We start from the raw sequence: 171,430 nt of genomic DNA, 5'->3' as shown, positions 1-171,430 counted from the left end.
ATCACACCAGAGAAATTTTTGTTTTTCTCTGGTGCTCTCTAAAGGGATAGTATCAATCATTTTCCCGGAAGTTTTTTTATTTACACAAATTTATACAGATGTCCAACCACCATCAATGGCAATCGTTTGACCAGTGGTATAAGAGGACGCTTCTGAAGCGAATAATAATAATTGGCCTAACAGTTCATCGATTTTACCCGGCCGGCCGATTGGGCAACGACTCTTCAATAGACCCAAAGTGTTGTCATCCATCACCATCATTTCACTTGGGAACATCCCCGGTGCAATGGCATTCACTGTAATATTATACTCAGCCCATTCCTGAGCCAAGCTGCGGGTAAAGTTTGGCACGGCCCCTTTTGTGGCATTATAAACCAAGTTTGGCATGTGGAAACCGGCAATCAGCCCAAACATAGAACAAGTATTGATGATCCGGCCATAATTGTTGGCGATCATGTGCTTTCCACATTCCCGAGCCATTAAGAAATAACCTGACAAACTCACGGCTACGACTTGTTGCCAATCGGCCAAGGATAAATCCACAGATGGCGTTACTTTGATGGCGCCAGCATTGTTTACCAAAATATCAATTTTGCCAAAATGGTCGGCTGCGGTTTGCACGGCCTTGACCACGTTGGCCTCATCGGTCACATCCAATTGAACAGGTAAGCATTCCCCGCCATTAGCTTCAATCTCTTGTTTCAAAGCCTCCAAGCGCTCCACCCGCCGAGCCATGACCGCCACTTTGGCGCCATTTTCCGCTAAGGCTTTGGCATACTCATGTCCCAAGCCTGAAGAGGCCCCAGTGACAACGGCTACTTTTCCAGTGAGATCTAAGTAATTTTTCATGATATAGCTCCTTATCTGTTTTTTTAGAAAGCGTTTACACTTCAATTATAGCAAACTTACTCAAAAAAACGTTAAAAGAAATATTTATAAAAATAATTATTTTTTAAATATAATGAAGTTTGCTTTGACCTCAATTTGATACAGGTCTAAACTTAATACAAAACACAATTTGGAGGGTTATCATGACGCAGACACTGGTATTGGTTGGTATTGGAAAATCTGGTCTTGGAGAAGCTATAATCAAAAGATTTGCTCAGGCCAACTTTAAAATTATTTTAATGGGTCGAAATCAGGCCAAGTTACTGGCCACACAAACAAAATTGGCCACTGAACAGATACCTGTCACTATTCAGCAATTGAATCTAACCGATAGCGACTCGATTCGCCGGGCCTTTTCAGCTATCGATCAAATCGATGTGTTAATTTACAATGCTGTGGCCCGCCGTAGTGTTGAATCCAAAGACTTGTCCCGACAAGCTGCTGAACGTGATTTCGCCATTACCGTTGGTGGGGCCATTGATTGCGTGCAAGCAGCACTATCCAAATTAAATCCCGAGAATAGCGCTATTTTATTCACCGGGGGCGGTGTTGCCTTAAAACCAGCCATTGCCAACAGCTCCATGTCTTTGGATAAAGCCGCATTGCGAAACTATGCATTTGGCTTAGCTAAAAATCTCCAACAAAGGCATGTTTACGTTGGTACCGTTACAATCACCCAAGGTGTTAGGCCAGATTCAGACTACGCACCTGATAAAATTAGTGCTGCCTATTGGCAATTATATCAAGTACAACCGCAAAATTTTGAAATCATCATCTAACTGCATTCCACAAAAATATGCCTCTTAATCAAAGTATCCGTTTTGATTAAGAGGCATATTTCAACTTCAAAGGATTATTCTTATCAAGCTCAAAGGCTTATGGTGCTTTGATCAAGGTCCAAGTCGCCGTGGACTGATAAGTTCCCGGTGTCACAGTTTTAACTTGGGGAATTTTCAAAGTCGTGCTGTTGGTTAAATTACCCGTATAGCTATTGGCGGAATTGGTGAACAGCGTGACCGGCGTACTATTATCCGATGCTGCAAAGTTTTGTCCATTCACATTTAAATTGAACTGGGCCGCCCCACCGGTAGCCGTTGTCAGGTATTTCTGATTATCAGTGTTCCGAAAGGGTGAAAAACCCACCGTTAAGGTCCACTTCTTACCGGATACGGCTAACAAGTCGTTGTTGTTGCCATCGTAATTGCTACTGGCTTTAACGTTGCCCTTCGGTACATAATTCAAGGTCAATCCTGCTGGATTATAGAAATCCTGAATATTGGGCGTCGTATAATTGGTGCCGTCAAATTTATTGAACAATAAGTTCGGTACCGCAATCAGCTTCACCACAGCTGGGTCTACAGTCAATGGCGTATAGTTGGACTGCCAAGTCGTAGTTTGTCCACTTTGAGTTAAGGTAATGTTTAATTTCAGATAGTATATACCAGAGCTGGGAAGTGGCACCTTCTCCCAATTAAAAGTCTTAGTATTTAGAGTTGTTTTCCCTCCAGGATTACTCAAAAGTTTATAGTTAGCATCAAATATTTGCCATGAATAACCAACTTGGGCACTGGCTGGATATTGAACCTCGTCTAAAATTGCCGGGTAGTAGGCAAATGTGTCGCCTTCTGTGGTCTTTTGTGGCAATAAACCGCCAATTGTGACGCTGGTTGAACCACTAACGATACTACCACTAGGATTTTGTGCTGTGGTCGTAATACCAGCCTTCAATCCAGAAGCTTGTTTCAGATTAGCATCGGTAGGTTGCAATGTTGTTGTAAAGTTATTCTGAATACCTGTACTGCTAGAAAAAGTACCTAAATTAGTATTATCTAGTGCCCAATTTACCATAGTAGTACTATTAGATGGCTGAATATTGGAATTTATGCCAGTTGTTTCACCCCAAAATAGCGTAGATCGAACTGGTTTGGGGTTTAATGAAATGGCATCAACTGGCTGTGGTAAAACATTTACCGTAACCACACGGCTGTATGCTTTAGTATTATTACCATAACTAACTGAAATTTGGTAATAGTGAGTTCCTACAGATAAGTTCGTAAAATTAACCGCTACATCTGCATAAGGTTCTTTTTTAGTTAAATCAGCTACACTGGCAGCATCTACCCATTTGCCACCAACGTATTCCCGAACTGAAACGCTATTGATTTTATTGGGATAGCCAAAGAACCATGCATCCTTACTGGTTGAGGTGAAATTAATTGTTGTTGTTGCAGACTGCACTACATTTTTATCACTGGGTTGTGCTGAAATACCATTATATATAAATAATCCCCAGAAAATATCCCAACCAGCAGGCGTTACTGCATTTTCAGGGCTAGGTGCACTATCAGCGGCCTTAGCAATCCCTGGCTCAGGATTGCTTGCCTTTGATATAATGCTTATTTCAAAAACTAAGCTAAAAACAGCCAACAGCAAGACGATAACTCGGCTTACTTTAGTGAGCTTCTTTATCATATGCTCGCTCCTTCTGCCGGCGAATACCACCTAGAATAATGGCCAGGCTGATTAATTCCACCCCAATAAGCATCAGCCAATAATCCAGCTTGTCCCCGGTCTGGGGCAAGAAGCCAGCTAGTTTTTGAACCATCCCCGTGGGTTTGCCAGCCCCAGTTTGCCCGGTACTTGGCGGTTGGCTGGGCTTGGTGGGCTCTTGGGGCTGGGGTTTGGGTGGCACCGTTTCATCAGGTTTAGGCGTGGGTTCGGGTTGATCTTGATAAATTGTAAATTGACTGGTGCTGGATTGGGCATAAACCGTTTGTGACGGCGCAAGGCTAGCAACAATAATCATCATCGTAACCAATATCCAAGTGACACTGATACTGATTTTTAATAAAAACTTCGCCATATCAATGCCTCCTACGTGCATGTCCCTTCGCGTGCTTGCTTTGTTGTTTCCGTCTTCTTAAATAATAAGCCAGTAAAATCCCATTGATCACCAGCAACAAAATAACAATTACAATAATCCACAAGGTCCAATTATTGGTCTTCTTAGTCCCAACCTTTTTGTTAATGGCCTTGTTTTGCGTATCCGTCACGGTAAAGTTTCGATTGAAAGTCCAGGTCTTATCCACCGCATGGATCACTAGTTTCAGATGATATTTCCCCGGTTCAATGGCATTCTTACCTGTTGGAATTTGTAAATCAAAATTTGAATTTGGCGCCATGGAGCCATCATTGATGGTCTTATGATAGACCCGCTTGGCATTGCCCTGCCGAGTCACATCCGCGTTAACCGTCATCCCCCGAAACATTGTCGGGGCCACGTTGGCCACATTGGCAATGATATAAGGGATACGGTTAACTGCGTCTGGGGCGACTTTATTCAACTTCAGGTCCGGTATCAATTTTTCATCCGGATTCTGGTTTAAACTAACCCCCAGGGCCATGGCAAATTCGTTGGAAAGCCCAAATTGGGTCTTACTTTTAGCTTGGCTGGTCTGGTCAAAGGCATAAATACTACCTAAAATCTGCCCTTTAAAGCCGTCTTTGGGAATGATGTATTCAAAACTCACGGTCTTACTCTCTTCAGGTTCTAAGTGAATGGCCACGGGCTTTGAAAAAAGTTGATTCAAGCGATACTGGGCTGACTTATCAGCTTTTTTCTTGCTGGGGGTATAGTTGATCTGCCCCGCATTATTGGTGGTGGCAGCAATCGGGGTAACTTGAATGGTCCGACTATCGGTCTTACTGGTGTTTTGTACCACCACCCCCAGTTTGCCGGTTTGACCCGGGGCCACCTTTAAATCAAAATAGCCGAGAGATTTATCGGTCTGATTATCCGGATATGCCGGGGCAATATAGAATTGTGCCCCCGTTGGTGTGCCGGCAGCTTGGACAGCCTGGGGTGCGGCTAAACCCAAAAACCCGGCCAACGCCACGATCACCGCATAAAAATATGTTTTTATCTTCATCGTTAAATCTCCCAAAAAAAGCTGTGACAAAAAATTGTCATCAGCTCTCTAAATGTAAAATATCAATATTTCTGTTCGTTTATAAAGTGTGCCAATAGTCCTTAGGAAAACGAGCTGAAAGCTCCCCCGGAACAGTAAATCAAACTTGATTAAGCACCAACCGCTAAGGTCCAAGTAATGGTGGATTGATAAGTTGCTGTAGAAGGAATATTAGCCGCTTGCTTAGGGATTGTTAGGTTTGCGTTAGTTGGATCCGTCAAGTTCCAAGTTGTATCCCCTTTACCAGTAGTCCCCGTGGCGGTGGCCACATTTGTTGCCGTAGCCCCAATGTTAGTACCCGCTAAAGGCAAAGCTTCTGTGGTATTAACACTGTTTTTGCCAGTAGCCTTTAAGTTCAAGGCGATATTGGTTAAATCTGGAGCACCCTTTTGGTCTTTAAAAGTTGGGTTCATAGCTGCGCTGAGTTTCCAGCCAGTTGTTGCCCCTCGCATATCTTTGATTGCTAAAAGACCTTTGTTGTTCCCATCAAAAGCTTCTCTATCTTTGGAAGAAGCAGTATCACCAGTTGCCACGTTACTATCTTGCAGCTGTTGTGTTCCCCCATTTAACAGTGTAGACATTGGCACTTGACCAAAGTTCAAATCAGGCACCGCAAATAATTGTAAAGTTCCAGCCTTAATAGTGAACTGTGCTGTAGACTTAGCTGAGCCAGTTTCTGCAGTTGTAGCCGCAAAGTAATTCCCGCCCGACGTAACAGCGGTATTAGCACTCAGGTTATAGGTTGCATCCCCAGGGCCAGTCCCACCTTCAGTCGCAGCAGCATTCGCTACCCCTGGTGCAATCAACAAACCAGCTAATAAACCAGTTAATATTAAACCAATCTTAGTATGTTTCATGTAATATCCTCCTAAATCCCAAATCGTTTGCTTCTCAAACCCTTGGTATTAAAATTGATAGGCACTGATCTGTATCCCCTAAATGCACGCCCAATTTTCAAACAGCAATTGAACTTTGACCAGCTTGACATCGCTTTAATACCCTATAAAGACATTATATCAAGTTTTAGAAAATTAAACTAGAAAAGATGGTTAAATCACACTTAATCGATAAAAATACTTCATTTTTTTTAAAATAAAACCCCAAAAGTTGAAATAAACTTTTGGGGGTAATGTTATTTAAATGAATAGACTTAGCAGCAAGACACCGCCCAAACCAACGATGGCAATCAGCGTTTCTAACACTGTCCAGGTCAGTAAGGTTTCTTTGACGCTTAAGTCAAAGTATTCTTTAAACATCCAGAAACCGGCATCGTTCACGTGGCTGGCTGCTAAACTCCCGGCCCCAATGGCCAGTACCATCAATGCCGAGTTGACACCTGCTTGTTGCATCAGCGGTAGCACTAAGCCACTGGCGGTCAAAGCCGCAACCGTCGCCGACCCTAAGGCAATCCGTAGCACTACGGCGATCAACCAACCTAAGATCAATGGGGAAATGTCAGAACCGATGAATAGATTCTTAACAGCATTCCCAACCCCACCATCAATTAGGACTTGCTTGAAGGCACCGCCACCACCGATAACCAGCAGCAGCATGGCAATGGATTTCACGGCTTCTTCCAGAGAACTCATGATATCTTTAACTGGAATATGGCGCCGAATCCCCATGGCCCACATGGCAAACAGTAATGAAATCAGCATGGCAATACTTGGAGACCCAATAAAGGCAATAAAGTTATCTAACCCCGACGGATTCTTTGGGGCTACCCCAGCGTGTAGGGTCATCTGATAAATCGTGGCAATAGCCATTAAAATAACTGGGAATAAAGATGTCAAAACTGCAGAACTAAAGCTTGGTGTTTCTTCTAACTTAAAGGTCTTCTGAGGGCCTAAAGCGGTCAGATTACCGGTTCGTTCAAAGGCACCTGGGACATATTTTTTAGCAATTTTGGAGAATAATGGTCCGGCAACTAAGACGGTTGGAATCGCAATGATGATCCCGTAAGCCAACACGTGCCCGGTTTGGGCATTCAACGCCGTGGCAATGGCGGTTGGTGCTGGATGGGGTGGTAAGAATCCGTGGGTCACGGACAAGGCCGCGGCCATGGGAATCCCCAAGGTCAGTAATGGCACACCGGCTTCAACGGCAATGGCGAAGACGATTGGCACTAACAAGACGATCCCCACTTCAAAGAATAGGGCAATCCCGATGATGAAGGATGCTAATACCACGGCCAGCTGTAGGAAGCGGCGGCCAAAGGCATTGATCAAGGTATGGGCAATTCGATAGGCCCCACCGGCGTCAGCCACCAAGCGGCCTAACATGGCCCAAAACCCGAAGACTAGGGCTAACTCACCCAATTGCGCGCCGATCCCGTTTTGGATACTGGTGGCAATCTTAGCCGCTGGCATCCCCAAACCTAACGCAACGGCCACGGCAGTGATAATCAAAGCAACGTAGGTGTTTAACTTGAATTTAATAATTAAGACAAGTAATAAAATAATACCAAGTAACAAAATCAGCATCTGCATTCTCAATTCCTCCTAACACTCATGGTGGATACGGTTACATTTTATTGAAATAATCACTTGAGCTTTTTCTCAAGTGAGGGAGCCAAATTAATCTTCATCCGCTAATTTAATTTGCGGGTTGGGATGTTTCCGTTGGAAATCGGCGATGGCGCCATATTCACTGGATAATTCCCGGGTCAGGCGAATCCAGATTGGCAACAATTCCCGATAAACTTCAAAGTTCTTTTCATTAGGTTTATGGGTATTGGTAGTGCCCACCATATCTTTGACCACGTTCAAATCTTTAGCCAACCCCAGGCTTTCCATCCCTAACACAACGGCCCCTAAAGCAGAGCTTTCAAAACTTTCAGGGATATTTACGTCTTGTTCAAAAATATCGGCCAGCATCTGCCGCCAAAGCGCACTGCGGGCGAAACCACCAGTGGCTTGAATGGATTTCGGTTTGCCAGTGATGCCTTCGATCATCAACATGACCATATAGAGGTTATAAACGATACCTTCTAAAGCCGCCCGCACCATGTGGGCCCGGGTATGCTGCCGGGTCAAGCCAAAGAAGCTGCCCCGGGCATTGGCATCCCAAATCGGGGCCCGTTCCCCACCTAAATAAGGATGGAACAATAAGCCATCGGCGCCGGCGGGAATTTTAGACGCAATATCTGTCAAAATTTCGTAGGAGTCGATCTGCATTTGCTCGGCGGTGATTTTTTCGGGAGCAAATAATTGATCCCGGACCCAACGGAAGACGATACCCCCATTGTTCACAGGACCGCCCACGACCCAATGATTTTTGTCTAAATAATAAGTAAACAAACGGCCTTCTGGATCCACAACTGGCTTGTCCACCACTACCCGGACCGCCCCGGATGTGCCAATGGTCACGGCCAAGACACCGGGATCAATGGCGTTGACCCCTAAGTTACTCAAAGTCCCATCACTGGCCCCTAAAATAAATGGCGTGTTGGGGTCAATGCCGGTCACTGAGGCATAAGATTCGGTCATGCCAGTGAGTTGATAGGTGGTGTCCACCAATTCTGGTAATTGTTCCCGTTTCACCCCGGTCATCGCTAGGGCTTGGTCATCCCAGTCCATAGTGAAAATATTGAATAGGCCGGTGGCGTTGGCTAAGGAATAGTCCATTACATAGCGGCCAAATAATCGGAATAAAATATAATCTTTAATGCCGATGAAATGGGCGGTTTTGTTAAACAAATCCGGCTGTTCATTCTTTAACCAGAGTAATTTCACAAAAGGTGACATGGGATGGGTTGGAACCCCGGTTCTAGCAAAGACTTCGGCGCCCTTGCCGTTCTTCTTCAAATCAGCGGCGTATTTAGCCGCCCGATTATCTGCCCAAGTGATCACCCGGGTCAGGGGTTTGTTGTCTTTGTCCATCAAAATTAAACTATGCATCGCCGCGGAGAAAGAAATACCCTTTAATTCCCCAGCTTTCACGTTGCCTTTACGCATCACTTCAATTAACCCAGCAATCACTGCTTGAAAAATTTCTTCGGGATCTTCTTCGGCCATATCCGGTACATCTTGATATAACGGATAAGGATTATTAGCATATGCCTGGGCTTTCCCCTGCAAATCAAATAAAACAACTTTAGTACTGGTGGTCCCTAAGTCCACGCCGATCATGTAATCCATCACTTAAAACCTCCTACTTTTTGTAATCCAAGTCCGACCTATTTGGGGTCTACATCGTGACCCCCAAAGCCATTCCGTAATGCTGCCACAACTTGCCCGGTGACGGTGTCCGCAGCTTCGGAGCGATAACGCATCATCAAAGCACTGCTGATAACGGGGGTAGCCACGTGTAAACGGATGGCTTCTTCAACGGTCCAAGCCCCTTCACCAGAAGAGTGCATGATACCTTTGATGGAATCCAAATTAGCATCTTTATGGAACGCTGATTCAGCTAATTCCATCAACCAACTACGCACCACCGAGCCGTTATTCCAAACCTTAGCCACGGCCTCATTATCATAATCATATTGGCTTTTCGCTAAAACTTCAAAACCTTCACCGATGGCTTGCATCATCCCGTATTCAATGCCGTTATGCACCATCTTTAAATAATGTCCCGAGCCGGCAGGGCCAGTGTAAAGGTAGCCATCCGGGGCAGCGATAGCTTTAAACAATGGTTCAATGCGGCTAAAGTAAGCCGCATTCCCGCCAATCATGAAGTTCCCATTTTGCCGAGCCCCGGACATACCGCCGGAAGTGCCCACGTCAAAGAAATGAATGCCTTTTGCCTTCAAGAGATTGTAGTGTTCAACAGAGTCTTTGTAATAAGAATTACCCCCATCAATCACCACGTCGTCTGCTGCCATGACCTGTGTCAAATCTTCCAAAGTAGCTTGGGTTGGTTTACCAGCCGGTACCATGACCCAAATAATTCTAGGGGCATCTAATGCCGCTACTAAAGCTGCGACTGAAGCCACAGCCTGGGCACCATCTGTACTGACTGCTTGACGCGCGCTGGGGTCTAAGTCAAAAGCCACAACTTCAATATCATGATCCAGCATATTTTTAACCAGATTGCGCCCCATCTTACCTAACCCAATCATACCTACTTGCATACTTTTTTGCTCCTTTTTTATCTCGGAATTCAGTGATTTTCTTTTCTGACTGTAGTATATGTAAATTCTTTTCAGATTGCAAGCGATTTAACTCGTAAATTATTTTCTTATTTGAATCCAAGTGGTATACTCTAGGTAAGATAAAAATGGGGGGCTTTTTATGCAAAATTTTCAGTTACAACTACAAATTTACCACGATAATTTGAGTCCCCGGGAGCAATCTCTGGCCCATTACTTAACTGAACACCAGGCGGCGGCCAGCCAATGGTCTATTTCTGAATTAAGTAAACGCACCAAGATTTCCACGGCGACGATTTCTAGATTTGCCAAAAATCTGGGGTATGCCAATTTTCAAAATCTGCGGGTTGCCCTGGCCCAAAACCAGGGTCAAAGTTCCCAACTTTTTGCTGAAATCAGCCCCCAAGATGATCTCATCACCATGGCCGGTAAAATATTTTCATCTAATATTGAGGCCCTGCAAGCTACCCAGGCCAATTTGACCCCAGAAAGTCTGCGCCTGGCGGTGACTTATATCATCAATTGCCAACACTTGGGCATCTATGGTCTGGGTGCCAGCAATATCGTGGCCTTAGATGGGTATCACAAATTTCTGCGGACGGCCATCGAAGTGCTCTATGCCGCCGATTACCACATGCAACTCATGAGCATGACCCACTTGACCGCCAAGGACGCCACCATCGTGGTGTCCCATAGTGGCGAGGATAAAGACGCACTAAGTTTGGCTAAAATCGCCAAGGATAACGGGGTGCCCCTGATTGCCATCACCAGCTCTCCCAGCTCCCACCTGGCCAAAATGGCGGATGTTTATTTCGTATCCGTTGCTGAAGAATCCAAATACCGCACTGAAGCTTTACATGCGTTGATAGCCCAAATCAGCATTATGGACACCTTGTTTATGCTCAGTGCTGTGAAGACGGATAGCCAAACAGCCCCGTTGTTCCAGGAAATTCGCAAGCAGATTGAGCAAACACGAGAATAGGAGTGTATGCCATTTTGAGTAATGAATTGTTAGGTTTAGTCGTTGCAGCTATCGTAGGTATTTTTTGTATCACCTTTGGTATTCAACTACTCCGAAACAAATGGCTGCGCTTAATTGCGGGCAATACCTTTGGGGATATTCCTAAGAAAAAGGTAAATAAAGTGCGCAAACCTTTAGCAATCGTCTTTATTCTAGTAGGTTGCGGCTGTGTCGCCTTAGGTATCGCCGGTTATTTGGGTTACTTAGGACCGACCCATTGAGTTAGACTGACAATTAGGAGGTATTCGAATTGAGTGACAATCTATTTATATTATTATTCGCGGGCATCCCCGGTATCTTTGTGACTATCTTAGGTATCCAATTGTTTCGAAATAAGTGGTTGCGCTTGATTGCCGGTAATACCTTTGGCGATGTCCCTAAATCAGAAACAGATCGGTTGCACAAACCTTTGGGTATTATCTGTATTATTTTCGGTCTTTTCTTGATTGTTATTGGTGTAGCCGGCTGGTTGGGCGCCATTTAGATGGTTTAGTTCAGATCACCTCTTTTCTGTAACTATGCTACCTAAAATTTCTATAATTAAGTCATTTCCCGTTCGGATTCTTTAAAACCGGCTCATTAAGTTAAACTGACAGGAGGCTTTTTAATTGAGTGACGGGTTACAAATGCTACTTATTATTGGTATTCCTGGGATATTCGTAGACATCATGGGTATCCAATTTCTCCGGAACAAGTGGCTGCGCTTGATTGCCGGGAACACCTTTGGGGACGCCTCTAAATCAGAAACAGACCGGGTGCGTAAGCCTGTGGGTATTTTCTGTATTATCATCGGATTTTTTATGGTTGTCATTGGTGTCGTCGGCTGGCTGGGCCATTTAGATGATTTAATTCGACTCACCTCTTTTCTGTAATCGTGCTGTTTAAATTTTTATATTGAGTCGTTCCCCATTTGGATTATTTAAAACCGGCACATTAATTTCAACTGATTTGCAAATAGGAGGTGCGGCCATTGCGTGAAGGTCTACAGATGTTATTATTCGTAGGTATTCCGGGGGCCTTGATAATCATCATAGGTATCCAGTTACTTCGGAACAAGCTAAATCTAATGGTTGCAGATCTCCTTGAGAATGCGCCCAAGTCAGAAACAGATAGTGTGCGCAAGCCTGTGGGTATCTTCTGCATTATCATCGGATTTTTTATGGTCGTCATTGGTGTAGCCGGTTGGCTGGGGCATTTAGATGATTTAATTCGACTCACCTCATTTCTATGACCCTTGTTTTGAAAACGCTTGTATAAAATTAGAACATAAAAATAAGCCAACCCCCTCAACATTTTTGTTGAAGGTGCTGGCTTCTTTAAATGTCTAAACATTTGCCACGATATCATCTTTGATCTGCAAGGCATTATGATCTAATGCTTATGTAGCTCAACTTAATAGTCAAGTTATGATTCTGTCACCGCCTGCCAGTTTAATATACGCTCCTCGTGACCTTGAATAATCCACCACGCCAATATAAAAACAAGGCAATTGCCACAAGAACGACTGTAAAAATACTAATGCCCCAAAATCCACTGACCTTGGCAATCAAAACTCCGCCAACTGCACCGCCTAGGGTCTCGCCCAAATACATCGCTGTGTTAGAAATCGAGGAAATGGTACTTCTGGCGGTATCTGTTGTTGCTTGTAACGTTGTCATAAATAATGGAAAAATGAAGCCACCCACTAGAAAAATAAGGGTTAACATCGTCTGTGCCATCCAAATATTGTTTGAGAATGCTACCACAGCATATAAAACAAGATATGCTATGAACTCAAAAAGAAAAGCTTTAGGGATGCCAATTCGATTCACAATTCTGCTACTGTATATCGTACCCAACAAATTACCGATACCAATGACGATCATGGCAGAACCAATTTGGCCAACTGATAAAGCGAAACTTTTATTAAACCAAGTCCCAATAAAAGACAAAGCGCAAAAATTACCGGTCTGGAAGGCAAAATAAGCCACTAAGTATAATAAGGCCCGGTGATTGCTTAATAAATCATGATATATACCCCAAAAACTGGCTTTATACGCAGTTGGTCTTCCATTAAGTGTTGGTAATTGCCAAATCGCCGTTAAACAAAGTAATAACGAAATAAACGAGATAAAGAAAAAGGGAAAGCGCCACGAAAATACAGCTAAATAGCTACCAATGGGAATCCCAATAATTTGGGAAACTGCTAATCCGGCAGAAGCCATACCCATTGAAGCCACTATCTTGTCTTTGGGAACAACTATAGGGATCGAGGCCCAAACCTGTGGCCCCACAAAAGCCGCACTGATGCCGGCACAAAGTCGCGTGATTAACATAACGGGAAAAACATTAGCTAAGCCACATGCGCCTGTAGAAATTGCAAAACACACCAAACCAACAATCAATATTTTTCTACGATCATGGCCATCAGAAATTGGACCAGCTACTAAAGCAGACAGGGTATATCCAAAAGCATAAGCACTGACAATAATCCCTGAAGCACTCGCAGAGATGCCATAGTATTTCACCAATGTTGGCAACAATGGTGAGACTAAAAAGGTATCCGTGCCGATTACGAACATAACTAAAAAGAATATTAACGAGAATTTTGAACTTTTTGAATAATTCAAAGCGCGCCTCTTTTTTTAAATTGAAACTTCTACATTTTTACATGTATCGAAATATAGTTTAATAAATAACTCCTTTATTCAAGGAGTGTTTTCAGAAATCCTGGTAAAAATTTTTCGAATGTATCATACCGCAGCGATACGTACTTCGTTCGCCCCTCTTTAATGGTATTCGTTAACCCCGCTAACCTCAGCGCTTTAAAATGGTAAGAAACTGTGGATAAACTTAAATTTAAGTTCTCCCCAAGTTCTGAGCAACTCATCTTCTTTCCGTTTTTATATAATAGCCTGATTAACTGTAATCGACTGGGATCTGATAGACATTTAAAAATTTCTACACGTTGTTGGTCATCACTTATTTCGATATCCATAAAACTGTTATAACACTATTTTTCATCATATACCAGTCTATTGCCATGATTGCTTCGACTCTTGTGGCAGTATAAAAATGATGAATGAGCGCGTTTCCCAAAAGCTGAGGGTGGTAAGAAACTTCGCAAACAGCGGCAATATCAAATGCCGTAATTCCCCCCTTTTTACTATAAGACTGATAACTCCAAACAAGATAAAGAAACCTTAATCAATAGGCCGCTTTCACCTTGAAGTAAATTTAAATGTTTAAAAGATTCGACAACCATTTTGATTTGGGATTTGTTGTGGTCAGATGGTTCAGATATATAAAGCAAAACAGCTTTAAAAAAAGATTGGAGTGAAAGTTCGAAAAAATTATCTGGATAAAATTTCATCTCTAATAATTTATGCATGAATTTTTTTGCTAACGTTAAATCTTTTCTATCAAGTGCAATGAGCAAAAGCTGGCACAAGAACTTAAAGTAATCAGCTGAATTTTGTTTAAAGCCATCATACCTTTTGAAACCTTTGATGGCTCTTTGTAATAAAGCCAAGCGCTGCTTACAAGGGAAAAAATAGATTGTTTTCGAAAACAAGAGCAGATCATCGTGGGTCCATGATTCACTATTCAGTAAATAACTAATCGATTTTTCAATAACTGGTTTTGGTGGTATTTGATTATGTGATTGGTAAAAGGTAATAGAAAGCTTAAAACTAGACGCGCTGTTTAAATGTATTGGTTCCTTAAAATCATCTTCCGAAAATTGGTTAAGTGATTGGGGAATATCAATATCTTCACTCAAAAAGGCAAACTCCTCAAAGCTGATATTTAAACGGCTAAGTAATGAAAGAAACTTAACCATACTAATATCAATCGTACCATTTATAAAACGATAGTATTCCGACTCTGAAATAATACCTGCTGTCAATTCTTTCACGTGAAGGCCTCGTTTTTTTCGTAACGTTGAAAATGCATGGCCAATAAGTTGCCCCATAAAATCACACTCCTAAAAAACTGCCATTTATGCGAGAAAAAAATCTTTCACTATTAAAAAGTAGTTTAATCGTTTTAAGTAAAAAAATAAATATCTGGAGTGCGATTGTAATGTTAGAAATTATGACTATTGATAATGCGAAACATAAAAAAGACGTCGTGACTACTCATTTTGCAAACAAACTAAGAAAAGAATCAACATATGGAGATAAATCATCTCAAAAAGATTGGCAGTGGTCTAATAACTTGCGGGGTGGTGCTTCAAAGTGATTCAGAATGTTTTTCTAATCTTTGCTTTTCTAACTTCTATTTTCACTTTAGGAACTGACAATCTTATTATTGCCCCATTATTAAGTCAAATAGCTAAAACAATGTCCTCAACACCCCAATATGTTTCCTTTGGCATTACCCTTTATTCTGGCGCTTATGGTGTATTTGCAATAGTTTTAGCGCCAATTTCTGATATTTTCGGCAGAAAAAGAACCATTGGCGTTTCCGGATTTACTTTTGGCATATGCAGTATCGTCTTGGCATTTTGTTCATCCGGTTGGTTGTTTCTAATGCTACGTTTTCTAACTGGTCTGAGTGCAGCAGTTTTAGGACCAGGGCTGTGGGCATATTGCGCAGACAATTTTAAGGCACACAAAAGAGAAATGATGATCAGTTGGATGATGAGTTTCTTTAGCTTAGCAACTGTTCTAGGAATACCAATCGGCTTATTAATCAGCAAAATTTTTAACTGGCAAATCATTTTTTTATTTACTGGGATTATCATGTTATTTTCAGTAGGTATATTTTACATCTATGGTATTACGACAAAGCAAGCTAGTTTTAGTATCAAGAAACATTTTTCGAATATTAGCAAAGCCTTTAGTTTAAACGGTCAGTTAAATATCAGCATGCTTTTCTCATCTGGTGCGTATATGGTTGTCTACGCGTTTTTGAGTGTCTGGATCCAAAGCATTAGTCACTTTAATTCAATAAAACTTGCATGGTTATTTTTTCTAATTGGTATTATGTCCTTCTTGGGTTCGATCATTAGTGGCCAATTACTAAGGAAGTTTGCTGCATTTAAGTTAGTTGCAGTTGCTTGGCTTTTTCAAGTTTTGTTGATAACTTCAATACTTTTTCTTTTTAAGTTACCAATTTTGCTAGCCTGCGTCTTTAGTCTTTGGGCTTTTATGGTGAATTTTGGTAATTCAGCGTTTGTTAATATGATTTCTGAAACGACTTCGGATCTCAGAGGGAGTGTCATGGCATTAAATAATAGCTCGATTTTTCTTGGATTTACACTTGGGTCAATGATGGGCAGTTTGGCCATGGCCGTCAATCACACCTTGTTGTCCAATATCATAATTGCTGAAATCTTTGGTATCATAGCCTTCTTGTTACTTCATCGTCAACTATCACAAAAGCGTAGATAACTTTTTCATAAACACCATTTGTGGTATTAAGTAAGCATTCAAAAAGAACTTGCAGCAAAACTATTCTCAGTTTTACCGCAAGTTCTTTTATTTTTAGAATTTCAGAAAACAGGGTTCTTGTGCCCGCCTGTTTTCTTTTTATCGTTTAAGCGTTCACCACGATATTGTCTTTGGTCTGTAAAACCTCATGGTCTAACTCTTTGGTATATTTAGCGGTCAATACGCCGGCCATAATACTATCGTTGACGTTGACTAGGGTCCGGGCCATGTCCACGATGGGATCAATGGCGATAATCACGGCCATGATACTCACTGGCAGGTTCAAGACCCCCAGGACCATCAAGGTGGAGAAGGTGGCCCCGCCGCCCACACCAGCCACCCCGAAGGAGGCAATGGTGACGGTGAGTAATAGAGTCAAAATAAATTGGATGGAGAAGACGTTAATCCCCACGGTTGGGGCAATAATGGTGGCAATCATGGCTGGATAAACCCCGGCACAGCCGTTTTGGCCAATGGTCAGCCCAAAGCTGGCGGCGAAATTAGCAATGGTTGGGGGCACGCCCAAAGAATGGATTTGGGTCTTCACATTCAAAGGTAACGTTCCCGCGCTGGTCCGGGAGGTAAAGGCAAATAATAAGGCTGGCCAAGCTTTTTTATAATAAAGCACCGGATTGATCCCATTGCCGATTAAAATCAGAGTATGGATGATCAAAACCACGGCCAAGGCCACGTAAGCGGCGATGATGAAAATCCCCAGATTGCCGATGGCTTTAATGCTGTTGGTGGCGGTGGCCCGGGTCATCAAGGCGAAAATCCCATAAGGGGTCAGGCGCAAGACCAGGGTCACAATACGGCTCACCAAGCTGTGGATGGCTTCAAAACCCTTGGCAAAGGTAGCAGCTTGTTCGGGTTCCTTGCGGCGAATGCCTAAGTAGGCCACGCCCACAAAAATCGAGAAGATCACCACGGCGATGGTACTGGTTGGCCGGGTGCCGGCGAAGTCCGCAAAGATATTGGTGGGGATAAAGCTGACGATTTGCTTAGGCAGGGTCAGGCCTTTAATTTCAGTTTGATGTTCCTGTAATACGGCCAGGCCGCTCTTGGAAGCACTGGCCCCGTCGATGAATTTGGCCCCTTGGAGATGGAAAATCCAAACAGCGGCGATGCCGATCAAGGCGGATACCGCCGTGGTCACCAGTAAAATCCCTAATACACTGCCGGTGATTTTCTTCAAATTGCCGGCGTCTTCTAGCTTAATAAAAGCACCAACCAAGGATACGAAGATCAGGGGAATAACTAACATCTTCAATAAGCCCACATAGCCATCCCCCACGATGCTCAACCAGTCAATCCCACTGGTCAAGCCGGCGTTGGTGGTGCCTAATAATAATTGCAAGACGAATCCGAAAACAACACCCACCACTAAGGCCAAAAAGACCCGTTTGGTGAATTTGACGTGTTTTTGCTGCAGCCAAATCAAGCCGCCCAGTATAAGTGCACTAATTACGACGATTAAAATCGTTGTCGCTATGTTCATGAATAATTGCCTCCCGAATTTTTGTATTATGTCCCAAATTTATGCCAGCACTGTCCGGCCATGGCCTCGTCATCTCCTTGTGAGAACAAAAAAAGCGCCAACTAAGCTCTTTGCTTAGTCCGCGCTAATTTCATCGAATTTTAAGAAAAAGTGTGTGTCCCCAATCCTAAAGTTTTCGCCTAGGGTTGGTGTTTACAAACTGTCTCCGCCGATAAAATGGTGCGCTGAACTAAACAAGACATAGGCATGGCTTGTTGACAACAACACATCATTTGTTGGGCTTTAAGACAGAACACGACACGATCACTCCTTCTTTTTAAGTTATGGCAAGTTTAGCCAATTGGCGGGCGCTTGTCAAGGTGTAAAATATGGCAAATTTTCTGAAAATAGGTATTAGATTTTACTGTAAGTCTTGGGATTCACTCTTACTGCGCATCAACAAGGCAGCGGCGATACCCCCCACCACCACGATACCAGCGGAGGTCAAGGTCAAGGCAATCATCCCCTGATTATAAGCCGTCACCACAATGGTTTGGACTTCATGGGCAAAGGGACTTTTGGCCAGCCGGGCCGAGAAAGCCACGGTATGCCCGGAGAACGGCCCGGCACTGATCAACGCGTCTTTAATGCCGTTTAAAGCTTGGGTAGGCATTTTCACGTTGGGCAAAAAGGTATTCAAATGCTTTTCGTAGCGGCCATCTTGAATCAAACCCAGGCCCACCACGCCAACGGTGGTGCCAAATTGCCGGAACACGTTCAGTAATCCCGAGGCCATCCCCATTTCATTGGGGGCGACCCCTTCCATGCCGGCGGTATTCAAGACGGGATTCACGATCCCGTTGGTGATGCCCATGAGGACCATCCCCGGCCAGAGGTTTAAGAAGGACACATTGGGACCGATGACCAAGGAGATGAGCAAAAAGCCAATCCCCCCGATGAACATGCCAATACTGATCATCCATTTGTTAGAAAAACGGGCACTTAAAATACCCACGATAGGCCCGAGAACCAAGGACCAAACACTCAGGGTCAATTGCCGGACCCCGGTTTCAATAGCTGAGTAGCCGATATAATTCTGCATTAAAGCGGTCAAGAACGCATTATAAGCGTAAATCCCCGAACCTAGGGCAAAAGCCACGATAATGGTACCCACGAAATGGCGTTTTTTAAACATGGCCAAATTGATCATAGGATCGGCCACACGACTTTCCACAAAGACGAACAAGGCCATCACCGCTAAACCACCAATTAACAGGGTGGCGATTTCTGGGGTGGTCCAGCTCCAATGGGGATGGCTTTCTTTGACGATCAAGCCGTAAATAATGGCAAATAAACCAATGGCTGACAGTAACATCCCCAAGATATCAATCTTTTGATTTTTCCCGTAACTTGGGGTTTCCTTCACGTAAACTACCGTGAGAATAACCGCTAGAATACCAAAGGGGACATTCACATAGAAAATAGCGGGCCAGCCGAAGTTTTCCACCAAATAGCCCCCAATCAACGGGCCACTGGGTGTGGAAACCCCGATGACCGAGCCTAAAATCCCCAGGGCTAAGCCCCGTTGTTTGCCAGAAAAGTTTGAAGCCACTAGCGCCATGGACAAGGACATCATCCCGGCCCCACCAATAGCTTGGACCCCACGGCCAATATCTAAGACCAATAAGCTGGGCGCCATGCCGTTAACCGCTGAAGCGACCACGAATAATATCAAAGAACCTAAGAATATCTTCTTACGGCCGTACATATCTCCCAGCTTGGACATGATCATTAAGGTAACAGCATAAACCAAGGTATAGGCGTTTAAGACCCACTGTAAATCTGTAAAAGTAGTATTAAATTCCTTGACCATGGTGGGCAGGGCCACGTTGACGACGGTGACGTCTAACAAGCCCATGAAGACACCTAATCCCATGGCCCCCAGTGCTATCCATTGTTTGATACTCGTTTGTTGATGTTGCTTATCCATTAAATCAATCCCCATCTTTCTGTGCCAATACTTTGCGACAATCTTTGATCCAAGTTAACTTGGTGTCACAAAGGGCAATGCTTAAAGCTAAATTGCGCATGCTCCAGTTTAAATACGGCTTGTTGGCCGTGGGTTCCTTGAGGGTATGCTGTAAATGACTGCGTACCCCCTCATAAATATTGCGGTCTTGTTGGGTCTGGCGCTCATAATCATCTAAAATCAAAGTTTGCTGGGCCACATCCACCCCGGGCATCCCCCGGAATTTGAACCGATACAAGGACTCCCGTTTGGCGTCATCCGCAATGGGCTGGGCCATTAGGTCTAAGAATCGATCCTTGCCAGCGGCGGTGATTTGAGCCACTTTTTTATTGCGGGAATCCGTATTGTCTGCTAAAAATTCAATGTAACCCTTGTCTTCTAATTTGGCTAACAGGGGGTACATCGAGCCATTTGAGATTTCTCGTCGGGGCACTAAGCTGCTTTCTAAAACTTTCCGCAGTTTATAGCCCGACATATTCCGGGACATCAAGGCCCCTAAAATTAATAATTCGTACATATCTGCCTCCATATGTCTAAGCGACTTATCTATCATAGGTCTGCTCGACCCATTATGCAAGCAAAAAATTTTCTGAAAACGTATTTTTTTAAAAATATCGCAAAAATGCCCCTAACTGCGGCCAATTGGTCACGGTTAGGGACAGCTATTTAAGAAATGAATCGTTATCTAAACCCGTTCATTCCATGAATAATTATTGAATTCGGTTCACACTGCTGGCCAGCGCCACGGCGTCAGTTTCATTTTGAATCGTCGTTCTAAATTCGGCGTTCATTAGCTTCCGAGCAATTTGGCTGAGCAACTTCAAGTGTTCCTTGCCCCCGTCTTTGGGGATGGTCAAGGCAAGGGCCACGGTCACCGGCTGATTGTCTAAGGCCGCCCATTCAATGGGGTGGCTGAACTTCACCAAAAACAAGCCGGGTTTTAAAATGCTGGCATCGTTGCTGTGGGGAATAGCAAAACCATCTTTAAAGCCCGTGGTGGCCCCAGCTTCCCGCTCTTTTAAGCCAGCAGCATAGGCTTTAGCATCACTGACGTAACCCAGACTGGCTGCTAAATCGGCAATGGCTTGGAAAGCTTCTGCTTGGGTGGTACTGGTTGTATCTAATAAAATATGGTCTTGATTAAAAATCGTCGCATCCATTGATAATCTTCCTTTCACCAATTAAACGGCTTCTTTGGCAGCGGCCATGACTTGCGGGCTCCGGGTCAACCCAATGATCAAAGCCGTGACGGCAATGCCGGCGCAGACACATAGTATCCAAGTGATCAGGGGGATGGGTTGTTGAATATAGCCGATAAAGGAACCCAGTGGCGACCCAATGCCCCCGTAGAATTTACAACCCGTCAAGGCTACCAAGCCCCCGGCCACGGCGGACCCGGAAACGTTGGCGATGATCATGCGGATGGGGTCAGCGGCCACAAATGGAATCGCCCCTTCTGTGACACCCACCAGACCCATCCCTAAGGCAGCGGTGGTGGCCACTTTTTCATCTTTAGAGAACTTATTCTTCCAAATAATGGAGGCCAGCCAAACCCCTAACGGTGCCACGGAAATGGCCGCTTGGGTGGCCGTTTGCGGCAAGAAGTTGGCATGAGTGGGGCCGTATTTAGCCATGGTGTCAGCAAAGACCGCCGTGCCAAAAATCAACGCGGTCTTATTAATAGGACCTCCCAAGTCAAAGCCCATCATGCCCCCTAAGACGATACCGATAATCACCGGGGCACTGGTGGAATTGGTGTTTAACCAAGTCAGCCAAGCGTATAACCCACTCATCAAGGTGGCAATGGGCTCCCCAATCAGGTAAAAGACGATCAAGGAGATAAATAGCGTGGCAATCACGGGGATGATCATGATCGGCACAATGGGTTGAATGATGTGGGGCCATTTGATTTTCTTCAACAATTTTACAAAGTAACCCACGATAAAGGCCACGATCAAAGCGGCGATAAAACCCCCACCGGCTTTGGTGTGCAAGGACGTGGGATCATTGGCCAGATAAGCCCCAATCATGGCCGGGGCAATGGCAGGTTTATCGGCAATGGAATTAGCCACAAAGCCGGCAAACAATGGGATCATCAACTTGAAGCCCACCTGCCCCACTTGGAACAAATTAGCCATCAAGCCCCCCATGGCGGTCTTATTATCAAACCCCCATTTGACGATACGGCCCATGTCATCTCTTTGAAAGGCATAAACATTGGCGATGGCTAAAATCAAGCCGGCGGCAATCACCATGGGAATCATATAAGAAATCCCACTCATAATATGGGTGAAGAAGTTCACCTTGCTGTGGTCATTGCCAATTTGAATATTCCCGACTTTAGAACCTTTTTCTCCAAAGACCTTGGCGTCTTTAAGGGCGGTGTCGATCAACCCGGCCCCATCGGCAATGGCGGCGTTAGAATCCGTCACATATAGGGGTTTCCCACTGAAACGGATGGGATTGATTTTAATATCGGCCGCCACTAACACTAAGTCCGCATTGGCAATATCTTCCGTAGTTAAAACATTTTCCGCCCCAATGGAGCCATTGGTTTCAACTTTGACGTCGTAGCCTTTTTCCTTAGCGGCCTGTTCAATGGCTTCCGCGGCCATATAGGTGTGGGCAATGCCGGCAGCACAGGCGGTTACTGCAACAATTTTTTTACTCATCATGATCTCCTATTCTTCGGAAATGGATTTAGCGCAACTTCAACGGTACGTCCAGCTTGGCATAAGTCTGACCAGCAGTTCCAATGGGCTGGGCCACAAGAGCCGTCGCATTGGCGGGCACATGGTCCACATAAGCCTTCGTGCTGTTCACCCGGCTAATGAATTGGCCCTCAGCCGTATAAAGGTCGTAGTACTTGATTTGATCGGTCATGTTCAAGGTCACAAAAGCTTCCCCAGTGGTGGGCAGATAGCGATCCACCGTCAAAGCCGTTGGGGCGGTGGTGCTTGGCGTAGCTGTTTGCACGCTGAAATCCCCTAAATTCAAGGTCGCATTCTTACTAGAAGTCACTGCTAAGGCAATTTTAGCAATGGCCCGACCGCTATATTGGGCCAGGTTCAAACTTGGTGCCTGCCATGTGTTCAAATCTTCAGCGGCCACGTTTAAGCTAACCGGTTTAGCGGGGTCGTCTTTAAAAGTCAATTGCACCTTTAAAGTCAGCGGGGCGTTATTTTTGAAATGCAGCGTTAACTTGGTGGCTTTGGTGACAGCTAAATCTGTTTTAAAGAGGTTGATGGTGCTTTGACCAGTGGTATTGACAATTTTCAAGGAATTCCCACCATCATAGGCATCGGTGTAGTCAAAATTAACTTGCGGCCCACCGGTTGTCCACCATTGCCAAGTTGGCAGTAGGTTCTGGATACCGATGTTGCTCCATTCCTGCTGACTAACCTGCTGGCCCCCTTGATAAAAGCCTAAGCCGTGGCCGGTATTAAAGTTGGTATAAAATGGCGTTTGACTAATGACGCTCTTTTCAGGAATAAAGTTGGCCACCCCATCCCAGTGGGCCGGATTATCGGCATCGTTGGGCACGCCCTTATCGGGATAAGGGGCACTGTTGACCTCAGTGAGCCGACCGGTTTTGGTGGGATCTTGGTTAGGCCCAGACCAGTATTGCCGGGCCCGCACGTCAATGGCCCCTTGGCTGTTATTGTCTAAGTTGTTGCCGGGGTAGCGAGAATAAGCAAAGTCAGTGCCAAACAAACCCCAAGAAGCATTGGTCGTGGTTTTATTGGGAAAAATTTGCCGGGGGTCATAAGGGGGATTAAAACCATATTTCTGGTTTTCCGTCCCGGCAAAAATCGCCTTGAGGGGATCCAGCCCTAATTTCTGCGCCGTGGCCACCCCATTATTCAACCGGGTGGTATTCCAAGCGTAGTTTAGGAAAAGACTATCGGCGGCACTGCCATTGTCGGCTTTCAGCCAATAGGCATTGCTAGTATTGAAGCCATTGCCGTAAGTGAGCTGGCCGTCTTGTTGCAAGGAATCATAGAATTGGATATACAAATCTGGCGCTTTTTGTTTCATATACACCAACATTTTTTGTAATTGGGCCGCATCCGTGCTGGAAATGGTGGCTTCTTGGTTGATAAAGTAGCCATCAAAGTTCATATAGCGGGCCATGGCGATCATTTTGTCCGCCACTGGGAAAGTCCCGTCAGCCCGTTGTTGGACCCAAGCTGAAAAGTTTTCCGGCCGGGGCCAAAACCAGCCCCCCAAACTCTTCACACCGTTTTGATGGGCCGCATCGGTATAGGCGGGATTGGGATAATTGATCACGCCATATTGCAAGGTGGCGGCATTGTTGCGAATATCATCGTAACTGTTGCCCCCAATTGGGGTGCCATTCCAGGAGCCATAAAAATCAATATATTGCCAGTATTCAAAAATGTGCCGGGAAAAAGCATCCACCGTCCGGGTAAAATCTGGAATCCCCGGGGTTTGGCCGTAACCGGGATCCCCATAATCCCCCGCCAAGGTCAATACTTGAGCGTTGGTCTGCAAGTCCGGTTGGGCTTGGGTGGCAGCAAATTTCGGATTGCGAGGTTGCAGGGACACGTCTGAGACGAAATATTTGGCGCTGGGGTCGGTTTCTGGAGACCAATTCAGCATTTGTTCGGCGTTAAAGCCGTGGAAATAGGGTTGATTGGCACCTTTGACATTATAGTTAGCCGCGGCGGCCACTGGGTGTGCAGCAGCCAGCGCCCCCGTTGTTCCTAAAGTTAAGGCGGCTAGGATCAAAAGCCATTTCTGCTTCATTTTCACGCTTATCACTCCCCGGCTTTGTCGTGTAATTGTTGGTATAAATCCACAAATTCGGCGGCTAAATCCCGAAAAGTGATGGCATTCATAATATGGTCCTGGCCATGGACCATGAGCAGATTCACCGCCACGTGCTGGCCTTGGGCTTCTTTGGTAAGCATATCGGTTTGAGCGTTATGGGCGGCACTTAAATAGTGGTCAGCGTCTTTTAAGTCCGCTTGGGCCTTGGCAAAATCCCCGGCCTTAGCGGCTTGAATGGCCATGACGGCGGCCCCTTTGGCATTGCCCCCGTTCATGATCAACTGCATGATGACTTCAAGTTGCGCGGTTTCAATATCCGTAGCCATGTTTTTTCCTCCTCGTAATGGACCTTACTGAGCGGTTTTAATGGTGTCCAGGGCATCGGCTAAGACCTTTTCCCCGTTCATCATGCCGTAATCTTGCATCTTGATGACTTTCACCGGAATGTTCGCTTTAGCTTGAAAATCCTTTAACAAAAAGGCAACTTGAGGGCCTAACATCAAAACATCCGGTTTTTCACTGGCTAGTTTTTCATCCGCATCTGAAGACGCTGTGGCAAAGATTTGGGTGGTGATACCTTGGGCACTAGCGGCGTCCTTCATTTTTTGAACTAATAGACTGGTGGACATCCCCGCTGCACAAACTAACATAATTTTAGATTCAGTCATTTTTTATCTTCCTTTCATGGAACATCGTCTGATTAAAGTGCACCACAGCGCCCATTAGATTGGCATCATTGTAATAATGACAGGGCACAATTTCGATGGGTACCGGGATCGACACAGCCCCTTGGGTCAAACCTACGAGGGACCGTTGAATATTTGGGATTAATTGGGGGTTTTCTGAAATACCCCCACCCAGGATAAAAAGTTCCGGATCAAAGCTGTATTCTAAGTTATAAATGGCCTCGGCCAAACTGCGATATAACACGGCTGCTTCTTTTTGGGCTAATAAATCCCCCTGATTGGCCAATTCTAGAATTTCTTGACCACTGAAGCGGGTTTTGGCCTTCAGATTATAGCGCCGGGCTAAGCTCACGGCGGTTCCCACTTGACTCAAAGGGCGATTATTCAAGACTCGCATTAAGCCGAATTCCCCCGCCAAGAGATGGGCGCCCCGTTGAATTTGGCGGTTGCTGACCACGGCCCCGCCCACGCCGGTGCCGATCACCAGCACGATGACGTTTTGATATTCCCGGGCCGCCCCGCTATCTAGCTCAGCTAAGGCGGCGCAATTGGCATCATTTTCTAAGGTCACCGGCAAGCCCAGTTGGCCGGTCAAGGCTTGTTGCAGGGGAAAGTTATGAATATAAGGCAAGGCGCTGATACCTGCCACCACCCCGGTCTTAAGATTCACAGCACCCGGTGTGCTCAGGGCCACGCCCACCGGGTCATAAATTTCAAATTCAGCGACAATTCGTTGTAAAATTTCATAGTATTTAGCCAATGTGCGGGGCGTTTTGACATAGCCTTTGTTCATTAAAGCCTTGGAATTACTTTGCCAACAGGCATATTTAATGGTGGTGCCCCCCACATCAATGGCGACAACATTTTCCACAGGATTCACCTACCTAAAAGCCATTGTCTGTAATCAACTGTTTGAACCATAAACCGCTTTGCTTCACCTGCCGTTGGTAGTGATGATCTAGATCCACACTGTAAAGCCCATAGCGATTATGGTACCCGTTGAGCCAAGACCAGCAGTCCACAAAGGTCCAAGTGTGATACCCGAAGCAATTGCTGCCAGCGGCAATGCCCTTGTGCAGATATTGCAGATGTTCTTTCATAAAATCGATGCGATATTGATCGTTGATATGGCCGCTGGCATCTTTGAACCGGGCTTCATTGGCCACGCCCATGCCGTTTTCACTGACAAACCAAGGAATATTACCGTATTGATCCCGCATCATGATAGCCACATCGTACAGGGCTTCTGGATAGATTTCCCAGCCCCGATAAGGGTTGATGCGCCGCGCTGGCCATTCGTAATCTTCATATAGTTCATTGGGCATTTTAGCTGGCGTTGCGGGCTTGGTAGGGGCCTGCACCCGCTTAGGCCGGTAATAATTGAGCCCGATGAAATCCACTGTATATGCCGCAATGGCCGCGCCGTCTCCTAATAAGGAAATTGGCGTCAACTGATTAACTTCCAATAGTTCTAACAAGTCATCCGGCACGTGGCCTAAGACCGCTGGATCCAAGAAACTGCGAATATTTAATAAATCGGCTGCGCGTTGGGCCCGTTGGTCTGAGGCCGATTCGGTTTTGGCGTACACTGGGGTCACGTCTAAGATGATGCCAATTTGACCCCCGGCAATGTTCGCTTGGCGAAAAGCCTGCACCGCAAAGGTATGGGCCAAAAGCATGTGGTAGCCCACTTGCACAGCCTTTCTAAAATTCACAACTGCGGGGTAATGAAAGCCATAAAGATAGCCGGCCTTCACTTGGACCAAGGGTTCATTAAAGGTCACCCAGCGCTTGACTAAATCACCAAATTGTTCAAAGGCCACCTGGGCATAATTGGCAAACTTACTGACGGCTTCGCGGCTTTCCCAGCCGCCCCGGGCCATGAGCCACCAGGGCATGTCAAAGTGGAATAAATTGATGATGGGTTCAATATGATGATCTAACAGCGCCTGAAAATACTGGCGGTAAAATGTGACGGCTTCTGGGTTCACATGCACCCCATCGGGCATGAGGCGGGTCCAGGCGATCGACGTGCGATAAGAGTTCAAACCTAACTTGGCCATATTGGCCACATCTTCTAGATACAGATCATAGACATCTGACGTATTTTCTGGCCCTTGCCGCTGATAAAACTTGTCCGGGGCGATCTCAAACCACTTATCCCAAATCGATGGCGATTTGCCATTGGTACTGCTGTGGCCTTCGGTTTGGGGAGCTGAGGCGGCGGCGCCCCATAGGAAATTTTTAGGAAATAACATAATTGCCATCCATTCTTTAGTTTTGAACTAACGTGCTTTTACAGGGTAAATACCGTAAGTTCTGATTTCACCTGGTTTAAATGGCACTAATTGAACTGCTGCGCTCCCATGGGCCACCAGTTGTTGGACTTCTCCCTTCAAGTTCACCAAGGCCAAACTAGCGGTATCTGGCAGTTGCAATACCCCAGCTTGGGCGGGGGCAGCCGTTGGGTTATAGAGCCGCAGTTCAAAGCCGGTGCCATCCCCGCTGCGGGTGAAACTGCTGAGAACCACTTGGCTGTCCACTAACGCAATAGGGATGGGATGTTCAACAACCTGGGCCAATTTGTTCATGGTAAAGTATTCAATCGGCGTGGTGAATTTGTTTAAGGTTTGTTTTTGGTAATAAAGGGGCGCGCTGGCCAATTCATGATGAGCGGCTTGCAACGCCACCGGGTCATAATGCGGGTCGACCACCAAACCCCCGGCAAAGGTCAAGGTTTGCTGTAACTGGCTATCTGGGGTGGCCACTAATTTGTTCACCAGCCCAGAAGCATCCCCCGGCCGCCGGGTGAGATTCGGCCGGCCCAAGTAGCCCACACTTCTAAAAAGCGTGATGGCTAACTGGCTATGGTCACCAATGACTTGAAAATCCTTGGTGCCTAACGTGATGAAACTCCAGCTGTTGGCGTCGGTGTGCACATTGGCAAAATGGATCATCGGCCGCATGCTGGTGGGTTCTTCGTGGTAGCCAATTTGTTGCCAATCTTGCAAATGGGCCTCGGTCACCGGCCGGGCAATGGTACCAAAGGGCGTATCCGCATAAGTTTCATCAACGTGCACATCGGTATTTAATACCAGGCGCAGGCGGTGATCCAAGACGGTGTTATCAATTTTGAATTGGAAGCCGATCACCTTAGAGCCCTTGTTTAAACTCAATACCAGCTTATAAGGGACTTTGGTGGCGGCAATTTCGTCCTGGCGGGCGGCCAAATCCTGGGGGAGGTTCCAAGTACCGGCTAAAGTCGCCGTACTTTCCAAGGCCCCAGCTTTGAAAGCCACCTGCTTGGCGCCACTGAGATCTAAGGCCAACACCCAATCTTTAAAGTCCGGGGCATAGTCGTAGGTGTCCCCGGCATCACTGCCATCTTCAAAGGTGAGGAAGTTGTTATGCCAAGTCTCAGTTGCTTTTTGGAACAAGTTCAGCTGGCCTTTTGCAAAGGTGAGCTGGTAAAATTCGTTTTCGATAACGGAGGTGTCTTTTAAAGCCGTGGCCGCCACGGCTGTAGTGGTGGTTGCTAGGCGATAGCCCTGCCAGTCCAGGGCGGGGACTTTTGGCCGGCAACTGATGGTGGTGACATAGTAATATTGATGATCTTGTTGACTAGGGTCCCGTTTTAACACGCTGGCATCCCGTTTTTCTTGGGCTAAGACGGTGAAGGGTAAGTCCTCCCCCGTGGTGCGCACCAGGCGGAAATTCGGGGTCGGCGTGGAGACTGCCAGACGCCGGGTAAAGTGTTGGGCCGTGGGCCAAGGATTCCAGAACAGCACATCGCCTACCCCCTCAGTTCCTAAAGAAATACTTAATTTCCGCAGCAGGTAATCCCGCAAGGACCGGCCTAGTTCTAAGGCTACTTGAGCCCGGTTAGCAATGTCCCGATTGGTCTCATCACTGTTACAGCCCCCGGAACTGTCATGGGCTTGGCCCCGGGCAATGGTCTTCCAAATGGTATCGATTAAGCCTTGCTTGCTGGCCACTCCTTGGTCCATGGCCATGGCCATCAGGGGTTCCACTTGATGAATCATTAAGCGTTCCAATTCATCATAGACTTGTTTTAAATCATACCGGGATGAATAAATGCCCCGGTGAATCTTAGAGACACTGGGATCGATGAACTCCCCTTGATACGTTGGTAAATCTTGGGTCTGAGCTAAGGCTTGGAAAAATTGCGGATAGGTGCTTTCTTTCACCTGATAGTCCCCGTCACTGGCGGCATTAGCCAGTTGAATCCGGGTTTTAAGATTAAAGTCCACCGCTCGCTGATCCCCACCAATGGGCAATGCCAAGTCATTGGCGGTGGTGTCGGTGGCAATGCGGGTCATGAGGGTCTTGAAATCGGCGTTTTCCACTAAATCTACCCCGGCATAATAACCGTTTTTGATATTGGCCACTAAAACTTTGTGGTCATCATCACTGGTCCAGTAGAAGTAACGGGCGTTCTTTTCTAAAGGGGTACCCCGCCAAAAGACGGCATCGTAAATGTCAAAACCGTTATAGATCTTGGGCATGTCCTGGCTTTGGCCAAAGGAATCGGGCAAATACCCCACGGCCATGGCACCGCCCAGGTCGGCCCCCAATTGGGTCCCTAGGCGCAAATTGCGGACCATGGCTTCCCCGCTGGTGACCATTTCATCAACCTGGGTATACCAAGGGCCGATAAATAGCCGTTTAGCTTGGACATATTTTTTGAATTCCCTGGTTTTTTCTGGAAAATTGCTTAAATAATCATCCACAATGGATAACTGCCCGTCTAATAGGTAGTAATCTAACTGATGACTGGCTAAGGCGCTAAAGACTTCATCCATATGAAAGGCAAATTGGACTTGGGCTTCTTGGCGGGTAAAGTACCATTCAAAATCCCAATGGGTATGGGCAATGGCATGGATATTTTTCAACTTGATGGCCTACTTTCTTTGCGAAAATTATGCTTCTGCGAGACTTGCCCGTTCGCTGCGTTGGTTCATGATGACAAATGGGGCGTAAATCAAAACATCTAAGATGACTAAAACTGCGGTCAAGACCACCGGCCCGGTATGAAAGGCCCCCAGGATCCAAGTACTCAAGAAGATGGGTTCATTCCCGGAGTTTAGGACCACTAATGGGACGACCCAGCCAGCGGCAGTGACGGTATAAGCGATGATGGCGTTTAAAACGGGCGCCAGCACCCAAGGGATAAACATCAAGGGATTTAACACGATGGGTAAGCCGAAGATGACGGGTTCATTGATGCCAAACATGCCAGGAATCAGGGCTAGCTTGGCGACTTCTCGCTCTTTTTCCCCTTTGTGGGTGAACAACAACATGGCTAAAATCAAGCCGAAGGTAGCGCCCGACCCGCCAATCATGGCGTACACGTTGGTCATGGTGTTAGGGGCAATGGCGATACCGGCAAAACTATGGGTTTTGGCAAATTCGGCCACGTTTTGTAAGAACAGCGGCAACCAGAAAGCTGAAACCACGCCCCAAACGATATTGAAACCGTGCAGACCCACAAACCAGATGATTTGTTCCAATAAAATGACAATGATGATGGCTGGCAAGCCGGTGCCCACGGTGAGCAGGGGTTTGATCAAGACCACAGAGATCATTTGGATCAAGGACACAAAACCTAGAGATTGAATCAAGATCCGAATCAACCCAAAGCCAATCAATAAAATGGAAATGGGGATCAAAGAGAAGAAGGAATCGAAGACGTTTTGTGGGACGTTGCCGGGCATTTTGATGGTGAATTTGCTGCGGGTCAACCGGGCAAATAAGGTGACGGCTAGCATGCCCACGATCAAGGCCGTGAACATCCCCTCATAACTGAAGAATGAGGTGGCAAAGCCTTCCACGATTTTTTTCCCGGGGTCCATAAAGTTGATGTTGTTGGGCACCATGACGAAGTAAGCGGCTAGCGCAGTCAAGGTGGCAATGATGGGATTGAGATTTTTGTTGTGGTCCTTTTTCTTCAGCTCCACCGCATAAGAATAAGCCGAGGATAAAACCACGATGATGGCCACGATGCCTAAGGTGGCGGTACCAATGTAACCAAACAGATTGCTGATGTTGCTCAGCCATTCCCAGTGCAGACCCTTTGATTTGATCAAGGCGTCAAGTTGCATTTTGATCAGGTTGGAAAACGAGCCCACTACCGTGAAGGGGATGGTCCGTACGAAGGCGTTTTTAATGGCCTGGAGGATATCGTTGTCGTTGACCCAAGCTGAGACTTTGAATAATGGTTCTTGAATTTTTTCAAAATTGAAGTGCATCTGTTTTCATCTCCTAATTCGATTACCAAGTTGTCATTCAGGAGATGGCAAGCGTCCGGGGGCCCACCATCGTTGTCGGCAATTCCTAAGCGGTGCGCTTACCGTTTAAGAAACATAAATGAGTGCTAAATATTAATCGCTTTCAAAAGCAATTTTATTTTACCTTATTGATAAAAATATGTAAATACATATTTTGAAATTATTTTAAAAAAGACTATACAATTTTAAAAATGTGTAGTTTAATATGGTTAAGGGCTGGCTTTTTTAGGCTGTTTTCGGGAGCCAAATTGCCGAATATGGCGTAGCCAAATCTAGGAAATTGCCCGCCTGTCTGCCATGGAAAGCTTGCTGCACCAAGTCTCTAGCCGGCATATACCAATTAATTTTAAAATAGATACAAAAAACCTATATAAATTTTTATTTGTATAGGTTAATATGATTACAATGATTTTTATTTTTTTAGGGGGATGAGTATCATCTATAAATATCAAAATATTTATAAACAATTGAAACAAGACATCGATCAGGGCCGCTACACCGCCGATTTTCCCCTGCCACCGCAGGAACAATTGGCTGACAAATATGACACCAGTCGCATGACCATTAAAAAAGCCCTGGCGCTGTTGAGCAATGACGGGCTCATTTACAGTAACCAGGGATCTGGGACTTTTATTCGGAAGAGTTTTGACGCCTCTAATAAGGAATTGCTACCCTTAGCTGCACCTAAGGGCGCCACCAATTCCCATGCCGGCAACCAAATCAAAAGCAAGACCCTGCAGTTCAGCGCCCGCCTGCCCTATGAAAATGAGCAGGAAAGTCTGGGCATCACCGCCAATGAACCCGTCTATGAGATTCAGCGGGTCCGTTATGTGGACAATCGGGTCTATAGTTTTGAACAAACCGTCATGCCCACCAGCATTGCCGTGATTGACCAAAAAGTGCTGGAGGGGTCGATTTATGATTACCTGCAAGACAATGCCGGCATTACCTTAAAGGGGGCCCGGCGGACGGTGTATGCCTCCCATGCGGATAAAACCGTGGCGGCGGCCTTGAAGATCCAGACTGGGGATGCCACCTTGGTCATTGAACAGACTGCCTTTTCCCAAACCGGCCAACCCTTTGAACACTCCTTATCTTACTTCTTACCTGACAGCAGCAAGTTTTACATCGACATCAATATTAATTAGATAACCATGAGCACCGGTTGTAGCTGACGCGAATGACTTGATTTAACGCCACCTATAATAGGAACTAAATTAATTTTTTCACATCTCAAAATATTTTCGTGTAAACCCTTTCAATACATGTTACACTATTGATATTAAAAATATTAAAGGGGTAAAAGAGATGAACAAGAAAAAGTTACATTTAGTCTTATTATTAGGTGGTATTTTCATGTTGGGATTGGGGCTGTTTAAATCCCCAACACCAGTGCAGGCTGCGGACAAAGTCAGTATTCACTACTCAGCAGCAGCCAGCTTAAAGGATGTTTTAACGGATATTGCCAAGGATTATCAAGCTAAAAATCCAGATGTTACTATTGAATTAGACTTTGCCGGTTCTGGCCAAATTAAACAAAAAGTCTTATCCGGCGCACCCATCGATGGCGTGTTAACTGCCAGCAAAGAAGATATGACGGCTTTGACTAAACCTAAAAAAGCTACGGATGATTTCGCTTTGTTAAGCAATGACTTGGTGTTGGTCCAAAACAAGAAAGACAAAGCTTTGAAAGGTAGCTTGACCAAGCAACTAACTAAAGCTAAGAAGATCGCCCTGGGAGAACCTAAACTGGTTCCCGCCGGCCGTTATGCCACAGATACCATGAATTATTTGAAGTTAACTAAGAAATTAAAATCTAAATTTGTTTATGCCAATGATGTTCGTCAAACCTTGGCTTATGTATCTAGTGGTAATGCCCAGGTTGGCTTTGTGTACCGAACAGATGCTAAAATCAGTAAAGATGTAAAAATTATCAAATCTATCCCGGGTAAGTATCATACCCCAATCCGTTATTACGTGGCGGCAACAGCCACCGATCAAACTAAAAAAGATGCCGTCAATGCCTTCAATAAATATCTAAAGACCAAGCCAGCTACCACTAAGCTTAAGGCTGCCGGCTTTGGCATTGTAAAATAAGCGTCGCCTTAAGCAGTTTTGGAAGTGACAATTATGCCAATCTTGCATTCCCTGGTGATCGCCTTAGTGGCCACCACCCTCACTTTTATCGTGACATTGCCAATTGTTTATTTATTAATTCAGCATCCCATTAAAATCAATTGGATAATCGAAAGTTTATTACTTTTGCCATTAGTCCTCCCACCAACCGTCGTCGGCTTATTCTTATTACAGGTCTTCGGCAAATACGGCTTCATGGGTAAACTGCTGGCCTTATTTAACAACTATTCCTTGATTTTCACCTTAACCGGGGCCACGGTGGCCACCATTATCGTGGTGCTGCCGATCATGTACCAATCTATTAAGGCGGCTATTTTAGGGGTGGACCGCCATTTGGTGGAAGCCGCTGAAGTTATCGGGGCCACCCAATTTGAAGTCTTGCGTTACGTCATCTTGCCCAACGCCTATAACGGCATTATCATCGGGCTATTATTGACGTTTTGTCGAGGCTTAGGGGAATTCGGGGCCTCCTTGATGGTGGCTGGCTATATTCAAGGCAAGACCGACACCATTGCCACAGCCATTTACTTTGCCATTCAGGCCGGGGATAACCACACCGCGATTTACTTGAGCGTGGTGGATATCCTCATCGGGGTCATCGCCTTGTTATTCATTCAGTTCTTAAACCATCAAAACAAACGGGGGTCAGCGAATGCTTAACATTCAAATTACCAAAAAGCTGAACACGCATACCTTAACCTTTGCCGGCCAATTCAAGCAGCAATTCACCGGCATCATGGGCTCTTCCGGGGGTGGTAAAACCACTCTGTTGCGCTTGATTGCTGGCCTCACTGCCCCAGACAGCGGCACCATTGCCTTTGATAAAACGACTTGGTATGATGCCAACGGGCGGATCAACTTGCCCCCAGGTCAGCGGCCGGTGGGGTTCATGTTCCAGGACTTGGCCCTTTTCCCCAATTTGACGGCTAACAAGAATATCAACTTTTACCAGCGCTTGCGGCTTTATCATCAAAAAGAGCCCATTACCCCAGAAAAAAAGCAACAGTTACTGGAAACTTTGGAAATCACGCCCTTTTTGAACGAATCCGTCCAGCGCCTATCCGGCGGTCAGCGTCAGCGAGTGGCCTTGTGCCGGGCTTTGGTGCAGCAGCCTCGCTTATTGTTATTGGACGAACCCTTCACCGGCTTAGACGATCGCCTACGGTTAAAGACCATCGCCCTCACCCAAAAGGCCTTGGCCCAAACCAAAACCCAAGTGATTATCGTCTCCCATCGCCGGGATGAAGTCACGGCCTTTACGGATGATATTTACGAATTGGCTTGACCTTTCGTACAAATGACTAGCCAAATTTGACCAATGTCTATCAAACAAGCCCCACATTTCAGATTTCACGAAATGTGGGGCTTGTTTTTTCTTGGCTATTCAACTTTAATCCCCATGATGCAGACGATATTGATGGGGTGTCTGCCCATAGCGAGCTTTAAAGCGTTGGATGAAATAAGGGGTATTGGGTAGCCCCACTTTTGCCCCGATACTGGCAACTGAGGCGTTTGACCGCAGCAACTCAGCTTCAGCCCGGGTCAGGCGCAGTTGGGTCAATTTTTGTTGGGGTGTTAGCCCAGTCAGGTCTTGATAGACATGACGCAAGTAGGATTCTGAGCCATGGACTTTGGCTGCTAATTCCGTCAAGGTGAGTTTGTTTGGATAATCCTGGGCTAAAACATGATCGATTTCCTGGACCCATAGTTCATTGGCCACTAACTGATTCAAAGGCCGGCACCGTTTACAGGGCCGATACCCCGCGACCAGGGCGTCTTTGGGGTCCGTAAAAATTGTGATGTGCTCGGGTTTGGGCAATCTAGAGGGACAGGAGGGGCGGCAAAAAATGCCGGTGGTTTTAACGGCATACCAAAATTGATTATCAAACGTGGCATCATTATGTTGGATGGCCTGCCACTGTCTGGCGTTTAATGTCATCTGCACTGTCCTCCTTTTTTGTAAAGGCCAACCTAAGTTAACGGGTCTCCAACTTTAACAACGCGATTTTTTTAGCCAGCCCCCCAGCATAACCGGTCAACGCGCCATCGCTGCCCACAACCCGGTGGCAAGGAATAATAATAGAAATGGGATTGTGGCCCACGGCACCCCCAACGGCCCGGGCCAGATTCTTGGGGTGGCTATCCATTGTTTGTAAGGCATCTGAAATATCTTTGTAAGTGATTTTAGTCCCATAAGGCACCGTTCTTAACACTTGTAGCACCTGTTTTCTAAAGGCCGTGACTTCGGGTTTCAAGGGCAGCTTGCTGGCGTCAGGGTTGTGGCCGGCGAAGTATTGGTCTAACCAAGCCAGGGCTTGTTGGATGGGTGCCGGGCGCCCGGTTTGGCTCTGGGCAAGATCATAGTGGGCGCCAAAATGCTTTTGGCCATCGAACCATAGACCGTACAAATACTGAGCATCCCCCAACAAAGTGATTGTCCCTAGGGGCGACGTATATTTTTCAGAGTATAACATGGTTAAAGCCGCCTTTCATTATTTTACTGGTTTGTTGAATCTGGCTAAATTATACCAGTAATCTGGGCGGATAAATATCAGTATCTGGCTTTTTACTTTGAAGGTCAAAAATAAGCCATACCCACAGTGCAGGCATGGCTTGCTGAGAACATATCATATCTTTATTGGGCGTTGTTTTCCCGGCGATAGGCTACCAAACCATGGGTGATAGCTTTGGTGCTGGGATAAATTTGTTGGTAAAGGGCATGCAACTTTTGATATTTCGCCACGTTTTCAGGTTTGGGCAAGAAAACATCTTTAAAATGAACGAATACTTTGGTACATTCAGACACGGTTTCAAACCAGCCTAAGCCCACGGCGGCTAACATGGCCGCCCCTAAACCTGGCCCTTGTTCATTTGCCAATGACACCACTTTGGTGTTAAAAATATCCGCTTGAATTTGCTGCCACAACGCACTCTTAGCACCACCGCCAATGGATACCACGGTTTCAAATTGACTACCCTGGGCGACATATTGAGCCAGCAGATCTTGGAAAGAAAAGATGATGCCCTCTAAAACCGCCCGAACGAAATCGTGACGTTGGTGAATACCATCGATGCCAATAAAACTGCCGCGAATGTCCGCATCCGCATAAGGGGCCCGTTCCCCCACAATATACGGGGCAAATAACAGCCCATTGGCGCCAACGGTGGACTTGCCGGCACTTTTTACCACGGCGGTGAAATCTTCATCCGCCGCAAAGGTCTGCTTGAACCAGTTTAACGAAAAGCCTGCCGCTAAGGTCACTCCCATGGAATAAAAGGCGTCAGGGATCGCGTGGTCTTCAAACTGCAAGACCCCCTGGTAGTTGGTGTTTTTGGCAGGTTCATATTTTAAAATCACCCCAGATGTGCCAATGCTGGATAACACTTTGGTGGGGCTATCGATCCCCGCCCCCACAGCACCGCAGGCATTATCGGCGCCCCCGGCAAAGGTCCGGGTGGTGGTGGCCAGGCCGGAATATGCCGCATACCAAGCACTGATGGAGCCGGTATCGTCAATGGAGCGAACCAGTGGGGGACACAGGCTTTTAGGGATATCAAAGGCGTCCAGGATTTCTTGGCTCCATTGTTGCTGCTGCACGTCTAACATCACCGTCCCGGTGGCATCGGAATAATCCATGGCCAGCTTGCCGGTCATGCGAAAACGCAGGTAATCCTTAGGTAGCAACATGGTTTTGGCCTGGGCAAAAATGTCCGGCTGATTTTCCTTGACCCATAGTAATTTGGGCAGGGTAAAACCTTCCAGGGGTTGATTATGGGTAATTTCGATAAAGCGTTGGCCCATTTTGGCCATGATAGCTGCCCGTTGCTTGGTGGAACGGGTGTCATTCCAAAGCATGGCCGGCCGCAGGACTTGATTAGCTGCATCTAAGAGCACCAAGCCATGCATTTGGCCGGAATAGCTGATGCCCTTGATGTCAGCCGGTTTGAGTTTATCAGTTAAAATCAAGCGCACAATGGCGATGGTGGTGGCGCTGACCCAGTCTTCAGGGTCTTGTTCCGCATAACCAGGTTGGGGTTGGCGCAATGGAAAATCAGCGCTTTCTTGGGCGATGATTGCCCCAGTTTTAGTCACTGCGGAAACTTTCACTGAACTAGTGCCCAGGTCCACCCCTAATACGCATGCCGTCATAATAGTTTTCCTCTTTTCTAAAAAAAGGAATGGCCGCTTCGGCCATTCCAAGTTGTAATGCTGTGGTTATAGCACAATGATTTATTTAAGTGTTTGGACGATATAGTGGTTGATGGTATCTTTGATTTGTTCCAAATGATCAGAGTGAGTAGCGGCTCGCAATTGGGCTTGGGTCTTGTCTAAGCTGTAGTTTTCCAGTTCAGCCATCGTCGCTTTGCCACTTTCGATATCGGCACCGATACCCGTATCAAAGGAGCTGTAGCGATTTTTAACCAAGTTATCCAAGTAACCGTCTGCTTTCATAGCTAAAGCGATCCGCAGGCCAGCGGCAAAGCTATCCATCCCCACAATATGGCCATAGAATAGATCCTCCGGTTCAAATGAAGACCGGCGTGGTTTGGCATCAAAGTTTAAGCCACCTCTTGGGCCAATGCTCCCATTTTCCACAACTTCAGTCATAGCTGCCGTTGTTTCATAAAGGTTAGATGGATATTCATCAATATCCCAGCCAATTAATTTATCCCCTTGGTTGGCATCTAATGAGCCTAACAGACCAGCTTCCCGAGCCACGCGGATTTCATGTTGATAGGTGTGGCCGGCTAAGTTAGCGTGGTTGCCTTCTAAGTTCAGCTTGAAGTCTTTATCCAGGCCATATTCCTTCATAAAGGCGATAGTGGTAGCAGCATCAAAATCATATTGATGAGTGGTTGGTTCTTTAGGTTTTGGTTCCAGCAACATTTGAGCGTCAAAGCCGATTTCCTTGGCGTAATCTTTAGCCATATGGAATAATTTAGCCGCATGTTCTTGTTCCCGCTTCATGTCGGTATTCCACAGGGATTCGTAACCTTCACGGCCGCCCCAGAAGACATAGTTCTCAGAGCCTACCCGTTTACCAATTTCCAAACTGTGTTTCAATTGGGCAGCGGAATAAGCATAGATATCGGCATAAGGTGAGGTGCCAGCCCCAGCCACAAATCTCGGGTTGGTGAATAGGTTAGAAGTGTTCCAAAGGACTTTCATACCGGAAGTCTTTTGATAAGCCACGATCTTGTCCACAATCTTATCCAGGTTCTTGTTGGTCTCCCGCAAAGTATCGCCTTCAGGCGCTAAATCCCGGTCGTGGAAGCAAAGAAAATCCACACCTAGTTTATCATAAAATTCAAAGGCTGCGTCTACCTTGGCCAAAGCTTGGTCCATGGGATCCGTGTACTTGTCATAAGGGCGAATGGCGGTGCCATCCCCGAATGGATCCACTAAACGTTGGTCAAAGGTATGCCAATAAGCCACGGCGAATCTTAACCAGTCCCGCATTTTCTTGCCGCCAATAACTTCATCGGGATTATAATACTGAAAACCTAAGCCAGATTTTTTGTCGCCAGTGCCAACATACTTGATTTTATCAACATTCCAATATGCCATGAGATAAATCCTCCAATTAATTGATTTTATATTAGTTTGTTCTAACAACCAACTTACGAATTCATAATATTATATTGTTTCGAAAAATGCAAGCCTTTTCAAAGAAAAAATGCAACTTTTTTATTTCTCGCTGTCCGTGATCACCCCCGTGTAATCTGTTAAATTTATTTTGTTATCTATAACAGTTATGATGATATATGGCTCAAACTAATGTCAGTGGCCTAACTGTTATATATCAGAATTATGATATGGAAACGGTTGCAATTGCTAAAACGTGGTGCTATTATCAATCCAATTAGAATGTTTAGACAACCAACCCACTTACAACTTACAGACTATTGTTGATCCAATCATAAAATACGGGGTGTTCAAACATGCAGGCTAATTCCAACGCACCACAAAAGATCCATAAAGTCTCCTCAGGATTCGTTTATTTCTTTGGCGCACTAGGTGGTTTATTGTTCGGGTACGACACCGGGGTTATCTCCGGGGCTATTTTATTCATTGAAAAACAACTCCATTTAAATTCTTGGCAACAAGGTTTCGTCGTCAGCGCGGTTTTATTAGGGGCTATCTTAGGGGCTGCTGTCATTGGCCCCATGTCTGATCGCTTTGGCCGGCGCAAACTCGTCTTATTATCTGCTATTATCTTTTTCGTTGGGGCATTAGGATCCGCCTTTTCTCCAGAATTTTGGACCCTGATTATTTCCCGGGTTATCTTAGGCATGGCCGTTGGGGCGGCGTCTGCTTTGATTCCCACCTATTTAGCTGAGTTATCACCAGCCGATAAGCGGGGGTCAATGTCTAGTTTATTTCAACTCATGGTCATGACCGGTATTTTTATTGCTTATGTCACCAACTATTCCTTCTCTGGTTTTTACACTGGTTGGCGCTGGATGTTAGGTTTTGCTGCTATTCCGGCAGCATTATTGTTCTTTGGGGCTTTGATTTTGCCAGAAAGTCCCCGCTTCTTAGTCAAAGAACATAAAATTGCTGAAGCCAAACAAATTCTTGAAATCATGAACAAACATAACACGAAGGTCGTGGATCAAGAATTGACGGATATTAAAGCCCAAGCTGCCATTAAAAGTGGTGGTTGGACGGAATTATTTGGCAAATTAGTCCGCCCAGCCCTGGTAATTGGGGTGGGTTTGGCCATTTTCCAACAAGTCATGGGTTGTAACACCGTGCTATACTATGCCCCCACTATCTTTACCGACGTTGGCTTTGGGGTCTCCGCTGCCTTGATTGCCCACATTGGGATCGGGATTTTCAATGTCATCGTCACCGCAGTTGCCGTGATGATCATGGATAAAATCGATCGGAAAAAAATGCTAATTGGTGGGGCCATTGGTATGGCGTGTCTTTGTTCATCATGAGTTTTGCCATGAAATTCTCCGGACACAGCCAAACTGCCGCCTTCGTCTGCGTCATTGCTTTGACCATTTACATCGCTTTTTTCTCCGCCACTTGGGGACCAGTGATGTGGGTCATGATTGGGGAAGTCTTCCCTTTGAATATTCGGGGTTTGGGTAATTCCTTTTCAAGTGTCATCAACTGGACTGCCAACATGATCGTTTCCCTGACTTTCCCACCTTTACTCGATTTCTTTGGCACTGGTAGTCTCTTCATCGGTTACGGCGTCCTTTGCTTCGTGGCCATTTGGTTCGTGCATTCGAAAGTCTTTGAAACTCGTAATCGCTCGTTAGAAGATATCGAAGAAAGTTTGCGGCAACGCAGCGAACCGGAAACGGTCAGCGAACCCGCAGAAATTAAATAACCTAATTTAACCATTTAAAGAGCTGACTGGCTTGGATAAAGCAATCATCCAGGCCAGCCAGCTTTTTATTGTCTTAATTTGTTGTTGAAACCAACTGAGTTGCTACACCAATACACTTATGTTTACCTTACTTCTGTACCCCTGAAAAATTCAACTGGTAGCCCACCAAATCCAAAACCTGGTGGGTGATGACGGAACAGGCCCCAAACAACGTGGCCATATCGGAATTGGCCAACAGGTGAAGATTGATGGCATTGTTGTTCAAGCGCTGGACACTTTCTGCCACTTGGTCAAATATTTCCGTAGCTTCTTCCATTAAAGGCGAGCCCAAGTAGACTGTCCCCGTGTCAAAATACATGGAAGCATTATAAATCAACGTTGAAATTTCGGCAACAAAAGTATTCATGGCCAAAATCACGGCCTTATTATGGGCCCGATACAGCGCAATAACCTGACCTCGATTGAGCTTTTCGGTCTTCAACTGGGTTTTAAGATAATTGATGATGGAATCTTCAGAACAAATTTGTTCCACCGGAATTAATTTACCTTCGGCGGTCTTGATCAGGGTCCGGCCAATCTCCCCGGCCTGGCCTTTGAAGCCACGAAACAAGCGCTGGTTCAAAATAATGCCCGAGCCAATGCCCTTATGAATGCTGATAGCCACTAAATTCGGATTGGCCGCCACTGGCATAAAGTCCCGGACATAGACCGCCGTTAAATTAGATTCATTTTCCAACACCACCGGTACTTGGTACTTGGCCATCAAAAGCTGGCGCAGATCTAAATTGTCGAAATCTACAAAAGGCGAATACGTGATGGCTTGTCGCTCATTGACAATGCCATGAATAGATAAGCAAATGCCCAACAGCCCCCGCACCGATTGCACCGTTTGAAGGGTCTGGTCAATTTTAGCTTCAATGATCGCCAAGATTTCTTGAATGCTCTTTTGATAAATGCTGATTTCAGACTGTTCAATGACACTACTGTCTAAGTAGTTGATCATAAAATGCAGATTGCGAAATGAAATATCAAAACTCATGGTAAAGCCATAACTGGCATGCAGTTTAATATTGGTGGGTTTACGCCCCCCAGCATGGGAAGCCGCACCCTCCCCGACTTCTTCAACAAGCTGTTCTTTTTTTAAATCATCATAAATTGAAGAAATCGTTGACTTGTTTAAACCTAATTTTCTAGAAATTGCCACCCTGGTAGTGTATTCACTGTTGACGATTTCTTGCAGCACCAACTTGCGATTGGCTTGCCGCAGGTTATCTTTACTGGTTATAGGTACCAACGCTATCTTCCTTTCTTAATTTGAAGTTTTAAGCCGTCCCAAAAATACCAATAGGTTCGGTATTTTGATTTAGCAATCATCTTAGTATAAACAAGTATCTGCATTTGAACAAGAATCCTTGCCAAAGGATCGTTTTTTTGAATCATTCCAAGCTAGTACCTGTTTTTTGTAACGAATGCGCCAAAAAAGAATCTCAAAAAATTTAAGTTATTTAATTAAACCGCTTCCATCAGGAACATGGCAAGGCTGGGGGTTACAGTTCAAAAACCGTTATTTTTTTAATGTTGCCTAAAAATATGTTTGACATATGAGTGATTATTCATATATAATGAAGATATAAACATGAACGATTATTCATATGTTTTAGAAATTACAGTTAAGGGAGCGGGAAAAAATGGATAACATTAATGCTTACCAACGCCAAACAGCTCAAGAACACGACCATGCACACAGCCATAGCAGCACTGTCATGATTATCCTCTACTTTGTGGGTTTGCTTTGTTTTGGGTTAGGTCTTTTCTTGGATACTGTCAATGTGGTTTACGCCAACACTGCTTTTGGGATTGCCATGTTAACAGCTGGTTATCATGTTATCCTGGAGGGGTTCGCGGATACCTTTAAAGACACTGTTCAAACTAAAAGATTTTCCCCCAACGTGCATTTATTAATGAGTTTAGCCGCTGCTGGGGCGGCCGTGATCGGTAACTTTAGAGAAGGCGCGTTGTTAATTCTTATTTTTGCCGGCGCCCATTTTCTAGAGAGTTATGCCGATGGTAAAAGTAAAAAAGAAATCACCAATTTGCTAAAAATGAATCCCACCGAAGCGCGGCTAGTCTTAGCTGACGGCACCACGAAGGTCGTCGCCGTTAACGCTGTGCGGGTAGGCGATACCTTGCAAGTCTTAAATGGCGACCAAGTCCCCACGGATGGCATCATTTTAGCCGGTACCACGGCCATTGACGAATCAGCCATCAACGGTGAAAGTATCCCAAAAGAAAAAAGTGTCAACGATGAGGTCTTCGGCAGTACCATCAACGGGTCGGGCACCTTTACCATGCGGGTCACCAAAGACAGTTCTGAAACCGTTTTCGCTAAAATCTTAGCGTTAGTGGACCAATCCCAACAAAGTCTGACCAAAACCGCCACTTGGATTCAAAAATTAGAACCTAAGTACGTCACTTTAGTCTTGGCCCTCTTACCCCTCGTGATTCTGGCCGGCCCGTATTTGTTAAGTTGGTCTTGGAACCAGAGTTTTTACCGGGGCATCGTCTTCTTGATCTCGGCTTCCCCTTGTGCCTTAGCAGCCAGTGCCATCCCCACTACCCTATCCACCATTTCCAATTTGGCTAGACATGGGGTTTTGGTCAAGGGCGGTGCTTATCTGTCCAAGTTAGCAGGCTTAAAGGCCCTAGCTTTTGATAAGACCGGTACCTTGACCAACGGCCAACCCGTGGTCACCGACTACAGCTTTGACGCTAATTTAGATGAAAAAGCACTGATCGATATCATCGTCGCCATGGAAAAACAAGCCAACCACCCTTTGGCAACGGCGATCATCAATAAATTCCCAGATACCACAGCCCTTGATTTAGAAGTTGAGAATCAAGTGGGTAAGGGCTTATCTACCACTTACAACCAAGTCCAATATCATATTGGGAAGCCCAGTTCCTTTGAAAATGTGGTGGACCCTTACGAAAAACAAGCGCAACAATTAGCCGCCGAAGGTAAAACCGTGGTCTTCATCGGTAAAGATCGGCAAGTCATTGGCTTGATCGCTCTGATGGATGTCCCCAATGAACATGCGGCCAAAGCCATTCAGTATTTCAAAAAAGCCGGCATTCACACGTCCATGATCACCGGAGATGCCAAACTCACCGGTGAAGCCGTGGGTCGACAAATCGGCATCGATGAAGTCATCGGCAACGTCTTACCCGCCGATAAAGCCCAAATCGTGAAGCAACAACAAGCTGAATATGGGGCAACGGGGATGCTAGGAGACGGCATCAATGATGCCCCCGCCCTAGTCACCGCTGACGTGGGTATTGCCATGGGCGAAGGCACCGACGTGGCCATTGATGTGGCCGACCTGGTCCTCATGAAGAACAACCTGTCCAAATTAGTTTATGCCCACCGCATCGCGGAAAAAATGGACAAAGTCATCTGGCAAAACATCATCTTGTCCATGCTAGTGGTGGTAGGCCTAGTTACCCTGAACTTCCTAGGGAAAACCGATATCGCCATCGGGGTTATTTTCCACGAAGGCAGTACCTTATTGGTGATCTTAAACGGTCTACGGCTCTTGTTAGCCCCGAAAACTTGGCGTTAACCTGTCAATTATAAGACGTGCCCGGCAAATGAGCTGGCGCACGTTTTTTTAACTTGTAGTCGGATATACCTGAATAAATCGTCAGATAAAGCATTTTTTCTCTGAACAATAAATTTTTTGAGCCATAATTTTCAATTTATACAAGAAATTTAGTATAATTCTAGATAAAGGAGGGTGTGAAATTTGAAAAAATGGATTTGGCGGGGTATTCTCGCGCTTATTGGTATTGTTGTGCTCGTTTTTGGGGGTTGGTGGCTGATAGATCATTATCAATATAGCCACAATGTGGATCAAGCTTCAGATGTCAAAAAATGGGAAGCTGATCCTAGACCTTTGCAATCCCAAAAAGCGGCCACTAAGAAGTTGGCTGACATTAAACAACCGGGCAAGGCGCAAAAAGACTTGGCTAGTGCGGCAAAATTCGTGGTCATCCCCGGTTTGCGGGGCGCTTGGTCCATTGATGCCAAGACGAAGAAAGCCGCCTTTGGCAATAACTGGGTCCCCCAAGGGATCACCCAGTCAAATAGCACTTATTTTGTCAGTTTATATGATGGTAAACACAAATTGAATTCCTTGATTGTGGCAATTGATAAGAAGACGGGTAAATATCGTAAGTCCTTGATTTTGAAGTCCAAGGCCCATGTAGGTGGCATTCTCTATGACCGTGCGCGCCAGCGCCTGATTTGGTCTGATGACACCTCAGCACTTGGTGGCGCCGGACTGAGTTATACGTCCCAAAGCACTATTGACGCCTACAAAGCCCAAAGCATGCAGCAACCAATTGCTTCTACTAGAATTCCTTTGCAACTGGCCAACCGCACCTCGGCCATTGCCCTTTACAATAATCAACTAGTCTTTGTGAAATATGGCAAGAATAAAGCCACCCGTTCAATTATTGCCCTACCGTTAAATGCCCAAGGCCTTCCCAATGCGTTTACCTTGGCACAATTCCAAAAACTAGCTGAACCCTTGATTCCCCAATTCAAGAATAAGAGCGTTCAAGCACAAACCACCATCGTCTTTAAGACCATGATTCAGCAAAAAATCATTAATTCCTTTAATGATGGTTGGGACCGGCTGCAAGGGATCGCCATCGCGGATGATGGGTTGACCTTGCTCAGTCAATCCAATGGCGCCGCCCCCGGTAAGCTTTGGGTCCGAGTCCCTAAGGATCGCTCTTGGTCCAAACTAGATTTCGATAAACCTGAAGGCGGGGATCAAATCGTCAACGTCCCCAATTCCGTGGAAGAAATCAGTTTGAATGCTTCAGAAACCAATTTAGCTTTGATCTTTGAAAGTGGTGCCAGACCTTACCGGGAAGAAGGTAACTTCTTGCACCGACCAAACTATATGGACCGAATCATCATCCTGCCAATTTCCCATTAATTAGGCCCTTAAGCCACAAAAATAGCCTTATCTCAATACGACGAGATAAGGCTATTTTTGTCTGATGATCTGCACCATCTGGCTGAGCCAGGTCGTGCAGATAACCATTTTTAGTTAAAACTGCCTCTAAGCTTGCACTGTAGCAGTTTGTTTGTTCTTATCAGGAATGAACTCAGGTTTTTCGTTATCAATGAAATAAACTTTATACCAAACTAAGAAAGTATAAACGGTCCAAATCTTGCGACGATTGTCGTCTGGGCCCACGTTGTTGTAGTAGTCGTCTACTAACTTCAAGATAGCCGCTTGATCAAAGAACTTCGCAGCAAAGTCAGCAGCAAACAAGTCGCGGACTTCCTTGTAAATATCTTCATCATGCAACCAAGCACTGACCGGTACAGGGAAGCCTAATTTTTCCCGGCGAGCCCAAGCATCTGGCAAGTGGCGGTTGGCAGCCATCCGTAAAGCATACTTGCTGTCTTTAGAGTTTAACAAGTACTTGGTAGGGATACCCTCAGCGACCTTGGCCACTTCTTTATCTAAGAATGGGACCCGCAATTCCATGGAGTTAGCCATACTTAATTTATCAGCCTTTAATAAAATATCCTTTGGCATAAATTGATGGATATCCAGGTATTGCATCTTTTTAACTTCATCGTCATAATGGCGGACCTTCTTGTAACTCTTGGTCACAATTTGTTCCACCGTTTCACTGCGTTTAAAGGCAGGTTGCAAGATCTTAACGGCATCCGCTTCGTGGAAGATCCGAGCTTCGCCAATAAAGAATTCTTCAGCCGGCGCGGTGGCTTCGTATAAATGTAAGCGGCCGTGGAAGTTTGGTGAGCGTTTCAACCCATGGGCAATGGAGACCCGCGCGCCCCGTGGTAATTTCTTCAAGCCCTGGGCAAAGACCCGGATGGCTTTAGAATGGGAGTGCCAACCATAATTGGCGTAACCGGCAAATAATTCGTCGGCCCCTTCCCCAGACAAGATAACCGTCACATCTTTGCTGGCTAACTTGGTCAAGAAGTATAGGGGGACACAAGACGGGTTGGAGTCGGGTTCATCCAAATGATATTGAATCAGTGGGAAGTTCTTAAAAGCTTCTTGGGCCGTAACCACATCACTCTTGTTTTCTAAGCCTAAGTGGTCGGCTAATTCTTTAGCGGCGATGCCTTCATGGTACTTCTTATCATCAAAACCAATGGAGAAGGTGTGTTCTGGCCGTAATACGGAGGTGATATAACTAGAATCCACCCCACTGGATAATAACGAACCCACTTCAACATCGGAAATCCGATGGGCATCCACAGATTCAGAAATAGACTTGTCAATGGCATTGATCGTATCTTCCAGGGATAAGTGGTTGGCTTTAAAGTCCACATCCCAATATTTTTTAATGGTTAATTTGTCATCTTTTAACGTAAAGTAATGGCCTTCTGGGACCCGGAACACGTTCTTAAAGAAAGTTTCATCCAAAGCGGAATACTGGAAGGTCAAATATGGCCGTAGTGCTTCTGGATTGAGTTCTTTTTTAAATTTTGGATTTTTCAAGAAAGACTTGATTTCAGAGCCAATCATGAACATGCCGTCTTGATGGTAATAATACATGGGTTTGATGCCGAAGAAATCCCGGGCACCCACCAATTCTTTTTTGGTATCATCCCAAATCAAAAAGGCAAACATCCCCCGGATCTTCTTCAAAAGCCCCTCGATCCCATATTCTTCATAACCGTGTAATAACACTTCGGTATCGGAATGGGTGGTGAAGGTATGCCCCGCGGCAATTAGTTCCTCACGGATTGGTTGAAAGTTGTAAATTTCACCATTGAAAATAATGGCTTTCGTTTTATCTTCGTTTAAAATGGGCTGACTGCCGCCCTTTAAATCAATGATGGATAGGCGCCGGAAACCCAGGGCCACCTCATCATTCACATATTCCCCAGAACTATTAGGGCCTCGATGTTTGATCATTTCCATCATATCATTAATAACTGGTTTCTTATTTAGCATTGTTTTGTCAACAAAACCAACGATTCCACACATATTCGAAAACCCCTTGTCTATAGTTAACGTCGTACACCCAACAAAAAAATTAATCCTAGGTTAAAGTCCGTCAACTTATCATTATATATTTTTCAGCAAACATGTCAATTTGCCGGTTTAAAATTTACATACATCCTATATTATAGGTTAAAACTCTGAATCCTGCTAGCGGCACCGTAACCAAATACCAGTAATTTTTGGGTTTGCTGATTGAAATTCAGGACATACCCGGCAAACTCGGTGATATCCCCTTGATGTCGGTCCCAGTGGCGATTGTATTTGGTGGTCAGGGCGTGATGCTTGCCCATGAGTGCCGAGCAATTCAACCAAATATACTGCACCCCGGCTAATTGGTAAGCCCGCTCCCGGTGACGGTGGCCACAGATATAAGCAGCAATCTTGGCAGTCCCGGTGTGACGAAAGTCAAAATTAGCCTGGACGGTAAAGTCGGCGGGCCGCCCCTTAGTTTGGATCCGGCCCTTGGCGTGTTGGTTGAAAGCTTGAAACAATTCCTGTAAAGTGGTGCCATTATAATTGACTGCCCCCTTACCCTTGGGCTGAGCCAAATCGGCATGGCCTAAAAAACAGATGGTTTTATCTTGAGACGCGCTTAGCAGTTCAATGATGTCTTCAAATTGCTGTTGACGAATAGCCATGACTTTTTTCATGTCATAGCGCTTTTGGCCCCTATCATCCAATGCATAAGACACATCACAGGTATCAATGAAAATCAGCCGCAGTTGACCTTTGTCAAAGTAATGCAGTCGACCTTGGCTTTTAAGTGTTGCTTGGTTAGCTAACGGGCGCTGAACGATATTGGCGTAGGTATTGGCACTAAAACTAGCTGGTTGATCATAATGTTCATCATATTTATCATTATCATCATGATTGCCCTTCACTGCCATAAAGGGCGTGGGGCCCTGGGCTAGGGTCTGGATGATCTGAGCCAGGGCTTGTTTAGACACCGCTGGGGCTTGGCTGCCATCGATCATATCTCCTAAATGAACTTTTAAATCCAGCAAACCGGTGTCTGCCAAGAGATTCAGCTCCTGCACATGGCGCCAGCCATTACTACCATAGTAGGTTTTATTCACGCCTGTAACGGCATGTGTATCGGTGATAACGCCCAGGGTCAAAGAATCAGGTGCCAAATTGTCCACCAAAGGCGCTACCCACCTAGTGAGATACCGCTGGACCCACACGCGTTGATTATTGGCCAAATCCAACCAGCTGTTATAACGCCTGAATTGGGTGCTATAACTGCGGTAATAACCAGTACCCCCCACATCATCCGCCAACTGCACTGGGACTAAAACCTGAATAGGACCGGGGCCAACCGTTAAAACATAGTTACCATCTGGAAAGTCTGTTTGTGTTAAACTAAGTGAATACAACCCCCGCCGAGAAAGCTGGTCCAATTGGGCCATGGCTGTAATCTGGCGTTGGGTGACACGTTGCCATATCCGCATTTTTTATTTCCCCCTTTATTGGACATTTGAAAGGAGCGATTCGATGAATCGTGCGCCCCATTTTGTAAGAGGTATTTTATGCATCATCGGCGCCTTTGCTTGCGCCCTCGTTATTTTTCTGGAGTTCTCCCGGGGTATCTTAGGTATCGGGCCAGTTCGGGTGGCCAAACTTGGTATCCTGGTCTTTATCCTGTTAGCCGTGGGCCTGCGGGATCTTTTCCACCGTTAGCCGTTATAGCGCAGCAATCGCCGCAATGGCCTGGGCGAATTCGGCCAAATAGGCGGCTGGCGTGGTTTGGGCCACTTCCTGGTCATAAGCCTGCTTTAAGAAGTCCAAAGTGGCTTCGTTATGAAACTTGGTGATTTGGCCGATGGCATAGGCCGCCGTGGCCCGAATCATGGGCCGGGGGTCGGCAGTCACCACTTGCATCAAATGCGGCAAGGCACTTTGGTCTTTTTGGTTGGCCAGGGCAATAATGGCGTTGCGCTGTAGCGGCTTTTTCCCCCGCCAAGATCCGGCCATCATTCCAAACCGAGCTTTGAAATCTCGATTGCTTAAGGCCAACATGGGCTGCAATTCTGGCATCACTTGTTCCGGGTCCGGTTCCATGGCCCCATGGCGGTGAAAGTTCTTTCCCTTATTGAAGGGACAAACCAATTGGCAAATGTCACAGCCGTAAATCACGTTTTTGATTAGCGGTCGAAACTCTGGCGCCAGCAAATCCTTGGTCTGGGTCTGATAGGACAAACAACGCTGACCATTGAGCTGACCATTGCCCATTAAGGCTTGGGGCGGGCAGTAATCGACGCAACGCCGACAGTCGCCACACTGGCAAGCCATGGCTGTATCCGGCGCCAGTTCTAGGTTGGTGATGATTTCACCTAGATACACAAAGGAGCCAAACTCTTCCGTGATCAACAGGCCGTTCTTGCCAATGAAGCCTAAACCAGCACGCTGGGCCACCACCACATCCATCAGTTCGCCGGTGTCCACCATGGGTTTGAAGCGGATTGTATCGTCTGGAGCAACCAGCTGTTCAATTTCCGCCACCAGCGCTGCCATCTTATCCCGCAAAATAAAGTGATAATCACGCCCCCAAGAAGCCCGGGCAAATTGCCCGCGTTTGGCTTTGGTTCGTTTTGGTCGATCTGTCATTCTTGACGGATAGGCCAGGGCGATGGCGATAATCGACTTGGGCTGGTCAAAGATCAGACTAGGATTTAGACGTTCATCTAAGTTCTGATGTTCAAATCCCGTAGTATGGCCGTCAGCTTTTTGCTGCACTAAACTAGGCCGCATATCCTCAAAATCCGCCGCAGTGGTAAACCCAATTTTATCAATGCCCAGACGCTGGCTGGCAGCAATGATCTGTGCTTTTAGATCGACCTTGTCAGCCATGGTTCCACCTCCGATTATTTCTAAGCCCCCATTATACAACAATAGGCCCCCAGGCAAAAACCCTGGCGGCCTATTTTTAATTACTATCTAATTTGAACTGTCTTCAGGAAAGCGCATCCCCCATTGATTGCGCACCCCGTCTAAGATATGGCTCACCGCACCGGATAGGACCAGTTGGCCATCATCATGGCCTTGGTCGATATAGCGCTGCATATCGGCCACTTCGTAGTTCAAGGCTAATTCTTCAGATCCCGCGCTGATAATTTCCGTTGTGGTGGCATGGGCATCAGGGGTATAGGTGATTTTAGCTTCCGTGGCTCTAGGATAATTATCGATCTCCACATAGCCCTTGGTCCCAGAAATCACGCCCCGTTTTGGCTGTTTGGCCCGCAGTGATAACGCCATAACGGCCATCTGTTCCTGGTCGTTCTTCAAAATGATGCCGGACTGTTCATCCACGCCGGTTTCAAAGAACTTCACCGTGGTCAAGGCCACATTAGGCTGCTTGTCCAAGAACGTCCGGGCAAAGGCGGTGGCGTACCCGCCGATATCTAACAACGCGCCCCCAGCCAAGTCCTTGTTGAAAAAGCGATTGGTGGGATCGTAATCCTTGAGACTGCCAAAGTTCACTTGCACCAGGTGGATGTCACCCAGCTGGCCACTGGCAATCAAGTCTTGAACCTTTTGATAAATCGGCATGTGATATAAAGTAAAGCCTTCGGTCAAAATCAAACCCTTGTCCTTGGCCAATTGGGCTACTTCGTCAAATTGGGCCGCATTCACCGTGATAGCTTTTTCGGCGAAAACATGCTTGCCGGCGTTCAGGGCTCTTTTAATATAGTCGTAATGGAAAGTATGGGGCGTGGCCACGTAAATCACGTCAACGTTTGGGTCATTGATCATGGCGTTCACGTCCGTATAGGCATGTTGCACATTTTTGGCCTTGGCAAAAGCCGCCAACTTGTCTTCATGGGGATTAGCTGCCGCATAAACTTCACCATTCACCGCATTCAAAGCATCCGCCATTTCATGGGCGATCGTCCCAATACCAATCAAGCCCCAATTATATTTTGTCATAATTACTGAACTTCCTTTCTGTATGTCTGTAAAGTCCCGTCTGACGCCGTGGCCAGTACTGTGTTGACCAAGCCGGCAAAATAACTGGTCCCCACAACGCCGTTATAACCACTCAGCTCAGTATTAATGCGGTGTATCTCCGCCCAATCTTTGGCAAAACAATCCAACAACTGATTGCCATACTTGGTCCGGGTATAGCCCATGATGTTGCTAGCTTGACGCCGTTCAACCCTTAACCCTAAACTTTGGGCAAAGTCGCGCACTTGGGGCACCGCTTCCCCCACTACCTCTAAGCATAACGGAAATGCTGGATTTAAGATAGCTGTGACCTTCGCGGCATTGGTCAAGATCACGTAATTGGCCGTGGCCTGGGCATATAGCTTCTCGGAAGTATGGATGCCCCCGTTACTCTTCAACACATTCAAATTGGCATCCACACTGTCGCAGCCATCAAAGCCCACATCAATTTTGGTGGTAAAGTCAGACATCTTTAGCCCCAGGTCTTGGCAGTAAGCCCGGGTCAATTCCGAAGGCGTACATAACGTTAATGCTAATTCGGGATGGTTAGCCAAATAATCCGCCACTTGTAACACGTGACTGCCCCCACCTAAACTGACCGTCATCCCCGGATGAAGTAACGCAATGGCCCCTTGTAACGTCGCATCCATACTGAAAACCCCTTTCAATATTCCATAAGTTGTGAAATTTATTTTCATAACCAATATAATTCAGGAAATTATTTTTGTCAACTTAATCTGTGACTTGTATCCATCAAAAATGTAAGGTAAATTTGGATTAATAAGTTCCACGTGAAACATCATCAAAACTAAATTTGAGGCGATTTTTATGGATGAAAATATTATAGACGTGCTCTATCGCAAACTGCCAACCCTATCAGTGACGGACAAAAAAATTGCCCAGGCCATTTTAAAGGCCCCGGCCCAAGTGGTGAACGCCACGATTTCTCAATTGGCTAAAACAGCCCAGGTCAGCGATGCCTCGGTTTCCCGATTTTGTCGTAATTTAGGCCTAGCCGGCTTTCATCAACTGAAAATCCGCTTAGCCCAAGTCTCAGAAGACAAAAATAGTTACTACCAACAAGTAGATGCCGGTAACCTACAACAAGCTCTAAAAAACATTGCCACCAATAAAATCGCCGAGATCACCAGCACCCTGGGTAATACCAACCCCGCTACGGTGACTAAAATCCTCAAAGCCTTGCAGGTCGCCAGTTTAGTCCAGGTAGCTGGGTCAGATGGCACTTACCCTGTAGCGGCTGATGCGGTGTATAAATTTAACCAGCTGGGCATCTTGACCATTGCCTCAGAATCCTACGCCAGCGCCGTGGCCCAGACCATGAACCTGCCCCAGGACGCCGTTTTGTTGGTGATTTCTAACTCCGGGGAAACCCGCGATCTTCTGCAGCAAATTGCCGTAGCTCAGGAAAAAGGCGTCTTAGTCATCGCCATCACCAATCGCCCCGACTCCCCCATCGGCTTAAAGGCCGACCTACAGCTCACCACCGCCGTCCGCCAAAAGATTCTGCAATCCGAATACTTCTTCTCCCGGGTAGCCGCCATGACGGCCATTGAGGCCTTATTCTTGCTGCTCTTGTCTGAAAATAAAGCCTACCTGAGCCACATTAAAGCCCACGAAGCGCTGGTGGCTAATACTAAGATTTAATCAACCAAAACGCCCTTTCAAAGGAATGAATCTTTTTACTAATTTATTCAGATACTAAGGAGAACTTTCAAATGCCTGATAAAACTAATACATCTAAGGTTACCCAGCAATTAAATGATTTACTTGAAACTGTAAAAAAGATACCAACCTCCGAATTATTGGATCATGCACTTTACGAAAAAGACCCTGCTAAGAAAGCAGTCTTCAAAGCTATGTATGAATATGTTATCGATGAACGTCAATCAAAAACTATTCAGCAGAAAAAGTTCACCATCTAAAGCACCAGTCAACTTACATTGTTTAGCGGCATTAATCATGCCATTAAAAATACATCTCATCAAACGAATTGAATTTTATTACATCGGATTATCTGATGATTCCAGAATATCAAAGTCCGATATCTGGAAATAGACGTCCTATTACTTACTGCTTTTTCGATCTAGCTAAAAAAAACGGCTCCCGCAAGTGAATGATCACTTGGCAGGAGCCGTTCTATGATTTATTTCTGATCCGCCCGAATATCGGTATAGCCATCCAGATAATTGGCATATCTGGCTAAGGTGAAGAGATAATCGGATAAGCGGTTTAAATATTTCAAAATACCCGGGTCAATTGTTTGTTGCGTATGTAACGCCACCACACTGCGCTCGGCGCGCCGGGCTAGGGTTCTGGCGTACTGCAGGTTGGCGCCGGTGATTTTGCCACCGGGTAAGATGAACGCCTTGATCACGGGTAACGTGGGCGTAAGGGTATCGATACGCGCTTCCATTGCCGGCAACGCCTTGGGGTCCAAGCGTTTTGAGTCTTTAATGTTGATGTCGGCTTGTAACGCGTATAAATTTCGTTGGATTTGTAGCAATTCCGGTGCTAGACCGGCGTTTGGGGCTGATAGTTGGGCCAAAACATTACCCAACCAGGTCTCCAGTTCATCCAAGTCGCCCAGGGCTTGAATTTGCGGATCAAACTTGGGGACCATCTTACCGCTGGCTTGCCGAGTGTAACCGGCATCCCCAACTTTGGTATAAATTTTCATCAAAACGCTCCAGTTCTCTAGTTCAAATAACGATCCAAAGCTTTGGTCAGGGGCACCTTCAGTAACGGATAAAACGCCAGATTCCCTAAAGCGTGATAGCCGTCAAAAAGCAGGCCGCTGAGCCAATAAGCCACGAACACTTGGCCTTGGGTGACGCCCACTAGCACCATCCCCAGACTCACCACCATGCCGTACTCAAAGCCTAAAAAGACACATAGTCCCAGCTGTAGCCAAAACCAGCGCTTTAGGGGCAGGAGTAATTTCACCAGGGCCACCGTTAAAATACACACGGTATAAGCCACGATTTGAGGGATGGTCCAAATCCCAAAGCCCAGGACCACATTGGACAACACCATGGTCAACACCGCCAAGGGCAAGCCGTAGTTCACCCCAGCCACCAGGGTGACGATCATCAAGATATCGGTCACCGGTTGCACATTGGGGATGGGGATCTTCACGATGCGCAACACGATGCATAACGCCGTCAATAAGGCCAATAGTGTTAAGCGCCGAATCCGCACCCGACTGTCTGTCATGGTTCAACCAACTATTTACTTAAGTTGAAAACAACCTTATCGTTGTTTTGCAATTTTTGTTGGGTGACACCCTTGGAAGCCATCTTACCGTTAATGGTGTAAGTCCAATACAACTTTTGCTTGGTGTTTTGCTTGTGGCCATCAATGGCCGTAACAAAACCTTTACTTTGTTTCACAGACCAGTTTTTCTTCAAACCCGTTAAAACGGTGGCATTCTTAGCCACTTTGGTGGTTTTCTTAGAAATAGTTTTCTTGCCTTGCTTCAAGGTATAAGTGGTGGTAATGGTTTGCTTGGCTGCAGCTTGAACCGGTGTGGTGTCTGCTGTGAAGGCCGCTGTAGTGGTGCCCCCAAAGGTGATCAAAGCCAGTAATGAAACGACGATACGTGTTAATTTCTTCATGAATAAATTTCTCCCTAAACAAGTTTTTGAAACATCTTTATTGTTGGTGTTGGGCTTGGTTAAGTCAAGCCATTATTTAATTGGGCAAGCGCCCCCGGCACAATCGCTTTGATCAACCAATTCAATATCTTTTTGATCATGGTTGTCATTTTGAGCCGCAAAGACTTGAGCCACGTCTCCAGAAATTTCAGCGTGGCGCTTTTCATATTCGCTGGCGGCAATAGGTTCTTTAGGGGCTTGTTTGAAACCAGCACCCACATAAGGCAATAGGGAGGTGGACTTGATGGTATGGCGATATTGGGCCATCAAACCGGCGATTTGCTTGGCTTCTTTAGGTTGGAAGGTCACCGTACAGCTGACGGCGTTATCAGACCAATACGTCTGCAAGAAAGCTTGGGTGGCAAATTGTTCCGCAATGGAAACCGTCCCGGCGGAGGCAAATTCAGCACTTTCCGCATTGGCGGCCTTCACTGGGAATTCCACACAAACGGTGTTCTTGGTATACACATCCGGTTCCATGTGATACCCGCAGGCCTTCAAGGCTGGCAGTAGTGGATCATTGTCTTGGAAACGAATCCGTTGAATCAAGTAATCCGCATAGTGGAAGTGCATCCCTTCGGACACACCGGCCAGCTTAGATACCGTGCCGGAAGGTTTCACAGTGGTATGTTTCAACGATGGGGCGCAATCCAAGGCGTCAGAATAAGCCTTGTCCGCGTCAATCACCGCATGATACAGGCCATCCACAGTCTTCACGGCAGCGGGGTCATAAATCGGTTCATTGACGGTCATGCCCGTAGCTGGATCTTGGACGGTCTTAAAGCCTTTAACAACCCGGTTGCCAAAGGTCCCTAAAATCCAATCTTGAATCCCAGACATGGAGATCCCGATACGACGATTCTTTTGAATCACGTTGCGGGATACTTCCCAGTCATAAGGACTGAAAGTGACCCGTTTGGCATAACGGGTGGCCAACCCAAAGGCGTCCTTTAAGTCCCAACCTTGTTGGCTGGCCACATAAGGGAAGACTTCAAATAAATTACAAGGTTCCCCATTGGCTAAGGAAATTTCACCACAAGGATTGGTACCTTCCACATCCCCGTCGATATCTGCTTGCAGACCATCAATCAAACGACCGTAGTTCTTAGAAAGTTCCAAGTTCACGATACCAGGTTCGCCGTTATGGGCGATGGCATCGGCGATGGCCGTGTAATCACTGAAGCGGGTATCCACTGCCACGGAGTTGTTGGAAGCCCAGCGGTGATGCATCAGTTTCTCTTGGTCTTGTTTCATGGTAATAAAGTCGTTGTCTTCCCCGGACCCCAAAGCCAATTCCGCCGAACGCCGCACGTTGCCGGCCACCACGGTTTTACCGATCATATTGGCCATATCGGTGCAGTCGACAGAAGTCAATTTAGCATTTAAGCGCGTATTTAATAAGGCGTTAATATCAAATAACATTTCAACCAACGGCATTGGCCCCGAAGCGGTGCCTCCAAAGCCTTTGATCCGGGCACCCTTAGGCCGGATTTGACTGATGTCTAATACTAAGTCGTCATTGTCATTCACGTTGGTGGCGTCAAAGTGCAAGTCCATCATCTCGGCGTTGGCTAAGACCCAGCCTTCTCGAGTATCGGGCAATTCATAATAAGCCACTTGATTTTTATCATGTTGGGCCAGCCAAGCGGTTTTATCCGTGGCACCTAATTTCAAAGAAGCATCGTAGGAGTCGCTGGCTTTGTCGATGAGGATGGTCAAATTGATCGACCGATCTACTTTAGGCATTTGTTGCACATTGGCTTGGACCACGGAAAAACCAACGCCCCCACCCTTCATCAATTGGTCGAATAAGAAGGCATAGGGCATGGATACCGCTTTTTGAGCGGGGTCCAAGTAACTAGGTTGAATATGGCTATCCCCATAAGCTTGGGGCCGCATGGCGATGAACCAACAGTTGTTTAAAGCATCGCCATTGCGCTTTTGATAATCTGTGCCCGAAATCCACAGATTCCGCCCGGATGGGGTAGCAGCCAAACCGTAAATCAATTTGAACAATTGCTCAGCTTCAACGGTCAAATCAGCCACCACATCGGCGTCCACTTCCGGACCACTTAAGCGGGGATCCAGGTTAATGTTGCCTTCAACCACCCGTTTCACCGTTTCCGCCCAGTTTTCTGTGCGTTGTTTGTCCGGCAACCAGCGGGCATAGGTCCGCTTATAAGTGACCCACCCTAAATCGCCCCAATGGGGTTTGACAGTTTGTTCCACGTCATTTATGTAATCTTGCGTCAATGTAATAGTTTTAGTTTTAATCGTTTGCATGGCAATTTCCTCCTTCGGCATACTATATATGGTAGCTCATTTTCGAAATGAACACAACATAAAGTGCTAAGGATTATGCTTGACAGTATTTTTTTAACCGCGATAGTCCCTGGTGTCTTTGGCTTTGCGCCATTTTTAAAGATTAATTAAAAATTATTGACTTGCTTTTTGGTATACTTTCAAGTAATGCCACCACAATACTTGGCACAACTAGATAGGAGACTTGCTTATGACCGTGACTTTACCACCCTTCACTTTAACCAACTTACCCACTTATTGGGACCTGGCCTATGGCGACCCCCAAGCAGAATGGTACAACTGGGATGCCCCTTACCTGCCCCGGCAAATCCCCACCAAAACCGCCTTCGTCACCGAAGCGAACCCTTACTTAGACCCCAATCTTTTCCGGTTGATCGCCGTGGACAATACCCCCGTGGGCATGGTTTCCGCTCATTATGAAGATGGGAATTTAAAGCAGTGGTTAGATATGGGCATTGTGATTCAAAACCCTAAGCTGTGGCGCCATGGCATCGGTAAAGCGGCGTTATCCCAGTGGCTGGATTTCCTCTGGCAAACCATTGATTTACCCCACCTCGGCATCACCACTTGGTCTGGGAACCAGCGGATGATGGGTTTAGCTGAAAGTGTGGGAATGCACCAAGAAGCGGTGGTCCGCCAAGTTCGTTACTGGCAAGGCCAATATTGGGATTCGGTGAAATACGACCTATTGCGCGCCGAATGGGGCCAAGCTAAAGACAAAAATGACTAAGTTTTTCATTGAAGCTATTGGGGTGTTTTGACCCTGGTCTTGTTAAAGTTAGCCCAAAAACCCACTACTCCCGCGACAAAACAAACGACGCAGTCCAAGGCTAAGCAGGGGGTCACTTGCTCGGATAAACTATAAGGAATTAAAAAATGCTTACCCCTTCTGAAATTTCAGTGGGATAAGCATTTTTTTACATATTATGACGGCGTTATGGTTGGCTTAAGCCAACCGTTAAATCCGGAAATCCCGCGCCCCGCCGGCGATGGCGTCTAAGCGCTTGGCCACCACTTGGCGAATGCGTTCATTGGGGATGTCGCCGATTTGGTCATCGATCAGGCGATTGCCGGCTGCCACGGTTTCGGGGCTAGCGTAGTCTTCCAGGTACTCCTTCAGGGTCATCAAGGCGTTGGGATGGCAGCAGTTTTGAATCTGGCCGCTCTTACACAGGGACATGAAGCGGTCGCCGGTGCGGCCGGCCCGATAACAGGCGGTACAAAAGCTTGGAATGTAGCCCAGGTCCATCAACCAGCGCACCACTTCGTCCAAGGAGCGTTTGTCGCTGGTGTCAAATTGATTGGATTCCAGGTCCGCCTGGGTTTCACCGGCGTAACCCCCCACACTGGTGACGGAGGCGCCACTGATTTGTGAAATACCCAGGTCCAAAACTTCCCGGCGGATGTCTTCGCTTTCTCTAGTGGACATGATCATGCCGGTGTATGGCACGGCGATTCGGATGCAGGCCACGATTTTTTCAAAGGTTTCATCGCTGATGCCGTTGTCAAAACTCTCGGGGTCGATGTCATCGGCCGGACAGATCCGGGGCACACTGATGGTGTGGGGACCCACACCATAAGCCGCTTCCAGATGTTCCGCGTGCATTAAGAGGCCGGCGAATTCGTAGCGGAATTTGTCCAACCCGAATAAAACGCCGATACCCACATCATCGATGCCTCCCTCCATAGCCCGGTCCATAGCTTCGGTATGGTAATCATAATTACGTTTCGGGCCATAGGGATGCAGGTCTAAGTAACTTTGCTTGTGATAAGTCTCTTGGAATAAAATGTAGGTCCCGATACCGGCATCGTGGAGCTTCTTATAATTTTCCACAGTGGTGGCCGCAATGTTGACGTTCACCCGCCGAATGGCACCGTTCTTATGCTTAATGCTGTAAATGGTATTGATGGATTCCAGGACATACTCAATGGGACTATTCACCGGATCTTCACCGGTTTCCAGGGCCAGGCGTTTGTGGCCCATGTCCTGGAGAGCAATAACTTCCCGTTCAATTTCGGCTTGGGTTAATTTCTGCCGGGGGATAGTCTTGTTTTGGCCGTGGAAGGGACAATACACGCAGCCGTTGACACAATAGTTGGATAGATAAAGCGGCGCAAACATCACGATACGGGTGCCATAGTAGGCCTCTTTGATGCCCTTAGCCAAACCCATGATTTCCTTGTTTTTAGCTGGCAAGGTACAGGCCAATAACACGGAGGCTTCCCGGTGGTCCAGGCCCTTATGTAAGCGGGCTTTATCCAAAATTTGGTCGATCAAGGTTACATTGTCCTTGTTGGCGTCGGCATAGGCTAGGGTTGCTTGGATTTCATCATTGCTAATAAATTCAGTGGCGACATGAGATTTAGGATCGTACATGGAAATCCTTCCTTTCTAATTGAAGGGGGTGCGGGCACATATAATCGTTTGTCATGTGAATGGTTGAATTATTCCGGTGTCATAATGAATTCTTAGTTATCAATTAGTTCAAACTTATGATATTTTCTCAAGAATGTCAATTAAAATCTTCACCGGTCATCTCGTTAAAGTCTTGGTAATAACCGGATTAAAGCTAAAATAGGTGGATTCCCTATTTTATGCCTGCGGGCTATCCTGCCTATTACCACCGTTTTCGAAAATAATCGCAATTAGTGAATCTATTCACTATACTGTTTTTTTGACATTCTCCCCAGGGCGATGCTCCGCCAAGCTTTAAAGGGAGCTTTCGATGCGATCTGGCTTAAAGATACCAGACTTGGCATATAATCCCAGAGCAATGACGATCATCACCGCCGCGAACAACGAAATACCTATGTAGCTATTAAATTCCTTGAACAACAGGCCACCAATAATCCCAGCTAGGGTTTCACCCAGATACATAGCCGCATTGGACAAGGAAGAAATCGTACTGCGAGCATTCTTGGCGGTACTTTGCAGGGTGGTCATGAACAGCGGGAAAATGAAGCCGTTGAACAAGAAGACGATGGTCAACAAGACTTCGGCCAACCAAAAAGTAGTGACAAAGGGCAATAGCAAGTACAAAACAATCAACGCAATGAGTTCTAATAAGAACGTCCGGGCCAAGCCTAGTCTATTGACCAAACGGCTTCCGAATAAGCTGCCCGCCAAATTGCCGGCACCGATGGCGATCATGGCCGTCCCCACCCCAGCTAAGGTCAACCCGAAACTTTTGGTGAACCAGGTGGAGATAAAGGTGATTGAAGTGAAAGAGCCGGTTTGGAAGACAAAATATGCCATGAGATAGCTGATGGCCTGGCCATTACGGGCCACGTTGGCGTAAGTCTTCATAAAGGAAAAGTGCGCCCGGTGCCCAACTTCTAGTTCTGGCAGGGCCAACAAGTTCAACCCCAATAGTAATAAGGCCGCCCCAGAAATCACGAAAAACGGTGCGTGCCAGGAAATAACGGCGAGATAACTGCCAATGGGAATCCCCACCAGCTGGGAGACGGATAAGCCCGCCGTGGCATAGCCCATGACCTTAACAATGTCTTTACGGGCCACAACCACTGGGATCGATGCCCAAACTTGTGGCGTGACAAAAGAAGCACTGACCCCCGCCAAGAAGCGAAAGAGCAGCATTAAGGTGAAGTTCACGGCAAAGGCACACAACAAGGTGGACACCGCAAAAGCCAATAAGCCCCATAGCATGACTTTTTTCCGATCCCGGCCATCGGAAATCGGCCCGGATATCAAGGCAAAAACGGCATAGCCAATGGCATAAGCACTCACCATCCAACCGGAAATACCGGTTGAAACCCCATAAATATTACTTAATGTGGGTAATAATGGGGAAATTAAAAATGTATCCGTTCCAATGAGGAACATGGTTAGAAAAAACATCGTGGCATAACGACGCATGCGCTTCAACTCCTTTAAAATATTAGTTTGATAATCGTCAAACTATCGAACGAAAATAAGCATAGCATTGACGAAACCATTTTGCAATAGTATTATGGTTTTATGATAATCAAACAACAAACAGATGATGAAGCGCGGGTTCAGATTCTAAAAGCCATTGCCGACCCAGCTCGGCTACAAATTATTCGTATGCTTTACGCCAAGCAAGCTGAAATGAACTGTGGCGAAATCGGAGAGAACTTGGATATTAATAAATCAACAGTGTCATATCACTTTAAAACCTTGCGTGAAGCCGGTTTGACCACTACCCGCAAAGTTGGTCAAAATAAATATGTTCGCCTCAACGAAGCGTTATTTGAAACCGTCTTGCCTGGATTTCTGGCAACGTTATAATTAAAAAAAATACTTACCCCAGCCGCAAAATTGCGCTAAGGTAAGTATTTTTTAGGTTGTCATGATCAATTTTAAAACGGCGTTACAGCGCTTATTGCGCTCTGCCCCGTAATAGCCCAATGACACTTTGGCCAATTGGCATTTCATCATCCGTCAAGACATGAACAGAACCGCCAAAGGCTAAAACAACTACCGCAATGTCGTTTAATAAATTATGCTTAGCGGCCGTTTTGCTCTTGGTATCCACGTTCATGTCTAAATCGATGACCCCATGTTCCACGGTGTTATCCCGGATCAGCACTTGGCGAATCCGACCTTCAACCGCGGCTTGGACCACGTTATCCACCCCAGAAGTCTCCCGACCACCAGAACGGGCGTTATCTAATTCTTGTAAGATTTGCGCCTTACTTTGCACGGCGAATTGGGCGTTGATATCATCTTTCAACCGGTTCAGGGTTGGCTGATCCAGTTTAGAAGGGACCCGGGTAATCTTAATATTAGATTCCAGCATCCCATTTTTAGTGTTTTTTCTGAAGATATCCTGGACATCTTCAGCTCCTAATAAGACAACAGGCACATGTTCCACCAAAGTGAACTTCTGGCGCACGTATAAATCCACGGCCTTATAATAGCGAACTAAGTCATCTTCCTTAGGCACGTCTTGAATATCCCGGGTACTGTAAACATCGTTGCCGGCATGTTCTGGATGGACCTCAGTTTGGCTGTCCACCAATAGCGGATCGATGATTGCCTTGTGGAAATCATTTGGCGCATCAGTTGGTAAATCAGCGAGTTTCAAAGCGCCATCCCGGACGCGATACAATTTGAAACCGGCCTTATCAATACTTAACATGTCATAATCAAATTTGTATTGTGCATCTTTAATAATCGGTAAAATATATAAGTTATCAGACACATAGCTTTGATCTTCTGGTTGAATATTCAAATAATATCTAAAGATATGCGTTTTACTGGCGATAACGGCCATGCCTTGAAAGCCGTCTCGACCCAAGGAGCGTTCTGAGGCGATCAAGTCAAATTCTTCTTGATACACATCCCACTCCCGCTTTGGATATTGCGATGTGAAATCCTTTTGCGCTTGGGCAACCAGATTTTTATAAGCTGATTTGTCTTTTTGAATATTGGTATCATTTGGATTGACGCCCATAAAAATAGAAATATAAGGACTTTCCTTTTCACGAGTCACGTCCATAACTAATTTCTTTAAATCGTCTGTTAATGCCATTCTCAACCAACCTCCATTTATTTTGACCTTATATCCACAATAACATAGAACCATTTTCAATGAAAATTTAATGAAAACAAAATGATACTATATACTCTCTATAATATCGTATCTAACACCAGCGGTCCAAGATTAGCACTGTTTTTCTGAATCTTGAAACAAGCTTGGATGTCTTGCAGCAATTCGGGACTGACTTGATTGGCGTGGACCACGGCTAAAGGTTCCCCGGCAACCACCGCGTCACCGATTTTATGCCGTAACACGATCCCCACGGCAGGGTCGATGGCCGCTTCCTTCACCAAGCGACCACCCCCTAAATGAACTACAGCCATACCGATTTGCTCGGTGGCAATCGCTCCTATAACGCCCGTTTTGGGGGCCGTTATGGTGATTTGTTGAGGGGCTTTTGGCAAGCGGCTGGGGTCATCAATATAAGCCACGTCCCCACCTTGGGCGGCCACCATTTGTTTGAAACAAGCTAGGGCCGTGCCATCCCTCAAAGTGCCTTGGGCCAATTGGTGGCCTTGGCTTAAATCGCCAGCTTTATCCCCCATGACTAACATCTGGGCGGCCAGGGTCAAGGTCAATTCAGTGATATCTTCAGGGCCCTGCTGGGTTAAACAGGCAATGGCTTCTTGGACTTCCAGACTATTGCCAATGGCCAGTCCCAGGGGTTGCTCCATGTTGGTGATCAACGCCGCCATTTTGATGCCCGCGGCTTTGCCAATGGCCACCAACGTTTGGGCTAATTCCCGGGCTTCCGGCTGAGTCTTCATGAAGGCCCCACTGCCACATTTCACGTCCATCACTAAGCCGGAAATCCCGGCGGCCAATTTTTTACTCATGATGGAACTGGCAATTAACGGGATGGACGCCACGGTACCGGTGGTATCCCGGAGAGCATAAAGCAAGCGGTCCGCCGGTGCTAACTCAGTGGTGGCACCGGTTATGACGACTTTAGCTTGTTGTAACGCTGCTTGTAACGCCGCATCATCCAGCGCTACGTCGAAACCGGGGATACTTTCCAATTTGTCCAACGTCCCACCGGTGTGCCCCAAGCCGCGGCCGGCGATCATGGGATCATATAGGTTACAAGCAGCCAAAATCGGTGCTAGAATGAGACTAACCTTATCCCCCACGCCCCCGGTGGAGTGCTTGTCGATGATGGGTAAGAACTTGGCCGGCCAGTGGAGCTGCTCTCCAGAATCCCGCATGGCCATGGCCAATTCACTGGCTTCTTGAAAATTCATCCCCTGCAAATACACACTCATCAACCAAGCACTGACCTGGTAATCCGGAATCTTGCCTTGGGTATAATTGGTCACCACAAATTGAATTTCTTCAGGGGTTAAGACCGCGCCGTCGCGCTTGTGGGCGATAATTTCTAACATTGACAGAACCATTGATCTCATCCTTTCTCGGAGGTGCTTTATGGATTTAAAAACATTACAGGCGTTACCTAAAGTTGAATTACACTGCCACTTAGATGGTTCCTTGTCCTTAAAAGCCATTCGCCAATTGGCTAAAATGGCCCAGATCCCGGTACCCGAAAGTGATCAAGCTTTGGCACAATTGACCCAGGTCCAAGAACCCATCGCCAATCTGGGGGAATATTTAGAAAAGTTCGACTTTGTGGCCCCCCTCTTGCAGACCAAAGCCGCCTTAAAACTGGCCGCCTTTGACGTCTTGGAACAAGCGGCGGCGGAGAATGTCCAATACATAGAAATCCGCTTTGCCCCCGCTTTTTCCCTAGATCAGGGTTTAAGCCTTGGTGAAACCATTGCCGCAGTGATCGACGGCCTCAAGCAAGGCGAAGCCGCCTTTGGCATCCATAGCAATCTCTTGGTCTGTGGCATGCGTCAATTGGACAATGCTGCTAATATTGCGGCTTTTAAAGCGGCGGTTCCTTACTTGCACCAAGGCTTAGGCGGGGTGGATTTTGCCGGCAATGAGGCGGACTTTCCACCAGCCGACTTAAAACCGGCCATCGCCTATGCCCGGACCCAGGGTTTGCCCTTGACCCTGCACGCGGGGGAATGCCATTGTGCCCATAATATTTATGAAAGTATTCATTTAGGGGCCACCCGCATTGGCCACGGCACGGCCTTGTACGAGCAACCCGACTTAGCCGCTTATATCAAAGCTCACCACGCCTGTCTGGAATTATGTCTCACCAGTAATTTACAAACCAAGGCGGTCACCAATATCGCGGACTATCCCTATGATTTAATCCGACAAAACCAATTACAAGCTTGCATCAACACGGATAACCGCACCGTCTCTAACACCACTTTAACAAAAGAATATGCCCTGTTTCAAAAATACTTTCAAACGTCGGCCGCCACTTTTCTGCAATTCAATTTGGACGGTATTGCCGCCGCCTTTTGCGCCCCGGCTTTAAAGGCCCAACTGACCCGGCAATTCAAGGCTGCTTATCAAGCTCTATCCTAAAAGTTGCAATTTTAATCGATTTTCGATATTCTGAATACATCAACTAACGGAAGAAGGTCTGGCAATCATGCGCGGTTATGAAAAGACGAACATTCAAATCGATGAAATGCGCTTAAGCGTGTCTTTTCACCATACCATTGGTTTTATTTTGGCTACTAAGGGGACCAGTCTGTCTAAAAATAGTCAAATGTACAACAACCAATGACCGCCGAGACGCCAAACCATTTAAGGGAAAGCCATGGTGCGTGATTGCCATGGCTTTTTGCGTTCTCCGGCAACTTTAAGGAGAAGAAAACATGCTACTACAAGCCAACAAAATTACGAAACAATACGACCACGAACCTATTTTGACCAATATTTCCTTACACCTTACGGCAACTGACCGCATCGCCTTGGTGGGTCAAAATGGCAGTGGCAAGTCCACTTTGATGAACATCCTACTTGGCAGTGAGACCGCCGATAGTGGTGTGGTGAGCCGGGCTAAAACCGCCACCATCGCCCATTTAGACCAGCAACTGCTGGCTGTCCCTGAGACAGTCACTGCTTTTCTGGGGGCCAGTCAACCGGCCTTGTCCCGCCTGCAAGCTGAATTGCATTACTATGAAGCCCAAATGAGCCAACCAAATGTGGCCTTAGACAAAGTATTAAACCGCTATGCTGATTTGCAGCAAGCCTTTGAAGACCAAGGTGGCTATGCCTTTGAAGATCGGATCAACACCATCTTAAAGGGCTTGGGGATTTGGCACCTGAAGTCAGCGGCTATCCAAGACCTTTCCGGTGGCGAACGGATGCGAGTTGCTTTAGCCCAATTGTTACTTTCAGAGGCCGACTTTTTCCTCTTAGACGAGCCCACCAACCATTTAGACACCGCCGGCATTGAATGGTTAGAACAATTTTTAAAAAAGGGCAAAACCGGCTATCTGGTGATTTCCCATGACCGCTTATTCTTGGACCGGGTGACCGAGCAAACCTGGGAAATAGAAGATGGCCAACTGCTGGCCTATCCGGGGAATTACACCCGCTATGTGCAACTCAAAGCCCAGCACTTGGCCCAATTGCAAAAAAATCATGAATTGCAAGCCAAAGCCATTCAAAAATTGAAATTACAAATTCGGCAATACCGACAATGGGGCAATGAGAGTCAAAACGAGAAGTTCTTCCGCAAAGCCAAAGAACTGGAAAAACGCTTAGCCAAAATCCAAGTGATCCAAGTGCCCAAGTCTCCCAAACAGCGCCTGCAAAATGTCGCTGTCGCCGGCCGTTCCGGTAACAACGTCATCACTGCGCAAGATTTGGGCATGACCTTTAATCAACACCTCTTATTCCAACACGCTGATTTCCGGCTACACCGGGGAGATCGGGTGGCCATTACCGGGGCCAATGGGTCTGGCAAGAGTACCCTGGTAAAATTGATTCTGGGGAAGCTGGCTCCCACCAGTGGGACCGTGACCTTAGGCGCGAGTTTACACACGGGCTACCTGCCGCAAAATCCCCAATTTGACCAGCCCCAAAGTCGCCTATTGGCTTTTGTCCAGACCTTTATGCCCAATGAACAGGCTGCTCGTCAGGCACTGGCCCGCTTTGGCTTTTTCGCTGAAGACGTGGCTAGGCGCTTGCAAGACCTTTCTGGGGGTGAACGGATTCGGCTGACCCTGTTGCGTCTCTTCCAAACTAAACGCAACTTATTGATTTTAGATGAGCCCACCAATCACTTGGACATTGCCGCGCGAGAAGAAATTGAGCGCCTGCTGGCAGATTACAGTGGTACCCTACTGATCATTGCCCATGATCGTTACTTCCTGCGGCAATTGTGCGACCAAGAACTCCACATCGCCCAGCAACGAATTACGCAAATCCCGTGGCCAGCAGGCACTAATTAATGCTATGGTAGAAGTTGAAAGTTGACACCAGTCAATTGAATTTGTAAAATTAAATTGTGCATCATTGATTCTAGGCACCCATTCTTAGGAGGTTGTTTCTATGGCATCAGTTCAAGACACCAACGCAAAGCAATCAATTTATGACTTCACCGAAGCCCGCATTAACGGCACTGAGGAAAGTTTAGACAAGTATAAGGGTAAGGTCCTGCTCATCGTCAATACCGCCAGCAAATGTGGCTTCACACCCCAATTCGCCGGCTTAGAACAACTTTACAAAGATTATCAGGATAAAGATTTCGAAATCTTAGGTTTTCCTAGTAACCAATTCCTACACCAAGATCCTGGCAGCAACGCTGAAATCAACGAATTTTGCCAAATGAACTACGGGGTTTCCTTCCCAATGTTTGCCAAAATCAAAGTCCGGGGCAAAGAAAAGAACCCGCTTTACGATTATTTAATTGAAAACTCCAACGGCAAAGCCATCAAGTGGAATTTCACTAAGTTTTTAATTGGCCGTGATGGGGAAATCATTGAACGTTTTGAACCTAAAGATAAACCTGAAGATATTGCGCCAAAATTGGCTGAAATTTTAGACTAACAAATAACCGGATCTGTTCCCGTTTTGGGGCAGGTCCGGTATTTATTTGGCCAAAATCGAATTATTTCAGCAATAATGGCAACCGAATTAGATTTTCAGCTTTATCGCCAATTCCCGCCGGCTGATTTGTTATAATAAACGAATGCGTTTTCAAATCGAGGAGTGAAGTAGTTGTATTCGTTATTGTTGGCGATTATTTATATCGCGTTTATTAGTTTAGGTCTCCCGGATTCCTTGATTGGAGCCGGCTGGCCGGTGATGCATACGGCCTTGGGCGTCCCCATGGCGGCTGCGGGGATCATCACCATGTTGATTGCTGGGGGCACCATTGTTTCCAGCATCTTATCTGATCGGCTGACCCAGCGCTTTGGGGCCGGGCTGGTGACGGCTGTGAGTGTTGGCACCACCGCCGTTGCGCTGTTGGGCTTTTCTTTTGCTGGGGAGTTCTGGCAGTTATGTCTTTGGGCCATCCCCTATGGCATGGGTGCCGGGGCCGTGGATGCGGCTTTGAACAATTATGTGGCCCTACATTACGCTGCCCGGCACATGAGCTGGCTCCACAGTTTTTGGGGTGTCGGTGCGGCCATTAGTCCTTATATCATGAGCTTTGCCCTGAGCAGCGGCCGGGGTTGGACCGGGGGCTATCGCATCGTGGGCCTCTTACAAATTGGCTTAGCCGCCATTTTACTGCTCACCTTGCCCCTGTGGCGGCAATCAAAACAGCAACAGCAGGCTGCAAAAACCACTGCCCCCAAAGCACCGGTGGCACCCCTGCGCTTGCCACAAATTTTCAAGATACCTGGCGTCCCCTTTGTGTTAGCCGCATTTTTTGCCTATAGCGCCGTGGAACAAACCGCTGGAATTTGGGCCAGCAGTTATTTGGCCCAGGCTCGCGGGGTGCCCCTTGAGACCGCCGCGAGTTTTGCCTCCTTCTTTTACTTAGGCATCACCGGGGGCCGTTTTCTCACGGGCTTTGTGGCCGACCGCCTGGGGGATCGGCGCCTGATCCGCTGGGGCGCGGGCCTGGCCCTGGTTGGCATCGCCTTGATTCTCTTGCCCCTGCCCACCAAAGCCGCTTTAGCCGGCCTGATTATCACTGGCCTGGGCTGTGCCCCAATTTTTCCCGCCATCATCCACGCCACCCCCATGAATTTTGGGGCTCAATACTCCCAAGCCATCATTGGGGTACAAATGGCCGCCGCTTACCTGGGAACCACCTTCATGCCCCCATTATTTGGCTGGTTAGCCGGCACCATCACCATGAACCTCTTCCCAATTTACCTACTGCTCTTCGGGATTATCCTGTTGACAGTTACCGAACTATTACAGCGGACTTTACGCCACACCAAAAACATCCTTTAAAATTTGAACTGCAATACACAAAACGGGTCTCTCAAAGTTGGCGAACAACTTCAAGAGACCCGTTTTAATATGTTTAAAAAGTAGTCCTTGTCCCCCTAGGCCCTTTGATCCGGGTCCTTTGGCGGTGGTGTGGGCTTTTTCGGCCGTTTAGGACGGCCCTGCTGCTGTTTTTGCCGTTCCTTGACCCATTGGGCCAGTTGTTGTCGTTGAGCCTCAGAAGACCTACTATAGCGTTCTGTCATCCGGCGCTGTTGGGCGGGATTGACGTTTTGATCCAGCCACTTGGATAAGTCCTCTGGCAGCATACGACCACTGAAATCCGACTTAGGGGCGGGTTGCGGCGGTGTTTTAGGGGTTGTCGGCTTTTTAAGACTGCTGGCGGCCGCTTGTTCCGCGACTTTATAGGCATTTTTGCGGATCTGGCGCTGGGCCTTACGAAAGGCCCGCTGGTCATCGGCGTTAAATGTGGTGAAGTCTTGTTGCTGGGCCTCGGGCAATTGAGCCACATCATACATCTGCTGGCGGGCCTCACTGTTCATTAAGAACATGATGATGGGATAAGCCAGATATAAGAACAAAGCCACTTCCGGAAAGAAGAAGGCCACCACAATGGCCAATAGGCTAATGGGATTCATGTAATTTGAGACACTGCCATAAATCTTCACGTAAACCTTTTGCATGGCCCCTTTATCCGTGTACTGCAAATGGATGATGGCCTTGGCCAGTGCGCGGAAGATGATATTCACTAAAGCTTGTAAGATGCCGTACAACATCACCGTGATCCGGGTGGTATTGGCCGCCATCATATTGGTGAATAAGGGGATCAGGGACAATACCGCCAAAAAGAAGATATCTAAAATCAAGATGCGATAAGTCATGGTGTCGATTTCTTCAAAGGCTGTACCGTGCTGATACCACATATTGGCCACAAAAATAAAACTGATGAAGAAAATACCAATGGATTTTGAGAGCTTTAAATAATTCGGCCAGGAATCCCGCAGTACCGGTGGGATATCCAAGACCATAATGGTGATGATAATGGCAATAATGGCATCACTAAAGGCGTCTAGCCGTGTTTTGAGTTTTTCCATCCAAAAATCCTCCCAGGACAAGTTATCTGGGCCATATTATACGCCGAAAATCCAAATTTGCCCGCCCATAATTGGGGTGATAACAAAATGTTCACAAATTGGGAACAAAGACCTGATAAATAGTCATCATTTAGTCCGATGACTATCACAACTGGCTATTATAGTATATAGACATAAGGAGTTGATAATTATGACACCAGATCAAAATGATGTTATCTCAACAATGTTATTCGATGTTCAATATCCAAATATTTATGCCTTGACCGAAAGCGGGCATATCATCCAAGTGAACGTGACTGACCAACAAAAAAAGGACCCCATTTTTTGGCGTATCCTAGATAAAATCAGACAAGCTAAAATTTGGGTCCCATTATTGAAAAAACAACACCAGTTATTAGACAATGACTGGCTAGCGGTGGAATAAAAACTAGTGGTGTTACACAGCCACTTTTATAAATAGATAAATGGCGTCGGCAACGTGTTGTTGGCGCCATTTTTGCAAGTTGCATTACTTATGATTTTGCCAATCGTCGATGCAAGCGGCGGCCAGACCTAGGCTGACCACGGCATCTTTAGATAATTTATCTTTTAAAACTGTGTCACTGACCAATTCGGCAGCGGCCCCCACCACTTCAAAGCCGTAGGTCAAAATATTTAGATCCACTTTGACCACATAGCCGCCTTCAAAGGCATTTTCGTGGTTGTAATGGAAGGTCAATTCATTTTCATCTGGGGAACCATCCACGTGGTTGATCATGATGCGGTCTTTTAACGCACTCAGCTTCGTAGCTCCCGCGTCTAAAGTGAACAAGTGATCAGATTCGGTCTCATAGTAATGTTCTTCAGACATTTCTAAGTAAGTATTAATGGGTTGGTTCAAAACTTTCAGATTATCGATCACTTGGAAAACCCGGTTCTTGTCAAGGCGCTGACTGCGGTCGGCAATGCCGTCCTTATGGGCTTCTAGCCAGTCAGCCAGCTTAGAAATTTCTGTTTGTGCCATAATTTACCTCCAAAATTACATTTCAATTGTGTTAAATCGTTTAAAGAAAGTTTAAGAAAGCTTTAAGAAAAGTTATACTAATAGTAGGTAGTCGTTGATTCACTGCAAGTATCGGAAGGACGTGTTACCTATGATGCAATCGAAGTATACCGAATTACCCATTATCGATTATCGGGGCAAGCCAATCAAGTTAGCGTATCACGTGACCTACACCATGCGACTGAAGAATGGCTACATTCTAGCCTTGAAGCCGGGGGAACACCTGATGAGAATCCCCAATTTACTCGCGACACAGCCTAAGCAAAAACGGGCGTGATACCAATCCGTGATACCAATAATCATAGATCACCAGCAGTTGCCCCAGGGGCAGCTGCTTTTTTGTGGTCCTTTTATAACACCAGGTGGTTATCCACCAAGCCGGCCCCTTGAATGTACGAATACATGATGGTGGGACCAATGAATTTAAAACCTTGTTTTTTAAAGGCTTTGGTCATCAATTCCGACAAGTGGGACACTGTGGGAATTTCCGCGGCAGACTTGGGTCGGGCTTGCACGGGTTGACCACCCACAAAGTCCCAGACAAAATTATCGAAACTTTGCCCTTGGGCCTGCATGGCCGCAATCACTTGGGCATTGTGAATGGTGGCGTTGACTTTCAACTTATTGCGGATCATTTTGGGATCTTGTAAAATTTCAGCCGCTTGGGCTGGGGTCATTTGGGCCACTTTAGCGATATCAAAGTCTAAAAAGACCCGTTTCATATGGGCCCGGCGCTTTAAAATCAGCTGCCAGCTCAGCCCCGCTTGAAAAATTTCTAAACTCAACAGTTCAAATAACGCTTGATCCCCATGCAAGGATTGGCCCCACTCATCCCTAGAATAAGCGATTATTTCAGGGGTGTCTAGGGGCCAGGGGATGGTTTTAGGGTCAAAGGACATGCAAAAAACCTCCTGGTACCAAAAAGGGAGACTGCAAAGTCCCCCTAAGTTGTTTTTAGGTCACATATAGCACATTTATTTTTTGACAGGTTTGTTATCTTCGTCAGTCTTGACAATCAAAACATCGCACAAAGCGTGCTGGTTGACATATTCCGTGACGGAACCCACTAAGACCCGTTCCACGGCATTTAGCCCCGTGGCCCCGATCATGATCAAATCATTCTTATGGTCTTTGGGGAAATCGTGGGAAATGACCGTCTTAGGATTGCCAAAACGCACGTGGACCGCCAAATCTTCATCTTTAATATCATATTTACTTTGAATAGATTCAGCCAAATTCTTCAGATAGTCTTGGGCATCTTCGGAAATTTGATAAATGGCATCCCCGGACAACATGCCACCGTAGCCACCAATAAATTGTTTGGTATCTAACACATTTAAAATATCTAAATGGGCTTTATTTAATTTGGCAACTTGTACCGCCTTGTTCAAAGCCAGTTCAGCTTCTTTGGAACCATCAACTGGTACTAAAATGTTTGTATATTCTTGTAGCATACTGATCATCTCGCTTTCTGCTTTACATATTAAGAATAATCTACTGCCCCCGGCAATTCAAGAATTAATGATTTATTTATAAATACTTTGATAGAATTTAACAATTTCTCGGGCGAGAACTTGCACCCCTAACAAGGTATTGGCTTTATTCATGGCTGCCAACAACGTCCCCGGGGCCAGTTGAATGGCAAAAACTCCAGCAAATTGGTCGCCCAGGGCTCCTAAATCCGCCGCCCGCTGACCCACTAGGGCAATAATTGGTTTATGGTAGTGGTTGGCAATATCGGCCATTCCCTGGGGGACCTTGCCCAAACTGGTTTGGGTATCCATGCGGCCTTCGCCGGTGATCACCAGATCTGCGCCTTGCACGGCCGCAGTGATCCCGGCTAAGTCTGCTAAGGTATGGAAGCCATTTTGTTCATAGCGTCCCCCTAATAGATATAGGCCAAAGCCAAGGCCCCCGGCCGCGCCAGCCCCAGGTAAATTGGCGATATCCGTGTTCAAATCCTGTTGGGCCTGGGCGCCTAGTAAGATTAATTTTTGGTTTAAGTGCTTCATTTGCTTGGGGTCTAAACCTTTTTGGGCCCCAAAAAATAAGGCCGCCCCCTGCTTACCGCTTAAGGGTGCACTCACATCGGGGGCTAATATCAAATCCACCTTGGCCAATAACTGGCGGGCGTTATTAAGCTCAAATTTGGCAAAATTGATTAAGGGATTCACCCCGTGGGGAATCACGTTATCTTGGTCATCGTAAACCGTGGCGCCCAGGGCCTGCAACAGCCCCAAGCCCCCATCGGTGGTCCCAGAACCCCCTAGCGTCACAATGAGCTGGCTGGCCCCGCTGGTCAAGGCATCTAATATCAATTGCCCCAGGCCAAAACTTGAAGCCTGGTAGCGCTCCTCAGCGGTTTTAGTATCCGAGAAACTCAAACTCACCGCCTGCGCTGCCTCAATGATCGCCAGGCGTTGCCCCGCTAAGTCCGTCAGCAAATATTGCGCTAAGCGGTTTTGATTGAAGTCATCCACGATGGCAACTTTTTTCACCGTGCCACCGATAAATTCCCGCATGGCTGCCAACGTCCCCTCCCCGCCATCAGCGATGGGATAGACTTGGGTTTGGGCATTGGGATCGGCTTGGTGCACCCCCGCAGCCACTGCTGCGCCAATACTTTGGGTGTCCGCACTCCCCTTGAAACTATCCATGGCAATTACTACTTTCATTGAAAGACTCCTTTATAGCTTGTCAGCAACTTATCTCATTTATTATACCAACAATTTTACAAAAATGTGTTAACATGAATACCATAGGAAACTACGAGAGGATTTGATGACATGTTGGAAGAGCAGCGTGTTTTAGACTTACAAACCGGCATTAATTTCCGGGAACTTGGTGGCTACCAAACCAAAGACAATCGGCGCATCAAGTACCGTAAAGCCGTGCGTTCAGCCAAGCTCAGCACCTTAGATCACTTGGACTTGGCTTATTTGCAAAATTATGGGGTACTCATTGATGTGGATTTTCGCTCCGATGATGAGCTGGCCAAGGAGCCTGACAAGCTGCCTGAAGGGACCCAATATCGCCACTTACCCGTCTTTGATTACGATGAAACCAAGAGTTCCAAGACGCCGCAACAACTAGATGACGAGTTACGGGAAAATCCGGATATGGGCTATACCGAAATGTTGCGGGTCTATCGTAATATGGTGACCCAAAAGACATCCCAACGGGCCTATCGGGAATTTTTCGCTAATTTATTGGCAAATTCAGATGATAATCAAGTATTACTGTTCCACTGTACCGCTGGCAAGGACCGCACGGGGATGGGGGCTTTCTTCTTATTAAGCGCCCTTGGTGTCCCCGAAGCCACTATTGAAGCCGACTATATGTTGACCAATCAAACATACAAGGCAAAAATCGACGCTATTTTAGCAGACGCCAAGGCGGGTGGGGCCACCGACAGCATGCTACGCAGTATTCGTTATTTATCTTCAGTGGACATTGCCTTTATCCGGGAAGCCGAAGCTGAAATCGCCAAAACTTCTGGGACCACTGACCAATATCTCAAGGATGTTTTAGACCTATCCAAGCAAGATTTACAGGATTTAAAACAAATATATCTAACGGACTAGCTTAATTTTTGTTTAGAAACTTAGGGAGATTTTTATTATGAAACTTTATCAAGCATTGACCCAAATTACTTTGGATGACCACTTAATTGATGCCTATACGGAATACACGGTGACAGTTCAGGCCAAAAGCCCGCTGAATTATACCCCGGAAGAACTTTACAGCTATATTGACTCGGTGCTAGCCCCAGGTTCTTTTCATGAAGAAAACAACCTGCGCTTTGTCAGTGATCCGTCTTTCATCAGCAGTAATTATGACTTTAATGCCAATCCCTTCACCGCGCAGTTCACCGCCTTTGAAGATAAAGTTGCCTTTAGTCAAAAGGTCGTGGATGACTTGAATCGCCATTTATCCGTGAATATTGATGGGGATAAGCATGAATTTCAATTGATTTTTGTGGATTAAGAAATTATAGCAAACACTAAAAAAGAAACGCCTTTTGCCAAGCTGCCTAATCAGACAGTCTTGCAAAAGGCGTTTTAGTGTATCTTGACATTGTCTAACTAGCCCAGGGTCGTATCACTGAAATAAAATGTTCCTTTAATACCCTGGTCATGGTTGCCGAACTTGTTGCCAAAAATCGTACATCCCCCCACGTTTTTAGCGGAGTCTTTGACCTCAAAGCGCAAGGTCCAAGAAGCTTTGGTGGTGTCGATGTCGGCGATTTGGGTCTCAGCGGCATACTGACCGTCGATAAAGGACCCGTGTTTAGAAATTCTAAAGGATTTCAACATCCCATATTGATTCATATCGTTATAGACCCATTTGGGCGTATAGCGGCCCCGAACATCGGAGAAGTCCCCGGGGCTGGTCCAGACGCCAATATTGTGGCCGTCTAAGCTCACGGAAATGTCTGAGGGCCAGTTGTTATTGGAAAATGGGAACTCTGAGCTTAATTCCGCAGATAATTCAATCATTTCCAGCTGTTGATCACTGGCTAAATAATTAGGAACTTTATATTCCACAAAACCCTTGGCAAACCACAGCATCCCCGCTTCCGACCGCTCTGGGTCCATGAAATAGCTGGGATTATCCACCTTACCAATGAACCCGGTTTGCCCAGCTAAGCCACAAGATGGCTGCACATCAAAATCCGTGAACTGGCCAATGGGCAGTTCAACCTGCCAATTTTCATAAGGAATATATAACTGTTTGGGAAAAGTAATATTGATCTTATCCACCTGTAAGCTGGAAATCCGTTGATTGCCCTGCTTTTCTGTGCGAATAAGGTTCGCATCCCGCAACTTATTTAAATGCATGATGGTAATGGGACTGCTTAAGCCGATAGCTTGGGCGATTTCGGAAACGTTCATTTTTTGTTTGGAGAGCAATTGAATGATCTCTACCCGCACCTTACTGTCCAAGGCCGCAAATACCGGCAGCGACTTGTCTGAGATATCAAGATCCATGGTTTAACCTGCCAACTTTCGTATTAATATTTTAATTAATATCTTAGCGCCAAAGTCTGAACTTGTCCAACCATAAATAGTGTTTAGACTATATTCCGCTTTATGTTATGTTTAAACAGTATTTTTAAGCTTTCCCGAGAAGTAAATATGATAAAAATTAATATATTTAATTGTGTTATTTTTGTAAAAAAGCGCTTTACTTCTGTATTTTAAACCTTTATATTAATAACCGAACAGGTTTCTGTTGTTTAATTAGTATTAAATGTTAATGCTAATGTTATGATATTTTGGTATTTTAGAAAGGTCTGGATAACATGTCAATTACACTTTTAACTGAAAAGAGCGGCCCCACAATTAGTAAATACCTTTATGGTCAATTCTCCGAACATCTCGGTACGGGGATTTATGGGGGCATCTACGTGGGCGAGAATTCGGATATTCCCAATGTCCACGGGATGCGCAGCGATGTGGTCAACGCCTTAAAGGCCATTCACATCCCCGTTTTACGCTGGCCCGGGGGCTTGTTCGCCGATACTTATCATTGGCAAGATGGCATCGGTCCTAAAGCCGACCGGAAGAAAATCGTCAACATGAACTGGGGCAAAGTCACGGAGGACAATGCTTTTGGCACCCATGAGTATTTTGAGTTATTACACCAACTGGGGGCAGATGCCTATATTAACGGCAACGTGGGCAGTGGAACGGTACAGGAAATGGCGGAATGGATCGAATACATGACCATGCCTGGGGAGTCCCCCATGTCTAAATTGCGGCAACAAAACGGCCAAACTGCCCCTTGGCGGGTGAAGTTCTTTGGCATCGGTAATGAATCCTGGGGCGGCGGTGGCAATATGCGCCCGGAATATTATGCGGATGTTTACCGGCAGTACCGCACCTTTGTCCACCACTATGATGCGGACAAGCCTTTGTATAAAGTCGCCTGTGGCCCCAATGCCGGGGATTACCATTGGACCGACACGGTGATGAAAATTGCCGGCAAGTACTTAGATGCCTTAAGCCTGCACTACTACACCATCCCCACCGATGACTGGTCCCACAAAGGCAGCGCCACAGATTTTCCTGAAGACCAATGGTACGCCACCATCAAACACGCCCAACATATGGAGGAGTTGGTCACCCGCCACGCCACCATCATGGATCAATATGACCCAGAAAAAAGAGCCAGTTTGATCGTGGATGAATGGGGTACTTGGTACGATGTGACCCCGGGCACAAATCCTGGCTTCTTACAGCAACAAAATACCCTGCGGGATGCCATGGTGGCCGCCATCACTTTGAATATTTTCCACAAACATGCTGATCGGGTACGCATGGCTAACATTGCCCAAACCGTCAACGTCCTGCAGGCCATGTTATTGACGGATGGGCCTAACATGGTCAAGACCCCGACTTATTATGTCTTTGACATGTATCAACAACATATGGATGCTCAGCAAGTCACTGGTATTGGCGATTTGCCGGCACACACCGACTATACCGCTTCGCAAAAAGACGGGGCATTGACCCTGTCCTTGACCAACTATGATTTAACTGCCGCTGCTCCCCTGACCTTCAACGTGGGGCCTGGCTTTAAGCAAATCACCGCAGCCACCATTTTAACGGCACCGACCATGGACGCCCACAATAGTTTTGAAGATCCCGAAGCCATTCAAGAAGCTAAATTTACCAAGGCTACTTTGAAGGACGGTACCTTGCAACTCACCTTGCCTGCCAAGAGCATTATTACCCTTAGCTTAGCTTAGTGTCAATGAGCCCCCGCAGCAGTTTCATTTGCTGCGGGGGTTTTTGCATGGTCACAGTTGTGGTCAACAAGCAACCAAAATCTAAACAGAAAGTGACAAACCGTGTTATACCGGGTTTGGCACGTTATTTGCTTATAGTTATATGAAAGCGTTTAACTAGGCCAGCTTTGACTTAGGGAAACCAAATATTTTGGAGGTGTTCGGAATGATTGAAATGATGAGAGTTGATGACCGCTTGATCCACGGTCAAGTGGCCCTACTTTGGACCAAACAACTGGGTCTTGATCGTATCATCGTAGCCAATGATAAAGCTGCTGCCAGTGATATTCAAAAAAATGCGTTACTGTTAGCGGCCCCAGCCAAGGTGAAAGTGGCCATCGTCCCAGTGAAAAAAGCCATTGCCATGGCCAATGATCCCAGAGGTGCCCGGTTTAAGATGTTGGTGTTGGTGAATAACGTCAATGATTTATATCAAATCGTCCAACAAGTTGACCCGGGGGACACGAAAGTCGATATTGCCAACGTGGGTCGGGTCAGCGGTGATATTGAAAACAAGCATAAGATCAACGAAACGGTCTACCTTAACGACGAAGAACTGGCCCAGGTCAAAGAAATTAATACCTTAGCGAAAAACTTCGTGTACCAGCCGCTCCCAACTGATAGTCCCAAACCATTTGCAAGTTTACTCAAGGGGGAATAATTTATGTTACTGTATCAAGCCTTTATTATTGCGCTGTTTGTTGCTTGGGGTAAATGGATCGGGGCTTATGGCTCCTTTGGCCAAGTCATGCCCTTCTTCTTCACACCAATTTTGGCCTTGTTATTGGGTAAAGATCCGGTCAATGCCTTAATGATCGATGCTGCCATTGCCTTGGCTTTTTACGGGGTCATGCAAATTGGGGCCGTTTTACCCCAAGATACTGGTTTTGGTGGGGCATTAGGGCTAGGGTTTGCCTTGATTTTGAACCAAAAACCCGCCATCGGGGTGGCTTTAGCCGTGCCAATCTCCATGCTGGCCGTAGTGGTTTGGAACTTGCTGAAATTCTGGTTCACCACCAACGTGGAAATTTTCGACAGATACATTGATCAACGGAACTTACGCAAATTCAATCGTTTATGGTGGATCCAAATGGGCGTGTATATCTTTACATACTTCATTTTAGCCTTTTTAGCCGTCTTATTAGGCACGCATGGTATCAAAGCCTTTGTCACCAGCATTCCTAAGCCGCTCTTGAGTGGTTTGACCGTTGCGGCAGGCATGTTGCCAGCCGTTGGGATGGGCATGTTGTTGAAATTCGTTTGGAACATTGAATTTTTGCCATTTTTCATTGCCGGTTTTGTGTTAGCCGCTTATCTGAAATTGCCAATTATGGCCATCAGTTTGTTCGGGGTCGTCTTTGGGCTGGTTATGTTCTTTATCGACCGGCATATCAATGAAGTTAAAAAGAGCAATAGTCTCAGTACTACCAATAATGTCAATAGCGATGATGAGGGGGATTTCTTCAATGACTGATGCACAAGCAGCACCACAAAAAGATAATAATTTACAGCTTAATGCCGATGAAAAGAAACTGACCAAACGCCTATTTTGGCGGAACATGTGGCTGGGCTTTAACATGAGTTATACCCGTCAGCAAGGGGTGGCTTGGGATTGGATCCATGCCCCAATTTATAAAAAAATTTATAAAGATGACCCAGATAAATTCTGGGAAGCCATGAAACGAAACATGGAATTTTATAACACCACGCCTAATATGAACGGTATTGTGTCTGGTTTGGCGGTCTCCATGGAACAAGAAAACGCTAAAGCCCCCGCCGGCACCTTTGATACAGCTGGTATCAGCGGGATGAAAATCGGGCTCATGGGGCCCATGGCCGGCATTGGCGATACCTTCTTCGCCGGCGTTTGGGGCTTGATTTTAGCCGGCATCGGCATCAGTTTTGCCAAGGCCGGGAATATGGCGGTCTTATTAGTATCCGTGATTGGTTTGATCCCTAACATCGCTGTGCGTTGGTACGGGCAAAAGTACAGTTATAAATTAGGGAGTAAATATATCGCCAAAGCTGTGCAAGATGGTTTGATGACCATGTTCACCAAGGCTACTTCAATTGTAGGGGTCACCGTTGTGGGGGGGATGATCGCCACGTTGGTGAAATTCCCGCTGGTATTCAAAACCAAGATCAACGGCAATGTCTTTGCCCTGCAAAAAGTTTTTGACCAAATCATGCCCAGCCTTTTACCACTGGCCCTATCTGTCATTTGCTTCGTACTGTTGCGCAAGGGCAAAAATCCGGTGCTGGTTTTAGTGGGTGTCGTGTTATTAGGCTTTATCTTGACCTTCCTGGGAATTACCGGGGCATAAATTTTTGGACGCAGTCATCAATCGATGGGCTGCGTTTTCGTGTGGAAAGGATGTAATCGACAATGAATAAAAATGGCCAACCTTGGCTAGATGATGCCGGGGACTTGATTCAAGCCCACGGCGGCATGATTTTACAACACGATGGCACTTATTATTGGTATGGCGAAAATAAAGGAGTGGCTAACTATCTAAATGCGGCGGGCGTCAACATGGTGCCCTTTGTGGGTATTTCTTGTTACAGCTCGCTAGATTTAAAAACTTGGCACAACGCCGGTATCGTCTTGAGCCAAGCCACCGACCCCACTAACACCTTGACCCAAGCCAGTATCTGCGAACGGCCAAAGGTGCTATATGATGCTGCCAACCAGCACTTTGTCATGTGGTGCCACTACGACACCCCGGATTATAAATTCGCCGGCAATTTAGTGGCGGTGGCCACCGGCCCAACTGGGCCTTTTCAAGTCCAAAAAGTCCTACGGCCCAACGGCAAGGAAAGTCGGGATATGACTCTTTTCCAAGATGGCGACCAGGCTTATTTGATCCACAGTTCCGACATGAACAAAACGCTGTATTTCAGCGAACTGACCGAAGACTTCACGGGTTTCACCGGCTTTAATGCCAAGGCTTTCGTGGATCAGGAAAGAGAAGCCCCCACGGTCTTTCATGAAGGCGACTGGTATTTCACCATCACTTCCGGCTGTACCGGCTGGCGTCCCAATCCCGCTCTGTTTTCTCGCGGTCACTTTTTGTTTTCTAATCAAAAGTTGATCAATAATCCTTGCACCGGCCCTAAAGCCAGCACCACCTACGACGGCCAGCCCACGTTTGTCCTCCAAGTTGATGGTCACTATTATTTAATGCTCGACCACTGGCAACGTTTTGACCTGAAGCACTCCGGTTATAGTATCTTACCTATTGACATCCAGGGTCGGGATTTAACCATTCCTTGGGTAGAACAGCCCTTTGGCGGCCAGCTTTAAAAACATGGGTTAGTGTTTAAACCAAATTCTATTATTAAACACTAGGCTTTTTGAACACTGCTTGTTTTCAATCCGTGAAAATGCTACATTAAATCGTAAAAAGGCTTTCAAACCAGAACAAGGAGAATGTGCGATGGTATCCGCCAAAAAACGTGTCTTAGACACCTTAACCCAATTAACTGAACAAACCGATGCGGTGACCACCATGGCCATTGCCGAAGTCTTGGCCCTAAGCCGCTCGGTGACCAGTCACTATTTATCACAGCTATTAGCCGAACAAAAGGTGAAAAAAATCCCCGGTCGACCCGTCCGCTGGCAGCTGATTCAAACTACGCCAGCCGTTGCAAATACCCCTTTGCAGCTTCACGCCCTTCAAAAAATCATCGGGGCTAACGGCAGTCAACTGGATAATATCCGCAAATGTATCGCCGCGGTGAAATATCCCAACGGTGGCTTGAATATTTTACTCACCGGTAAAAGCGGCGTGGGTAAGACCTATTTGGCCCATCGCATCTATAACTATGCTAAAGAAACCCAAGTCATCGCCACTGACGCGCCCCTTAAAGTTTTGAACTGTGCGGACTATGCCAATAATCCCGAGTTGTTATCTTCTATTCTGTTTGGCTACATCAAGGGGGCCTTCACGGGCGCACTACACAATAAGACGGGCTTACTTCAAGCTGCAGACGGGGGTTATTTACTGTTGGATGAAATCCACCGTCTATCTGGTGAAAATCAGGAAAAACTGTTTACCTTCATGGACACTGGCCATTTCCGGCCTATTGGTGAAAACCAGCGGGATAGCAGCGCTTCAGTCCGCTTGATTTTGGCCACCACTGAAGATCCCCAGGCGGTCTTGTTAGACACCTTTCGCCGCCGGGTCCCGGTGAACGTGCACGTCAGTCCTTATGAAGATCGGCCCCTGGATGAACGCTTAGCCTTTATCCGCACCTTATTTCACGATGAAGCCCAACGTTTTGAAAGTAATTTACAAATCAAACCCGACGTGGTGCAAATGCTGACCCAACTCAAACCAGTGGGGAACGTGGGCTATTTGAAAAACCTCATTAAAGTCGCCTGTGCCCGGGCCAATACCCGGGAACCCAAGGCTGATGCCAAGCTCATGGTCATTACTCTAGCAGATTTTGAAGGCGAAGATATTGCCTTTCATGATGCTGGTCAGCTGTTTTCAACCCCAATGACGATTGCTCAAAATATGCCGCTGCACCTGCCCAATGACCAACAGCAAGTCGATGCCAGTACGATTCAACACTTCTTAACCACCCATCCCCACCCCACAGCTGCTGCCAGTCGCTTGATGATCCAGAATTTAGCGGCTCAACATCGCCATGAACCGATTCAACGGCCCATTCTACACAGCCTGCACCAACGGTTTTACAATCAAGTGGTTCGCCATCGTTTTGGCCTTAAAAGCACTTCTGAGTATGAAGCCATCTTCTTTCGCCTGTATGCCCAGCGGGTGGTTGTTTCTGATGAACAATTAAAACACCTGCAACAAGAAGTGGCCAACAACTACCCCCGCTCAGTACACGTGGCGGCCCGTTTTTATACCAGTCTACCGATTTTAGACCGAAATAGTCATAAACTCCTGGCGGCGTTATTAGCCTGTTGCATCAGTGAACTGGTGGATGAAAAAATTCCCCTGCGCTGTTTAATGGTGGCCCATGGCAGCCGCACCGCCACCAGTATTCAATCGGTGGTGAACCAACTGTGTGGCACTTATTTAGTGGACGCCATCGATATGCCCATTGATACCACCATTGACCAACTCATCGTAGAAGCCAAGAACGTGGTGGACGCCTTTGACACCGCCAATGGCTTTATTTTACTGATCGATATGGGGTCATTGAGCCAATTGTACCGGCAAATCAAAAATGCCCTGAATGGGGACGTACTGGTGATCAATAATTTGACCACCGCCACAGCCTTAGATGTGGCCTTGAAGATTCAAAGTCGCCTGCCCTTTGACCAAATCGCCGAACATGCCCGTAATGATTACGCCATTTCAGCCCAATACTTTGAAGGCTTTGCCAAGGGGCAAAATATTGTGATTTCCTGTATGTCGGGTTTAGGTATTTCTGAGAAATTACGGGATATTTTCCAAGAAGTGCTGGGACAGCAAATCAGCCTGGTGACCATGGACTTCAGTCACCTGCAACAAAGTGTTCGGGCCAATGACCGCAGTGAATTTGAATCCACCTTGCTGGTGATCACCACCACCAATTTGCCCAAATCCTTCACCATCCCCAACATCAATATCTATGACTTATTAACCCCCGACGGCCAAGTCTTCTTGCACGATGTGTTGAAACCATATGTGGACCAACCCACCTTTGATGACTTGTACAATCGCATCGTCCGCTTCTTATCCATCGAAGGGGTCACGGAACGCCTGTCTTTCTTGAATCCGTCGGTGATCATCCAAGAAGTGGAGACGGTCATTTACAAATTCGAGCACTATTATCATGTGAAACTAGACGGTAAAATTAAACTCAATCTTTACATGCACATTTCGCTGATGGTTGAACGTTTAATGACCGGGGCCGGCGCCACCCAGGCCAATGATCTAACCCCGGAAAATACCCAGGAACAAGAATTTTTTGACGTGGCCAAAGGCATTTGTAAACCGCTGGAATTGAAGTACCATATCGACATTAACGGCTACGAGCTATCCTTGTTATATCAGCTATTTCAAGCAATTGTCAGTGATGGCGATACCCCTAGAATTGATTCATAACCCCAGACGGTTCTGACCTATTTTGGTAGAACCGTTTTTGTTTTTTAAGATTGAACAGGAAGTCTGGCACGTTACTTGCTTGATAGAGGATGGAAACCCATAACAGTTAGGAGACGTCATTCATGACAAGAATTATCTTTATTTCCCACAATCAATTAGCCGCCGGATTAAAGGCAGCCGTTGAAATGATTGCTGGTCCACAAAAACAACTGGAAGCCCATGGCCTCATGCCCGGGGAAAAACCAGATGACATTATTCAACAGATTCGCCAAACGATCCAGCCCGAGCAACAGGTCTTAATTTTAGCAGATCTGGTAGGCGGCAGCATGTGTAATGCCGCCATGGCACTGTTAGATTTGCCCAATGTGACCTTGCTAGGGGGGATGAATTTGGCCCTGGCCCTGCAAGTGGTCTTAACGCCGCCCCAAAGCGATAAAGAGATTGAACATGTCTTAGACCAGGCCAAAACTAATTTACAACACGTGATATTAAAAAAAGTCGCTAATAATGACGGGGATGGTTTTTTCTAAGCCCTCAATTCATGACAGGAGGCGTCATTCAAATTGCTAACCAATATCCCTTTAAACAATATTCAGCTCACTGATCCAGAACTCCTACGGGGGCAAAACAACACCATCAACTATCTACTCAGCTTAGCACCAGACCGCTTCCTGTATGGTTTTCAAAAGGTCGCTGGCTTACCCACAACGGCTTCAAAACCTTATGGGGGCTGGGAACGCTTGCGGGGGCCTAATTTTCGCGGCCACTTCCTGGGCCACTACTTGTCTGCCCTGGCCCAGGGGTTGGATATTGCCAAAGATGACGTGACTAGAAGCAAGCTCTTAGCTAAACTCGAATTATGTATTACCGGTTTAAACCGGGTCCAACAGGTCTATACCACAGCTAACCCCCAAAGTGCCGGGTATCTATCGGCTTTTAACGAAATTGCCCTGGCTCAAATCAACGGGTCAACGTTGCCTAGCACCGCAAAGGAAAACGTCCTAGTTCCCTGGTATATCTTGCATAAAATCTTAGCAGGATTGATCGACACCTATGAACACCTGCAACAATATAACCTGGGCCTGGCTAATACAGCTTTACACATGGCTGATCAATTTGGAACCTATATTTATCACCGGGTTAGTCAATTCGATGATCGCCAAAAGGTGCTAAAAACTGAATACGGTGGGATGAACGCCGCCCTGTACCATCTGTTTACCATTACCAAAGACAGGCGCCATTTGGCAGCGGCCACCTATTTTGATGATATGGATTTATTCAATGCCTTAGCTGCTGGCAAAGATATCTTAACCAATCAACACGCCAACACCATGATTCCTAAAGTGATTGGCGCCCTGAGCAGATATGAATGCTTTAGCGACCCTAAGCTGACCAATTTCTATCTAGATGCCAAAGCTCGTCAACAACTGCCCCGGTATTTAAAAGCCGCGCAACATTTTTGGGACATGGTGGTTAACCACCATACTTATGTCACCGGGGGCAATAGCCAAAACGAGCATTTCCACAGTGCTGATGACCTCTATCATGATGCTGTCTTGGCCGATGGGGCAACCACTTGCGAAACCTGTAATACTTATAATATGTTGAAATTGAGTCGCGCTTTATTTAAGGTGACCGGTGCGAAGCAGTACTTGGACTATTATGAGCAGACTTATACCAACGCGATTTTAGGGTCGCAAAATCCTAAAACGGGGATGCTGACCTACTTTCAACCCATGGCAGCCGGCTATTATAAGGTCTTTAATCGACATTATAATGATTTTTGGTGCTGTACAGGAACTGGTTGCGAAAGCTTTACCAAGCTGGCCGATAGCTATTATTTCCTAGAAAATAACACGTTGTATGTGACCCAGTATTTTGCCAATCAGTTGATCCTACCTGCTCAAAACTTACGCTTGAATATGGCAGTGGATCGCCAGACAGGTGCTATCGCCGTTAAAATCCACCAATTAATCCCCAATGAAGCCGTTAAGCCCATGCAACTCAAATTTAGAATTCCAGATTGGTGTTCACAAGATACTGAGCTTCGACGCAATCAGATCCCCCAAAATTTGACTGAAACTGCCGGCTTTATCACCATGACCCAAGTTGTCCCGGGCGATACCTTCACCCTTCACTTTAAAATGACCTTAACCCTCACGACCGCCCCGGATAACCCCCACTATGTGGCGCTAAAATATGGGCCGTATGTCTTAGCCGGCCTTTTAGGGGACCGGGACCTGACTGCTGATCGCCCTTGCGGCACCTTAGTCCGAGCTGCAACGCGCAATCCCAAGGCTAGCTATTTTCTGACTAGTCCAGTCACCTGGTCCCAGTGGTTAAAGGCATTACCTTTAAATTATCAGTTAAACCACAAGACCCCCTACTTAATCAGCGTGACCTTACCGAATGTTAATGAACCTATTGAATTTGTCCCCTATTATCAAATATTTAACCAGCGCTATGGCATTTACTTCCAGTGGCAACAAGCTGAGTAATAAAGCCTTCAAAAATCGCCACCATTCCAAAGTTTTTTTGAAATGGTGGCGATTTTATAGCATGCTGATTGAAATTAACGTTACCTATTCTGAATCCAATTCAAATTTGGCTACCCAAGTTGAGCCATTTTAAGCAACGTCCGCACCATCTGACAAGTAAAGCCATATTCGTTGTCATACCAGGCCACGGTTTTGACCAACTGAACATCCCCGGCAGTCACCACTTCGGTTTGACTGGGATCAAATACCGAACCAAAGGTGGTATTGATAATATCGCTGGAGACGATTTGATCAGCCGTCCAACTAAAACTGTCATTTCCCTGAGTATAAGGTTTGATATGGGCGTTGACCTGTTCAGCGGTTAAGCCTTTGGTCCGCAAAAGTGTGACCAGCTCTGTTAACGAACCATCTGTCACTGGGACCCGTTGGGCATGGCCTTGCAGTTTGCCATTAAGTTTGGGCAAAACCAGTCCAATGGCCTTAGCCGCCCCAGAAGAATGGGGGATGGTGTTCACCGCGGCTGAGCGAGCTGCCCGCAAGTTCCCCCCGCGCACCGGGCCATCCAGTAACATCTGAGTGGACGTATAGGCATGGACGGTGGTCATGGTGCCTACTTCAATGCCGAATTCCTGGTCCAAAGCCTGGGCCATGGGGGCTAGGCAATTGGTGGTACAAGACCCCGCCGAGACAATTTGATCAGTAGCTGTCAGGATACCATCATTCACGTTGTAAACGACCGTCGGCACGTCGGAACCAGCTGGGGCTGAAATCAAGACCCGCTTGACCCCAGCGCTTAAATGGGCCTGGGCTTTGGTTTGACTGGTGTAAAAGCCAGTGCATTCCAGGACAAAGTCGACGCCATCTTTTTGGACCCAGGGCAAGTCAGCGGCATTGGGGTTGGCATAAACCGGGTAATTTTTGCCAGCTACCAGGATGCTATCTGCCGTTGCTGCTACTTTTTCCTTGAAGGTCCCGTGGGTGGAATCATATTTCAACAGCTGGGCCAACATGGCGGGGGCCGTCAAATCATTAATGGCCACGACCTCAATGCCTGAAGCCGGGCCGATTTTTAAAATACGCCGGAAAGCTAAGCGGCCAATTCTACCAAAACCATTAATACCAATTTTTACTGTCATATCATTATCTCCTCGTAGTATGCTTAGTATTGGAATACAGTCTTAGTATGCCTCGTGTTGCCGGGGGCAAACAGACCGCAGTTATCCTAGGATAAGTCATCCTACTTTGAGGTGATCAGATGAATGAACAAGTAATGGGGCACTTTTTCAGATATAAACGCACCCATGCCGACCGTATCAAATTTAAAGTCCCCACCATCAAACGCCGCACGCCGGGGTTGACCAGAGACGAAGTGGCCACCTTGGCCCATGTGAGCACTGATTGGTACACCCGCATCGAACAGGGCAGAACAGGGGTCAATGCCTCTCCAGAAGTGTTGCAAAGCCTCTGTCAGGCCCTGGCTTTGAATGCAGCCGAGCAGACCTACGTCTTTAACTTAGCTAACCAAATTCCCCCGATAAAAGTCCCTGATCCAGGTAATCTTGAATTGGCCCAGTTACTGGACCAGCAATTACCCGCCCCGGCCTTTATCATGGACCAAACCCTGACTGTCCTGCAGGCAAATACCACTTATAAGCAGTTATATGGTGATTTCTTGAGCCAACCCCCGCTGCAGCGCAACTTGGTTTGGCGGGTATTTCATAGCGCTATTTTAAAAGACCGGCTGACGGATTGGCCTACCTATGCCGCCTACATGACCGCCTTATTTCGCCAACAATATAGCCGGGATGCGGACTCGCCGGCACGCTTTCAAGTTTTTGAAGCTATTGAACAAGACGCCACCTTTCAACAAACTTGGCAGCAGTTGACCGTGGCTAATTTCCAAGCCCAGCCCCTGCTGTTGTCCCTGCCCCATCAAGAAGAGCTCTATTTGCTGGAGCATACTCTACAAGTCCCTGGGCAGGATCTTTATGTGGTCATTCAGTTGCCTGGGGATGAGGCTAGTTTGGCCCTGTTGCAAAATTTGGCGTCTACCCCTAATTAATATTGAACAGCATCTGCCATCAATAACGAGCCATAGCTTATTAGGCTTAAAAACAATCGTAAACGAAATTACTCTGTTTACGGTTTTTATATTGTTTATTGTGAAAGCGAATACATATATAATGAATATAGCTTCGTTGCCGTACGTCCCTATATTCCTGACAGACATTCATCCCCAATCTACAACCCGCTATTCAACTTAAGGAGTCAAAGCATGGCACTAACTGAAAACTTCCCCTTCATTATCAATGGCATTGTTGGACAACAATGGACTTCAAGTGTCGACAGTAACCTAAGAATCTTATTTGGTATGCGTGGCAGTTGGCAGCTCCATACAAAAAAAGCAACTTATCAGATGTCAGCTGAAGATGTGCTAGTTTTAAATGCATTTGAAATCGCCCAAGCGCAGGCGACAAGTCCGGACGCTGTCCTTTTTCTTATTGAAATCCATCGCGAGGAAATTGAAAATCAGTTGGATATGCAATGGACACCAATTTTTGATTGCAATTCAATGGCAGCTAATCAATTTACCTATCGCAAAAACGAATTTAATCAATTACGTGAAAAATTACTAGCTTGTATCGCTAGTTTCTATGAAGTTTCAGGTCAAAATAGTTTTGGCGTCTATGAGAAATTCTTCAGTCTTTTAAATTTCCTGAAAAGCCATTTCCAAAAAGGTTCATTTCACGTGCCGGACGATTTTAGTGAAAAGATTCAACGGGTATTAACGATTATTCATCTGAATTACACCAAACCTTTAACCCTCCAGCAAATCGCTGATGAAACGTTCTTGTCTTATCATTACCTGTCGCATAAATTTAAGGCAGAAGTCGGCGTTTCTTTCAAAAAAAACTTAACCACTTATCGTTTAAAAAAAGCCGCAACTGCTTTAAAAATCTCTGACCATTCTATTTTAAAAATAGCCCTGGAAAACGGCTTTACAAATAGCAAAGCTTTTCACCAGGCTTTCAAAGAACACTATGGCACAACACCTAGAGAATATCGGCTGAAACAAACCCTGCCCACCCTTGACCAGACAAAGGCCGCTGGCCAAACCATGGACAGTTTTGAGCTTTTAGATATCGAAGCAGTCATGCTGGAACTATCTAATTATATTATTCAAAAAGACTCTGAGGATTTTTTAGAACCCAAACAACTCCAAAAACAAATTACGCTACATCAGGCGACAACTGCGCGCACTGTCTTGCCAAAAATCTTAAACATTGGCCATTGCAGCAACTGGTTGCGCAATGATTGTCGTCAGGCTTTATGCGAAACTTGTCAGGAATTAAACATCGATTACCTACGTTTTAGCGACGTCTTAATTGAAAATTCACTAGCACCGGATAGCTTCGGCATTCTACCAAGTCAGTTTCAGTTGATCCGTCTATTGCGCTTTACGGTTGAACAGCACTTAACGCCAATCATTCATTTTAAATTAAACCCTGAATTTATCAGTAGCTTAACCAATGGAGTCTCTATCAAAGAGGCCTTTCAAACTTGGTTAACGCCCCGTCTTGAAGTGCTGCAACAATTGGTTGATGAATTTGGGGAAATCTCAAATACTTGGCATCTCGAATTTGACATTGACCCCTTTCCACCAGACGTCACAGAAATTTTTTCTATGTTTTATCAGCAATTAAACACCGTTATTCATCACCCAACAATCGGCTTAAATATTGGTGCTTTATTCAATTCGCCTGAACTTAATCAACTGGATACTTTATTGGCAGATTTAGCAAAACGTCACTTAATGATTGATTTTATTGACTATCGTAGTGACCCAAGCCACGATTATCTCTGGGATGAGACCCAGCAAAATTTGTTGGAAAACTACCAGAAATACAATTTAACCACATTAAAAGAGACATTAACAAAATACCATTGCTCAGAAAAAATTTTGCTCAGTGAATGGAACACTTTGACCGGCAATGGCACGACTTTACGTGGCACTTTCTTTCGCTCTGCCATTATGCTAAAGGACTTGCTTTACTTAACTACAGAAATTGATGGTGTCGGCTTTTGGTTGAATAACGAACATTTATTAACCCAACCTCAGCCCACTAGCAATGGCCAAGATCGTTTAACCTTATATATCGGCTATCAATTAAAGCGCCCAGCTTTTTTCGCTCTACAGCTTTTCGACAAATTAAAGGGCCCGCTTTTATATCAAGATGACACTATCTGCCTCACACAACAAGGCCAAATATTAACCCTACTTTTGTTAAATCCGGCCTACTTTAATCCGGCCATGAGTATTGATGAAACCTATATGCAGTATCAATCACAGTTGATAAATCTTGATTTATTGCCAATAAATCCAGGAACCTATCAAATCAAAACTTATTCTTTAGATAAGGATCATGGAGGCATTTATAACGAGATGTTACAGACTAGTGGTTTGGAGTCTATCGATCAAGAAGTCATCGATTATCTTAAAAGGGCGATTCTTCCCAAATTTGAGATTTCGCAAATTACGGTTACTAAAAAGCTTAAATTTAAAGAGTTGCTTAGCTTTAACGCCTGTCGTTTAATCCAAATTAAGCGACTACCGCAAAAATCACGCTAATCTAAACTTCGACACATAGATGAATTGGCTAAACCTGTTGCAAAATCAGGCTTAACCAATTCTTTTTTAGTGTCCAACAATAATATCAGTTGCATTAACCTTCAACACAGCGCAATAACTTAACGGCACTTTTGGCTTATTACCGACTTCTTCGTAAAACTCCACAAAAATATTGCCTGCTTTACTCAAAATACGCCACGCTTTATGTATGCGCTTTCTTTAGAATGAACTTATACCCTAATAATCACTTAAAAATAAAACGAGGTGTACAAAATGGATGGCAAGGTTCGTGAAGTCACAAAAGTTTCTAGTAAAAGTAGTGCTGGTATTGTCTTCGCCTTAATGGCTGGTTACTCAATGGTTTATATGGATAAGTCCATGGTTTCAACAGCAATCATCCCCATTTCTCAACAATTCAATTTGAATTCCGGTCAAGCTGGTCTGATTATGTCGCTTTTCTTCTTAGGTTACTCGTTAATGCAAATTCCAGGTGGTTGGCTGGCCGATAAAATCGGCGCGAAAAAAGTCTTGATGCTCTCTTTAGCCATCATTTCCTTATTTTCTTTTGCCTTTGGCGCTGTCAGTGGCTTAATGCTTTTCATGGTAATTCGCTTTTTTGCAGGCATTGGCCATGGCGGTTATCCACCAAGTGTCTCTAAAGCCATCTCCAGTAACTTCCCAAAAGAACGGCGCACATTTATTCAATCAGTTATTCTATCAACTTCTGGCATTGGCGGTATTCTTGCCTTTACTTTAGGCGCCAATTTAATCAGTCAAAGCTGGCGTTTGGGCTACTTAGTCCTGGGTAGTTTGTTCGCGATTGCTTTGATTTTAGTAGGTATCTTTGTCCCTAAAGATGTCCAATTCGCTAAAAAACAGCAAACCGTTGCTATCCCCTTTAAAAAAGTCATTGCCAATCGTAATGTATTGATCTTGTTTGCAGCAATGCTTTTATTAAACTTTTTACTTTATGGAAATATTTCCTGGTTGCCAACGGTTTTAGCTCAAAAATTTGATTTGGCAATAACCCAAGTTGGTTATTTACTAGCCGTAAATGCAATCTTCCAAACAATTGCAACAATGTTTGCCGGTATTTTGTTATCAAAATTATTCTTAGGCAGAGAAAAAGGATTCATTCTTGGGGCAACAATTCTATCAGCTATTTTCGTAGTTGTCTTTGTGCTATCCACCAATTTAATTTTAGCAATGACTGCTTTGGTACTGTTAAGTATGATTTCTGTTTCCGCTTTTACAGCAATCTTCACGCTACCTCATAAAATTATGGATAGTACTATCATTGGATCCGCAATTGGCATCATCAACACTGGTGGTATGTTGGGTGGCTTTCTAGCACCTATGATTTTGGGTCAGTTAATTAATCTCGGCGGTGGTTCTTTCACTATTCCATTCGGATTCATGGCGCTTGCCAGTATTCTTTGTGGTTTGACAGTTTTAACATTGAAAAACGGGGGTAAAAAATAATGACCAATCCAAAAAAACATATCTCAGAACTTATCGAAGCAAAACGCGATAAATTTACAGCAGCTGCCGATCGCATCTGGGCGACACCTGAAACCCGTTTCGCAACCAAAAAATCCGTAGAACCTTTTTATGAAATTCTAGCAGAAGAAGGTTTCGACATTGAAAAGGGTCTAGCGGATATGGATTATGCTTTCGTCGCTACTTATGGTTCTGGCAAGCCAGTTATTGGTATCTTAGCTGAATACGATGCCCTAGGTAGTTTAAGCCAGGTTGCCGATTTGGGTGAGCAACAGGCCGAAACCCCTGGTGGCAATGGTCAAGGCTGTGGCCATAATCTATTAGGTACTGGTGCACTAGCTGGTGCAGTGGGTATTAAAGACTATATGGCTGAAAACCATCTTGAAGGGACAATTAAGCTATTTGGCTGTCCCGCAGAGGAAAGCGGTTATGGCAAGGCCTATATGGCAAGAGCTGGCCTGTTCGATAACTTAGATGTCGCCTTAGCCTGGCATCCTATGGATATTAGTGGTCCCTGGTCGATCAGCAGTTTAGCTGTTTATCAAGTTTATTATAATTTCAAAGGTGTTTCGGCTCATGCCGCTGCAGCGCCAGAGCATGGTCGTAGCGCCCTTGATGCCGCTGAACTGATGAATATTGGTGTACAGTTCTTGCGAGAACACATCATTGACGATGCCCGTGTTCATTACGCCTTTATAGACGCTGGTGGTGAATCTGCTAACGTCGTCCAGCCAACTTCCAGCCTCTATTACTTCATCCGTGCACCAAAAATTGAACAAGTCGATGCTATCTACCAGCGGATTAATAAAATCGCCCAAGGTGCCGCATTGATGACTGAAACTGAACTAACAATTGACTTTGATTCAGCGTTACAATTACTTACCAAATCAGGTATTAACAGCAGCAATGTATGAAAATCTGTTAACTGAAGGTAAACTAAATTTGAATCAAGCCGATCTTGAATATGCCCAGCGCTATTACGATAGTTTAACCCCTGCCAGCAAAGAAGCTTTAATAAATCGTGCGCAACAGTTCGCACCTGAAGCAGGTGCCAAAGAAATTCAACGCTTAGCTTCTTTACCAATCGCTGAACAAGTCCAGCCCTTAATTTTCTCTGAAGAAACATCTGGTTCAACAGATGTCGGGGATGTCAGTTGGGTTTGTCCGACGGCCCAAGTTATGGTTGGCTGTGAACCACAAGGCACACCACCTCATAGCTGGCAGTGGGTTGCCAATGGTAAATCAAATATTGCTCACGAAGGCTTACTATCAGCTGGTAAAACTATTGCAGCAACTGCATATGATTTATTAACTGAGCCTGAATTAATCGCCCAAGCAAAAGCAGAACATCAAAAGACATTAAATGGGACTGTTTATAAATCAGCAATTCCGGCGGAAGTTTCACCGAAATAAGACTTCAAAAAGAGATTATCTCATGTCACAATCAAACTATTCAAGTGTTTTTGATATCATTGGTCCTATTATGATTGGTCCCAGTAGTTCTCACACAGCTGGAGCCGCGCGAATTGGGAAGGTTGCCCGACGAATTTTTGGCGCACAACCGGACGCTGTGGTGATTTACTTATATGAATCATTCGCAGAAACATATCAGGGCCATGGCACCGATGTTGCTTTAGTTGCAGGTCTGTTGGGTATGGCACCAGATGATCCAGACCTAAGCGAAGCTTTGAAAATCGCTTCTGAAATTGGTATTAAAATCTCATTCGTTTTAAAACAAGAAAAGTCTGAGCACCCCAATACAGTCCAGTTACGGCTCACAAAGGGACCGCGTATCTTAACGGTTACTGGCATTTCAATCGGCGGTGGAAATATTCAAATTTCTGAAGTCGATGGCTTTAAACGCGCTCTTTCTTTCGGTTCCAGTTTTAAATAAAATTCGTCTATGCACAAAAACCGCCACCATTTCAGCTGCGCTTCTGAAATGATGGCGATTTTTTGTAATATTTGATTTGAGGTTATTACTTTGAAGTATGACTTCAATTTAGTACATGGTTTTGGCGCTTGTCCCAAAGGGTTGGACGGACCCCTTGAAGCTTTGATCTATTTTATTTGGAAAAACGCGCGTCTGTGCAAAACACGCTTTGAAACACAGGTTAAATTAGTTCAGTGGTTCCCATTTCCAGTCGTTCACTTCGTCTAAGTCAGTACCCTCAGCGCGAATGTAGTCGTGGTGTTTTTGGAGTTTATCATCCATGGCAGAGTTGAACTCAGCAGCCTTAGTGCCGTAAACAGAAGTTGCAGCATCTTTAGCTAAATGATAACGATCCAATTCGTTCATAACCCGGATATCAAATGGTGTAGTGATATCCCCATCTTCACGGTAACCATGAACATATAAGTTATGGTTATGGCGTTTGAAGAAGATGCTTTGGATCAAGTCTTCGTAGCCGTGGAAAGCAAAGATGACTGGTTTGTCAGCTGTAAAGTAGTTGTCAAATTCTTCATCACTCAAACCACGAGGGTCTTCAGACGGATGACGTAACTTCAACAAGTCAACAACGTTGATGAAACGAATCTTCAAATCAGGGAATTGTTTGTGCAAGATGGAAATTGAAGCTAAGGCTTCCAAGTTAGGTTCAGTCCCAGCTGCTGCGATAACAACATCAGGTTCTTCGCCGGCTTTAGTGGTGCTAGCCCAGTCGATAACTTTCAAGCCTTGGTCAACTAATTGTTCTGCTTCTTGGACCGTGTAGAATTGTGGTCTTGGATGCTTAGAAGCAACTGTTAAGTTCAAGGTTTGTTGCATCCCTAATGCTTTATGCATAACAGCCAACAAAGTGTTGGTATCAGCAGGCAAGTATTCACGGATGTACTTCGGTTTCTTTTCAGACAAGTGAGTCAATACACCAGGATCTTGGTGGGTATAACCGTTATGGTCTTGTTGGAAAGAAGTAGAAGCAGAGATGACGTTCAATGAAGGATACTTGTTACGCCAAGGTAATTCGTCAGCTTTACGGATCCACTTGAAGTGTTGGGTCAACATAGAGTCAACGACCCGTAAGAAGGCTTCGTAACTGGCAAAGACACCATGACGGCCAGTTAAAGTATAACCTTCAAGCCAACCTTCGTCTTGATGTTCAGATAATTGGGAATCAATTACCCGACCAGCAGGGGTCATGTCAGAGTCATTGCCAGGGCGAATTGGTTCCATCCATTGACGGCCAGTTGTTTCAAAGACGTCTTGTAGACGGTTTGAAGCTGTTTCATCTGGGCCAAAGATACGGAAGTTCTTAGGGTTGTTACGGATAACATCCCGATAGAATTTACCTAATTCAACCATGTCTTGGGCTTCGTTATCACCATGTTTAGTGTTATCTAAAGCATAGTCACGCCAATCTGGTAAGTTCAAAGGTTTAGGATCGATCCCACCGTTTGTGATTGGGTTTTTAGCCATCCGTTGGTCCCCAGTTGGGGCAATGGCTTTGATTTCAGGTAATAATGTGCCATTATCATCAAATAATTCTTCTGGCTTGTAAGATTTCAACCAGTCAACCAAGGCATCAGCATGTTGTGTGTCTAATTGGTCAACAGGAATTGGAATCTGATGGGCACGATAAGAATCTTCGATAGGTTCGCCGTTCCAAGTCTTAGGACCAGTCCAGCCTTTAGGGGCACGGAAGATGATCATTGGCCATACTGGGCGAGTTGCTTCGTCGGCTGGTGCTTTACGGGCCTTGTCTTGAATAGCTTTGATGCCTTCAACGGCTTGATCCATCGCTTTAGCAAGTTCTGGATGAAGTTTTTGAGGATCGTCGCCTTCAACAAAGATTGGTTCCCAACCTAAGCCTTCAAAGTATTTTTGTAATTCTTCGTCTGATTTACGTGCCAAGATAGTCGGGTTAGCAATCTTGAAACCATTTAAGTTCAAGATTGGCAAAATTGCCCCATCATTTACTGGGTTGATGAAGACGTTAGAGAACCAAGAACCAGCCAAAGGACCAGTTTCAGCTTCACCATCACCAACAACCGTAGCCGCGATAACATCAGGGTTATCAAAAATCGCACCCACACCATGGGAAATGGAGTAACCTAATTCCCCACCTTCATGGATAGAACCTGGTGTTTCAGCTGCCGCATGGCTGGCTACCCCACCAGGGAATGAGAATTGTTTGAATAGGCGTTGTAAGCCGGTTGTATCTTCAGTAATACGTGGATAAATCTCAGTGTAGCTGCCGTCCAAGTAGGCGTTTGAAACCATGACTTGGCCACCATGACCGGGACCTTCGATGTAGAACATATTTAAGTTGTATTTATTGATAACACGATCTAAATGGGCATAAATAAAGTTTTGACCAGAAATTGTACCCCAGTGTCCAATTGGATGAACCTTGAGATCAGTGGCCTTTAGGGGCCGTTTCAATAACGGATTATCTTTTAAGTATAATTGACCAACAGAAATGTAGTTGGCAGCGCGCCAATATTTGTCTAATAAGTCAAAGTACTCTTTGGAAGAATAATCTGTTTGTGCTTTTGTATCTACCATGCAAATACACCCTCCTAAATTGTCTAACGGTAAAGAAATCGTATGGCCAAAATCGAACAAATTTATCGGCGCACACTTTTAATATCAACTTCCCCCACATCATAATCGAATAAATCCAAAATGTCAACCAATTTTAAAAAAGGAACGTACCAATTTTAATTTAAAGCGGTAAACGTGTTGTAACGCATGAATTTATAGTGCAAGCGCATGTGGGAAAATTCGATGGGTGTGCCCCGATCGGTAAAGAAGATACCTTCCATCACACCAACGGGTTCAACTGGTTTTAATTTCAACAATTTTTGGTCTTGCTTGTTGGACACGTCTGCGGAGATGGTCAAAAATGACCGGGTCACAAAAATATTGCGGGATTCTTGCAAATAATTATACAAGGAGCCGGCAATCATTTTCTCCGTGAGGTCGGGGACTAATTTGACGGGAACAAAGCCATCTTCAATCATAAATGGCTGGTCGTCAAAGGCCCGCAGTCGCTGGATTTCGTAAACAAATTCCCCAGGCTCCAGAAATAAAGCTTCTTGAATTTCTGGCTTAGCGGGCAAGACTTTAAACCCCAGCACTTGAATGTCTGGATGTTGGCCGTCTTTTTGATACATATCCGTGACCCCAACGTTATCCCCGGAAATGTTGTACATGGGGCGATTTTTCAAATAAAGCGGGTTGATAAAAGTCCCAGCCCCCTGTTTTTGAAAAATCATCCCCCGTTGGATCAAACTGTTCAGTGCCTTTTTGACACTGCTGCGGCTGACGTTAAATTCTTCAGCCAGCACACGCTCGTTTGGTAATTTTAAGTCTGCGAATTTACCTTGATTGATTTGTTGCTGTAACGCGCTAATTACCCTTTGATAAACTAAATCTGCCACGATGACCTCCTCGCTCTCTTGGATTTGAGTATAGCATATCACTATTGAGGCGGGCTGGTCAGCTAAGAGGGCTTTTTCAAGCCAAGTTTTTTAGGCCGGCTTTGTTTTCTGAAAAAGGGCAGCGGCGGTAGCGGTTAATTTTTCGTCGATCTGCAAATTCACGGCGTCATCATACTGCAAGAACGGCGTACTGACGTTGGTAATTTGACAGTCTTTGAAGGTTAGGGTCAGGGGGTGTTGACGGCCGTAGACGGTAGAGGTGTGGCTCAGGCCATTGATGGTCATATTTTCAAAGGTCAGATTCGTTAACGGTTGGGCTTCATGCATTAGGGCGTGGTCGCCATAGTCGTAGATCACCAGACGATAGGCTTGGTCCACCTGACAATTTTTAAAGGTGATGGCCCCGGTGTCGTAGCGGTACTGTTCTGGAATCACGGCGTAATATTTCAAAATGGCATGGGTGTAATAAGTGCCTTCGGAAATATGGGGATAGGTGCCGGGGCCTTTGAAATTGACCCCGTCAAAGACCAAGTTGTGGCCGCCAATGCGGGCCCCGTTACAAGCCGTACGCACCTCACAATTGCGGGCTACCAGGTCGCTGACATCATAGCCGGCAAAGGCATCGTCGCCGGTTTCTAACAGACAGTCTTCAATCAGGATATTTTGGGAGTGATGCAAATTAAAGCCATCATGGCCAGCGTAAATAGAAACATGTTGAACGGTCAAATCCTGGCAGGCGTCTAAACAGTGGGACCAGTTGGCACTATTTTTGAACTGGTAACCCTTTAAGGTCACCTTTTGACAGCCAGATAAAATAACACCCATGGGGCCCCGGAAGCCCTCTTCACCTCGGGTATCCCACAAATCCCGGCCGTCAAAGCCAGAGTTGTTTTCCCCCACAATCGTAATATTTTTTTCATGAAAAGCTTGAATCAAGGCGTAGAAATAATAGGGTGGCAAGTGCCAGGCTTGGATGTATTCGGGATCTTGTAGGTATTGAATAGAACTGGGGATATGAAAATCTTGGTAGTCGGCTAAATCCGTACTGCCCACGATCCAAGCCCCGCTTTGTAAATATAGGGTCATGTCGCTGTATAAACGCAGGCCTCCGGTGTGGTAGTAGCCTTTGGGAAAGGTGATTTGGCCGCCGCCCGCTGCATGGCACTGGTCGATCACCGCTTGAATGGCCGCGGTTTGGCTGGTTTGGTAGTTGGGTTTGACCCCATAATCGGTAACTGGATAGGTTGGCATCATAAAACCTGCTTTCTTAAAGGTTGTAGCCATAGACTTCAATTTGAGTCAGGGCTGGAAATGGGGAGTCATCCCCAGCTTTTTGTAAATCTTTTAATTGTACCCATTGGACTTGGCGGCTAGCGAACTTGAAAGTTTGTAAATTCAAATCCTTCGCCGTGTCTAACTTCAGGGTACTGCCATCGGAAAAGGCTAACGTGACCTGGGTCCAATAGCTGTCGTGGGGATAATCCCCCCGGAATAACAGGTCCACCCGATCCACTGCCACGGTGCGCCCAAATTCCACCGTCAAGGCCGCGTCCGCCTGCTGGTTGATGCCCCAGGATTGGAAGGGATAAGACCCATGGGCCAGATTGGCCAGTTTACCATCAATGGCATTTTTGGCGAAGAATACCGATTCCCCCCGGGTTTCCACATTGGCTTTGGCATGGGGATACAGGCCGGTCTCGTGATACTGATCGTGGGTGTTTAAGGCTAGATTTTGATAGCGGTTGACTTCAAAGGGTTGGGCCAAGCGTACCGCCAGGTAATGGCGGGTTGAGTGAAAACTGGTGTCCAATTGACTGGGGATCAGCTTCTCGGCAAAGGGCATTTGATAAGTCCACTGGGTACCGGCGAGGTATACCAAACTGGGGGCCAGGGTCTCGTCTAATTGCACCCACAGGTATTGCTGAGGTTTTTCGGTGGTCACTTTGATTTGGTCCCCGGCTTCCCAAGTCATGGCCTTGGTACCAAAGGCCACTAAGTTCTCGCCGCTTTGGCGGTAATCAATGGGGTCTTGGTCTGAAGAAATCGCCCCGGATTTTACTTGACCCTGGGCATCTAATAATTCAATGGTAATTTTCATGGTTAATCGTCTCCTTTAAGCTTATTCAGCATGAGTTTCTTGATAGTTGAAATATTTAAAGTCGGCATGGCTGCTATGTTGGTCTAAATCCTGGGCACAGATCCCCACCATGGCCCCGGTGAAGGCTAGTTTGCCATGGTCTTTGATATAGTCATCAGAGATGTGGTCCGCTGGTAGAACTGGGCCGAACGTGACCCATTGGCCGCCTGCAAAAATGTAAAACTGACTGGCGGTTTTGTGGACAGTAACCGCTAATTTTACGGTGTTTTCTGAAAGTACGTGGTGCTCTGAAGCATAATGATGCTCCCCTAACTCAGCCACTTCGATCTGCAAGTAGGCTTTCTGGGTATCTTCATCATAGGAGCACTGTAAATATTGATAGTTATCAGTGTCATAAAATAACACGAGCCCGGCCAATTGTTGGAAACTCTTGGGCTCAAAGGACAGTTCTGTTTCCACCCGAAAATCAAAGGCCTGCCAACGCCGGGCCACCAGGGTTTGTTCATGCACACTGGTGATACTCTGGGTGCCAAATAGGCGCAAGTAACCGGGACGGGCGGTTAAGGACGCCCGGGTCCCTAAAGGTGCCCGCAGTGATTTGAAGGCTATTGGCAGCTTTGAAATAGTCCCAAAATCCACATTTTCTGAATAATCCTGGCGTTGGGTGACATTTTCTCCAATACTTGGGGCAGTCACCCATAAATCCGGTGACGTGGTGCCATTAGCTAAGCGGGGCCAATCCTCGATCCAGTCTAAGGGCTGTAAGGAGGTCTCCCGACCCAGGGGACAGTTCCCCCGTTGGACACCCTTTTCCCGCAAAGGTCGGGCGGATATGTGGACGATGTACCATTCGTCGGGGTTAACTTCCACAAAACTGGCGTGGCCGGATTTTTGTAGGGGATTGTCTGGATCAGTTTTAGTGGTCAACAGGGGCTGATACGGGGAAACCTCATAAGGGCCGTAGACATTACGGCTACGGCAGACGGTGGCGGCGTGACTGTAACCGGTGCCCCCGGCGGCGCATAGCAGGTAATACCAGCCATCTTTTTTCAGCATTTGCGGACCTTCACACACACCCAAGTCCGTGCCGGTGAAAAAGTGCTGGCGCTCCCCCACCAATTGCCGTTTCGTCAAATCTAGCTCTTGAATCACCAAGCCAGCAAAGCCCGGCTTATCCAAACGCTGGTCGTACAACATGTTGATCACATAACTCTTGCCATCCTCATCGTGGAAAACACAAGGGTCAAAGCCGCTGGCGCTGATAAAGCTGGGTTCACTCCATGGGCCTTCGATGTTATCCGCAGAAATCAGGTAATTTAGCGTATCTTTATAAGCGCCCCGCGTCTTCACATCGGTATAAATCAGCCAGAACTTCCCCTGGGCATAGCTCAAGTGAGGTGCCCAAATGCTGCCGGAATTATAATTCCCCCGCAGATCAACTTGACTCAAGCGGGTCAAGGGATTGGCCACGACCGTCCAGTTCACCAAATCTTGAGAATGATAAATCTCCACCCCAGGCCACCATTCAAAGGTGGAGGTGGTCAGGTAATAATCTTGGCCCACTTGTAAGACACTGGCGTCGGGACTAAAGCCCGGAATAATTGGATTTTTAATTTTTGTCATACTTATCGCTCCTAAAATCGCAAAAACTATCACCGTCAACCTACTTGGCCACCAGTGATAGTTCTGCATTTTTTGATTAATTTTTATGAAATACGATTCGTTACGTACATTGCCCAAAGTGGCTGGTGGTGGCCACTGGTCAAAGCCTACCTTATTGGTCTAACTGATCAGTGATCTCAGCCACAATATGGGTCATGGGCTGATGGTCGTGATCCACAGTCACCTTTTGCGCCGCCTGTTTGATAATGGGCACCGCGTTAGCCACAGCATAACCGCAACCCACGCCGCTGATGATTTCTAAATCATTGGCATAATCCCCCATGGCAATGACCCGATCTAGAGGCACCGTGTCCGCCAAGGCAATTTCTAAGCCGCTCAACTTAGAAACATTTTGGCTAGCAATCTCCACATAGTGCACATCGGAAGTGGTGACTGCCACTGGCATATCGGCGACCAATTGATAAACTTGTTGGTCCACAGCATCATCTGGGGTCACCAAGGAAATTTTGGATAACAACGGGGGCGTTGCTTGTTGCAACATGCCCACCAGCTGATTTTTGGTGATTTCATCGGCTTGTTTGGGCGTATCTACAACACGCCGGGTCTGGTCCCCTAACACCACCATTAATTTGGCAGTGGTAATTGGGGCTATTTTTGTAAGCACTGCTAAACTTAATTGATTAGCTAACAGGCGTTTCACCAGCCGACCCTGGATTGTTTGTACATAGGCCCCATTCAAATACACAATGAAATCCGGCGTTATACTAGACCCCAGGGCTTTATGGACGCCCCAAAGTGTGCGCCCGGAAGTAATGCCAAAGAAATTGCCGGCTGCTTGCCAAGCTTGAATGGTGGCCTGGTCTTTTGGGTCGATGACCTTATTAGAATTCAATAACGTCCCATCTAAGTCGGAACAAATCACTTGATACTTTGTCTTTTTTATCATTAGCGCCGCTCCAATAACCAAACATGAGCCCCAAAGTTGTGGTTGTTCAAGTTTAAAGTCACATTCGTGTTTAAATCTAAGGCTAGGTCAGCACAACCAAAGTCGGCTTGCACCTGCCAGCCTTGGCCTAATTCTGGTAAAACCGCCCGATCAAGACCGGGTTGGTCAAAGGTATGGGCCACCAGCAAAACTTGTCCAGCAGTTTTTAAATCTGCTGTGTCACTAAAACCAGCTACTTGCCAGCCTTGGGGGTCGTGATAACTTAACACGTCCGGGCCAAAGCGCAACGGGACACCACTGCTGATCAACGGGGCACAGCGCTGGTATAAAGCTAAGGCGGCGTCAACAGTTTGCCACTGATCACTGGTTAAGCCCGTCACATTCCCGGATAAGCAAATCCGACCCAGAAAGCCACTAACTAAGCGATAAATGAATTCATCTGGTTCAGCTTCTGGATGGAGTACCACCCAAATGAGATTTTTCGTAGCCGGCACAATGTTTTGTTCATTGGCCGCAATTAAAGGGATACAGCTGGATTCATGGGCATCTGAAAATGAGGAGAAATCTGTTATGTCCATGAAGGCTGGGGTCAGGCGATGACCCCCGGAGGAACAATTTTCAATGACCATATCGGGACAGTCGGCCTTGATTTGATGGATAAACTTTAAACTGTTGTCAATCAAGTCTTCTAAACCAGCGCCCAAACCTTCAGGACTATCTACCCCGACCCCTAAACTATCGTTATAATCAATTTTCAAATAATCAAAGTTGTTAGTCTTTAAAGTCTCGATGACTTTTCCCGTCAGATAGCTTTGCACCCAAGAATCACGCATATCCCAAAAGCGCCGGGTCCCGGCAGTAATTGGGATATCGTGCTTTTTAGCCAAATGGGCGGTGTTTTGAAATTGTTCAGCAGCTGCCCCCACGGTTTCCATTTCAAACCATAAACCGGCTTTTAAACCGGCGGCATGGATGGTCTTGGTGGCGGCTTTTAAGCCATTGGGAAAAGCCTGTTGATAAACTTGCCAATCCCCATGATTGGTCTGCCAGTCGCCATTTTTATCCGCAAACCAGCCCGCATCGATCACATAGTAGTCGATGTCATGGGCTTTGAGGGCGGCCACCGTGGTTTCAACCGAACTTTCACTGGGTTTGCCCCAGCTAGTGGCCCATTCATTGAAGACCACGGGTAATTTATCAGCCTTGGTGGTTGGCGCAAAGTTATGGGCCACGGCTTCTAAACGGCCACTGCCCACTGTGATGTAGGCCCAAGGGGTGGTGAAGCTGGCCTTAGGTTCAACGGTTTTTTGCCATTGGCCATAGTCTTGATCAGGCAAGCCCCCGGTGAGCACTAATTCATCATCTAAGCGTAGCGCTTCTAACTGCCAGCTGGCCGCCCCTGCTAATTTAACCAACCAAGTCACATCTTGACTGGCATCGGTCAAACCCACAATGGGGAAAAAACGCCGGACAGGCATCGACCCCAGTTGGCCAAATTTTGCCACAGCCAATCCAGAAGCCTTCCAGCTTTCTTCCAAGTCATAATCTTCAATTGGTCGGCGCTCAATGCGGCCTTCCATGGCCCATTTCGAACGAAACCGCACCAGTTCCAATTGCCCCACGGGATTCTTATCAGTGAAAGGGCTGAGCCCACTCAAACAAAAACTGCTGAGTAATGCCAAATGTTGAACAGCGTCGCTTTCATTGGTAAAAGTCGTCCGCACCCCTAAATATGCCGTGTCTTTGTGATAACACAGGGTATGGATATAAGTATTGTCCCAATGGTCTTTGAGATAGGTCGCCACACTGATAGTATCGCTATCTTCTTTGACCTGTTGTTTGTTGTAAGTCAAGCTCTGGGTGGTGGCACTGCGATACATGCTGACCCCATTGCTAAAATTTTTGTCATAAGCATCTTGCACTAATTTGGCTTGAACCAAACTATGGACTTGCGTATCGGTTCGTAAAACAAAATCCGTGGCCCGCTTGGTTGGATAAATTGTCCAACTGACATGACCGCGATTATCTTTCAAATACCGTGCCGTGATTGGACCCAACTTAAAAGTGGACAGAATCATTTTTTCTACCAAATTAAAAAGTCCTTTCCAGTTAAACGCAACAGCCCTTCTATAAAGTAATAATCCCCATAAATCAAATTGGTGTTTTGGCCTTTTTCATCGTGATAGGCTGTGGTAGCCCCACTTAAAATGCTATCGGTAGCCGTATCGAAATTGCCATACTTAGCACTAATGCTGTGTAACATTTTTTCGGCGGCATTTTGATACAGGGGACGTTCATTTTCAGAAACACTCTTGGCAATTTCCAACAGGCCACAAGCTGCCGTGGTCCCGGCGGAAGTATCAAAAGTTTGTGGTTCTTGTGGGGCTCTAAAGTCCACTAAAGGCACGTAATCGGTATTTTCAATATTGGCTAAGAAGTAGTGGGCTACCCGTTTGGCGGTCTCTAAGTAACGGGCTTCGTGGGTATGATGATAAGCCAAGGCAAAGCCATATAAGGCCCAGGCTTGCCCCCGGGACCAACTGCTGCCCACTTCATAGCCTTGACCCCCATCGGTGCGTAAAGCCGCACCGGTGTTGGGGTCAAAGATCACAATATGGGCCACCGACCCGTCAGCCCGGACGTGATTTTGCATCACCGTATCCGCGTGGTTATTGGCAATTTCTTTAAACCGAGGGTCTTTGGTGACAGCACTGGCCCAATACAACAGTTGAATGTTGATCATAGAATCAATGATCACCCAACCGGCCCGGTCCCGGTTCCAAGAGCGCAAATACTTGCCCACGGGATTGTAACGGCCTGCTAATAAATCGGCCGCATGCCGACCCCGCCAATAAGCCCGGTCATCGCCATCCAGCCGATAGTGAGCAACCGCTGTGGGTAGCCACATAAAGCCCACATCGTGGTGCAAGCCTTGATATTTCAAGAAAGCTTGGTCTAAATCCACTTCGTTGGCGATGGCAGCTGCTGCTAAAGCAGCGTCTGGTCGGTAGTGGTTTAATTGCCACAAAGTCCCGCCCCAAAAGCCATTGGTCCACCAAATAATATCTTTTTTAGCCATATCTGCTTGATAATGACCGTCTTCTGCAATATAAGGAATCGCACTAGGTCCAATGCGCTGGACGGTAGCTTTGGTTTTGGCATAAATCTGATCTAAGGTTGTCTGTGCCCAATCTTGCATCATGTCGCCCTCTTTTCTTAATAAGTTAACTGCTAGTGTTTTTTAAAATCTGTCAAAATTTATAAACTAATCTTTAAACACAAAATTGTGAGCTGCGATAAACCAACGGGCTTTGTGCTTCAATATCACCTGCTGGCTGGTAATCTCTAAAGGTAAAAATACATAGCTGGAATCTTGATAATGTTTAGCGCCACCCCAACGGTCCCCCACATAAATGACTTGGTTGCCATTTTTTAAAACAAACGCAGGTTGGCTATCAAAGGTAGTAGCATCCCCAAAGTCCTGTAAATCCGACCAGCTGCCCGCAATGGCTGAAGCCACCGCATACTTGCCTTGGTTAGGCCGCCAGCCGCTGGTGCCAGAAGTCAGCATATAATACAAGCCGTCATGTTTGAACAGAACCGGGGCTTCCCGAAATTCATTAGACCATAGCCGATTCACCAGGCGAGTGACATTCAGATAGTCACTACTCAACTGGTAAATATGAATATCTGCATTGCCCCGGGCGGCGGAAATGAAATAAGCCTGATCAGCATCCACAAACACGGTACAGTCCCGGGACATGTTCCCAAAAGGTCGAAAATGGCCGTGTTCGGTAAAATCCCCATCTGGTGTAGCTGCCGAGGCAACCAACACCGCTGCTTCCCGATAATCCCGGCCGTTTTCAAAATGGGCCCATAGGACAAATCTTTCAGTCTTCGGATTATACAAAACCTTGGGTCGTTCAATATTGACTTTGGTGCCATCACTATTCACCAGACCAGCTGTCGCTTGAAAGCGTTCAGCCTTAAAAGGTGACGTAGTGGTTAAAATGTGGTTGCGAAATTCCCAGTGCATTAAGTCTTGGGAGCGGTAACAACTGACATAATAATCAGCCCGGCGATCTTCACCATACCAATAATACCAATCCTGGTATTTAAGGATGCAACCACCATGGGCGTGAATGGGTTGGCCGGTGGTATCCAGCCAAGGTTGACCATTTTGCATCATCTTGAAAAACCACCTTTACTTGGCGGCGCCAGTGATGCCTAAGAAGGTCAAGACAAAGGCCAAGACAACCACGGCCAGTAGGACACGGACGGGTTTGTTCTTTTTACGTAAGTAGAAGAAACAGCCTAGCACTAACAGCAGTGGCAAGAGACCTGGCAAGATCATGTCAAAGATTTTTTGAATATCCACCACTTGTGACGCCGACTTGATTTTAAGGACAGTCTTAAAGGTGACATATTGCGCAGACATGGCCCCCACCATCATCAACCCCACAATGGAAGCCGCTTTGGTGATGAGATTCAAGGTGCCGGATTTCATGGCATCGGTGATGAAGGTGTTGCCTAATTTGTAGCCATATTTCCCGGAAAGCCATTTGATACCCCAGTTAGGGATATTCAACAGTAGCATGAACAAGATTGGCCCTAACCAACTACCTTGTTGGAAGAAACCGATGGCAATCCCGGTGGCGATCAAGCGGACCCCATTGGCCAGTAAAGAATCCCCAATACCAGCGAGCGGTCCCATTAAACTGGACTTCAAGGCATTGATACTTTTAGCTTCCACACCATTTTCTTTGTTTTCTTTTTCCATGGAAGTGACGACCCCAAAAACAAATGGGGCCACAGCCACGTTGGTGTTGAAGAAATCTTGATGTCGTAACATGGCGGCATAGAATTCATCGGTATCTTTACCGTAAATTTTCTCCAAATAAGGCAGCATGACCCAAGAGAACGTTACCGCTTGTTGTTTGGTATAAGAAGTACAAAACATCAGCCACTGACTGCGCCAGAATAAGCTGTTATAGAAGCGTTTCTCAGATTTTTTATCTGGCAAAAAAGTTGGTGTTGTTGTTGTATCAGTCATTATAAAAATCCTCCTCTTCACTTTCTTCGGCACTTTCAGCAGTCTTAGGTTGGGCATTATTACCGTTGGTGTGTTTGCCAATTTGGCCAATGACTGCTAAGAAAGCCACAGCCGCACCTAAGAAGGCGACTTCAATCAAGGTGCCTTTGAAAAAGGCGACCAAGCCAAAACCGATGAAGAAATAAGGTGCCAATTTTTTACTCCACAAGGAGATCATCAATAAAGCCATCCCTAAAGCAGGTAACATGCCCGCGGCAACCGTTAGAGAATTCATGATCACCGTTGGAATCATGTTGACAAGGGCTTTAATAGCAGATGTGCCGGCTAAAATACTGATAAATCCTAATAAGAACCACATTAATAAATAAACAAAAGCTTGAATATTCCATAGCCGTTTAAAAGCCTTGATTTGATGATTTTCCAAGTGGGTCTGAAAGCGGGTGACTAAAGAAGTGGCCCAGAATTTAAATAAGTCATAGATCAACGTCCCTAACATACTGAAAGGAATGGATAAAGCCACGGCCACGGAAGGTTTAGCACTGACTAAAATTGCAAAGGCACAGCCAAAAATACCACCTAGGCCATAATCTTGCGGGATGACCCCACCCATGGATTGGGTCCCCATGTATACTAATTCTAAAGCAGCACCCACGGTAATTCCTTCCACAGGTTTGCCTAACAAAATCCCAGTGATAGTGCTGGCAATCATTGGTCGATCCCAGCCCATGGCACCCCACCAGGCCCCAAACTTAACTAATACACAGGCTAATCCCACAGCAAGTGCTTGCATTAACATAATCTCATCCCTCCAATAGTTTATCTAATGGTTCTGCGGCATCGCCAGGTAACGGTTGATAAATAAATTTATCGCCCTTTTGTGCCAGGTCTTTGAAAATTTGGACCTCTTCGTCGGACAAATAAACGGTATCCGTGATCTTATGGCGCCCGTCAAGTCCGGCAACCCGGCCATAGTTAGCAATGTCTAAAATTGCTGGTTTAGTGATGAGTTCGGCCAACAGCGCAGCCACTTGCTTAGGATCATTTAAAACCAGTAACACTTTTAACTTATCCGCCCGAGGATCATTTAACATCTTCGCGGCCTTATCAACGGACAGCACAAAGGCCTTGATTCCTTCTGGTGCCGCCATCTTTAACGCACTAACTTGAATTTCATCTTCACTGATAGTGTCACTGACCACCACAATGCGCGTTACCTCTAGTTGTTTGGACCAAGTCACGGCCACTTGACCGTGAATAAGACGGTCGTCAATTCTTAACATTTTAATCAATTGGATCAATCCTTTCTAATAGCCAAATGAATTACCGATATGAGTGTTTAAAAGAAGTTGTCATCTTGGTTAGATGAAACCTTGAGTTTTAACCGCTTCAACCCGGTGCGAGCCTGTTCAATTTGGTGATCCAAGTGGGTTGGATCGCTATCTAACACCACCTGTAAGGCCAAGGTTAAATTAGAACCGGTGACTAAGGTGACGTTGTCTTTGATGGTTAAACGCATAGCGGCATTGCAAACACTACCACCCTCCAAATCACCTAGAATCAATACCTCGTCTGCATCCGTAATATCGGCTTCAATGGTTTTGATGATTGCATTAGGATCGCCGCCAGGCATTAGGCCAAAGGCGGTGACGTTATCTTGTTTGCCGGCAATCATTTCCACAGCTTGCTTTAAACCTTGAGCAAAGTTGTTATGGGAAATGAAATAAATTTTTCTACTCAACAGTGTTTCCTCTTTTCTTAAAATCGTAAATTAGAATAATATCTGGTTTAGCACTGGACACTAATCTATAAGCAAGAACCATGCCAACTTTTGGCGAGGGGCTGAAAGCCTTGCCATATAAGCGCTTGCAAAAAAATATGTGAATGTTATAGTTAGTTACGACAGAAATCCGCTAAATTTTAAATGTGTCGAAGGAGACTGACAAATGGGCATTCATAGTGTTGAAAAGACTTTAATCGCTGAAACCCAGAAAATTAATGAGCTCGCTGATCTGCAACGGCTGACTACTGCCTTTTTAGCACGGCGGGTCAAGCTCAGCCGCAATACGGTGAGTCAATACCTCAATGAGTTGTTAAAGCAAGAAAAAGTCATTCAGATTAAATCCCGCCCCACAAACTTTGCCGACCGGGCCACTTTTTGTGAACACTTTTTCACGCCCAAACAAAACGTCTATGCGTCCTTACCGGAATTAATTCATGAACAACATAATAATACCAACGCCTTTGAAACCTTCATTGGCAGTCAGCAAAGCATGAAGGAAGGCATTGACCGGATCATCACCGCCGTCAGTTATCCGCCTAATGGCCTGCCTTTTGTTTTGTCGGGCAATACCGGCGTGGGTAAGAGTTATTTGGCCAAGTTGACCTATCAATATTGTATCGAGTCCGGGATATTAGATGCCAAAGCCCCCTTTATCGTGTTGAACTGCGCCCAGTATTATCACAACCCGGAACTGCTTTCCAGCAATTTATTTGGCTATGCCAAGGGCAGTTTTACCGGGGCGACAACAGATTTCAAGGGGATGTTGGAGTCAGCCGATGGCGGAATTTTATTCTTAGATGAATGTCATCGTTTGGATCCGGAAAGCCAAGAAAAGCTGTTTTCCTTTATGGATACCGGCACCTTTCAGCGCATGGGGGAAGGCAATGTCTTGCGCCACTCCAACGTGCGCTTGATTTTTGCCACCACGGAAAATTTGGAAGAAACTTTCTTGCAAACCTTTATGCGCCGAATTCCCATTGCCATCACCGTGCCGGATTTAAATAACCGCTCCAAGTCCGAATTAAAACAGCATATCTATAAAGCCTTCATTGTAGAAAGCCAGCGTTTAAATAAGACGTTAGAAGTCAGTCCTTGGGTGATCAATCGCCTCTATAATTTCAATTACAAAAATAACGTGGGAGAATTAAAGACCACTGTCCGCATCCTTTGTGCCCGGGTCTTCAGTAAAGCCCGCCAAAAAGCCACCATTCACATCACTTCTGAAACCATTGGCAATGGCTTTTTGCCGGAGCTATTGGCTGTTAACGAACAAGAAGCCATCACCCAAGACACCGTGACCTTCACTCCCACCAGTACCTTAGCCGACTATGAACTGCAACTCCACGATGACAATCGCCTGATCAATGAGCTGGTGGCCCGTTTGATTCAATTGGAAACCAGTTACCAAAATAAAACAATTACCATCCTTACGTTAAAACAACACATCGCCCGGGAAGTTGGCGCTTTGATGGATCAACTAGTTCATCAAGACGGCCGTTTTGAAAACGAAGCCCTCAAATACATGATCAGCGTCATCCAACAATTATTTGATTACTTAGATACCTCGTTTTTCGTAAACATCAAAGGCAATGCCATCGTGGCCATCGCCAACTTTATGTATCGCAAGCAAGATTTCAACCTCAGCCTCACCACCAGTAATCAAAATAAAATCAGCCATCTGTTGGAATTGTTAAAAGAAAACACCGTGCTTGAGTATCAATTATTAAAATCATTTCTGGACTTAATTAAAACCAAGTTGGATTTCAAGATGGACGACTTAGATAAACTGCTATTGCTTAGCTATTTACTCAGTCTAGGTGTGGACTATCAGCGCAGTGGCAAGCAGGCCATCATTTTGGCCCACGGCTTTTCCACAGCTAGCAGTATTGCCGATGTGGCCAACCAATTTTTAAATGGCAAGATTTTTGATGCCTTTGACATGCCTTTATCGGTTTCCACCAGCCAAGTGAAGGAATTTATGTTACGCTATCTGAAGAAATACGATTGCAGCAAAGGCTTGATTATCTTGGTGGATATGGGATCTTTAATGGTGTTACCTGACATTCTCAAAGACCTCATCCCCGGCCCTATTTTGATTGTCAATAACGTCTCCACCCAAGCGGCCCTTTATGTGGGGGAAATGATCCAACAAGATATGGCCATTGATGAAATTGGCCGCAAGGTTCAACCCAAACTGCTACCCAAATACCAATTGACCTATCCAATTTTAGAAAAAAGACCAATGATCATCACCACTTGTCACACCGGCATTGGGGCGGCCAAACAAATTCAAACTTTGTTGACAAAAAGCATCCCCAAAAAACTGGGTTATCAGTTTGAATCCGTAGATTTCGCGTATTTAAAGAAGTACGGTACCGACAGCCCTATTTTCAATCAATATGATGTCAAAGCCATCGTGGGGACGAATGATCCAAAACTAGCTGGTTTTCCGTTCATCTCTTTGGAGAATTTAGTGTCCAATGATGGGACTAAAATCATTCAGCAAATTTTCCCAACGGTTCAAGATCCGGACATGATCACCTACATCAATGACCACTTGATCCAAAACTTCTCCATTGAGCGGTTATTGTCGGCGGTGACCATCTTGGATGTGAAAAAGGTGATCAACTCCGTGGGGGAAATGATCGAGCATTTAGAAGAAAGTGCCCAAATTAAATTGGCCAACAGCCAGCGGGCCACCTTGTATGTGCATATCAGTGCCTTGATTGAACGCCTGATTCGCAATGACCCGCCTTTGACCTATACCCCAGATGATACCATCGACCGAACCCAAGGCCTCAATCAAATCAAACGCGCCCTAGCTGACATCGAATCAGCTTATGGGGTTAAAGTCGACACCGGTGAATTGAATTATTTGTATGATATTATTTTTCAGTCCTAAAAAGGAGGTCAAACCTTGTCCCTCGCCCAAAATTTCCAATTGAATCAAAAACAAGTGCAAAAACTAGCCCTGAGCCAGGATATGCAGCAGTCAATTTTAATGCTACAACTAGACGTCATTGACCTAACCAATTACCTGAAGAACGCCAGCTTGGAAAATCCTCTGATTGAAGTCAAACCCCACTTGGAACGGGATGTGGCCGCAGCGGCCTTAACGGGCTATCCCATAGCCGACACCCACCAATCTTTATTTGACTACCTCTTGGAGCAAGTCCATCTGGCTTATCGCAAAACGCCTTTGCGGGATTTGCTGGTCTATTTGATCAAACAATTAGACCCTTCCGGTTATTTATTGGTGGACGATGCCACCATTATGGCCGAGTTAAAAATCTCCAAAACCATGTTGTTAGATGCCAAAACCTTGCTCCAGCAATTAGACCCTCCAGGCATTGGAGCGGCCAACTTGCAGGAATGTCTGATTTTGCAGGCGGAATATGATACCAATCCCATACCAGCTGGCGTGTTACCAATCTTACAGGATCACTTCGACACGTTGGTGGCTCAAAATTGGACCCAGCTGCAAACTGACCTGACTTTAAAGGCAGCAGACTTGCAGACTTGCTTAGATTACATCCGCAGCCTTTATCCCTATCCGGGACAATTGATGGACCAACAGACCCCCACCCAATACATTTTGCCCGAGCTCAAGGTCACCCAAGATCAAGGCAAGTTGCGTTTGGCTTTCTTTCACCGCAATCAACCGGAAATCATCTTTGAGGCTGAATCCTATGACCATTTGCGCCAGTCCACCGATGCGGAAGTCCAACAATATGTCCAGGACAAATACCGGCAATATCAAGCCCTGACCTATAATTTACAACGGCGCCGGGAAACTTTGTTATTGATCGGTAAGCAAATCATGACCCAGCAATATGATTTCCTTTCTCAAAAATCCACGACCCTGGCCCCATTGTTGCTTAGAGACATCGCCCAGACCCTGCAAATCAGTGAATCCACGGTGAGCCGCACCATCAACAGCAAGTATATGGTCACCGACTTTGGGACTTTTCCCTTGAAGGCCTTCTTCTCCCGGCGCAGTCAGAGTGCCGATGGGGATAGCAACCTTTCGGTAGACCAGCTCTTGGCCCAGATCAAAGCTTTAGTGGCCAAAGAAGACAAAGCCCATCCCCTAAGCGATGACACCTTGGCCCAGCAGTTATCGACCCAAGGTTTCGACATTGCCCGGCGGACCGTGGCGAAATATCGCAAACAATTAGACATTCCGGCGTCCAGTAAACGGCGGGCGCCCCGATAACAATTCAGTTAGGCTATCAAAATGATCCTTGTGTACCGTAATAGTTACGGCTGACAAGGATTATTTTTTCGTATCACGGTAACCTGGCATTTTTAGAAATCGCTTGCAAATGTAACTTTATGTGTTTATGCTAATGGCATTAGAATGATTGGGAAATATAATTTCTCATAAGGAAATAGGACTGGACAACCTGTTATCTTGTTTGCCTCCGTTGCTTTGTTATAAACCAAATGGAGGAAGAAGAATGATTCAATTAATTCGCAAAAAACGCGTATTGTTAAGCAGTTTTATTTTACTATGCTTGTTAGGTTTTTTAATCGGGTTTCGTACGACCGTCGCTGCTGCTGAAACCACGAATTCGGTAGATTGGGGAAATAACTTTGGTAATTTTCGGGTAAATCAGGATTTACCTGCCCGCTATCTTAAAGTTCAACTACCAGATCAAAATAATCAGTTTTTACAAGTGACCCCTACAGATCAACTGACGCTAACTAAGGATGTCAATACCGCAACCACGTTTGCCGCTTATATCTCCGCGCCCATGAGTAGTCTGGGCTATGAAATTAAACCCACCCTGCAGTTACAAGATACCAAAAGTGGTAAATTCTTAACGATTCAAAATTACCAAAAAAATGCTAAAGGGTATTTCAACAAAGTTGCAGCTGACACTTACCAAGTCACCGCTTCTGCACCGAAGGCTAATTATCATGAACGCTTCTCAATCACTGGCACAGGCCAAGCTGATACTTATACCATTTCTAGCCATCTGGAAACTATCCGGGACGAGTGGACCACTAGCAGCCAAACACCCTTGGCATTTAACCCTAAAACTGGATTAACTTCTAGCAACACTGCTGAAGCATTTCATTTCGTAACAGCACCCACAGCGGGCAACTTGATCGTGACCAGCGATACAATTGACAACGATGCTGTGATTTCTTGGAAAGCGGTCCAAACCACTGACCAACCCAACGACTACAGCGTTGATCCACAAGCCACAGTGACTAAACAGGGCAATCGCTTCACCGCAAAACTACCCTTGACCGCTGCCAAACAAACCATTGCTATCACCTATAATAAAAATCCAGCAATGACTGGCAGCCTTGATATCAAGGCTATGTCCCATCCTGGTATTCATGTAAATAGTGCTCAATTGGATGCTATGAAGGCCCATATTAAAGCCAAAGAGAATCCTTGGTATGCCGATTACCAATTATTGCAAAATTCCGTCGCCTATGGGCAAAGTTCAGCCGATTATAAAACTAATTTTGCTGAAGCGATTGGTCGTGGGGATGCCCCTTCTTCAAACAACATCAGTTATTTGGAACAAGCAGGGGATGCAGCTTATTTCAACGCCTTACAATGGGTTATTACAGGTGATGCCACCTATGCGAAAACAACTGCTAATATTCTCAACACTTGGTCAAATCTCAAAGTTTTAGATGGTCGTGACCGTATTCTTGGCGCCGGTCTTAATGCGGTCAAATTGACCACAGCCGCCGATATTTTAGTAGGTTACCACAATGGTTATGCCGGCTACACTACTTCAGATCTTCAAAACTTTCGTAATATGCTGACCAACACCATTTACCCGGTCCTACAAGATGCTGCTATTCCAATGCGGGCCAATGGGAACTGGGACCAGGCTGCTATTGAGGGTCTGATTTCAATTGGCATCATCACGGATAACTATCAGATTTATCAACAAGCCACTAACTATTTAACCGATCCATATATCAATGGTTCTTTAGATAATTACTTCGCACCCAGTGGACAAATTATGGAATCCGGTCGTGACCAAGCCCATGCTCAATTAGGTATCGGCTTAATGACGGAAATTTTTCAAGCGGCCGGTAATCAAGGTGATGATTGGTTTAGCTATGGTAATAACCGTCTGGCAAAAGCTGCTGAGTGGTCAGCCAAGTACAATCTGACTTATCAAGATCCTAATTATCATCCTATGGACAACCTTTACCATGATCGGGGGCCTTTTTCTTATTGGACCCGCATGGATCAGCAAACCATCAACCGGGGTGAACTCCGGCCAATTTATGAAATGATATTGGCCCACTATGGTTCTCGACCAGATGTTGATACAACTTGGACCGCGAAAGCCGCTCAAGCTATGCGACCACAAGGCTTTGTTAATACAGATAACTATAATTTTGATACCTTAACTTTTTATAATGGTCCAGCAATCCAATCTGCACCGGTCTTCAAATTGCGCACTCGGGTAGAACCTTACTACAATCGTACCTTAGCTGATCCAACCAACACCGAGTTAAGCTATGAGCCTTATGAATCCTACTTTAATGCTGACAAGCTGGGTACATTACGCGTCACAGCGCGGCAGAAGGATGCGGATAATTACCAGCTTATCACCAATGATGATGGTTCTTATGCCATTAAGGATTTGACCAATGGCTATTACTTAACGGTTAAATCAAATGGCAACGTTTCAGCTGAAGCCACACAAATAACTACCACCGAGAAGTTTAAACTCTATGCCAATGGCCTAGGTTTCTATGGCCTTGCGCCTTTCAATCAACCTAATCGTTTATTGGAAACCGTCAGTACTGGGGCCACAAACCCCGGGCAGCCTAATTTACAACTCGTGGTAGGTGATACGGCTTTTGGCACCACCGTGGCCAATCAAAATCGCTTCATCTTTATGTATCAAACAACTTCAAATGACCAATAAGTTGAATGCCTAGCACTTGTATGTACGATTGGTACAAGTAACTAGCCTATATTAGCAATGATCCCGCTGACAGACCCGTTGGCTTAAAGTTTCCAACATGGTCTATCAACGGGATTTTTGAATACACTTAAATTACCACAGCAGCTACTCCATCTGTTTTACCGACACATCTCAAACCTTCTTTGCATCTGGCGGGTGCATCATCAATCGGGGTCAAAAAATTGTCGTATCAACATCATAGTTACTGGTATGTCAGCATTTATTCTTCCTGCACTTAGGCGTCGCCAAATATTGGCATATTTATTGCTTACACAGTTATGAAAGCGCTTTTTAAAAATCATATCTGGGAGGAAAAATATGTTATGAAAAAACTGAAAAGTCCACAGCACTTGTTCGCAAAAACATGTCTGGCCCTGGCCTTGGGCGGTATTAGCTTAGCCGTCACAAGCAATGCCCAGCCGGTAGCTGCCGCATTTTCGCAACGCATTGAAGCCGAAACTTTGAGCCAACACACTGGCAATGTTTATATCCGTCATGATGGTGATAAAATCCCCATTGACACCAAGGGCAACAGTATCACCTTGAACAATGCCTCTGGCCATCAATTTGTGGATTTTAGTGATCCTGTAGCTGATACTAGCTCGTATTTAAATACCATTCCGGCGGGGCAAGATTCCGCCACTTGGCAGGTGCAAGTTCCAAAAGCTGGCTTTTATCAACTGCGTTTTAACTACAACAACCCAGCCACCGAAACCAAAGGCAACCGCAATGATCGTGATGAACGTAATTTCCGGGTAATGATCAATAATAGTACTGACCCCTTAAGCGATGCGGGCTGGGCCGGTTGGATGATTTTTAACATCTCGGGCTATAAAGATGCCAATACGCCGCAAAGTACGGTGCAAAGCACCGATAATTACGCGGCGGTACGGGGAAACACGAAATGGAACAATAATTATATGACCGTCCATCTAAACGCTGGGACCAACACCATTACCTTGGCATTACAAGCACCCCCTGGCCAAGCAGTTTTTGATGGGCCTAACTTGGATTTCTTTGACGTCACCGATGTGAGTGACCAATACGCCACTAACTCTGAAATCCCCTATGTAGCCAAAGATTTCAAATTTGCCCACCCTGGTATCTCTTATACCGCCAAAACCCTAGACCGCATCCGGGCCAACAAAGACAACACCAGTACTATTGACGGTAAAGCCTATGCCCAATTGAAGGCTTCCCCATTAGCTGCTGCTGACTATCAACCAGACCCCCAAGCCTTGATCGATATTGGCCCCTACAACAATCCCAATATCGGTGGCGACCATCTCACCAAAGATAGTTTTGCGGCCAGTTCCAATGCTTTGATGTGGTATTTTGATCGGGATAGCGCCCATGCCAAGACAGCTATCAACATCCTCAACGCCTGGACCAACACCTTAACAACAGTCGGTCACGGCAATGATGCCAAGTTGCGTTTTGCCTTAGACTTTCCGGAAATGCTCAATGCGGCTGAACTCTTGAAAAATGTTTATAATACTGACCCAACCACCGCTGATGCTGATAAGTGGCAACCAGCCGATATTGCGCGCTTTGATGCCTTTGTTAAAAGTATGATGATTGCTAGAGGTGGCACCTACAGCCCGACTGTAGATTACTATCCCCAAGCCAATGGTGGCTGGGATGCCTTGATTGGCGCCTTTAACATGTCGGCGGCCGTTTACTTAAATGACGTTGACCTGTACAATGCTGCTTTACAGCAGTTCTATCTGGGTAATGCCCAAAATCCCAATGGTGTTTCTGAAGGCGCTTTGTTGAGTTACATCTATCCCACAGGCGAACTTCAAGAGACTTCTCGCGATCAAGCGCACGTCCAATTAGGGATCAATGGCTTAGCCCTGCAAGCCGCTATTTCTTGGAATCAAGGCATTGATTTGTTCTCAGCCTACAATAGCCGTCTGCTGGCCGGCGTGGCTTATACCGCGAAATATAATTTAGGCGAAGACGTGCCATCGGAAACCTTTGCCTCTGACCTCTCCCGGGGTAAAGCTAACGATGGTACCCCAGCCTATGAAATTGTGGCCAATCACTATTTGACCCAACAACCAATGACAACAGATGCCGTGCAAAGTGTGCAACAAGCCGCCGATACTTTGTCCCGGGCACCAATTGCCACCAACGAAGGCGGCCAACATATTAATTGGTTGCAAGCTGCTTTGTATACCACTGATTAATCGATTGCCCCTTAGCACTTAATTTCAAAACTTTATCTGGCGCTATGCAAAAAGCCTGCCGGAATCATCTGAGAAACGTTTTGGTTTCTCCCATGATTCTAGCGGGCTTTTTGAGTATCTTTAGGTGGTCCAAGTCTAAAGGACTTGAAACTTTTTTAAATTTTACTTTGCTGCATAAATGTCCGATATACCGCCAAGGCCGCATTGTCTGGACTTTCTGGAAACATATATTTCGGTGCTTCTGGTGCCGGGACCCATTGCACCGTGGATAATTCATCAGACACCTTAAAGGCTTGTTTGGTGGTTTGGCCAATAAACCCATGCATCAGCGCATCAGTTTTACCAAACCAATAAGTCCCGGTATATTGGACCGCCGGCAAAACCAGACCTAATTCTTCTTGAGCTTCCCGTTTGGCGCTAGCCTCTGCCGTTTCCCCCGGTTGCATGTAGCCGGAAATCAATGACGCATATTGTTGGGATAAATAAGGCATTTTGGCCAAGACAATTTCGTTAAATTCATTGGCCACCAGAACGATGACACAATCGGCAAAAGTTGGGAACCAAAAACGCTGACAGACTGGACAATACGGCGTTGTTCCGTCATCACCAGCAGCTTTGGCGATCAATTTTGTCCCACAAGTTGGGCAGTAAGTATAGACCATGGGCATATCTCCTCGTAATTGATGTTTGAAGTGACACAACTAGGCTATGTTGCATCTGTAAGGATAAATTATAGCCTATTTATGAAAAATTCAAACCATCAATATTAAATTATTTATCATCTGCATTTAAGGCATTTAATTTCACCGCCACATTAAAAAGTTGCTTTTTATCTGGCGGGCACAGCCCTGCGTTGATTTTAAAAAAAATATATTTTACTTCACAACTATTGATTTAACAACACTCATCCCCTATACCTCACCGTCGCCGCCAAATCTTGGCATCAAAATTGCTTATATAAATAATGAAAGCGCTTTTTAAACTAAATTCTATCTGGGAGGAGATACAAATTAGCTTTAAGCATTTAACAACTGTAGGTATTTATGACATATAACGAAAAAAGATGGGGTGACTAATTTGATTAAAATGTTACGTATTGATGAGCGCCTGGTTCACGGGCAAGTGGCGCTGATTTGGAGCCACCAGCTGCAAGTTGATCACATTGTGGTGGTCAACGATAAAGCCGCCAATGATCCAATTCAAAGCGCTTCTTTAAAAATGGCGACACCGCCAACGATGAAAGCCATTGTTCTAACCCGAGACAAGGCCAAAACACTTTTTGCCGATCCAAGGTTCAACGCCTTAAATTCATTCATTGTGGTAAACAATCCCCAAGACGCCCGCTTCGTCGTGGAAACTGGAGTCAAGATTCCCTTGGTCAATATTGGCAATTTTGGCCGGGCCTCTAAAGAAGCTGCTGCCAATAAAAAGAAATATACCGAGAATTTGCGGTTAAGTGACCAAGATGTCGCTGACTTACAAGCCATTAGTGACAGTGGCACGCCGGTCGCCTACCAAATTGTACCGGATCAACAAAAAATTCCGTTAGACAAACTCATTCAAAAGGGGGCATAAACTGATGGTTATTCAAGCCTTACTGATTGCAGTCATTATGTTTTTGACAAAGTTCTTAGATTGGGGTTTCTTCAATATTCAAATTCGTCCCATCTGGATCGGCCCATTGGTTGGCTTGGCGTTAGGTGACTTGCGCCAAGGTATTTTAATGGGGGCGGCCATTGAAGCGGTCTTCTTAGGGACCTTCTCCGTGGGTGGTTCCGTGCCATCTGACGTGGCTTCGGCCGGGGTATTCGGCACCGCCTTTGGGATTTTGTTAGGTAAAGGGACCTCTGCAGCTGTCGCTTTATCTATTCCCATCGGTCTATTAGCTGTTTTACTGTTCAACTTGATTGCCGGGGTGTTCTTTAACTTCGTTGTTGATTTTGAAGATCGGGCTGTGGCTAATCATAACGATAAGCTGTTTACGGCGACCCATTATTTTGCCATTATCTTTTATCCCACCGTCTTTGCCATCATGGCCTTTGTCATCATGATGATCGGGGTTGAACCGGTCAAACAAATGATGGCTTCGATGCCACCATTTGTTAACGGCGCGCTAACAGCTATGTCTGCGGCTTTACCTGCCCTTGGGATGGCTATCCTAGTGAACTCCATGTGGGACAACCAACTGATGGCCTTCTTCTTTATCGGCTTCATTATGGCGGCTTATCTAAAACTAGGGACCATGCCAATCGCCGTCCTTGGTGGCGCAGCAGCTGTCTTCTTCATTTTGACGGATTACAAAAAACGCCAAGAAAATAAGAATCGGCCCAGCGGACCGGCTGCCGGTACGGCTGGTGGCACCGAATCACATGAAATGGAGGACTTCTTATCATGAGTACAACAACCAATAGTTTAACGAAAACGGATAAAAAAAATATTCATAGTATCTTCTGGCGTGGGTTTACCGTCATGGGCGAAATGACTTACGTGCGGATGCAAGGCCCAGGCTTTGGTTGGACCATGATGCCTTTGTTACGGAAATTGTATAAGAACGATGATGATTACTACGCCGCTGTGGCTAGACACATGCAATACTTCAATACCAACCCGGTCTTCTTACCATTTCTCCAGGGCATTGTCTATTCCATGGAAAAACAAAATGCTGAAAAACCGATGCCGGATATTGAAGAAAGCGTTCAAGGTCTAAAAGTCGGCCTGATGGGTCCTTTAGCCGGTTTAGGAGATTCCTTCTTTACCGGAACTTGGCGGGTCATCACTACTGGGATTGGCCTAGGTCTGGCTACGCAAGGCAATATCCTCGGTCCCCTGTTGTTCCTAGTTTTATTCCACGTCCCTTATTACTTTGTCAGATATTACGGCGGGGTCCTGGGTTATAAAGTTGGGGCCAATTACATTAGTGAAGCCCAAGAAAGTGGGTTGTTAAGTTCCATCACCAAGGGCTGTTCCCTACTGGGGTTGACCATGATTGGGGCCATGACCTATCTCAACGTGCCCTTGAAATTTAGCGTGGTCACTAAACTAGGTGGCGTGCCTTTCAATTTACAAACAACCCTAGATGGTATTCTGAAAGGTTTGCTGCCCTTAGGCGTGGTTTGGTTATTGATTTGGTTGTTGCGGAAAAAGAAAATCTCCACAACTTGGATCTTAATTGGGGTCATCGTTATCTCTGCTGTTCTTGGTGGCCTAGGCATCATCAAGTAAAGGAAGTAATCATTTGATAATCAATGGTTCTTATTTTTCCACGGTCCTGGACCGTTACAAACAATATGTGGCTGTTTTACCTAAAGCCATGTCCGCCAAAACCCATGTCTTGTTTCTCTTACATGGCGTCCGAGCGGATGAAAAGGCTTGGTTGCTGAATACACCCCTACTGCCTTGGGCTGACGAGTATGACACCGCCTTCTTTTGTCCCGCCGGTGAAAATAGTTTTTACACGGATCACAAAAATGGTGAAGATTACGGTCAAGCCATCGGGGTAGAATTTTATCAGGTTATGAAACAGACCTTCAGTCTGAATTTTAGTTACTTAAACACCGCCATCGCTGGCTACTCTATGGGTGGCTATGGGGCCGCACTTTTAGGTTTAAAGTTTCCCTATTACAGCGCCATCGGGGCTTTTTCCCCCGCGTTTATCTTCTACAAACGCGATCGCAATGACCCGGTCTTTAACCAGGTTTTTGCAGGGGGTTTAGAAAATAGTGAAAACGATGCTGCCTTTTTGTTTAAGCAACGTTTCAAGTTAAATCAAAAATTGCCCCGCATCGCCTTATATTGCGGTGATCAAGATCCGTTAAACAAGCACACCCAGGCCTTTGGTGATGCGGTCAATGCCGTTAAGCCTGACAGTGCCAGCTATCAACAACAATCCGGATTTCATGATTTTACTTTATGGCACCCGGCATTACAAAATTTTTTGGAGGACTGGTTAACAAATTAATACCTATGGGAGGGAATATCAATGTCTTTAAAGTTTAAACAGTTTAAACTGCCCTTAATCAGTTTAGGCTTGAGCTTGTTGTTTTTGTTGTTGGGACAAGCCCAAGTTGTTCAAGCGGCTTTTGCAGATCCGGGTAAAACCACCAATCAACCCGTACCTGCCATCTCCACCAATGTTCAGCTACAGAAAACGACCACCAATGGCATCTTACACCCAGCAATTTCTGCTAGCCCAGATGCTTTGGAAAATACCCGTAACGAGCTGGTCAATCAGGCCCAACCATGGCAAGCTTATTATGCGGCCATGTGTCAAACCCGCTTTGCCAGCACGGCCTTCGCCGCTTCAAACATCCAATCGGGAACTTTTGACACCATCAAAAACAACACCTTCACCAGCTCGGGCCAGGAAATGGCCCTTGCAGAAGACGGTTTTCGAGCCTACACCCAAGCGGTTATGTATTATATGACCGGCAATGCCCAATATCGGGCCAATGCCCTGCGGCAGATTCGCCTTTGGGAACAATTAGACCCTAATAAAGTGACTTATTATCCTGATGCCCAAATCCATGCCGTGGTGCCCTATTATTACCTGGTTAGTGCTGCGGAATTATTGAAATATACCTCACTGACCCAACCCACCTACGTGGATCAGGCCACTGGTAATACCGTCGATCTGGCCTGGACTCAAAGTGATGATGAAAAGTTAGTCAATAATTTCATCAATCCGTTGATGAAAAACTTCATGAACAAAGATAACTATTATTTGAATCAACAAAACTACTTAAACACTGGTAAAATGGCCGGTGTCCTCTTCAAATCTGACAAACAGGCTTATGATGACTTGGTAGAGGTGGTCATGGTCAATAAGGAGACCGATAAGCCCTATAGTAACGGCGCTTTTGCCCACTTGCTTTACGGTATCTCCAAAGATGACCCCCGTAATCCTACCAAACAAGATTACACCCAATTGTTGGAAATGGGCCGGGACCAAAACCATGCTAAAGATGATACCTTGACCTTGATCGGGTTGGCCCGCATCATCAATCAACAAAATACCAAGGTAGACCCCACCACTGGTCAAGTATCTTCTGCAGCCAACGCCGTGGATCCTTACGCCTTCAAGGGTGGTAGCCTACTTACGGGCGTAAATGCTTTCTACCAATACAACTTTGGCAATTATATTCCTTGGACCCAATTGCAAGACAATGGCGGCAGTGACTTCCCCGCCTGGGACGGCAATGGTTCTTCCAAGTTGATCGATTTTGGTGGCCCAATTGCCCAGGATTCTCGCGGCCGGATCAACAAATACATGAATAACAGTGAGTTATACGACTATTATCGCTATCAAGAAGGCTATTCTGAAGCGGAATTAGCTCAAAAAGCCCCAGCCATGACTTATATTGCCCAACACCTAAGCAATCCCGTCTTTTACGAAGGAACTCAGACGATGAATTACTGGGGGGCTTATAGCGACAACAAAATTACTGAAATTGGCGCTGAGTACTGGCTATCCATGCCAAAACAACGAGCCGACGCCGACTATGGTCACGTATCAAACACCTTGCCAACGACGCCAAATCGCAATTTTGTGAAAACTGGGACTATTTTGGATGATAGTTTGGCCAAAGTCCAAGATGATTACGTGCGGGTCACCGCGGCTGCTCATCAAGGTGATATCCACGAAACCGATTATGCCAAACGTTATCCCCAAGATAAAACCAGCAATCCTGGTGGCAGTCAAATCGCCATGACCGGCTTAGTGAAAAATAAACAGTCGGCCATTAAGATTCGCTCTAACGGTGAAGCCACGTTGAAACTCAGCAGTCAAAATCTGCCGGACAAAGCTTATGCCACCATTGCCATCCCTAATACCCACGGCCAGTGGATCAGCTTGTTATATCCAACCCAAGCCGCCCCTGAAACCACTGTATCACCATATTTAGACTTCTACAGTGTGATCGGCGGCTCAAATGTGCAAGTGGACTTCCAAGAATATCAATATGTATCTGATGAGACAGCAGTCCCAAGCTTTACTGATGGGACTGCCCAAACGCTGAACTTAGTCAAAGGCGAAACTTATACCGCCCCAATTGCCAATGATGCTAACAATGCTTTGAGCCTTGATGGGACCATTGCCGGTTCTGCAACGCTCAATGGTAACAATTTGACCATTACCCCCAATAAGGCTGGTACTGAGTCGTTATTGCTGTTAAAGACCAGTAATGGCCTGACGGCAACGCAAGCGTTGACTTTGAATGTTTCTGACAGTCGCGCCGCTGCTTATAACGCCGTTGCTGCTTTAAAGTCTAAAGACACGTATATTACGGCCGACCAAGACAAAATCAACCAAACGGATAAAGCTGTCAAGGCACTACTTGATAGTGGCAGTGATGCAGCCTTTGCCCAAGCCCTAAGTGCATATGCCACCGCCGTTCAAAAGGGTGTACTGCTCAACGGCAAACTCAGTGATGGCAGTCTGGATTATGCCACGGATCCAAAATTTGTCGCGGTTACTACGCCTGATGGCAAACCAGTCGCTGGAGCGGCCCAAAATCTCGTAGATAACGATGTGTTCACTTTCGATGGCAACTTCAGTCAGCCTATTGAGATTTTTGACTTTGGCACTGCTTATCGCCTGAAAATGTCTAAGTTCGTCATTCAAGCCCGCATCGGTTTCCCTAACCGGGTTGCTGGGACAAATGTCTATGGGTCCAATGATGGTAAAGATTGGACGCTGTTAAGTGATCAAATGACCGCCACAGAAAACGGTCCGCAGACCCTCATGGTTAAATCAGACCAGCAGAACAAACCTTTCCGTTATCTGAAACTACAAGTGGATAAAGCTGGCGCTGACACCGATCCCGCTTACCCTGGGGTAAATACCCGGGGTGAGTTCCATATCTTTGGAGACCGGGTCGAAGCCAACGCCAATACAAGTGCACAATAACCACAGTTCAAACCAGTACATTAAGCATCATTACTACTAAAAGTTTTACCTCCTAAAAATCAAAACGCCATAATCCCACGCTTCAAAAAGTGTGTGTGATTATGGCGTTTTTGATGTACTTTTCATTTCCAAATTACTGCGGACTTTCAGGTTGTAAATCCCCATAGAAATAAGCTGCAGTGGCACCGCCATCGATCAAAAAGGTTGAGCCAGTGATAAACGACCCGGCTGGCTGCAATAACAGTTCCGCCACATTGGCCACTTCATCGGCGGTCCCGGGACGGCCGGCGGGACTTTTGGCGAACATATCTTTGTAAAAATCGCCGCGAGGGCCGTTAAATTCATCCAGAGCTAGGGGTGTGACGATAATCCCTGGGGCAATATCGTTCAACCGGGCACCCTTTTTGCCCCATTTGACGGCTTCGGCCATGACCCGCTTTTCGTTACAACGCTTAGCCAGTTGATACGCGTGCAATGAGTCGCGAATGTTTGCCGGTTGCAAAAAGTCTAAGTTCAGCAACTCTTCCGTTGGCGTCAAGGCCAGTTGGGCATCTTGTTTTGGTGTTAAGGCAGGCATTCTGTGCCCAGATTGACTGGAAATAGTGACCCCAGCCCCACCTTGCGCCATGACTTGCCCAACTTCTTCCAAAAGGACTGCCGTGCCGTATAAATCAACTTGCAGTACTTGGGCTACAGCCGCTTGACTGGGAGAAACACCGGCTGCGTTCACCAGTAGCTTGATTGGCCCATAGGTTTGGGCATTGGCAATCAAAGCTTTAATAGACGTTCTTGAAGCCAGATCCATGACAACAGGGGTCACATCAAAGCCGGCCTTATTCATAGTGTCCGCAATTACTTGGGCATTGGCCAAGCTTTTGTCCCCAATCACAATCTTCATGCCAAACCCAACACGCCGGGCAATGGCCATCCCAATTTGACCCGCCCCAGTTAAAATCATGACATCAGCCATGTTATCAACTCCTTTATTTCGTCCTTAATCAGCTAGTTTAGCGTAATCTTCATCCGAAACCGGTTCTAACCATTCCGGGGTTCCAGCGGTAATGGCGACATGGGAGAACCAGCTATCCTTCGTAGCGCCATGCCAGTGTTTAACGCCATCATGGGTGACCACCACATCCCCGGGGTGGAGTTTTTGCGCGGGTTTACCGGCTTCTTGGTACCAGCCCTCCCCACCAGTTACCAATAAAATCTGATAGCCATTGTGATGGATATGCCAGTTATTCCGGCAGCCGGGTTCAAAAGTTACATTGCCCACACCCACGTTAACGGCGGGATCCGCCACCAGGTTGGCCAAGTAGCTCTGGCCTACAAAATACTTGGCAAACGCGTCATTTTTAGCACCCATTTCAAAAATACCGTTCTTAACGGCTGATTCATTATTGTTTTCTGTCATTTGAATATTCTCCTTTTATAAAATCGATTTAATAAGGTCGGTCCCCATCACTGCCAGGTTGATCAATCCCCACACTGGCATAGTTGTCTAATTGTGGATTTTGAATCAGTTTGATAATATAATCCGCGATACTCTTGCGGGAAATAATGGTCCCTTTAAAGGGTTCGCCCTTTTGGGTAGTTTCGTAATTGATGTCGTCTTGATTATTCATGTACGCAGCTCGAATGATGGTGTAATTGACGGTTGAGTCTTCAATGATTTTGGCTGCACGCCGAGTATCATCCATGATATCTGAACCAATACTTGCTTCGACCCAACGGCCGAATTCCCCGGGTACTTCGTGATACAATCCTAGTCCCGTGACATAAATCAATCTTGACACATGATTGGCGGTCATTGCTTGGACAATGTTTTGCGCCATGGGTTCAAATCGACCACCTAGATTGGCATAAACGATATCCTGCCCGGCAATAGCCGCAGACAATTTGTCAAAATCAGTGACGTCGCCGTCAATCACCGTCTCCCGCTTAGCATCAATCTGGCCTAAGCGTTGGGCGTGGCGTAAATAAAGGGTTAACTGGGCATCAGTTTCTTTTAATAAGCGTTGGCGGACCAATTGGGCAATTTGCCCGTGGGCGCCTAAAATAATTATTTTTGTCATGTTGGCCTCCTGTTATGATCACACCATAGACCTTCCAGTACACTCTAAGTCAATAGTTAGCTGATTACTTTTTTTGGTTCGTCAGTGTCAGCCAACAAAAATAGGCAGTTTAATCCCTGATAAAAATCAGAAATTTAACTGCCCCATGGGCCAACAATCGTGCTTTAATCGCCTAATTTGATATCTGGCATCACGGCCACGGTCACATCAGCGACTCCATACTTTTGGCGCATCACCGCCTTGATGTCTTCCCCCAGTTCATAACTTTTCAAGGTAGTCATGGCAGGATCCACGGCAATCAACACATCTACGGCGACTAAATCACCGCTGTAGTGGGCTTTTAGGCGTACCACTTGATGCACGGCTGACAACGTGGCGATGGTTTGGGTAAATTGAGCTTCGACTTTAGGGTCAAAATAATCCACTAAATTCAGACTACTGGTCCGGAAAATCAAAAATCCCGAGTAGAGGATAAATACCCCCACCACGATACTGGCCAAGGGATCTAACCACTGAACCCCTAGGAAGACCGTCCCGACAATGGACAATAAGGTGCCGATACTGGTCAAAGCATCCCCTAAACTATCCTGAGCCGAAGCTAACAGGGCTACGTTATGCAAGCGCCGACCAATTCTCTTATTAAAGAACCAAACCACTAACATCATGAGACTGGCTATCAAGGCCCCGACTGCGGCTAAGGGTTGGGGTGCACCGCTTACTGTGGCCCCGTGCAAATGATCGAAGCCTGAGAAAATAATTTGAAAGGCGACGACCACCATCAAAATACTGCTGACTAGCGTAAAGACGGTTTGGAATCTAAAGCGAGATAACCAGGATAAGGGCAAGCGTTTCTTGGCTAATTTGTCCGGGTAACGGCGGGTTCTGGCCACCACTTCGGTTTGGCTGGCGGCCCGGAGGCCAATCATTAAGAGCAATGTGGAAATAATGCCAGACAGATTGTTAAAGGCATCGGCCCTCAATACGGCAGAATGACCCAAGTTGGCTAGCCAATATTCTAACCCAAAAATGGTCAAGTACGCCGCGGCATTCAACCACAGATGGCGGGAGGCAATTTTGATGTTAAGGATGGCCGCTTTCTGCGTGGCATCTTGTCCATTTTTGTTATTTTTAACTTTTTGATCCAATTGATTCATGGTAATCATCTCTTATTAATAGGTTCCGCTAACTTAAGACTGGGCTGACTGGCGTTACAAAAACTAACAACTAATCTGTATGGTCCTGGTAGGTCCACCAATACATGGTGCCCAGGACACTGACAACGCCCACCATAAGGACCAGCAACCAGCTCACCACATTCAGGCTATTAAACCTGGCCCATGGCTAAAAGCGGCACGGCCCAGGGGAAATAGTGGCCGCTGGGGACATTGGCCATGAGCCGGCCGATGAGTAAAACCGCAAAGGCGGCACAGATTGGCGTCAATAAGCCTCTAGATAAACTGGCCAGTAACGGATAAAGGCAGGCCAAGACCATATCCACCAACATAGCCAGGGCAAAATGGCCAAACAGACTGCCTAGGCCGTTCTTAGGCAAGGCCCCAAACCGCAAAAGGGTCTTGCCCATCAATACCGTTCAGCCGGCGCAGGCTAGGGTGAGCAAAATCTCGGTGCTAATCAAAGCAATCAATTTAGCGCCGACGATTTGATTTCTAGAAATTGGCAGGGCCAATAGGTCTTTGAAGGTTTCGTCTTGGTACTCCCGGCCAAAAACCCAACTGCTCAAAACGCCAAAGCCCATCATCCCCATAATCAACGTGATCCAGCCTAATTTACCCACTAGATAAGCCGACCAACTATGGGCGCTGTGATTGATAAATAAGAGTAGGACAAAGCCTAAAAATAAATAAATGGGCAATTTACCCCGCCAAATCTTCTTCAGTTCTAATTTAGTCATGGACCACATGTTGATCATCTCCTATCTGCCGTAAGAAAAATGCTTCTAAATTCTCAGCCAGGGGTTTAAAACTGGTTGGGCGAAAGCCCTGGCTCTCAATGGCATGCAGCAAGGTGCCGTAATCATTTTGGGGTACGCCGCTGACCACTAATTCTTGTTGCTGATAAGTGGTCCGAAGCCCTTTTTCGGTCAAAAAGGCCGCCAATTGACTGTCTTTACTCACCCCGTCAATGGCCAATTGGGTGTGGCGCTCCTGTTCAAATTGGTCAAAGCTCAATTCCCGCACTAATTGGCCCTGGGTCAAAATGCCGATGCGGTTCACCATGGCTTCCATTTCTCCCAGTAAGTGGCTGGAAATCAGGATGGTGGTGCCCTGTTTGGCTTGCTGTTTTAATAAACGACGCACGGCTACCAGGCTTTCCGGGTCCAGGCCGTTGGTGGGTTCATCCAGCAATAAAATCCGGGGATGATGAATCAGCGCTTTAGCCAAACCAATCTTTTGATTATTACCCAGGGATAAGGCCTTGGTTTTCACGTCTAGATAAGGGGTCAATAACAATTGGACGGCCAAGGCTTTGATCCGAGGGGCAATTTCCTTAGCCGGGATCAAGCGCTGTTGGGCATACATGGTCAAATTCTCCGGCACCGTAAAGTTGGGATAAGCGTGGGGAGTTTCGATCAAATAGCCCACTTGATTCCAAAATATCGCTGGTAAAGTGTCGGTATTTTGCCCGTCTAAAAAAATTGTCCCTTTGGTGGGCTGAATCATTTTTAATAATAGGCGCATGGTGGTGGATTTCCTGGCCCCGTTTAAACCTAAAAAGCCGTAAATATCACCTGCTTGCACATTTAAATTAATATCTGTCAAAACTTGCTTGTGGCCAAAGGACTTCGCCAAATTTTCGGTTTCAATCATTGTCATGGTACGTCACCTCAAATTACTTAGGTACTTTAAGTACCTTATTTTCAAAATAGTCTAACATCGATTTATTTAAAAAGCAACCTCTTTTCAAAGAATCGGCCACCGTAAGGGGTTTCAGATATTATTTCGAAATTATTTCCCGGGAAATAAACCAAGTTTTGAAGTTGTTCCCACCTTTATTTTGGCCTATACTTTGACTATGCTATGTTAGAAAGGACCGATTTCATGTCTGAACGAATTGCTTTGCTGGCCGATGTCCATGGCAATGCCACCGCTTTGGCAGCCGTTTTAGCTGACGCCAAAGCCCACCAGGCCACCCGTTACTGGTTCTTAGGCGATTTAATCCTCCCCGGGCCCGGAGGTAGCGACTTATTTGACCTGTTAAATAGTGTCCATACCGATGTTATCCTAAACGGTAACTGGGAAGATTCTTTTTTCTCGATCCTCGGGGGCGCGGGGGTCGTGGACAATACTTTTGATATTTACTTTATGAAAATTTGTAGTTACGTTGAACAACGCTTGACCCCAACTCTAATTCAAAACATGCGCCAGCATCCCATTGCCACTGTGCAACACGTGGGACCTTTGACCATTGGCTTGTCTCACAACTTGCCCCATAAATCCTATGGCCGTGACCTTTATCCGGAACAACCCCAAGCTAACTACGACAATCTCTTTGCCGACCAGCAGTTAGACATTGCAGTTTTCGGCCATATTCACCAACAATTAATGCGGTATAGCTCCCAAGGTCAATTGATCATCAATCCTGGGGCTGTGGGCCAGGCCTATGACCCTTGGACGCCTTTATCCAAAGACCACCGGGCCGAGTATGCTTTGTTGGATGTGGCTGATAATGGGGTCAACCAAGTGGACCTGCGGCGAATACCCTATGATGTGGAACAGGAATTGGCCACCGCTAAGGCTGCTAACTTACCCTATTACGCTTTGTACGAACAATTGCGGCGTACCGGCCAAACTTATAACCATGATGAGGCTGCTTTGAAACAAGCCAATGACCAATTTGGTTACCGCCAAGACGCCATTGCTTTTCGCCGCAGCCATCACTTATTGCCTTACTGATAATCAATGCAAAAATACCGACCCACCAGATAATGCAGTTCTGGCGAGTCGGTATTTTAATGGCCAATTATTGGGCTTTAAAGACGGGTAACAATACCTTATCCACGAAAAATTCAATGGTTTGCTGGTCGTAGGTGTTCTCAGTGATCAAGCGAGACAAAATCAATAAAACAGGTAGGTTTAAAATGACCCCATCGAAGTCTTTGGGGTCGGTGGTCAATTCTCCCCGCAAAAACGCCCGCTGTAAAATAGTTTTCAAGTACTGGACCACAATATTTTCTTGAAAACTCGGCCCCTTTTTAGCTGGGTCCTGTTTAGCCCGGGCATCCAGAACACTTTGAATGGTCAATACCCGATCCCGGGCAATGGCTTTAATGTTCTGGACCCCGATGGCATTGATCAAGGGGATACTCTCCGATAAAAATGCCACCACATCGTCACGTAAGTCCCCAGTATCCGGGAGGTAAAAGTCTTTAAGGGATACATGTATCTGTAACGTGGCAATGGTCACATCCAGCTTGGTGGGCCAACGGCGATAGATAGCATTTTTATTGGTGTGGGCTGTTTTGGCAATGTCATCCATGGTCATGCCGGCATAACCATGTTGTTGTAACTGTTCCCAGGCCGCCGTTAAAATGGCATTTTCTAAAACTTTGCCCCGACGCCGAGTGGCTTTTGGTTCATTCTCCAAATTTGTTCCTCCTTTGTTGACATCCGAAAAAAAGGTGTTATTATCCTTTAGGGTACTTAAAGTACTCTAAAAGGAGTGAGTTGTATATGTATGAAACCACCACGAAAGAATCCTCCGAACCAACTGTCGCCAAAATTGGTTTGGTCTTAGTATTAGGCGCCATCGTTCCCATGTTAGATACCACCATGACCAACGTTGGCATTAACACCATCATGAAAGATTTAAGTTCAACTGTCAATACAATGCAATGGGTGGCCACCGCTTATGTTTTAGCCCTGGGCCTTGCCGTCCCGTTAGCGGGTTGGCTGTTAGACCAAGTCTCTGGTAAATTATTACAAGAAATTGCCCTGCTGATTTTCATGATAGGTTCAATTATCTCCGGCGTCGCTAATTCGATTCCAGCTCTGATTATTGGTCGCATTATCCAAGGGGCCGGTGCCGGCGTTGTTATCACGGGCATGAGTGCCTTAGCTATTCAGGCTGCCCATGGGCGCTCCTTGGGAAAACTCATGTCCGTTATCGGACTGCCCATTGTCTTCGCCCCCATCCTTGGCCCCACTGTTGGCGGCACGTTGATCAAATATTTGAACTGGCACTGGTTATTTTTTATTAACATCCCTTTGGTCATAATTGCCTTAACCGCCACATTGATTGAACTCCCTAAGTTTATCCCCGCAGTAAAAGGTAAGGCTTTTGACTTCTCAGGATTCTTACTCATCGTTGGCACTTTTGCCGGTATTATTATCGCAATCACCAATTATAGTTCTGACAATGTTTTTGGCAAGTTAGCAGTCCTGTTGCCTGGATTGTTGGGCATTGATTGTCTGTTGGCCTATATTATCTATGCCTTCAAGCGCCCTGAAAAAGCGCTGATTCCCCTGAAACTTTTCAGCAACGCTAACTTTTCAGCCTCCACAGCTTTATTGTTCTTATCCGGTTTGATGGTGAACGGCGTCATGTTCGTCCTGCCTTTATATTTACAAAATATTCGCCATCTCAGTGTGATTTGGGTAGGTATTTATCTCATTGCCCAAGGTGCGGGCATGTTAGTGACCCGGACGTGGGCGGGTACTTTGACCGATAAATATGGTGCCAAATGGGTCGTTCTCATTTCGATGGTTGCCGCAGCCGTAACTACTGCACCATTTATTTTCGTTACCGCCGCGACAACCCAATGGGTAATTTTGCTGATTTTATTCTTAATGGGCTTGACCCGTAGTGGCATTACCATCCCCGTAATGTCGGATGCTTACACGGGTTTAGATCCCAAATGGATTCCCCAAGCCACCGTCACCACCCGGATGGCCCAAAATATTGGCGGTTCTGTGGCCACTGCTGTACTAGCCGGGGTGATTCAAAGTATCGTGGGTAGCAACGTTGCCACGACAGCTACGACGAATAATGCTTATCAAACAGCCTTTATTTGGACTAGCCTTGGCACCCTGTTAGGCGTGATTCCAGCGCTATTTCTAACCAACCGCATCGGAAAGAAGGTCAACTGATGTTACTGTTAATTTCTGTCTTATTAGCCTTTGCTATCGGCTTCTTATTTTACCGCCGCCACCATGGCTTAGCCCTATGTCTAGTAGCAATCTTGCTGCTGATTCAAGGCAGTTTGCTCTTAGATGTCCATTATCACTACGGCACAAAAGTCACGACCACCACAACGGTTGCCAAAGTCGCCCCTATTGTGAACATTCATAACAACGAAATTATGGTGGCTCAACCGGTCAAACAAGGTAAAACTATTTATACCGCCTATGCCACCAAAAATCCCAGTACCCATAAAACGTCCACGATCTTAAACAAAAGTAAGACCGTCGTGATCAAACGCCAAGGTAATTCTAAGGCGCAACGATCAACGCAAAACACCCAATATGTCTATCAAAACGCCCTGGCAAGAACTCTATTCTTCGGTATCACCAACCAAAACCAGCTTAAAAAGCAAGTCATCACTTACCATTTAGCTTCAAATTGGTACCTGCTGAGTAAAAAGCAATTGACCCAAGTGGGTAAACAGTTGCGTTCAAAGACGTACCAGGCACAACTTCAAAACAACGTTAAAACAAAATTAGCGGCTCAACTCAAAGAAACGCCCAGTTTAGCGCAACAACCCCAAAAACTGCAACAATTAAAGAATCAATATATCCAACAAACCATCGCCGCTAGTCTGCCCCGGCAATCATAATAATCGTCATTCTTAACGTAAATACCCAGTCGTTAACTTGACCAAGTAAAACCACTGATATTAAAAAAGAGCTTTATCCCAGATAATTCGGACATAAAGCTCTTTTTTAATACCCTTCAAGTCTAGTTACTAACTATTCGGTGCGATCCAATGCCACACATATTCTATCGCCTGTTTAAACCAGTTATAAACACCAGTCCAAAAGCCGTTCCAGCCTGATTCGGTGGGCTGACTGGGTGGTACTGTTGTCTTATCCCGGGTAAACAACAGCGTTCCCGCAGCGGGATAGTCAAAGGAAGTCCCTTCTGGCATGGCGGCTTCATAAGCCTGGGTTAACGGCTGATATTTCGCGGCAGTCATATCTGCCCCCTGGTCATACTTGTAATAATTGTAAAGAATCCCTAAAAACGGATCGATGCGCCCACGACCGCTGGAATTAATCTGGTTATAAATCCCCAAGCCGCTGTCTGCTGGGGTCCAGGGCACATCTTCACCTTTCTCGTAGCGCAACATATAAGTGGTACCGGCCAGTAAGCGGTCATCAAGGAAGTTAAAGGGATTCACCGCGTTATTTTGAAAAGAAACGGTTCCTGAACTTGGGTCCACCTTGGTCCCCTGACTGTAAATCGTCTGAACCAAAGTGCTAAGTCCACCCACATCATCCCAGGCATGGCCCACGTCGCGCCCCATTTCCATGAGTTGAACATGTTGGTCAGCTGGGGCTAAGGCAGCTCCGGTGGCATCGTTTTGAGTCATCCAGCGCATTTCATACATGATCGACCCATTCTTACCGCCGTGCTGGCCCTGGTTATTGACCGTGGTGGCTTCCACCGCTTCGGCATATAGGGGATAATCATTGGTAAAAATAGCCCGACCCATGGCCCCCATCACAGTAAATTGATGTTGATTCATAAAATACGAATGGATATCGTAAGCATTGGCCAGTTTGCCTGAAACCTGGGTCAAATTATCAGTATCAGTCTGGGTCCAGTTTAGACTCTCGGTGGGGCCGTCAGTAGCCCGCAAGATTTCAGCAGAGGCGCTGAGCCAATAGCTCAGCGTGGCAAAGCGGAAGTTGCGGTGGGGCTGCACACTTTGAATCTTTTCATAGGTCCGCATGGCATTCATGGCGTTGGCCCGATAAGCCTCATCCCCAGTGAGATACCACATAATGGTTTGTTTAAAAATGGTGGCACCGTCCTTGTTGACCCGATCCCCCACATATTCACTGGGATTGCTGTAACCGGCAATGGCCCAAGGCCCGGGAATATGGATGAAGATATCGTTGTTAGCTTCAAAATAAATCCGAGGATTGACTTTCCGGGCAAAAGAATCATTAGCATAGGCAGTAAATGCGCTGGCCCAAGGTTCCACACCGGCCCGGACTTGCTTTTGCATGGTCGTCAATTGGCTGGCGCTCAAGGTGATGCCCGGGTGCGTTAAATCAACTTGCTGCGTCTGGCCGCTGGCATCCGTATAACTGGTACTATAAGTTGCCGTTTTAAGCTGGGGCTGATAGGCAGTGATCAGCGGTGAGACCGTGGCGGCCTGCACGGATTGGGGTTGGTGTTGCCAAGAAAGCCCCATTAAAATAACGCCTAAAATAACACTCAATCTAGCAAACCACTTCACAAAAATTCCTCCCTTGGCTTTATGTCACTAATTGGTTCAATTGTAACCTAGAAAATCACTGGAAAACAATAACGATTTTTCAGAGTTTTCAAATTTCAACCTAACACCTATTACAAAAAGAGCTTTATCCCAGATTATTCTGAAATAAAGCTCTTTTCGTGTCTGAATATTGATTGAAGTTTTAAACCACACTGACGTGCATTTCCCGAGTCAGGCCCATGGCTTTCATGCCGAAGTAAACCACCATGGTGATAACGGCTGGCAAGATAACGCCGGCGCCTAGATAAACCCAGAACATGTGGAGGTTGGTGCTGGCCAAATTAATGGGAGCGATAAAGGAGTTCAAGCCTAATCCGCCCAGTTCATATGGCACTTTGAAACCTAGCATGGAAACGGCAATCGGTGCGGAGACAATGGCCGCGATAAATGGCGGGATGGCCATTTGGGGATGCCGCAGGAGGTTTGGAAATTGGATCTTAGGGGTGATGACCCCTTGGGCAATGTTCGCGCCCAAGTTGTTTTGCCGCCAAGTCATCAGCAAGAAGCCGACGAATTGGGCGGTGGTCCCCACTAAGGCCGCCCCGGCGGACAGTGGATCTAGGGTCAAGGCAATGGCTAGGGCCGCTGAAGAGGCCGGGGTCATTAAGAACAAGCCCCAAGTCAAGGAAATGACGGCTGCCCCTAAAACTGGGTTGACTTGCATGGATTGGGCCATGAATTTACTAACGGCCAACAGCGCTGGGGTCGTAACGGAAGCCAGGCCTAAGCCAAAAATCCCACCGATCAAAGTTGCAGCTAAGGGTACTAGCATCATATCCAGTGGCGTCTTGCCAGTGAGATATTTCCCAACTAAAGCGGCAATCAACCCGGCAGCAACGGCACTAATGGGCTGGCCAGAAGTGATGACCAACGAACCGGCTACTTGAGGTAGCGCATGGCCAGTGGCAGTGATGCCGGCCACATTACCTTGGGTGAAGAAGACGGAGTTGGCACCAACGGTTGAAGCAATCATGGAACTACACAAAACCAAGGTATTGGTCTTTAACGTGGCAGCAATGACGGCCCCAAAGGCAGGTGCCAGGAGCATCTTGGCCATGGTACCCACTTCATGGAGTGCCTGCCAGTGGATAAAACCAGCCAAGGACTCTGTGAGCAAGCCAATGCCCAGCATGACTAAAATGACGTTACTGACCCCTGCTGAAACTGTATAAACATAATCTTTAACGGTACTTTTTGTTTCTGGTTCTGACGCAGCCGCTGTGGCTGTAGCTGTAGTTTGACTAGGTACTGTATCCGCCATAATAGAAACTCCTTTCTTAATGTTAATCTCATTCAAATCTCATATATTAACGGTTATTTAACCACATACTCATTTTTAAGTCAAGGGTTTATCACAGAATATTCAAAAACTAGTGCCCACCGCCAAGGCGTTTGTATGAAAATATTTTCACAATTGCGTTATTTCGGCAATCGCTTTCATGATTAACAATTAGAATATAAGCTAGCATTTGCTTTACTCAGCTATTCAAAAAATACGTTTCCTAACACAGATTTCACTGTATTTCTCTTACTGTTTTCCTAATATCTCTGAAGGTGGTACCCAAAGGTTATCACTTCGGCTAACTATCTTATCCCTTTCGGCAAAGATACTTACTACTCTCGAGACTAAAAATCCACGCAAAAACCTTGTTTATTCACAAGGATCTTACGTGGAAATTTTTATCTTTCTTGTTAACTCCGCGACGTTTCTGTATTAATTTCATCGCCTTCGATTGTTATTGCGCATGTATCATATCAATCTAATAATTACGTGATCATTTAACCCCTCGTCTTTAACATCATGTACTAAAATTAAGATTGCAATGTAACCAAGATCCCCCCGCCAATACCCAGAATTGCAAAAGTCGTTAAAATCGGATCCCAGAAAACAAGCAATAAAATAACCAAAACTACCAAATTAATTACTGGGTATAAAAGTATCTCTAAATAAATAGTCTGAGCATTTCGATTAGTTTTTATTAAAAATCGAACACTCGATACAGAAAAGAAAATCAATGAGATGATACAAATAATCCCCACAAATAAGTATGCATAATAATGGGGCTCACCTGCTACAGCAAATACCCTCTCAAAAAGATTATCATACTGTGATTGTATATCTACCAATTTTTGTTTGTAGAAATACAAACAAAGTGTGAAGATCAATGATACGCTTGTAATGATAATTTCCGTTATTCTGTACCTCAATTTTCAAATCTCCTTTCAATCATTAATTCCCTAGTACTTTTTCAAAAAAACTAGGCTAACCCAAGTATTGTTGCAGCTATTGCCCAGATGAGTGATATCTTAGCAATATCAACCTTCCTGTCTGCATTACTACTATCGATAAACAACCAGTTGTAGATAATGCTGACTATATTCATAACTATTTTCACTCCATAAACCGATGTGATAATAATTACCATGACAAACCATAAATCCAATTTATGTTGAGTAAGTACTGAGACTACACCTATACAATCAAAGAAAATTAGCAGCATAAAAAAAATAATCCTTTTGACTTTATATTTTTCAGAAAGAAAAAAGAAGGAACAAATAATACAAAAAATCCCAACAATGAATAATATGTATTGATAAATCGCCACATCTTCAATTTTCAAATTAATAAACAATGTATTTATACTTTGTTCATTTATAGTCATCATTGGTATAAGTTTGATCCTAAAAAAATTGATAATATAGATGGATATTAAGAATCCCACGCCAATCGCCAAAAGCCATTGGCTAATCTTCTGTCCATCCAACTTTCTTTTCTTTAAAAAATTTATTATTTGGTATGCTTTCACTTCTATTTTTTCCATGGCTGTCTCCTTTCAATACTAATTGTGATAAACAGAAACTAATAACTACTAGAATATCATGATTATTCTCGTTTGGAAATCGCTTTCTTTTTTTGCCATTTTATCTTTCTCTTTTGATGATAAGATTCTCAACTAACCCATTGGCAAGACGAATCAGTATTATCTCCCGGATTATTCACTCGTAATAAAATAAAAAGCGCAACTCCTTGAGCTACGCCGCATTACCTATGTACACCACCGCACCCAGAAGGTGCGGCGGAAATGGTGTAAGCAGTAAATAATAAAACGTATTGAAAAAGCCACCAACGAGCTAGTTTGGCTATACTCCTACTTAGGTAGACAGGTAAATAATTAAAACCTGTTTTCCTAGGAAGGAGTTTTTTTATGGGTCGAAAAGGCTCTAGATACAGTGTTGACGATAAACTTTTCTATATTGGTCTAGTAGAAAATGAAAATTGGAGTACCTACCAAATTGAACATGCCTATGGTATTAAGCACAGTACTGTTGATCTGTGGGTCAAGCGTCATGCCGATCACGGAATTGATGGTCTTAAACGTAGAATAATAATAACTTACTCAGCTGAGTTTAAAACCAAGGTCGTTCAAGAGTACCTAGAAACAAATATATCTTTGCCCAAGCTCTGTGAAAAATATGATATTTCAAATCCTGGGGTTATCTATCAATGGGTTTCTTTGTATACTAGTGGTAAATCACTAACTACCACTAGGAGGCGCCCTACAATGAAATCCGGACGAACTACAACCAAAAAGGAACGTGTTGAAATCGCTCAGTGGACCATCGCTAATGAGCTAGATTATAGCGGTGCCATTAAGAAATTTAATGTGTCTTACGGACAGGTTTACGCTTGGGTCAAGAAGTTCAAAAGTGGTGGGCCAGAGGCCCTAGCTGACCGTCGGGGTAAATCTAAAGAAGACAAGGAACATCTAACAGAAGCTGAGAAACAAGAACTTGAAATCAAACGGTTGGAAGCTCGTTTGAATTATGTCACTACTGAAAATAAATTGTTAAAAAAATTCAAGAACTGGAAAGGGGCGGAGAATCTCAGAAGAAACCTATCAAGCCATCAAAGAACTCTCAAAAGAAGTAAATCCAGATACAGGGAAACGTTATGAAGTCACTGTTATGTGCCGGTTAGTCAAGATATCGCGAGCTGCTTACTACAAGTGGCTCAATCATGAACCAAGTAAACGTCAAAAGGTTAAAACTATCGTGGTTGACCTTAATGCGGCCTATATCAGTTTTATACCGAAAGTGTTTCCGAATGCCCAGGTCATTGTCGACCGGTTTCATATCGTCAATATGGTCAATCGTGCCTTGAACACGACGCGGAAACAATTGATGAAAAAATATAAGCATTCTTCACGTGAATACAAGGTGTTAAAGTCCTATTGGCGCTTGTTTTTAAAAGACTCTGGCAAACTGGAAGCGACTAAACCAATGTACCAAATTCATTTGGGTTACTATGAAACACAAGTCAATCTTATCCACAATGCCCTTGAGCTTGACCCAGCCTTTAAGGAAACCTACTGGACTTATCAACAGGTCCTCCATGCCGTTCATACCCGTGATTCCAACCTGTTAAAACAGACTTTGAATGATTACAGACCACTGCACAATGAGATGGACACCACGATCAGTACACTTAAGAAGAATTGGTCGGCACTGCTAAACAGTTGTCGTTATGACTACTCAAATGGCCCGCTGGAGGGGCTCAATGGAAAAATAAAGAAGATAAAGAAAACGAGCTACGGTTATCGCAACTTCGATAATTTTAAGCTACGAATTTACCTGGAATGTAAGGTGGCTTAACTTAGGGCCGAAGGCTGAAAAGCAACTTGATTGTAAAAGAAAAATGCTAGACCAATTACAGTCTAACTTTCAAAATTAATGTCACCAACACTCATTGACAAAGAGCCTATTATTCTAGTAAAAGCGGCTTGACTCCGAGAAAACATCGGAATCAAGCCGCTTTAAATTTCTTAATATTTCATTTCTTCTTGAACTTTCCCCACTGACCTATCTTTGAATCCTGTTAAGCTTTGATTTAACTATGTTGCTTATTATGACTTGGTGCTTATGGTTAATAACTTATTAGCCTTACGAACATTAGCTTCTAAAGCAAAGAAGTCATTATTAGATAAAATAAAGTACCCTCTGCGATCTTCAGAGCTTTTAACTTCAGGAATTATATCTCCTTCGTGTACATCCAGTTCAAACTTAATATTGGCAAAATTTTCTATTCCATTTATCGAAATTACTTCACCAGAAGAGATTTCAAAATATTTTTGCTCTGCGAATTTCAAGGATATACCCTGGTAACTGGTATTTTCTCCAATCATCGTAAGACAGTATTCCCATAAAAAATCAAAGCCATAAGCCAGACTGATTAAATCAACGATTCGATCACCTGGCCGCCTACCTGCAATTTCTACCAGAACTGGCTGATTATCATGAGTCACTATCCATTCTGAATGTAGAATTGCTGTCCCTATTTGTGCTTCAGAAACAATTTTATCAAGCGATTCAAAGATTTCATGCTGAGCTATACCATTTACAATACCAGGTACAAGATGTCCAGATTCAACAAAATAACCATTATCAAATTTAAACTTCTTAGTAATGTTTCTAAAAACAACATTTCCACTCTCAACTACATATTCACAAGAAAATTCACTACCAGGAACATACTCCTCAGCAATCCCTAATAATTCTGACGAGTTTTCTCTTTTCATTTCTGCTTCAGTAAAACTATATTCGCTATCTATCGTTGACTCTTCAGATATTTTTACCACTCCGACTGATCCTGCTAATGATATCGGCTTATAAATTAACGGTTTTCCAGAAAAATAATTTCTTAACTCCTCAACATTATGAATTAGTTTGTACGGCGGCTGATTAATACCAATTTTTTCGCAGAATTCTCTTAGTTTATATTTATCTCGGAAAATTTCTGCCCCAATATCGCCTATTCTTGATAAATTTAACTTTTTTGCCAACAAATTGGCATCCGTAACCGTTCTTTCGAATGCTGGTATAACGCCTACAATGTCTTTATCCACGATTAGTTTAGGTGCTACTTCTGCAACGAGATCTGCTCCAGTTACATACGAAATAAATTTAGACATGTTTTTCGTGTTATTTGAATCATCTTTAAGATATTCGGAATTATCAATTACAATGAGTTTAATTGACGGCGATATTTCCAAAATTTTCCTTGCTATAACGAAACTCTTTCCTAAAAGTACAATTTTCAATGTTTATCATCCTCAATATTTACTGAAAATAATCCCTTGATGCATACCACAACTAAAAAAACTGCAATGACTATTAAGAACACTCCAAACACGATTAATCCAAAATTTAAATCTAAATTCAGAGCTCTTGAGGCAACAGGAATAACAATTATTGTTCCGATCGATACTAAAACATCACGAAAACTTGAAATCCTCCCTCGGTCATTATCTTTAAAGATTTTGTGTAATTCCGTTTGGAATATTGAAACAGAACAACCATTAAATACGCCTATTATAAACATTACAATAGCTGCAATAACTAAATCATTAAATATACACAATGCAATAAACATTAGCCCCTGAATAAGTAGTCCGACCCATGCGATTGTGTGAAATCTGACACGTGAAAACCAGATATTGATCAAGAGAAATGCACTCATTGCTCCTACTGCAAATGCACCATCTAATAGGGATAACAAAGCTGCATTATGCAATGTTACTGTTGCATATTTTATTTCCATGAGATTAACAAAGCTAACTGATATATAATCAAAAATTGTGAATATCAACAAAAGTAACAGTTGTTTATCTAAAAATAGGGTGCGTATTATATCCACCCAACTACGATAAAGGTTACCAACTTTTCCGAGTTTTGTTGGAGTATTTGCTTGTTTTAGCTTCAAACGCGAAGTGCAAAAGCAAGAAATAAAGAAACTAGTTGCATTTATTACTAATGCAGCAATGGTCCAATGCATAAAAATTAATGGTGCTGCTAACGCAACACCAATTAACTGTCCACTTTGATTTAGAGAACTCCTAAAACCATTAAGTGAAATTAATTTTGTTTCGCCGCGATTTAATTCAGGGATTATTTTAAAATTTGCTGCTCTAAAAAACGGCAAAACAAAATTAACAAGTACCATTACAGTCATCAAAACGATAATCTGATCTCCAAATCGTAGTAAGATTGCACCAGACAAGATCAACAGTCCCTGTAAAAAATCTGCTATCATTGAGACTCGCCTCGTAGAAAATCTGTCAGCTGAATACCCTGCAACGATATTCAAAAGCAACGAAGCAATATTTTGAACAATTATTACAATTCCAAAAGCAGTTACTGAACCTGTTTTATCATACAACACTTTACTAACAATCAATGAGAACATACCGTTTCCGATATTTGAGACAAATGTTCCTATCATGAAAAAGTAAATTGATGGTGTGAATCCTCGAAGTTTTGATATATATGTCTGCAATTAGAGTCCTCCCTCTAGATTGGTTCTGTAGTTGCGACTTAATAACTTATAAACCTCAATTATCTAGAATCTAACTAAAGAGATGTGCTTCACTTAAGTTGACCAAACAATGTTCTTATCAATTAATTGAGTAAGATTGTTAATTTTATTTTTAACATCTGCCACATTCTTAGCTGAAAATAAAATGGTGCCTATTCTTGAAGTTGATTCCGTGGCCAACTGATAATCATGCCCAATAACTGCGTTAGATTCTAATTGAATAACATCTGGATTCTCCCGGATAATCTCTTCATTGAATTTAATTAATTTGTTGTTTTCTGGAAGAATGGTCATATAACCGTATTCAGAATCAATCTTTTTATCGGGAAAATTGAAAGGAATATTTGCTTGTAGTTTAAACGAGGCCTCATTCATCACAAAACCAAATTTATGTTCAATAGTATTAGCAATCATCATACCTCCAGTTCGACTCCCCATTTCAATAAAGTATGCTTTTCCATTGGTATCAATGATATATTCAATGTGGACAGTTCCGTTATCAAAAGTCGGATCCTCTAATAGTTTATTTGTTTCGGATGCCAAGTTCTTAAATTCTTCTGAATTCTGGTTGATTGTAAAATCCGAAAAAGTTCTAGTGACATCTAAGCTGTCGGATTGTTGATTAAATAGCGTCGTACTTTTTCCATCATTCGTCAAATACATTGAAACTGAAACAAAAGCTATCTTCCGCTTACTGATAACACCATCAACATGAAATAATCTACCCTTAATAAACTCTTCAATGTCAATTTGGTCATATTTTTTCAACAATCCCTTAACTTCCCCAAGATCTGTATTGTCTTTAATATACAGAACATCTAGTGAGCCGGCCTCATTGATTGGTTTACAAATCAAAGGATACCCATGATTTTCAGCAAACTCGACTGCCTCTTGAAATGAACTTATAGATGTAAATCCTGGAACATTAAGCCCTCGTAACTGTGCAAACTCTTTCATGGTCGGTTTGTCCTTAAATAACCAACCGCTAAAAAAATCTTGTCCATCAATTTTCAAAAGGCTTCTTAACTTGGCAGTTCTTACAACATCATTCTCAGACAAGGTAATAAGCCGATTAAACCTAAATTGATCGTGCAACTTAATGATTAATGATTCTAAAGCCTGATCATTATCGAAGTTCTTAAGACAGTAAAAATGCTTTATTTTTGTCAAGTATTCAATGGGCATATCATACCTGGAAATCAACGTAACATTGTCATTTTCATCCAGCCAACTATTAATAGGAGCCCGTTCAAGTGGTACTCTGTTTATCACACAGATTTCCAGAGCAATCATCCTCCAGTCCTGAAATTATCTAAATCGATGCTTAATTTCTATTTGCAGAAGCCAAAATATCATTCGTGAATTGAATTAGTCTTTCAACATCTTTATCTTCAGGGAAAAGCTCAATTTTTACGGACTTTGCTCCTTCACGAGCGCCTGTATTTGAAAGCTTATCTCCAAAATTATCAACAGCACTACAAAAGTCTTCGTAAAAGGTATCTCCAGATCCACAGACACCGTAAACTAAATTTGGAAACTTGGCTTCAGTTAAATCTTCATACAAGTCCATAGCTCCATCCGGAACTTCACCATCATCATACGTATATGAGGCAACAACCAAAATATCGAGGTCATTAAATTCATCGGCGTCTACAAATTCCATTTCTTGAATCTGAGTATCAACCTTATTTTTTTCAAGTTCTCTGGTAACAATTTTGGCAATTTCTTCATCATTACCCGTCATACTTGTATAAACTACCATAGCTTTCAAGAATAAATGCCCCTAATCTATTTCAATTTTGAATTTACGTTCAATATTTTTAAATGATTCATCAATTTCGTCAATAGAATTCCCCTTAACAACCATGGTTGCCGTATAAAGTGATCCATAATCCTTTGGTGGCAGGACAACAGAATCTCCAACATCTTTTAAGGGCATAAAATTAATCACATTTGGATCTTCAAATATCTCTTGAAAACCGCCAAGTTTCGTAACAATCCCCTCTTTTTTTGCCATGAAATCAAGATGCCCGACGATTGTCCGAGGATTTTTTGACCATTCTTTAAATTCAATACGGTTGTCAATTTCTTCTCCAAGCGAATTTTTAATATTTTGTTCAACAAATGAAACTCCAGAAGCGATTTTCACAAGATGTGTCGTAATAAATTCTCCACCGGGACGCGCAGCAATTTCAATAACTTTAAATTTTGTCCCATCAACTTTACACTCTGCATGAAATGCACATTCTGTGATTCCAAGTCCTCGTATTGCTTGTTTTATTTTAGTTCGATAGTTACTTAGATCATCAGCAGATTTCTGTGAAGGTTCATATTCTAAATATTCTGTAGAATATTCATCAGTAACTTCTTTATCTGTCATTCCTGCGATCACAATATCTTTAGAGAAGGTTGAAACAAATCCTTCAATAGATATCTCTTTTCCCGTTAACAGTTCTTCATAGATGTACTCACTAGGGAAGTAGCTATAAACTTTATCTCTAGAAATACTTGTCTCATCAACCAATCTTTGATATGCATCTGCTAAAGAATCCTCTGAATATATCTTAATAATGGTCTTACTCCCTGATGCACCTACCGGTTTTAAAACTGCAGGAAACCCAATGTCATTTGCTGCAGCTTTAAGTTCTGCAAAGTTCTTAACACTTGCAAATTTTGGGCATAAATCGGGATCAACCTTTGCAATGGCTTCCCGCATTAAAACCTTATCTCTTGCATTTTTGCTTGATTCTAAAGATGGTCCTGGTATGTTTAATGCCTTGGCAATTAATGAGACCAACTCTACGTCTTTATCAGCCCAAGTTAACACCCCATTGATGGGTTTATTCTTTGCGTAGACTTTTACTTTTTCAACAGCATGTGGCATATCATAAGTATCGGTCACAATGAAATCATCGACATACCCATCATCAATATCTGGAATTGAATCTGTTAATACCGTTACTCTAACACCCATTTTTTTTGCAGCAAATAACGGTTCCATTCTTTCCACTAAGTGTGATCTCAAATTAATAAAAAGTACTCTTTTCATGATAAATAATCCTCCTTAATTTCTGAAAACTGCAATGAATATTTGTGTTTGTCCATCTGTTCCAAGGCAAAGTCAAATCTTCTGTCCTTATCCAGAACGTCCAATAATACCTGGCATAGATGCTGAATATAACTTGTGTAATTGACCGCCATTCCTAAATCTTCCACAGAAAATTCTTGATCACCACGTCTCATTAATCTAACGTCCAGTAACGCCTTATATGTTCGACCATGGATATAAAGTTCTTTTGGAACACGAATTGTATTGTTAATAGACATTTTCACATGACCAACATGATGATATTTATCTAAATTTGCAATATCAGCCATAACCGCTGAAAAATAGAACTCCCTATGTTCAGTATTAATACCATCATTCAAAAAATTAGCCGGCATATAATGCCAACTATTGTAAAGCATTCTTGAGGTGACAGCCATATTCACATTAGTAACCAAAACTTTTGGCAGCTTCTCAACCATCTTCCTGCCCGGAACAACATAGCAATAATAATTCTTGGCATTCAAATCAGAAATTGCTTGATATTCACCATTTTTATCTAGTTCTAGCAGCCTACCAAGGCTACTGAAAAACCGAGAAAATGCCATATCAGCAGAAGTTTTTTCACTCAGATCAAAAAGTAAAAATCGCAATAATTTTAAAAACTTTTCTTCTAAATCACCATCATCATTTGTTAGATATCTATTTACGCTGTTTTTATAGCTTTGGAGATTAGCAGAATCAATCTTAAAATTAAGCTTCAAAGAATTGCTTAATTTTAAATTCTGTGGCAAATCCTCCAGTAAGGTCGCATCATTTAAATACTCCTCACTTTTTTGCAATGATAGCCCATTAATCCTTCGATATACAATTTTTCTTTCTTGAATTTTTGCATATTTTTGCCTTAAAGCTCTAACTTTCTCATCTAAAGTTAATGATTTAAAATCTTCGATATCCGAAATACCCATATCAACATAGGTCGCATTTTTGCGTTCTAAATATGTAACCAGTGCTGACATTGAAACTTGTTTACCATTGAATTCCTCTGCACGTGTTTGTATCCCAGAAGAGAGTAGATAGTTCAAGAAGCAAATAAAAATCAGGTCTTCTTGTTTCCAATCTTTGATTGCAGTATTTCTAAGTTTTTCAAATAAAAAATCATCTTTGTCTTTACGCCGCTTTGCATATAAATTACTAAGATAGTCAAAATTTGAATATACATTTTCGTTGATATAGAAAATTATTGGAGCCATGTGCGCCAGAAAAAATTCTGCCATATCAACAACATGCCGCTTCTTCAGATCATTAAAGTCACCAATGTGCAAAAGTGCTTGTTTATACTCAATATTCAGTAATTCATTTTCTTCGGCTAGAATATGTTTCCACTTTTTCAGCGGGTAATCAAAACTAAAAGCATACGTACTATTTTTGACATGCCTCAAATCATCAGTTGTAACTTCAATTTTGTTGTTATGAAAATAGACGTCCAGGTTAATTGGGTCTTCTTTTAGATCGGTCAATTCTAAAGTTTGAAGTATCTGGTTTTCACGATACCCTAATGTCATCTTTCCATCATCAAATTTTTGTTTCCCGCCGAGAGTAAGCAGTTGCTTAAATGCCATAGAAGTTTCTGATTCTTTATTGGCTAGTGAAATTGCTTGGTTCACTAGATATTTGAAATCTTCAAAAATCATTAATTCTCTCCCTCAAAAAAACTGATTAGCCGGTCTCTCACAGTCTTGATTGTTTGTAAATCTTTGGCATAGGAGATCCGAACATTATTTGGTGCATCAAATACATCTCCTGGGGTAATACCAATACCTGCTTCTTTCAAAAGAATATGGCAAAAATCCTGACTGTTATGTACTTCTTGTCCACCATAAGTCTTGCCGATTAATCCTTTGATATTGGGAAATAAATAAAAAGCTCCATTAGGGCAGTCATCTAGGGACATATCTGTATCTTCTTGAATGGCCTTAAATAAAATATCTCGATTCCGTTTCAATTCAGCGACGTGTTGAATTTCAAAATTCGCAAGCGCTACTTCTGCAGCTTTTTGGGCAATGGAATTAATGTTTGCGGTTGTTTGGCTCTGGAATGCAGCGATTTTCTTAGATACTTCTATTGGTGCAGCTGTATAACCAATTCGCCAGCCAGTCATGCCAAACGCTTTTGAAAATCCATTTATTAGAATCGAGTTTTCTCGTATATATTGAGAGACATTTAATGGGGAGACATAATCCATATCATAAACAAGCTTTTCATAGATTTCATCGCTAATAACCAGCAGTTTATGCTTTTCAATAATTGGTACTAAAGCCTTAAATTCCGCAGAGGTATATGTTGCACCAGTGGGATTACTTGGTGAATTTAAAATAATAAGTTTTGTTTTTGGAGAACAGTTTTTTTCTAATAAATCGGGTGTTAGTTTGAAACCGGTATCTTCAGATAGTGGAATTTCTTTTGGAACCCCATCCAACAACTCCACTTGGCTAGCATAAGATGGCCATGCCGGGGTCGGGATCAACACCTCATCCCCCTCATTTAGTAAAACTGCTAATGTATTATACAGCGCCTGTTTTCCACCGTTTGAAACAACGATTTGATCTGCAGAAAAATCTAATTGATTATCTTCCTTCAGCTTTTTTACTATTGCTTGTCTTAAAGAAAGTATGCCGGGGGTTGATGTGTAGTGTGTAAAGTGCTCATTAATAGCTTCAATAGCAACATGTGCTGCATTTGAAGGCTCATAATAATTTGGCTCACCAACAGTAAGGTTAATTACGTCCTTACCCGAGTTAATTAATTCATTAATTTTTGAATTCAACTCCAAAGTTGGTGACTCTCTAAGTTGAGAAATTCTTTCAGCGTAAATCAGTGTAATTCACTCCTTATGTTATTTAGTGACAATGTTCTTGCTTATTATGTTTTGTGGAGTTCAAAATGTCAAAGCTTTTTTTATCATAACGCAATAAATATTATTATATAATTTTGGAATATTTTGATAGTCGCCTTTTTTATTCCATTTTTATATAGATTTTAAGCTGTGTTGCAAATGAAAAAATAGTTATATTTTCAAAATTAATGCAATTTAATTTCAAAAATATAACTATTTTGTGAGGATAATAGAGCTAAAATTAAAATACCAAAAGAAAAATCTTAATAAACGATTATTTGGCTAGAATATTCTAAAATGATGTATTAAGGGTTGAAATTATTTTCAAAACAAATATAACGCTTATTTTATATAAAAAAATTATTAATAATCTCAAATTATTTTTAGACCAATTTTTCTTTTGAATACTATTAAATTTTATAAAAATGCAAAATAAAGGCTATTTCTTCTGATTTCAAAAATAGAAATTAGAAAAAATAGCCTTTACTAATTAAATTAATATAACTCTGGTCGCCGATCCTCAAAGACCGGAATCTCCCCGCGGATGGCGGGGATTTGGTCTAAATCAATTTCGGCAATGCCCAGTTCTTCCTGGTCCCCCAGGGTCAAAATGGCATCCCCTAAAGGATCTAACACTAAGGAATGGCCCCCAAAGGCATTATCCGGGTCACTGCCCACCCGATTGATGGCCACCACGAAGCTTTGGTTCTCAATGGCCCGGGCCGCCAGCAGGCGAGCCCACTGTTTGATCCGGACGGTGGGCCATTCTGCCGGGACAAAAATCAAACTGCTACCGGCGGCACTTAGCTTGCGCAACCATTCGGGGAAACGAATGTCGTAACAAATCACGTTGGTGGCGGCAATCTTGCCAATGTTAAAGTGGGTCTCGGCGGCCCCGGCGTCTAAGTGATCGCCTTCATGCATCAGGCCGAATAAATGGACCTTGCGGTAAGTGGTCAACAATTGGCCCTTGGGATCATACACATAAGTGGTGTTATAAAATTTGCCGGCTTCTTTGGTAGCCACGGAACCCCCAAAAATATACAGCTGATTTTCCTTAGCTAAGCGGCTCAATAACGCCTGGGTCTGCAAGCCATCGGGGTCCGCCAATTGGTCTAATTCAGTGAGTGCATAGCCGGTGTTCCACATTTCTGGAAAGGCCACGATATCCACCTTTTGCGCCGCCGCTTTTTTTACAAAGGTCTCAACCCTTTGAAAGTTCACAGCCGGTTGGCCAAAGGCAATATCAATTTGGGCCACGGCAATCTTTAATTTGGTCACGGTCATCCCTCGTTTTCATGTTAAATTTGAGACACATTATGACAGGAATTTGAAAAATTGCAATCTTCAGCCCGACAAAGGTCCGCTAAAACTTCGGCACGCCGCCAGTTTGGTTGGCCGCTTCATCCACCACGGGGACTTCGGGCAAGACCGACACGTCTAATTCCCGCTGGGTCTGGGTTTCTAAGTAAGTCTTAGCATCTTGTTGGGTCACCAACACGCTGTCGATGGGACTGTCTAAAGTCATCAATTGGCTGGTGATATCGTCATGGGCTTGATAGTCCGCTAAAATCGGGATAATTTCCACTTTTAAGTCTTCGATATCTAGTAAAGGTTGATACAAAGGTGAATCCGTGGGAATTAAAATCGAAGTCTCACTATTGAAGACATCGTGGCGCAACCACCATAAAGTCAGCTCCAATTCCGAATTGAACACAGCCATCAAAACATTACTGCGGCTCAACAATTGAATGTAAGGTTCATTCTCCTGATAGCTCTTGATCAACACCAAGGAACCGTCTTGGCGATAAAAGTTCTCCCGCAACAGGCGTTCATTGCTGCTTTGTTCAAAGTATTGAGTGCTGGACACCGCCCCATTGGCATCAAAAATATCCCGGCTGATCATGCGGTCGGCGCGATAATGGGCGATGGTTTGAATCTGCTGGTCCCCCAAATAGGCAATGACCATCACCAACTGTTGGTTCCCATCATAAACCTTATCCAAATTGTGCTCGTCATCGTGTTCCTTGGTCATCTCCGCACTCAGGGGAATATCAGGTTTAAATTTAACGGTGTCATCTAACTCCTGTAGATCCCGGTATTGATTTAAAACCGCCGCTTTGGGAGTCAATAACTTATCTTGGGCCAATTGTTGCACCCGACTGGCTAAATTGGCGTCAAAGTCGGTGGATAGTTGGCTTAAAGGAATCTGCATGCCTTGGAAAAAGCCCCGCAGACTCTTGAATAACGCCCGTTGCGCCCCGCTTAGATCCCGCAGCGTGGTATCTAATAAGAAATAATGGCGTTTTTTATTAAAATAAACATGATTGGCGATCTTTTGGGTGCCAAACCACTTGATCAAGGCCTCATTGAGGGTGTCGATTTGTTGTTGCAACTTGTCCACCGTGGCTTGGTGTTCTGGGCTAGCCGGGGTTAAATCAGCAGTTTGCTGGCGCCAGTCATGGCGCAAACAAGAGCGCTGGTCCAAAAGTTCTTGGCGTAATTGGGCCTTGGTCTGGGTAATTTGTTCTTGTAAGTCCAGCAGGTTTTGTTGGGTGACTTGCCATGGATCTTGGTTGCCCAAATACTGATTGCGCCGTAGCGCTGCTCTGGTGGTCTTAGGATAAGACTTCGGACTGCTAGGGGTTTGATCATACTGCCGGCCTGGTGCCGGTTGGCTAAAAGCTGGTGCTGCTACCGGTGTAGGATCAGCAACCGGTGCTTGGGGTGCGGGTTCTACGGGTTCAGCGCCTTTAGGATAGGGGTCTACTTGGGGCTTGAATAGCGGTCCTGAGGTAGCTGATTTCGGCGCCAATCCCAAGGGGGTCGCCCCCTGAGCCGGGTCGTCTGCAGCTGTGTGTTTACCAAAAAGTGCCATAAAAAATCGCTCCAATCTCATTGCGTGGGTGACAACAATTAATAACTAGATTATTGACCTAATAGCCGTTGCCACCAGTGCCGTTTGACCTTAGGCTCCTCATCTAATTGCATATCTGCCAGGGTTCGGGGTTTGGTATATCCCTTGGCTGCGGATTCACTTTGCGCCTCGGCTTCATCTTCAGCCGCGGCAATTTCTGCCTCGGTCAAATCATCTAGGGGTGTAGCGGCAGCTTTTGTCGCAGCGTCCGTATCGTCTTGGCTGGATCCGGTGCTATTACTGGGTTTCAAAGTATCTCCAGCATCTTGAACCGGGCTTTTAGCCGCCGTTGTTTGCTGCGGCGCACTAAGGCCGTTACGGTTCAATTTATCCAGGATCGCTGAATTTTGCTGCTGAATCAGGCGCATCTGCGTCTGTAAATTATCAATGGTTTCTTTTTGTTGGGTCACTGTATCTTGCATGTTGGTCAAGACCTGCATAAACTGCTCCACGGGCGCCAGTTCTTGGCTTTGACTTTGGTTGGGTAACTTAGTCAAAACCGCTTCTTTGGGGGTGCCATCGGCCGTGGTGTGCTGTTCGGTGCGGCCATCGGTGGTCATGGCATATAACTGCGTAATAACGTCGCTTAAGGTTTGATCTGGATTCTTACTCAGTTCCACCAATTGCTTCAATTGGTCAATATTTTGTTGCGTGTACAAACGGGCGTTTTGCTGATTACGTTCAAAATAAGCCTCACTGGTGGCCTTTTCAATCATCAATGAGTACTTGCGTAACGTTGGGACACTGACGCCGATCATCTCAGCGGCCTGTCCCGGTGTCTTATATTCCTGAAAACCGTGATCCCCAGCCATTTTAAAATCCTCCTCATGTTCAATGAACCGTTATATACCCATTATAGCCAGCGTTATATAACGCTTCAACCCTCTTTTTTAATCTGCGGGCAAATATTGCCTGGGAAATATTTGGGATTTCCACCATTATTTAAGCGAAACTATACTTTTTACAATAGAAATTCGTTATAATTAGGAAGTATAAGCGCGAAGGGAGCAACATTTTATGTCAAGAATGAAACCTTTTTTATTTTCTGCAACCATTTTAAGTCTCTTAGGTTTGGCAACAGTACCCCAGGTTTTAGCGGCAACGAACACTTCAACGGCAACAACAGCCAGCACAGCCACGACTTCATCCAGCGCTGAATCAACGAACACCCATCAAACAACAACGACAACGACCAATAGTCCCAAAACCAGCACCACTGGCACCAACGCCGCCAATGCGACGACCACCACGGCCAATGCCAGCCCTGGCCAGCAAACAGCTACCAGTAGCGCGACCAGTTCCGCAAATACCAGTCAAAGCAGTAGCACTGCCAGCAGTTCAAGTGCCAACAGTTCAAGTACCAGCGACACTGGCACCAATCAAGGCAACACGGACCAGGGCAATCAAACCACCCCGGCGCAACCCTTCACGGCCAGTGAACTCACAGAAATCAACGCCCTAAAGGCGCTACACCGCGGGTTAGATCAAACCACTTATGATGTGACGACCCTGTATGCTTCCCCGTCTAATTTGTCCGGTTATCCTTTTACCATTGGGACCATCAAAAAGAACTACATAGCCGCCACCACCCAATGGGTCAACTATTACCGGCATTTAAGTGGTTTACCCCCAGTTAGCACCACCAATGATGAAAATTATGTTTCCCAACTGGCTGCCAGCGTCTTAGCCGGGGTCAATGCCAATCCCATGCTTTCCCAGCATGGGTTGTTAAACTCTAGCCAACCGGCCTACATCCCTAATAGCATTTGGCAGCAAGCTAAACTCACCACCAATGCCAGTAACCTCTATTTCAGAGCGGATGCGGAGAGTGCCGGTAAAAGTGTCAGCAGTTTAGTTGGGGATAACAATAATATTGACGGGAATGATACGGGCCACCGGGCTTGGATCTTATCCCCTTATCTCAGTACCTTCGGCGTGGGCGCTGCTTATGGCTCCAATGGTTGGAAGTATGAGAATATGCTGGTGATGAATAAAACCGTGGAACAAGCCCAAGCTACCAAACCTCAACAAGATGTGGTGGCTTATCCCAACGCCGGGGTCTTCCCAGTGGAAGAATTAGCCCCTTCTAATGGGAAGGCTATTCCTTGGTCCATTTATTTCGCCAAAAGTCAGCCTCACGGCACTTTAAGCGTCAAGGTCGCTGATAACACCACCGGGGCCACCGTCACGGCCAAGGACTTAATGGATGCCAGCATGAATCAATATGGTAATTATAAAAATATCTTTACCTTTATCCCCCGGGGCTTAGATTTAGCGGCGGGGCACGAATATACCGTCACTTTATCAGGCCTAGATAATTACCCTAATGGCTATACCTATACCTTTAAACTCTTCAACATCGTGGATGCTGATGATGCTGGCAATACCAACAGTGATGCCGCCTTGCAAAATATCGACATCCCCGAAGAAAGCGTGGGAACAGTCAAGGGAGCGCCTTATGGCAAAACCCAATTACTCTCAGCGCCTTTTCACGGGACTTACCTCAGCAAATATTTAAGCAATAACACCGCTTGGAAATCTTATGGCAAGACCTTTATCAACGGCCAGTATTTCTACAATCTCGGCGGGGCCCAATGGATCAATGGCCGCTTCTTTGAAAAAAATGAACAAACCGCTGACGGGGTATTGACCATCAGTTTTGCCCCCGGGCAAGCCATTGCTGCCTACAATTCGCCTTATTATAATCATAAAGCCACCGGCCGTTACTTCACCACCGGTACCCAATGGCGGTATAATCAAGTTGTGAATGTGGGGGACGTGAACTGGTACAACCTAGGCGACGGCCAGTGGGTCCCAGCTTCATATGTACAGCTTGATAGTTAGTTTTGAGGAAAAATATGTCTTTAGAAATGAGGAATAGATTTGGACGAAGGTCAGCTGGTCAATAACATTATTATTATATTGGTGATTTTCTTCCTAGCCGCATTCTTCGTAGCTGCCGAATTTGCCTTAGTACAAACCCGCGCCAGTCAATTAGAAGAACGTCTGAAAGCCGGCACCGGAAGTAAACGCAAGCTCAACAATGCCTTACACATGGTTAAAAACCTAAACGAATACCTGTCCACCACCCAAGTTGGTACAAGTATGACCGGGATCATCTTAGGGTGGATCGGGGAAGATACCATTCGCTTTATCTTGGTGAATTTCTTAGGTTGGACCCATTTATTACAAGGGCAAAGTCTCAACTTAGTGGGAGCTATTTTAGGGGTTGCCATTTTGACTTACTTAGAAGTGGTCATCACCGAAATCGTCCCAAAAAATATCAGTATCGATATGCCTGTGAAGATGTTGATGGCGGTGGTCACCCCGTTAAAAGCTTTTCATACCGTCTTTTATCCCTTCGTGTGGTTATTGAATAAATCTGCCCTGGGGATCGTGAAGATGATTGGTTTGAAACCGGCCGATGAAGAAAACGAAGTCTTTTCCCAATCGGAAATCCTGCGTTTGACGCAAATGTCGGTGACGGGCGGTCAAATGGACCAAAATGATTACCTGTACATGCAACGGGCCTTTGATTTAAATGATAAAGTGGCCAAGGACATCATGGTGGACCGCACCAGCTTGTATGTGGTGGATATCACGGATTCTGTGGACGATGTGATCAAGGATTACTTACAACAAGGTTACAGCCGCTTTCCCGTGGTAGCGGAAAACGACAAGGATAAGATCTTAGGTTATGTTTATGCCTATGACTTGGTCCGCCAAGATCAGGTGGATGGCAAAGTGGGCATCAGCCGCTTGTTGCGCTCCATCATCACCGTGCCGGAAAGTATGCCGATTCAAGATATTTTAAATCAAATGATCAAACGCCAAACCCCCATCGTCGTGGTTGTGGATGAATACGGTGGTACCAGCGGGATCGTCACTGATAAGGATATTTATGAAGAACTCTTTGGGACAGTTAAAGATGAAATCGATGACGTATCTGATGAATATATCATCAAACAATCGGATAAAATCTTTAAGGTCAGTGGGAAGACCACCCTGTATGATTTTGAGCGGTACTTCCATAGTAAGATCGAAAGTTTTGAAGATTCTGAAGCGACGACTGTAGCCGGCTACATCATTGATAACTATCCTGATTTAAAATCAGACAGTGTCATTGACATCGACCATTTTGAATTTAAAGTGATAGATTATGAACATGCCTACGTGAACTGGTTTGAAGTCACGGTCCATGAAGACTTGCCCCATAATCCTGATGCTATTCCCGAGCGCGTCAATGACGCCCCCAATCCTGAAGACGTTTAATTCTTAAACCTGCCGACAATGCTGGCAGGTTTTTTCGTGTCTAAAACACCAAAATAGCCATAACGGTAAAATCCGCTATGGCTTGAGGTGCTTAATTTTGATATTTGCTGCCCTAAGATTTCTCAATGCGGGGCACTTTAATGAATAGCAAACTCCCCACCACAAACAACAGGACTAAACTTAAAATCCCTATTCTGGTCTGGCCGGTGAGTTGGGTAAAAATACCGAACATGGCCGGGCCAATGATGGCGGAGAACTTACCGAAGATGTTATAAATCCCAAAGTATTCATTGGCCTTTTCACTGGGAATAATTTTGGCGTAATGGGAGCGACTCAAAGCTTGGATCCCCCCTTGGGCGGTCCCTACTAAGAAGGCCAAGATCCAAAAATCCAGCTCCCGCTGCATGAAGTAACCCCAAATACAGATCACCACGTAAATCCCCAGAGCAATGCCAATGGCGTATTTGGTGCCGATGCGTTGGGCCAGGCGGCCAAAGAGAATGGAAAAAGGCACGGCGATGGCTTGAACCAGTAATAATATTAACATCAGATGAGTCATAGACAGGCCAAAATCACTCCCCACGGCGGTGGCCATTTTGAAGATCGTGTCTACCCCGTCAATGTAGAAGAAATAAGCCGCTAAAAACCAGACGATATTTTTATCCCGCCAAACGGTCTTAAACGTGGCCACTACCCGGTGCCAGGCAGCTGAAATCGGCTGGGTAACGGGGGGCAGGAAATGCTGCTGGGTGACGTTTTTCATTAGAGGGATGGAGAAGATGATCCACCACAGGGTGGTCATGATGAAGCCAAACTTTACGATCCCTGTGGCACTTAAAACGCCAAAGCCTTTGGTGAGCTGCAGCAACATGATGATCACAAAGGGGATGACGCCCCCTAGATAACCCATGCTATAACCTTGAGCGGACACCCGATCTAAGCGCTCCGGGGTGGCCACATCGGTCAAAAAGCCATCGTAGAAAATATTGGCCCCGGCGTATCCCACGGTGGAGATGACAAAGATGATCAAGAGCCACTGCCAAGCGCTGGCAGGGACAAAGGTCAACATGAAGGTGGCGGTAATGGCCACTAAATTAAAAAAATTGAATAATTTCTTTTTGTAGCCCTGATAATCGGCAATGGCCCCTAGTAAAGGCGCCAATAGGGAAATGATCAAGGTCCCCACGGAATTAGCATAGCCCCAATAGGCCGTGGCCGTTGTGGCAGCTAGCCCGCTGGCTTGAGCCACACTTTTAAAGTAAATGGGTAAAATGGCGGTGACGATGACAATGCCATAAGCAGAGTTGGCCCAGTCATACATCACCCAACTTTTTTCGGCTTTTGTAAATTTCATTCATTATCTCCCTAAAATCCAGGCAATGACCCCAGTGGAAAGTAAGTCCAGCACCAACATCGCGCCGATAACCAGGGTATGCTGGCGTTTTTTCATTAAGAAAACCGCTAAATATTCCCGGATCACCGCATTGGGCAGGAAATATTTGGAGGTACGGCTGCCAATGCCATCCGCCTTCAACCCTGCCTGCCGGGCGTACATCCCGGCTCTAAAAGTATGGTAGTTGTTGGTGGCAAAAATGATATGACAGTCGGCTGCCGGCTTTTGGGCATCTTGTTGGATTACGGCTTTAGAAAAACGCATATTTTCCAAGGTGTTTTTGGACTGGACCTCCGCTAAGGTGTTTTTAGCGGGAATGCCCTGAGCAATGGCAAAAGCCTGCATAGCCGCCCCCTCGGACTTGGTCTCATCAGCCCCTTGGCCCCCGGAAAATACCAGCTTTGGAGGTTTTTTGCCCTTTTCCTGCTGCTTATCGTAAAAAGTAATGGCCCGATTGATCCTAGAGGCGAGCAACGGCGAGATTTGATTGCCATGTAATAGCCCGGCCCCTAAAACGATGATGTAATCTTGGTTGAACCTAGGATGGTTAAATTGATAGAGGACTAATGTGGTTAAGTAATTGTAAAAAGAAGCCAGCACGTAAAACACGATAAAGGGGAAAATTGCTAACAAGGTGTTGACCCATTCCGGCAAAAAGCGCTGGGGGGCGAATATATTCACTAGCCATAGGGCCAATAAACCCAGGCCTAAAACCAGGGTCAAGCTATTGCCCAGGGTATGGGCTTCTCTTTTCCAAACGATGCGGGCATTCCACAGCAATAAAAAGGCCATGAACAAGAACACCAACAAGCCAATCCCAACCACAAGGGCCACGGCCATGAGCAAGACCCAGTTAAGGATCTCATTGCCTAAACTGGCTAAGTAAAGCCCCAAGGTCCCCACAAAACTAATTAAAAATAGGTTAAACCAGATGCCATTGATCAAGCGGCGTTTATCCCGGAACCAAAAAGTCAAAAAAATGATCAGAAAAAAGGCTGGGAGTAAAAAAATTGCAATGGGCATTGGATATCCGTTGACTGTCACGTCAAAATTCCTCCTAGTGGTGCTTAGATGCGGCATCTGTAAAGGTGCTTTGATCTTCACCAATGTAATTGTGGTCAAAATTAATTTCAGTGCGTAATTTCGGGAAATCTTTTTCCAGATCCCGGGTGATCCGGCGATTTAAAACATCGTCGGGGATGCCGATATTGTGGGGCACCACCACGTCAAATTGGACCAGTTCCCCAGTCCTAGTTTCCTCCACGTGAAAATCATGGGTATGCAGATCCAAATCATAAGCCGCCACAATATCTTTAATAGCCTGGTGGATCTTATTATAGTGCCGGTTAGTCAAATCAATGGGGTCCATGTGGGCCACTAAAATCACATTCAGGCGCTTTTTGAAATCCCGTTCGATGTCATCGATGACTTCATGGGCATGGTCCAGGGTCCAATTGCTGTCGATTTCCACATCCACCGTGGCAAAGACGGCATTGGGGCCATAGTTATAGATGCGCAGGTCATGAAAGCCCAGGATCTGCTTGTAACGCTCTAATTCATGGGTCATACGCTCGACTTCCGCATCACTGGGCCGCGATTACCCAACAACTCGTTAATAAAGCCTCTGAGCATCCCTAAACCGCTATAAGTGATATATAAAGCTACCAACAAACCGACCCAGCCATCCACATTAATATGCCAGAACTGAAATAATAAGGAGGATAACAAAATTGCGCTGGTAGTCAGTACATCCATTAAGGAATCCTTGGCCGTGGCCTTCAGGGTGTTGGAGTCGATGTGGTTGCCAATTTTAATGTAAAAGAAATTTTGCCATAACTTGATGAAGATAGACAGGACTAAAATAACGATGACTAACGCTGAAATTTGCACGTCTTCAGGCTTGAGGATCTTTAAGAAGGAGTCTTTTAGAAACTGTAAGCCCACGAATAATAACAAGATGGCAATGAACAGGCCGCTGATATATTCGTAACGTTGGTGGCCGTAGGGATGGTCTTCGTCGGGCTTTTTAGCACTCATTTTAAACCCAACCAGGGTCAAAATCGACGAAAATGTATCGGTGACACTGTTTAATGCATCGGCCATAATAGAAACGGAACCTGAAATTAAGCCAATCATTACCTTGAAAACTGCCAAAAAGATGTTGGTGACCAGGCCCACACAACCAGATACTAAGCCATAGCCCTCCCGACGATCTTCAGGCTGCCGATCTTTAAAGCGTTGATCGGACCAGTTAATAATTAGATTAATCATAACTATACCCCCATAAACGCCGAGGAGCCAGCCCCGCATGTTCTTAACTTGTAGGGTTGGCTCCCGTGCTTTTATACAATCAGTTATAACAACTTAGTGCCATTATAACAAGTTAATGGCCTTATGGGCTACTTTGATTGTCTTTGGCCTAGGCGGCGACGCAAATTATATTATATAATGTAGCTAATTCTTATGGAGGGACTTGTTTATGATGACCACGATGTGGACTTATCAATATTTTCAGAATCACGAAACCAACCGCATCATTTACTTACGTTTTGGCCTAATTATTTTATCCGCAATTTTGCTGATCATTACCTTGATCGCTTATTTGCGGCAACGGAATAATTCCAAGAACCGGGAGTTATTGATCATTTTTATTTTATCAACGCTGTTATTCGTCACGGTGCAAACCGGCCATTGGCAAGAAACTAGGACCGGCTTTAACAACTCCAATCAAGTGGTGCGCTTTATGCAAAGTGTGGCCAAGGCCCAGCACACCACCCCCGGAAAAATTGCCACCAATCAGCAAAACCTCTCCAGCGGCATGATCGTTAAAGTGGGCACTAATTTTTACAGCGTGAAGTTTAACAACGATGCCAGCATCTCTAGTTATGAGCTCACCAAAACGGCGCTCATTAATTCTAAAATTAGCTACGATCCTAAGTAAGGCGGTAAGATTATGTTTAGTTATTCCGACGTGGCCCTGAAATTAATCCTGGGCTTTTTAACCATTGTGATCCAAATTAATTTGGCGGGTAAGGGCAATCTCGCCCCCACCAACGCCTTAGACCAGCTGCAAAATTACGTGTTAGGTGGCGTCATTGGGGGGATGATTTATAATCAAGACATCACCCTCTTGCAATTCTTTGCGGTCCTGCTAATCTGGACCTTGATCATCTTTGTCACCCGCTTTTTGACCAACCACTACACTATCATGAAAAAATTCATTGATGGCCAGTCCGTGACGGTGGTCTATAACGGCCGGATCCTGGTGGAACAAGCCGCCAGTCGGGGGTTGTCAGCCTATGATCTGTCCTTTAAGCTGCGCAACGCTGGCGTGATTGATATCCATCAGGTGAAACGGGCGGTTTTAGAACAAAATGGCCAAGTCACCGTGACCTTAAAGGGGGATAAGGGCTTTCAATACCCCATTATTTTGGATGGCCGCATTGATTTTGATGCCCTGGACCTCATTGACAAAGATGAGGCTTGGTTAAACGACCAGCTCCAGGCCCAAAATGAAACCATTGAAGACGTTTACATGGCTATCTGGACCAAGGAGGGTCTTTTGTTGTATGCTTATGGACATGGGGCACACAAACCGTAGTCAAACGCCAATCCCGCAATTGTTTACTGCCTTGTTCAAATCAAATAAAGGAGTTTTTAAAACATGGAACCGCTTAATGAATCCATCAATCCCACGATTCAACGCCAATTGAAACACAAAACCATTCGGGCGTTTCAGCGTATAGATCTAGACCACACCACCATCAACACCCTGGTGGATGTGGCCCGACACACCTCCAGTTCCCAATTTCTCCAGGCTTTTAGCCTCATCAGCGTTACCGATCCCCACATCAAACAAGCCATCGCCGAAGTCTCCGGCCAGCCTTATGTGGCTGAAAATGGCCACTTGTTCATCTTTGTGGTGGACCAGTATCGTAATTTGCAAATTGGCAAGGAAAAAGGCCAAGCTGAAAACCGCTTAGGCAGTGCCGACAAATTGTTAGCCGGCTTAGCCGACGCCACGTTAGCCGTCCAAAACACCGTCAATGCGGCGGAAAGTCTAGGGTTAGGGGCCGTAATTTTAGGCAGTATTTTAAATGATCCCCAACAAATCATCGACTTATTGGGCCTGCCAAAGTTGACCTTCCCAGTTTTAGGTTTGGCCCTAGGCTATCCGGACCAAGCACCCCAATTAAAACCTCGCTTACCGGAAGAATTCATGCATTTTGAAAATCAGTATCAATTAAAAACCCCGATCGTCCCTGAATTAAAGGACTACGACGCCCGGGTCCATGAATACTATGACCTCAGAGACGCCCATCGCCGGGTGGATACTTTCACCAACCAAGTGCAACGCTCCTTGATGGCCCAACCCGGCAAACGCATCGAGATTCTCCACATTCTCCACAAGCAGGGCTTTTTGGTGAAGGATCCGGATTAGACCATCTTTTTGAAATCCAGCCAAGCATCAAATTCCTTGGCCGTCACATAATGCAATTTTAAGGCAGCATCTTTTAAGGTGGTGCCTTCTTTTTGGGCCGTTTGCGCGATTTCGGCACTCTTGGCATAGCCGATATGGGGGGTCAAAGCGGTGACCGTCATCAAGGAATGCTTCAGCAATTGGGTCATGCGTTCCGGATTCACCTTTAGGCCTTTTAGCAAATGGGTATCCACCGAGGCGATGACGTCAGTCAACAAGGTGACACTTTCTAAAAATGTGGCGATGATCACGGGTTTATAGACGTTTAATTCAAAATTACCCTGACTGGCCGCAAAGCCTAAGGTGGTGTCATTGCCCAAAATCCGAGCGCAAACCATGGTCAAGGCTTCGATTTGGGTGGGGTTCACCTTCCCTGGCATGATGGATGAGCCTGGTTCATTGGCGGGGATCTGAAATTCCCCATAACCGGCCCGGGGCCCAGAAGCCAAGAAACGCAGGTCATTGCCAATTTTTACTAAATCCGCCGCTAAGGTTTTTAAAGCCCCGTGGACCACGTCCAGGCCGCTATGATTGGCCAGGCCTTGAAATTTGTTAGGTGCCGGGATAAAGGCTAGGTGATAGTGGTCGGCCAAGGCTTGGGTCATTTTCACATCAAAACCAGCCGGGGCATTTAGCCCGGTGCCCACCGCCGTGCCGCCAATGGGCAACTCTAATAAAGTGGCCTGCAGGGCTTCTAAGTACTGTTGGTCATGGGCTAGGGCTGATTCGTAGCCACTGAGTTCTTGGCCCACCGTCAGGGGCGTGGCGTCTTGTAAGTGGGTCCGGCCAATTTTGATCACGTCCTTAAAGGCTGCAGCTTTTTGGGCCAGGGTTTGCCGGGCGGCGGTGAGGCTTTGTAATAAGGGCGGCAGAGCCAGACTGGCGGTGATCATCATGGCCGTGGGAAACACGTCGTTAGAGCTTTGGCTGTGGTTCACATCGTCATTGGGATGCAGGGGGATGCTGCTATCGATGGTTTTGGCCAGGTGGACAATGACTTCATTGACATTCATATTGGTTTGGGTCCCACTGCCGGTTTGGTAGACCACTAAGGGAAAAGCGGCTTGGTAGTCGCCTTGCAGCAGTTTTTTACAAGTGGCCACGATCAGGTCGGCTTTGGCCGGGGCCAAGACACCGAGATCTTGGTTGACTTTGGCGGCATATAATTTGATGGTGATCAGGGCTTTGATGACGGCGTAGGGCATTTTGGGCCCGATTTTGAAGTTTTCAAAGCTCCGTTGAGTCTGGGGGCCCCATAAAACCGTTTCGGGGATGCGCACTGTTCCCAGGGCATCTTTTTCTTCGCGATAGTTCACGTTAAAATCTCCAATCTAACAAGACTTGTTGTAATTCAGCCACGGTGGGTACCAAAATGTCGGCGCCGGCTTGGGTCAATTCCGTTTCACTGCCAAAACCGTACAACACGCCCACGGTCTTGGTGGCATTGACTTGACCGCCGTGGATATCGCTGTTGCGATCCCCCACCATGGCCACATCTTCAGGGTTGGTCAGGTTTAACTGAGTCATCCCGTAGGCCAACACGTCGGCTTTTTGGGTCCGGGTGATTTCATCATCGGTGGCGGCGGCCAATTCGGCTAAATACGCGTCAAAGCCAAAGTGGGCACTGATGCGCTTGGCAAAACTTTCCGGTTTGGCCGTGGCGATGGCCAGTTGATAGTCCGCGGCTTTTAAGGTTTTTAAAAGGGTCATGATGCCGGGATAAACTTCATTTTCCGCCCAACCTTTATCAGAATAATAGGCATGGAAACCGGCGATGAAGGTTTTGATGATTGCCGGATCCGTAATGCCCACTTGTTGTTTTAAAGAATCCGTCAAAGCCGGGCCAATAAACAGCTGGAGCACTGAATCGGCCGGAGCTGGTTGTTGAATTTTACTAAAACCCTGCTTTAAGGCATTGATGATGCCTTTTTTGGAGTTGGTCAAGGTGCCGTCTAAGTCAAAGAAAATCGTTTTCATTGCTATGTTCTCCTTCTAAAGTCTGATTTTTTAGAAAAATCGACTTTGTTACGATTTAGTCATAATTTCTTCACATTTTCATATTAGAGTATTACTTGTAAATGATTATTAACTTTAGTAATCATTTTATCCAACCCCACTACTGTTCGCAATACCCCCAATATTGTGACAGTATAGCTTTTTCATTTTACTCCTCCAAAGTAAAATTTTTATCTGTGTGCTATGAACACAGATACCCTTACTCCTAGAACTGCTAGACCTCCCAACTAGCAGTTCTTTTTTTTGCCCTTTTTTAAGGACTTAGACCGAGGCAAAGTAGCTTAAATGCAGTAAAATAGAATTATATAGTCTAACAGAAAGCAGGTCGAGTCCATGAAGGAAACAAAGGTTGCACCAGCGGTTGGGTTAACAGATGCCCAGGTTCAAGCACGCATTAACAACCACCAACAAAATACGCCGCCAAAACCCCTGACCCGCAGCATTCAACGGATTATCTCCGATAATACCTTGACCCTGTTTAACTTCGTCAATTTGGGCATTGGCTTAATTGTGTTATACACCAGAAGTTACTTAGATCTGCTATTTTTAATGCCAGCTTTTTTCAATACCGTCATTGGAGTTTTCCAAGAAATCCGGGCCAAGCACGCCATCGACAGCATGTCCTTGTTAACGGCGGCCAATTATCAAGTGCGCCGTAACGGCAAACTAGTGGCGTTACACCAGGATGAAATCGTCTTAGATGATGTCTTGGTGTTAAAGCGGGGCGACAGCATCCCCGTGGATGGCCGCGTGTTGACCTCCGGCAATGCGGAGGTGGATGAATCCCAACTTACCGGAGAAACGGTGGCCATCGTCAAACAAGTGGGCGACCCCGTTATGTCTGGCAGTTTCTTGATCAGTGGTCAGCTAGCTTTTCAAGTCACCGCCGTGGGTGTTGACAGCTTCGTGGCCAAAGTCGCCAGTCAAGCAAAAAAAGAAAAGCGGGAAAGTAGTGAATTATTAAATACCATCAATCGCATTATCAAAGTCCTGACCTTCGTGATCATCCCCGTGGGTATCTTGTTATTCATCTCTTCAGAACTGAAACGGGGTAATTTAGACCGGGCGATTTTAAGTACGGCGGCGGCCATGATCGGCATGATCCCCGAAGGCCTAGTCTTGCTGACATCGGTGGCCCTAGCCGTGGGAGCCATCAATTTGAGCCGCAAAAAAGTCCTGGTGCGCTCCTTGAGTGCCATCGAATCCCTGGCCCGGGTGGATACCTTATGTCTGGATAAAACCGGCACCATCACCACGGGAAACTTGTCCATTCAAAAAGTTGTTAATTTAAAGGTGTATAACGACACCGATTTAAAGGCGTTACTAGCCCAAGCCGTCTATGGTATTGATGACGACAACCAAACTGCCACGGCCTTGAAACGGTATTATGACAAGGTTCCCGTGACCTTTAAAACCACCATCCCCTTTTCCTCCCAGCGCAAATGGAGTGGCATCGAACTTACCAACGGCACCAGCGTGGTCATGGGGGCACCGGAATTTATTTACCAGGCACACCCCTTGCCGGAAGCCTTGACTAAACAAATGGCCGACTTGGCTAAACAAGGCTATCGGGTCTTGTTGGTGGCCGCTGGTGTGGCACCCCTAGATGCCCAAACCAACGATGCATTAGACCCAGTGGCGTTGGTATTGATCACCGATGAACTGCGGGATAACGCCACGGATACCTTCAGTTACCTGCGGGCCCAACAAGTCAGCATCAAAGTCATTTCCGGGGACAACCCCCTGACCGTGGCCAACGTGGCCCAACAAGCGGGCATTGAAAATGCCCAGGCCGCCGTTGACATGTCTACGGTGGGTGAGGACGGCGATTTTGACGCTTTGGTGGCCCAATACACCGTCTTTGGCCGGGTGAGTCCCATGCAAAAGAAACACCTGATCGAGGCCTATCAACGAGCCGGGCACACCGTGGGGATGACCGGGGATGGGGTCAACGATATCTTGGCGTTACGCCAATCTGATTGTGGCATCGCCATGGCCAGTGGCTCTGAATCCGCCCAAAGCATCGCCGACTTTGTTTTATTGAACTCCGACTTTGATGCGATGATTTATGTATTGAATGAAGGTCGGCGGGTCATCAATAACGTGGAACGGGTAGCGTCGTTATACTTGATTAAAACCATTTATTCCGTTATCTTAAGTGTGTTGTTCATCTTCATGAGCACCGACTATCCCTTCCGGCCCCGGCAACTCACCCCGATTTCCGCCTTGACCGTGGGTTTGCCCTCGTTTATCTTAGCTTTAGAACCCAATTACCAACGGGTCAAAGCCCGCTTCATGCGCAATGTGATGGAAACCGCCGCCCCCGGGGCCTTAAGTGTGGTCTTCTACGTGGTGGTCATTCAAATCCTCAGTCGTCTCTTTAATCTAGGCTATAACACCACGGCCACCTTGACCGTCTTGATGACCGGGATCGTGGGCTTTTGTGCCTTGGCCGCCATCTCTTGGCCGCTAGATCGGGGTAAAATAACGCTATTGGCTGTTTTAGCCGCGGCGTTTTTGACCATCTTTTTCTTTTTCAACCATATCTTTATGTTAGTCTCCTTATTATCATGGAAAATGCTCTTGTTTTACTTGCCTCTGGGTGCCAGTGTGGTGCCAGTCTTCGTATTCATGCGGGAAGTTTTGGGCAAGCGGGTTTTTTCCAGAATCAATTGGCGTTAGTGGCTTTGTTGTTATAAAATAATCGGAGGTAATCAAAATGGTAGAAACCTTTACAATTGCAGACGCAAAAACCCAACAAACGGAACCTGGTAAATACTTAGTACTGCCTAAGGCGAGACTGATCGATTTGAGTTTTGACCAACACAGCGGCAACTTCGTCATGAGCTATGAACAAGCCCGCAACAACTTCATCCAAATTCCGGATGCAACCATGCCTATCCCCTTATTAGACACCACCTTGACCGTCAAACGCAGTGATTTAGGTGCGGTGGCCATGGCGGCTTTTACCAAGGCCTTGGGCCAAAATGTAGTGGCTAAAACCTTAGATTTAACGGGCCAAGATAAAGCGGGTACGCCTCAGGATCTGTCGATCAAGGGTGTCTTGGAACCGGACCAAGCTACGATCTTGCTCCATGTGTTGCAGCACAATACCGATGGCACCGTGGCTTTTGCTGATGCCAGTTTTAAACAGGATAAAGCCCAGACCTTGGCCAATCGTAGTGATGATTTCCGCATCACGTTTACCAACCGGCAGTCCGTTTTCGTCCCTGCTAAAACCTTTGGGGATTATTTGTTAAGTTTCTTCAATTCATAAAGTTTGGAGTTCATTCATCATGGAAAGACAAGGCCGCGGCCCGTTCATTGGTTCATTTCTATTAGCCCTGGGCACTATCACCTTTAATTTTATGCAAGTCCTCTTGCAGAATAATTTCTACTCAATATTCCAAACCGTTACCATGATTTTATTTTTAGTAACGGTGATCTACACCTTTACAGAAACCCAAGGCCGCTCGCTGTTACGGCGCCTGTCCTGGATTTTAGTCATCGCGGTATTTGCCTTTAATGTCTTGTGCACATTTTTATTCGCCTAAAAATCATCATTTTTTTAAATAAAAGCTGCTGGTACTGAAGACCCAATTGGGGTTTCAGCATCAGCAGCTTTTTTACGCATTGCTTTGCCCGGACAGCCATCAATAGCACGTATCAACTCAAACCGGTCCAACCTTTATTAGGCGGTTTAGAAGTTGATAGTCCAGCATTACACGTTTCTACCTTGCTTGCTGAATACTATGTAACCCTGTCCAGTAGTTTCTCCGGTGATATCAGCGGTGCCCCCCATTGGCTTCACCGTTAAAGATGGCAAAGTTACCACCCAATTTCAAGATGAAATCGAGAAGTTCAAATCACTCCATGCCGCAGCTAAAGACTTTGACTTCTTAGCTGGTCTCAACGTCTTGGCACCAACTGTGGGAAATGGTACGATTAGAACTGGTTTATCCGCTAAAGACGGGATGCTGGGCTTCAAGATCATTTTAGATGCCACCCAAACCGTCGTGCACAACGGCAACCAAGATACCATTGATACCCGTTTGACCATCGAGATTTTTTCTCATCCCAACGGTCTAGGTGTGACGACCCCTGATTTTGATGCGATTTATAAGCCGGTATCTGAGAATAATCCGGACTTATCTTGGGTATCAAATATATTGGTTGCAGGCGCCTTAGTTTTTGTTATCATTGCGGTTGTTGGCGGTGTCGCAATTGGTGCTGCTGGTTTATTGGGAACGGGTTTAATGGCTTTATAAACCAGCTTATGAAAGGATTTAAAACTATGTATGACGCGGTTTTGCTAACCCGGATAATGATTCTACTAGTCCTCATAGGTGCTGTTTTATCTATCTGGTCAGTAGTTGCTAACAGACACTTCTACCAGAAACTGGATAAGTCCTATCGCAACAGGCTGGGCCAATATATAAAATCTCAGCCTAAGCTTAGACGCTTACTATATCTAATGGTCTGGCTTGATTTAATTGGGATCACCTTAATACTTTTCGGCTGGCTGCCAGTTATTCTCTTTGGATATTTTCCTAACGACTTGTTACCAATCATATTTCCCACTATGTCTTACGTTTGCATCAGCTTATCAGTTCTGAATATTGTGACCGCCTTGGGAATACGTATTTACACGAAAAAATTGTTAGGCTCATTTCCCAAACCCTCAACCAAATTATCGATCAAGCTTATGTTTTATATTAGTCGGTTGGCATTGATCATCGCGGCATTACTAACGTTCCCGCTGATAGCTGTATTGACTAATCATTGATGTATTCTCAAATACATGATGATTTAGTTTAGTGCCCTTTTACGTAACTTGCTGAAATGAATAGATTTTACTGAGAAGTGGCTTAAAAGGCTAATGAAATCAAAGGTGATGATATACGTTGAATTATTTAATAACGTTGATATACCTGCTATTGATCCTATCAGTGGTGCTCTCAATTTTGTCGTGGCGAAACGCTGGTAAGAATTACAAATTTTTAAACGATAATTATCACAAAATGTTTGACGATTTTGATAAGACTTTCCCAAAGTTCAAACGCCTTCCACATCAAGTTTTCTTGATGGATTTGATTGGTATTGGTTGTCACTTGGCTGGCTGCTCGTAGCCATTTTCTCCTTATTTCCTGGTCGGATATCATCTTTGGTTATTGAAGCCATACTCTACACTTGTACAGCATTGGCCATCTTGCTTGTCGCAATCGCTTTAGCCATCCGTTTGCACTTTAAGCAAATGTCCCCAGGGCTGAATATTCCTGAACAATTACCAAAACCAGGCGTTAATAAAATGTTTGGACTTAGTCGCATTTTGTTAATCATTGCAGCTATCCTAATGCCTTTTTGGATGTTGTCAACGTTGGTTGTCGTTTAAAAATAATCTCAAATAAACCAGTTGTAAATTATTTTATGAATAGTCTAGCCTTTTGGTTAGGCTATTTTTGTTAACGCAACTTAACTTTGAAATTAAATTCCTGCTCTAATTAATCAACATATGCCCTTGTCGCTGATAATATTTACGTCTAAAATGAAACAAGTGTAAATTCGATCCAACAAATCTTTATAATCAGCATGTTTGAACTCAGTCCACAACAAGTACCCTTTTAACATTTAAACTGCTTGGTTATCACGTATAAAAGGAGGCGCCACCTTGGTCCTACCACTGCTAACATGGTTCATGAGAATATCGGAAAGGAAACACGAGATTTCAATCCCGTGAGGAATTCCGATTGAGTTTGAAAAACTCAAATGATTTATAAATATATGCCTATTTTGAGCACGATTCTTTCTTTGCGGTTGTTATATAAGTTATAATAACTATAAGAGAAAGGGGTGAACAAAATGCTGTTAAGTCTAACGGTCAAGGCTAAACTCAAACTAGACAACGCTGCCGATGCGGCTAAATTTCAGGAGACCAGTGAACAATATCGCTCAGCCTGCAATCATGTTTCTGA

At 45.3% G+C, this 171,430-nt stretch carries 153 protein-coding genes and 2 pseudogenes; 66 read left to right on the top strand and 89 right to left on the bottom strand.

The genetic code is table 11. The annotated features are described in order from the left end of the window. Nucleotides 1-90 precede the first annotated feature (90 nt). Complete coding sequence (locus FC83_RS06185; protein WP_035456433.1) at nt 91-849, bottom strand: SDR family NAD(P)-dependent oxidoreductase; 759 nt, start codon at nt 847-849, stop codon at nt 91-93. 182 nt (nt 850-1,031) lie between these two features. Between FC83_RS06185 and FC83_RS06180 the strand changes: the two genes are divergently transcribed. Further along, nucleotides 1,032-1,667 (top strand): SDR family NAD(P)-dependent oxidoreductase, encoded by a 636-nt coding sequence (locus tag FC83_RS06180; RefSeq protein ID WP_035451291.1) that lies wholly within the window; start codon nt 1,032-1,034, stop codon nt 1,665-1,667. A 97-nt stretch (nt 1,668-1,764) separates the two neighbouring features. Here FC83_RS06180 and FC83_RS06175 read toward each other — a convergent pair whose 3' ends face one another. The 7 genes from FC83_RS06175 to gnd form a co-directional block, all read right to left on the bottom strand. Beyond that, nucleotides 1,765-3,360 (bottom strand): hypothetical protein, encoded by a 1,596-nt coding sequence (locus FC83_RS06175; protein WP_057002534.1) that lies wholly within the window; start codon nt 3,358-3,360, stop codon nt 1,765-1,767. After that, nucleotides 3,341-3,751, bottom strand: coding sequence for an LPXTG cell wall anchor domain-containing protein (locus FC83_RS06170; protein WP_035451290.1), 411 nt, complete (start codon nt 3,749-3,751; stop codon nt 3,341-3,343). Before FC83_RS06170 ends, FC83_RS06175 begins: the two co-directional genes overlap by 20 nt. 1 nt (nt 3,752) lies before the next feature. After that, nucleotides 3,753-4,817: a WxLIP family cell surface protein gene (locus FC83_RS06165; protein ID WP_057002533.1), complete on the bottom strand. Its 1,065-nt coding sequence runs from the start codon at nt 4,815-4,817 to the stop codon at nt 3,753-3,755. Nucleotides 4,818-4,966: 149 nt separating this feature from the next. Next, nucleotides 4,967-5,713, bottom strand: coding sequence for a WxL domain-containing protein (locus FC83_RS06160; RefSeq protein ID WP_035451288.1), 747 nt, complete (start codon nt 5,711-5,713; stop codon nt 4,967-4,969). 279 nt (nt 5,714-5,992) lie between these two features. Next, nucleotides 5,993-7,345 carry a gluconate:H+ symporter gene (locus FC83_RS06155; protein ID WP_057002532.1) on the bottom strand — a complete coding sequence of 451 codons (1,353 nt, stop codon included), beginning with the start codon at nt 7,343-7,345 and terminating at the stop codon, nt 5,993-5,995. Between the two features lie 87 nt (nt 7,346-7,432). After that, complete coding sequence (gene gntK, locus FC83_RS06150) at nt 7,433-8,995, bottom strand: gluconokinase (RefSeq protein ID WP_057002531.1); 1,563 nt, start codon at nt 8,993-8,995, stop codon at nt 7,433-7,435. A 38-nt stretch (nt 8,996-9,033) separates the two neighbouring features. Next, the gene (gnd, locus tag FC83_RS06145) at nt 9,034-9,930 is read right to left on the bottom strand and encodes a phosphogluconate dehydrogenase (NAD(+)-dependent, decarboxylating) (RefSeq protein WP_035451286.1); all 897 of its coding nucleotides are present in this window, start codon (nt 9,928-9,930) and stop codon (nt 9,034-9,036) included. 160 nt (nt 9,931-10,090) lie between these two features. Here gnd and FC83_RS06140 point away from each other — a divergent pair, with 160 nt between their 5' ends. The 5 genes from FC83_RS06140 (at nt 10,091) to FC83_RS06120 (ending at nt 12,200) form a co-directional block, all read left to right on the top strand. Then, the gene (locus tag FC83_RS06140; RefSeq protein ID WP_057002530.1) at nt 10,091-10,930 is read left to right on the top strand and encodes a MurR/RpiR family transcriptional regulator; all 840 of its coding nucleotides are present in this window, start codon (nt 10,091-10,093) and stop codon (nt 10,928-10,930) included. A 14-nt stretch (nt 10,931-10,944) separates the two neighbouring features. Beyond that, a complete protein-coding gene (locus FC83_RS06135) occupies nt 10,945-11,190 on the top strand; it encodes a hypothetical protein (RefSeq protein ID WP_152537683.1) in 246 nt (81 codons plus the stop codon). Between the two features lie 29 nt (nt 11,191-11,219). Beyond that, the gene (locus tag FC83_RS06130) at nt 11,220-11,453 is read left to right on the top strand and encodes a hypothetical protein (protein ID WP_035451283.1); all 234 of its coding nucleotides are present in this window, start codon (nt 11,220-11,222) and stop codon (nt 11,451-11,453) included. A gap of 124 nt (nt 11,454-11,577) precedes the next feature. Next, the gene (locus tag FC83_RS06125) at nt 11,578-11,841 is read left to right on the top strand and encodes a hypothetical protein (protein ID WP_035451281.1); all 264 of its coding nucleotides are present in this window, start codon (nt 11,578-11,580) and stop codon (nt 11,839-11,841) included. Nucleotides 11,842-11,939: 98 nt separating this feature from the next. Continuing rightward, nucleotides 11,940-12,200, top strand: coding sequence for a hypothetical protein (locus tag FC83_RS06120; protein WP_057002529.1), 261 nt, complete (start codon nt 11,940-11,942; stop codon nt 12,198-12,200). A gap of 199 nt (nt 12,201-12,399) precedes the next feature. On the opposite strand, the gene FC83_RS06115 is transcribed toward FC83_RS06120, so the two are convergent. The 3 genes from FC83_RS06115 to FC83_RS06110 form a co-directional block, all read right to left on the bottom strand. Further along, the gene (locus FC83_RS06115) at nt 12,400-13,530 is read right to left on the bottom strand and encodes an MFS transporter (protein WP_057002535.1); all 1,131 of its coding nucleotides are present in this window, start codon (nt 13,528-13,530) and stop codon (nt 12,400-12,402) included. Between the two features lie 122 nt (nt 13,531-13,652). Continuing rightward, nucleotides 13,653-13,946 carry an ArsR/SmtB family transcription factor gene (locus FC83_RS16855; protein ID WP_081762988.1) on the bottom strand — a complete coding sequence of 98 codons (294 nt, stop codon included), beginning with the start codon at nt 13,944-13,946 and terminating at the stop codon, nt 13,653-13,655. A 168-nt stretch (nt 13,947-14,114) separates the two neighbouring features. Next, nucleotides 14,115-14,921 carry an Rgg/GadR/MutR family transcriptional regulator gene (locus FC83_RS06110; RefSeq protein ID WP_057002528.1) on the bottom strand — a complete coding sequence of 269 codons (807 nt, stop codon included), beginning with the start codon at nt 14,919-14,921 and terminating at the stop codon, nt 14,115-14,117. Nucleotides 14,922-15,031: 110 nt separating this feature from the next. Here FC83_RS06110 and FC83_RS17030 point away from each other — a divergent pair, with 110 nt between their 5' ends. Both FC83_RS17030 and FC83_RS06105 read left to right on the top strand, forming a co-directional pair. After that, nucleotides 15,032-15,190 carry a hypothetical protein gene (locus FC83_RS17030; protein ID WP_156405570.1) on the top strand — a complete coding sequence of 53 codons (159 nt, stop codon included), beginning with the start codon at nt 15,032-15,034 and terminating at the stop codon, nt 15,188-15,190. Then, nucleotides 15,187-16,344, top strand: coding sequence for an MFS transporter (locus FC83_RS06105; RefSeq protein ID WP_035451266.1), 1,158 nt, complete (start codon nt 15,187-15,189; stop codon nt 16,342-16,344). Before FC83_RS17030 ends, FC83_RS06105 begins: the two co-directional genes overlap by 4 nt. Before the next feature lie 145 nt (nt 16,345-16,489). Here FC83_RS06105 and FC83_RS06100 read toward each other — a convergent pair whose 3' ends face one another. The 12 genes from FC83_RS06100 to FC83_RS06045 form a co-directional block, all read right to left on the bottom strand. Next, the gene (locus tag FC83_RS06100; protein WP_035451263.1) at nt 16,490-17,881 is read right to left on the bottom strand and encodes an L-cystine transporter; all 1,392 of its coding nucleotides are present in this window, start codon (nt 17,879-17,881) and stop codon (nt 16,490-16,492) included. Nucleotides 17,882-18,281: 400 nt separating this feature from the next. Next, nucleotides 18,282-19,850 (bottom strand): MFS transporter, encoded by a 1,569-nt coding sequence (locus tag FC83_RS06095; RefSeq protein WP_035451260.1) that lies wholly within the window; start codon nt 19,848-19,850, stop codon nt 18,282-18,284. Between the two features lie 4 nt (nt 19,851-19,854). Continuing rightward, nucleotides 19,855-20,406: a PadR family transcriptional regulator gene (locus tag FC83_RS06090; RefSeq protein WP_035451258.1), complete on the bottom strand. Its 552-nt coding sequence runs from the start codon at nt 20,404-20,406 to the stop codon at nt 19,855-19,857. A gap of 193 nt (nt 20,407-20,599) precedes the next feature. Then, a complete protein-coding gene (locus FC83_RS06085; RefSeq protein WP_035451255.1) occupies nt 20,600-21,049 on the bottom strand; it encodes a PTS sugar transporter subunit IIA in 450 nt (149 codons plus the stop codon). Nucleotides 21,050-21,070: 21 nt separating this feature from the next. Further along, the gene (locus tag FC83_RS06080; protein WP_057002527.1) at nt 21,071-22,561 is read right to left on the bottom strand and encodes a PTS fructose transporter subunit IIC; all 1,491 of its coding nucleotides are present in this window, start codon (nt 22,559-22,561) and stop codon (nt 21,071-21,073) included. Nucleotides 22,562-22,589: 28 nt separating this feature from the next. Beyond that, nucleotides 22,590-24,659, bottom strand: coding sequence for an endo-beta-N-acetylglucosaminidase (locus FC83_RS06075; protein ID WP_236700812.1), 2,070 nt, complete (start codon nt 24,657-24,659; stop codon nt 22,590-22,592). Between the two features lie 11 nt (nt 24,660-24,670). Continuing rightward, nucleotides 24,671-25,009 (bottom strand): PTS sugar transporter subunit IIA, encoded by a 339-nt coding sequence (locus tag FC83_RS06070; protein WP_152537682.1) that lies wholly within the window; start codon nt 25,007-25,009, stop codon nt 24,671-24,673. Between the two features lie 24 nt (nt 25,010-25,033). Then, nucleotides 25,034-25,351, bottom strand: coding sequence for a PTS sugar transporter subunit IIB (locus FC83_RS06065; RefSeq protein ID WP_035451248.1), 318 nt, complete (start codon nt 25,349-25,351; stop codon nt 25,034-25,036). Then, nucleotides 25,344-26,240, bottom strand: a complete 897-nt coding sequence (locus tag FC83_RS06060) for an ROK family protein (RefSeq protein WP_035451246.1) — start codon at nt 26,238-26,240, stop codon at nt 25,344-25,346. Before FC83_RS06060 ends, FC83_RS06065 begins: the two co-directional genes overlap by 8 nt. Nucleotides 26,241-26,253: 13 nt before the next feature. Continuing rightward, a complete protein-coding gene (locus tag FC83_RS06055; protein ID WP_082622569.1) occupies nt 26,254-27,627 on the bottom strand; it encodes a glycoside hydrolase family 1 protein in 1,374 nt (457 codons plus the stop codon). Nucleotides 27,628-27,654: 27 nt separating this feature from the next. Continuing rightward, nucleotides 27,655-30,282, bottom strand: a complete 2,628-nt coding sequence (locus FC83_RS06050) for a glycoside hydrolase family 38 N-terminal domain-containing protein (protein WP_057002524.1) — start codon at nt 30,280-30,282, stop codon at nt 27,655-27,657. A 27-nt stretch (nt 30,283-30,309) separates the two neighbouring features. Then, entirely contained in the window at nt 30,310-31,638 is a 1,329-nt protein-coding gene (locus tag FC83_RS06045) for a PTS sugar transporter subunit IIC (protein ID WP_057002523.1), read from the bottom strand. A 476-nt stretch (nt 31,639-32,114) separates the two neighbouring features. Here FC83_RS06045 and FC83_RS06040 point away from each other — a divergent pair, with 476 nt between their 5' ends. From FC83_RS06040 to FC83_RS06025, 4 genes are all read left to right on the top strand, one after another. Continuing rightward, nucleotides 32,115-32,825: a GntR family transcriptional regulator gene (locus FC83_RS06040; protein WP_035451332.1), complete on the top strand. Its 711-nt coding sequence runs from the start codon at nt 32,115-32,117 to the stop codon at nt 32,823-32,825. Nucleotides 32,826-32,985: 160 nt separating this feature from the next. Further along, nucleotides 32,986-33,774, top strand: a complete 789-nt coding sequence (gene modA, locus FC83_RS06035; RefSeq protein ID WP_035451245.1) for a molybdate ABC transporter substrate-binding protein — start codon at nt 32,986-32,988, stop codon at nt 33,772-33,774. 33 nt (nt 33,775-33,807) lie between these two features. Beyond that, nucleotides 33,808-34,473, top strand: coding sequence for a molybdate ABC transporter permease subunit (gene modB, locus FC83_RS06030; RefSeq protein ID WP_035451244.1), 666 nt, complete (start codon nt 33,808-33,810; stop codon nt 34,471-34,473). Beyond that, on the top strand, nt 34,466-35,098 hold the full coding sequence (locus tag FC83_RS06025) for an ATP-binding cassette domain-containing protein (RefSeq protein WP_035451242.1): 633 nt from the start codon (nt 34,466-34,468) through the stop codon (nt 35,096-35,098). Before modB ends, FC83_RS06025 begins: the two co-directional genes overlap by 8 nt. A gap of 105 nt (nt 35,099-35,203) precedes the next feature. On the opposite strand, the gene FC83_RS06020 is transcribed toward FC83_RS06025, so the two are convergent. The 4 genes from FC83_RS06020 to xylA all read right to left on the bottom strand — a co-directional run bounded on the left by FC83_RS06020 (nt 35,204) and on the right by xylA (nt 39,382). Then, entirely contained in the window at nt 35,204-35,752 is a 549-nt protein-coding gene (locus tag FC83_RS06020; protein ID WP_035451239.1) for a bifunctional transcriptional activator/DNA repair enzyme AdaA, read from the bottom strand. A gap of 37 nt (nt 35,753-35,789) precedes the next feature. Next, nucleotides 35,790-36,287 (bottom strand): methylated-DNA--[protein]-cysteine S-methyltransferase, encoded by a 498-nt coding sequence (locus FC83_RS06015; RefSeq protein ID WP_035451236.1) that lies wholly within the window; start codon nt 36,285-36,287, stop codon nt 35,790-35,792. 161 nt (nt 36,288-36,448) lie between these two features. Beyond that, the gene (gene xylB, locus FC83_RS06010; RefSeq protein WP_035451233.1) at nt 36,449-37,963 is read right to left on the bottom strand and encodes a xylulokinase; all 1,515 of its coding nucleotides are present in this window, start codon (nt 37,961-37,963) and stop codon (nt 36,449-36,451) included. Between the two features lie 81 nt (nt 37,964-38,044). Then, nucleotides 38,045-39,382, bottom strand: coding sequence for a xylose isomerase (gene xylA, locus FC83_RS06005; protein ID WP_035451231.1), 1,338 nt, complete (start codon nt 39,380-39,382; stop codon nt 38,045-38,047). A gap of 404 nt (nt 39,383-39,786) precedes the next feature. On the opposite strand from xylA, the pseudogene FC83_RS06000 reads away from it, so the two are divergent. After that, nucleotides 39,787-41,162 (top strand): annotated as a pseudogene (locus tag FC83_RS06000) (sugar porter family MFS transporter). Between the two features lie 127 nt (nt 41,163-41,289). On the opposite strand, the gene FC83_RS05995 reads toward FC83_RS06000, so the two are convergent. Continuing rightward, entirely contained in the window at nt 41,290-42,456 is a 1,167-nt protein-coding gene (locus tag FC83_RS05995) for an ROK family protein (RefSeq protein WP_035451229.1), read from the bottom strand. A gap of 394 nt (nt 42,457-42,850) precedes the next feature. Here FC83_RS05995 and FC83_RS05990 point away from each other — a divergent pair, with 394 nt between their 5' ends. Both FC83_RS05990 and FC83_RS05985 read left to right on the top strand, forming a co-directional pair. Continuing rightward, nucleotides 42,851-44,782: a heavy metal translocating P-type ATPase gene (locus FC83_RS05990; protein WP_035451226.1), complete on the top strand. Its 1,932-nt coding sequence runs from the start codon at nt 42,851-42,853 to the stop codon at nt 44,780-44,782. A gap of 183 nt (nt 44,783-44,965) precedes the next feature. Continuing rightward, nucleotides 44,966-46,168 carry a hypothetical protein gene (locus FC83_RS05985; protein ID WP_035451224.1) on the top strand — a complete coding sequence of 401 codons (1,203 nt, stop codon included), beginning with the start codon at nt 44,966-44,968 and terminating at the stop codon, nt 46,166-46,168. Nucleotides 46,169-46,294: 126 nt separating this feature from the next. On the opposite strand, the gene asnB is transcribed toward FC83_RS05985, so the two are convergent. Next, nucleotides 46,295-48,211 (bottom strand): asparagine synthase (glutamine-hydrolyzing), encoded by a 1,917-nt coding sequence (gene asnB, locus FC83_RS05980; RefSeq protein WP_057002522.1) that lies wholly within the window; start codon nt 48,209-48,211, stop codon nt 46,295-46,297. Nucleotides 48,212-48,351: 140 nt separating this feature from the next. Beyond that, complete coding sequence (locus FC83_RS05975; protein WP_052004485.1) at nt 48,352-49,680, bottom strand: metallophosphoesterase family protein; 1,329 nt, start codon at nt 49,678-49,680, stop codon at nt 48,352-48,354. A gap of 43 nt (nt 49,681-49,723) precedes the next feature. Between FC83_RS05975 and FC83_RS05970 the strand changes: the two genes are divergently transcribed. Beyond that, nucleotides 49,724-49,909, top strand: coding sequence for a hypothetical protein (locus tag FC83_RS05970; protein WP_035451221.1), 186 nt, complete (start codon nt 49,724-49,726; stop codon nt 49,907-49,909). A gap of 3 nt (nt 49,910-49,912) precedes the next feature. Here FC83_RS05970 and queG read toward each other — a convergent pair whose 3' ends face one another. The 3 genes from queG to FC83_RS05955 all read right to left on the bottom strand — a co-directional run bounded on the left by queG (nt 49,913) and on the right by FC83_RS05955 (nt 52,824). Continuing rightward, nucleotides 49,913-51,079, bottom strand: coding sequence for a tRNA epoxyqueuosine(34) reductase QueG (queG, locus tag FC83_RS05965; protein ID WP_057002521.1), 1,167 nt, complete (start codon nt 51,077-51,079; stop codon nt 49,913-49,915). An 87-nt stretch (nt 51,080-51,166) separates the two neighbouring features. Further along, complete coding sequence (locus FC83_RS05960; RefSeq protein WP_035451218.1) at nt 51,167-52,156, bottom strand: Gfo/Idh/MocA family protein; 990 nt, start codon at nt 52,154-52,156, stop codon at nt 51,167-51,169. 2 nt (nt 52,157-52,158) lie between these two features. Further along, nucleotides 52,159-52,824 carry a ribose-5-phosphate isomerase A gene (locus tag FC83_RS05955; RefSeq protein WP_035451215.1) on the bottom strand — a complete coding sequence of 222 codons (666 nt, stop codon included), beginning with the start codon at nt 52,822-52,824 and terminating at the stop codon, nt 52,159-52,161. 178 nt (nt 52,825-53,002) lie between these two features. On the opposite strand from FC83_RS05955, the gene FC83_RS05950 reads away from it, so the two are divergent. Then, a complete protein-coding gene (locus FC83_RS05950; RefSeq protein WP_035451213.1) occupies nt 53,003-53,839 on the top strand; it encodes a MurR/RpiR family transcriptional regulator in 837 nt (278 codons plus the stop codon). A gap of 71 nt (nt 53,840-53,910) precedes the next feature. Continuing rightward, nucleotides 53,911-54,117 carry a hypothetical protein gene (locus FC83_RS05945; RefSeq protein ID WP_035451212.1) on the top strand — a complete coding sequence of 69 codons (207 nt, stop codon included), beginning with the start codon at nt 53,911-53,913 and terminating at the stop codon, nt 54,115-54,117. Nucleotides 54,118-54,338: 221 nt separating this feature from the next. Here FC83_RS05945 and FC83_RS05940 read toward each other — a convergent pair whose 3' ends face one another. From FC83_RS05940 to nrdJ, 4 genes are all read right to left on the bottom strand, one after another. Further along, nucleotides 54,339-54,872, bottom strand: coding sequence for a cob(I)yrinic acid a,c-diamide adenosyltransferase (locus tag FC83_RS05940; protein ID WP_057002520.1), 534 nt, complete (start codon nt 54,870-54,872; stop codon nt 54,339-54,341). 17 nt (nt 54,873-54,889) lie between these two features. After that, nucleotides 54,890-55,408 carry an ECF transporter S component gene (locus tag FC83_RS05935; RefSeq protein WP_035451210.1) on the bottom strand — a complete coding sequence of 173 codons (519 nt, stop codon included), beginning with the start codon at nt 55,406-55,408 and terminating at the stop codon, nt 54,890-54,892. Nucleotides 55,409-55,419: 11 nt separating this feature from the next. Then, nucleotides 55,420-55,809: a DUF4430 domain-containing protein gene (locus tag FC83_RS05930; protein ID WP_035451207.1), complete on the bottom strand. Its 390-nt coding sequence runs from the start codon at nt 55,807-55,809 to the stop codon at nt 55,420-55,422. 72 nt (nt 55,810-55,881) lie between these two features. After that, complete coding sequence (gene nrdJ, locus FC83_RS05925) at nt 55,882-58,131, bottom strand: ribonucleoside-triphosphate reductase, adenosylcobalamin-dependent (RefSeq protein WP_035451206.1); 2,250 nt, start codon at nt 58,129-58,131, stop codon at nt 55,882-55,884. A 229-nt stretch (nt 58,132-58,360) separates the two neighbouring features. Between nrdJ and FC83_RS05920 the strand changes: the two genes are divergently transcribed. After that, on the top strand, nt 58,361-58,900 hold the full coding sequence (locus tag FC83_RS05920) for a GNAT family N-acetyltransferase (RefSeq protein WP_035451204.1): 540 nt from the start codon (nt 58,361-58,363) through the stop codon (nt 58,898-58,900). 228 nt (nt 58,901-59,128) lie between these two features. Here FC83_RS05920 and hydG read toward each other — a convergent pair whose 3' ends face one another. Next, nucleotides 59,129-60,547, bottom strand: coding sequence for a [FeFe] hydrogenase H-cluster radical SAM maturase HydG (gene hydG, locus FC83_RS05915; RefSeq protein ID WP_035451202.1), 1,419 nt, complete (start codon nt 60,545-60,547; stop codon nt 59,129-59,131). A gap of 333 nt (nt 60,548-60,880) precedes the next feature. After that, nucleotides 60,881-62,047 (bottom strand): MFS transporter, encoded by a 1,167-nt coding sequence (locus tag FC83_RS05910; protein WP_035451199.1) that lies wholly within the window; start codon nt 62,045-62,047, stop codon nt 60,881-60,883. A 102-nt stretch (nt 62,048-62,149) separates the two neighbouring features. On the opposite strand from FC83_RS05910, the gene FC83_RS05905 reads away from it, so the two are divergent. Next, nucleotides 62,150-62,440 (top strand): ArsR/SmtB family transcription factor, encoded by a 291-nt coding sequence (locus tag FC83_RS05905; RefSeq protein WP_035451196.1) that lies wholly within the window; start codon nt 62,150-62,152, stop codon nt 62,438-62,440. Between the two features lie 91 nt (nt 62,441-62,531). Here FC83_RS05905 and FC83_RS05900 read toward each other — a convergent pair whose 3' ends face one another. Both FC83_RS05900 and FC83_RS05895 read right to left on the bottom strand, forming a co-directional pair. Continuing rightward, entirely contained in the window at nt 62,532-63,686 is a 1,155-nt protein-coding gene (locus FC83_RS05900) for a baeRF6 domain-containing protein (RefSeq protein ID WP_057002519.1), read from the bottom strand. Nucleotides 63,687-63,784: 98 nt separating this feature from the next. Continuing rightward, nucleotides 63,785-65,083: a thymidine phosphorylase gene (locus FC83_RS05895; protein WP_035451325.1), complete on the bottom strand. Its 1,299-nt coding sequence runs from the start codon at nt 65,081-65,083 to the stop codon at nt 63,785-63,787. A gap of 34 nt (nt 65,084-65,117) precedes the next feature. Here FC83_RS05895 and add point away from each other — a divergent pair, with 34 nt between their 5' ends. From add to FC83_RS05875, 5 genes are all read left to right on the top strand, one after another. Next, nucleotides 65,118-66,137: an adenosine deaminase gene (gene add, locus FC83_RS05890; RefSeq protein WP_057002518.1), complete on the top strand. Its 1,020-nt coding sequence runs from the start codon at nt 65,118-65,120 to the stop codon at nt 66,135-66,137. A 67-nt stretch (nt 66,138-66,204) separates the two neighbouring features. Next, a complete protein-coding gene (locus FC83_RS17025) occupies nt 66,205-66,342 on the top strand; it encodes a hypothetical protein (protein WP_156405569.1) in 138 nt (45 codons plus the stop codon). A 91-nt stretch (nt 66,343-66,433) separates the two neighbouring features. Further along, complete coding sequence (gene abc-f / locus FC83_RS05885; protein ID WP_035451192.1) at nt 66,434-68,017, top strand: ribosomal protection-like ABC-F family protein; 1,584 nt, start codon at nt 66,434-66,436, stop codon at nt 68,015-68,017. A gap of 100 nt (nt 68,018-68,117) precedes the next feature. Continuing rightward, nucleotides 68,118-68,615, top strand: a complete 498-nt coding sequence (locus FC83_RS05880; protein ID WP_035451190.1) for a glutathione peroxidase — start codon at nt 68,118-68,120, stop codon at nt 68,613-68,615. Nucleotides 68,616-68,786: 171 nt separating this feature from the next. Continuing rightward, nucleotides 68,787-69,977, top strand: coding sequence for an MFS transporter (locus tag FC83_RS05875; RefSeq protein WP_035451187.1), 1,191 nt, complete (start codon nt 68,787-68,789; stop codon nt 69,975-69,977). A gap of 95 nt (nt 69,978-70,072) precedes the next feature. Here the strand turns inward: FC83_RS05875 and FC83_RS05870 are convergent, their stop codons facing one another. Further along, on the bottom strand, nt 70,073-71,068 hold the full coding sequence (locus FC83_RS05870) for a TMEM175 family protein (protein ID WP_052004484.1): 996 nt from the start codon (nt 71,066-71,068) through the stop codon (nt 70,073-70,075). Between the two features lie 190 nt (nt 71,069-71,258). On the opposite strand from FC83_RS05870, the gene FC83_RS05865 reads away from it, so the two are divergent. Next, the gene (locus FC83_RS05865; RefSeq protein WP_035451186.1) at nt 71,259-71,492 is read left to right on the top strand and encodes a hypothetical protein; all 234 of its coding nucleotides are present in this window, start codon (nt 71,259-71,261) and stop codon (nt 71,490-71,492) included. Between the two features lie 84 nt (nt 71,493-71,576). On the opposite strand, the gene FC83_RS05860 is transcribed toward FC83_RS05865, so the two are convergent. After that, a complete protein-coding gene (locus tag FC83_RS05860) occupies nt 71,577-72,071 on the bottom strand; it encodes a hypothetical protein (RefSeq protein ID WP_035451184.1) in 495 nt (164 codons plus the stop codon). Nucleotides 72,072-72,201: 130 nt separating this feature from the next. Between FC83_RS05860 and FC83_RS05855 the strand changes: the two genes are divergently transcribed. Next, nucleotides 72,202-72,387, top strand: a complete 186-nt coding sequence (locus FC83_RS05855) for a hypothetical protein (protein WP_420805622.1) — start codon at nt 72,202-72,204, stop codon at nt 72,385-72,387. Nucleotides 72,388-72,460: 73 nt separating this feature from the next. Here the strand turns inward: FC83_RS05855 and FC83_RS05850 are convergent, their stop codons facing one another. The 3 genes from FC83_RS05850 to FC83_RS05840 all read right to left on the bottom strand — a co-directional run bounded on the left by FC83_RS05850 (nt 72,461) and on the right by FC83_RS05840 (nt 74,785). Beyond that, on the bottom strand, nt 72,461-73,009 hold the full coding sequence (locus FC83_RS05850; RefSeq protein ID WP_052004483.1) for a DNA-3-methyladenine glycosylase I: 549 nt from the start codon (nt 73,007-73,009) through the stop codon (nt 72,461-72,463). 75 nt (nt 73,010-73,084) lie between these two features. Next, nucleotides 73,085-73,564, bottom strand: a complete 480-nt coding sequence (locus FC83_RS05845; RefSeq protein WP_035451317.1) for a universal stress protein — start codon at nt 73,562-73,564, stop codon at nt 73,085-73,087. 72 nt (nt 73,565-73,636) lie between these two features. Beyond that, entirely contained in the window at nt 73,637-74,785 is a 1,149-nt protein-coding gene (locus FC83_RS05840; RefSeq protein ID WP_057002517.1) for a glycerate kinase family protein, read from the bottom strand. A 111-nt stretch (nt 74,786-74,896) separates the two neighbouring features. Between FC83_RS05840 and FC83_RS05835 the strand changes: the two genes are divergently transcribed. Together FC83_RS05835 and FC83_RS05830 are read left to right on the top strand one after the other, a co-directional pair. Beyond that, on the top strand, nt 74,897-75,694 hold the full coding sequence (locus FC83_RS05835; protein ID WP_035451182.1) for a tyrosine-protein phosphatase: 798 nt from the start codon (nt 74,897-74,899) through the stop codon (nt 75,692-75,694). Nucleotides 75,695-75,731: 37 nt separating this feature from the next. Further along, the gene (locus tag FC83_RS05830) at nt 75,732-76,097 is read left to right on the top strand and encodes a hypothetical protein (protein WP_035451180.1); all 366 of its coding nucleotides are present in this window, start codon (nt 75,732-75,734) and stop codon (nt 76,095-76,097) included. Between the two features lie 98 nt (nt 76,098-76,195). On the opposite strand, the gene FC83_RS05825 is transcribed toward FC83_RS05830, so the two are convergent. Continuing rightward, entirely contained in the window at nt 76,196-77,101 is a 906-nt protein-coding gene (locus tag FC83_RS05825) for an ArsR/SmtB family transcription factor (RefSeq protein WP_035451179.1), read from the bottom strand. A 314-nt stretch (nt 77,102-77,415) separates the two neighbouring features. On the opposite strand from FC83_RS05825, the gene FC83_RS05820 reads away from it, so the two are divergent. The 8 genes from FC83_RS05820 (at nt 77,416) to FC83_RS05785 (ending at nt 87,463) form a co-directional block, all read left to right on the top strand. Then, nucleotides 77,416-78,864, top strand: coding sequence for an alpha-N-arabinofuranosidase (locus FC83_RS05820; protein WP_057002516.1), 1,449 nt, complete (start codon nt 77,416-77,418; stop codon nt 78,862-78,864). 205 nt (nt 78,865-79,069) lie between these two features. Beyond that, nucleotides 79,070-79,564 carry a PTS sugar transporter subunit IIB gene (locus FC83_RS05815; protein ID WP_035451177.1) on the top strand — a complete coding sequence of 165 codons (495 nt, stop codon included), beginning with the start codon at nt 79,070-79,072 and terminating at the stop codon, nt 79,562-79,564. Between the two features lie 3 nt (nt 79,565-79,567). Continuing rightward, nucleotides 79,568-80,377 (top strand): PTS mannose/fructose/sorbose/N-acetylgalactosamine transporter subunit IIC, encoded by an 810-nt coding sequence (locus FC83_RS05810; protein WP_057002515.1) that lies wholly within the window; start codon nt 79,568-79,570, stop codon nt 80,375-80,377. Beyond that, nucleotides 80,370-81,227: a PTS system mannose/fructose/sorbose family transporter subunit IID gene (locus FC83_RS05805; protein ID WP_057002514.1), complete on the top strand. Its 858-nt coding sequence runs from the start codon at nt 80,370-80,372 to the stop codon at nt 81,225-81,227. The genes FC83_RS05810 and FC83_RS05805 overlap by 8 nt, the downstream gene beginning before the upstream one ends. Nucleotides 81,228-81,289: 62 nt before the next feature. Next, nucleotides 81,290-82,207 (top strand): glycoside hydrolase family 43 protein, encoded by a 918-nt coding sequence (locus FC83_RS05800; protein ID WP_035451172.1) that lies wholly within the window; start codon nt 81,290-81,292, stop codon nt 82,205-82,207. 133 nt (nt 82,208-82,340) lie between these two features. After that, complete coding sequence (locus FC83_RS05795; RefSeq protein WP_057002513.1) at nt 82,341-84,965, top strand: sigma 54-interacting transcriptional regulator; 2,625 nt, start codon at nt 82,341-82,343, stop codon at nt 84,963-84,965. 122 nt (nt 84,966-85,087) lie between these two features. Beyond that, a complete protein-coding gene (locus FC83_RS05790; RefSeq protein WP_057002512.1) occupies nt 85,088-85,495 on the top strand; it encodes a PTS sugar transporter subunit IIA in 408 nt (135 codons plus the stop codon). A gap of 33 nt (nt 85,496-85,528) precedes the next feature. Beyond that, nucleotides 85,529-87,463 carry a beta-L-arabinofuranosidase domain-containing protein gene (locus tag FC83_RS05785; protein ID WP_052004474.1) on the top strand — a complete coding sequence of 645 codons (1,935 nt, stop codon included), beginning with the start codon at nt 85,529-85,531 and terminating at the stop codon, nt 87,461-87,463. Between the two features lie 110 nt (nt 87,464-87,573). Here the strand turns inward: FC83_RS05785 and gap are convergent, their stop codons facing one another. Further along, nucleotides 87,574-88,599 (bottom strand): type I glyceraldehyde-3-phosphate dehydrogenase, encoded by a 1,026-nt coding sequence (gap, locus tag FC83_RS05780; protein WP_057002511.1) that lies wholly within the window; start codon nt 88,597-88,599, stop codon nt 87,574-87,576. Nucleotides 88,600-88,718: 119 nt separating this feature from the next. Here gap and FC83_RS05775 point away from each other — a divergent pair, with 119 nt between their 5' ends. The 6 genes and pseudogenes from FC83_RS05775 to sdaAB form a co-directional block, all read left to right on the top strand. Continuing rightward, nucleotides 88,719-89,525 carry a helix-turn-helix transcriptional regulator gene (locus FC83_RS05775; protein WP_057002510.1) on the top strand — a complete coding sequence of 269 codons (807 nt, stop codon included), beginning with the start codon at nt 88,719-88,721 and terminating at the stop codon, nt 89,523-89,525. Nucleotides 89,526-89,738: 213 nt separating this feature from the next. Continuing rightward, the gene (locus tag FC83_RS05770; protein WP_035451168.1) at nt 89,739-92,093 is read left to right on the top strand and encodes a helix-turn-helix domain-containing protein; all 2,355 of its coding nucleotides are present in this window, start codon (nt 89,739-89,741) and stop codon (nt 92,091-92,093) included. Nucleotides 92,094-92,366: 273 nt separating this feature from the next. Further along, complete coding sequence (locus tag FC83_RS05765; protein ID WP_035451167.1) at nt 92,367-93,575, top strand: MFS transporter; 1,209 nt, start codon at nt 92,367-92,369, stop codon at nt 93,573-93,575. Beyond that, nucleotides 93,575-94,507 (top strand): amidohydrolase, encoded by a 933-nt coding sequence (locus tag FC83_RS05760; protein WP_236700811.1) that lies wholly within the window; start codon nt 93,575-93,577, stop codon nt 94,505-94,507. The genes FC83_RS05765 and FC83_RS05760 overlap by 1 nt, the downstream gene beginning before the upstream one ends. A gap of 28 nt (nt 94,508-94,535) precedes the next feature. Further along, on the top strand, nt 94,536-95,006 hold the full coding sequence (locus tag FC83_RS17370; protein WP_235184199.1) for a zinc-binding metallopeptidase family protein: 471 nt from the start codon (nt 94,536-94,538) through the stop codon (nt 95,004-95,006). A 22-nt stretch (nt 95,007-95,028) separates the two neighbouring features. Continuing rightward, nucleotides 95,029-95,475 (top strand): annotated as a pseudogene (gene sdaAB / locus FC83_RS05755) (L-serine ammonia-lyase, iron-sulfur-dependent subunit beta); the annotation flags it as partial. Between the two features lie 237 nt (nt 95,476-95,712). On the opposite strand, the gene FC83_RS05750 reads toward sdaAB, so the two are convergent. The 13 genes from FC83_RS05750 to FC83_RS05690 all read right to left on the bottom strand — a co-directional run bounded on the left by FC83_RS05750 (nt 95,713) and on the right by FC83_RS05690 (nt 110,433). Beyond that, nucleotides 95,713-98,097 (bottom strand): phosphoketolase family protein, encoded by a 2,385-nt coding sequence (locus tag FC83_RS05750; protein WP_057002509.1) that lies wholly within the window; start codon nt 98,095-98,097, stop codon nt 95,713-95,715. A 155-nt stretch (nt 98,098-98,252) separates the two neighbouring features. Continuing rightward, nucleotides 98,253-98,975 carry a GntR family transcriptional regulator gene (locus tag FC83_RS05745; RefSeq protein WP_035451165.1) on the bottom strand — a complete coding sequence of 241 codons (723 nt, stop codon included), beginning with the start codon at nt 98,973-98,975 and terminating at the stop codon, nt 98,253-98,255. A gap of 90 nt (nt 98,976-99,065) precedes the next feature. Then, nucleotides 99,066-100,229: a glycoside hydrolase family 28 protein gene (locus tag FC83_RS05740; RefSeq protein ID WP_201782540.1), complete on the bottom strand. Its 1,164-nt coding sequence runs from the start codon at nt 100,227-100,229 to the stop codon at nt 99,066-99,068. Nucleotides 100,230-100,242: 13 nt separating this feature from the next. Then, nucleotides 100,243-101,073 (bottom strand): hypothetical protein, encoded by an 831-nt coding sequence (locus FC83_RS05735; protein WP_035451152.1) that lies wholly within the window; start codon nt 101,071-101,073, stop codon nt 100,243-100,245. Between the two features lie 21 nt (nt 101,074-101,094). Then, entirely contained in the window at nt 101,095-102,696 is a 1,602-nt protein-coding gene (locus FC83_RS05730) for a glycoside hydrolase family 43 protein (RefSeq protein WP_057002507.1), read from the bottom strand. A gap of 151 nt (nt 102,697-102,847) precedes the next feature. Next, the gene (locus tag FC83_RS05725) at nt 102,848-103,642 is read right to left on the bottom strand and encodes an HAD-IIB family hydrolase (protein ID WP_057002506.1); all 795 of its coding nucleotides are present in this window, start codon (nt 103,640-103,642) and stop codon (nt 102,848-102,850) included. Continuing rightward, nucleotides 103,642-105,732 (bottom strand): alpha-galactosidase, encoded by a 2,091-nt coding sequence (locus FC83_RS05720; RefSeq protein ID WP_052004471.1) that lies wholly within the window; start codon nt 105,730-105,732, stop codon nt 103,642-103,644. The genes FC83_RS05725 and FC83_RS05720 overlap by 1 nt, the downstream gene beginning before the upstream one ends. Beyond that, on the bottom strand, nt 105,726-106,844 hold the full coding sequence (locus FC83_RS05715) for a glycoside hydrolase family 88 protein (protein ID WP_035451147.1): 1,119 nt from the start codon (nt 106,842-106,844) through the stop codon (nt 105,726-105,728). The genes FC83_RS05720 and FC83_RS05715 overlap by 7 nt, the downstream gene beginning before the upstream one ends. 63 nt (nt 106,845-106,907) lie before the next feature. Further along, a complete protein-coding gene (locus tag FC83_RS05710) occupies nt 106,908-107,831 on the bottom strand; it encodes a family 43 glycosylhydrolase (protein WP_052004470.1) in 924 nt (307 codons plus the stop codon). A gap of 15 nt (nt 107,832-107,846) precedes the next feature. Further along, nucleotides 107,847-108,695, bottom strand: a complete 849-nt coding sequence (locus FC83_RS05705) for a PTS system mannose/fructose/sorbose family transporter subunit IID (RefSeq protein ID WP_057002505.1) — start codon at nt 108,693-108,695, stop codon at nt 107,847-107,849. After that, nucleotides 108,688-109,491, bottom strand: coding sequence for a PTS mannose/fructose/sorbose/N-acetylgalactosamine transporter subunit IIC (locus FC83_RS05700; protein ID WP_057002504.1), 804 nt, complete (start codon nt 109,489-109,491; stop codon nt 108,688-108,690). Before FC83_RS05700 ends, FC83_RS05705 begins: the two co-directional genes overlap by 8 nt. Before the next feature lie 4 nt (nt 109,492-109,495). Continuing rightward, complete coding sequence (locus FC83_RS05695; RefSeq protein ID WP_235184206.1) at nt 109,496-109,975, bottom strand: PTS sugar transporter subunit IIB; 480 nt, start codon at nt 109,973-109,975, stop codon at nt 109,496-109,498. 56 nt (nt 109,976-110,031) lie between these two features. After that, nucleotides 110,032-110,433 (bottom strand): PTS sugar transporter subunit IIA, encoded by a 402-nt coding sequence (locus tag FC83_RS05690; protein ID WP_057002503.1) that lies wholly within the window; start codon nt 110,431-110,433, stop codon nt 110,032-110,034. Between the two features lie 205 nt (nt 110,434-110,638). Here FC83_RS05690 and FC83_RS05685 point away from each other — a divergent pair, with 205 nt between their 5' ends. The 4 genes from FC83_RS05685 to FC83_RS05670 all read left to right on the top strand — a co-directional run bounded on the left by FC83_RS05685 (nt 110,639) and on the right by FC83_RS05670 (nt 119,623). Next, complete coding sequence (locus FC83_RS05685; RefSeq protein ID WP_035451141.1) at nt 110,639-113,377, top strand: sigma 54-interacting transcriptional regulator; 2,739 nt, start codon at nt 110,639-110,641, stop codon at nt 113,375-113,377. A 15-nt stretch (nt 113,378-113,392) separates the two neighbouring features. After that, nucleotides 113,393-114,691 carry an RNA polymerase factor sigma-54 gene (gene rpoN, locus FC83_RS05680; protein ID WP_035451140.1) on the top strand — a complete coding sequence of 433 codons (1,299 nt, stop codon included), beginning with the start codon at nt 113,393-113,395 and terminating at the stop codon, nt 114,689-114,691. A 244-nt stretch (nt 114,692-114,935) separates the two neighbouring features. Further along, on the top strand, nt 114,936-117,392 hold the full coding sequence (locus FC83_RS05675; protein ID WP_035451139.1) for an alginate lyase family protein: 2,457 nt from the start codon (nt 114,936-114,938) through the stop codon (nt 117,390-117,392). Nucleotides 117,393-117,754: 362 nt separating this feature from the next. Further along, entirely contained in the window at nt 117,755-119,623 is a 1,869-nt protein-coding gene (locus FC83_RS05670) for an alginate lyase family protein (protein WP_057002502.1), read from the top strand. A 155-nt stretch (nt 119,624-119,778) separates the two neighbouring features. On the opposite strand, the gene FC83_RS05665 is transcribed toward FC83_RS05670, so the two are convergent. Then, nucleotides 119,779-120,285, bottom strand: coding sequence for an NUDIX domain-containing protein (locus FC83_RS05665; RefSeq protein ID WP_035451136.1), 507 nt, complete (start codon nt 120,283-120,285; stop codon nt 119,779-119,781). Between the two features lie 424 nt (nt 120,286-120,709). Here FC83_RS05665 and FC83_RS05660 point away from each other — a divergent pair, with 424 nt between their 5' ends. Genes FC83_RS05660 through FC83_RS05640 form a run of 5 tightly spaced genes read left to right on the top strand, consistent with a single transcriptional unit; the run spans nt 120,710 to nt 126,527 of the window. Further along, on the top strand, nt 120,710-121,198 hold the full coding sequence (locus FC83_RS05660; protein WP_162260646.1) for a PTS sugar transporter subunit IIB: 489 nt from the start codon (nt 120,710-120,712) through the stop codon (nt 121,196-121,198). A gap of 4 nt (nt 121,199-121,202) precedes the next feature. Then, nucleotides 121,203-122,018, top strand: a complete 816-nt coding sequence (locus tag FC83_RS05655; RefSeq protein WP_052004466.1) for a PTS mannose/fructose/sorbose/N-acetylgalactosamine transporter subunit IIC — start codon at nt 121,203-121,205, stop codon at nt 122,016-122,018. Further along, on the top strand, nt 122,015-122,845 hold the full coding sequence (locus FC83_RS05650; protein ID WP_035451133.1) for a PTS system mannose/fructose/sorbose family transporter subunit IID: 831 nt from the start codon (nt 122,015-122,017) through the stop codon (nt 122,843-122,845). Before FC83_RS05655 ends, FC83_RS05650 begins: the two co-directional genes overlap by 4 nt. Before the next feature lie 13 nt (nt 122,846-122,858). Beyond that, nucleotides 122,859-123,581, top strand: a complete 723-nt coding sequence (locus FC83_RS05645; protein WP_052004465.1) for an alpha/beta hydrolase — start codon at nt 122,859-122,861, stop codon at nt 123,579-123,581. Between the two features lie 21 nt (nt 123,582-123,602). Further along, nucleotides 123,603-126,527, top strand: a complete 2,925-nt coding sequence (locus FC83_RS05640; protein WP_035451131.1) for a discoidin domain-containing protein — start codon at nt 123,603-123,605, stop codon at nt 126,525-126,527. A gap of 133 nt (nt 126,528-126,660) precedes the next feature. Here the strand turns inward: FC83_RS05640 and FC83_RS05635 are convergent, their stop codons facing one another. The 7 genes from FC83_RS05635 to FC83_RS05605 all read right to left on the bottom strand — a co-directional run bounded on the left by FC83_RS05635 (nt 126,661) and on the right by FC83_RS05605 (nt 131,436). Next, nucleotides 126,661-127,497, bottom strand: coding sequence for an SDR family oxidoreductase (locus tag FC83_RS05635; protein ID WP_035451130.1), 837 nt, complete (start codon nt 127,495-127,497; stop codon nt 126,661-126,663). 24 nt (nt 127,498-127,521) lie between these two features. Further along, nucleotides 127,522-127,941, bottom strand: a complete 420-nt coding sequence (locus FC83_RS05630) for a cupin domain-containing protein (RefSeq protein ID WP_035451128.1) — start codon at nt 127,939-127,941, stop codon at nt 127,522-127,524. A 28-nt stretch (nt 127,942-127,969) separates the two neighbouring features. Next, on the bottom strand, nt 127,970-128,602 hold the full coding sequence (locus FC83_RS05625) for an NAD(P)H-binding protein (protein WP_057002501.1): 633 nt from the start codon (nt 128,600-128,602) through the stop codon (nt 127,970-127,972). Nucleotides 128,603-128,766: 164 nt separating this feature from the next. Next, nucleotides 128,767-129,756, bottom strand: a complete 990-nt coding sequence (locus tag FC83_RS05620) for a cation diffusion facilitator family transporter (RefSeq protein ID WP_035451127.1) — start codon at nt 129,754-129,756, stop codon at nt 128,767-128,769. A 170-nt stretch (nt 129,757-129,926) separates the two neighbouring features. Beyond that, on the bottom strand, nt 129,927-130,184 hold the full coding sequence (locus FC83_RS05615; protein WP_035451124.1) for a hypothetical protein: 258 nt from the start codon (nt 130,182-130,184) through the stop codon (nt 129,927-129,929). 9 nt (nt 130,185-130,193) lie between these two features. Continuing rightward, on the bottom strand, nt 130,194-130,523 hold the full coding sequence (locus FC83_RS05610; protein WP_035451122.1) for an ABC transporter permease: 330 nt from the start codon (nt 130,521-130,523) through the stop codon (nt 130,194-130,196). After that, nucleotides 130,507-131,436 carry an ABC transporter ATP-binding protein gene (locus tag FC83_RS05605; RefSeq protein ID WP_057002500.1) on the bottom strand — a complete coding sequence of 310 codons (930 nt, stop codon included), beginning with the start codon at nt 131,434-131,436 and terminating at the stop codon, nt 130,507-130,509. The genes FC83_RS05610 and FC83_RS05605 overlap by 17 nt, the downstream gene beginning before the upstream one ends. A gap of 225 nt (nt 131,437-131,661) precedes the next feature. Between FC83_RS05605 and FC83_RS05600 the strand changes: the two genes are divergently transcribed. Then, nucleotides 131,662-132,516, top strand: coding sequence for a metallophosphoesterase family protein (locus tag FC83_RS05600; protein ID WP_035451121.1), 855 nt, complete (start codon nt 131,662-131,664; stop codon nt 132,514-132,516). A 67-nt stretch (nt 132,517-132,583) separates the two neighbouring features. Here FC83_RS05600 and FC83_RS05595 read toward each other — a convergent pair whose 3' ends face one another. Continuing rightward, the gene (locus FC83_RS05595; RefSeq protein WP_057002499.1) at nt 132,584-133,207 is read right to left on the bottom strand and encodes a TetR/AcrR family transcriptional regulator; all 624 of its coding nucleotides are present in this window, start codon (nt 133,205-133,207) and stop codon (nt 132,584-132,586) included. A gap of 86 nt (nt 133,208-133,293) precedes the next feature. Between FC83_RS05595 and FC83_RS05590 the strand changes: the two genes are divergently transcribed. Further along, complete coding sequence (locus FC83_RS05590; RefSeq protein WP_081762977.1) at nt 133,294-134,709, top strand: DHA2 family efflux MFS transporter permease subunit; 1,416 nt, start codon at nt 133,294-133,296, stop codon at nt 134,707-134,709. After that, a complete protein-coding gene (locus tag FC83_RS05585) occupies nt 134,709-135,395 on the top strand; it encodes a DUF4811 domain-containing protein (protein ID WP_035451120.1) in 687 nt (228 codons plus the stop codon). Before FC83_RS05590 ends, FC83_RS05585 begins: the two co-directional genes overlap by 1 nt. 129 nt (nt 135,396-135,524) lie before the next feature. Here FC83_RS05585 and FC83_RS05580 read toward each other — a convergent pair whose 3' ends face one another. From FC83_RS05580 to FC83_RS05565, 3 genes are all read right to left on the bottom strand, one after another. Next, entirely contained in the window at nt 135,525-137,027 is a 1,503-nt protein-coding gene (locus FC83_RS05580) for a hypothetical protein (protein ID WP_057002498.1), read from the bottom strand. Between the two features lie 181 nt (nt 137,028-137,208). Next, nucleotides 137,209-138,327, bottom strand: coding sequence for a PTS sugar transporter subunit IIC (locus FC83_RS05575; protein ID WP_057002497.1), 1,119 nt, complete (start codon nt 138,325-138,327; stop codon nt 137,209-137,211). A 997-nt stretch (nt 138,328-139,324) separates the two neighbouring features. After that, on the bottom strand, nt 139,325-139,888 hold the full coding sequence (locus tag FC83_RS05565; protein WP_035451117.1) for a hypothetical protein: 564 nt from the start codon (nt 139,886-139,888) through the stop codon (nt 139,325-139,327). A gap of 384 nt (nt 139,889-140,272) precedes the next feature. Between FC83_RS05565 and FC83_RS05560 the strand changes: the two genes are divergently transcribed. Both FC83_RS05560 and FC83_RS05555 read left to right on the top strand, forming a co-directional pair. Further along, nucleotides 140,273-141,022: a helix-turn-helix domain-containing protein gene (locus tag FC83_RS05560; RefSeq protein ID WP_035451115.1), complete on the top strand. Its 750-nt coding sequence runs from the start codon at nt 140,273-140,275 to the stop codon at nt 141,020-141,022. Nucleotides 141,023-141,032: 10 nt separating this feature from the next. Then, nucleotides 141,033-141,719 carry an ISL3 family transposase gene (locus tag FC83_RS05555; protein WP_035451113.1) on the top strand — a complete coding sequence of 229 codons (687 nt, stop codon included), beginning with the start codon at nt 141,033-141,035 and terminating at the stop codon, nt 141,717-141,719. Between the two features lie 251 nt (nt 141,720-141,970). Here FC83_RS05555 and FC83_RS05550 read toward each other — a convergent pair whose 3' ends face one another. The 10 genes from FC83_RS05550 to FC83_RS05505 all read right to left on the bottom strand — a co-directional run bounded on the left by FC83_RS05550 (nt 141,971) and on the right by FC83_RS05505 (nt 154,109). Then, nucleotides 141,971-143,164, bottom strand: a complete 1,194-nt coding sequence (locus FC83_RS05550; protein WP_052004463.1) for an ATP-grasp domain-containing protein — start codon at nt 143,162-143,164, stop codon at nt 141,971-141,973. After that, nucleotides 143,161-144,399, bottom strand: a complete 1,239-nt coding sequence (locus FC83_RS05545) for an MFS transporter (protein WP_035451111.1) — start codon at nt 144,397-144,399, stop codon at nt 143,161-143,163. The genes FC83_RS05550 and FC83_RS05545 overlap by 4 nt, the downstream gene beginning before the upstream one ends. Before the next feature lie 93 nt (nt 144,400-144,492). Further along, the gene (locus FC83_RS05540; RefSeq protein ID WP_057002496.1) at nt 144,493-145,731 is read right to left on the bottom strand and encodes an ATP-grasp domain-containing protein; all 1,239 of its coding nucleotides are present in this window, start codon (nt 145,729-145,731) and stop codon (nt 144,493-144,495) included. Nucleotides 145,732-145,762: 31 nt separating this feature from the next. Beyond that, a complete protein-coding gene (locus FC83_RS05535) occupies nt 145,763-146,200 on the bottom strand; it encodes a flavodoxin (protein WP_035451295.1) in 438 nt (145 codons plus the stop codon). 21 nt (nt 146,201-146,221) lie between these two features. Further along, nucleotides 146,222-147,487, bottom strand: a complete 1,266-nt coding sequence (locus tag FC83_RS05530) for an ATP-grasp domain-containing protein (protein ID WP_035451109.1) — start codon at nt 147,485-147,487, stop codon at nt 146,222-146,224. Beyond that, the gene (locus FC83_RS05525) at nt 147,484-149,178 is read right to left on the bottom strand and encodes a hypothetical protein (RefSeq protein WP_057002495.1); all 1,695 of its coding nucleotides are present in this window, start codon (nt 149,176-149,178) and stop codon (nt 147,484-147,486) included. Before FC83_RS05525 ends, FC83_RS05530 begins: the two co-directional genes overlap by 4 nt. Beyond that, complete coding sequence (locus FC83_RS05520; protein WP_235184196.1) at nt 149,178-150,317, bottom strand: pyridoxal phosphate-dependent aminotransferase; 1,140 nt, start codon at nt 150,315-150,317, stop codon at nt 149,178-149,180. Before FC83_RS05520 ends, FC83_RS05525 begins: the two co-directional genes overlap by 1 nt. A 558-nt stretch (nt 150,318-150,875) precedes the next feature. Then, nucleotides 150,876-151,667, bottom strand: a complete 792-nt coding sequence (locus tag FC83_RS05515) for a carbon-nitrogen family hydrolase (RefSeq protein WP_057002494.1) — start codon at nt 151,665-151,667, stop codon at nt 150,876-150,878. Between the two features lie 79 nt (nt 151,668-151,746). Then, nucleotides 151,747-153,258 carry a hypothetical protein gene (locus tag FC83_RS05510; protein ID WP_057002493.1) on the bottom strand — a complete coding sequence of 504 codons (1,512 nt, stop codon included), beginning with the start codon at nt 153,256-153,258 and terminating at the stop codon, nt 151,747-151,749. 50 nt (nt 153,259-153,308) lie between these two features. After that, the gene (locus tag FC83_RS05505; RefSeq protein WP_035451103.1) at nt 153,309-154,109 is read right to left on the bottom strand and encodes a MerR family transcriptional regulator; all 801 of its coding nucleotides are present in this window, start codon (nt 154,107-154,109) and stop codon (nt 153,309-153,311) included. A gap of 205 nt (nt 154,110-154,314) precedes the next feature. On the opposite strand from FC83_RS05505, the gene FC83_RS05500 reads away from it, so the two are divergent. Together FC83_RS05500 and FC83_RS05495 are read left to right on the top strand one after the other, a co-directional pair. Then, entirely contained in the window at nt 154,315-156,141 is a 1,827-nt protein-coding gene (locus FC83_RS05500; protein ID WP_052004459.1) for a CAP domain-containing protein, read from the top strand. A 39-nt stretch (nt 156,142-156,180) separates the two neighbouring features. Continuing rightward, on the top strand, nt 156,181-157,569 hold the full coding sequence (locus FC83_RS05495) for a hemolysin family protein (RefSeq protein ID WP_035451101.1): 1,389 nt from the start codon (nt 156,181-156,183) through the stop codon (nt 157,567-157,569). Between the two features lie 112 nt (nt 157,570-157,681). Here the strand turns inward: FC83_RS05495 and FC83_RS05490 are convergent, their stop codons facing one another. The 4 genes from FC83_RS05490 to FC83_RS05475 are packed head-to-tail and all read right to left on the bottom strand — an operon-like array spanning nt 157,682 to nt 161,233. Beyond that, nucleotides 157,682-158,923, bottom strand: a complete 1,242-nt coding sequence (locus tag FC83_RS05490; protein WP_035451100.1) for an MFS transporter — start codon at nt 158,921-158,923, stop codon at nt 157,682-157,684. Nucleotides 158,924-158,926: 3 nt separating this feature from the next. Beyond that, a complete protein-coding gene (locus tag FC83_RS05485) occupies nt 158,927-160,006 on the bottom strand; it encodes a YdcF family protein (protein WP_236700810.1) in 1,080 nt (359 codons plus the stop codon). A 13-nt stretch (nt 160,007-160,019) separates the two neighbouring features. Next, complete coding sequence (locus FC83_RS05480) at nt 160,020-160,529, bottom strand: cation transporter dimerization domain-containing protein (protein ID WP_052004458.1); 510 nt, start codon at nt 160,527-160,529, stop codon at nt 160,020-160,022. Next, a complete protein-coding gene (locus FC83_RS05475) occupies nt 160,526-161,233 on the bottom strand; it encodes a cation diffusion facilitator family transporter (protein WP_052004457.1) in 708 nt (235 codons plus the stop codon). Before FC83_RS05475 ends, FC83_RS05480 begins: the two co-directional genes overlap by 4 nt. Nucleotides 161,234-161,441: 208 nt before the next feature. On the opposite strand from FC83_RS05475, the gene FC83_RS05470 reads away from it, so the two are divergent. The 3 genes from FC83_RS05470 (at nt 161,442) to FC83_RS05460 (ending at nt 163,403) form a co-directional block, all read left to right on the top strand. Continuing rightward, on the top strand, nt 161,442-161,903 hold the full coding sequence (locus FC83_RS05470; protein WP_035451098.1) for a DUF3290 family protein: 462 nt from the start codon (nt 161,442-161,444) through the stop codon (nt 161,901-161,903). Nucleotides 161,904-161,915: 12 nt separating this feature from the next. Further along, a complete protein-coding gene (locus tag FC83_RS05465) occupies nt 161,916-162,563 on the top strand; it encodes a DUF421 domain-containing protein (protein WP_057002491.1) in 648 nt (215 codons plus the stop codon). A 63-nt stretch (nt 162,564-162,626) separates the two neighbouring features. Next, nucleotides 162,627-163,403 carry an NADPH-dependent oxidoreductase gene (locus FC83_RS05460; protein ID WP_081762975.1) on the top strand — a complete coding sequence of 259 codons (777 nt, stop codon included), beginning with the start codon at nt 162,627-162,629 and terminating at the stop codon, nt 163,401-163,403. Here FC83_RS05460 and FC83_RS05455 read toward each other — a convergent pair. Further along, the gene (locus FC83_RS05455; protein ID WP_057002490.1) at nt 163,400-164,758 is read right to left on the bottom strand and encodes a class II fumarate hydratase; all 1,359 of its coding nucleotides are present in this window, start codon (nt 164,756-164,758) and stop codon (nt 163,400-163,402) included. The genes FC83_RS05460 and FC83_RS05455 overlap by 4 nt on opposite strands. Before the next feature lies 1 nt (nt 164,759). After that, a complete protein-coding gene (locus FC83_RS05450; RefSeq protein WP_035451096.1) occupies nt 164,760-165,419 on the bottom strand; it encodes an HAD hydrolase-like protein in 660 nt (219 codons plus the stop codon). Between the two features lie 372 nt (nt 165,420-165,791). On the opposite strand from FC83_RS05450, the gene FC83_RS05445 reads away from it, so the two are divergent. The 4 genes from FC83_RS05445 to FC83_RS05430 all read left to right on the top strand — a co-directional run bounded on the left by FC83_RS05445 (nt 165,792) and on the right by FC83_RS05430 (nt 169,726). Then, nucleotides 165,792-168,140 carry an HAD-IC family P-type ATPase gene (locus FC83_RS05445; protein ID WP_035451094.1) on the top strand — a complete coding sequence of 783 codons (2,349 nt, stop codon included), beginning with the start codon at nt 165,792-165,794 and terminating at the stop codon, nt 168,138-168,140. Between the two features lie 37 nt (nt 168,141-168,177). Continuing rightward, nucleotides 168,178-168,735, top strand: a complete 558-nt coding sequence (locus tag FC83_RS05440; RefSeq protein WP_035451091.1) for a hypothetical protein — start codon at nt 168,178-168,180, stop codon at nt 168,733-168,735. Between the two features lie 19 nt (nt 168,736-168,754). After that, the gene (locus FC83_RS05435; RefSeq protein WP_035451090.1) at nt 168,755-169,012 is read left to right on the top strand and encodes a hypothetical protein; all 258 of its coding nucleotides are present in this window, start codon (nt 168,755-168,757) and stop codon (nt 169,010-169,012) included. Between the two features lie 237 nt (nt 169,013-169,249). Beyond that, nucleotides 169,250-169,726: a hypothetical protein gene (locus FC83_RS05430; RefSeq protein WP_052004456.1), complete on the top strand. Its 477-nt coding sequence runs from the start codon at nt 169,250-169,252 to the stop codon at nt 169,724-169,726. Nucleotides 169,727-171,430: the final 1,704 nt, after the last annotated feature.

The organism is Agrilactobacillus composti DSM 18527 = JCM 14202 (assembly GCF_001436375.1).
GTDB classification, from domain to species: Bacteria; Bacillota; Bacilli; order Lactobacillales; family Lactobacillaceae; genus Agrilactobacillus; species Agrilactobacillus composti.
Note: the sequence above shows the minus strand (reverse complement) of the source record. Positions and strands in the feature narration are given on the sequence as shown.

What these genes read in the sequence shown, in the direction of transcription:
- FC83_RS05560 (WP_035451115.1), top strand. Translation starts at nt 140,273, where the DNA reads ATGGGTCGAAAAGGCTCTAGATACAGTGTTGACGATAAACTTTTCTAT.
- FC83_RS05855 (WP_420805622.1), top strand. Translation starts at nt 72,202, where the DNA reads ATGATGCAATCGAAGTATACCGAATTACCCATTATCGATTATCGGGGC.
- FC83_RS05600 (WP_035451121.1), top strand. Translation starts at nt 131,662, where the DNA reads ATGTCTGAACGAATTGCTTTGCTGGCCGATGTCCATGGCAATGCCACC.
- FC83_RS06155 (WP_057002532.1), bottom strand. Translation starts at nt 7,345, where the DNA reads ATGCAGATGCTGATTTTGTTACTTGGTATTATTTTATTACTTGTCTTA.
- FC83_RS06115 (WP_057002535.1), bottom strand. Translation starts at nt 13,530, where the DNA reads ATGTTCGTAATCGGCACGGATACCTTTTTAGTCTCACCATTGTTGCCA.
- FC83_RS05480 (WP_052004458.1), bottom strand. Translation starts at nt 160,529, where the DNA reads ATGACCCATGAATTAGAGCGTTACAAGCAGATCCTGGGCTTTCATGAC.
- FC83_RS06065 (WP_035451248.1), bottom strand. Translation starts at nt 25,351, where the DNA reads ATGACTGAATCTAAAATTATGTTAGTTTGTGCAGCGGGGATGTCCACC.
- FC83_RS06165 (WP_057002533.1), bottom strand. Translation starts at nt 4,817, where the DNA reads ATGAAGATAAAAACATATTTTTATGCGGTGATCGTGGCGTTGGCCGGG.
- FC83_RS17025 (WP_156405569.1), top strand. Translation starts at nt 66,205, where the DNA reads ATGCGCGGTTATGAAAAGACGAACATTCAAATCGATGAAATGCGCTTA.
- FC83_RS06015 (WP_035451236.1), bottom strand. Translation starts at nt 36,287, where the DNA reads ATGTTATACTCTGAAAAATATACGTCGCCCCTAGGGACAATCACTTTG.
- FC83_RS05655 (WP_052004466.1), top strand. Translation starts at nt 121,203, where the DNA reads ATGGTTATTCAAGCCTTACTGATTGCAGTCATTATGTTTTTGACAAAG.
- FC83_RS05860 (WP_035451184.1), bottom strand. Translation starts at nt 72,071, where the DNA reads ATGGCACAAACAGAAATTTCTAAGCTGGCTGACTGGCTAGAAGCCCAT.
- FC83_RS05810 (WP_057002515.1), top strand. Translation starts at nt 79,568, where the DNA reads ATGTTACTGTATCAAGCCTTTATTATTGCGCTGTTTGTTGCTTGGGGT.
- FC83_RS05930 (WP_035451207.1), bottom strand. Translation starts at nt 55,809, where the DNA reads ATGAAGAAATTAACACGTATCGTCGTTTCATTACTGGCTTTGATCACC.
- FC83_RS06180 (WP_035451291.1), top strand. Translation starts at nt 1,032, where the DNA reads ATGACGCAGACACTGGTATTGGTTGGTATTGGAAAATCTGGTCTTGGA.
- FC83_RS06110 (WP_057002528.1), bottom strand. Translation starts at nt 14,921, where the DNA reads ATGGGGCAACTTATTGGCCATGCATTTTCAACGTTACGAAAAAAACGA.
- FC83_RS05585 (WP_035451120.1), top strand. Translation starts at nt 134,709, where the DNA reads ATGTTACTGTTAATTTCTGTCTTATTAGCCTTTGCTATCGGCTTCTTA.
- FC83_RS05880 (WP_035451190.1), top strand. Translation starts at nt 68,118, where the DNA reads ATGGCATCAGTTCAAGACACCAACGCAAAGCAATCAATTTATGACTTC.
- FC83_RS05670 (WP_057002502.1), top strand. Translation starts at nt 117,755, where the DNA reads ATGAAAAAACTGAAAAGTCCACAGCACTTGTTCGCAAAAACATGTCTG.
- FC83_RS05540 (WP_057002496.1), bottom strand. Translation starts at nt 145,731, where the DNA reads ATGATTGCTCTGGAAATCTGTGTGATAAACAGAGTACCACTTGAACGG.
- FC83_RS06100 (WP_035451263.1), bottom strand. Translation starts at nt 17,881, where the DNA reads ATGAACATAGCGACAACGATTTTAATCGTCGTAATTAGTGCACTTATA.
- FC83_RS05625 (WP_057002501.1), bottom strand. Translation starts at nt 128,602, where the DNA reads ATGACAAAAATAATTATTTTAGGCGCCCACGGGCAAATTGCCCAATTG.
- FC83_RS05865 (WP_035451186.1), top strand. Translation starts at nt 71,259, where the DNA reads ATGACACCAGATCAAAATGATGTTATCTCAACAATGTTATTCGATGTT.
- FC83_RS05845 (WP_035451317.1), bottom strand. Translation starts at nt 73,564, where the DNA reads ATGCTACAAGAATATACAAACATTTTAGTACCAGTTGATGGTTCCAAA.
- FC83_RS06170 (WP_035451290.1), bottom strand. Translation starts at nt 3,751, where the DNA reads ATGGCGAAGTTTTTATTAAAAATCAGTATCAGTGTCACTTGGATATTG.
- FC83_RS05710 (WP_052004470.1), bottom strand. Translation starts at nt 107,831, where the DNA reads ATGATGCAAAATGGTCAACCTTGGCTGGATACCACCGGCCAACCCATT.
- gntK (WP_057002531.1), bottom strand. Translation starts at nt 8,995, where the DNA reads ATGGATTACATGATCGGCGTGGACTTAGGGACCACCAGTACTAAAGTT.
- FC83_RS05840 (WP_057002517.1), bottom strand. Translation starts at nt 74,785, where the DNA reads ATGAAAGTAGTAATTGCCATGGATAGTTTCAAGGGGAGTGCGGACACC.
- FC83_RS06070 (WP_152537682.1), bottom strand. Translation starts at nt 25,009, where the DNA reads ATGGCTACGGATATTGAAACCGCGCAACTTGAAGTCATCATGCAGTTG.
- xylA (WP_035451231.1), bottom strand. Translation starts at nt 39,382, where the DNA reads ATGGCATATTGGAATGTTGATAAAATCAAGTATGTTGGCACTGGCGAC.
- FC83_RS05590 (WP_081762977.1), top strand. Translation starts at nt 133,294, where the DNA reads ATGTATGAAACCACCACGAAAGAATCCTCCGAACCAACTGTCGCCAAA.
- FC83_RS05850 (WP_052004483.1), bottom strand. Translation starts at nt 73,009, where the DNA reads ATGTCCTTTGACCCTAAAACCATCCCCTGGCCCCTAGACACCCCTGAA.
- FC83_RS05660 (WP_162260646.1), top strand. Translation starts at nt 120,710, where the DNA reads ATGTTACGTATTGATGAGCGCCTGGTTCACGGGCAAGTGGCGCTGATT.
- hydG (WP_035451202.1), bottom strand. Translation starts at nt 60,547, where the DNA reads ATGTACGATCCTAAATCTCATGTCGCCACTGAATTTATTAGCAATGAT.
- FC83_RS05695 (WP_235184206.1), bottom strand. Translation starts at nt 109,975, where the DNA reads ATGTTAAGAATTGACGACCGTCTTATTCACGGTCAAGTGGCCGTGACT.
- FC83_RS05940 (WP_057002520.1), bottom strand. Translation starts at nt 54,872, where the DNA reads ATGAAAATTTATACCAAAGTTGGGGATGCCGGTTACACTCGGCAAGCC.
- FC83_RS05635 (WP_035451130.1), bottom strand. Translation starts at nt 127,497, where the DNA reads ATGGCTGATGTCATGATTTTAACTGGGGCGGGTCAAATTGGGATGGCC.
- FC83_RS05725 (WP_057002506.1), bottom strand. Translation starts at nt 103,642, where the DNA reads ATGATAAAAAAGACAAAGTATCAAGTGATTTGTTCCGACTTAGATGGG.
- FC83_RS05830 (WP_035451180.1), top strand. Translation starts at nt 75,732, where the DNA reads ATGAAACTTTATCAAGCATTGACCCAAATTACTTTGGATGACCACTTA.
- FC83_RS05475 (WP_052004457.1), bottom strand. Translation starts at nt 161,233, where the DNA reads ATGATTAATCTAATTATTAACTGGTCCGATCAACGCTTTAAAGATCGG.
- queG (WP_057002521.1), bottom strand. Translation starts at nt 51,079, where the DNA reads ATGGCTGACAAGGTCGATCTAAAAGCACAGATCATTGCTGCCAGCCAG.
- FC83_RS05950 (WP_035451213.1), top strand. Translation starts at nt 53,003, where the DNA reads ATGGATGAAAATATTATAGACGTGCTCTATCGCAAACTGCCAACCCTA.
- FC83_RS05815 (WP_035451177.1), top strand. Translation starts at nt 79,070, where the DNA reads ATGATTGAAATGATGAGAGTTGATGACCGCTTGATCCACGGTCAAGTG.
- FC83_RS16855 (WP_081762988.1), bottom strand. Translation starts at nt 13,946, where the DNA reads ATGGATATCGAAATAAGTGATGACCAACAACGTGTAGAAATTTTTAAA.
- FC83_RS06025 (WP_035451242.1), top strand. Translation starts at nt 34,466, where the DNA reads ATGCTTAACATTCAAATTACCAAAAAGCTGAACACGCATACCTTAACC.
- FC83_RS05525 (WP_057002495.1), bottom strand. Translation starts at nt 149,178, where the DNA reads ATGATTTTTGAAGATTTCAAATATCTAGTGAACCAAGCAATTTCACTA.
- FC83_RS05510 (WP_057002493.1), bottom strand. Translation starts at nt 153,258, where the DNA reads ATGGCACTTTTTGGTAAACACACAGCTGCAGACGACCCGGCTCAGGGG.
- FC83_RS05800 (WP_035451172.1), top strand. Translation starts at nt 81,290, where the DNA reads ATGAATAAAAATGGCCAACCTTGGCTAGATGATGCCGGGGACTTGATT.
- FC83_RS05955 (WP_035451215.1), bottom strand. Translation starts at nt 52,824, where the DNA reads ATGGATGCGACGTTACAAGGGGCCATTGCGTTACTTCATCCGGGGATG.
- FC83_RS05450 (WP_035451096.1), bottom strand. Translation starts at nt 165,419, where the DNA reads ATGAAAACGATTTTCTTTGACTTAGACGGCACCTTGACCAACTCCAAA.
- FC83_RS05770 (WP_035451168.1), top strand. Translation starts at nt 89,739, where the DNA reads ATGGCACTAACTGAAAACTTCCCCTTCATTATCAATGGCATTGTTGGA.
- add (WP_057002518.1), top strand. Translation starts at nt 65,118, where the DNA reads ATGGATTTAAAAACATTACAGGCGTTACCTAAAGTTGAATTACACTGC.
- FC83_RS05825 (WP_035451179.1), bottom strand. Translation starts at nt 77,101, where the DNA reads ATGGATCTTGATATCTCAGACAAGTCGCTGCCGGTATTTGCGGCCTTG.
- FC83_RS06045 (WP_057002523.1), bottom strand. Translation starts at nt 31,638, where the DNA reads ATGCACTTCAATTTTGAAAAAATTCAAGAACCATTATTCAAAGTCTCA.
- FC83_RS05665 (WP_035451136.1), bottom strand. Translation starts at nt 120,285, where the DNA reads ATGGTCTATACTTACTGCCCAACTTGTGGGACAAAATTGATCGCCAAA.
- abc-f (WP_035451192.1), top strand. Translation starts at nt 66,434, where the DNA reads ATGCTACTACAAGCCAACAAAATTACGAAACAATACGACCACGAACCT.
- asnB (WP_057002522.1), bottom strand. Translation starts at nt 48,211, where the DNA reads ATGTGTGGAATCGTTGGTTTTGTTGACAAAACAATGCTAAATAAGAAA.
- FC83_RS05530 (WP_035451109.1), bottom strand. Translation starts at nt 147,487, where the DNA reads ATGAAAAGAGTACTTTTTATTAATTTGAGATCACACTTAGTGGAAAGA.
- gap (WP_057002511.1), bottom strand. Translation starts at nt 88,599, where the DNA reads ATGACAGTAAAAATTGGTATTAATGGTTTTGGTAGAATTGGCCGCTTA.
- FC83_RS05900 (WP_057002519.1), bottom strand. Translation starts at nt 63,686, where the DNA reads ATGGCATTAACAGACGATTTAAAGAAATTAGTTATGGACGTGACTCGT.
- FC83_RS05835 (WP_035451182.1), top strand. Translation starts at nt 74,897, where the DNA reads ATGTTGGAAGAGCAGCGTGTTTTAGACTTACAAACCGGCATTAATTTC.
- FC83_RS06185 (WP_035456433.1), bottom strand. Translation starts at nt 849, where the DNA reads ATGAAAAATTACTTAGATCTCACTGGAAAAGTAGCCGTTGTCACTGGG.
- FC83_RS05705 (WP_057002505.1), bottom strand. Translation starts at nt 108,695, where the DNA reads ATGACTGATACAACAACAACACCAACTTTTTTGCCAGATAAAAAATCT.
- FC83_RS06140 (WP_057002530.1), top strand. Translation starts at nt 10,091, where the DNA reads ATGCAAAATTTTCAGTTACAACTACAAATTTACCACGATAATTTGAGT.
- FC83_RS05750 (WP_057002509.1), bottom strand. Translation starts at nt 98,097, where the DNA reads ATGGTAGATACAAAAGCACAAACAGATTATTCTTCCAAAGAGTACTTT.
- FC83_RS05460 (WP_081762975.1), top strand. Translation starts at nt 162,627, where the DNA reads ATGGAACCGCTTAATGAATCCATCAATCCCACGATTCAACGCCAATTG.
- FC83_RS05760 (WP_236700811.1), top strand. Translation starts at nt 93,575, where the DNA reads ATGACCAATCCAAAAAAACATATCTCAGAACTTATCGAAGCAAAACGC.
- FC83_RS05685 (WP_035451141.1), top strand. Translation starts at nt 110,639, where the DNA reads ATGGGCATTCATAGTGTTGAAAAGACTTTAATCGCTGAAACCCAGAAA.
- FC83_RS05920 (WP_035451204.1), top strand. Translation starts at nt 58,361, where the DNA reads ATGACCGTGACTTTACCACCCTTCACTTTAACCAACTTACCCACTTAT.
- modB (WP_035451244.1), top strand. Translation starts at nt 33,808, where the DNA reads ATGCCAATCTTGCATTCCCTGGTGATCGCCTTAGTGGCCACCACCCTC.
- FC83_RS05445 (WP_035451094.1), top strand. Translation starts at nt 165,792, where the DNA reads ATGAAGGAAACAAAGGTTGCACCAGCGGTTGGGTTAACAGATGCCCAG.
- FC83_RS05630 (WP_035451128.1), bottom strand. Translation starts at nt 127,941, where the DNA reads ATGACAGAAAACAATAATGAATCAGCCGTTAAGAACGGTATTTTTGAA.
- FC83_RS05805 (WP_057002514.1), top strand. Translation starts at nt 80,370, where the DNA reads ATGACTGATGCACAAGCAGCACCACAAAAAGATAATAATTTACAGCTT.
- FC83_RS05490 (WP_035451100.1), bottom strand. Translation starts at nt 158,923, where the DNA reads ATGAAATTTACAAAAGCCGAAAAAAGTTGGGTGATGTATGACTGGGCC.
- FC83_RS05535 (WP_035451295.1), bottom strand. Translation starts at nt 146,200, where the DNA reads ATGGTAGTTTATACAAGTATGACGGGTAATGATGAAGAAATTGCCAAA.
- FC83_RS06160 (WP_035451288.1), bottom strand. Translation starts at nt 5,713, where the DNA reads ATGAAACATACTAAGATTGGTTTAATATTAACTGGTTTATTAGCTGGT.
- FC83_RS05555 (WP_035451113.1), top strand. Translation starts at nt 141,033, where the DNA reads ATGTGCCGGTTAGTCAAGATATCGCGAGCTGCTTACTACAAGTGGCTC.
- FC83_RS05870 (WP_052004484.1), bottom strand. Translation starts at nt 71,068, where the DNA reads ATGGAAAAACTCAAAACACGGCTAGACGCCTTTAGTGATGCCATTATT.
- FC83_RS05715 (WP_035451147.1), bottom strand. Translation starts at nt 106,844, where the DNA reads ATGATGCAAGATTGGGCACAGACAACCTTAGATCAGATTTATGCCAAA.
- FC83_RS05990 (WP_035451226.1), top strand. Translation starts at nt 42,851, where the DNA reads ATGGATAACATTAATGCTTACCAACGCCAAACAGCTCAAGAACACGAC.
- FC83_RS05795 (WP_057002513.1), top strand. Translation starts at nt 82,341, where the DNA reads ATGGTATCCGCCAAAAAACGTGTCTTAGACACCTTAACCCAATTAACT.
- FC83_RS05675 (WP_035451139.1), top strand. Translation starts at nt 114,936, where the DNA reads ATGATTCAATTAATTCGCAAAAAACGCGTATTGTTAAGCAGTTTTATT.
- FC83_RS05970 (WP_035451221.1), top strand. Translation starts at nt 49,724, where the DNA reads ATGAATCGTGCGCCCCATTTTGTAAGAGGTATTTTATGCATCATCGGC.
- FC83_RS05730 (WP_057002507.1), bottom strand. Translation starts at nt 102,696, where the DNA reads ATGACAAAAATTAAAAATCCAATTATTCCGGGCTTTAGTCCCGACGCC.
- modA (WP_035451245.1), top strand. Translation starts at nt 32,986, where the DNA reads ATGAACAAGAAAAAGTTACATTTAGTCTTATTATTAGGTGGTATTTTC.
- FC83_RS06095 (WP_035451260.1), bottom strand. Translation starts at nt 19,850, where the DNA reads ATGGATAAGCAACATCAACAAACGAGTATCAAACAATGGATAGCACTG.
- xylB (WP_035451233.1), bottom strand. Translation starts at nt 37,963, where the DNA reads ATGACGGCATGCGTATTAGGGGTGGACCTGGGCACTAGTTCAGTGAAA.
- FC83_RS05765 (WP_035451167.1), top strand. Translation starts at nt 92,367, where the DNA reads ATGGATGGCAAGGTTCGTGAAGTCACAAAAGTTTCTAGTAAAAGTAGT.
- FC83_RS05470 (WP_035451098.1), top strand. Translation starts at nt 161,442, where the DNA reads ATGATGACCACGATGTGGACTTATCAATATTTTCAGAATCACGAAACC.
- FC83_RS05575 (WP_057002497.1), bottom strand. Translation starts at nt 138,327, where the DNA reads ATGGCGGATACAGTACCTAGTCAAACTACAGCTACAGCCACAGCGGCT.
- FC83_RS05700 (WP_057002504.1), bottom strand. Translation starts at nt 109,491, where the DNA reads ATGTTAATGCAAGCACTTGCTGTGGGATTAGCCTGTGTATTAGTTAAG.
- gnd (WP_035451286.1), bottom strand. Translation starts at nt 9,930, where the DNA reads ATGCAAGTAGGTATGATTGGGTTAGGTAAGATGGGGCGCAATCTGGTT.
- FC83_RS05640 (WP_035451131.1), top strand. Translation starts at nt 123,603, where the DNA reads ATGTCTTTAAAGTTTAAACAGTTTAAACTGCCCTTAATCAGTTTAGGC.
- FC83_RS06075 (WP_236700812.1), bottom strand. Translation starts at nt 24,659, where the DNA reads ATGAAGCAGAAATGGCTTTTGATCCTAGCCGCCTTAACTTTAGGAACA.
- FC83_RS06055 (WP_082622569.1), bottom strand. Translation starts at nt 27,627, where the DNA reads ATGTTATTTCCTAAAAATTTCCTATGGGGCGCCGCCGCCTCAGCTCCC.
- FC83_RS05615 (WP_035451124.1), bottom strand. Translation starts at nt 130,184, where the DNA reads ATGGGCAAGACCCTTTTGCGGTTTGGGGCCTTGCCTAAGAACGGCCTA.
- FC83_RS05620 (WP_035451127.1), bottom strand. Translation starts at nt 129,756, where the DNA reads ATGAATCAATTGGATCAAAAAGTTAAAAATAACAAAAATGGACAAGAT.
- FC83_RS05905 (WP_035451196.1), top strand. Translation starts at nt 62,150, where the DNA reads ATGATAATCAAACAACAAACAGATGATGAAGCGCGGGTTCAGATTCTA.
- FC83_RS05740 (WP_201782540.1), bottom strand. Translation starts at nt 100,229, where the DNA reads ATGATGCCAACCTATCCAGTTACCGATTATGGGGTCAAACCCAACTAC.
- FC83_RS05515 (WP_057002494.1), bottom strand. Translation starts at nt 151,667, where the DNA reads ATGACCGTGACCAAATTAAAGATTGCCGTGGCCCAAATTGATATTGCC.
- FC83_RS05975 (WP_052004485.1), bottom strand. Translation starts at nt 49,680, where the DNA reads ATGCGGATATGGCAACGTGTCACCCAACGCCAGATTACAGCCATGGCC.
- FC83_RS06090 (WP_035451258.1), bottom strand. Translation starts at nt 20,406, where the DNA reads ATGTACGAATTATTAATTTTAGGGGCCTTGATGTCCCGGAATATGTCG.
- FC83_RS06175 (WP_057002534.1), bottom strand. Translation starts at nt 3,360, where the DNA reads ATGATAAAGAAGCTCACTAAAGTAAGCCGAGTTATCGTCTTGCTGTTG.
- FC83_RS05935 (WP_035451210.1), bottom strand. Translation starts at nt 55,408, where the DNA reads ATGACAGACAGTCGGGTGCGGATTCGGCGCTTAACACTATTGGCCTTA.
- FC83_RS06085 (WP_035451255.1), bottom strand. Translation starts at nt 21,049, where the DNA reads ATGGATGCGACGATTTTTAATCAAGACCATATTTTATTAGATACAACC.
- FC83_RS05820 (WP_057002516.1), top strand. Translation starts at nt 77,416, where the DNA reads ATGTCAATTACACTTTTAACTGAAAAGAGCGGCCCCACAATTAGTAAA.
- nrdJ (WP_035451206.1), bottom strand. Translation starts at nt 58,131, where the DNA reads ATGCAAACGATTAAAACTAAAACTATTACATTGACGCAAGATTACATA.
- FC83_RS06020 (WP_035451239.1), bottom strand. Translation starts at nt 35,752, where the DNA reads ATGACATTAAACGCCAGACAGTGGCAGGCCATCCAACATAATGATGCC.
- FC83_RS05440 (WP_035451091.1), top strand. Translation starts at nt 168,178, where the DNA reads ATGGTAGAAACCTTTACAATTGCAGACGCAAAAACCCAACAAACGGAA.
- FC83_RS05790 (WP_057002512.1), top strand. Translation starts at nt 85,088, where the DNA reads ATGACAAGAATTATCTTTATTTCCCACAATCAATTAGCCGCCGGATTA.
- FC83_RS05505 (WP_035451103.1), bottom strand. Translation starts at nt 154,109, where the DNA reads ATGGCTGGGGATCACGGTTTTCAGGAATATAAGACACCGGGACAGGCC.
- FC83_RS05565 (WP_035451117.1), bottom strand. Translation starts at nt 139,888, where the DNA reads ATGGAAAAAATAGAAGTGAAAGCATACCAAATAATAAATTTTTTAAAG.
- FC83_RS05605 (WP_057002500.1), bottom strand. Translation starts at nt 131,436, where the DNA reads ATGACAATGATTGAAACCGAAAATTTGGCGAAGTCCTTTGGCCACAAG.
- FC83_RS05435 (WP_035451090.1), top strand. Translation starts at nt 168,755, where the DNA reads ATGGAAAGACAAGGCCGCGGCCCGTTCATTGGTTCATTTCTATTAGCC.
- FC83_RS06080 (WP_057002527.1), bottom strand. Translation starts at nt 22,561, where the DNA reads ATGAGTAAAAAAATTGTTGCAGTAACCGCCTGTGCTGCCGGCATTGCC.
- FC83_RS17030 (WP_156405570.1), top strand. Translation starts at nt 15,032, where the DNA reads ATGTTAGAAATTATGACTATTGATAATGCGAAACATAAAAAAGACGTC.
- FC83_RS05610 (WP_035451122.1), bottom strand. Translation starts at nt 130,523, where the DNA reads ATGTGGTCCATGACTAAATTAGAACTGAAGAAGATTTGGCGGGGTAAA.
- FC83_RS05465 (WP_057002491.1), top strand. Translation starts at nt 161,916, where the DNA reads ATGTTTAGTTATTCCGACGTGGCCCTGAAATTAATCCTGGGCTTTTTA.
- FC83_RS05910 (WP_035451199.1), bottom strand. Translation starts at nt 62,047, where the DNA reads ATGCGTCGTTATGCCACGATGTTTTTTCTAACCATGTTCCTCATTGGA.
- FC83_RS05650 (WP_035451133.1), top strand. Translation starts at nt 122,015, where the DNA reads ATGAGTACAACAACCAATAGTTTAACGAAAACGGATAAAAAAAATATT.
- FC83_RS05735 (WP_035451152.1), bottom strand. Translation starts at nt 101,073, where the DNA reads ATGAAAATTACCATTGAATTATTAGATGCCCAGGGTCAAGTAAAATCC.
- FC83_RS05960 (WP_035451218.1), bottom strand. Translation starts at nt 52,156, where the DNA reads ATGACAAAATATAATTGGGGCTTGATTGGTATTGGGACGATCGCCCAT.
- FC83_RS05945 (WP_035451212.1), top strand. Translation starts at nt 53,911, where the DNA reads ATGCCTGATAAAACTAATACATCTAAGGTTACCCAGCAATTAAATGAT.
- FC83_RS05500 (WP_052004459.1), top strand. Translation starts at nt 154,315, where the DNA reads ATGTCAAGAATGAAACCTTTTTTATTTTCTGCAACCATTTTAAGTCTC.
- FC83_RS05775 (WP_057002510.1), top strand. Translation starts at nt 88,719, where the DNA reads ATGAATGAACAAGTAATGGGGCACTTTTTCAGATATAAACGCACCCAT.